Raw genomic sequence first — 226,180 nt, forward strand, 5'->3', positions numbered from 1 at the left:
TCGTCATCACGTCGACCGGGAGATCGATCTGGCCCTCTTCCTCGCCGGTCGTCAGCCCGACCTGTACGTGGCTGCCGCGGGTTCCGAGGCTGTTGACCGAATTCTGGCAGGTCTCGGTGATACCCAGCGCGTCGATCGAGACGTCGGCCCCGTCGCCGGTGAGCTCTTTGACCGCCCGCGGCGCGCTGTCTACCTCGGTGCTGTTGATCGTCTCGACGGCGCCGAGTTCCTCTGCCCGCTCGAGTTTGCTGTCGAGGACATCGATCGCGATCGGGTGTGCGCCCAGCGCCTGCGCGATGTGGATCGCCGAGAGGCCGACGCCGCCACAGCCGTGGACGGCGACCCAGTCACCGGGTCGGAGATTTGCGCGGTCCGCCAGCGCGTGATAGGCCGTCATGAACCGACAGCCCAGTCCGGCCATCTCGGTGAAGTCGACCTCGTCGGGGAGTTTCACGCAGTTGAAGTCGGCTTCGCGGACGGGGAAGGCTTCCGCGAACGCCCCCGGCGCGTACTCCGACAGGCCGAGCGGAATGACCGTCTCGCAGTTGTTCGCTCGCCCCTCGCGGCAGTGCGTACAGGTCCCGTCGCCGAGGTGGAACGGCACCGCCACGCGGTCGCCCTCCTCGAGCGTTTCGACGTCGTCGCCGACGGCCGAAACGATACCTGCCGGCTCGTGGCCGAGGATCTGGCCCTCCGGAACGCCGGCACCGATCCAGCTCCAGTCGCCCTGCCACGCGTGCCAGTCGCTGCGACAGACCCCGCACGCTTCCGTTTCGACGATGACCTGATCCGGAGTCGGTTCCGGGTAGTCGACGTCTCTAACAGCGAGCGGTTCCCCATGTTCCTCGATTACGGCCGCTTTCATGGTCTACCAGTAGTACGAACGAGTATAAAAGTGTGGTCGACTCGCGGTTTATTTATAATAAATATATCTTGAGTTTTATAGCGTTGTATCGTCGGCCAGTTGTCGGAAGCAGACCGCTCTCGGTCGAAATACGAAGTGAACAGTCGGAGCGAGAACAACGGCTCACCAATTAATCAGAGAACGGAGATGGACGAGTTGGACGATCGGTCCGGTCCGTGGCACACTCTCTCGGTTCGCCTCCGGTTGTCCACGGTATCGGCGCGCTGTCGTTCACGGCTGCAGAGGAAATATCAGTACTCAGTGATAGATCTATATCAAACATGTCGAAATTACCTACTGAATGTACAGAAACGGCCGATCACGGGATCGTCTCTCCGTATCGCCTACAGGCGCATCTATATCGGGCTTTTAGGGGGTTACGGGTCTCGACTCGAGTCGCGACGCTGTTTGGACAACTAACTCTCCATCCCCAACCGCTATTCCAAGCCCGAGAACCCACTGAAAGGTTCGATTAGGTGACGATACGGTACGTCGGAACGATTGAATATGCGTGATACAGTAACCTAACTATACCTATTCGGGTCCCGACTATATTCTCGTTACATAAGAATTCATATGTCTATCCAGAAGTAGCCGTTAGCGGTACACGTTGACCACCACACGGGATTCGCAATATGCTCAATCCGCTCACCGTTCACGATCCGGCCCGTCGTTCGTTCACCGATCAACAGCGAAGCGGAGAGGGAAAATTACAGACATACATCTGTAATCCATGCGCGGGTTTCGATCAGCGACCCACACGGATACGGACAATCGGATCGGAAGCCGTTCACGCAAAGGGACAAACGACCGTTATGTAATGGCGAACGGTTGTCGACATGATTCCGTGGCGTAATATCGGTTAACAGCTCCTCTGGGTCACTTTCACACCGCGTATCCGACTCCGGATGGAGGAGGCGTATCGTCAGAACCGAGGTAGCAGTGCTCACAGCTGATTCGAGTGGCTATTTCGGATGTTTGCGTTATAGGAGAACATACTTTCTCTATGGATGAACGACCCACACCATACTCGAGCGATAGCGGTAGTCCCTCACACGCATATACCGGTCATGGGACGCGGACCGTGAGCCAGCGGTCTGAAAGCCCGGTTCGTATTCACGACCGCACGTTCATGAATGATGAACACATAGATATTTATAGGAAACGTATACTAGTCAGTATATGGGCAAGCGAGCGAACAATCCAGTGAAGTCGGTCGTCACGACGTTCGACATTCTACAGACGCTGCGTCGACTCGACGGCGCCGGCGTCACCGAACTGTCGAACGAACTCGAACTGCCGAAAAGTAGCGTCTACAACTATCTCAGCACGCTCGAGCAGGAGGAGTACGTCGTCAAGGAGGACGGAACGTACTACATCGGGCTTCGGTTTCTCGATCTCGGACGGTACGTGCGCCAGCGCGACGACCTCTACGAGACGGCCCGGCCCGAAATGGAAGCGATCGCCGACGAGACCGACGAGCTCGTGAATCTGCTCGTCGAGGAACACGGACAGGGAGTCTACGTCTGCCGAGTTCGTGGCGATCAGGCCGTCAACGTCGCCGCGAGTACCGGCCACCGTGTCGCGTTGCACAACACGGGCCTCGGGAAGGCAATCCTCGCATACCTGCCCGAGGACCGCGTCGACACGATCCTCGACGATCACGGGATGTCGGCCGATACCGAACACTCGATCACCGACCGCGGGGAACTCAAAGCCGAACTCGCGGAGATCCGTGACCGCGGTGTCGCGTTCGATCGAGAGGAACGAATCGGCGGTCTCTGCTGTGTCGCCGTTCCGATTCTGGACCTCGAGGACCGACCGATCGGGGCGCTCAGCGTCGCGGGGCCGACGAGTCGCATGAAGGGCGAGCGGCTCGAATCGGAACTCCCCGAACTCCTCAAGAGCGCGGCGAACGTCATCGAGCTGAATCTCACCTACTCCTGATCGGTTGCCAACTCGGCCTCGTCACTGCTCCACACAAACCGTTGTTCACCAATCACGAACAAGAATTTCACGACCGGCACCACGCGACGACGCCGTCCGTCTGCGTTCGCTCGAGGGTGCCGCGATCGACGTGAGCGGCGAAGTGTCCCGACAGCGGATACGCGAGGTCGGCGTCGAGCCCGTAGCTGCCGCGACGGTCGACGACGCCGTCGATCGCGTTCCGGAGGGTGATCGTCCCGTGCTCGTCGACGAGTTCCAGCGCGAGGGTATCGAGTTCCGAGACGAACGCCAGTGACTCGTCGACGAACCGATCCACCGCGTCGCCCTCGAAGACCTCGTAGTGAGTCAGCGAGAGCACGTCCGACTCGAGTGCTCGGAACAGTTCGATCGCGTCCTCGTACTCCGGGTAGCAGTAGTACGGCGGCGGCTGATCCTCCGTGTCTCTATCTCTCGCATTCGTCTCCTGACATTCCAGTGGCGGACCCACAAAAACGTTGGTTCGGTCGGCACGACGAGCCGATCAGAAGGCGCTGTCCGCGAACCCGCCGTCGACGGTGACGACCTCGCCGGTCACGAACGAGGCGGCGTCGCTGGCGAGGTAAATCGCCGCGCCGACGATCTCCTCGCGCTCGGCGACGCGACCGAGCGGCGTTCGATCGTCGATGCGCTCGCGCTTCTCGGTGCCCTCAGCGTAGGTGTCCGCGTTCTGGGGCGTGATGACGAATCCCGGCGCGATCGCGTTGACCCTGATATCGGGCGCGAGTTCCTTCGCGGATGCGCGTGTGAAGGCTTCGACGCCCCCCTTGGCGGCGGTGTACGCCGGCAGGTTCGCCATCGAGAGCCGAGCCGCCAGCGAGGAGATGTTGACGATCGAGCCGCCGTCCTCCATCGCCGGTGCGAAGGCCTGCGTCACGCGGCGGACCCCGTCGAGTGCGACGTCGGTGACGAACTCCCAGTCCTCGTCGGAGATGTCCTGGACCGTCGCCCGGGAAATCGCCCCCTGCGACGCGACGACGATGTCGATACCGCCGAGTTCGTCGACCGCCGTTTCGCGGACGCGCTCGAGGGAGTCGGCTTCGGTGACGTCGCAGGTGACTCGCGCCGTCTCGACGCCGCGGTCTTCGATTTCCGTTGCGGTCTCGTCGACCGTCTCCTCGCTGCGGCTCGTCGCGATGACGTCGGCACCCTCCTCGGCGAAGCCGAGGGCGATCGCCTGTCCGATCCCGCTCGTCCCGCCGATGACGACGGCTCGCTTGCCACTGACGGTCACCGGACTGTGTTGGTAATCGACCATACCGCAAGCGAGACCGTCCGACCTCATTATGTTTACCCTCTCGAGCGAGGGCGATCCGTCCGATGCTGAACCCCGCAGAATTATAATTGCGGACGAACGATACGGTATCATGCGCGGATTAGCCAAGACCAGTCGAAGCAAGGGAGCCATGGAACTCGCCGACCGCGAGCGGCCCGAACCGGAACCGGACGAGGCGCTGATCGAGGTCGATTATGCGGGCCTCTGTGGGAGCGATGCGGGGATCTACGAGTTCGAATCGGCGTTCGAACGAATGGAACTGCCGACGGTCATCGGCCACGAGTATTCGGGTCGCGTCGTCGAGGTCGGCGACGCCGTGACGAAGTTCGCGGTCGGCGACCGGGTCGTCGAGCGGCCGATCCGCGGCTGTGGCGACTGCTACCAGTGCGAGATCGGCGAATCGAACGTCTGCCAGAACTCGGTCATCACGGGCGTCGACCACGACGGTGCCTACGAGCCCTATATCGCCGTCCCCGAGGACGCACTCCACCCCGTCCCCGACAGCGTCGAACAGCAACACGCGGCGATGGTCGAACCGACCAGCATCGCTGCCCGAGCCGTCATCCAGAACTCCCGTGTGCGCGCCGGCACTCGAGTCCTCGTCGAGGGGCCCGGTCCGATCGGACTCCTCACCGCACAGGTCGCCCGCGCACAGGGCGGCGAGGTCGTCGTCAGCGGCGTCGGCCAGGACGGCGACTACCGCCTCCCGCTCGCCGAAGAACTCGGGTTCGAGACGGTCAACGTGGCCGACGACGATCTCGACGCCGTCCGCGACGAACTGACCGACGGTATCGGCTACGACGTCGTCTTCGACACGACGGGCCACCCGTCCGGACTGCCGTCGGCCGTCGACGAGGTTCGGAAGGGGGGCCAGATCGTCCTCATCGGACAGACCGGCGAGACGACGATGCCCTACTCGCCGCTCGTGCGCTCCGAGATCGACCTGCAGTGTTCCTACGCGTCGAAGTACGAGGACTTCGAGAACGCGCTTCGCCTGATCGACACGGGCGACGTCGACGCCGAGACGTTCATCGACGACCGCTTTAGCCTGCTCGAGCCCGACGAAGCGTTCGAGACCTTCATCGAGGGCGGGACCTGCAAACCCGTCTTCGACGTCTCGGTCCTGCGGGACTGAGTTACCCCACTGATATTTTCTCGTCAGGCGACCGTTTCAGACGGAAGTTTTAGTAGTGCCTACCGTAATTCACGACTGTCGATGGATTACAGACAGCTGTCCGACCCGAACGCAGAGTATACGATGCGCGACCTCTCAGCGGAGACGATGGGAGTTTCGAACTCCCGCGGGCCGCGTGACGTCGAGATCACGGACGTCCAGACGACTATCGTCGACGGCAACTATCCGTGGACGCTGGTCCGCGTCTACACCGACGCCGGCCTCGTCGGCAACGGCGAGTCCTACTGGGGTGCCGGCGAACGCGAGATCATCGAGCGGATGGCCCCGTTCCTCGAGGGAGAGAACCCGCTCGACATCGATCGCCTCTACGAACACCTCGTCCAGAAGCTCTCCGGTGAGGGATCGATCGCCGGGAAAGCGATCTCCGCGATTTCGGGGATCGAACTCGCACTGCACGACGTTGCCGGGAAGATCCTCGAGGTGCCGGCCTACCAGCTCATCGGTGGCAAGTACCGCGACGAGATGCGGATGTACTGCGACTGCCACACCGAGGACGAAGCGGATCCCGACGCCTGCGCCGACGAGGCCGAACGCGTCGTCGAGGACCTCGGTTACGACGCCCTGAAGTTCGACCTCGACGTTCCCTCGGGCCACGAGAAGGACCGCGCGAACCGTCACCTGCGCGGTCCCGAGATCGAACACAAGGCCGAGATCGTCGAGAAGGTCACCGAGCGCGTCGGCGACCGCGCCGACGTCGCCTTCGACTGCCACTGGTCGTTCAGTTCCGGCAGCGCACACCGACTCGCCGATCGCTTAGAGGAGTACGACGTCTGGTGGCTCGAGGACCCGATCCCGCCGGAGAACCACGACGTACAGGCGGAGGTCACCAAGCGGACCTCGACGCCGATCACGGTCGGCGAGAACGTCTACCGGAACCACGGCAACCGCCGGCTGTTCGAGGAGCAGGCCGTCGATATCGTCGCGCCCGACGTCCCCCGCGTCGGCGGCATGCGCGAGACGCGGAAGATCGCCGACCTCGCGGACATGTACTACGTCCCGGTCGCGATGCACAACGTCTCCTCGCCGATCGGCACCATGGCCAGCATCCACGTCGGGGCGTCCATCTCGAACTCGCTCGCCGTGGAGTACCACTCCTACGAACTCGGCTGGTGGTCGGACCTCGTCGAGGAAGACATCATCGAGGACGGGTACGCCGAAGTGCCGGAGAAGCCGGGTCTCGGGATCACGCTCGATCTCGACGCCGTCGAGGAGCATCTGGCCGACGGTGCCGAGATGTTTGACGAGGCGTGAGCCGAAGTCAAGCTCACGGAGCTTCGCTCCGGGTTGTTCGATGAAGCGTAGCTTCATCGTGCTTGCAAATCTCCGATTTGCGTCGTTTGACGAGGCGTGAATTCGAGTCGATCCGCCTCGAGTCCGACGAGCCGTCGCTGAACCGACCGAGGACGAGTGCGAGGGTCTGTCCCACTATTCGCCTTCGCACCGATTGCCGCTTCTCTGGGCGACGGTCTCCCGTCTACTGGCTAGACAGCGCCGCTCGAGACCCGTTGTCGATCGGAGACGGTGAGAGCGATCGCGGAGATCTCCATTAAAGTCCATTAATTACGATGGATTTATATGTCAGTGGTAACACCTCACAATCGGCATGGTTGACAATTACAATCCGGTTGGCAGTATGGATAGGCGAACGTATCTCACGGGGATCGCAGCGAGCGGTGCTCTGGGCATGGCTGGGTGTCTCGGTGGGTCCGGCTCGGACGAGTTCGAAGTCCTGCACGGCTGGACGGGGGGTGACGGCAAGGAAGCGATCGATGCGCTTACCAGCGGGTTCGCGGACGACAACCCGGATATCAGTCAGGACAACTTTCAGGCCGTCGGTGGGGACGGCAACGTCGACCTGAACGCGACCGTCATGCGTCGGTTGACGAACCAGAACGTGATGAGTGCCTTCGCCAACTGGCCGGGCAAGAACCTGGAGCGCTACCGGGACAGCCTGATGGACCTCGAGGAGGACGTCTGGGAGGCCGAAGGCTACAAGGACGTCATGCAGGATCGCGTTATCGATTACTGCGAGTTCAACGATAAGATGCCGGTGGTGCCGATCGGCTCCCACCGAATGAACAACCTGTTCTACAATACGTCCGTCTTCGAGGAAGCGGGCGTCGACGCCGAGAGTCTCAGTAGCGTCTCCGATCTCATGGACGCGCTCGAGCAGATCGATCAGGAAACCGATGTCACGCCGTTTTCGCACGCGATGGTGGCGCCGTTTACCGGGCTCCAGACGTGGGCACAGATCCTGACGAGTCAGAGCGGCGTCGAGGCATACATGGACTTCATCGAGGGCGACGGCGACCGGGACGCGATGATCGAGGCGTTCGACGTCCTCCAGGAGATCCGGGAGAACTACATTCCGGGAGACGCCTCCTCGATCGGCTACACGGAGGCCGGACAGAAGATCATCGGCGATCTCGATACCGACCAGCCGCCGGAAGCGGCGTGTATCCACGGCGGCAATTGGCTGTACGGGATGTTCCGTGCCGACGACAGCTTCAACTTCGGCGAGGAGTGGGACTGGATTCCGTTCCCCGGAACCGAGGGCGTGTACTTCTACCACGTCGACTCCTTCGTCACGCCGGCCAGCAACCCGACCGAGGAACAGACGATCGAGTGGCAGAAGTACGTCGGAACGAAGGAAGCCCAGATCGCGTTCAACAACCCCAAGGGATCGGTGCCGCTCCGAACCGACATCGACCCGAACGAACTGACGGACTTCCTCGCGATGACCTACGAGCATCTGACCGACTCCGAATCGTATCCGCCGACGATCGCCCACGGCCTCGCCGTCGAACCCGAGGTCCTCGACCAGTGTAAGAGCGTGATCGGGAATAATTTCCAGAACCCGTACGACGCCGAAGCAGCGGCGGACGGACTGCTCGACGCGGTCTCTCAGTAAGCACGTTATCATACCTAAATTTTTATTAACGTGGGACAGAGTCAATAGGCTGATGGCAACACAGGAAACGACAGAATCGACAACAGCACCGACCGAGGAGGTGGTGGACTGGCAAACGAAGCTCAGGTATTTCCTGAACAGCGACTTCGTCCGGTCGTCGCCCTACTGGGGGATCCCGTTCGTCCTGATGGGAATCGCCGTGTACGGCGGCATCGGGTACAACGTTCTCATCTCGTTTACCGACTTCTCTGGGATCAGTTCGCCGACGTACTCGAATCTCGACCTCGAGATGTACCGGACCGCGTTTGCAAACGAGGCGTTCCGTGAGGCCGCGATCAACAATCTCATCCTGCTCGTGGCCTTTACGACCGTCTCGCTGATCTTGGGCCTGTTCCTCGCGATCTTGCTGGATCACGGAATTAGGTACAAGGACAAGATACAGACCGTCTACCTGCTGCCGATGGCGCTTTCGTTCGTCGTCACGGCACAGCTCTGGCGCTGGATGTACAATCAGGAGAGCGGATTCCTCAACGTCGTCGTGACGGGACTCGGATTCGAACCGATCGACTGGCTTGGGAATCCGGAGATTGCCCTTGCATCGGTCATCTTCGCGCTGGTCTGGCAGTTCAGCGGGTACGCGATGGTGGTCTATCTGGCGGGGCTTCAGTCGATCCCGCGCGATCAGTTCGAAGCCGCGAAAGTCGACGGCGCGAGTACGCTTCGCACCTACCTGCGGATCATCGTGCCACAGCTAAAGGAATCGTCCGTCAGCGCCGCCGTCGTCCTGATGGTGTTCGCGCTCAAGGCGTTTACCTTCCTCTACTCGCTCGTGGGCCAGTATCGACCGCCGAACGGAACGGACATCCTCGCCACCCTGATGGTCCGTCAGGCGTTCAAATTCGGTAAGTGGGCGTACTCGGCCGCGATCGCGACGATGTTGCTCCTGTTAGCCCTGAGCGTCATCGCGCCGTATCTCGTCTATCAGCACCGACAGGGGAGCCTCTAACAATGTCACAAGCAAGCTCCGATTCGAACCTCGATGTCGTGTCGCTCGTCGAGAACGTGAACCTCAAGCGGATCGGCCAGTACGCACTGGTCATCTTCTTCCTCGGATTCTTCTTCATTCCCCTCGAGACGGGGATCATGACGGCACTGAAGACCAACGAAGGCGTGGCGCGTTCGCTTCCGCTCGCACCGCCGACCGGAGAGACGTTCACGCTGTCGAACCTCCAGTTCGCGCTCGAGCGCCTCTCGCGCTCGTTTGTGAACTCGCTGCTCATGGCCATTCCCGCGACGATCCTCAACGTGTTGCTCGCGAGCATGGCCGCCTACGGCCTGACGATGGTCAGCTGGCGCGGCCAGATCGGCATGCTGTCGCTGTTCCTCGTCGGCGTTTTCGTGCCGTATCAGGCCGTACTGGTCCCGCTGTCGCGATTCTGGAACAATATCTTCCCGCTTGCGGATCTGCTGGAGCCGACGTTCGCGGTGATACCGCTGTTACAGGGGTATCACTCGCAACTCGTTCCGCTAATAATCACCCACGTCGCGTACGGGATCCCGATCTGTACGATCCTCTTCCGATCGTACTACAAGGGCCTCCCGAACTCGCTGGTCGAAGCGGCGAAGATCGACGGGGCGAGCATCACGAAGATCTATCGGCGCATCGTCCTGCCGATCTCGAAGCCGATGTTCGGCGTGGTGTTCATCTATCAGTTCACCCAGATCTACAACGAGTTCCTGTTCTCGTTTACGCTCATCGCAGGGTCGAACGCCGACGCGGCACCGATCACGCTGTTGTTGCCGGCAGTCGGCGCGTCGACCTCCGGGATCGACTACGGGATCCGGATGTCGGCGGCGTTCCTCGCAGCACTGCCGACCATCCTCCTGTACGTCGCGTTCGCCGAAGAGTTCGCCAAAGGACTGCGCACGGAGAGTGGATAATCGATGGGACGCATTCAACTCGATCACATCACGAAACGGTTCGGAGACGCGGTCGCCGTCGAGGACGTCACCCTCGACGTCGAAGACAGTGAGTTCCTCGTCCTCGTCGGCCCGTCGGGCTGTGGGAAATCGACGACGCTGCGGATGATTGCCGGCCTCGAGACGCCGACGGAGGGCAACCTCTACATCGACGGTGACCACATGAACTATCGCGTTCCCCAGAACCGGGATATCGCGATGGTGTTTCAGGACTACGCGCTCTATCCCCACATGACGATCCGGGAGAACGTCCGGTTCGGACTGGAAGAGGAGGAGGGCTACACCCCCGACGAGATGGACGCGCGCGTCGAGGAGATCGCCGCCGACCTCGGCATCGAGTCCCTCCTCGATCGCAAGCCCGGCGAGCTCTCGGGCGGCCAGCAACAGCGGGTCGCGCTGGGTCGAGCCATCGTCCGCGATCCGGAAGTCTTCCTGATGGACGAGCCACTCGCCAACCTCGATGCCAAACTCCGGGCACAGATGCGGTCCGAACTCCAGAACCTGCAGGAGGACCTCGACGTGACGACGGTCTACGTCACCCACAACCAGACGGAGGCGATGACGATGGGCGACCGGATCGCCGTACTAAACGACGGTCGCCTGCAGCAGGTCGGCGAACCCCTCGAGCTCTACCACGAGCCCGCAAACCAGTTCGTCGCGGGCTTCATCGGCGAGCCGATGATGAACTTCCTGTCCGGCCACCGGTCCGAGGACGGGTTCGCTGGCGATTACCTCGAGTACCCGTTCGACGAACGGCTCGAGGCCGCCGTCGGCGATGTCGACGACCTCGTGCTCGGAATCCGTCCGGAGGCGATCGACGTCCGACGGGCGGAGGATGCGACGACCCAACTCGGCGAGCACGAGTTCTCGATGACCGTGACCGTCGCCGAAACGCACGGCAACCAGAACGTGGTGCATCTCACCCACGCCGATGCGACGGACGAACACGACGTCTTGCAGGCGGTGACCGACGGCATGCACGTCGTCGAACCGGGCGACTCGGTCGTGGTCACGCTCGATCCGGATTCGATCCACATCTTCGACGGGACGAGCGGCGACGCGCTCCGCAACCGTCGGCTCGAAACCGAACGCGAACTGACACAGGTGTAATATGGCGGGCTTAGAACTCGACGACGTAACCAAGGTGTATCAGGACGGAGAGGCGAGTGTCGTTGCGGTCGAAGACGTCTCGGTCGAGGTTCCCGACGGGGACTTTCTGGTCCTCGTCGGCCCGTCGGGCTGTGGGAAATCGACGACGCTGCGGATGATCGCCGGCCTCGAGGAGGTCACCGACGGCGATGTCAAACTCGGCGAGCGGACGGTCAACGACGTGTCGGCACAGGACCGCGACATCGCGATGGTCTTTCAGTCGTACGCGCTGTATCCCCACAAGTCCGTTCGCGAGAACATGTCCTTCGGACTCGAGGAGTCGACGGATCTCTCGAGTGCGGAGATCTCCGAGACGGTCGAGGAGACGGCGGCGCTGATGGGTATCGACGACTTGCTGGATCGCAAACCCGGCGAACTCTCGGGCGGCCAGCAACAGCGGGTCGCACTCGGACGGGCCATCGTCCGCGATCCCGACGTGTTCCTGATGGACGAACCGCTCTCGAACCTCGACGCGAAGTTACGCGCCGAGATGCGCACCGAACTCCAGCACCTCCAAGAACAACTCGGCGTGACCACGGTCTACGTCACCCACGATCAGACGGAGGCGATGACGATGGGCGACCGGATCGCCGTACTGGATCAGGGGGAACTCCAGCAGGTCGGCACGCCCCTCGAATGCTATCACGAGCCGAACAACCTGTTCGTCGCGGGCTTCATCGGCGAGCCGTCGATGAACTTCTTCGACGGCACTCTCGAGGGAGACGCGTTGGTGACCGACGACTTCAAGTATCCGTTGTCCGCGGAACTGGACGCGGACCTCGAGGACGGAACCGATCTCGTGCTCGGGATTCGGCCGGAGGATATCCGGATCAGCGACCGAGGGACGGGAGACCGTGGATTCGAGGCGGACGTCTCGGTCGTCGAGCCGATGGGCAACGAGAACATCGTCCATCTTCGGTTCGACGGTGCGACGGCGGCCGAGGAGTTCATCGCGACGACCGAGGGCGTGCCGACGGTCAGCGGCGGTGATCGAGTCACCGTCGAATTCCCCGAGGAGGCGATCCATCTCTTCGACGCCGAGAGCGGAGTGGCGGTCAAGAACCGCCGACTGGCGTTTACCGGAACGGCCGACGGCGTCCTCCCGTAGGCGGATCTGTGTTTTCGAGGACGGGTCGAAAAAACGGCGTGTGACTGCGGGACGACTACGTTTCAAACGCGGCGAGACGATTCAGGCGAACGGGAGGATCGTCGAGAAGATGAGCGTGCTGAGCAGGCCCGTGATCCCGATGAGGGTCGTCGCGACCGTCCACGTCTTGAGCGTCTCGCCCTGCGTGAGGCCGCCGATCTCCTTGACGATCCAGAAGCCGGAGTCGTTGTACCACGAGCAGAACGACGCGCCCGCGCCGATGGCCATGACGAGGTAGGCGACGTTGACGTCGAGGCCGCTCGCGAGCGGGGCCATGATCCCCGCGGTGGTGACGATCGCGACAGTCGCCGACCCTTGGACGACGCGGACGCCGGCGGCGATGACCCACGCGGTCACGAGCAGGCCGAGACCGACCCCTTCGAGACTGTTCGCGATGTACGTGCCGGCACCGGCCGCCTGCAGCATCGCACCGAACGCGCCGCCGGCCGCGGTGATGGCGGCGATGTTGCCGCCGCTCTTGAGCGCGTCCGTGAGTTCGTCGGAGAACGCGTCACTGTCGAGATCGCTCATGCGGAAGTACGTCAGCGCCGCCGCCAGCGCGGCCGCCGTGAGCGCGAGGTTCGGATCGCCGAAGAAGCCGGTGATGTTTCTGACTGCCGCGTCTTCCCCGAGGATCGTCTGCGTGGTCGTGTCCGCGGTCACGAGGAGCACGGCGAGCAGAATCGGGAGCAGCGATTCGACCATACCCGGCAACGAACTCGTCGGGATCTGGTTTTGCGCCTCGAGTTCTTCGACCGTCGTGCCCATCGAATCGCGGAGCGGAATTTCGAGCCGGCGGTTGATCCAGTAGCCGTATCCGAGTCCCGAGACGAGCGCGGTCGGGACGCCGACGAGCACGCCGATCAGGATCGTGCTGCCGAGATTGGCGTCGAACTCCTCGACGGCGAGCAGCGGGCCGGGCGTCGGCGGCACGAACCCGTGCGTGACGACACCGGCGGCCCCGACCGCGACGATGTACAGGGTGTAATTCTTCCCGATACGTGCTCGAGCGGACCGCGCGAGCGGCGCGAGCAGGTAGAAGACGTTGTCGAAGAACACGGGAATCGACATCACGAAACTGCTACTGAACAGCGACAGTTCCGTGTTCTCGTCGCCGAACACGCTCGTGAACCCGCGGACGATTCGGTTCGCAGCGCCGCTTTCGACCATCGCTTTTCCGATGATCGCGGCCATCAGGATCGGGATACCGATCCCGGCCATGTTCTCACCGAACGCCGAGGCGAACTCGCCGGGGACCTCGGCGAAGGCGACCTCCGGTGCGACGATGCCGACGGTGAATCCCGCGATGACGAGCGAGACGAACGCCGGAAGGTCAAAGACCACTAGCAACAGAACGATCGCCACGATACCTGCGACGAGCGAGACGAGGGGTGCCTGTCCACCTAACTGTAGCACAGTGTTATTGAGCATCACACCCACACATATTTGATGGTTATATATCATCGTTTTTCATGATTACAAATGAGTTCGGCGAAAGAGCAACTCGAGAGAGGGCGAGTAAAAGCGACGCACACGCAGTTGACGGCGAGTCATTCCGAGAGGCGGATGGCACCGGTCGCGACCGATTCGGTCGGTTACCGGTACCCGGCGTATCTCCAGTCAGGGGTCGTCGAATCACGTCTCGAGTAACCCACCGGCAGTGTGGCCGAGCACGGCCGTGTCGACCACGTCGCCTCGAGCGGGCGCTCTCGGAGGGACTCGCTCGAGCGACGATGGCGATCACGCGGTAACTGGACAGAAGAGCCTCGGTCGCTCCGTGTGGACGGTAGTCCCTGAAACGTCGGCTCCGTTCAGACTTCGACGACCGTGTTCGAGAGTGTCCCGATCTCGTCGATTTCGATGCGGACCTCGTCGTCGGGCTGGAGCGTGAAGCCGTCGTCCGGGACCAGCGAGGTACCCGTGAGCAGGACGCCGAGTTCGGGCACGACGTCGTGGTCCCGCCAGTGTTCGACCAGTTCCTCGCAGCTGCGAGCCATGTTGCCGATCGACGTTTCGTCGTCGTAGAGCACCTCGCCGTCGCGGGAGATCGACATCGACATCGTCAGTTCGTGGGGATCGCCGACGTCGGCGGCGGAGGCGACGCAGGGACCGATCGAACAGCAGCGCTCGTACATCTTCGCCTGCGGCAGGTACAGCGGGTTCTCGCCCTCGATCGAGCGGCTGCTCATGTCGTTGCCGATCGTGTAGCCGACGATCGATCCGTCGTAGAGGACGATTCCGAGTTCCGGTTCGGGAACGTCCCACGTGGAGTCGGCGCGGATCCCGACGGCCTCGCCCGGACCGACCGTTCGGCTCGGCGTCGCTTTGAAGAAGATCTCCGGCCGGTCGGCCTCGTAGGCGTGCAGGTACATCTCCGGCATCCCGCTCTCTTCCTCCCGGGCCTCCTCGCTGATTTCGTAGGTGACGCCCGCCGCCCAGACCTCCTCGGGCACGACCGGCAGCGTTCCGTCCGGAAGCGAGTCAGGAGAGACCGTCGGTGCCTCGTCTGCGACCTCGCTCGCCAACTCGTCCACGCCGACGCCCGCGATATCCGCTGCCGCCGCGAGGTCCCCGAAGCTGTCCAGCCGCGGTTTGACGGCCGTCAGATCGTACGCTGTCTCGTCGTCGACAGCGATTAGTCTATACTGGTCGCCAGTCGATAGGCGCTGATACCGCATGCAGGCATCAACTACCTAAACCGTTATAAATGTCCCGTCCCCGAGCGAGCCCGCCGCGTCGAAGGGTCGGAACGGCAAGAATTATGGGCGGACGGGACGACGTACACACGTATGGCAGACCAGCGGTTGAACTACGTGAGCGGCGAGTGGACCGAATCGCACACCGGCGAAACGTTCGAAACGACCGATCCCGCAAACCCCGGGGAAGTCATCGCGACCTATCCCCAATCCGACGCCGAGGACACCGAGCGAGCGATCGAGGCGGCGAGTGCAGCCAGCGACGAGTGGGGGTCGACGCCCGGTCCCGAGCGCGGCCGAATCCTCGCGAAGACCGGTTCGCTCCTCGATCAGCGAAAGGAGGAGCTGACCGAACTGCTCGTACGGGAAGAGGGCAAGACCCGAAGCGAGGCCGGCGGCGAGGTCCAGCGTGCGATCGATATCTTCCACTACTACGGCTCGAAGGCCAGCGACATCGGCGGCACGGTCAAGAGCTCGAGCGCCCGAGATACGAACCTCTACACCAAGAACGAACCCCTCGGCGTCGCGGGCCTTATCACGCCGTGGAACTACCCCATCGCCATCCCGGCATGGAAGATCGCGCCCGCCCTCGCCGCGGGTAACGCGGTCGTCATCAAGCCCGCGACGCTCGCGCCCGGCGTCGTCCACGAGATGGCCGGCGCACTCGAGGAAGCCGGCCTGCCCGACGGCGTGCTCAACGTCGTCACCGGTCCCGGCAGCGAGGTCGGTGGCACGATCGCCAGCCACGAGGATGTCGACGCCATCTCCTTTACCGGAAGCACGGCAGTCGGGAACACCGTCTACGATACCGCGACTGAGGACGGCAAGCGCGTCCAACTCGAGATGGGCGGCAAGAACCCGACGGTCGTCAGCGACACGGCCGACGTCGAGGAAGCGGCCCAGATCGTCGCCGACGGCGCGTTCGGCGTGACCGGGCAGGCGTGTACGGCCGCCTCCCGCGCTATCGTCCACGAGGACGTCTACGACGAGTTCGTCGAGAGGGTCGTCGACCGCGCCGCAGCGATCGACCACGGCCACGGACTCGACGACCCCGGTATGGGGCCCCACGTCAGCGAGTCCGAACTCGAGAGCACGCTCGAGTACGTCGATATCGCCCAAGAGGAGGGCGCGACCCTCGAGTTCGGCGGAAGCGAACTCGACCGCGACGGCTACTTCGTCGAGCCCGCGGTCTTCTCGGACGTCGATCCCGAGATGCGCCTCGCACAGGAGGAGGTCTTCGGACCGGTACTGGCGGTCATCCCCGTCAGCGACTTCGACGAGGGACTCGCCGTCGCCAACGACGTCGACTACGGGCTCTCGGCGAGCGTCGTCACGGACGACCATACCGAAGCGAACCGCTTCGTCGAGGAGATCGAAGCCGGCGTCGTCAAGATCAACGAGAAGACGACCGGCCTCGAACTCCACGTTCCCTTCGGCGGCATGAAGGACTCCTCGAGCGAGACCTACCGCGAGCAGGGCGACGCCGGACTGGACTTCTACAGCATCAGCAAGACGGTCTACGACAACTACTGATCGACTGTCGTCCGCTCGAGTCACAGGCGATATCGACGCTATTTTTCGGCGGTTGCAGTCCGCTCGGTCCGGTCGCTGCGTGCGTGACAGTACGGGATTCAGTATAGCGCCACACCTGTTGAACAGTACCGGTTCGAACGACTTGATCGCGACGACCGATACGCGGTAGCGGTCAACTGTGTTTTCCAAGACAGAGACGTTGTTATGTAATATTGAACGCCGTGTTGTCGGTCCGGATCGCCGTTTCCACGCATCACACACACATCGTTCTGTAATGCAGGCGGATCGATGACGGGGTTGCTGCCGGAAATCGGGCTCGAGGCGGCCGATATCGGAGAGGGGCTGTTGGGGCCACTGTGAACGCCGGTAGATCGTCGGTGATCGATCGGACTCGCAGCCGTTCAGCAATCATTGATAGAACGCCCAACAGCATTCGGCCGAAGAGTTGACTTCTCGCGCCGAAAGTCACGGCTGCGGTGATTGTGGCCGTCTCGAACGGACCGTCTCGACAGCTATCCGCCAGTAACACTGAACTCCAATTCGGTATTGATGAACGCTTGGTCGTCAGTCGGAATACCCTCTTCGGTGTCGGGAAACCGGTTGACAGGAGGCCACGACGGCGTATCTTTATCAGTCGTCCGAAAGAGGTGACGAACGTGACACCGACGATCACGAAAATCGAAAGTCGAGAGTTCGAGTACCCCCTCGAGGACGTGGGGACCGACGAGCACGGGTTCAACCTCGTCTACGAACCCGGCGAGACGACGATGCGGAAGCTCTTCGGGGTCAAAATTCACACGGACGAGGGGATCACTGGCGAGTACGTCGGCGGGAACTCGCCTGCGGCCGCCCAGTACAACATCATCGCGAAGTACCTGATCGACAAGGACCCGCTGCAGCGGGAGAAACACTGGTCGGAAGTCAAACGCGCGCTACGGAAGTACGATCGAATGGGGATCGGCCCGATCGACATCGCGCTGTGGGACTTCGCCGGAAAGTACTACGACGCGCCGATCCACGAACTGCTCGGCACCTACCGCGAGCGCATCCCGGCGTACGCGTCGACGTACCACGGCGACGACGCGGGCGGCCTCGACTCGCCCGCCGCGTTCGCCGACTTCGCCGAGGACTGTCGGGACCGCGGCTTCGGCGGGTTCAAAATCCACGGCTGGGGCGGCGGTGACGACGCTCGCGACCTGACCCGAGAGATCGAGGCCGTGCGCGCGGTCGGCGACGCCGTCGGCGACGACATGGACCTCATGCACGACCCCGCCTGCGAACTGGAGACCTTCGCCGACGCGCTCGAGCTCGGCCGCGCGCTCGACGAGGCGGGCTTTTTCTGGTACGAGGACCCGTTCCGCGACGGCGGCATCTCCCAGCACGCCCACCGAAAGCTCGCCCGGAAACTCGAGACACCGATCCTCCAGACCGAACACGTCCGGGGGCTCGAGAGCAAATCCGACTTCGCGGCCAACGACGCCACGGACTTCCTGCGAGCCGATCCGGAATACGATGCCGGGATCACCGGTGCGATCAAAGTGGCGCGGATGGCCGAGGCCTTCGGGCTCGACGTGGAGTTTCACGCGCCCGGACCCGCCCAACGGCACTGTATCGCCGCCTGCCGGAACTCGAACTACTACGAACTGGCGCTGGTCCACCCCGACTGTCAGAACACCCAGCCACCGGTCTATCAGGGTGGGTACTCGGATCTGATGGACGCCGTCGACGACGACGGGACCGTTCCGGTTCCCGACGGACCGGGACTCGGCGTCGAGTACGACTGGGAGTACATCGAGGAGCACACGACCGGCAGCGTTCACACCTACGAGTAGTCGATCGGATCGTCCCGGTCGACTCGAGCCGTCGACTTCTGAACCGTCGGTTCCGGTTCGCTACGTCCTGCTGGCGGCTGGTATGGCTGTCAGACCCGTCAGCTTGCTCGGCCGCGCCGACAGGACAAATGCATGGTTTTTTATGGTCATGCAGATAGTTCCGAAATGAACACATGGCAGCCACCGCACCACTGTTAGCCTTTGGTATCGGAATCGTCTCCGTGATTCTGCTCCTCGTGGTCTGGGACGTTCCGACGTTCATCGGGTTGATCATTTCGGCGTTGCTCGTCGGGACGACCAACGCGTTCTTTTTAGACGGTGTCGGCTTCGGCACCATTCCCGAAGGCGTCGCGACGGCCTTCGGCGAGAACATGGCCGGCGTCGGGATTCCGATCCTGATGGCGGCGGTGATCGGGAAATCGATGACGGACTCCGGTGCGGCGAATCGGATCGTTCGATCCTTCCAGTCGTTCGTCAGCGACGACAACGCCGACCTCTCCCTGTGGGTCAGTAGCTCGATCCTCTCGATTCCGGTGTTCTTCGATAACGTCTTCTACCTGATGGCGCCGCTGGCCCGCGCCATGCGCGCTCGAATCGGGAAGAACTATGCGCTGTATATCGTCGTCGTCGGCGGCGGCGGCGTCGCGATGCACGCCTTCGTGCCGCCGACGCCGGGCCCGCTCGCGGTCGCCCAAGAACTCGATCCCGAGCGAGCCATCCTCGGCACGACCATCGTCGTCGGGCTGGCGGTCGCCCTCCCCGCGGCGCTCATCAGCGGCGTCATCTTCGGTCGGTTCATCAATCAGTACGTCGACATCCCGCTCCGAGACACGATGGGAACGACCGTCGAAGACCTCGAGGAGCAGGCCTCGAAGCCGGTCTCGAACCTGCCGTCGTTCGCCGAGTCGGTGCTCCCCGTCGTCGTCGCCGTCGCCTTCATCGCCGCCAGTACGGCCGTCAACACGTTCAGCGATACGTACCCCGCCCTCGAGTCCATTCAGCCGGCGACCGACTACGTCGGGAACGTCAACTTCTCGCTGACCTTCGCCGCGGTCATCGCCTCGCTCACCTACCTCCGGATGGACGACTTCCCCCGCTCGGTCTGGGAAGACGAGATCACCGACGCCTTGCGCAACGGCGGGAACATCGCCGCGATCACCGCGGCCGGCGGCGCGTTCGGGGCGATGCTCGCCGAAGCGGGTATCGGCGAACTCGTCGCGTCGACCCTCGACGGCCTCGGTATCGGTCTGCTGGTGACGGCGTGGCTCATCGCCGCGATCATCCGCGTCGCGCAGGGGTCGGTCACGGTCGCCATGCTGACCACGGGCGGGATCATGGCCCCGCAGGTCCCCGAACTCACCGTTCACCCGGCCTATCTCGTGATGGCGATCGGCTCCGGGGCCGTCATCTGCTCGTGGTTCAACGACTCCGGCTTCTGGATCGTCAAGGAGATCGGCGGCCTCACGAAAGCCGAGACGCTCAAGACGTGGACCGCACTCACCGTCGTGCTCTCGATCTCGAGTCTCGTCGTGCTCCTCGTCTACTCGACGCTCTTCCCGCTCGTCTAGCGACGATCCGTTTCAACTGGGTCGGCCGTCCACGCGGTCGATTCAACGCTCGAACCGGCTCGGATCGATGCTTCCGTCGAACGCGATCCGGTACCAAACGGAATATTTAATCCGGTTCCTCGCAACGACCGTGTATGAAGCACGGACTCGTCGTCGTCGAGGACACGGATCGCCACGCGACGCTCCTCCGAGAAGCGGCACAGTACGCACGCGGCGGGGACGCGAAACTGACCGTCTTGGCCTTTGCCACAGGCGAAGAGATCGGTCCCGGCGTTCGGAAGATCGAGTCGATCGGCGAGATCGAGGGAGTCTCGGAAGACGACGGCGAAGACGTCATCATCGAGGCGGCGGAAGCCGAACTCGAGTCGTTCGTCCGGGAGACGCTCGGCGAGACTGATATCGACTACAGCGTCGGCGTCGATATCCTCTCGGAGGGGTACGGGATGGCGACGCTCAACGCCGCCGACGAGTACGACTGCGATCACGTCTTCATCGCCGGTCGCAGACGCTCGCCGACCGGCAAGGCGATCTTCGGTGACTGGGTCCAGCGGGTGCTCCTCAACTTCGACGGCCTCGTGACCGTCTCGCTCGACGAAGACGGGGAGACGGCAGAGACCGGTTCGTAGCGCGGGAGACGGCGACGGTCGGACCCTGCTATCGTCACACACTGGCATCGGTCATTTTTTATCAGATCGAGGTATAGAGGCGAGCATGCTCGATTGGATCGACAGGTACGAGGATCGGACGTGGCAGACGACCGAGAGCGGAACCGTCAGATACGCCCTGATCGGACTGGGCTGGTGGACGATCGACGTCGCGCTCCCGGCGATCGAATCGTCGGATCTCGGCGAGGTCTCGGTCCTCGTCAGCAGTTCGACCGACAAGGCGACCCGACTCGCCGACGAAAACGACGTGGCTCGGGGCATCAGCTACGACGAGTTCCACGACGGCGCTGCGAGCGACGAGTACGACGCGATCTACGTCGGGACGCCGAACGCCTACCACCTCGAGTACGTCGAGACCGCGGCCGAACTGGACAAGGCGATCCTCTGTGAGAAGCCCATGGAGTCGACCCTCGAGCGCGCCGAAGCGATGGTCGACACCTGCGAGGAGGCAGATGTGCCGCTCATGATCGCCTACCGCATGCAGACCGATCCCGCGGTGCGCCGGGCCCGCGAACTGATCGCGGACGGCTTTATCGGCGACCCGGCCTCGGTCTACGGGCACAACACCCAACCCCTGCTCGAGATGATTCCCGATCCGGATCAGTGGCGACTCGATCCCGAACTGAGCGGCTACGGCACCTCGGTGATGGACCTGGGGATCTATTCGATCAACACCACCCGATTCCTGCTCGATCGCGACCCCGTCAGCGTACACTCGGAGATGGCCTCGAACCACGAGGCGTTCGCGGACGTGCCCGACGAGCGTTCCTCGTCGCTGCTGTGCTTCGAGGACGATATCCAGATGACCTCGATTTCGAGTCAGAACGCCCACGAGGACACGCACCTCAAGATCACGGGAACGGACGGGCAGATCGAACTTCGCCCGGCGTTCCACGGGGAGTGTTCGCTGCACTTGTCTCGAGGAGAGCTCTCGGTCACAATCGAACACGACAGCTTCGACGCCGAACGCGAGATGGAAGAGGAGTTCGACTACTTCGCCGACCGACTCCTCGGCGACGCCGAGATCTATCCCGACGGGCGACACGGCCTGCAGGACATGCGGATCATCGACGCGCTCCACGAGTCCGCCGAACGGGGCGAGCCGGTCGACATCGCGTAGGCTCGCGAGCGACGCGGCGGGGAACTGTTTACTACCGCGGATGCGATCAGCGAACCGTTGGAGACGAACCCACGACTACGTCGATCGAAGGCGGTCGCAATAGCTCGTCCCGCTCAGTCCGCAGCGTGGCGCGGGATGTGACCGCAGTCGGCGCACTGCCACGATTTGCCGCCGAACGTGAGGTCACCATCGCAATCGGGACACCGGGACGGCTGTACGACTAGCTGCTGGCGCTCGGTCATCGTTCGCTCTTCGGCGGAGCCTCTGTTAAATCTTCTCCCCGGCACCGCCGCCAGCGGACCCAAATCGAGGGTGAGAACCGGAACAGCGGTTCGAAACGACGGTGGGGCTCGAGCGTCTCGCGGACGGTTCTGTTACGTAATGAAAAACGATCGATATCACTCGCCGATCACATCGGGTGAACAATCGGTCGTGAATCTCTGCCGATACCGCCTCCACTGCTCGGTAGTCTCCGAATCGGCGTTCGCTCGGAGAGCCCTCCTGCACGAACACGTTCGTCAGACAGTTCGTCAGTGGTGAACGCAAATCTGGCTTTCGTGCGATACCACCGTCGCCGCTTTGACCGATCCAATCGTCCAGTTTCGTTCGAAACGTCCTGCTTTCACGTTCATCCGTGGAAAGCGACCCTCGTTCCGTCGTGCGATCGGCGAACGGCATCCACTCGGCGACGCGAGCCGGCTATTTACAGGCATATCTTTGTAACTGTTCGTTCGTATCACAATTCTATTATCGGTTCGCGTTCCAGTGATACCGCTTCCGTCCGCCCACTGTCTCGCTTCGAGAACGGTTCTCGTAACTAACTCGAGGAAAACGTGACTGGAACGTTCGGCACCGTCCGATAGGTCGGCCGAAACGTCGGGAAATTCGCCAGTGCCGAACGTTCGTACTACTCAGTACGGGACGAGCTGGGGCTGACGAGGGAGTCGATACGGTTCGCATCCGAACGGAAGCGAAGTAAGTCGATGATTGGAAGGTGAGCGGATCGAGGTCGGCTCGGATGAATCTGTTCGTTTCCGATTCGTACGGCTGGTCGTTGGCCCGGCAGTCAACCACAACACTTGTACGATAGGCCTCAGTGACATCCGGTATGGCAGACGACTCGAGCGGCGGGCGACGAACGAAAGTCGAGCGAGTGATGGACCAGTACGGGCTCGAGGAGTGGGGAGAGCGCCTGGAGGCCGAGTGGATCGGTGACGGGACGGAGCGAACGAGTCTGCGCGACCTCGCGACCGAATTCAATCAGGCCGTGCTCCGCGCGGCCGTGCGCGAGGCGGGCGCGTCCGTGCTCGATACGGATATCGATTCCCTCTACCGAACACTGACCGACGACGACGTGTCTCGATCCGACGCGGTTCGCAAACGCCGCGACCTCGAGCGATCGGGGGTCGACATCGACGACGTTCGATCGGACTTCGTCACCCACCAGACGATTTATACGTATCTCACGAACGTTCGCGACGCCTCGCTCCCCGAGGAGGACAGCGAGGACCGTATCGAACGGAAGAAAGAGACCGTTCAGCGACTCGCGGGCCGCACCCAGGTCATCACCGAATCCACGCTCGACGAGTTACGCAACGCCGACGAGATTACGGACAAGGACTACGAGGTATTCGTCGACGTTCGCGCCATCTGCGGACAGTGCGGGGCCGACTACCCCATTGCAGAACTGCTCGATCAGGGCGGCTGTGACTGCGACGGGACCGAACCCGCCTGACGAACGGCGGAAAACGGCCGTAACCAAATAGCATTTATATTCAGCGGCGAGAAACGACGCATATGTCATCTCCAGAGTCCGTCTCATCGGCGATTACCGTCGCAGCGGAGAACATCGGCGGCATCGACAGTACCGAAGTGACGCTCCAACCCGGCGTCAACGTCCTGACCGGCCGGAACGCGACGAACCGAACATCGTTTCTCCAGACGATCATGGCGGCACTCGGCAGCCAGCGATCCTCGCTGAAGGGCGACGCGGACGCCGGTAGCGTCGAGTTGGCCTTCGACGACGACCAGTATACGCGATACCTCGAGCGGCGCAACGGCGAGGTCGTCTTCGACGGCGATCCCTACCTCGACGACCCGGAACTCGCGGACCTCTTTGCCTTCCTGCTCGAGTCGAACGAGGCGCGCCGAGCCGTCAGAGCCGGCGACGACCTCCGCGAACTCATCATGCGGCCGATCGATACGGACGAGATCGAGGCCGAAATCAGCAGTCTCGAGGCCGAAAAGCGCGATATAGACCAGCGCCTCGAGGAACTGTCGCGGCTCGACGCCGAGCTGCCCGACCTCGAGGAGGATCGGGTCGCACTCGAAAACGAGATCGAGACCACGACCGAACGGATCGATGAACTCGAGGCGGAACTCGACGAGTTCGACTTGGACGTGGAGGCGAGTCGCGAACGGAAAGCGGAGATCGAATCGGCCTTCGCCGACCTCCAAGAGGCACGGACCGAACTCGAGTCCATCGAGTACGATCTCGAAACCGAACGGGAGAGTTACGCGGAGCTCGAACGGGAACGCGACGACCTCGAGGACGACCTCGAGGAGGTCGACGACACCGAGGAGTCGCCGGAGCGACTCGAGGGGCGAGTCCAGGAGCTTCGCTCCCGAAAGCGATCCCTCGATACGACCGTCAGCGAACTCCAGAGCGTGATCCGATTCAACGAGGAGCGGCTCGCGGACGACGGGTTCGAGTTCGACCTCGAGGAATCGGTCGAGTCGAGCGACGACGGTGACGGCGACATCACCGAGCAGCTCCTCGGGGACTCGAGCGACGTCGTCTGTTGGACGTGCGGCTCGCAGGTCGACCGCGAACGGATCGAATCGACGCTCGACCGATTGCGATCGCTCCGCCAGCAGAAACTCGACGAGCGCAGCGACCTGCAGGAACAGATCGACGACCTCTCGTCCCGACAGAAGGAGATCCGCCAGCAAACGCAGAAACGCGGCCAGATCGAGACGCGACTCGAGGCGATCGAGGACGAACTCGAGCGCCGCGAACAGCGAATCGAGGAACTCGAGGCCGACCTCGAGGACCAGCAGGAACGCGTCGACGACCTCGAATCTGACGCCGAGACGTTCGAGGACGCCGAGTACGGCGACGTTATCGAGGCCCACCGCGACCTGAACCGGCTCGAACTCGAACTCGAGGATCTCGAGGAGGAACGCGACGAGGTTCAAGACCGGATCGACGAGATCGAGGCGAAGATCGAGGAACGCGGCGAGGTCGAGGACCGCCGCGAGACCATCGAGGACGAACTGACCGATCTCAGAACCCGCGTCGACCGGATCGAGGCGAACGCCGTCGACGCGTTCAACGAGCACATGGAGTCGATCCTCTCGATCCTCGAGTACCGGAACATCGACCGCATCTGGATCGAACGACGCGAGAAGACGGTCCGAGAGGGACGCCGGAAAGTCTCGCGGACCGCGTTCGACCTGCACATCGTCCGGACCACCGAGGACGGCCGGACCTACGAGGACACCGTCGACCACCTCTCGGAGAGCGAACGCGAGGTCACCGGACTGGTCTTCGCGCTCGCGGGCTATCTGGTCCACGACGTCTACGAGGTCGTCCCGTTCATGCTCCTGGACTCGCTCGAGGCGATCGACTCGAATCGGATCGCCGACCTCGTCGAGTACTTCGAGGAGTACGTCGACTGTCTCGTCGTCGCCCTGCTGCGCGAGGACGCCGAAGCACTGTCCGACTCGTACGCGTACGTCGAGGAGATCTAACCCGGATTCACCGAGTCGGGGTTCGATTCGACTAGGTCGGGCGCGCTTGCTATCCCACAGCGACCGGGCGGATCTGTTCGCCACTGTTTCGGTAGCGCCACGCTATACCAGAATATCAACAATATTTCCCAACCACCTATTTTCTGATGTTTGAATTTCAGTATGCAAATTTGAGTGGTTCAGATTCGCAGCTGCTGATATCCCGGGTCTTCTGCTCTGTCTCGAGTGATACGATAGATCGTTCGAGATCATCCGTCCGAGACGAGGCTCTATCGAATACTGGTAAGATGACGTGATACAGGTTCAATAGAGAGGGGAATCGGTTTCGAATGTAGTTTTGAGCCATAAGATTCGACTTTCGATATGTCGAATTCGAATACTGCTACTGGAACCGAGGTATGTGCCAGTATTCGGTTCCACAGAGCAGACGAATCGCTCGAATGGGTGCCCGACTCGAGCGTCAGTATCCGTCCCGAAACGCTTGCACGTACCGGTGGCCGACACGCTCACGGCTGAACCACTTCGCGACCGAATCGGTGCCGAGACGAACTTCAGGGCCGAATGGTGCCGAGACGATCAGACGGCGGGCGTTGCATTTGCAGTTGAAAGCTACAATATCGCGCTCGTCCTGTTTGCCGTGTGAACTGTTCCTCGATGACACCGACACGCTCGATGAAACCGAGACTGACGCGACTGTCGAACCGGAGCGAACACGGACCACGACCGCAGGCTCGCTCGAGTCGGGAGTCACGTGGTCGAACATGAGTGGCGCACTGTCAACAGCGATACCGGAAACGCTGCGATCGGGAGCGATCGGACAGCCGTACTCGGCGGAGGGAACCGACGGCCGAGGGAAACGGATGGCCGCTGCGGCCGCCGGCGGTCTCCTCCTCGCCGCCGGTCTCAGGCGGCGGTCGCTCGGCGGGACGGTACTGGCCGTCGGCGGCGGCTGGCTGGTCGCTCGCGGACTCAGTGGAACGGATCGGCCGGTCCGAACGCTCGCCTCGGCGATCCGCGACCGCGAGGGTGTCGCGGCTGACGTTCCCGAGGGGATGCCGACCGTGGAGCGATCGATAACGGTCGGCGCACCCGCGGACGAACTCTCGGAGTACTGGCGCGACCCCGAGCAGCTGACCCGGATCATGAGTCCCTTCGCCGAGGTGACCGGCGCCGGCGAGGACCGACTTCACTGGGATGTGGAAACCCCCCGCGGACCGAATCTGACGTGGGAGACGGAGATCACGGCCGACGAACCCGGCGAATCCCTGCGCTGGGAGTCCCTCGAGGGGGCGACGATCCCCCACGAGGGCGAAGTTCGCTTCCGGTCGGCGGCGGGTGACCGGGGCACGGTGGTCACGCTCCGATTGCAGTTCGATCCGCCGGCCGGGGGCCTGGGTGCCGCCGCGTTTCAGCGGCTCGGCATCGTCCCCGAAACGGTCGCAAAGAAGGCGCTCCGCCGGTTCAAGAGCCTCGTCGAGACGGGCGAGATTCCGTCGCTCGAGCACAACCCGTCCGCACGTGGGAGCGGTGATCTGCTATGAAGGGTGAGAGCGCGTGAGAGCGCTCTGCTGGCAGGACGTCAACGACCTGCGAGTCCAGTCGGTTCCGGATCCGGAGATCGTCAACCCGCGCGACGTCGTCCTCCGGGTGACCATGACCACGCCGTGTGGTTCGGACCTGCACTTCATCGACGGCTACCTCCCGACGATGCGCGAGGGGGACGTGATCGGCCACGAGTTCATGGGCGAGGTCGTCGAAACCGGTCGCAAGGTCGAGGCCGTCTCGGCGGGCGATCGAGTGGTCGTCCCCTCCTTTATCGGCTGCGGGAGCTGTGGCTACTGTCGGGACGATCTGTGGTCGCTCTGTGACAACACGAACCCGAACGCGGAACTGCAGGAACCGATCCTCGGCGATACGACGGCCGGCATCTACGGCTATACGCACGCCTTCGGCGGCTACGCCGGTTCCCACGCGGAGTACGTCCGGGTTCCCCACGCCGACGAGAACTGCTTTCACGTCCCCGACGAACTCGAGGCCGAGCAGGCGCTGTTCGCGTCCGACGCGTGGGCGACCGGCTACATGGGCGCGGACTTCTGTGACATTCGAGACGGCGATACCGTCGCCGTCTGGGGCTGTGGCGGCGTCGGCCTCATGGCACAGCACAGCGCCGCCCTCATGGGTGCCGAGCGCGTCATCGGTATCGATCGGTTCCCCGAGCGCCTGCGAGCGGCCAGAAACGAGGCGGGGTCCGAGACGATCGATTACACCGCGGTCGACAGCGTCGTCGACACGCTCAAAGAGATGACGGGCGGCCGCGGCCCCGACGCCTGCATCGATGCCGTCGGGATGGAAGCCCACGGAACCGGGATCGAACACGCCTACGATCGCGCGAAGCAGTCCCTGCGCCTCCACACCGACCGCGGGACCGCGCTCCGGCAGGCGATCCGCGCCTGTAAGAAGGGCGGTACCCTCTCGATCCTCGGCGTCTACGGCCTCCTCGACAAGTTCCCGATGGGCGTCGTGATGAACAAGGGGATCACCGTCCGTACCGCCCAACAGCACGGGCAACGGTACGTTCCGGACCTGCTCGAGTACGCCGCGGAGGGCGAACTGGACCCGTCGTATCTGGCGACCCACGAGCGCTCGCTCGAGGAGGGGCCGGCGGCCTACGAGCTGTTCAAGCACAAGAAAGACGGCTGCATTCGACCGGTATTGACGCCCTGAATCGGCCGGAAATCGGACCAGGCGTCGTGAGGCGAGTTGGTGGCGGAGCGAGGACTCAGTCGCTCGGCGACGTTTCGGGACGGTACCCGCGACTGATGACCTTCCAGTGGCCGGCGGCGAACCGGTAGTACGTGACCACGGCGGGGACGAGGGTTTCCAAGACCAGCGCCGCGTAGAGCGCCCCGATTCCGAGCGGGGGTATCAGCTCGAGGACCGGAAGCGGGACCGAGACGGCACCGAGGGTGGCGACGGGGAGCGCGAACACGTACAGCCCGAGGAGTTGGCCGTAGAACGGCCACCGGGTGTCGCCGCTGGCGCGGAGCGGACCGGTCGCGCCGCCGCTGACGCCGCGGAAGATGACGCTCACGCAGGCGACGACGATGAAGGTGGTCACGAGCGGCAGGATCGACGGATCGTCGACGAAGAGCCGGCCGACCTGCTCGGCGAAGACGAGCACGAGGGTCGCGCTGAAGAGGTAGACGGCGACGCCGAACCAGAGCACTTCGTGGCCGTATATGTCGGCGTCCCCTTCGTCGCCGGTGCCGAGTTCCTGCCCGACCAGACTGCTCGAGGCGAGCGAGAAGCCCCAGCCAGGGGTGTCCATCAGGTCCCGGACGCGGCGAGCGATGACGTAGGCGGCCACCACGTTCGGCCCGAACAGCGCGACGATGGCGAGCATCGGGAACTGTGCGGCCCGTCGGGCGACGTTCGTAAACAGCAGCGGGGTGCCGATATCGACCACGTCGCGGACGTCCTCGAGGGTAGTGTACGGCCGCGAGAGGTCGATCGTCACGGGGAACTCGCCGATCAGCGGGAGTCGACCGAGGGTGAATCCGGTGATGAACGCCGCCAGCACGAGGACGTTCGCCAGCACCGTTCCGATCGCCGCGCCGACGACGCCCATCTCGAGGACGAACAGCAGGACGGCGTTGACGGCGATGTTGACGACAGCACCGCCCGCCCGAAGGGTCATGGGCGTCCACGCGTCGTCGGCTCCGACGAGGGTTCGGCTCCCGATCAGATTCAGGCCGGCGAAGGGGACCCCGAGGGCGACGACACGGAGGTAGTCCGCGCCGTAGGAAAGCGACGCGGCGTCGTCGCCGACGAGCGAGATCAGTCGCTCGGGAACGGTCCAGTAGAGGGCCGCCAGCGGGACGGTAATCGCGACGACGACGAGCGCGCTCGTCGTCACTGCGAGCGACAGTTCTTCGGTCGCCTGCGCGCTGTACCGCTGGGAGACCAGACTGATCGTCGCGCCGGCGATCCCGCCGCCGACCGCGAAGGCGATCGCCCAGAAGGGGGTCGCGAAGCCGACGCCAGCGATCGCTGCCGGGCCGAGGGCGATCCCGACCATCGCCACGTCCGCCGCGGACTTCGACATCCGGGCGATTCCGGTAACGATCCGCGGCCACGCGAGATCGGTGGTCCGCTCGACGCGACGGGGGTCGACGATACCGGCCCGCGCGAGCAGATAGCCGATCGAGAGCAGGAGCCAGCGGAACGGATTCGGCACTCGAGAAGCCACGTTCGACCTTCTGGCCTCAGCGCTAAAACGCTTTATACCTCAACGATACATCATGGTCGATCACTCGCTATCGACGGCGCTACCGGTAGTATGCGAGCGAATGGGTCACGTATTACTACGTTTCAATATGAATTAGAGTGGGCACAGCGACGGGGTGTCCCGCCTCGAGCCACAGTGTTCGCTGCCCGGGCGACCCGCGGGTGCAGGCAGCACTGGCTTGTCCCGGACCGGCCCACCCACGGATATGTGTGCACGGCTTTCCGAATCGGCCGTCGGAAAAACGGTCGAGAGTGCGAACGGCGAGGTGATCGGGACCGTCGCGGCGGTCGAGGGGGACACCGCCGTCGTCGAACCGAACCCGGGAGTGATGGATTCGATCAAGGCCGCCCTCGGCTGGGAACGGGCGCACGAGGACACGGTGATGGTCCACGAGGACGCGATCGAAACGACCGCCGACGACGTGATTCGGCTCGAGTCGGACCCCGAAGCGCCGGACGCGCAGAACGGGACCGACGAACCGGCTCGCAGTCCCGAGACGGACGATCCGACCCTCGAGACCGAAGGCGGGTCCGCCGATTCCGACGGGCTCGAGCGCGATGTCGCCACGGATCGGGAGCAGACCGGCGACGAGGGGATCACCGAGGTCGAACGCGCGGGGCCGGCGAGTAACACGGAACGGACTGAACCGACGGATCAGACGACGGAGACGGGCGGCGCTGACGAACCGGCGGACATCGACGAGACACATCCCGCGGCGGACACCGCAGAGACGGGAACCGAACCCGACGAGTCGGCGGCGGACACCGACCCGCTTCGTACCGAAGAGCGAGGGACGTTCGAGGCCCCGAGCGCGGCCGACGAGGCGGTCGATACCGACGCACGAGACGGACTCGAGGAGACCGCAGCGATCGACGAATCTGCAACGATCGATGGGCCGGACTCCGCGGAGACGGCCGACGCTGCGGGGTCGACTGCAGTCGAGGGAACCGATCAGGTCGACGAATCAGTCGACGAAGACGACTTCGGGGAACCGTCCTGGAACGACGAGACACCGGCCACGGGGACGACGGCCGACTCGGCGGAGGACACTCCCGATCAGGGGGATCGGGGGGATCAGGGGGTGCCCGACGAGGCGGCCTCGACGGTCGATATGGCCGACGAGCGCGGTGTGACCGATGGGGAAACGCCGACGGAAAGCGAGCCGGACGACGAAGCCGTGAGCGACGACCGATCGGACTCCGAAACGGACCTCGCCGATGCGGTCACCGGCGGCGTCGACGGCGGGTCGCTCGAGGACGTGAGCGACGGGCTGGACGACGCCGACGAGCGAAACCCGACCGCGGACGTGAATCTGGCGGACGAACTGGACACCGGGATCGACATCGAATCGGTCGACGAACCCGGCGGCACCGACGCGGTCGCCGCCGATGCAGAGACGGGAGCCGACACGAGCGACGTAGTCGACCGACTGAACCGCGGCCCCGACCTCGAGTCGGTTGTCGAGAGCGACGAGCCCGACGAACGCGAGCGTGATGCGGGCTCGAGGGCAGCCGCGGAGACGGATCTGGCCGACGAGCTAGAGACCGGCCCCGATCTCGAATCGGTTGCGGAGGCGGATCGCGACCCCGGAGCCGACATCGGTCCCGACGCGATCGAGGGAGAGCCGACGGACGCCGGCGACGGCGTCGAGGCGGTCGACCGCCGGATCGTCACCGACGAGGCCGACGGGGTCGATCACCGTCCCGCCGAGACGGCCGGAGACCGCGATCGAACGGCACTCGAGGATCTCGAGACGGAGTCCGAAACTACGACGGCCGAAGCGAGTTCGACCGACGACGATCGAAGTCGACCGTCCGGTCCGTTCTCGGCCGCCTTCGCCCTCCAACGAGCGGCACTGAAACCGGGCACGCAGGCCATAGAGCACGGACTCGAGTTCCAACGGGAACTCGCCCGCAGTGCCCTCTCCGGGCAGGTCGCGCTGCAGCGCCAGCAGTTGGCGCTCCTCGAAACGGCCGCCAGCGCGCCCTTCGAAATCGCCGCCGCGATGTCGGAGTCCGATGAGCGCGAGGTCGGCGGTCGACTCGAACTCGTCGACGGCGTCGACGCGATGTACCGCAAGCGCCTCGTAGACGCGGGCATCACCTCGCTCGACGATCTCGCTCGAGCGGACGTCGAGACCGTCGCCGAGGCCGCCGCGGTCACCGAGAAGCGCGCGGCGGGCTGGATCGAGCAGGCCGACGGCTGAGCAGTCCCACGGTCGCCCTCGAGCGTTTCGGATCTCAAGGTCGGGTTCGATCGGGACCCGGCTCCGCGGCTCGAGCGCGTCGACGCCGTCCGGCTTTATTGTACTCGAGGCCATTGGTCGCGAGAGACGCGAGTTCGACTCATGACGACTGACGATCGATACAAGCTGTTCGGCGTGTACGTCTCCGAGCACGTCTTCGACGCGCTCGAGTCGCACCTGTACGAGGCGGCCGGCGTCGTCGATTACGACGACTACTTCGACGGCGCGGACGCGGTCCCGGCGGGCGATCCCGGTGCCGACGCGACCGACCGGCTCGTCTCGGACGTGGTCACCGACTTCGCCGACCTCTACGACGAGGCGGATTTCGAGGCCGCTCGAGCGGTCGCGTCCGACGCGTTCTCACTCGCGCACCTCGCCGCCGAGCCACAGACGGTGACCCGCGCCCGCGAACGCTTTCAGGCGGCCGCCACGATTCAGGAGACGGACAGTCGAACGGTACACACCGCCATCCTGTCTGCGTATCTCGCCCGGGAGAACGGACTCGAGGAACGGTAGCGGTCCGTCACCTCGGCGGTGAGACTGCGGCTCAACTCTCGGTCGACGGCCCTCTCAGGCCTCCTGCAGGTCGATAATACTCACCCAGTGGTCGCCATACTCGGCCTCGTGGTCGCTCGCCGCCTCGTTCGCGTCGGCCCAATCCGCGTGCTCGCGATCGAGGTCGCACCCGTCACACTGTAGCTGGTAGGGCATATGCGGATTCGTACCACTCGAGACGGCTTAAGTTTCGTCGCTGCTTGCTCGTGGGGGAACAGCTTCTACTGAAAGGCTGCCAAAATCGGGGGTGACGTACTGAGCTCGGACGGAACTACTGAAATAGATTTGCCACGTATCCGTGCGCATCGATCAGCGATCGTCATTCAATAGCGGCCAGAAACTCGTCGAGCGTATCCGTAAGCTCATCAGCCTCATCGACTCCCCCGTTGTGATCCGCTGAATATCGAACGATGATCACACCGGTGTCGCTTGTATTCCGCGCTCGGTCAACTTGATGCACACCCTTCCAAATTCCAGTCACCGTAACGCGACCGTACGTCGCGTGATCGTATTGGTTCCCTCGCTCGATTACGGATTCATCCTCTAAACTGCGTACTTCTTCTGTATTACTCATGTGTCACCTGATAGATCCGAACGCCGAACTCACACTCCACTATTTCTCGAATGACTATAAACACACTGGCCGTGATTCCAATCACCCACACCTGACGCCCTTATTTTGAAAAATTCGCGATTATGCGCATAAATATTTCTATGCCAGCTTATGGTTTGTCGTCCGGTCGGCTGAACGGCCCGAAGGAGTGGCTGTAATCGTTTCGAATCAACTTTTCAATGTGAATCTCTGCTCCTAACGCGTCGATATCGTGTGCGATCCGTGTGATATCTCCTGCATCCGTCCCTAACGCCTCAAGGTAGATGTTCTCCTGCCCGGTCATGAATTCCCGAACTTCGATCACACCCGGAATATCGAGAATGCCCGTTGCTAACTCTTCGCGCTTACTGATAGAGGCAGTACACGTAAAGGCGAAGTGGAGATCGAGGCCAGCCTCCTTGTAATCGATATCGACGCTGTACCCTTTGATGATACCGCTCTCCTCGAGTTCTTCCATTCGATTCCTGACGGTATTTCCCGACACCCCGACCTCGTTAGCGATGTCTGTGACGGTGTTGCGAGCGTTGTCTTGGAGATAGTGGAGGATGCTTCTATCGACATCATCGAGCGATGATCCATCCATGTTCAGTGGTTACGACGGGGCAGTGAAGAGGGTTATACCGAAAATAGATGGGGCTCTCTACTGACCGATGGATGCGTCACCGGTACTGACCACGACAGCCTCGATCTCCTTCCTCGAAAATGCTGCCGTCTACTCCTTCGCTTACTCGCCCGTCCCGCTGGTGGACATCCACCGAGAGTTCTCACAAACGAAGCGAGTGGGACGAATTCGCTGCTCGCGGATTGCTCGCAGCAAAATGAGTGGGTTGGGGCAGATTCGAACTGCCGACTTCCTCCGTGTGAAGGAGGTATCATAACCGGACTAGATCACCAACCCGCACGAGGTGATTCCCGTGCGTTCGACTTAAGACTTCCTTTCACCGATCGGCGGCGGCCTCGAGCGAGCGACGCGCCGTCACCCGATCACGAACGGACCCGAGCGCCCCGCGGGCCCGCGCCGTGGCGCGGGTCTCGAGTGCGGTCACGTCTTCGCGGACGCCGTCGAAGCGGCCGGATTCGGGCTCCGGTTCCGGGTCCCGACCGAGGTATGTTCGGACCCGATCCGCGAGCGGCTCGAGGGACTCGGTAAGACCGAGGCGGGCGTGTTCGGCGGCGCGGGAGAGGTAGTAACGGCTGTCGTCGAAGTGCTTGTTCATGTGATTCTCTCCCATAGAGAGGCCGAGCGAGGATATAGTTCTTTCGTCGGCAACAGAATCGGGTCGAGCCGACGCGGACGGACTGGAGCGACCGCACCCGCTCTCGCGCGACCGATTCGCATAGGATCCTGCACGAGAATGACCGTCCATGAACGAGTTACAGTCGGTCGCCCTCGAGCACGAGGGGGCGACCGCCGATCTAGTCGTCGAGGGCGGCCGCGTCTACTGCTCGAACCGGCGGGAATTCCTCGAGCGCGACGTCGCCGTCGTCGGCGACAGGATCGCCGCACTGCTCGAGGACGCCGACTCCGTGACCGGGCCCGAAACGACGGTCGTCTCGGCGACCGACCGCGTCGTCCTCCCGGGGTTGATCGACGCCCACACGCACGGGGACATCCAGCTGATTTTCGATCGGGCGGTCCCCGACCTGCTCGCGACCGGCACGACCGCGGTCGTCACCGAGAGCTCCGGGCTGGGACTGCTGTTCGGCAGCCGCGGCGTCGAGACGTTCCTCGAGAGGACCGCCGACTGTCCGATCGCGACGTATCTCACCCTCCCGCCGCAGGCCTTCGTCGACACGTTCGAGCCGGCGACCGGCACCACCGCCGAACTCGAGGCACTCTCGAGGTTGCTCGAGCGCGAGCGGGTCGTCGGCGTCGGCGAGATCGACTGGGTCCACGTCGTCGGCCGGGACGCACCGATCGAGCGGCTCTACGAACGCGCTCGCGACGGCGGCGTCCCGATCGTCGGCCACGGAGCGGGCTGTCGGGGCGACTCGCTGCGCGCGTTCGCGACCGTCACGGACAACGACCACGAGGCCATTTCGGCCGACGGCGTTCGGGAACGCGCCGAGAACGGCATCCACGTGGTCGGCCGTTGCGGCTCGATCCGTGACGATCTCGACGCGCTCATCGACGCCTATCCGGACCTCGACCCGGGAAGCGTCTCCCTCTCGACCGACGGCGTCTGGCCGGGGGATCTCCTCGAGGGGTTCGGCATGGCCGAGATCGTCCGGCGACTGATCGACGCCGGAATCCGGCCGGCGGACGCGATCGACGCCGCCTCTCGAAACACCGCGGCCCACTTCGGGCTCGCGGACCGCGGCGTCGTCGCACCCGGGGCCGTCGCCGACCTGCTCGTCGTCGAGAACCTCGAGACGATGGCCGTCGAGACGGTCCTCTCGGAGGGCGACCGCGTCGTCGCCGACGGCGACCCCGTCGTCGAGGCCAGAACTGACCCGTACCCCGACTACGTCTACGACACCGTTTCGGTCGACCTCGAGCGCGAGCGCTTTACCGCGCCGCTCGAGGCCGCACCTGACAGAACCGTCCGCGCGATGGCGGTCGAGCAGGGGCTCGTGACGACCGAAACGACGGCCGACGCCGGGATCGATACCGGCGGGGACGACTCGGAGCAGCGGCTCGGTCCCGACCCCGACGGCGACGTTCTCACCGCGACGCTGCTCGACCGCGACCCGGCGACCGAGGACCGGGGCTTCACCGGCTTCCTCACCGGCTACGGCCTCGAGTCGGGTGCCGTCGCCACGACCGGAACGTGGGAAACGACCGGACTGGTGACCGTCGCTGCGGACACCGATGACGCCGTCGTGGCCGCAGGTCGCGTCGCGTCGATGGGCAGCGGCTTCGCGGTCGCTCGCGACGGCGAGGTCGTCGCGGACCTCGCGATGCCGATCGCCGCGACCGCAGCGGAACTCTCCCCCGAAACGTTCGCAACGAAGTTCGGCGCGCTCGAGGACGCGCTTCGAGAGAGCGGCGTCGGTATCGAGCGGCCGCTGTTGACCCTCCAGACGCTCACGTTCCCCGGCGTTCCCGCGCTGAAACTCACGGCCTCGGGCTACGCGGACGTCCTCGGACGGTCGGTCGTCGGCCTCGAGCCGGAGAATTCGTCGGCATGAGCGTCCCTGTCGGGTCGATCCGTCGCGTCCGCTGGCCGGCGATCGGCGGCGAGTTCCAACGCCTTTTGGCGGACGGTTCAAGCAGTCGGTCGCCAACTAGAGGCGTATGGCAACGAAAGAGACGGCCGCGGCCCCCGCTGGCGAAGCGACGAAGCGGTTCCTCGTGGACTGCGACGGCTGTTCGTACGAGCGGGCGGCCGACGGCCGCGAGGAGGCGACCCGGATCGGAGCCGACCACCGGCGAGCGACGGGACACGAACTCGTCGCGATCGAGTTGCCGCCGTCAGTCGAGACCGCGTAGGCTCCCCGCTCGTTCGCTCGGACTCGGCGTCGAGGAGCGAACCGGCGTTCGAGCCAGAGATTCGAGGGCTAGTAGTCGGGCGCTTCCTCCGGTTCGCCGTCGCGGGCGTTGACGACGCGGGCGAACGTGAACAGCCCGTCGGAGAGGCGATTGAGATACTGGACCGCGTCCTCGTTGATCTGTTCGTCCGTCGCCAGCGCGACCGCCCGCCGCTCGGCGCGCCGACAGACGGTGCGAGCGTGGTGTAAGGCCGCCCCGTCGTCGCTGCCGGTCGGCAGGATAAACGAGGTCAGGGGCTCGAGTTCCTCGTCGTACTCGTCGATCCAGTCCTCGACGGTCTCGACGTGGTCGGCGTCGATTGCGGGGTCGTCCTCGTCGGGTTCGGGGTTCGCGAAGTCCGCCTGCACGACGTGGAGGTGATTCTGGATTTCGGACAGGCGATCGTCGATATCGTCGTGATCCGTCGGCCGAACAGTGCCGATCAGGGCGTTGAGTTCGTCGACGGTCCCGTAGGCCTCGATTCGGGCACTCGACTTGGAGACGCGGGTCATGTCCCGGAGATCCGTCTCCCCGTCGTCGCCGCGGCCGGTGTAAATCGACATGACCGAACCGACGGCGGGATTCCACTTAACTTCCCTGTCACTCGAGCCCCCAGCCACGTTCCGCCGGTCTCGAGTCGGCCCGAGGAATCAGTACGTTAAACTCGCTTCGCTCACTACCGTCGGGTATGGCTCTGGAACTCGACCACGAGTGTCCGAACTGCGGGGGCGAGAAGACGTTCTACCGCGCCGCCAGTACGACGCTTCACCTCGGCGAGAAGGTCAAATGGCACTGCCCGGACTGTGACTATGGCTTCGTCCGCATCGGCGACAACGGCACCGCCGTCGACTCGAGTACGGCGTAAGCCGTCGGTTTCCTCGATTTTCACGTTACTCTCGGAGACGACTCCACGTCCGAGTCGCCAGACCCACCGTCCTCCCTGGAACTCGAGGAGGGGTGATCGACTATAGCTCTGCCTCTCAGCGGCTCTGTCGCGATCTAGAATCCACGGAACGGAGACGAACGCTTATTCCGAGAGCGACTGCCACGAGAGCCGCGGCGTCCGCGCGGCGCTCGTCTGGTCGATCCGGCGCGCGGTGGTCCGTTCGGGCGCGTCCTCGAGCGTTTCCGTATCCTCACCAGCGACGGCGTTGAACGCGGCGGCGAGCCGATCGAGCGTGTCCTTGCTCTCGACCTCGGTAGGTTCGGTCATCAGGGCCTCGGGGACGATCTCGGGCCACTTGGTCGTCGGCGGGTGGACGCCGTAATCGAGCATCCGTTTGGCCACGTCGGCCGCGTCCTGTTCGCCGGCGCTGGCGACGAACTCGTGGTGGAACGGCCCGTACGGTACGTCGTACTCGACCTGCTCGGCGAGGTAGTTCGCGTTGAGCACCGCGGAGGCGCTCGCGTCCGCCAGCCCCTCGTCGCCGAGGCGCGCGATGTAGGCGAATGCCTTGACGAGCACCAGCCAGTTGCCGTCGAACCCGTGGACCTTGCCGATGGTGTGCTCGGGCTCAAAGCGTTCGTAGATCGGATCGCCGGATGTCGATTCCTCGCCGCGCTCCCTGACTCGAGGCGCGGGCAGGAACGGGGCGAGGTCGTCGACGACGCCGACCGGCCCCGCGCCCGGCCCGCCGCCGCCGTGGGGCGTCGCGAACGTCTTGTGGACGTTGTAGTGCATCACGTCGAAGCCCATGTCGCCGGGCCGAGCGCGGCCGAGCAGGGCGTTCAGGTTCGCGCCGTCGTAGTAGAGCAGGCCGCCCACGTCGTGGACCATCTCGGCGATTTCCGTGATATCGCGTTCGAACAGGCCGAGCGTGTTCGGATTGGTCAGCATCAGCGCCGCGGTATTCTCGCTAAGTGCGGCCTCGAGCGCCTCGAGATCGACCCGCCCCTCGTCGTCGCTGGGCAGGGAAACCACGTCGTAGCCGCCCAGCGCGGCGCTGGCGAAGTTGGTCCCGTGGGCGCTCTCGGGGACGATGACCTCGTCGCGGTGGCCCTCGCCGTTGTGCTCGTGGTAGGCCGCGGCGACGCGGATGCCGACGAACTCGCCGGCAGCGCCCGCGGGCGGCTGGAGCGTCACCGCGTCCATCCCGCCGATCCGACCCAGATAGTCCTGTAGCCGATACAGAAGTTCGAGGGTACCCTGGACGGACCCCTCGGACCGGTCGGGGTGGACGGCGGCCGAGGGGAGCGCGGCCACGTCCTCGGTGAACTTCGGGTTGTACTTCATCGTACACGATCCCAGCGGGTACGGCCCGCTGTCGATCCCGTAGATCATCTGGGAGAGCCGCGTGTAGTGACGCGCCAGTTCGGGTTCAGAGAGTTCCGGTAACTCGAGGGTGTCCCGGGTGAGGTCGTCGGGGAGCGGGGAGTCGTCGCCGTCGCCATCGCTCTCGTCGCCACCGTCACCCTCACCACTGCCGATCTCGACTCGCGTCAGATCCTTCTCCGAGAGCAGCGGTTCGTACTCGCCGTTCTCGATGTACCGGGCTTGGTCGTAGCGCGAATTCGCCTCGCCGGCGGGTCGGTCGTCGCTCATCGCGCCACCTCCTCGACGGCCTCGGCGAACCGATCGATTCGGTCGTCGGACACGCCGGCGACGCAGACTTGAATCTCGTGATCCCCGACGACGTGGACCGCGAAGCCGCGTCGCTCGAGGTCCTCGGCGACGGCCGTCGCGGGCTGGTCGACGCGGGCGACGAACTCCCGGAGGTGGTGGCGGTCGTGGACCGGTGCTTTCACGCCGACGATGTCGTCGAGACGGGCTGCGAGGTCCCGCGCTCGCCGCACGTCGCGCTCCGCGAGGTCGACCATGCCGCTCGGGCCGAGGACGGCGGCGTGCATCGCGGTCCGGAGCGCGACCCACGCCTGATTCGTACAGATGTTACTCGTCGCGCGTTCCCGGCGGATGTGCTGTTCGCGGGTCTGCAGGGTGAGCGTGAACGCCCGGCGGTCGGTCGCGTCCTCGCTGGCCCCGACCAGTCGGCCGGGGACCTGCCGGAGGTAGTCCTCCCGCGTCGCGAACAGTCCCAGTCCCATCCCGTAGCTCGTCGGGAGCCCGAGCACGCTCGCATCACCGACGACGACGTCCGCGCCCACGTCGACGGGACGTTGCAGCACGGAGAGCGCGATCGGATCCGAACCGAGGACGAAGAGCGCGTCGTTGGCCGCCGCGAGGTCGCCGACCGCCTCGAGGTGCTCCTCGATCGTCCCCCGTACCGTGGGGTTCTCGGCGTAGAGCATGACGACCTCCTCGTCGACGGACGCCTCGAGCGCCCCGAGATCGACGTTGCCGTCGTCGACCGGGTAGGTCTCGACCGAGAGATCGGTGCCGGCGACGTAGTTCTCGAGGGTGCTCCGCCGTTCCTCGCGCAGGCGTTCGGGGACGAGCACGCGGTGGCCCGTGGTGTCGCGGACGCGGTCGGCCAGCGTGGCGGCCTCGCCGAGCGCCGTCGCCGCGTCGTACATCGAGCAGTTCGCGACCGCGAGACCCGTAAGTTCGACCAGCAGCGACTGGTACTCGAACAGGGCCTGCAGGAACCCCTGCGAGATCTCGGGCTGGTACTGCGTGTAGGACGTGAGAAACTCCGAGCGGTCCGCGAGGTGGTCGACCAGCGACGGGACGTAGTAGCCGTAGTGGCCGCGTCCGAGCAGTTCGGTCAGGTCGTCGTTGCGACCGAGCACCGAGCGAACCAGCCGCCGCGTCTCCCGCTCCGTTCGCGCGTCGATGTCGAAGCTGCCCTCGAACCGGACGTCGGCGGGAATGTCGAAGAGGTCCTCGACAGTGTCCGCGCCGACCGCCTCGAGCATCGCCGTGCGGTCCTCCTCCGTGTGGGGAGCGTACGGGCTCCCCGTGGCGTGTGATCCGTGCATGACTAGCAGTGGTCTCGATCGATCGAGCCGTTCGCGCCCCACCCGCGCCGATCGCAGCGTTCGATCCGAGACACGATACTGGCCTCTAGCGGACAGGGGGTAATGAACGCACCCGTTTCGGCGGTATCGACCGCGGTCGACTGGCGCTCGAGCGCGTCGGTCCCTGCAGTCGCCACACGCGCCACTATACGCGGCGGTGGTGTCGAGAGGTGCCATGACCGACAGCGACGACGGCGACGGGGACGGCCCGCTCGACCGCGACGACCAGGAGATCGGCGCGGCGGTCGCGAACGAATCCGAATTCCTGCTCGACGTCCTGCCGCACTTCTACCGCGGCGAGGTCAGTCAAGCCAACAGCGCGCAGGACCGGATCGACCGGACGACCGACTGGGCGATCACGCTGCTCGCCGCCGTGCTCTCGCTCGTCTTCTCGAGTCGGAACATGCCCGCCTTCTTACTGCTGATCGGGATCTTCGTCCTCTCGATTTTCCTGTTCTACGAGGTGCGACGCTACCGGTTTTACGACCACTGGCGCGCCCGCGTCCGGTTCGTACAGGAGAACGTGTTCGCGAACGCCTTGGAACCCGTCGGCGTCGAACACCCGGCGTGGCGCGAGGAACTGAGCGACGATCTGCGAAATCCCACGTTCAAGGTATCGACTCGAGAGGCCCTCTCACGGCGAATCCGGCGAGTTTACGGACTCCTCTTTACGGTGGCCGGGGTCGGCTGGACGTTCAAAGTCACGATGTTCACCCCGGAACAGCGGTGGACCGAAGCCGCCGAACTGCCGGGGCTCCACGGCGCGCTCGTGGCGGTCCTTCTCGGGCTCTTCTTCGCCGGTGTGATCGGGATCGGACTGTGGCCGGGCGGACGGGAGGCGAAAGGCGAAATACACGGGGTCGAGCCGGGTGACTGGAAAAACGAGTGATCGAGAGCGGCGGTCCGCTCAGGAACCGGAATCGCCGCCACCGTCACCATCGGTATCGGACCCGCGCGATCCGTCGGTCGACTTCCGGTTCGGCGGCCGCCTTCTCTGACCCAGCGCCGGACTTCGTCGTCTCGACGAGGCCCGCAGCGTCGGACCCGGCCTCGGCTTCGGGTCCCGGTCAGCCGGCGCGCTCTCGAGCGAAGAGATCGAGTGCGACTTTCGCGCCGCCGAGGACGACGGGCCCGATGAACAGCCCCACCGCGCCGAAGGTGATGAGCCCGCCGAAGATGCCGATGACGGCGATCGTGGAGTTGAAGGCGCTCGTGCGGCCGATGAGCGCGGGGCGGAGATAGGTATCCGAGAGCATGACGAGCACGCCGTAGACGGTAAGCGCGCCCGCGGCGACGGGCCGGCCGACCGCGACCAGATAGATCGACACCGGGAGCCAGACGCCGAAAGAGCCGACCAGCGGGAGCAGCGTGAGCACGAAGGTGAGGAGGGTGAGCAACACCACGGCGGGGATTCCGAGCACGATGAGTCCCGCTCCGAGCAATACCGCCTGAATCGCCGCGACGAGGACGTTGCTGATGACCGACGCTTCCATGAGTCCATCCAGTTCCGCGAACAGTTCCCGCTGGATCTCGTCGTCGATCGGGACGACGCGGTACAGCCACTCGAGCAGGTCCTCGCCGTCCCGCAACAGCGCGAAGCAAACGAACAGCGTGATGGTCAGCCCGATCGCGACGCTCGGGAGCCCGCCGACGATATCGAGCACGCTGTTCGCGAGTCCCTCCACGGCGGTCGAAATCGCGTCCTGATAGGAGTCGTACAGCCCCGCGAGATCGACCGGATACCCGTTGTCGGCGAGTTCCGATTCGATCATCTCGAGGTCGATGTTCTCCGTTCGGATCGCGTCCACGAGCTGTGTCGTCTGTCGGAGGGCGACGTTGAGGAGATACACCAGCGGAATCAGGATGACGAGCACCGCGGTAATGACCGAGATGGTCGCGGCGATCATCGGCCGGACGTGCTTCTCGAGCCGGGACTGGAGGGGCAACAGGATGTACGCGAGGACCCCGCCGAAGAGGACGTACTGCAGGTACGGCAGGAGAACGAGAATCCCGAGCCCGGCCCCGACCACCGCGAGCGCGGTCAGCGCGGGTTGCTCGACGGCCCATGTCGGCGGCTCGGGACGATCTGCCATACTCCCGGCTGCAACGTCCCGATAGATTAGTCCAACGCTAAAAATCGCTCTGACCGCTACTCGACGTATCGATACTTCCGCTCGCCCATGCCGACGTACCTTTTTCCTCGCTCGCGCAAGCGCTCGCTCGCAAAAATCTACGCTAAAAACCCGCTACTCGACGTACCGATACTTCCGTTCGCCCATGCGGCCCCAGCCGTCGAAGACGAACTCCTCGCTCGGCGTCGTGAACTCCTCGACGTCGACGTCCATCTCGTGGTTGTGGGCGTCGTGGATCTCCTCGTAGTCGTCCCACGACATCTCGTAGCGCTCGGCGAGCTGTTCGTCGACGTTCAGGGCCTCGATCTCCTCGGCCCAGCCCTCTCGAACCGTCTCGGAGTGAATCTCGGCCTGCGCACCGCTGCCGTAGGAGCCGACGAGCAGTTTCTCGCCGGTCATCTCGCGGTCCTGCTCGAGGGCGTGTTTGAGCGCGCTCGCGCGGGCGACGTGGACGGAGCCGGTGTACCAGTTGCCGACCTCGCGGGCGATCGTCAGCGTCGGATCGATCGTCGTGTCGTACCACTCGGCGTACTGCTCGGTGTCCTTGAGGAGGTCCATGTACTCCCGGAGGGCGTCGCGGTACTCGTCGTCCGAGTCGAACGCCTCGGGACGGGGCTGACGACCGATCTCCTCGGCCAGTTCGTCCTCGACCTCCGTGTTACGGGTGATGTGGCGGTACGCGAGCAGGGCGGCCTTCCGGACCATCCCCGGGAACGGCGTGTGGAACGGGGCGAAGACGAGGTCGTCGGGATGGACCTCGCCCGCGACGCTCTCGTAGTCCTCGAGGGCCTCGCGCATCCGTGCGAGGTAGACCTGCACGGAGCGTTTGCCGTCGACGCTCGGGAACTGCTGGTTGGGCTTGAGGAAGTCCGTCTCGTCGGCCGAGCCGTAGCCCTGTTCGGCGGAGAGTTCGACCAGATTCGGGTCCTCGCTGATGAGCATCGCGACGGCACCGGCACCCTGGGTCGCCTCCCCGTCGTCACCGCGGGCGTAGAGCGCGGTGTCGGTCGCGATGACCAGCGCCGAGCGGCCGCGATTGCGGCCCGCGCGGATCCAGTTGTACGCGTCGTCTAAGCTCTGGGTCCCCGCGATACAGGCGAACTTCCGTTCTCCCTTGTTCGCGTGATGGAAGTCCGACTCGTAGACCTGCTCGAGACAGCCAGCGACGTACGTCGAAACCGGCTTGGAGTTGTCGAACGCGCTCTCGGTCGCGACGTCGATACGGCCGATATCGTCGGGCTCGAGGCCTTTGCGTTCCATCAATCGGTGGGCGGCGTTTGCCCCCATCGTGACGATGTCCTCGTAACTGTCGGGGAACGAACTGGCGTTGAGGCCGAGTCCCTTCGTGTACTTTTCCGGGTCTTCGCCCTTCTCCGGGGCGAACGTGCCGGGGAGGTCGAGTTTGAGGTTCCCGGTCCAAATTTCGACGGCGTCGATACCGACTGCAGTCATGTCTGGTCAATACAGGTGACGATACAAGGTATTGTCGTTCGGTGTTTCGACGGTCGTCGATGAAAAACCGGCCGCCGCTCGAGTCGCCGAGACCGTAATTGAATGTTTCACCGGAACCGGCGAAGGCCGTGAGACCCGCCTCGAGTCGGGGGATCGACCCGCGGCTATCCGGTTGCGTGGTACTGTACGTCGAGAATACGCGAACCCGCGGACTCGCGAACGCAGTTATTCGTCTTCCTCGACGACCTCGGGGTCGCTCATCGCGCTCTGGAGGCTGTCGAGGCCGTTGATCCACTCCGTCACGAGGCCGTAGTCGAGGTCCTCGGCGACGGTCATGTCGAGTTCCTGCTCGTCGATGATGAGCGTCCCCGCCTGCGCCGCGTAGCCGAGCGCGGCGTCTAAGTCCTCCTCGGCTTCGGCGTCGGCCGCCGCGCTGAGGTAGTCGCCGACGGTGCCCTCCTCGGCCGGGCCGTTGGCGACGTACTCCTCGGCCGCGAAGAAGACACAGACCAGACTCGTCTGGACGCCGTCGACGAGGATCAGTTTCTCCTCGTCCTCGATGTCGACCTCGCTCAGGACGATCTCGCGAACGTCGTTGATCTCCTCGAGCGTTTCCTCCTCGCCGAGTTCCCCGTCGTCGTAGGCGGCGACGATCTTGGCGATCGCGATCGCCGTGTCGTCCTGCAGATTGAGCAGGAGTCGAGCCGAGTCTTCGTCCTCCGGATCGATGTCTTCGTCTTTGATGCGATCGATCCAGTTCTGCCAGCGTTCCTCCGAGTAGAACTCGGTCGGGGGATTGCTCATACAGACACCTACACCGGCCGCTTGAAATGCCTTTCTCTACACCGGACGGTTCGAGTGACTGTTTAACCGAGGTGGAAGAACCGCTTAGTGGACCTTACAGCCACTCTACCGCCCCTCCTGTACACTTGAGCGTCGTTGCTGTCCGCACTCGAGTGAACGTAATCAGTGATTACTCCGCTCGGTCGAGGGTCGCCTCGGTATCGATCGCGTACACTCGCTTCGGCGTCTCGACGTGGGCGTTCCGGACCGCCTCGTCGTAGCCGTTCTCGAGGAGCCATCGGACCCGCCGGGGAACCGTCTTGGGGCCGAGTACCGCCCCCGGCCGGTCGGGGTCGTCGATGTAGTCGGTCTCCATCAGGAACGGCTCGCCGCGCTCGGCCGCGGTCTCTAAGCGGTCTTTCTCGCACATGACGCTCGGCGTCGGTCCCTCGAGGCGGCCGCTCGCGTAGTGTTTGACGACCCGATGGGGCTCCATCCCGGCCTCCGCGGCCCACGCCGCGACCTCGGTCATGTCCTCGCTGGCTTCGGCGTGCAACTGGACGGCACACTCGAGGTCGGCCCCGCGTTCGAACGCCCGGCGCATGACCGCGTTCGAGGCGTCCCAGACCGCATCGTCGACTTCGTAGTGCGGCCGGCCGGATTTCAGCGCCAGCGCCTCCCCCGCGTCGACGTATTCGGCGGCGACGTCGATCCCGGCCTGCATGAGGTCGCGAGCCGCCTCGGGCGCGAAGTCGCGGTCGTCGACCAGCCGCGAGATCAGGCCCGGGTGGACGCCGAGGACGGGCCACGCACGGCCCTCGAGTTCGCTCGAGGCGTCGGCGACGATTTCGATGGTTCGTTCGAAGACCTCGCGGAAGTCCTCGCCGGTCTCGGCCTCGACGCCGAGGTGCCAGGAGGGTTTGTTCACCACGAGCAGGTGGGTGCCGCCCAGCCGAGCGAAGTCCCGAACGGCGTCGATCCCGCGGTGGTTGTCCGGATCGAGGTGGAGGTGGTCGTCCAGGATCGGCGTCTCGTCGATCATAGCCGTTACTGGGCGGCCCGCGCTGGAAAGGTCACCGACTTCGGCGCGGGGAGCGGTGGGCGCGAGCGGACGGAGAAACCGATCGGCGATCGGTCGAGATCCGATCGGAATTCGATAGGTAAATCACAACCTTCGGCCCTACTGAGTAAAGGATTGATACCGATCGACTATCGAATTGGACAAATCTGTCAACAATAGTTATTATGACCCATCCAGATAGTGAGAATGTGTTACAGTATGAGTGATCGACTATGAGTGTGGACGGAGAGCCACCGTCCGACGAGGGGCCGGCCGACCAGTTCATCAGCGGCGAAACAGAGGGCGGTCCGAAAGTCGAGTTCTACGGCGGCCGCGGGATGAGTGCGCTTCCGATCGTGTTCTTCATCCTCTGGGCCATCGTTCAGACCGCGCTCTGGCGAATCGAGGATACCGGCGGCCTCATCGTCGGCATCCTGGTCGGATTGATCTTCGGGATGTTCTTCGTTCGGGGGAACTGGCAGACCTACGCCAACACGATCTTCGAGGGGATGACCCAGCCCGTCGCGGTGACGGCGATCGTGGCGTGGATCTGGGCCGGCATGTTCGCCCAGCTTCTGCAAGACGGCGGCTTCGTCGGCGGGCTGGTCTGGCTGGCCGACGCCGCCGGCGTCGGCGCGGCGCTGTTCCCGGCGATCACGTTCGTCCTCGCCGCCGTCTTCACGACCGGAATCGGGACGGGCTACGGCTCGAGCGTCGCCTTCGTCGGCCTGTTCTTCCCGGCGGGGGTCTTACTCGGCGCGAACCCCGTCTTGCTGTTCGGCGCGATCCTCTCGGGGGCGATCTTCGGCGACAACCTCGCGCCCGTCAGTGACACGACGATCGTCAGCGCCGTCACGCAGGACGCCGACATCGGCGGCGTCGTCGCCTCGCGGTTCAAGTACGTCATCGTCGCCGCCGTCATCGCCTTCGTCGGCTACGTCGTCGCCGGCGGGATGATGGGTGGCCTCGAGATCGGCGCGGAGGCCCAAGCGATATTCCTCGATGGCAGCGAGGCCCTCGGCCTCGTCCACGTGATCTCGATGCTCGCCGTGATCGGTGCGGCCGTCGCCGGCCGCCACATCGTCGAGGCCATCTCGTGGGGGATCGTCATCGCGATCGCCTTCAACCTCGTCTTCGGTCTGGCGAGTCTCGGCGATATCGTCATGTTCAACGCGCCCGAGGACGCGCCGCTGGCCCAGCCGCTCGAGTCCCTGCCGATCCTCACGATCGTCGAGGACGCCAACGCGGTCGGCGTCGGCGGGAGCCTAATGGACGGCGTGGCGGGATTCCTCGAACTCTCGATCCTCGTCTTGCTGATCATCGGCGCGGCCCAGATCATGATCCGCGGCGGTGCCTTCGAGGTGCTCCTCGAGTGGTCCATCGAAAACCTCGCGACGAACGTCCGGAACGCCGAACTCACGATGGTCGGCACCGCGGCACTGATCAACGCGATCATCACGATCAACACCGCCGCAGAGGTCGCGATCGGCCCCTACATCTCGAAGATCGGCGAGCGGTTCAACCTGAACGGCTACCGCCGGGCGAACATCTTGGACGGGCAGACCGCCGCCATGGGCTACATCTTCCCGTGGTCGGGCGGCGTCCTCGCCGCCTACGGGGCGATGCAGCAACTGCCCGGCGACTACGAGTGGTTTACCGAGTCGATGGTCGTCACGCCGATCGACGTCGTCCCGTACGTCTTTCAGGGGTGGCTGTTGGTCGCCGTCTTCATCGTCGCCGCGCTGACCGGCTTCGGCCGCGAGTACGTGACCGACCGCGAGACCGAGGAGGTGGCTCGCGTATGAGCCTCCTCGGAAAGTACTTCAAAGGCTGGCGGTTCCGCACGTCGCGGCCCGCCTTCAAGCAAGGCAGCGAAGTCGACGTCTTCATCGCGGAGTCGAACGGCACGTCGGGCCGCGCGTACATCGGCGACACCGAACTGGTCATCGAGGGTGCCGGGCCGGACTGCGTCGAGAAGCAAGTGCGGGTCCGCATCACGGAGTTCGACGAGGCGGCCGCGAGCGGTCGCGGCGAGTTCGTCGAGGTCGTCGGCGAAAGCTCCTACGACGGGTAGCTCACCGCGGCATCCGCGCGGTACTTCGTTTTCAGCGACTCGAGAGGTGTCTCACTGATCGAGCGTGATCGCGTCGTCGGCCGCGTTCTGCAGCGCGTCCGAGCGGCCGTGTGATCCCGGCGCGATCGCGATCGTTTCCACGCCGACGGTGCCCGCGTACTCGAGGACGGGCTTGAAATCGGTATCCCGCGAGGCGATCGCGAGCCGATCGACGGTGCCGTCGCCGGCCAGCGCGGTCGCGTCAACGGCGAGTTTCACGTCGACGTCGCCGCTGGTGACGATCACTTCGAAGCCGCGGGCCTCGGCGGCCTGAATGAGGCCGGGCGTGGCGTGTTCGTCGAGGTAGACTCGGATGACGCCCACCCGCCCGAGTTCGCGGGCCGCGTCGCGGAGGTCGTCGAGGTCGATGTCGAACTCGTCGCGGAAGACGTTCGGCCCGTCGACGAACAGGCCCACTGCCGGCTCGGCGTCGTGCTGTGGATCGCCGGACTGGGCGAGACGGGCGCGAACGCGGTCGAACATACCCCGGAGTTCCCCCGGCCGCGAGATAGATGTGACGAAACGCGGTGGGTCGGTGAGCCGCGGCGATCCGGACGATACGTCCGGTCAGACCGCAAAAACGCCGGAACGGTTTCTCGCCGTCACCGTCGTCGCTTCAGCGCCGCCCTGTACATATTCTCGGTATAAGTGTACATTTTGTTCGATTCTAACCGGATGGGTGCGATATTTGTCGGCATAAACGATCCTGAGTTCGATAAGAGTTTACTAATTTCAGGTATTGATGACTGTCGTCCCATGACACAGAACGGTCCCCCCGACGACACCCCCGACCGAACCTACGACCGACGAACGCTTCTGACCGGTGCCGGCTCGATCGCCGTCGGCGGCCTGATCGGCTCGAGCGGCGTGGCAAGCGCGACGCCCGGCCGCGATCCGGGCCCGAAGAAAGACGAAATCCTCGTCGGCGTCTCCCCGTCGGCGACGGACGTGGCCAGCGAGGCCCGCGCCGCCGTTCCCGGGAACGCCGACATCGTACACGCGAACGAGTCGATCCACTACGCCGTCGTCGAGTTCCCGTCGGAAGCACCCGATCACGCTCGCGAAGACTTCATCGATGCGATCACCAGCTCACCGGCCATCGAGTACGCGGAACCGAACGTGACCGTCCAGTCGCTCCTCGAGCCGAACGATCCCTATTACGACTACCAGCACGCACCCCAGCAGATCAACTGCGAGACCGCCTGGGAGACCACCCGCGGCAGCGACGACGTGGTCATCTCCGTCGTCGATCAGGGGATCCAGTACGACCACCCCGCGCTCGAGGCGTCCGTCGACGATCGGATCGGCGAGGACTTCGTCGACGGCGACGGCGATCCGTACCCGTCGCAGGGAGCGGATCACGGCACCCACGTCGGCGGCATCGCTGCCGGCGGGACCGACGACGGCACCGGCCACGCGGGCATCAGCGACTGCTCGCTGCTCTCGGTCCGCGCGCTCGACGAGAACGGCGTGGGATCGCTCGCGGACATCGCCGACGCGATCCAGTGGTCCGCCGACGCCGGAGCCGACATCGTCAACCTCTCGCTGGGCGTCGACGGCTCCTACGACACGCTGACCGCGGCCTGCGAGTACGCGGCCGACCGCGGCGTCCTCCTCGTCGGCGCGGCCGGTAACGACGGCAGCGACCGGGTCTTCTCGCCCGCCGCGGAGGACACCGTCGTCGCCGTCTCCGCGCTCGAGGACGGGGACTCGATCGCCTCCTTTTCGAACACCGGACCGGCGATCGAACTCGCCGCGCCCGGCAGCCGGATCGTCTCGAGCGTGACCGGGGACGACTACGCACGGATGTCGGGAACGTCGATGGCAGCGCCGGTGGTATCGGGCGTGGCGGGGCTCGCGCTCTCGGCCCATCCCGACCTCTCGCGGACGGAACTCCGCGAGCACCTGCGGGCGACCGCGGTCGACATCGGCCTCGACGGAGACGAACAGGGCCACGGGCGCGTCGACGCGGCCGCAGCGGTCGAAATCGACCCGTTTTCGGACGACGGCGCAAGCGGGGACGAGTCCGGCGGCGAGTGCGGCGACGAGACCGTCACCGCGAGCGCGAGCGGCTCGCTCGACGGCAGCGGCTGGTGGGGCGAGAGCGATCGGTACAGCTACGCGCTGAACACCGCCGATCCCTGCTCCATCACGATTTCGGTCGACGGGCCCGCCGACGGCGACGTCGACCTCTACGTGACCGCCGACGGCAGCAAACCGGACCGGTGGACCTACGACGAGTCGTTGACGGGGACGGGAGCGGTCGAATCGATGACGCTCTCGCTCGAGGGCGACGAGACGTTCCGGTTCTACGTCTACGCGACCAGCGGCAGCGGCGAGTACACGTTGCGACTCGAAGAGCGGGGACGGTAGCGCCGACGGAGGCCGCCGGCCACGCACCCGTCACTCGAAAACGAAGTAATCGCGCTCTTCTCCCTGCACGGAGATCCACTTGGGTTCGGTGAGTTCCCGGGTGATCCACTCGCCGTGATACCGGCCGAGGCCGGACTGCTTGACCCCGCCGAAGGGCGCGTTGTGGTCCTCGTTGATCGGCTGGTCGTTGATGTGGACCATGCCCGCCTCGACGCGATCGGCGAGGGCTCGAGCGCGCTCCGCGTCCTCGCAGAAGACCGCCGCCGAGAGGCCGTACTCGGTGTCGTTGGCCAGTTCGATCGCCTCCTCGTCGTCCGCGAACGGGATCACGGGTGCGACCGGCCCGAAGTGCTCGTTACAGGCCGTCGGCATGTCGTTGGTCACGTCCGAGAGGACCGTCGGCTCGACGAACAGGCCGTCGGCCTCGCCGCCGGTCTCGAGGGTCGCGCCCGCCTCGAGCGAGCCCTCGATGAACTCGACCAGATCGTCGCGCTGGGTTTCGTTCTGGACCGGTCCGAACGTGACATCGTCGTTCTCGGAGGGGTCGCCGATCACGAGCGACTCGGCGTGATCGACGAGCAGGTCGACGTACTCGTCGTAGAGATCCTCGTGGACCAGATGGCGGTTGATCGAGATACAGACCTGTCCCTGATGGAAGAACGAGCCGAAGGCACCGGCGCGGGCGGCCCGCTCGAGGTCGGCCTCGTCGGTGACGATGAAGGGCGCGTTGCCTCCGAGCTCGAGGGCGGGCAGCGCGAGGTTCTTGCCGGCCGTCTCGGCGACGCCCTTGCCGACGGGCGTCGAGCCGGTAAAGGAGACGACCCGCGGAATCGGGTGGCCGGCGATCCGGTCGCCGATGTCCGAGCCGCGGCCGGTGACGACGTTGACGACGCCGTCGGGGACGCCCGCGGCCTCACAGAGCTTCGCGATGAGCAGCCCGCCCGTGATCGGCGTGTCCGTCGCCGGCTTCAGGACGACAGTGTTGCCAAGCGCGATTGCGGGTGCGAGCGCTCGCAGGGAGAGGTGCAGCGGGAAGTTCCACGGCGAGATGATTCCGACGACGCCGACCGGTTCGTGGACGATGTGGTTGTCCTTGTCGTCGATCGACGGCGAGGGGCGGACCTCCTCTTCGGGCGGCTCCAGTTCCAGCGCCATTTCCACGTCGCCGGTCGCGGTGGCGAACTCGCCCATCGCCCGGTAGCCGGGGGTGCCGGCCTCCGTCGCGAGCAGGCCGGCGATCTCCTCGAAGCGCGCGTTGAGCTCCTCGAGCAGGTTCTGGACGATCTCGTTGCGCTCCGCTCGAGGCGTCGCCGCCCAGTCCGACTGTGCGGCCTCGGCCGCCTCGTAGGCGGCGTCGACGTCCGCCTCGGTACCGGCGGGGACGTTCGTAAACACGTCCTGTTTCGCCGGGTTCTCGACCGGGATCGTCTCGCCGCCGGTGGCGTCGCGCCACTCGCCGTCGATGTACAACTGATCCCAGTCGGCCTGTGGCTCGAGCGTTGGGGTGCTCATACTGTCTCCCGGCTACGTTATTTTCGGACATGTGTTTTCGGCAACCGGAGACGGTAGCTCCTCGCGTTGTAATCGGAACCGGTTACGCGACCCGTTCGCGATCGGTTTCGACCCCGGCCGTCGATCCTCGTCCCCTCGAGCGGCCGTCTCGCGCTCGAGCGACGAAAAGACATTACTACTCCGCGGATGACGTTCCGGATATGCCGCTTCAGACGCCGCCGTTACGTGGGATACACGACGAGCGCGGGGCGAAGTTTACGGAGTTTGGCGGCTGGGACATGCCGGTCGAGTTCGATTCGATCCGGACCGAGCACGCGGCCGTCCGGGAGGACGTCGGGGTCTTCGACGTCTCTCACATGGGTCAGATTCACGTCACCGGCCCGGACGCGACGGAATTGATGCAGCGGCTGACCTCGAACGACGTCAGCCGGCTGGCGGTCGGTGACTCCCAGTACGCCGCGATCACCGACGAGGACGGGATCATCATCGACGACACCGTCGTCTACCGACTACCCGACGAGTCCCATCCGACCTACCTCTTCGTCCCGAACGCCGGCACCGACGAGGCGACCCACGAACGGTGGCTCAGCTACCGCAACGAGTGGGACCTCGAGGCGACCGTCGACAACCGGACCGACGAGTACGCGATGTTCGCCGTGCAGGGACCCAACGCGGCCGACCTGCTCGGGGCCGTCGCCGAGGGGCCGATCACCGACCTCGACCGGTTCGAGGCCCAGTACGCGACGATCGAGGACGTCGACTGCTGGACGGCTCGGACGGGCTACACCGGCGAGGACGGCTTCGAACTGATCGTCCCGTGGGCGGCCGCCGAGGAGATCTGGACGGCCATCGACTGCCAGCCCTGCGGGCTCGGAGCCCGCGACACGCTCCGCATCGAAGCCGGATTGCTGCTCGCCGGACAGGACTTCGATCCCGAGTCGAACCCGCGGACGCCCTACGAGGCCGGCATCGGTTTCACCGTGGCCCTCGACACCGAGTTCGTGGGCCGGGACGCGCTGGCTGCGATCGAGGACGGCGGCGTCGAGGAGCGACTCGTCGGCTTCCAGTTGATCGACCGCGGGGTTCCGCGCCACGGCTACGACATCACGACCACCGAGAGCCGGGTGATCGGCACCGTCACCAGCGGCACGATGAGCCCGACCCTCGAGAAACCGATCGGCCTCGGCTACGTCCCGGTCGAGTACGCGGAGCCGGGGACCACCCTGCAGGTGGTCGTCCGTGGCCAGTCCAAAAAGGCACGAGTCGAAACCACACCTTTCATCGACACAGTACAATGAGCTTCGACATTCCCGACGATAGACGGTATCTGGAATCGCACGAGTGGGCACTCGAGACCGACGGCGTCGTCCGCGTGGGCATCTCCGACTTCGCACAGGACGAACTCGGCGACGTGGTCTTCGTCGAACTCCCCGACGAGGGCGACGACCTCGCACAGGAAGCGGAGTTCGGCGTCGTCGAATCGATCAAGGCCGTCTCCGATCTCTACGCGCCCGTCGGCGGCGAGGTCGTCGCGATCAACAACGAGCTCTTCGACGCCCCCGAACTCGTCAACGAGGACCCTTTCGGCGAGGGCTGGATGCTCGAGATCGACCCGGACGACCCCGACGACCTCAAGGCGCTCCTCTCGGCCGACGAGTACGAGGAGCAGATCGCCTGAATCGGTTCGTTTTCGCCGCGAGTCAGGCGTCGTACCTCGGCAGCGGCCGTTCTCTCGCTCTCTCGTTCGTTCTCCTCTTCTTCCGCTCTTTGCGCTCGAGTTTCCCTCGAACCGTCGGAAACGAGTGGAGCCGGCCCGACCCGAACCGACCGACTCCGGTCAGAAGACGAACCGTTCGACGATCCGGCCGAGCAGTCCCGGTCGGTGGGTGTCGTGTGCGTGAACGCCGAGCGCGGGCGACTCGGTCGCGTCGATGAGTCGGTCCGCGAGGTCGTTCCCGAGGACGGTTTGCAGCCGTCCGCCGTCGCGACCGATGACGAGGAACTCGGCCGTCTGTGCGACCCCGATCAGTTCCTCGACCGAGCCGTCCGTTTCGACGATTTCGGTCGTGACCGGTGCGGAACAGAGGTCGACGAGTTCGTCCTGATAGTCCTCGATCGTCCGTCTGAGATCGGCCGACGCCGACGACTCGATCGCGTACACGAGCCGGACCGTCGCGTCTAGCTCGGTGGCCAGCGCGTCGGCGATCCTGACCTTCGACGGATCGAACGGGCTCCGATCGGTAAGCACCGTGACCTCCCCGACGGCGTCGAAGTCGCGGTCCTCGACGAGGACGACGTCACAGGGGGCGCGGTGGAGGATCCACTCGATCGGACTCCCGATGAACTGGTGGCGGAGCCCGCCGGGCTGGCGCTCCATCAACAGCGCGTCGACCCCCTCGTGGGCCGCGAAGTTGACGATCGCGTGTTTCGTGTCGTGGCTCACGATTTCCCCGTAGGTGATCGGCACGTCGAACTCTTCACACAGCTCTCCGGTCTGTTCCTCGAACTCGAGGTCCGCCGGCGACTGCGTCTCGGAGGCGTAGCCCAGCGACACCTGATCCGGCACCTCGTCGAACTGGATGACCGTGACCCCGCCGCCGCGTTCGCGCGCCACGTCCGCGGCGATGCGGATGAGTTGCCGCTCGCGGGCTTCGGCGGTCCCTTCGGTCAGCGCGACGAGGACGTTCGAGGTCGTCGACTCCAGGGCGTCTTCGGTTCGGTCGACGGCCGAGCGGCCGGTCGTTCGGCGGACCGTGTCGACGGCGATGCCGGCGCGGTCGATCCGCGGGCGCGCGTAGACCCAGTACCAGCCGATGCTGCCCGCGGTGATGACGGCCGCGCCCGCGAGGGCGACGGTCCCCATCTGGGTCAGCAAGACGAAGCCGCTCGCGATCCCGAAGAGCTGCATCGCCGGGTACAGCGGCGACTCGAAGCTCGGTTCGTACTCCTCGACGTCGGCGTGGCGGAACGCGATCAGGGCGACGTTGATCAGGATGAACACGAGGATCTGGAACGCGCTCGCGAGCTTGGCGATCTCGAGGATGGGGACGAACGCGATCAGAACGAGCATGACGCCGCCGGTGAGCGTGATGGCGGTAATCGGCGTGCCGAACCGGTCGCTGACGGTCGCAAAGCGGGGCGGCGCGAGGTCGTCGCGGCTCATCGCGAAGGGGTACCGCGACGAGGAGAGGATCCCGGCGTTGGCGGTGCTGACGAGCGCGAGGATCGCCGCGAGCACCACGGCGATGACGCCGGGTCGGGCGAGGGCCCCTTCGGCGGCGATCGCCATCGGCGTCTCCGAGTCCGCGAGGGACTCGAGCGGCGAGATGCCGACCATCACCGCGACGATGAGGACGTACAGGATCGTGGTGAACGTCAGCGAGCCGAGGATGCCGAGCGGGATGTTTCGGCCGGGGTCTTCGATCTCCTCGGCGACGCTCGCGACCTTGGTGACGCCCGCGTAGGAGACGAAGACGAGGCCGGTGGCGGCGAGCAGGCCGCCGACGCCGTCGTCGAACGAGCCGTCGAACTGGCCGGGGTCGATTCCCGTCGCCCCGCCGCCGACGAACCACGCCAGCGCGGCGAGCATGACGACGACGATCGCGACCTGCAACTGGCCGGTCTGTTTGGCCCCGATGACGTTGACCGCGATGAGAACCGTCGCGAGGACGAGCGCGACGGGTTTGACCGGGAGATCGAACAGGAGAACGAGATAGGGAACGCCGCCGACGAGCGCCAGCGCGCCCTTGAACGCGAGCGAGAACCACGTGCCGACGCCCGCAACCGTTCCCAGTATCGGTCCCATTCCGCGTTCGATGAAAATGTACGTGCCGCCGGCTTCGGGCATCGCCGTCGCCATTTCCGACTTGCTCAACGCGGCGGGAACCACGAGCAGTCCCGCGAGCAGGTACGCGACGACGACGCCCGGGCCGGCGATTTTGATCGCTAACGCCGGCAGGATGAAGATCCCGCTCCCGATCATCGCACCGATACTAATCGCCATCACCGACGGCAGTCCGAGGTCTCGTTCGAGGTCTTTTGTCATTGGATCTGAGTGTGGTGTCGTGAGGCCGCGAGTCATCCGGACCAGGGATCACGCGACCAGCGCCGGAGTGCATCTCGTCTCACTCGAGCGCGATCGTCGGTCCGCTGGATGATACACTGCTCGAGGGGCCTGAAGCCAGAGAGATGTGAGACGGTATCCAGAAACCGGATACCCGCTTACGAGTGAAATGCAACGACAACGAAATAAACCCCACGGATTCCCGATCGATGTGAGATACGTTCGCATCAATACCGAATCGAAAATCCGTTCGGTCGAAACGAGAAATACGAACCGAACGATCGTACAATAGTGCCGCGCCCCGCGGCGTTGCGCACCGTTCTCCCACTGCTCTGGCGGAACGCTATTCGAGGGTGACGAGGTGCTCGAGGACGTCGTCGAGCGGTTCCGACGTGACCGCGAGCGAGTAGCCGTCGATGCGTGCGAGTTCCCCCGCGTGATCCCAGAGGTTCTCCTCCTCGAGGCCGTGGAGGATCACGGCGTTCGGCGTCGGGTTGACCATTCGGAGCGCGATGCCGACGCCCTCGCCGCGGGTGACGTTGGTGAACACGAGCACGCGGTTCGTGCTCTGGCCGTAGAGTCGGAAGAACTCCTCCGTCGAGAGGCGCGTGATCGCCTCGATGCTGTCGATGACCGTGTGGCCGCTGACCTGTTGGGTGCCGCCCGCGGCCACTTCGGTCGCCTCGAGGTCGTCGTGCAGTCGCTCGAGGGGCAGCGAGGTGGCGTACTCCCGCAGGTCGTAGACGACGTCGCTGTCGAAGCCCGCCGAGAGGACGCGGCCGTACTGCCGGATGCGCTCGCCGCCGCGGCGCTCGTCGATCGAGAGCAGCCCCTCGACGAGTCGGCCGACGACGCCGATCCCCGGACTCTCCCGGCGGCCGCTCTCGTAGTCCGAAATCACCGACGACGAGACGTCGAGTTCGGCCGCGAGGTCGGTCTGTGAGACGTCGAAGTCGGTGCGCCACTTCCGCAGGGTGGCACCGGGGTCGTCGCTCAGCGTGATCTCCCCGGCGATCTTCTCCGCGAGTTCCCGTTTCGGTCCGCGTCCGCTCATACCCGAGGGTCGCCCGGTCGGGCCAAGTAGCTACCGGAGACGGACCGATCGCTCGAGCGCCCCAACAATCAAGCCCCCGCGGTTCGAGTCGCCGGGATGTGCCATCGACCGTCGTCCACGTCGCGTTCGCAGGGCTGCTCGGGGTCGCATTGCTCGGCGACGAGTTCGACACCCGGGCGATTCTGATCGTCATGGGCTGTGCCGCCCTCCTCGATCTGGATACGTTGATCGGCATCGTCGTCCCCGGTACCCACCGCGCGGCGTTGCACAACGTCTGGATCGTCCTCGTTCCCGCCGCCCTCCTGCTGTGGGACGGCACGTTCCGCGAGCGGTCGATCGCCGAAGAGCGGTGGGGAACGTACCGCCGCCGCGTCGCGTGGACGGGGCTGGCGGCGGTGCTGTTCGCGCACATCCTGTTCGACGCCTTCTTCAATGGCGTCAACCTCTTCTGGCCGCTCCACGACCGGTTCTACGACCTGTCCGGCTCGCTGCTCGTGACCGATCAGCGCGGACTCGTCCAGACGTTCGTCGAACTCGACGCCGGGACTCTCGCCGAGTCGACGGCCCGCGGAACCACCGAAAACACGCACTACAGAACCGGGTTCGACCCCACGCGCGACGAGCCCGCGACGGCCGTCGAGCGGATCTTTCCCATCGCGGCGACCGGCGAACGGTTCGTCCTCACGCTCGCCGGGTTCACTGCGGTCGCCGTCCGCATCGTCGAGGAGCGCCGCTCGAATTGACGAGCGCCCCGGCCGCGGACGATCTACTCGACCGCCGGATTCGACTTACTCGGCCGACTCCTCGCTCGAGGACGGCGGTTCCGTCGTCTCGACGCGCTCGCGGAGCCACGCGATGGCCGCCTCGACCGTCTCGGGATCGGTGCTCGAGACGCGGATCCGACCGGGGCGGTTCTCGCTCCGCGGATAGCTGCCGACCGAAACGTCGAAGCGCTCGGTGACTCCCTCGAGCGCCTCGTGGAGCGATCCCTCGGGTGCCGGCGTGTACAGCGTTTCCGCGGTCGACGCCCCCTGGAACTCGTCGGCGACCGCGTCGAACATCGCTTTCATCTCGTCGGGAATGCCGGCGAAGACGTAGACGTTCTCGACGATACAGCCGGGTGCCCACCCCTCGTCGGTGACGATCGGCGTCGCCCCCTCGGGGATCGAGGCCGCCGCGTCGATGTCCAGTTGGAGGTCGTACTCCTCGACCATCTCCGGGTTTTCGTCCCGGAACGCGGCCGCCTTCTCGACCAGTCGCTCCCGGATCTCGCCGTGGACGACGAACTCGCGCTCCAAGCCGTCGGCGACGGCTTCGACGGTCACGTCGTCGGGCGTGCCGCCGATGCCGCCGGTGACGATCACGGCGTCGAACTCGTCGTGCCAGCGGGCGACGTAGTCCGCGATGAGATCGCGGTCGTCGGGGATCGTCAGGATCCGGCCGACAGTGCTGCCGCGCTCGGTGATCCGCTCGGCCAGCCACGACGCGTTGGTGTTGGTCGTCGATCCCGCGAGGATCTCGTCGCCGACGGTGACGATCGCGACGTTCATAGCCGGGGTTCGACGCCCGGCCAGTTATCGGCTCGGATTCCGGCCGTCGCTCGAGAGGGAACGGGACTGCGCGACCGTCCGCCGGGAACCCCAACCCAGCTCGAAACGCGCTCGAGGCCGTCCGAACCGGCCGCACATCGTCGGTCGCCAGCGCCACGATTTTGTAAGTCCTGTGCCAAGTGGCCGTATGGAAGTCTTCACCGGCGACGAGCGGCCCGCCGTGTCCCCGTCGCCGAGCGATATCCGTCGCCCCACCGGCGCTGCCGCGGTGGGAGAGCGAATCGGTGATCGAACGCGGGGCGGATCGGACCCGATACCGGCGACGCGAGATCCCCCGCGGCGACCGGGGTGGGGTCGATGGTAGCCGTCGACCTCGCATTCTCGTTCGGGCGACTCCTCTTCGCCCTCCTCCTGGTCTTCCTGAACGGCTTTTTCGTCGCCGCGGAGTTCGCGTACGTCCGTATCCGGCCGACGCAGATCGAAGAGCTCGTCGCGGAGGGGCGGTCGTCGGCGAAGCTCGTCCAGGAGGCCGAGGAGAACCTGGACGACTACCTCGCGACGACCCAGTTGGGTATCACGATTGCCTCGCTGGGCCTGGGATGGGTCGGCGAACCGGCCATCGCCTCGCTTCTCGAGCCCGTGCTGGGACCGGTGCTTCCCGCTGGGACGCTTCATCTGGTCTCGATCGCGATCGGGTTCAGCATCATCACCTTCCTGCACGTCGTCTTCGGGGAGCTCGCGCCGAAGACCCTCGCTATCGCGGACGCCGAGCGGATCGCCCTGCTCGTCGCCGCGCCGATGAAGTTCTTCTATTACATCTTCATCCCCGGGATCATCGTGTTCAACGGGACCGCGAACTTCTTCACGCGGCTCATCGGCGTCGCGCCGGCCTCCGAGCGCGACGAGAGCCACAGCGAGGAGGAGATCCTGCGGATCGTCGCCCAGTCCGGCGAACAGGGAGCCGTCGACATGGAGGAAGTCAAGATGATCGAATCCGTCTTCGACCTCGGCGAAACCGTCGCCCGCGAGATCATGGTGCCGCGTCCGGACGTCGTCACCGTTCGCGCCGGCATGCCCCTCTCCGAACTCCGCGGCGTCGCCGCCAGCGGGAACTACACGCGGTTCCCCGTCGTCGACGAGGACGCCGACGAACCGGTCATCGGGTTCGTCCACGCGAAGGACATCCTCCAGGCCATCGAGGCCGCAGACGGGGACGACGCGGGCGACGAACCGGCCGGTGAACCGACCGCACGCGACCTCGCTCGAGAGGTCCTCATCGTCCCCGAGACCCGCCGGATCGACGAGATCCTCGCGGAGTTCCGCCGGCGGAACGTCCAGATGGCCGTCGTCATCGACGAGTGGGGAGCGTTCGAGGGGATTCTGACCATCGAGGACGTCATCGAGGAGGTCGTCGGCGAGATTCAAGACGAGTTCGACGTCGCCGAGATGGAGCCCTCGATCGACGAACTCGCCGACGGCCGATACGAAATGGACGGCGGCGTCCCGCTCGCGGACATCAACGAGATCCTCGGAACGGAGTTCGAGGGCGACGCGTTCGACACCATCGGCGGCCTCGTGTTGAGCCGCCTCGGTCGTGCGCCCGAGGTCGGCGACGCGATCGAAGCCGACGGCTACGAGGTGACCGTCGAGGCCGTGGAGGGAACGCGCGTCTCGAGCGTGACCGTGAGCGAGGTCACCCCAGAGGCGGAGGAGTCGACCGACTGAGCCGCTACGCGGGACGATGCGGGTCGCACCGGGGCCGAGCGGTTCTCCGTGGGATGTCATCTCGTGGGTCATTCCGTTTCGAGCCGACGGTCCGCTATTTCGGACGGTCGCTCACGAGACCATGACTGTAATCAGATATAACATATATGCGACATCTTTATGCTGTGAGATGTGCTTCCTCCGGCTATGGAACGACGGACCTTTATCGGCGTCTCGGGCGTTGGACTCGGACTCGCGGGCTGTCTCAACGCGGCTGTCGACGATTCGGACGCTGAGGCCGAGCCGGAATCCGGGAACGAAACGAGCGAGACCACGGACGAGTCGTTCAGCGACGCGAACTCGTCGACCGGCGACGAAACCGAGTCGGAAGACGATTCGAACACCGACGAATCCGAGGAGGAGGCAGACGAGGCCGCGGAAGACGACGACTCCGACGACGAGAGCGGGGACTCGGAGCGGACCGTCTCGTTTCCTTCCTGTACCCGGGCGGAGCTCACGGGGACGTTCGAAGCCGGCGACGTCGCCTTCGCGAACACGGGGTTCTACGACGACGGGCTGTACGGAAACACCATGCTCGAGGACGGGTTCGTCTTCGGCGAGGACGTCGACGCGCCGTTCTCGGGAACGGTGGTGTTCGAAATCGGCGGCGACTCCGCCGTCCGCGAGGGCGACGGCGAAATCACCGTCGAGATCCCGGAATACGGCAGTGACGGCACCGTCATTTCGGGACTCGCGACCGAAGAGATGGATTATCGGACGGGCGGCACCACACACGGAAACCCGAACGCGCGCGAGTGTCTGAGCGAGATCGAACCGGACGATACCGACGACGGGACCGACGGCGGAAACGCGACGTTTTCGGTGACGGCCCTCGAGACCAATACCCCGGTCGACGCCGGCGACTTTCTCGAGGTGAGCGCGACGGTCGAGAACACCGGCGGAGCCGAGGGCACGCAGGACCTCGCGTTGATCGTCGGCCACAGCGCGGAGCGGGTCGAAGAGCAGTCGGTAACCCTCGAGGCCGGAGAGCAGACGGGCCTCACGACGGGGTACCGAACCCCGTCGGTCGCTACTGATCAGGAGTTCCCAATCCGCCTCGAGTCGGACGACGACGCGGCCGAACGATCCGTGCTCGTCTACGGCACGAACTAAGCGTCTCGTAGCTTCCGGGTTCGCGTCTCGGTGTGTTTCTGGTACGGTTCGCGATTACCGTTCGATCATCTAGTGGTTTCGGGAGTGGGTATCTAAGTTAATCCAGGGAATCCTTTTCCCGTCGCCCACCAAACAGTGAGTTATGTCCGATGTGTCATTAGACGACCGCGGTCGTCTGACACTTCCAAAGGAGATCCGCGAACGGTATGGTGAGCAGTATCATATCGTTCAACTTCCCGACGGGATCAAGTTACTACCGATCGCTGACGATCCGCTCGACGCACTCAGAGATGAGTTCGCGGATGTCGACAAATCGGCCGACGAACTCCGTGATGAAGCGCGGGATGCGGCTCTCGATGAGGCCGGACGATAAATGTATGCGGAAACCGATTTCCTCCTCGCACTCATCAAAGACGAAGACTGGCGCGGGGACGCTGCCGAAACTGTCTACCGGGACCACCGAGACGAGTTGTGGACATCGCAGTTCACACTTATCGAACTCCTTCTGGTCGCCTACCGCGAGGAACGGGATACTGAACGGGTCATCACGAACGCCGCTACTCTCGTCGACGTACGCGGGGACGTAGAGACCGTCGTCACCGCAGCAACGTACGTCGAGGACCACGGATTCACGCCGTTCGATGCGCTTCACCTCGTCGAAGCGAACGGCGATACCATCGTCTCGAGCGACGATGCGTACGCGGAGACGACACCCCGTCTCGACCTGAAGACCGTCGGCGAGAAGTAGTGCTCCGCAACCACTAAACGCGACTCACACCTACCCGTAGTCAATGACTGACTGGACCGAGAAGTAAGAGAGTCTATCCACACGATATACACACCAGCGAGTCGCGGTCATCCTGTTCTCTGTTGTTGGTATTGTAACTCATTCCGATGACTGGCGATGAGGACGAGTCGAAGCAGATCCCGATATCGGGGTTACGGTGACCGTGGCTCTCGAAATATATGTTCCTGTCGACATTACCGCGATGCCCTTTTCACCAATGCTCTCCTTGACCACCATACTGAACCGAATCCAGAGACGGATACCTCACCTCCGAGTGTCGGTGAGTGAGCAAACAGTGGCGAGATTCGGACGAGCGGAGGACATTTCATGAGTAAGCATCTATCGGATCATTCCAGCCAGTCTACCACGGCCCCCCGGACGAACAAATTCACGGCCTCACAATCGACTTTCGAGACTCGTGACCCGACTGAATCAATCGGGGACCACGACGATACCGATCACTTCGCGCTGATCTACGAGGACCACGCCACGCAGTTCGAGACGGTCGTCCCGTACATCCGCGAGGGACTCAAGCAGGGCGAGCGGTGTATCTACGTCGCCGATGACAACACCGTCGACGAGGTACGTGACGCGATGCGGGTACGCGGCATCGACGTTGATGCCGCTCTCGAGTCCGGGGCGCTTTTGATACACACGGAGGACGAAACCTACCGGCGAAGCGGCGAGTTCGACCGTGAGGCGATGCTGGAGTTTTGGGAGGATACTCTCGCGGATGCGACCGCCGACGAGTTCACCGGACTCAGAGCCGCGGCCGAGATGACGTGGGCGCTGGAAGCTGACGGGACGAGTCTCGACCACCTCTGTGAATACGAAGAACTCTTGAATCCGCTCTACGAGGGAGAGGACTACACTGTTCTCTGCCAGTATAACCGCGAGCGGTTCCCCGCAGACGTCCTCCACGATGTCCTCAAAACCCACCCGTTTCTGCTCTACGACGACACCACGGTCTGCCAGAACTTCTATTATACGCCGCCCGAGGAGTATTTCGGCCCAGACGAGCCGTCGCGTGAACTCGACCGGAAATTGGCGACGCTCGTCGACCGGACGGACGCGCGGACGACGCTCAAGACCAGCGAACACTATCAGCGTCGGCTCTACGAAACGATCACCGATTCACAGGCACCGTTTACCGAGAAAATCGAGGAGTTGCTGGAGATCGGCTGTGAGTGGTTCGATCTGGAGGTCGGCTACTTCACCCGGACCGACGATGACGGGACGTTCGAAATCGTCTCTGCGGTCGGCGGCCACGACGAGATCCGATCAGGCGTCACTGACTCGATCTGCGATACGTACTGCGAGAAGCTCCTCGCATCGCCGGGTCCGATCTCGGTGACGGACGCCGCCGAGGCCGGCTGGACTACCGACCGCGCCTACGAGCGGTTCGGGCTCGACGCCTACTTCGCGACGACCGTTCGCGTTGGCGGCGAGGAATGTGGAACGCTGTGTTTCGCGTCCGAGACTCCGCGTACGGAGCCTTACACCGGGGCCGAGCGCACGTTCCTCGATCTAATGGGCCACTGGATTGAGTACGAACTGGAGCGCCAGCAACGCGAGACGTTCCTCCGGAAGAGCTACCGGATCACGTCCAACCCCGACCACAGCTTCGACGAGAAACTCGAGGAGCTACTCGAACTGGGCCGAGAGCAGTTCGGCCTCGAGATGGGCGGTCTCAATCATTTACCGTCGTGGGGTGACGAGTTCCGATTGGAGAAGGGCGTCGGTCTCGGTGTCGCTCCCGATGACGAACTCTGGTCGAACCCGGGATACGGATGCTTCTGTCGTCGGACTATCGAAGCAGACGAGCCCGTTGCTATGGAGGACGTGCGTGGTACCGACTGGGAGGACGATCAGATCTATCGAGAGTTCGGGTTGACGAGCTACCTCGGAACTCGAGTAATGGACGGAGCGACGCCGTACGGGACGTTCTGGTTCGGAAGTACGGAGCCGCGCGACCGACCGTTCTCCGAGACCGAACGGACGTTCGTCGAGTTGATGGGTCAATGGGTCAGTTACGAACTCGAGCGTGAACGGCGGGAACACTATCAGCAGCGATTGAGCCTGATTGCCGCCGATCCCGAGCGTCCGTTCGAAGAGAGATTGGAGGACGTCTTCGAACTGGGCTGTGAACAGTTCGATCTCGAAATAGGTGGGATCGCACAGGTCGATCCGGCGACCGATTCGTTCAAAGTAGAAGCGATACACGGCGATCACGACCAGCTCACGCCCGGTGCAGAGGCACCGCTCTCGGAGACGTATTGTCGGGCGACCCTCGGTGACGAGTCGACGGCTGAAATCACCGATCCAGAGCCGGCCGGGTTCGGACGCACTCTCGCATACGAGGAGTTCGGCGTCGAGACGTATCTCGGAACGCGGATCGAACTCGACAATGAGCCCGACCGGACGTTCTTCTTCGTGTCAACGGGCTCACGCGGACGGGAGTTCACTAAGGCCGAACGAACGTTCCTCGATCTCATGGCCCAGTGGATCAAGTTCGAACTCGAACAAAAACGGCAGAGACAGTCCCTCGAGGAGTCGAACGAGCGCCTCGAGCAGTTCGCCTATGCTGCCTCCCACGACTTGCAGGAACCGCTGCGGATGATCACGAGCTATCTCCAGTTGCTCGAACAGCGGTACGGGGATACCTTCGACGAGGACGGCGAAGAGTTCCTCGAATTCGCGGTCGATGGAGCCGACCGGATGCGCGAGATGATCGACGGCCTCCTCAAGTACTCCCGGGTCGAGACGCAGGGCGATCCGTTCGAACCGGTCGAACTGGACGCCGTTCTCGACGATGTACTCGCTGACCTCCAGTTCAAGATCGACGAGACCGACGCTGAAATCACGGCCGAGCAACTCCCCCGTGTAAAGGGGGACGCGAGCCAGATACGGCAAGTCTTCCAGAACTTGCTCGATAACGCCATCCAGTACAGAGGCGATTCCCCACCGCGTATTCACATTACTGCGAGCCGTCGAGGCCGAGAGTGGGTACTCTCGGTTCAGGATAACGGAATCGGTATCGACTCCGAGGATCAGGAGCGTGTGTTCACCGTCTTCAATCGGCTTCACAGCCGTGAGGAGTACGACGGGACGGGTATCGGACTGGCGCTCTGTCAACGCATCGTTGAGCGTCACGGCGGAGAGATCTGGGTCGACTCCGAACCCGGAGAGGGGTCGACCTTCTCGCTCACGCTCCCCGCCGCGTAATCCGATTCCACATTCTCTTCTGACCCGTGCTCCGCAACCACTAAACGCGGTACGCACCGAATAGACAGTATATGGATTGGACCGAGAAGTACCGCCCGACGACGCTGTCGGAGGTGCGCGGAAACAACAAGGCCCGCGACAAACTCGAGGAGTGGGCCGAGAGCTGGGACGAACACCGGAAATCGGTGATCGTCCACGGCAGTCCCGGGATCGGGAAGACCTCCGCCGCCCACGCGCTGGCAAACGACATGGGCTGGCCCGTCATGGAGCTAAACGCCAGCGACAGCCGCGGGGCCGATGTCATCGAGAAGGTCGCCGGTGAGGCCGCAAAGAGCGGCACGCTCACCGGCGGCGAGGCGGGCCGCCGGCTCGTCATCCTGGACGAGGCGGACAACTTTCACGGCAACGCCGACTACGGCGGGTCGCGGGAGGTCACCCGCGTCGTCAAGGACGCGAACCAGCCGATCGTCCTCGTGGCGAACGAGTTCTACGACATGAGTAAGTCGCTGCGCAACTCCTGTGAGACGATCGAGTTCCGCGACGTCTCGAAGCGGTCGATCGTCCCCGTGTTGCGCGATATCTGCCGCCGCGAGGGCGTCGAGTTCGAGGAGGAGGCCTTAGAGAAGATCGCGGAATCGACCAGCGGCGACCTGCGCTCTGCGGTCAACGACCTGCAGGCCGTCGCCGAGGAGACCGAGCGGCTGACCGTCGACGACGTGGTGACGGGCCAGCGCGATACGACGGAGGGAATCTTCGACTTCCTCGACGAACTCATCAAGGAGAAAGACGCCGAGGGGGCCCTGCGGGCCTCCTACGACGTGGACGAGACGCCGGACGATCTGCTCAACTGGATCGAGGACAACGTCCCGAAGGACTACGAGGGGGCGGAACTCGCCGACGCCTACGAGTTCCTCGCGAACGCCGACCGCTGGCTGGGTCGGGTTCGGGCGACCCAGGACTACTCCTACTGGCGCTACGCCACGGACAACATGACCGCCGGCGTCGCCGCCTCGAGACGCGGCGACAAGGGCGGCTGGACCCGCTACGGGCCGCCGAGCTACTGGTCGAAACTCGGCCGGACCAAGGGGACCCGGAACACCCGCGACGCGATCGCCGAGCGCATCGCCGAACGGGAGGGGACGAGCGTCGCGACGGCTCGGCGCGAACTCATGCCGTTCCTCTCGGCGATGACCCACCACTGCAAGAACCGCGAGCTGACCGTCCGGATGGCCGCGGCCTACGACCTCGACGAGTCGGCGGTCTCCTTCGTCACCGGCAGCGGCAAAGACACTAACAAGGTCCAGTCGATCGTCGAGGACGCCGAGGAACGCAAAGCCGAGCAGGCCGTCGAGCACTCGGGCAACGCCTTCTTCGAGGCCGAGGGCTCGAGCGAGGGCGACGCGGACACCGCCGAAACGGGAGCCGACGGGAACGCTGACGGCAGCGCCGCCGACGACTCGAGCGGCCAACAGGCGCTCGCGGCCGCGGAGGCGGACGAGGGAGACGACGGCGAGCCGTCGAACGACGCGTCCGCAGTCGAGGAACCGGACGAGGATCAGTCGGGGTTAGACGATTTCTTCTGAGCCTCTCGAGGTCGCCGTTCGCCGATGCCACCGGTTGGATGCCCGGGGACGTGACGGATATTGCTAACTGTGATTCTTTTCCATCGGACATATCAATTCATCGACTGACGACACTATTACGTCGATGAACGGTGTGCCATCTCATGGTGACCGACCGAATGACAGACCCCCGTAGCTGCCCGCTCTGCACCGAGTCGTACGACGACCGAAACGACCTTCGCGTCCACCTCGAGGTCGAACACCGAAAATCCGAGGTCGTCTCTCAACTGGTCGAACTCGACGCGGCGGGGACCGAGCTGTCGTCCGAACGCGAACCGGGGGCGGCCGACGACGAGCTTCCGGCACCGTCGGCCGACTGACCGCGACGCGCTCAGATCCCGTCGACCGGAAGCGACGCCAGAAAGTCCGGGGAGAGTGCGCTGCCGATACCGGCAGCGAGGTGACGCGGGTCGGATTCTCCCGCAGGCACATCGTCGTCCAGCGGCGGGACCGTCTCGACCGCGTGGCCGGTCATCCGCTCGAGTTCGTCGGGGTTAGTCCGTTCGGCCACCGTCTCGCCGGCGTACTCGTTGACGACGATTCCGCAGACATCGATCCCGCGGGCCTCGAGCGCGTCGACCGAGAGCGCGGTGTGATTGAGCGTGCCCAGCCCCGAGCGTGCGACGACGACCGCCGCGGCCTCGAGATCGGCGACGAGGTCGATCACCTCGCGGTCGCCGGCCAGCGGTACCCGGAGTCCGCCGATTCCCTCGACGATCGGGACCGGGGTCGCCTCGATTTCGCGCTCGCAGGCCGCGCGGATCGTCTCGTATGCGAGGTCCTCGCCCGTGACCTCTGCGGCGACGCGGGGTGCGAGCGCCGGCTCGAGGTAGCGCGGGCAGGTCGCGGCCGCGGGGTCGTCACAGGCCGCGGCGACGAACCCGGCATCGTCGTCGGGCGGGTAGCCAGTCTGGGCCGGTTTGATCGCCCGCGCGTCGCGGCCGGCCTCGCGGAGCAGCCGCGTGAGGCCGGCCGTCACGACCGTCTTTCCGACGCCCGTTCCGGTGCCGACGACGGCGATCGGTCGGGTCGCGGTCACAGCAGCCCCACTTCCTCGCCCGCCGCGCGGAACGCCTCGAGACAGTCGATGATGTCGCTCTCGTCGTGGGTGGCCATCGGAACGACGCGGAGCCGGCTGGTCCCCTCGGGAACCGTCGGCGGGCGGATCGCCGGTACGACGACGTCGCGCTCGCGGATCCCGTCGGCGAGGGCCATCGCGTCCGCCCGGTCGCCGACGACCAGCGGGAGGATCTGGGAGTCGCCCCAGACGTCGAACCCCATCGACTCGAGGCCGTCGCGGAGGTGAGCGACGTTCTCCCAGAGGCGCTCTCGAGCGTCGCCGTGTCGGGCGACGTGCAAGGCTTCGCTCGCGGCCGCGGCGGCCGGCGGCGCGAGTCCGGTCGAGAAGACGAAGGAACGCGCGTCGTTTACCATGCACTCGATCAGGTCCGCGCTGCCGGCGACGTAGCCGCCCTGACTCGCCAGCGCCTTCGAGAGCGTCCCCATCTGGATCTGGATCCGGTCCTCGAGCCCGTTGGCCTGTACGACGCCACCGCCGTCCGCGTAGAGGCCGGTCGCGTGGGCCTCATCGACCATCACCCACGCGCCAAAGGCCTCGGCGGCGTCGCAGATGGCCTCGAGGGGCGCGACGGTGCCGTCCATGCTGAACACCGAATCGGTGACGATCAGCCACGACTCGTCGGCCGGGTCTCGGCCGTCCCGCGCGGCCGCGTCGGCCCGTTCCTCGAGGGTCGATCGCAGGCTCGCGGCGTCGCAGTGGTCGTAGACGACAGTGTCGGCGTCCGCGAGCCGGCAGCCGTCGATGATGCTCGCGTGATTCAATTCGTCGGAGAAGACGACGTCCGGCTCGAGGGCGGTGATCGTCCCGACGTTCGCGGCGTACCCCGACGAAAAGGTCAGCGCGCGCTCGGTCCCCTTGACCTCGGCGAGCAGTCGCTCGAGGTCCCGGTGGACCATCGTGTCGCCGGTGACGAGCCGGCTCGCTCCGGCCCCGGTGCCGACGGTCGCGGCGGCCTGCCGAGCCGCGTCCTGAATTCGCTGATCGTCCGTCAGTCCGAGGTAGTTGTTCGAGGCGAAAACGAGCGCCTCCCCCGCCTCGAGGACGGGTAGCTCACCGCCCGAGGGCTCGGCGAAGTAGCCCCGCTCCGCGACCCGGTCGACGGGCGAGAGGGCGCGTTTCAAGTCGTGGTCCTCGAGGCGCTCGAGTCGGTCCTCGAGGTCGAACCCGCGGTCGGCCATTCGGCTAAACGGACTCAGCGCCACGGTTTCACTCTCACGGTTCTAATCGGTCGGTCGGTTCGACCCGAAACGGCCGGAGCGGCCGGCTCGAGACGGTAAGTCGCTGTGTGGGCTGGAGTATCGGTGTCATATGTGTTCGAGAGTAGTCGGACGATGCCGGGCCGACGCTCAGAAGCCGGGCAGCAGGTCCGCCGGGCCGAAGACGCCGTACTCGCCGGCGCGGTTCCGCCGGACACCGGTCTTGAGATAACCAAGTGCGGGCCCGTTGACGTTCGCCTCCATGCTCGTCTCGTCGCCGAGTTCGAACGTGTTCGTCGCCGTCTCGCCGTCGAAGGTCCGCCCGGTCACGCGGACCGTGGTCGTCGTCGGCTTCTCGTCGTTGCGAACGTCGAGGATCCCGCCGACCGTGACGTCCTCGGCGTCGCAAACGCCCGCGCGCTCGAGGAGGACGTCGTCGGCGTGTTCCATGTCCTCGAACTCGATGACGCCGTCGCGGTCGTCGATGATCGCCTCGATCTCGGCTTCGGAGAGCTCGCGCGCGGTCTCGATGTCGTACTCGGGGAGGTGCGCGATGTCCTCGCGGACGGTGCCGCGGTTGTCCTCGTAGCCCGATTTGAGGCCGACGCCCCAGTGGATGTCGACATCGGTGACCTCGACGAACGACTGCGCGGCGAGCGCGGCCGCGCCAGTCAGCAGCCCGGGGGTCGCGCCCGCGCCGCAGACGAAGGTGATCCCGGCCGCCTCGAAGTCCTCGCTGCGGTCGTCGAGCATGCCGATCACGCGCGAGCGCTTGAGCACGTCGACCAGCACGCCCGCGTAGTCGCCGTCGACGAAGCGGTCGGCGGTCCGCGGGATGAAGTCGTGTTCGTAGTTCGGCAGGGCCAGCAGGACCGCGTCGATTTCGTCGCCGCGGTCGATGACCTCCTGAATGGGGTCTTCGCTCGGGCGGGCCTGACTCGAGGCGACGACGCCCCGCTGCTGGCCGTGTTGTTTGACACCGCCTTCGGCGGCGGTCGTCCCGCCGGACCCGCCGTCCGCCGCGACCTCGCTGTCGATATTACCCTCCGTCGCCGCCAGCAGTTCGTCCACGTCGAGGCCGTCGCCGTCGAACGCGACGCCGTGGCGATCGCACGCCGCGACGGGCGTCAGCGCGTCTTTATGCTGGCTCACTTCGAGTGCTCGTCGGCCGATACCGCCGGTTCCGAGTACCGCAAACGTGATTTCGTCCATAGATGTCAATGTGTTGAATCCGCCGTCTCAGTCGTCGCTCGGTTCCGCACCCGTACTCGCCGTCTCGTCGCTCGAGGACTCGGCCGACCCGCCGTGGCGGGCCTTGACTTCCTCGGGATCGAACTCGTTGGTGTCCCGATTGGGCTCGAGGCCGGCGCGTTCGATGATCTCTAAGTCCTCGCCGGGGGATTGGCCCTCGGTCGTCAGGTAATCGCCGGTGAGGAGGCCGTCCGCGCCGGCCTCGAGCGGCAGGTGCTGCTCGTCGGGTGCGAGGTTGACCTCGCGGCCGCCGGTCAGGCGGACCCGCGACTCGGGGTGGAGCAGTTTGTACACCGCGACCGTCTTGACGATTTCGTCCGTGCTGATGTCGACCCCCTGCTCGGCCAGCGGCGTCCCCGCGACGGGGTTGAGGACGTTGACCGGCAGCGAGGAGATCCCGATCTCCTGCAGGGCGATCGCGGCCTCGACCCGGTCGGTCGGCGTCTCGCCCATGCCAAGGATCACGCCCGCACAGAGGTCCATCCCGGCCGCCTTGGCTACCTCGAGCGTTTCGACCCGGTCTTCGAAACTGTGCGAGTCGACGATCTCGGGAAAGTACCGTGGGGAGGTCTCGATGTTGTGATTGTAGTGATTGATTCCTTCCTCGGCGAGGATCGCGGCCTCCTCCTCGGTCAGGATACCGAGAGAGGCGTCGACCTCGAGATCGCACTCGTCGCGGACGAGGCGGATCGACTCGAGGAGCTCCGCCCACTCCTCGGGGCGGTGCTCCTTCGAGACGCCCTTCTCGGCGACGACGATCCCGAAGCGCTGGGCACCGTCGCGTTCGGCGCGTTTCGCGGCCTCGAGGATTTTCTCGGGGCCGAGGAAGCCGTAGGTGTCGATGCCGGTGTCGAAGTGGACCGACTGCGCACAGAATCCACAGTCCTCGGCACAGTTGCCCGCCTTCGCGTTGACGATCGAGCAGGCGTCGACCGTGCCGTCGCCGAAGCGATCGCGCACGGCCGCGCCGGCCTCAGCGAGCGCCTCGACCGGCTGGGCCATCAGCGCGAGCCCGTCCGTTCGATCGAGCCGTTCGCCGGCCATCACCCGCTCGAGGGCGCCGTCGATCGTCTCGTTTCCAGTCTCGTAAACCACAATCCTAGAAGTGGTTAACGATAATATAATGTTTTTGGATGGTCTCCCCAGTAGACGGTTCTCGAGGAGCAGCAGAACACGCAGATGGGGGTTGGAGACTATCCGATACGGCCGAAATAGCGTCTCGACGTGAGTAGGGGAGCCGGTCATGTCCCTGCGTTTCGATCGCTCCGCCTGGAAACGGGAGACAAATTCATCTCAGTTCCCGAACCTTTGAATAGTGGTATGTGGTGTCGTGGCGTATGGTTGTCAGTATCTCAGAGGAACGGTTCGCGGACGTGCCGAACTTCGACTACGAGCCGCAGTACGTCGATATCGGCGAGTTAGACATGGCATACGTGGAAACGGGCGGTAGCGAGGGCAGCGGCGATGCCGAGGAGACGTTCCTCTGTCTCCACGGCGAGCCGACGTGGTCGTTCCTCTATCGGAAGATGATGCCCACCCTGGCCGAACGCGGTCGCGTCGTCGTCCCCGATCTGATCGGCTGCGGTCGCTCCGATCGGTACGAGGACCGCGACGCGTACTCCGTCGAGATGCACTACGACGCGCTCCGGACGTTCGTCGAAGAACTCGAGCTGACGAATATCACGCTCGTCTGTCAGGACTGGGGCGGCGTCCTCGGACTCCCGCTCTCGACCCACGAGCCCGAGCGATTCGCACGTCTCGTTCCGATGAACACCGGCGTGCCGGACGGCACACAGGAGATGAGCGACAGGTGGCACGAGTTCGCCGAAATGGTCGCGACCGCCGACGATCTCGACATCGGCAGACTCGTCCGGAACGGCTGCTACCGGGACCTCTCGGAAGAGGTGATCGACGCCTACCGCGCCCCGTTCCCCGACGAGCGATACATGGCCGCTGCGCGGACGTTCCCCGGCCTCGTCCCCCAGTCGCCCGACGATCCAGGGGCGGACCTGCTGGCGGAAACCCGAGACCGGCTCGGCGAGTGGGAGAAACCGGCGTTCGTCCTGTTCGGGCGGGAGGACCCGATCACGTCCCACGACCGCGACCCGCTCCGGCACCACATCCCGACCGCGAGCGAGCAGCCCGATATCTGGATCGACGAGGCCGCCCACTTCTTACAGGAAGACGCCGGTGTGGAAATCGCCGAACACATCGTCGACTTCGTCGATCGAACGTCATCGGCCCGCTAGCAGACGGGGTCTCGATTGCGCTCAGCGCGGTGTCCCCACGTCCGACTTCTCGAGGCTGCGCCGGTTCCGCGTGCTCGTCTGCGTCGCGCTCGAGGCGCTCGCCGTCTATCGACGCCTCGAGGGATCTGATCTGCCCTGTTATCGTCTCGCACGTATCCCCGCGAATACGATAGTTCGCACTGGTACCGCCCGTCCGTGCCGGTCGTCGAGTTTGGACCCGTTCTATCGTCACCCGTGATTGTCCGTATCGGCATACGAGACCCTATTCAACTGCCCAGTTGTCAACTTCCGCGACCGTCGAACCCGCCTGACGGCCAGTACACTAATGCATTACTTCTCTCATCTATCGTGACTGAGAAAATTCCAAAAATTAAAGTCGCGTGATTATCCACTAGCACAGAAGCGAGAGTATGACAGAGAGTACAACGGACAATCCGGGCGACGGGGCACTCGAGGTGGGCTCGAGCGTCGACGACCTGTTCGGGGACGTCGAGACCGGCGGCGATTCGGGGGACGAACGCCGGGACGAAACGGCGGACGGGGATCGAGCCGATGACGGGTCCGACGGCATCGAGGACAGGACGGCCGCCGATATCTTCGACCAGCTCCGCGCGGACGCGGCCGACGAGGGGGGTGCCGACGACGTGCTCGCGGACGAGAGTCCGGACGATATCATCGCGAGCGCGGACGAACCGGACCCCGAGCCGGCGACGCCGGTCGACGACGAGTTGCTGGCCGACGACGACGAACTGACGGATCTGCTCCTCACTGGACGCACGAAAGACCGGGAGTTCCTCTGGATCGATCCGAACGCCTCTGACGATTCGCGGGACGGCGAGACCAGCGACTCGGCCGCGCCTGAGGAAGGCACTGACGCGGTCGCCGAAGAACCGTCGGCCGTCGAGAGCGACGCCGAGACGGAGAACGACGCCCCGGTCTGGGATGGTGACGTCGACGAGGCGACCGCGAGCGATACCGAGGCCGTCGACGAGCCGTCCGAAAGCGATTCCGGCCTCGAGATCGAGTCAGACGACGGTCTCGAGTCCGACGCAGCCGATACGACGGACGTGACTGCGGAAGACACGACCGCAGCGGCCGATACCGATGACGCCCCAGAGGCGGAACCCGACTCGAGCACCGACGCCGTGGCGGACGACGATCGCGATGATCTAGAAGACGATACCGCGGCCGACGACGGCGACGACGCGGGCCTCGAGACCAGTTCGGACATCCAAACGGCCGGAGACGCGACAATCGACGATGGCGACGATGCCGAGACCGAGACGGAGACTGCTCCCGATCAAGCCGAGGCCGCGGCCGACGATGATGCGGACGCGACGGCAGCCGACGACCCGTCGTCGGGGCCGCTCGGCCGGCTTCGGTCGACGCTCGGCGGGTTGTTTTGAACTGCTCGACTCAGCGTCCCCGCTGACGAACCGGTAGCGATCGCGCGTTCCGGACTCGCGTCGATTCGAGCCACGTCAGCCCGACACGCTCCCGGATTCTCTCTTTCAGGCTCCGATCGGCCTCGAGCACACTCACGGGTCGGGATGCCACGCGAGTCCCGCTCGTCGAATCGCGTACGATTTCGCGCCGCACTCGGGACACTGCGTGCCGCCCGTCTCCGGATCGTCCGCTCGCTCCGGAATGGTGTGTTCGCGCCCGCAGTTTGCACACTCGAGCCAGACCGGCATACGGTCGAGTGACGTGCGGAGCGCCCGTGATCCTACTGCGCGAATACGACGGGCGTGCATTGCGAGTCACACAGCGGAGCGAGAGCTCAGTGGCTCGAGAACAGTGGCGATCGAGCCGAGTACAAAAGACCGCAAAACGGTCGGCCCGCGAACGCGGTCACGGACCGAGGCGGTCGCGAGATCGAAGCGTTACGAGAGGAACTCTTCGATGTGGTTGGCGACTTCTTCGGGGGTGTCGCCGACGGGGACGCCGGCGTCGTTGAGCGCCGAGATCTTGCTCTCTGCGGTGCCGGTACCGGAGCCGGAGACGATCGCACCGGCGTGGCCCATTCGCTTGCCCGGGGGTGCGGTGCGGCCGGCGATGAAGCCGGCGACCGGCGTGTCGACGTAGTCGTCGATGAACGCGGCCGCTTCCTCCTCGTCTTCGCCGCCGATCTCGCCGCACATGACGATGGCGTCGGTCTCGGGGTCGTCCTCGAACAGTTCGAGGGCGTCGACGAAGTCGGTGCCGATGATCGGGTCGCCGCCGATTCCGATGGCCGTCGTCTGACCGATGCCGCGAGAGGTCAGGCTATCGACGACCTGGTAGGTCAGCGTCCCGGAGCGGGAGACCAGCCCGACGTTCCCCTCCGAGAAGATGTTCCCGGGAAGGATGCCGAGTTTGGCCTCGCCGGGCGTGATGAGACCGGGACAGTTCGGGCCGATGAGCCGCGTGTCGGTCTCGGAGAGGCGCTTGTTGACTCGAGCCATGTCCTGGGTCGGGATGCCCTCCGTGATCGCGACCGCGAGGTCGAGATCGGAGTCGAGCGATTCGAAAACCGCGTCGCCGGCAAAGGCCGGCGGGACGAAGATGACCGAGGTGTCGGCGTTCTCCTCGTCGACGGCCTCGTGGACCGTGTCGTAGACCGGCACGCCGCTGACTTCCTGGCCGCCCTTGCCGGGGACCGCACCGGCGACGACGTTGGTGCCGTACTCCATCATCTGTTCGGCGTGGAACTTGCCTTCCCCGCCGGTGATGCCCTGTACCACGACGCGCGTGTCGTCGTCGACTAGTACGCTCATTGGTCGTTCACCTCCCCAGCGTACTCGACTGCACGCTGGACCGCGTCCTCGAGGGTCTGTTCGACCGTCACGAGGTCCTCGTTCAGAATCTCCATGCCTTCCTCCCAGTTGGTTCCGGCCAGTCGGACGACGACCGGCTTGGGGATCTCGTCGAACTGCTCGAGCGCCTCGTTGATACCGCGGGCGACCTCGTCGCCGCGCGTGATCCCGCCGAAGATGTTGAAGACGACCGAATCGACGTTATCGTCCGAGAACACCATGTCGAGCGCGTTCGAAATGCGCTCGGCCTTGGCGCCGCCACCGACGTCCAGGAAGTTCGCGGGCTGGCCGCCGTAGTGGTCGACCAGATCCAGCGTCGTCATCACGAGCCCGGCACCGTTGCCGATGATGCCGACGTTGCCGTCGAGACGGACGTAGTCGAAGCCGTACTCGTCGGCCTTCTGCTCGAGTTCGTCGCCGCCGGCTGCCTCCTCTTCCATCTCGGCGAGTTCGGGCTGGCGGAATAAAGCGTCCTCGTCGATGTTCATCACGGCGTCGGCCGCGATGACCTCGTCGTCGCTCGTGACCATCAGCGGGTTGATCTCGGCGTCGGCGCCGTCCTTGTCGTCCCAGAGCTGATAGAGCGTGGTGAGGACACTCGAGACGTCGCGCGCGATCGACTGATCGACGCCGGCGTCGTAGACGGCCTTCCGCGCTTGGTAGGGATGCATCCCGAAGGAGGGATCGATGTGTTCGCGGGCGATCGCTTCGGGATCTTCCTCGGCGACCTCTTCGATGTTGACGCCGCCCTTGGTCGAGACCATCGCGACGGGTTTGCCCTCGCCGCGGTCCATCGTGATCCCGACGTAGAGTTCGTTCACGAAGTCGACCGCTTCCTCGACGAGCACGCGGTCGACGTGATACCCCTTCAGATCCATCCCGAGGATGGAGTCGGCCGCCTCGCGGGCCTCCTCCTCGTCCTCGGCGAGTTTGATTCCGCCGGCCTTCCCCCGGCCGCCGACCTGTACCTGCGCTTTCACCGCTACTGGATACCCGATCTCCTCGGCCGCGGTGACGACGCCGTCGACATCGGAGGCGAGCTCCGAAGCCGGCGTCGGAATCCCGGCATCGGCGAAGACGTTCTTCGCCTGATACTCGTGTAATTTCATGCCATTTGAACGGCCGTTCCGACCTTGCTTAAATCCTGCCAGTTTCCACTCGCCGCGGGACATCAATCGACGTGTATCGACCCCATCGGGCCCGTCACCGCCATACCGTTTTTCTCGCCACCGTATTTCTGTGGGTTTTCAACCGAAGGTGGGTGTGACCTACCCGCACGTTCGGACTCGGCACCGAACCATCGCGGTGAGTAGTCGATTTTCCAATATCGTCCTTCGGAGCTATCTCTCGCAGGGCGGCCGGTTCGAGTCCGGGACTGCCGGAACCGTCCGACACAGCATTCAAACGTCACCTCTCCCTACTACCCCACGAGGCGCACCCGCTGTGACGAACCCCACCGCAACGCATCGGACGTCGGGTTGGGTGTCATCGGTGAAAACCGCCCTCCGTTTTCTCGTCCACAGCAACCTCTTCATCTCGCTCGCCACGGTCAGCGTCGTCGTCACGACCGTTCTTCTCGCGGAGCTTCCCCTCGAGCCCCTGCCGGTATTCATCGTCTTCGCGGCCACGATGTTCGTCTACACCGTCAACCGGTTCACCGACCTCGAGGAGGACGAGCAAAACGTCCCGCAGCGCGCGGCGTTTACGAAGCGGTACGGTCGGCTCTGGCTCGCGCTCGGGATCGCCCTCTACGTGACTGCGATCGGGATCGCCGTCGCGCTCGGACTGCCCGGCGCGGCGTACATGCTCCTCCCGCTCGCCGTCGTCCTCCTGTACTCCGTCGGCGGGGTCAAGCAAATCTTCCTCGTGAAGAACCTCGTCGTCGGCCTCGCGTGGGGTGCGATTCCCCTCGGCGTCGGCTACTACTACGGCGAGTTGCGCTCGTCGGAAATCCTGTTTCTGTTCGCGTATATCACGACCATGATCACCATCGCCGCGGTGATCTTCGACGTCAAAGACATCGAGGGCGACCGCGCGGAGGGGATTCCGACGGTTCCCAACCTGTTCGGCCCGCGGTGGACCCGGCTCCTGTCGCTGTGTTCGACCGTCGCCGTCGCCGCGGCGGTCATCGCCCTCGTCAGCACCGGCGTGCTCTCCGGGACGTTCCTCGTCGTGCTCGCGATGAACGCCTACGTCTGTGCGTACATTCCCTTCGCGACCCCCGACCGCGGCCCGCTATACTACGGGTTCGTCGTCGACGGCGAACACGTCTTCCTCGCCGCCGTCGTGATGGCCCTCGAGTGGGCGGTCTGGTGACTGCCCATCGCAGTCGACATCCGATACCGATCGCGTCCGGGCGAGAGCGATACGTCGCTCGCCCGTTCGACCGCGGGTTTCGTATCCGGGTCAGAACGAAGAGATCGTGTGACCGGCCACGGCTACCCGGTAGTCACGACTGGGTGCAGCCGCTGCCGACGCCGTCGGCATCCGGAGACACGGTCAGTCCCGGTCGTCCTCGCTCCAGTCGCAGTCCTGGCACTTCCAGCCGGTAACGAGTTCGGTGACCGACGGCATGTACACTACTTTCAGTACGTTCCCGCCACAGTCCGGACACTCCTCGTCGGCCTCCTCGATCGAATCGACTTCCATCACGGAGTCGCCTTCGACCAGTTCCGCGAGTTTTTCGGCCGTAACCATTCGCCCCTGAACGACGCGATTCTCGCTCACACCCGGAGTACCGGACGCGACATCCTAAGCGTTTCCTGAATCGAATTCCGCGGAACGGAGCCGTTTCTCGAGGCCAACTCACTCGAAACGAAAGGCAGTCCCGGGGCGGGCCGGGACCGGCGTCGGCGTCGAGCGGTCTGCGTCGCGGCCCGTCGACGTGTCCTCCCCCATCCGCTGCCGTCAGCGCCGCGTGAACCACCACCTACCGCATCGGTACTCCGGTGCGAGGCCGTATCAGTGTACCCCGCACAGCATGTGCACGGCGTGCACGCGTCGGCTCGAGTGCGCCGACCGACGGACGGCGACCCGACCAACGAAGGGCTACGCCTCGAGATCGATCGCCGTCGCCTGCTCCGCGAGGGAGTCGAACCGGTCGATCGCCCACTCCCGGACTCCCGCGTCGGTCGACTCGAGGAGCGCCGTCGGGAGTCCGCTCTCGTCGTGGACGCCGATCTGGACGGCGTCGTCGACGATCCCGAGGTAGAACGAGATTTCGCGCTCGGCGACCGAGACGGTAACCGAGTCGGCGTCGGCGATCGCCGCGAACGGATCCGCGACCGATGGTTCCGTCCGCAACGTCTCCGCGACCGATTCCGTGACGATCAGTTCGAAGACCGCACCCGATTCGATGGCTTCCCTCGCCCGCTCGAGCGGGGTGGCTCCGGTCGCCGGCAGTACCACTCTGGCGCGTATCGCATCGGCGAGACTCGCCGCGTGGTATTCGACCGGCCCGTACGGGTTCGCCGTGGTGGATTCGACGACCGTCGCGTCGACCAGCCGTTCGGTGTCGAACGCGAGTTCCGTCGCCGGAACCCGCTCGAGTACCGGACGCAGGCGCTCCGCGGCGTCGACCCGTTCGAGGGCCGTCGAGAGGCCGCTCGTCGCGAGCGAGCCGGCCGACGTGAGTTCGTAGCACCGGTCGCGCTCGCGGATCAGCCCCCGCTCTCGCAGCCCCGCCAGGTTCCGTTGCAGCGTCGTTCGCACGACGTCGACCTCGGTTCGCAACGCGTCTCTGGAAACGGCACCCTCCGCGGACAGCGTCTCGAGGATCCGCACTCGGCTCGGCGAGCGCGCCACGTACTCGAGCGTCTCGATCGCGTCCCCCGTTCGATCGGTCATCACGTCTGGTCCTCCGAGCGAACCTACTTTATCGCACTGGCCCCGCGGGCGGTACTCGCCGGGACGGCGTCGGGACGGCAGCCGCGAGCGACCGCGATCCCGACCGGCCTGTGTCTGCGGGCACAACCGTATAGAACGTCACGGCCGAAGACCGGGGTATGGAGACGCGATGGGCGACCGTCGACGGCGTTACCCTCGAGCTACCGGCCGACAGTACCGTCAGCGAACTCCGAGACGCACTCTACAAACCCGACGACGCGGCGTTAATCGCGGTGACGGGTGACCTCGTCTCGGTCGTCCACGACGAGGACCAGCCGCTCTCCGAACTGGTCGCCGGCTGTGCGGACACCTACTACTTCCGCCGGCCGGACGAACCCGAACGGAACGAGGTACTGGCCGCACCGGAACTCGAGAACGCGATGGAGGGGCCGAGAGACGGGAGCAGAACAGCCGAGACGACGTTCCAGCGCCCCGGAATCGACCACTGAGAATTAGACGGTTTCGACCCGGTCGCCGACGCGAAGCGTGGTCCCGCGGTCGCGCTCGGCGACGCGCGTGATGATCATCAGCGAGTAGTAGTGATCGAACGCGGCCGCGTCGGCCCAGTCCGGGAACGTTTCCTCTCGCTTCCGGACGAACCGCTCCTGAAACTCCGCGATCGGCTCCCCGGTATCGGGATCGCGTTGGGGCACGACACAGCGCCCACAGGGCGTGACACCCTCGAATCGAACGCCGCCGATTTCGAACGCCGGCGCGTCCTCACCGACGAACCGGTCCTCCCAGAAGGGGTCGACGCCGGACACCTCGATGTTCGCCCGAATTCGCCGCCGCGCGCCCTCGACGGTCATCCCGTCGAACCACGACGCGACGGTCTCGAGCGTCGCCGTACTGACCACGGAGGGCCCCATCTCGCGCCGATCGACGAACCCGAGCGACGCGTCCCGCTCGAGCGAGAGATCCGCGTCGAAGAACTCGCTGAACCACGCCGCCGCGGTCTCGCGGTCGGCATCGAGGTCGAACCGACGGGGCTCTCCCTCCGGCGGATCGACCGTGAGGACGGTCGTCTCGGGATCGAAATCGGTGTCGAGAACGTGTACTCGGTCGGTCCGTTTGCCGTTGAGCACGTCGCCGTCCGCGTCGAACAGGGCGAACTCCCTGTCGTGGGCCACCGTCCCGCCCTCGAGCACCGGGGCCGCCTCGAGATCGATCCCGTCGAGTCCCTTCACCGGATACGCGCGAAGCCGCTCGAGTTCTGCCATCGGCGGTACGTATCAGCCGAGACACCATTAGTCTTCGTTCGAACGAAATCGGATCGCAACGGTCGAACGCCACGCCGGCGTCGTCCGCCGATCGACGGCCGGAAGCCCGGTCGTCCGAACGGGCCGTCAATCGATCGTCACGACGGGGGTATCGCTCTCGTCGAACTCGATCGTCACCTGATGGTCGGCGTACGTAAAGCCGACGTGGCCGGACCGGCGACCGCCCGACTCCGTGGTCGCGAAGAGCGCTGTGAGTGCATCGGGATCGACCGCGTCGAACAGCGGCGGTAACGAGAGTGGATCGACCCCCTCGAGCGCCGCGACGCCGGTAACGATCCGCTCGTGCACCTCGTCGGTGTCGACCGCGAGGGATTGTTTCATTGCCATCTACCGCTACACCGCTGTATTAATAGCTTTCGAAGCGTTAGTGGCGGTAAATTATAACCGATGGAAATTGGGGGGCATCGATTTCCGAGAGCGTTCGCCAACGAAACGGCGAAAACCTGCCGGGCGAGACCGGTGATGCGGGACGACACGATCGCGAGCGCTCACTCGTCCGCTCGCGCTCGCCGTCGATCACTCGTCGGTCGATTCGGTTTCGGTAGCCGTTCCGCCATCCCCGTCAGCGTCGGGGAAGTGCCCGCGTACGCCAACGTCGGTCCTCGCGAGGCTCGGCTCCGCGGCCGTCTCGTCCTGCAGGAAGGTCCCGTACGCGAAGTTCGCGATGTACAGCGAGGTCGCCGTCTCCTCGGTCGTCCCGAAGTGAACGTCGGCGGGGAAGTCGAGTCCCTCGCCGGCGACGACCGTCTCGATCTCGTGATCCGGCGTCACGCGCGCGATCTCGTTTTGGGCGTTTACCGCCACGTACAGCGATCCCTCCTCGTCGAACGTCATCCCGTCCGCGCCGACGAGTCCCTCGTCCTGCACGACGGTTTCGGGGTCGCCAGCATCGCCGTCCTCGACCGGGACGCGGATGATCGACCCCGCGTTGAGGTTATCGACGTAGACGTCGCCGTCCGGATGCACGGCCAACCCGTCCGCGCCGACCGGGGTTTCGGCCGACATGTCCGGCTCGAGCGACCCGTCCGTGACCCACTGCTCGGCCTCACCGTCGGTCGTCACGCGCCAGATCGCGCCGCCGAGGTGATCGGAGACGAGGAGCGCGTCCGAGTCGGTCGGATCGGGAATAATTCCGTTCGGCGTCGTCTCGTCGGCCGGGAGTTCCGCGATCCGTTCGGGCTCGCTGTCCGCCGCGACGCGCCACACGCCGTGGGTCTCCGGTTCCCCCGAGCCGTTCGCGGCGTAGAGGTCGCCGCCGAGCACCGTGATCCCGAGCAAGAGTCCCTCCTCGCCGGTCTCGATCGTCGCGAACGTCGATTCGTTCCCGTCGGCGTCGACCGCCCGAATCTCGCCCGACGGCCCCATACTCAGGTAGGTGGTTCCCGCCGAATCGATCGCGAGGTTCTCGGGCATCGCCGGCGGCTCGAAGTCAGCGACGATCTCGAGGTCACCGTCCGCGCCCGTCTCGTCCTGTCTCCCGAATACCCCGGTCGGAACCGCTGCCAGCGCTCCCGCCGCGGCGATACCTCCGATTACCGATCGACGAGATACCGCCGATCGAGCGCCGCTGCCGACTATCGTCTCGAACACGTTGTCATTAGTCATGGTGCTGCGACGGACCGGACCACCCGAAATCCGGTAAAGCGCGTCAATCGTTTCTCGACAAATCGATCGGTTACCCGCTGTTACAGGCGTGCAAAATAGTGTTAGATCACTTCCACGATTCATTATCACCGATCGGCACGGACGGGATGTGGCGCGAACACCCACCGGCTACCGAACCGACAGGTCGTCGCCCCCGCTCGGCTCGGTGAACTCGAGTTCGATCTCGAGTTCGCGCTCCCGTTGCTCGGCGAACTCGATCTCGACCTCGACGGGATCGCTGTAGTCGAAGGGGATCTCCCACTCCGACGCGGAGATCGTAAACGAGGTCCCGGCCTCGAGTTGGTCGGCGAGGTCGTGGAGGAACGCCGCCGTCTCCTCGCGGGAGAGGTACACCTCCTGTTCGAAGAAGCCGCTGGTGATCGTCCGGCGGTCGCTGGTCCGCTCGTCCGGAAAGTCGACGCGGTCGCTCATGGGACTGACTGGCACGCCAACGGAGATAAAGCCCCGTTCACGCGGTTCGATACGTCGGCTAGGGGCCTCGAGCCGCGAATCTAGCGCGATCGCCGAAACCCTTCTTGTGCGAAGCGCGCGATATCTAGTGCTATGGACCTGCTCGACGCGCTGGGCAACGGGACGCGCCTCGCCATCCTCAGGGAACTCTCGCGGGAGCCGATGTACGTCTCGGAACTCGCGGAGGCGACCGGAACGGACGGCAAGACGGCCGTCCACCACCTCTCGACGCTCGAGGAGGCCGGGCTGGTCGCTCACTACCGGCGCGGCAACCGGAAGTACTACGAACTCGTCCGCAACGTCGAGTTACGGGTCGCGCCGCCGCCAGAGCGGACGTTCATCCTGCAGGCCGACGAGGTCGACGGGGCCGATCGGCTCGCGCGCGACTGATCGAACCGCCGTCCGCCGTCGACGGGGAGCCGGCGGTCCGATCGCTCGAGCGTGTATACATTTCCCACGGCAATCCATCCCCGCCCTGTTAGCTATATGTGAACAGCTACCGTGAATCGGGGACATGATCGAAGCGGCCGTCGAGAGCGTCGTCGAAGCGCGGGGGCTGTGGGTCGCGTACCTCGTCCTCGCCGTCGGCGCGATCGTCCTGACCTACAGCGTCGAAAAACTCATCAGTTACCTCACGCGGGCGGCGCTGGGCTTGGGCGTCTCGATATTCGCGCTGGCGATCGTCTTCACCGGGATCGAGTTCGACGACACCGTCGTCGCGCTCGTGTTCGGTGCCGGCGAACTCGAGCAGGTCGCACTCGGTACCGCGCTCGGGACCGCCCTCGCGATCACCGGCATCACGCTGGCCGTCGCGGCGATCTACAGACCGTTCCCGGTCGAGGTCCCACGCGACTACCTGCTCCTCCTCGTGGTCTCGCCGCTGCTTTTGGTCCCGTTCGTCGTCGCCGAGACGCTCACGCTCGGCCACGGACTCGTCCTCACCGGCGTTTTCGTCGCGCTCTTCGGCTACATCGTGCTCCGAGAGATACAGCGCGACGTTCCCGTCTTCAGGGACTCGGAGATCGCGGAGCGAATCGAGGCCGACGGCGGCGTACCGATCGACGAACTCGCCATCGGCGATGTCGACAGCGGGACCGTCCTCGAGAATATCCCCGAAGACCGGTACGTCGCCGAACGGCGCTACGAGGGCGTCTTCTGGCTCGGGTTCGCCGGCGTCGCGCTGATCGGCGTGATGGCCGGCGCGATGCTCCTCGAGACGGGCTCGGAGGCGATCATCGAATCGTGGGGGATCGAGGAGACCGTCTTCGGCGCGACGGTGCTGACGCTCGTGTTGACCGTCGAGAACCTGCTGTTGACGATCGAGCCGGTCCGCCGCGGGATCCCGGAGATCGGCATCGGTCACGTCATCGGGAGCGTCATCTTCTCGGTGACGGCCAACGTCGGGGTCATCACGTACGTCGCCGACGTGACGATTCCGCGGGCGGTCCTTGCCTTTCATCTGCCCGCCGTCGTCGTCCTCACGACCGTCGCCGCCGCCGTCATCTCGACCGGCCGAATCCGCCGCCGTCACGGCTACGCGCTCGTCGGCCTCTACGTCGCCTACTGGCTGTGCTCGCTCCTCGTCTTCGGCGGCATCCCGATTCCCGAAGCGCTCTGAGCGCTGAACGGGCGCGCGTTCACTCGACCCCCTCGGAGATCGACACTTGGTAATAAGTGCCATAGCAGTGTAGACGCGGGGACATGGTCGTTCCGAGCTCCCCGATAGCCCTCGTCGGGCTGTTTCTCGTCGGCGTCGTGCTGGTGATCTGGTGCGTGGAGGTCTTCATCGAGGCCGTCGCCCAGAGCGCCGTCTCGCTCGGGATTTCCGGCTTCTTTCTCGCGGTCGTGTTAGCGGGTGTCGACCTCGAGAACGCCGTTCTCGGCGTGACCGCCGCGTTCGTCGCCCTTCCCGACCTCGCGCTCGGGACGGTGTTCGGCGAATCGCTGTTCGTCCTCGCCGTCGCCGTCGGGCTCGCGGGGATCCTCGTTCCGTTTCGGATGGACGTTCCGCGGCTGTATCTGCTCGTGCTCGTTCTCGTCCCCGTCCCGGCGTTCGCGATGTCGATCGACGGAACGATCGACCCGCTCGAGGGGGCTGCGCTCCTCGCCCTGTTCGTTCCGCTGCTCTCGGCCATCTTCTGGCGCGAGCGGCGTTCCGAAACGACGTATCTGCTCGCGGACGAGGTACAGGAGGTGGTCGGACTGGAGACCGAACCGGATGCGGGGACCGGCACGGGAACGAAAGCGGTAAACGGCGGCGACGAACCCGACGGGCGAGTGAATCGGGCGCTCGACCCGAACTTCGACCTCGATTTCGACCTCGACGATCTCGTCCCGTCGTTCGAGCATCGAAGCGGCCTCTTCAATCTGGGCGTGGCCGTCCTCGCGACGATCGGGCTAACGATCGGGTCCGGCATTACGGTGGTCAGCGCCGAAGGGATCTTCGTCGCGCTCGGGATCTCGGGGCTGGCGTTCGGCGCGACGGTGTTGAGCTTCATCGCTTCGATCGAGGAGTTAGCGCTCACCGTCGAGCCGGTGCGGCGGAACCGGCCGGAACTCGCCGTCGGAAACGTCGTCGGCAGCACCGTCTTCTACATGACGGCGAACGTCGGAATCATCGCGGTGCTCCACCCGATCGCGAGCGGCGGCGACGTCCTGACGGTCCACTGGCCGTTCCTCGCCGGCTGCCTGCTCGTCGTGACGGCCATGCTCGCGCGGGGTCGCGTCACCCGCGTCGGCGGGGTCGTCCTGTTCGGTCTCTACGTCGCCTACTGGATCGCGAACTACGCGTAACCGAGACCTCCTCGCTCGAGCCGAAAGACGATGTTAGGACGTCCTAAGCAGTGATTGCGGACCCGTATTTCGAACAAGTCGATCTTGAGCGGGGAACGATCGAACCGGTTTATTGCCGGATGTCAACACCACGCTACCCGGTACGCGGGCGGACGCAGGGGTCGAGATCCGCGATCCGACACGGCGTACTACTGAGAGACTATGACACGAAACGACGATTCCAAACGGGCGACCTCGAGGCGAACGGTCCTCCGATCGACTGCGGCGCTTTCCGTGGCCGGCCTCGCGCTACCAGCGGCGGCACAGGAGGACGCCATCACCGGCGAGATCGAACTCGGCGGGCGAACGAGCGGCTGGCTCGGCGTCTCGCCGGAGCCGATCGCGGACGAACGCAATCCGACGCTCCAGTTGGTCGCCGGCGAGGAGTATACGCTCACGTGGGAGAACCAGGACGGTGCCGGACACAACTTCATCATCGAGGGCGAATCCGAGGAGGAAAACTACGTCGCGACGGACGTCCTCGCGGACGCGGGCGAAACGCAGACCGTCGAGTTCACCGCGGAGGAGGGGATGTCGACGTACTACTGCGGCCCGCACCCGCAGTCGATGCGCGGCGATATCGAGTTCGTCGACGACGCGGCCGGCGGCGAGGAAACCGGCCAGTCCGACCAACTCATCGGCGAGGGACCGGCGGTCGGCCTCGAGACGGTCACTGACGAACTGACCGCGCCGGTGACGCTGCAGGTCGCCGACGAGGAGGCCGATCGCCGCTTCATCGTCGACCAGACGGGGTACATCTACGTCCACGACGAGGACGGACTGCGGGAAGAGCCGTTCCTCGACATCACGGATCAGCTCATCGAGTTTCAGGACTTCGACGAGCGCGGCCTCCTCGGGTTGGCGTTCCACCCCGATTTCGAGGAGAACGGGCGGTTCTTCGTCCGGTATAGCTCGCCGCCGCGGGAGGGAACGCCGGAGGAGTACGATCACACGTTCGTCCTCTCGGAGTTCAGGACTGCCGGCGACGACCACCAGATGGCGGATCCCGACTCCGAACGGACGATCCTCGAGATCCCGGAGCCGCAGTTCAACCACAACTCCGGCACGATCGCGTTCGGTCCCGACGGCTACCTCTACGTCGCCACGGGCGACGGCGGCGGCGCGAACGACACGGACGAGGGCCACGTCGAGGACTGGTACGACGACAACGAGGGCGGCAACGGACAGGACACTGAGGAGACCCTCCTCGGCGGCGTCTTGCGGCTCGACATCGACGTCGAAAGCGACGAGCGAGCCTACGGAATTCCGGACGACAACCCGCTGGTCGATGCCGAAGGACACCGCGACGAGTACTACGCGTGGGGGATGCGCAACCCGTGGGGCGAATTCTCCTTTACCGGCGAGGGCGAGTTCCTGCTCGCGGACGTCGGACAGGAACTCTTCGAGAGCGTCAATCACGTCCAGCGCGGCGGCAACTACAGCTGGAACGTCAAGGAGGGGGCCCACTGTTTCAGTACGGAATCCCCCACGGAGCCGCCCGAGGACTGCCCCGACGAGGTCAGCGAGGACGCCGGCGACCCACGCGCCGGCGAACCGCTGCTCGATCCGGTCATCGAGTACCCCCACGAACGCGGCATCCTCGAGTCAGACGGTGCCGAGAGTGAAGGTGAGGACGGCGGCGGCGAGGACACCGGTGACGACGGGGCGATCGGCGTCTCCATTACCGGCGGTCACCTCTACGAGGGCGACGAGATCGACGAACTCGAGGGGACGTACGTCTTCGGCGACTGGAGCCAGGACGGCGAGGGGCCGGGAACGCTGTTCCTCGCCCGTCCCCAAGCGGGAGCGACCGACGGCGACGATGGCGACGGCGATGACCTCGAGGATATGTTCCTCGATCCGCCGACCGACGACGGCGGCAACGAAACCGAGACCGGCAACGAGACCGCCAACGAGACGGAGACCGGTACCGAGACGGAAAGCGACGCCGGCGGCGGGACGACGACCGGGGACGGACTGTGGCCCATCGAGCAACTGCAGGTCGAAGGCGAGGCCGCCGAAGACGGACGGCCGACCCAACTCGTCTACGGCTTCGGCCGGGACGCCGACGGCGAACTGTACGTCCTCACCACCAGCACGCCGACGGTCGAGGGCGACGGCGCGGTTCACCGGATCGTCCCGGCGGACGAGACGGGCGGCGAAACGGCCGGTGACGACGAATCGGAGACGGCCGACGAACCGGAGCCCGCCGAGGAAAACGAGACGGAAGTCGAGCGAGAGCCGGAAACCGAAGCGGAAGCTGAGGCGAACGGAAACGAGACGAACGAGACGACCGGAAACGAGACGACCGAGTCGTAATCGGCGACGATTCGCGACAACGGGCGTCGGCCACGGCTAGCCGTCGACTGGGACTCTTTTTCGAGTCGAAAAAAAACCGTAGATTCGATCGCTCACCTCCCGTCGAGGGCGCTATTCCTCGAGCGAGAAGACGGCGATCGTATTGCCCTCCTCGTCGACCTGATTTCCGCCGCCGCCGGGTATCGCGACGTACTGCTTGCCTTCGTTCGGATCGTACCAGCTCATCGGCGCTCCGTCGACGCCGTGATCGCCGACCTCGTGGGCGGCCAGCCGCTCGCCCGTCTCGGTGTCGAAGGCGTGGAGTTGCCCGGTCGGACCGCCGGCGAAGGTCACGCCCGTCGCGGTCGTCAGCGACCCGCCCCACGGCGGCCCCGCTCGCCAACTGAACCAGTTCTGCCATTTCACCTCGCCGGTGAGCGGATCGACCCCGGCGACGACGCCGGCCATCTGGTTCCACTCCGGCACTTCCTCGTCCTGGAACTGCTGGACCTCCTCGTCTTCTTCCTCCTCGTCTTCCGTGTCTTCCGTGTCTTCCTCCGCGTCTTCGTCGGCCGCCTCGCCGTCGTCGCGCTCCTGTTGTTCTTCGTGCAGTTCGTCCCCGCCGCCCCCGTCGTCTGCCGTCTCGTTTGCGGGCGTCTCGTCGCCCTCGCGCTGCTCGCCCACTTCCGCCTCTTCCGCGTCTGCTGCCCCCTCCTCGTCTTCGGGCGTCTCGTCGCCTTCCCGCTGCTCGCCCTCCTCCGCGTCGACCGGTTCCGTCTTCCGGACGGTGTCCATCCCGATGTAGGTCTGGCCGGCCTCGTAGTCCACTTCGAACCACGAGAACTTGATCGGGTAGTTGGTCCCCTTGACCACCAGCGTCCGCGTCTCGGGATCGTAGGCGCTGGGCTGGGGATTCGTCCCGCCGATGAGATCCGGCATGATCCACGGGGAACTCTCGAGGTCGTCGTACGGCGGCAGGTTGAACATGTTCAGGTGCTGGACGTACTCGTCGCTGCGCTGGTGGAGCTGTCCCGTCTCCATGTCGACCGTGTACACCCACCCCGTCTTGCCGGGCCACGTCGCGAACTTGCGGGTTTCGCCGTCGACCTCCGCGTCGAAGACGACCGGCGGGCTCGGCGAGTCGTAGTCCCACCAGTCGTGGGGCGAGTCCTGATGGTGCCACTCGTACTCGCCGTCCGCGGCGTTGACGGCGACTTTGCCACAGGAGTAGGGGTTGTAGCCGGGACGGACGGTACCGTACCACGGGCCGGGGTTGGCCGACGGAATGACGACCGATCCGTTCTCGGAGTCGATCGCGCCCGAGGCCCACGCGGTCGCGCCGCCGTGCTCCCACGAGTCGCCGACCCACTCGTGTTCGGGCGTCATATTGACCCGCCACTGCGGGTTCCCCTCGAGGTCGATCGCGTCGAAGAAACCGCTGACACCGAACTCGCCGCCGAAACTGCCCTTCATCAGCATGCCGTCGTAGATCAGCGGCGGGAACGACGACGTGGTCCCGCGGGATCGCTCCCAACTGAGTTCCTCGTGGACGAGGTCGTCGGCGACCTCGCCGCGGTAGGCGGCCGCGCCGTTGTAGTACCACCGCTCCTCGCCGGTGTAGCGGTCGATGGCGATGACGCCGAGATCGAGGGTGCTCTTGTAGACCGTGTCACCGAGGACGGCGGGCCCGCGTTCGGCCGGCGGCGTCTCGTCGGACGCGCCGTCCTGATTTTCATAGAAGTGCGTCCACAGGACCTCGCCCGTCCGCGCGTTGATCGCGTACAGCATGTCCGGCCCGACGGTGGTGTACATGATCGGCGGATCGCCGCCGACGACGACCGGCGAGCCCTGGAAGTCGTTCGGGTCGTCCGCGACCTCGAGTCGATACTCGGCCTCGAGTTGGTCGACGTTCTCGGGCGTGATGACGTCGGCCGTCGTGTGGCGCTGTGCCTCGTAGGACCCGCCCATGATGAGCCAGTCCGTCGGTTCCTCGCCCGTCTGCTGGAGGTCGTCTTCGGTGACGTCTACTTCCGGAATCTGATCGATATCGCCCTGTTCGACGGTCGATTCACCCGGTTTTTCGTTCCACGGTGCGTCTTCTGGCAGTTCGACGAGGTGTGATTCGTAGGTCATGTTGTCAACACCTGATTAGTTCGATGCCGGGTTCCGTGGCGCACGCTTGTCGTCCGTGATCCGGATGACGTCGTTGATGAGGAACTCCTGGCTGATGATCATGATCGCGGTACTGGCGGTCGTCAGCGTCGTCAGGTGGTCGTCGGCGATATCACCGGCCGCGAGGTCGCGCGCAGCCGACCCCAGCAGGTAGTAGCCGCCGAGCATCGACTTGGTGTCCCACAACCCGCGATCGATCATCTCCTCGGTCACGAGCGGCGCTCGCTGCCAGAGATAGTGATCGAGCCCGTCGATCCACAGCAGCGATCCCTCCGCGGCCCGCTGGTGGAGCGGCGCGACGTACTCGTGGACGACGCCGTCGTCGACGGCCTCGGCCGGCGGATAATCCGGCGTCGCCATCCACCACGAGAGCTGCTCGCGCGAGTTCACGATGTTCGTTACCAGCGCCGTCTGTTCCTCCGTCGCGAAGCCGATCTCCGAAAGCGTCGCCGGCAGTGCGTCGATGTGTAACAACTGCCGTGTCGTCTCCTCGATGTGCGCCGGTTCGAACGCCGGCAGGTTCGCCTCCGCGCTCGCGAAGAAGCCCACCTCCGAGAGGTGATCGTTGATCGCCCACGCCGCCGTCGTCAGTTCCTGATACGCCGATGCGCCCTGCTCGGGAGTCCCCATCGCCGCTAGCTGCGGAAGCAGCTCGAAGCTCTCCTCGAGGGCTGCCAACTCTTCGTTCAACAGCGTTGCGTCGAGCGTTCCGGTCAGGCCACCACGGACCGCCTCTCCCATCTCGGCGAGCCCGCCGGCCGCGCCGCTTGAAACCTCCGCGCGGAGATCACGGAGCGTCGCACCGGCGACGGCCCCGCCGGCGATAACGCCGAGCGCTTGCAGGAATTCGCGACGGTCCTCGTCGCTCACTTCCCCGTAACTGTATCTGTCTTCTGGATTGGTACCATATGCCATGGCGCTTGCTCACTGACACCACCGCAGTCATTAGAAGCTTCTACAGTTGCGGGGTTTAGGGAATATTTCTTCGCAGTGGAGCGGGAGCGACAGTGCCACTCGATAGTCCCGGTATATGATGGGCGACGGCAAGCGGTGATTGAGACGCGGCTCGCGGGTAAACCGGCAATTGTTACCTCTCGAGCCGCAGTAATCACGAGCCGGGCGGCGGCCGAGGAGAGACACCGCTGGGGCGGTCGGGATATCCACGGGCGTAAGTCCGGTTTTCGCCGTGGCTCGAGGGAGAACCGTCGCTTACTCCGTGTCGAGTTCGAACTGTTCGTTCTCGCTGACGGCGTTGAGTACGATGCTCGTGTTCGACTGGTTGATGTCGGGATCGGTGATCAGCGTCTTGATCTGATCGTTCATGTCGTCCGTATCTTCGAACTTCCCGATGGCGATCACGTCGTAGTCGCCGGTGACCTCGTAGACGGAGATCATCTGGCGGTGATCTTTCAGCGTCTCGGTGATTTCGGGCAGGGCGTTCCCCTCGGCTTTGAGTTGCATGACGGCGGTCACGTCGTAGCCGACCTCGTCGTAGTCGATCTTCGGCGTATACCCCTCGATCACGCCCTCCTCCTCGAGATCGGAGAGGTGATTCGAGACGGTCGTCACGGAGACGTCAAGTTCTTCGGCGAGGCTGCGCAGGCTCGCGCGGCCGTCGTTGAGTAGTTCATTTACCAGATCCGAATCCAGATGTTCGTAGGTCATTGACTGGTATGACACACTCCACCTACTAGGAGTTTACGAATATCCAGTTCTATCCGCTTCCAGCGAGCCGGTGTTGCGATGTAGGTGGACAACGCTTGCAGAGGTGTGAATTACTGCAATCGAAGTGACTCACCGGCGACTGTTCAGAGCGGGCGTCTTTCCTCAGCATGGACAAAAGCGGACGCCGATCGTTGCATTCGGAGACTCGAGATTTCACGAAACGGTTCGTTCCCGCCATCACAAATCAAATATAATCATTCTCCGAGGGATGCAGCCTCTCTATTCAGCAGGCCGGTTGTATCAGCCACCGAGGATCTCACGAGTGCGACTGAGTCAAAACGGGCTGCCACCGATGCCACCTGAAGAGATTATCCCGCTTGACCACCGAGGACCGATATGCAGTGGTGCACCCAGTCAGCGAAATCGTCCGGGGCAGAAGGTGTAAGAGTCCGGAACCGAAGCCCGAAGGGTGAGTAGCGTGACCGACGACCCCTTGCCGACCGAACACCTCTCGCCGCTGGCCACGCTCGTCGATGAGGTACTCGCAGACGTCGGCTACGAGGTTACGGCCGCCACCGACGCCATCGACGACGCCGTCCCCGGCTACGGCGGTCTGTTCGACCCCGCGACAACACCGGCTGAGTTGCGTTCCGCGCTCGAGAGCCTGTTGGAGTCGGGACTCTCCCGGCCACCCGTCCCCGAGCCGACGAGCGACACGTTCGTCCTCTACGTCGACGGCAGTTCACGCGGCAACCCCGGCCCCGCAGGGGCGGGCGCCGTCATCATGGACGCTGCGGAGGACGAACTCGCCCGTCTCGGCCGCCCCGTCGGCTCCCGGACGGGGAACAACACCGCCGAGTACGTCGCCCTCCAACTCGGGCTCTCCGAACTGCTGGCCCGCTACGAACCGCGCACGCTGGAGGTGCGCATCGACTCGATGACGGTCATCCGAGACATCTGGGGCGGCGAGGACCCGACGGAACCGGGCGTCGAGACGTACAGCGAGGCCGTTACGGCGGCACTCTCGAGCATCCCGGACCACCAGTACACGCATCTGGCCGACAGCGACCCGAATCCCGCCGACGCACTGGCGACGGTGGGTGCCGATATCGCGGCGTTCGGACCCGGATAGTAGACCCGACACCGCTTGACATCCGAAATCCCGACTCTGTTGAATCCGCAGAAGCCACTAAAAACCACGTACCGACTCCACCCTTACACCGGCAGAAATTGATCCGTTTGCGCTCACCGGCCGATAGGGATCAAGCTCGAATTATCCGAAAACCGCCGTAGAAGTGCTTCGTCTGGGATTTGAACTACGCCGAGACGATCACCTCGCGACGCTCGGTGCTGCGACTCGTCTAATTCAAATTACCAGAGCCGCAGTTTCGGCTCACGAGTTTGTTCGCCGAAGAATGCTCGTCTGGGATTTGAACCACGCGAAACGCTCGCGATGCTCGCGTTTCTCTCATTCAAATCCCAGAGCCTGTGCTTCCTTCTTCGTCACGTCGTTCCTCAGAAGAGTGCTCCGTCTGGGATTTGAACCCAGGTCATCGGCTCGAAAGGCCGAAATGATTGGCCGGACTACACCAACGGAGCGTTCACGCGCCGCGCCTCGACGGACTTCGTCCGTCTCGCCAACGGTGCGCGTCTCGCAACTCTTTCTTGCTGAGGGCTAATGAAAAGCGTTCCGTTCCGCGGCGGCAGTGGCATCACATCACGCACGCTACAACCCTTATTCTGCCGACAACAAACACTGTCGTCGCCTCGAGAACGCCCGCCAACCCCAACGGTCAGTCTTCCTGACGAAGCGACGTGCCCTCGAAGGCCATCGAGAGCTCACCCTCGAGCCCGAGCAGATCCGCGACCGTCGGCGTCACGTCGGTCGCGTCGACCGGCTCGTCGCCCTCGAGTGCGGGCGCGGCCGGGCCGCCGAGACCGAACGTGCCGAGCGCGGCCTCGTCGACGCGGCCGTGGGAGCCGCTGACCTGCGCGGCGTCGAGCGAGACGAGTCCCTCGTCGCCGAAGAAGAGTTCGCAGGGGTCGAAGCCCGGTTTCTTGTGGATGTCCATATCGGTCGCGTACGGGGGTGCGGCCGCGCGGTCGTCCCACCAGTAATACTGGAACCACGCGTCCCGATCCGCCACGAGGACGAGTTCGCCCGCGTTGGGGTGATCGATGCCGTACTCCGCCTTGCCCGACTCCTCGAGCACGTCGTCGATCCCCTCGAGATCGGCGAGCGCGTCGCGGGCGTCGGCGACCGCGTCCGAGTCGGCGTAGACGTGTGCGATCTGGTGGTCGACCATGGCGAACGCGTCCGATCCGGGGATGTCGACATCGCCGTCTCCTCCCGTCTCGAGCAACCCGGCCTCGCGGAGCGCGCGGTTGGGGAACACCGGTCGGTCCACGTCGTGAAAGCCGTACTCGCTGACGAGGGTGAGCAGGGTCTCGTCCCAACGGTCGGTCTCGGACAGGTCGGCGAGGAAGTCCGCGAGGAGGTCGTCGACGACCGCGAGTTCCTCGTCGAAGGCGTTGCTCCCGGGGCCGTTGCTCTGGCCGACGTAATCCAGATGCGGGACGTAGACCCAGAGCAGGTCGGGATCGAACCGCTCGATCGCCTCGCTCGCGGCCGAGAGGATCCAGCGGCTCCCCTCCTCGTTCGCGCCGGGCCCCCAGTAGTTGTGCAGCGGGAAGTGGTCCAGGTCGTCCCGGAGGTCGTCGTAGAAGCCGTCGGGGTTGGTCCAGCAGTCCATCTCGAGCATGTTGTTGTCCTCGTCCTCGATCGGCGAGGGGGTGAGCGCGATGTCGGCGCTCGTTCCGATCAGGTGCTGGAAGTTCAGGACGCCGGTGGTCAGTCCCGCCTCGCTGGCCGTCTCCCAGATGCGGTCGCGACCGTCGCGGTCGCGCTCCCAGAACGCGGCCGTCTGGCGCTCGCGGTCGTACTCGCCGCTCGAGACGTCGCCGTGCTCGGCGGGACCGCGCCCGGTTGCCAGCGTCGTCTGGGCCGGCACCGTCACCGCGGGGAACGGCGGCCGGAGGTCGGTCACCGATTCGGACGGGAACTGTGACTCGAGGGTCGGCGTTCGGTCGGCGTCGATGTGCCGTGGCTGGAGGCCGACGACGTCGAGGACGATCACGCGGTCTGCACTGTCGGTCGTCTCGGGAATCGTGGGTTCTGTCATTGGATGTGGATCGCAGCCGTTGCAGTCGTGCGGTCGGAGGGGGCGGTCAGGCGCATCAGCGATGCTGCTCGGCGTAGTCGTACAGGCGGTCCAGTTGGCGGGAGAAGTCGTGTTCGTCGACCCCGATCGGGGCCTTGAAAAAGGACGCGAGCTGGGGCTGGAGCCCCCCGTTCCCGTGTTCGTCGGCGTGGGCGACCAGTCGCACCAGATCGAGGACCAGCGGCGCGGCCAGCGCGGAGTCCGACCCCTCCCACGTGAACTGCATTTTCATCTCCGTGTCGAGGAAGCCCTCGAAGTGAATGTAGTCCCACGCTGTCTTCCAGTCGGCCAGCGAGGGCGTGTAGTCGATCCGGACCCGGTTGTGGCCGATGTCGGGGAGGATCGAGTCGAGCACGTCACCCTTGCTGGAGAGTTTGCCGGCGGCGTTTTCCTCGTCCTCGAGCACGAGTCCGTCCTTGTTGCCGAGGATGTTGTGGCCCTCCCAGCTCCTCACCTGCAGGTTTCGCCCGGCGAACATCGGGGCGAGCGCGGACTTGACGAGCGTCTCGCCGGTCTTGGCGTCGCGACCCATGTGAGGGACATCCTTCGCGGTCGCGAGTTCGCGAATCCCGCCGAGCGTGTTGCCCGTACTCGGCGTGAAGTTGACGAACGGGTGGCCGCTGTCGATCGCGGCGTAGGTATAGAGCACGCTCGCCGGCAGGTCGCGGTCGTCCTCGTCGATCGCTCGCTCGAGCGCCTCGCGGGTGTCGTACCGTTCGGGCTCGGCCAGTTCGGGTTCCGTCGAGGCGACGTTGACGACGACCAATCGCTCGAGGTTGTGGCGCTCGCGGAACGTCTCGTAGTCGTCCCGGATCTGGTCGACGACGTCCCGGACGGCGAGGCTCTCGTCCAGTCGTTCGCTGTCCTCGGAGACGGCCGCGCCGCAGTTGACCGCCGTCCCGACCTCGATCCGGTCGTCGATCTCGGCCAGATCGTCCCGGACGGCCGCGAGCGTCTCGGCGTCGGGGACGCCGTTCCGGTCGCGCTGGCGTTCGGCTTGGGCGACGAGCGACTCCGGGGCGATGTCGTGGCCGCCGAAGACGAGCCCGTCGACCGGCGGCAGGTCGAGACTCGCGACCGGTTCGCGTTCCGTGACCATTCCGGTCGTACCGGTCAGTCCGCGAGCGATCGCTCGGGCACCGACGATCGACATCGTCGCGACGTTGCCGCGCGCACCGACGAGCCAGACGCCCGTTCGGTCCGCGCCGTCGGCCGGTTGCTCTCGCCCGTCGGTCATCGGGTCTCATCCCCTCCCGACGGCCGTTCGATCCGGACTGTCGACGCGTTTCGGCCGCCCTCGTTGTCGGGGCCGATCCGCGGCGGATACGCCACTGCCGTCGCTCGTTCGCGTCGGGTCATTCCCGCGATGATGGGGCCCGGACGGCTTTCGTTATGACTCGCGTAGCAGGAGTAATACGGTGTTGGTCGCTCGTAACGCCGTATTCCGCCGTCGGAAGTGACTGATTCGCCGTTCTCAACCTCGCGTTTGCCGATCGAACGATCACAGCACCAAACCGGTCGCTCGTGGCACGGCCGGTATGCGAATTATCGACCCTCACATGCACATGGTATCGCGTTCGGCCGAGGACTACCGACGAGCGCGACGGGCCGGTGTCGAGTGCTGTATCGAGCCCGCATTCTGGAGCGGACAGGACAAACACAACGCGGGGTCGTTCTTCGACTACTTCGAGCAGATCATCGAACACGAGACCGACCGCGCCGAGCGGGCCGCCGGCATGGATCACTACGTCACGATCGGCTTAGAGCCCAAGGAAGCCAACTACCGCGACATGGCCGAGGAAGTCGTCGACCGGATCCCGGAGTACCTCGACCGCGACCCCGTCGTTGGCGTCGGCGAGATCGGGTTCGATCAGGTTACCGATGACGAGGAGTGGGCGTTCCGCCGCCAACTCGAGATCGCGGAGGACCGCGAGCTCCCCGTCATCATCCACACGCCGCACACGGACAAGCCGTCCGGCACTGAGCGAATCGTCGAGATCATCGAGGAGATGGGCGTCACCCAAGAGCGGATCATCATCGATCACAACACCGAGAACACGATCGACATTTCGACGCGAACGGACTGCTGGATCGGCTTCACGCTCTACCCCGGCAAGATCGAGACCGAGTCGGCGATCGACCTGCTCGAGGAGTACGGCACCGACAACATGATCTTCAACAGCGCGGCCGACTGGGACCCCTCGGACCCGCTGGCGGTGCCGAAGGCCCGCGACATGATGCTCGACCGGGGTTGGGACCGCGAGGACGTGCGGAAGGTCGTCTTCGAGAACCCCTACGAGTTCTTCGACCAGTCGCCGAACTTCGACTACGAGGCCTGACAATGCGGTTTGGCTTCTCCACCAACGCGTTCCGGGAGTACCAACTCGAGGACGCCATCGAGTCGATCGCCGACGCGGGCTACGACGGTGTCGAGCTCCTGCTCGACGAACCGCACCTGTACCCGCCCGACGCCACCGACGAGGAACGCGAGCGCGTCACCGAGGTCCTCGAGCGACACGGGATCGCCATCAGCAACGCCAACGCGTTCATGCTGACCGCGATCGAGGGCTTTCACCACCCCTCCTACATCGAACCCGACGAGGAGTACCGGCAGCGACGGATCGACTACACCCTCGCGGCGCTCGAGACCGCGGCCGACCTCGGTCACGACTACATCTCGATCGAACCCGGCGGGCCGATCCCCGACGGGAAATCGCGGGAGTGGGCACTGGACACCTTCGTTGACAGTCTCGAGCAAGTCATCCCGAAAGCCGAGGAACTCGGCGTCGACCTGCTCGTCGAACCCGAACCCGAACTGCTGATCGAGACCGGCGAGGAGTTCCTCGAACTGCTCGAGCGGGTCGACTCCCCGCGCGTGAAGTGTAACTTCGACGCCGGTCACTTCTACTCGGTCGGCGAGGACCCGGCCGAGCTAGTCGAACCCCTCTGGGAGCACACGGAACACTACCACCTCGAGGACATCCCGGCCGACCGGACCCACGAACACACGCAACTCGGCGACGGGGCGATGGACATCGACGGGTTCCTCGCCGAACTCGAGGAACGGGGCTACGACGGGTTCGTCACCGTCGAACTCTACCCCTACGAGGAGACGGCGATCGAGACCGCACAGGAGGCGATGACCTACCTCGAGGAACACGGGTGGGCGTAGGGTGGCCGGCGGCGTCCGGTCGGGAACCGACGAAAACGGCGATTCGGACGCCTGCGAGAAGGCCGATACGGACGCCGATCTGTGGACCGTCGTCGGCGCGTACGCGGCGCTGATCCGCGTCCCGAACCTCTGTACGGCGCCGCCGGACGTGATCCTCGGAGCCGCACTCGTCGCTGCCGTCGGCTCCGATCCGCAGCCGGGTACGGTCGGCGGGCTCGCGGGCTGTTCGGTCCTCCTCTACGCCGCCGGTACGACGCTCAACGACGCGTTCGACGCGCCGGTCGACGCGCGCGAACGGCCCGAACGGCCGATCCCCTCCGGTCGCGTCTCGCGGCGAGCCGCGTTCGCGCTCGGGATCGCGTTACTGCTCGTCGCCGTCGCCTTCGCCGGCGTCGTCGCGGGCGGCCCCGGTGCCGTTGCCGCCGGACTGATCGCCCTCGCGATCGTCGCCTACGACGGACTCCTGAAGGGGACCGCCGCCGGCTTCCTCGCGATGGGTGCGACGCGCGGGCTGAACGTCGTCCTCGGGACGACCGCGGCGGGGAGCGCGCTCCTCGAGTCCCCGACCCGACTGCTCGCCGTCCCCGCGGTCGTCACCGGCTACATCGCCGCGGTCACGTTCATGGCCGCTCGAGAGACCGAGGGCGGCAACCGGGGCGCGGTCAGCGTCGCCGCTGCGGGTGCCGTTGCAGCGGCGCTCGCCGTCGGCTGGTATCTCGTGACTGTCGGCCCGTCGCGGCTCGAGACGGCGGTCGCCCTCGTGTTTACCGCCGCGTTCTGCTGGTGGGTCGGTCGGCCCCTGCGAGCCGCACACGCCGATCCGGTGCCGAGCACCGTCGGGCCAGCGGTCGGTGCCTGTATCCTCGGACTGGTGTTGCTCGATGCGGCCTTTGCCGCCGCGACCGGACTCCGCTGGGGACTCGCCGCCGGCGTCTTCCTCGTCCCGGCGGTGGGCCTCTCGCGGGTGTTCGACGTGACGTAGTTCGGTCGCCCCTCGAGTGTGACGGGCCAACGAATTAGTGGCGCTCCGGTGTAGGAGACGCAGATCGATGGTCGAACTCGCTTTTTCGACGAACGCGTACACGCGCCACTCGCTCCCGGCGGCGATTCGCCGGATCGCCGACCACGGCTACGCCGGCGTCGAACTGCTCGGCGACGACCCCCACGCCTACTTTCCGGAGTTCGGCGACGGCGACCGGGAGGCCCTCCTCGAGGCCATCTCCGAAACGGGGCTCACGGTCTCGAACGTCAACGCGAACACGGCGATGGGCTACTACGACGACGCGCCGCCGTCGGCCTTCTTCGAACCGAGCGTCATTCGGGCGGACGACGAGGCCCGCGAGTGGCGCGTCGAATACACGAAGCGGGCGATCGACCTCGCCGAGACCGTCGGCTCGCCGGCGGTCTGTCTGGCGACCGGCCGGCCGCTTCCGGGGACGCCGCCCGAGGAGGCCCGCGAGTACCTCCGCGACTCGCTGCACGAGATCCTCGACTACGCCGACCCCCGCGACATCGAGGTCGGCATCGAGTTCGAACCCGAACTGCTGATCGAGAACACCCACGAAGTCCTCGAGTTGATCGACGAGATCGGTCGCGACTCGCTCGGGATCAACCTCGATATCGGCCACGCGGCCGTCTACGGCGAGGACGTTCCCGAGAGCATCCGCGCCAGTGCCGGCTCCATCACGGGCGTCCACCTCGAGGACATCGTCGGCGGCCGCCGGGGGAAACACTACCACCGGATCCCCGGCGAGGGCGACATCGACTTTCGGGCGATCTTCGACGCGCTCGCAGACATCGGGTACGACGGGTTCGCCACGCTGGAACTCTACACCTACCCCGACGAACCCGACCGCGCGGCGCGGGACGCGATGGCGGAACTCGAGAGGTACCTGTAGCTCGCCGCCGGTCGAAACCATCCTCGAGCGACCGCCTCCTCAACGCTTTTTATCCCCTGCACCCATTCCACCGAGCGTGAAATACGTCCGATTCCGCGACCCCGCCGGCGCGGTCCGTCGCGGCGAGTACGAGAACGGAACCGTTCACTTCGCGAACGAGAGCTACGCGCTCGAGAACGACGAGATCGACGTGCTCCCGCCGTCGGAACCGTCGAAAATCGTCTGTATCGGGAAGAACTACGCCGACCACGCGGCGGAACTCGATTCGGAGGTTCCCGACCGACCGCTGCTCTTTCTCAAGCCGCCGAACGCGCTCGCGGCCCACGGCGACACCGTCACTCTCCCCGCGGGCAAAGAGCGAATCGACCACGAGGCCGAACTCGGCGTCGTCATCGGCGAGCAGTGCCGCCACGTCCCGGAAGCCGACGCGATGGACGTCGTGGAGGGTTTCACCTGCGTCGACGACCTCTCGAACCGCGACGACCAGCGACAAGAACAGAACTGGATCCGCGGCAAGGCCTTCGACGGGGCGGCGCCCCTCGGCCCCGTCCTCGCGACCCCGGACGAAGTCCCCGCGGACGCGTCCGTCCGGACCCGCGTCAACGGCGACCTCAAGCAGGACGGCTCCCGCGAGCAACTCATCTTCTCGATCCCGGAACTGATCGCCGAGATCACGACCTACCTCACCTTAGAGCCCGGCGACGTGATCGCGACCGGCACGCCCGAGGGCGTCGGCCCGCTCTCGGACGGCGACACCGTCGAGATCGAAATCGACGGCGTCGGCCTCGAGCACTCGGTTCGAATCCCCTGAGAGAGGCTCTCCGGCCGGCTCCTCGGGGCCGACCCTACGGATCGAACCGCGGATCGCTCGGGGCCCCAGCCGACCGCGAGTCGAACACTTTTCGGCCCGCTCGCGGAACGAGTACGCATGACCGTCAGCTTCGACGCCGTGACGATCGACTGGTTCGGCAACGCGGCCGTCCGACTCGAGGGACAGACCGGCGCGGTCATCTACAGCGATCCCGTTCTGGCTCGAGACGGCGGACTGGAAAGAGCGGAGCCTCGAGACGGAGATCTGATTCTCGTCAGTCACGACCACCACTACGATCCCGACGCGATCAGGCGGGTCGCCCGCGAGGACGCGCTGGTCGTCGTCCACGAGTCGATCGCGATCGACGCGAGCGAGAGCGGCGGTCTTGACGAACGGCCCGAAGAACTGCCGCTCGAGGTCGAACGCGTCCGCGCCGACGAGTCGTTCGTCCTCGGGCCGCTCGATCTGTTCACGACGCCGGCCGTCAACGCTCCCGACGGTCCCAATACGGACGAGGACGGAACGCCGATCCATCCCGAGGGGCGGGGCTGTGGCTTCGGCGTCACCATCGACGGTATCACCGCGTACTGGCCCGGTGACACCGACGTACTGCCGTTTCACCGGGAGATGGACGTCGACCTCTTGCTCCCGCCGATCGACGGGACGGGTACGATGGATCGCCACGACGCCGCGTCGCTGGCCGACGACATCGACCCCGATCTCGTGTTGCCGGTCCGCTACGATCCCGCCGATGCGGACGAAACCGACGTCGATGCGTTCGTCGTCGACATCGCGAGACGCGGCGTCCCGGTCGTCCTCGACGAGTAGGCACACCGGTCCGTTCTCACACGCCGACTCGAGACCAGGCGAAGAGCGCGATCGCGGCCATTGCCAGCACACCGAGCGCGATCCACTGCCCGAACCCGGAGTCGGCGATCGGGGCGAAGAAGTCGACGAGGCCGGTCCCCTGCAAGAGACCGAGCCCGAGGAGGATCATGGCACCGATGGCGATCAACCCGACCGTGATCCCCTCTTTCATCATCCACGCGGCCTCGTCGGCTTCCTGGTCGTTGGAGGTTGTCGGCTCGTCTATCGCCCCCTCGTCGGGGTCGCTGTGCAACGGCCGTTCGCTGTCGTTTTCGTCGGCCATATCACCAGTCTAGCTGATGAAAGTACCCGCAGACGGGAACCGGTTGTACCTGCAGACACAGGGAACGCGACCGGGACGATTCGGCGACCGAGGCGGAGCGGGACTGAGACCGCCAGCCGCGGCAGACGTTCGCCGTCCTGACAGGGGTCTCGACTATCGACAGGACCGAGTCGCGCGTGCGATGCTCGGCTACCCGGTTGGGAGTACGCGATGAGACCGCGACTCGAGGAGAACGAAGCCTACAGACGCCCATCTCACTGAGTCGCTCAGGGATCATCTCCCTGAACGACGGTTCGAGAGCCGTCTACAGAATGCCCATCTCACTGAGTCGCTCGGGGATCATCTCCCTGAACGACGGTTCGAGGCCCGTCTACAGAATGCCCATCTCACTGAGTCGCTCGGGGAGATAGGTATCCGTCACGAAATCGAGACCGTGCGACGCCAGTGACTGCTGTTCGGACTTCTTCCCGATCTCGAGTTGGAGTTCGATCTGTTCCTCCCAGTAGTCGGTCTGGAACCGCGGGTCCTCGAGTTCGCTCTCCAAGGCGTTGATGTCCGAGTCCGAGAGCGGATCGGTCGGCAGTTCGTACTCGACGATATCGGCGGGCTGGATGCCGATAAACTTCGCTTCGGGCGTCGCGAGGTACTCCGAGAGGTGGGCCGACTTGATCGAGCCGTAGGCGACGGAGCCGTAGATGCGGTACGACCACGGGTCGCCGTCAGTGAAGACCACCACGGGAAGCCCGAGTTCGTCGTGGAAACGCTTCGTCAGCCGGCGCGTGGCCCGCGCGGGCTGTCCGCCGAGGTGGACGACGATCGCGTCGTACTCCTCGTCGAAGCCGTTCTCGACGAGTCGGTCGCGCATGCCGCCGGTCTCCACGCAGAGGACGAAGTCGGCGTCGTTGTCGAGAAACTCGATCATGTCCGGGTTGTTCGGGATCTGGTACCCGCCCTGTCCCACGTCGAGCTGGCAGTGGATGTCGCGGTCGCCGCGCTTCGTCTGCTCGCGGATGTGGATCGGTCCCATCACCTTCGCGCCCGACTCCTCGGGGCGCATGTGGAAGTCCTCGCGGGTGACGCCGGAGACGATCTCCAAGTCCTCGACCATGCTGTTGGACTCGTCTTGGCTCGTGAACTGGGCCTCGTCGTTGTCCCAGCTCTCCGAGAGGTAGTAGAGTTCACGCAGGGTCGAGGAGCGGTCCTCCTCGAGCTGTTCCGCGAGGAACTCGATGGTGTAGATCGCCTTCAGGAGCTTCCGTGCGCCGCGGACGGAGTTGGCCGATCGGGTCGACTCGCGGTCGCCGTAGACCCAGACGTCCATCTCCTCGTCGTACTCGATGTTGTTCTTCGTCCGCGTCGGCACGGACATGTGGGGGATCTCGCCCAGTTCGAACTGGTCGTAGAACTGTGCCGCGAGATCGATCAACTGCTCTCGTGCTTGCTGGTTGTCGTCTGCACTCATTGTTTCACCGTCAGTTTCTCCGTTTCGACGCCTTTGACGTCCAGATCGAACGTCGCGTCGTCCGGCACCTCGTACTCGAGGGCCGCCTCGTCGTCACTGGACACCTCCGGCTCCCACTTGACGAACCACTCGCCGTCCATTTCGACGACGGTCGCGCCGTCGGAGAGAGCGGTGGGTTCGGCCGAGACGATATCGGTGATCTCGAGGGATTCGTTCGTCCCCGAGTTGTTCTCGACGACGACCGAGATTGCCTGCCCGTCGCCGTTTTCTGTCACCTCACGCTCGACCAGAACGTTGTTCATGATCCGTGCGATGGCATCGTCGATGTCGGGCTCCTCGCGGCCCGTGACTTCGGCGACCTTCTCGGCCATCTCCGGGAGGATCTTCCCGAGGACGTTCTGCTTCTTCCGGCGCTGTTGCATCGACCGGCGCTTGTTGAGGTAGCTCTTCAGGTCGCGTGCGGCCTCCCGGATCGCGAGTTCGATCTCGTCTTCGATCTCCGGGACGTTCGCGACGGCGTCTTTCGATTCGCTGGTGAAGGGGACGTTCGTCGAGGCGACGTGGACCATGATCACGACCGGTCCGTTCGGCAGGCCGGAGCCGCCGGGCTGGTCGAGGCCGTAGTTGCGCCAGCCGATCGACTTGACCACGTCCGTCGTCGCACAGGCGCCGCGCTGGTAGACCAGCGGCACCCGGTTTGCAAAGCGCATGACCTCGCCGGTTCCCTCGGCCGGCAGGTCGCCGCCGTAGGCGATCCCGGCCTCGACGATGAACGGGTCGCCGCCGGAGACGCCCGCGTCGCGGGTCGCCGAAGCGAAGAAGTCGGCGTCGAACTCCTTCTCGAGGCCGGCAGTGATGAGATCCTCGGAGATGGGCGCGAGACACCGCGTCGGCGGTGCCATGATGTCGGTCGCGCGCATCGCGTCGACGAGGTTGCTGGTGGCGTCGCGGTCGCCGTCGAGTTCGCGAACGAGCGGCGGGTCGTCCGGCACGGTGGCCATGATGTCCCAGACCGCTTCCGTGACGTTCTCGCGGGCCGTCTCGCCGAAGGAGACATCGTCGTACTCCTCGGTGAGGTCCGCAGCCCGGTCGACGTACTCGCGCAGCGTTTCGGAGGTGAACCGGTGGCGAACGTCCTCGGGGTCCTCGAACTTGCCCGCGAGCCGGTCGGCGAAGGCGTGGATGACTTCGTCGTCCTTGCGGGTGCTCGTCGCGTCGTCCGCGAGGTCGTAGAGGTCGGCGACGAGTCTCGAGTCGCCGTCGGCGTCGGTCGCCGGCTCGCCCTCGTCGTCCGTCTCGGCCGCATCGTCGTCTGCCTCGGCGACATCGATCAACTCGAGCCAGACGGCTTCGACGGCGTTTTCCCGAACGGTGTCGCCGAACGTCGTTCCGTGGTGGTCCTCGACCGCCTCGGCGGCCGATTCGACGGCCTCGCGCAGTTCGAAGTGGGCGATGCGGTCGGAATCCGCGACCGCGTCGGCGATGGCGTCGGCGAACGCGGCCGTCGCGTCGGCACCCTTGTTCGCGGTCGCGTCCTCGACTGCGGCGTGGAGGTCTATCTCCTCGTGGCTCGCCGGCGGCCGCCAGCGCATCTCGCGGCCGTAGTGACGGTCGCGGAACGCGTCGATGATCGAGTCGGCGGTCTTCTTCCCGACGCGGGTGAACTCCTCTTGGACGAACCCCGAGACCGTCTGGGAGTCCGTCGCCGTCAGCATCTTCATCACGGTGCCGAGTTCGACGCCGTGGGGGTGGGGCCGGATCTCCTCGGTCTCCTCGGGGAGTTGGTCGGTCGCGCGCTCGAACTTGAAGTGTTCCTGCGGTTCGCGCAACTCGAGGCGGGCGTGGGGGTTGACGACCGCCGTGTGCTTGATATAGTCGTGGAGCTGCTGGCGGGCGCGCATGTTCGCCTCCATCTCGAGTTCGATGCGGGTGCCGTGGGGGCGGTCCCACGTGGTCGTCTCCTCGACGCTGATCTCGGGCTCGTTGCTGTCGGTATCGACGATGAGCTCGAAGTACTCGGCGTCTTCCGACCCCTGCGTCCGACTGGTGATCTTCGCGGGTTTCCCGCTGGTCAGCTGGGCGTACAGAACTGCAGCAGAGATACCGATCCCCTGCTGGCCGCGGGATTGTTCGCGTGCGTGAAAGCGAGAGCCGTAGAGCAGTTTCCCGAAAACTTTCGGGAGCGTTTCTTTCGTGAGTCCCGGGCCGTTATCCTCGACGATCAGGCGGTAGTAGTCGCCGGCTTCCTGAATCTCGACGTAGATATCCGGGAGAATACCCGACTCCTCGGCGGCGTCTAAGGCGTTGTCGACGGCCTCCTTGACGGCCGTGACGAGGCCTCGAGCACCGCTGTCGAAGCCGAGCATGTGCTTGTTCTTCTCGAAGAACTCGGCGATGGAGATCGACTGCTGGCTCTCCGCCAGCTCCTCGGCGATCCCCGGCTCGTCACCGAGTGTCGACTGGAACGACGTCATCGTTGTCCCATACTAACGGTGGGGCTAAAAGCTGTGTGCTACCGCAGTGAAAGTGAACCGTCCCCGACCAGTCCGCCGATTCGATGGCCGTGACGGCCCGCGATCGGGCCCGATCGCCGGCTCGAAACCGGTATTTCCGTCTCGGGGTCGGTGACCGCGCGGCCGCTCGAGTGTCCGTGCTCGAGGGAGAATCCGCGAGCTGACGCGAGCCCTGACTCGGCGGTGGGGCTCTCAGTGGTCGTGATCGTGGCTGTGCCCGTGGTCGTGACTGTGGCCGCGTTCGTGCCCGGTATCGTGCCCGTGATCGTCGGAATGCCCGTGGCCGTGGGTGTCACCGAGCGTGAATTCCCCGGAGAACGCGCGCTGGACGACCTCCGAGAGCGCGGGGTGGATGTGGATGGACTCCCGGATGTCCCGCACCGTCCCGGTGCCCGCCGTCATCGCCACGACGACCTCCTGAATCAGATCCGAGGCCTCTGGCCCGATGATGTGACAGCCCAGAATCTCGCCCTCGAGGTCGATGATCGGTTTGACGAACCCCTCGGCGTTCATCGCCGACCCGCGGGCGGTCTCCTCGTAGCGGTAGGTGCGCTTTGCGTACTCGCGCCCGTCAGCGCGCAGTTCCTGTTCGGTCAGCCCGACGCCGGCGACCTCCGGCGAGGCGAAGACGGCGAAGGGCATCGCCGAGTAGTCGACCGCCTCGAGGTCATCACCAAAGAGGTTTCGCGCGACGGCCCGCGCCTCGTGGTTCGCGTTGTGTTTCAGCAGGTACTCGCCGACGATATCGCCGAGCGCCCAGACGCCCTCGGCGGTCGTCCGCAGGTACGCGTCGGTCTCGACGAATCCGAACTCGTCGGTTTCGATGCCGGCGGCCTCGACGTTCAACGTGTCCGTGTTGGGAGTACGGCCGGCCGCGACGAGCAGTTCGTCGCCGGTGACCGAAATCTGCTCGGTCGGGCTCGCCATCGCACCGTCCGCGTCGGCGAAGGGGCTCGCCTCGACGGTGATCGAGCCCTCGGACTGCATAGCCGCGGTGGCCTCGTAGCCGGTGTAGACGTCGAATCGGTCGGCGTAGCGCTCCGTGAACGCGGCGGCTACTTCCTCGTCGGCGTCGGGAAGCAGGGTCGGCCGCCGGCCGACGATCGAGATCTCGCTACCGAAGGTGCCGAAGAACTGGGCCAGTTCGGCGGCGATGTAGCCGCCGCCGACGATGACGAGGTGGTCCGGTGGGGTCTCTAACTGGAGCGCCTCCCTACTGGTGAGGTAGTCGACGGTCTCGATGCCGTCGATCGGCGGAATCGCCGGACGGGTGCCCGCCGCGACGAGGACGGTCTCCGCCGCGAGGCGCTCACCGTCCCGGTCCCCGCCGGAGAGCTCGAGCGTGCGGTCGTCGACGAACCGGGCTTTCGCCCGATACAGGTCGATCCGGTCGGAAGAACTGAGGCCGCGCTCGATCGAGTCCGAACTGCCGTGGACGTCCGCGGTGACCTCGCGGACGATCTCGGCGAACTGAACGCCGTCGACCGACGCGTCGATCTTAAACTCGTCGGCACGATCGATCGTTTCCATCACGTCGGCGTGGTACAGCAGCTTCTTCGACGGAATACAGCCGCGGTTGAGACAGGTCCCGCCGAGCCGCCCCTTCTCGACGACCGCGACCGACCGGCCCTGATTCGCCGCCGCGTTCGCTACGTCGAGGCCGGAGCCGGAGCCGATGACCAGAACGTCGTACTCCTCCATACGGATGCGTCGGTCCGGAGCGCAAAGAACACCGGTCTGCGTTTCCGCGACGTGCGTGCTGAATACTCCCGAAACGTGGTCGAAAACTGATCGGGGAACCGCCGTCGGGCTCACTCCTCGATCGGCGGCCACTCCCAGGCGTCGCCGCGGACGATACCGAGTAGATGCCGGCGGCGCTCGGTCATCGACTCGAATTCGGCCTCGAACTCCGCGTCCGAGACGGTCGGGATGTCGTCCTCGCGGAGTCGATCGAGTTCGGGCCGCGGCGGTACCTCGTCGGCGGGCTCGATGAACGCGGCGTCGAGCGTTTCGATGTAGCTCTCGGCGCTCGAGCGCCCGTTCTCGATGATCGCGGGGTCGGGACTGGCCTCGTCCGGGACGCCGTAGCGAAAGAGTGCGAGCGCCTCGTCGAAGACGGGGACCGCCATGGCCGACGCTCGATCGGCCTGTTCGCTGTGGTAATAGTGGAGGATCGGATAGGACTTGTGCTGTTCGGCCAGCAGGCTCAGCTCCGAGGCGAGGGACTCGACGGTCAGATCGATCCCCTGGAAGTCCTCGCCGGTCCAGCCCGTCCGGACGAAGGCCTCGCTTCGCTCTCCCAGCCCGGTAACGGTGCTCGCGAAGGAGCGCTTGTTCGAGACGGCTCCGAGAACGGTGAGGATGTAGGAGACACCGAGCGTGACGAATGCCATCCCAGAGGCCGTCGTGAGCGAACTGGCGAGTTCCCAGACGTCGCCCAGCGGCGTGTAGTCGCCGTTGCCGTCCGTGAACATCGTGTAGGCGACGTAGTAGAACCGGCCCGACCAGTCGGCGACGGCCCCGGAGCGGGTGCTGACGAGCGAATGGGGGTAGCTGGCGAAGACGAGCGTCCACCCGAGCCAGATGAGGCCGATCCACATGACGAGCGTGAGGACGAGAATGAGCGGGCCCGCGATACTGAGCGCCTTGTCGTGATCGCCGCTCGTGGTTCGGAGCCCGTGCCAGACCCCGGTCGTGAGCCGGCCCGAGAGGGGGCCGGAGCCGCCGTCGACCCAGAGCGTCGTCCAGATGATGTCCACGATCCCGATGACGAGGATAACGATCCCGGCGACGAGATAGAACGGGTTCATTCCACGACTGCCCGCTCCTCGACGACCTCGGCCAGCACCTGCGCGATTTCCGCGTTTGTCTCGGGGCTGTAGTGGCCGCCCTCACCGCGCTCGACGTACAGCGACTCGACGTCGCCGTCGTCGGGCGAGAGATGCGTGGCCATGTCGATCGTCGTCAGTTCGTCGTAGCGCTCGTCGAGCCGGTCCATCAGGTCGCCGTAGATCGGGCCGTGTTCGGACTCGTAGGTCGCGTACCGGAGCTGCTGGACCATCACGAAGGTCGGCTCGAACCCCTGCTCGTCCGCGTAGTCGACGAACTCCTCGATGAGCGCGTCGAAGAGGGCCTCGTGGGTGTCGAACAGCCGTTCGTGATACCGCACGCGGGGCCGCTCCAGCCGCAACGCCGATTGGGTCTGTGCCAGATCGAAGTCGATCCCCGGAATCGATCGCTCGAGCCGACGCTCGAGTTCCTTTCCGGCCGTATACGCCGCGTACCGGACGTGTTCGTTCTTCTCGAGGAAGTCAGCCGTGTAGGGTCGCGTCGCGAAGTGCGGTTTGAACCAGTGGTCGTAGTGGAAGTCGTACTCCCGGAGGAAGTCGGCCTTCGACTCGAGGTCGAGCAGCTCCTCTTTTTCGTCGACGGGGCTCTCGACGCGCTCGAGGTCGCCGTCCTCGAGGACGTACCGGGGTTTGACCGCGAGGATGTTGCCGAACTCCTGATAGTGTTTCCAGACCGAGAGGATGCGGGCGATCGAGGAGGCGGTGACGACCATGAAGACGTGGTCGGTCGGGTCCTCGGGGTACTGGCGTTTGAGCCGCATCAGCGCCTGGTCCAGGCCGTAGTTGCCGCCGCCGTAGTTGGCGACGTGGGTGTCGAGTTCCTGCGCGAGGTAGTTTTGGAACGTCTCGTCGTTGTCGACCTCCCGACAGAAACAGTAGGAGTCGCCGTAGGTCGAGACCGTGAGATCGGCGTCGGGGTCGCGCTCCTTCGCGGGGCAGACCCGACTCGCGTACTCGTCGGTCGAGTACGTGACGACGCTACGGACTTCCTCGCCGGGGAGGTGGTCGCCCGTGTCCTTCTGTTTCTCCCGATTGGGTTGGGGACACCAGCCCAGTTCGGGATCGAAACTGCTGAACTTCCCCAGTAGCTCCCGGTCGATCTCGGGGAACTCCTCGGTGGCGACCGAGGGAATCCGTTCGAGCGCTCGATACGACACGACTTCGAGAATCACCGCGCCGACGACGAGTGCGAGCACTATCGCGACGAGCGGAACCATCGGACCACCCTACCAGAAGGCGGGATAAGTGGATTGGGCCGGAGTATGCCACAATCACGATTCGCGAGCGGATTCGCCGCGATATCGAACCGCGGAACGCGTCGGCGAGTCAGGTCGCCGTCCGCCGCACGTCGACGTCCCGGCGGCGCTCGCGAATCTCGTAAGCGCTGTACGAACCCAGCCCGACCGCGAGCAGGCCGACGACGACGTCGGTCCAGAAACCGAGATCGTTCGCGGTCTCGGCGAGGCCCGATCCGGTGCCGAGCAGGAACGGCGACGCGACGAGCCACAGCCCGAGGAGCGCCACGAGCGAGGCGACGCCGATGCTCCCGAACTCCTCGTTCGACCGGCGGTAGTAGTTGTACGCGCCGGCGACGAACAGGGTCGCCCCGACGAGGGCGTCGTTCCAGAACTGGCCCGCGGCGAGCTCGAGGGCGAGGGCTTGGACGACCAGCGCGAGCCCGAGCAGGCCGGCGACCGCCGACAGTCCTTTTCCCCGTTCGTCCGGGTTCGGTCCGTACGGCGTTCTGTCCCCGCCGGTCAGCCCCTCGCCGCCGCGGGCGTCGTCTTCGGACGCGCCGTCCTCGTCGCCCCGCCACGGGGTTTCGGGATTCTCCGTGCCGTCGTACTCGCTCATTGGCTCTCGAGTCGGGGTCGGCCTCTCGGGGCAAAGAGTTCGCTGCCCGTGTTTGCAGGGTCCGGGGGAGTCGGTGCGCTCGGCTCGCCGCGACGGTCCTCACCGGACGACGGTCACCGGCACGGGCGAGTGTCTGACGACGACCTCGGCGACGCTGCCCAGCAGGATCCGCGCGACGCCCGACCGGCCGTGGCTGCCGATGACGACGTGGTCGATGGATTCCCCCTCGGCGAACTCGAGGATCTCTTGGGCCGGCGTCCCCAGCCGCGTTCGCGTCTCGAGGTCGACCCCGCGGTCCGCGGCGATCGACTCCGCGGTCTCGAGCAGGTCGGCGGCCTCCGAGAGCAGTTCCTGGGACTCGTCGCTCGACTCGTCGTCGGCCGTGTTCGGGATGAAAGGCAACGACGTGGTGTCGACGACGACCAGTACGATCACGTCGCCGTCGGGGAACAGGTCGAACGCGTACCCGAGGGCGTCGCGGGCGGGTTCGGAGTCGTCGAAGGGAACGAGGATTCGGGCCACGGGCGGGGTGTCGACGCCCGTCGCCTTCAGTCTGGGTCCGGCAGGAGCCGTCTCAGAGCGCGAGGTAGGGCCCGACGCCCAGCAGGACGACGCCCAGCGCGACCTTCAGCCGTTCGGGATCGACGACGTGGGCGACCCGCCAGCCGACGACGACGCCGAGCAACAGCGGCGTGCCGACGACGACCGCGAGCGGCATCAGCACGTTCCCCTGCAGGAAATAGCCCGACGCCGCGAACGTCGCGATGAAGATCGACTGGACCTGCGCGACGGCGACCGCGAGCAACATCGGAACGCCGACGAGTACCAGCGCGGGGACGGCGAGTACCGGGCCGCCGATCCCCAACAGCCCGCTGGCGATCCCGAGAACGAACCCGAGCCCCGCGAGGACGAGCCGGCCGGTCCCGCTCAGCGGCTCGAGGTCGTAGACCGGGCTAAAGCCCCGCCGCTCGCGATAGAGGATGATCCCGCCGACGGCCATCGCGACACCGCCGAGCAGGACGCCGAACACCGATCGCGGGACGAACGCGTTCACGTACGAGCCGACGAGCGCGCCGAGGACGCTCGAGCCGCTGAGGACGATCGCGATCGCGCGGCTCTCGCCGGTGTTCATCTCGCCGGAGTGGAGGTAGGCGGCGCTCCCGACGAGTCCCGTCACGACGAACGTCGCGTGGGCGGTCCCGGCGACCTGACTCGAGGCCAGCGGGGTCAGCGAGTACAGCGCGATCGTCACGAAGATGCCACCGGGACCGATCGTGGTGATGCCGATACCGGAGAAGAAGGCGATCGAGACGAGCAACAGGACCAGCGAGGGACCGAAGGGCAACTCGAGCATCTGGGAGGGTATCCAGTGGTCCGTGGCGCTCGAACTAACTCTTCTGATTTCGCCCCCCTCGGGTCAGCTCCCGATCAAATAGTCGAGTACACTCTCGCGAAACCGAACGTCCGGACTCGGCCGAGTACGCTCTCGGTCGGAGTCGACCCGGCGGAAAACGGAACGCCGATCCGCGATTAGAGAATGCCCACGATCGTCTCGTAGAGCGACTGGACCGTCATGAGGCTCCCGATCAGCAGCACGATCCCCGCAGCCAGGAACCCCGCGTTCTCGTACCACGCGATGTCGTAGTACCTGTTGACGGCACCGATGAGGGCGAAGACGGTCAGGGGAAGCCCGATCGCGCCGTTGACGGCCGGCATGATGATCGCCATCTCGACGGGACCGAACCCAGTATAGAGCAGCATCGGCAGGGCGGTCGCGGCCGAGAGGACGACCAGTCCGATGACCGTTCGTCGGAACGCGGTATCGCCGAAGACCGTGTGCCGGCCGAGCGATTGCGGGATGATGAACCCGGCGCCGAACAGCGTCCCGGTCGCCGACGTGATGGTCGCACAGAGCACTGCGATCATGAACACGACGAGCGCTCCGTGGCCGATGATCTCCGCGAGCGGGACGCCGGGGCCCGTCAGCGTCATGCTCCCCTCCGAGAGGGTAACTGCCGAGACGATCATCACGAAGCTGCCGATGGTGAGCGTCGTCGCGATCCCGGCGGCGTTGTCACGGCGGTAGTCCCAGATGTCCGACCACTCCTTCGTCGGCTGGATGCTCGACTGGATGAAGAAGTTCGGCCAGTAGACCGTCGTCCCCAGCAGGGCGATGACCGCAGTGAGGTAGCCGATGTCGGTCGCGAGCGCCGGCTGGAGCCCCGCTGCGACGGACTGCCACGGAACGTCGAGCCCCGCGAGGAGCAGGCCGTACGAACCGAAGACGGCGAACACCATCACGGCGATCACCGCTTCGATCCGATCGTAGACCTTCATCTGCACGATGCCGACGCCGAACCCGGCCGCGAGGACGATGCCGACGATCACGTTGTCGAAGAACGGAACGAGCCAGGCGAGCGCCGCTCCGGCGACGGCGTAGTTCGACACGGCCCACAACGCTGACATCAGCGAGATTCCGATGAGGAGCGGTCGACTCCCGATCGGAACGGCGTCGACGATGTAATCGGCGAGCGGTTCGTCGGCGACGGCGAGTCGAGCGCTCATGTCGTGGAGGGCGATATCGATGAAGAACGCGAGCGGGAGGACCCACAACAGGGAGTACGCGAAGTTCGCACCCGTGTCGGCGAGGATGTACACCGACCCCGCTCCGAACACGTTCGCAGCGAACATGATGCCCAGGCCGTATCTGTAGAGCGCCCCGTGTAGCGTTTCACCGCCGGGAATGGCCTTGACAAAGTCAGACGCCGAGGCCGACTCGCCGCTCATGCGCGATCACCCCGAGGGTCGAGCGCGGCTCCGGCGGTCACTGCGCCTCGAGCGGGCGGCTCGGTCGCCGTCGGCCGACCGCCGACCGATGGCGGGCGGAACGTCGACTGGCGAGATCCGGACCGCCAATCGGGTCCTCTCGGCGCGGAAGCGGACCCGGCTCCGAAGAACGTCGCCCTGAGGGGGAGTCCGAGCCCGCGTTGGGGAATGGTTTCGTTCGCCGTTTCGACAGGGATACCGACCGCGGTACAGTGGTCTTCCATGTGTGGTAGTCGTCCGAAAAGTCGCAGGTGTCTGGCCCTCGAGGCCACGCACAATTGGGCCTCGAGTCGACGCAACCGGGCGGATTTCACCTGTGTACTGTGGGACGGAATGCTGTACCCGAAGCAACGACTGGGATCCGTTTGAGCGGAAAGCTTGAGATAGCAGACGACCCCTCGGATAGCTGGCTCGAGTAATCCGATATTTACCCGAGTGGGACACGTGAGTTCAGCAGACACTCTCGGGCGACGGAGCGTCCACGGAGCGACAACGAGAGTCTACACTGTTCGATTCGCGCCGAAATAGGCCGAAAACTCCCGTTTCGACTGTCGACGAGGCGTCTCGTTCCGTCGACCACGGCTTGCCGAGTCACCGCTCACGCACGAGTGCCGGCATCACCTTCTTGGGAGTCCGGGGCGAAGGGGAGAGTACACACGAAGTTGCCTTCAGACGAAGGCCTATATATTTCTATCCCTTACCACAGGTGAAGACCAAATGCAAGGACAATCCCAACAGCAGGCCTACGACCGGGGAATCACCATTTTCTCCCCGGACGGACGCCTCTATCAGGTCGAGTACGCCCGCGAGGCCGTCAAACGCGGTACCGCGAGCGTCGGACTCCGCACGCCCGACGGCGTCGTCCTCGCCGCCAACCGGCAGGTCAGCTCGCCGCTCATGGAACGCTCGAGCGTCGAGAAGATCCACAAGGCCGACGAACACATCGGCGTCGCGAGCGCCGGCCACGTCGCCGACGCCCGCCAACTCGTCGATCTCGCACGCCGCCGCGCGCAGGGCGAACAGCTCCGCTACGGCCAGCAGATCGGCGTCGAGACGCTGACGCGAGCGGTCACCGACCACATTCAGGAGTACACCCAGACCGGCGGTGCGCGTCCCTTCGGCGTCGCCCTCCTCGTCGGCGGGATCGAGGACGGCGAACCGAAACTGTTCGAGACCGACCCATCGGGGACGGACTACGAGTGGAAGGCGGCCGCCATCGGCGGCGACCGCGACGTCATTCAGGGCTACCTCGAGGAGAACTACCGCGACGATCTCGACGTCGACGGCGGCCTCGAGCTCGCCATGAGCGCGCTCAGCGAACCCGAAGACGAGGTCGTCGCCGCCGAGGACGTCGATGTCGCGACGATCACCACCGAGGACGAATCGTTCCAGTCGGTCGACGACGACCGCCTCGAGTCGATCCTCGCGGAGATCGAGACGGAGGAGAGCGATGAATAACTGGACCGGTGGGTCGGGCCCGCAGGGCGACGCCGATCCGTCGCCGTACGACCCCGAACTCGGCTCGCTCCCCAACGGGACCCAAGGCGACGAGCACGGGGACACCGTCAACAAGACAGGGACGACGACCATCGGCATCACGACCGACGAGGGCGTCGTCATCGCGACGGACATGCGCGCCAGCCTCGGCGGGCGGTTCGTCTCGAACAAGGACGTCCAGAAGGTCGAGCAGATCCACCCGACGGGGGCGCTGACCCTCGTCGGCTCGGTCGGCGGCGCGCAGTCGTTCATCCGAACGCTGCGCTCCGAGGTCAACCTCTACGAGTCCCGACGCGGCGAGACGATGCCGATCGAGGCGCTGGCGACGCTGGCCGGCAACTTCGCTCGCGGCGGCCCCTTCCGAGCGATCAACCCCATCCTCGGCGGCGTCGATAGCGAGGGCAGCCACGTCTACAGCATCGACCCCGCCGGCGGCGTGATGGCAGACGACTACACCGTCACCGGCAGCGGGATGCAACTGGCCTACGGGCTCCTCGAGCAGGAATACGAAGAGGGCCTCTCGCTCGAGGAAGCACAATCGGTCGCGGCTCGCGCGATCAAAAGCGCCGTCGAGCGCGACACCGGCTCGGGTAACGGCGTCTTCCTCGCCGAGGTCACGGACGAGGGCGTCGACATTCAGGGCCACAACGACTTCGACGCGGTCATCTAAGGGCCGTTTCCCGTTCGTTCGGCCGCTTCGTCAATCGGCTGACTGCTCGCGCTCGCGCGCGTACACGTGACTTTTATTAGGGCCGGACCGCTATCCGAAAGCAGGTTTTACATGTCCCAGGAAAGCGAGTACGGCGCCGGACAGATTCAGGTCCTCGAGGGCCTGGAGGCTGTGCGTAAGCGACCGGCGATGTACATCGGCTCTACCGATTCTCGAGGACTCCACCATCTCGTCTACGAAGTGGTGGACAACTCGATCGACGAGGCACTGGCCGGCCACTGCGACGACATCACCGTCTCCATCCACGAGGACGGCTCGGTGAGCGTCGCCGACGACGGCCGCGGCATCCCCGTCGATACCCACGAGGAGTACGACCGCCCTGCACTCGAGGTCATTCTGACCGTCCTCCACGCCGGCGGCAAGTTCGACAACAAGTCCTATCAGGTCTCCGGCGGTCTCCACGGGGTCGGCGTCAGCGTCGTCAACGCCCTCTCCGAACGCCTCGAGGCCGAGGTCAAACGCGACGGTTCCGTCTTCCGTCACGCGTTCGAAGAAGGCGAACCCGTCGGCGATATGGACCGGGTCCGCGACATGGAGCCGGACGAGGAGACGGGCACCCAGATCCGGTTCTGGCCCGATACGGGCATCTTCGAGACCGGCGAGATGTCCTTCTCGACGCTGTCGAACCGGCTTCGGGAACTGGCCTTCCTCAACTCCGGGGTCCGCATCACGCTCCGCGACGAGCGCGTCGACGCCGACGACGACGAGCCCGTCGCCGAGACCTACGAGTACGACGGCGGCATTCGCGAGTTCGTCGAGTATCTGAACGAGACGCGCTCGGCGATGCACGACGACGTCATCTACTTCGAGGACGAGGAGCAGAACATCCAGATCGAAGTGGCGATGCAGGCCACACAGGAGCTACAGGGCTCGATCCATGCCTTCGCGAACAACATCAACACCCGCGAGGGCGGGACCCACCTCACCGGGTTCAAGACCGCGCTCACCCGGACGGTCAACGACTACGCCAACGAGAACGATCTCCTCTCCGATCTCGACAACAACCTCTCGGGCGAGGACATCCGCGAGGGACTCACCGCTGTCATCTCGATCAAACACCCCGATCCCCAGTTCGAAGGCCAGACGAAGACGAAACTCGGCAACTCCGAAGTTCGCGGAATCGTCGAGAGCGCCATGCACGAGGGACTGGGCACCTACTTCGAGGAACACCCCGACACCGCCCAAGCGATCGTGATGAAGGCCGTCGAGGCCGCGAAGGCCCGGATGGCGGCCAAGAAGGCCGAAGAGCTGACGCGCCGGAAATCGGCGCTCGACTCCACCTCGCTGCCCGGCAAACTGGCCGACTGCCAGACCAAAGAGCCGGACGAGGCCGAACTGTTCATCGCGGAGGGCGACTCCGCGGGCGGCAGCGCGAAACAGGCCCGGAATCCGGAGTTCCAGGCCATCCTCCCGATCAAAGGGAAGATCCTCAACGTCGAGAAACACCGGCTCGATCGCATCCTCGAGAACGACGAGATCCGGAACATGATCACCGCGATCGGTGCGGGGATCGGCGACGAGTTCGACATCGACGACGTCCGGTACAAGAAGATCATCATGGCGACCGACGCCGACGTCGACGGCGCACACATCCGCACCCTGCTGTTGACGTTCTTCTACCGGCACATGCGCCCGCTGCTCGAGGGCGGCTACGTCTACGCGACCCAACCGCCGCTCTATCGCATCCGGTACCGCGGCGAGACCTACGACGCGATGACCGACGAGGAGCGCGACCGGATCGTCGAAGAGAAGTGCGACGGCAACCCCTCGCAGGTCCAGCGGTTCAAGGGACTCGGCGAGATGAACCCGGAACAGCTCTGGGAGACGACGATGAACCCCGACAACCGCATCCTCAAGCAGATCACGATCGAGGACGCGGCGGCGGCGGACAAGATGTTCTCCGTCCTGATGGGCGACGCCGTCGACCCCCGCAAGCAGTTCATCAAGGATCACGCTCCGGAGGCGGAGTGGATCGACATCTGAACACGAACTTTTACCCTGCGTGCGGTCGCTTCGCGACCGCACTCGGTAAAACTTCGATGAAAAGCACTCCTCCCTCCCTCCGCGCGGCAAGCCGCGCTCCGGGTCGGTCGTCGGCCCGCTCGAGCGTCCGCAGAGCGGACGCTCTCCCGGTCGTATCGCTCGCAAGATAGACAGATTCAGATGAACATGATGAAGGAACGAATATGAGTTCAGACGTACCCGAACCGACCGACGTAGAGGCGCGAGCGGTAGAGAACGTCCGTATCGAGGACGAGATGGAACAGTCGTATATCGACTACGCGATGTCCGTCATCGCGGGGCGGGCCCTCCCGCGGGTCGAAGACGGCCTGAAACCCGTCCACCGACGCATCCTGTACGCGATGCACCAGATGGGGGTCTCGAGCGGGAGCAGTCACCGCAAGTCCTCCTCGATCGTCGGGGAGACGATGGGTGACTACCACCCCCACGGCGACAGCGCGATCTACGACACCCTGGTCCGGATGGCCCAGGACTTCTCGATGCGCTATCCGCTGGTCGACGGCCAGGGGAACTTCGGCTCGATGGACGGCGATCCGGCCGCCGCACAGCGGTACACGGAGGCCCGGATGTCGGCCATCTCCGAAGAACTGCTCGAGGATATCGACAAGGGCACGGTTGACTTCTCGGCGAACTACGACGACCGCCTGCAGGAACCCGACGTGCTGCCGGCGGCGTTTCCCAACCTGCTGGTCAACGGCTCCTCGGGGATCGCGGTCGGGATGTCGACGAACATCCCGCCGCACAATCTGGGCGAGGTTGTCGACGCGACCATCGAACTGATCGACGACCCCGACGCGACCGTCGACGACCTGATGGAACACGTCAAGGGGCCCGACTTCCCGACCGGCGCGAACATCGTCGGCCGGGACGCCATCTACTCGGCCTACAAGACCGGCCGCGGGCGCATCCGCGTCCGCGCCGAATTCGAGGTCGAGGAGTGGAAATCGAACCGCGAGCGGATCGTCATCACCGAACTCCCCTTCCAAGCCAACAAGGCCCGCCTCGTCGAGCGCATCGCCGAGGACGTCAACGAGGGCGAGATCGAGGGAATCTCGGACCTGCGCGACGAGTCCGACCGCGACGGCGTCCGCGTCGTCATCGAACTCAAACGCGGCGCGAACGCCGAGGTCGTCAAGAACAAACTGCTCGAGAACCACCTCGAGCGAACCTTCGGCGTCATCAACCTCGCGCTGGTCGACGGCCAGCCGCGAGTGCTCTCGCTCAAGGAGACCTTAGAGGAGTATATCTCCCACCGGCGCGAGGTCGTCCGCCGGCGCAGCGAGTACGACCTCGAGGAGGCCGAGGATCGCGCCCACATCCTCGAGGGCCGGCTGACGGCCGTCGAGAACGCCGAGAACGTCGTCGAACTGATCCGCAACAGCGAGGACCGGTCGGCCGCGAAAGCCGCGCTACAGGAGAGCTACGACTTCTCGGAGGAGCAGGCCACCCACATCGTCCGCATGCAACTCGGCAGCCTCACGTCGATGGAGGCCGCCGAGATCGAGGACGAGTACGAGGAGGTCCAAGCAGAAATCGAGCGCTTGGAGACGATCCTCGAGAGCGAGTCGGAACTGCTCTCGGTCATCAAGGACGAACTCCGCGAGATCAAAGACGAGTACGGCGACGACCGCCGGACCTCGATCATCGAGGATCAGGGCACCGTCACCCACGAGGACCTCATCCCCGAGGAGGAGGTCTTCGTCGTCATGACCGAGGACGACTACGTCAAGCGGATGCCGATCGACGCGTTCGACCCGCAGGGTCGCGGCGGCAAGGGGATCATCGGCGCGGACGTCAAAGAGGACGACCGCGTCTCGACGGTCTTCCGGGCGAACACCCACGACTACCTGCTCTGCTTTACGAATCAGGGCGAGGTCTACCGGCTCAAGACCTACGAGATCCCCGAGATGGGCCGGACCGCTCGCGGGAAATCGGCGGTCAACATCCTCGATCTCGACCCCGGCGAGGACATCACGGCCATCGTCGACACCGACGCCTTCGGCGACGACGAGTTCGTGACGATGGTTACCCGAAACGGCTACGTCAAGCGCACCGCCGGCGAGGAGTTCGATAACATCCTCTCGACGGGGATCATCGCCGCCGACCTCGAGGAAGGCGACGAACTCGTCGATGTCGAGGTCACCGACGGGTCGCAGGATCTGGTCATCGCGACCGAGGGCGGCATGACGATCCGCTTCGACGAGGACGAGGTCCGCGCGATGGGTCGGAACGCCCGCGGCGTCAACGGGATCAAACTGCAGGGCGACGACGCCGTTGCGGGGCTTGTCGCGACCGACGAAGGCGACGAGCAGGCGCTGTTGACGGTCACCGAGAGCGGCTACGGGAAGCGGACGCTGCTCTCGGAGTACCGCACGCAGTCCCGGTACGGGAAAGGGTTGATCGATATCAAGACCGGCGAACGAAACGGCCCCGTGACGGCCGTCAAGGCGGTCGACGACGACGATCAACTCGTCATGATGAGCGAGCGCGGACAGATCGTCCGCACCCGCGTCGACGAGATCTCGACCGTCGGGCGGAACACGATGGGCGTGATCGTCATGGACGTCGACGACGGCGACGCGGTCGCCGCGGTCGACGACATTCCGGCGGCGGCTGCCGACGCTGCCGATGCGGACGACGACGCGAACTGACGATATCGAACACCCAGCCCGTTTCGAGTCGTCTCGCGGATCGTTTTCACGCGTCGAACCGAGACACAAGAGCGAGAGCGAGCGCTAGAAGGGAAACAGAAGAGAACGCGGTCGACTGCCGAGTCAGTGAGTCGGTTCTTCGGAGGGTGCGACCATGTCGTCGATCCGCAGGATGAGGATGTTGTTCGTGTCGTCTTTGCCGTCGACGGTCCCCTCGATGAGCAGTTTCGAGAGCGGCGTCGGGCCGACGGTGACGGAGTCGTCCTCGTGAATGTCGCTCAGCGTGCCCTGAATGTGGATCTCCGCGCGGCAGAGTTCCGGATGGTGAACGCTCGAGAGATCGATCTCTTCGATGATGGTGTCGTCGACGGGTTCGCCCTCGTGTTGCATCGGGACGGCTGCGGGCTCGTCCATCTGCTGGATCTCGAGTGCTTCGTAGGCGGCGGCGGTCGGTTTGTAGCCGCCTTTCGGCCCCGGTACGCCCTCGACGAGTTGGAGGGCTTTGAGACTCTGCATCTGGTTGCGGATCGTCCCCGGGTTCCGGTCGACCTGTTCGGCGATATCCTCGCCCTTGATAGCGTCTTCGGTCTCCTTGTGGAGGTTCGTGAGCGCGCGGAGGATTTTCTTCTGGCTGGGTGTGAGTTCGATGGATGACATAGATGATGATTCGTATTTGGTTTCCTTAAACCCGGCGGGTGAGCCGGAGTGTTTCGGCGGTATTGTGCCGTTTGAATCGGGGACGGGAAGATGTTTCTTTTCGGTCCGCCGCGGGAGATCGGTATCCGTTTTATTACACACCTCACCCATGGAATGAGAATGGCCTCGAGCGGGACGCCGTCGAGGAGGTCAGTTCTCGAATGTGTGTCGATCGCTGGCTACAGTTCCGGTTCCGCGGGTTCCGCGACCCAGACGTGGGTCGCGACGGATTCCGGCAGCGACACGGGCTCGTCGGCCTCGCTCGAGCGGGCCGTCACCATGCCGAACGGGGCGATCTCGAGGATTTCGAGTTCGACGCCGGGCTCGACGCCGTGCTCGGCAAGATAGGAGAGGACTTCCGGGTCGCGGTCGGCGACTTCGGCGACGGTCACGATATCCCCCGCCTCGAAGGCGGCGATGGACTCCCCGTCGGGCCGCTCGGGGGGCTCGAGATCGGCGCTGGGAATCGGTGACCCGTGGGGGTCGACCGTCGGCTCGCCGAGGGCGTCGGCGACGCGGGCCTCGAAGTCCTCGCTGATGTGGTGCTCGAGTCGGTCGGCCTCCGCGTGGACCTCCGACCAGTCGTAGTCGAGGTGTTCGGTGAGGTAGGCCTCGAGCAGCCGGTGATGGCGGACGATCTCGAGGGCGACGGTCTCGCCCTCGTCGGTCAGGGTCACCCCGCGATACTTCTCGCGGTCGACGAGTTCGCGTTCCTCGAGTTTGTCGAGCATGCTCGTGACCGTCGGCGACGTGACGTCCAGCTCCGCGGCGATCTCCGAGGTCTTGATCCGGTCGTCGGTCTCCCGCTGGAGCCGGTAGATCGCTTTGAGGTAGTCCTCCATCACGTCGCTCAGCATCATGCTGATCCGGATTTAGAGTCGTCTAACCCTAAAGCTATCGCCAGCGAGGCAGTCGGGGACCGCCACGACCAAACCGGCAGACGGTGTACCGGGCGTATGGCACGGACCGTCAGAATCATCGGCGCGCCGATGGACTACGGAGCGAACCGCCGCGGCGTCGACATGGGACCGTCCGCGATCCGGTACGCCGGCCTGGCCGACGGCCTCGAGCGAGCGGCCGTCGAGCCGGTCGACGACGGCGACCTGTCGATGCCGCGAGCGGAGGAGCGGGATCCCGACGCCGACCAGCCCAGTCGCGGCAACGCGAAGTTCCTCCGGGAGGTCGAGGACGTCTGTACGCGAGTCGGCGATCGGGTCGCGGCGACGCTCGCGGACGGCGAGTTTCCGCTCGTGCTGGGCGGCGACCACTCGGTCGCGATCGGCTCGCTCGGCGGCTCGGCGCGAGATGCCGACCTCGGTGCCGTCTGGTTCGACGCCCACGCGGATCTGAACACGCCCGAGACGACGCCGAGCGGAAACGTCCACGGCATGCCGCTGGCCGCGGCCCTCGGTCGCGGTGCGTTCGGCGAGACGGAGTGGGCACCCGCACCTCGACTGCGGGAGTCGTCGATCGCCTACGTCGGGCTCCGCAGCATCGACGAGCGCGAACGCGAACTGATCCGCGACAGCGAGATGACGGCCTTCACCATGTCCGACATCGACCAGCGGGGCGTCTCGACGGTCGTCGAGGAGGCCCTCGAGATCGCGGCCGACGGTACCGACGGCGTCCACGTCAGCCTCGACCTCGACTGGCTCGACCCGAAGACGGCACCCGGCGTCGGCACTCCCGTCCGCGGCGGCGTCACCTATCGGGAGGCCCACGCCGCCCTCGAGGCCCTCTCCCGGCGCGACGAGGCCGACGGGATACTCCGATCGATGGACGTCGTCGAGGTGAATCCGATCTTGGACGAGGCCAACGAAACGGCGACGTTGGCTGCGGAACTAACCGCGAGCGCGTTCGGAAAGCGGATTCTCTGAACGGGCCGCCGACGCGAGCCGCGCCGGATACCGACCGAATCGACGGTATGAGAACAGTGAACATACTGGTTCCGGTTTCAACAGCTTTGTATCATAGTGTTTCGCACTGTGGGATATGACAGAGAACGTCGTCGTGCTCGGTGCCGGATACGCCGGAACCGGTGCGATCAACAAGCTCCAATCGGAGCTCGGGGACAACGCGCGGCTAACCTGGATCGCTGATGTCGACTACCATCTCGTGTTGCACGAGTCCCACCGCGTGATTCGGGACCCCGATGTCCGATCGGACATCACGTTCCCGGTCGAGCAGATCGCGGACCCGTCGACCCGGTTCATTCAGGACGAGGTCACCGGCCTCGACGTCGACGAACAGACCGTCGAACTCGCGGAGGGCGACGACGTCGAGTACGACTACGTTCTCGTCGGTCTCGGCAGCCAGACCGCCTACTACGGCATCCCCGGTCTCGAGGAGCACTCGCTGACCCTGAAGAGCCTCGACGACGCCATGGAGATTCACGAGGCAGTCAAAGACGCCGGTCGGGAGGCGACCCGCGGCGAGCCCGCACAGGTCGTCATCGGCGGCGCCGGGCTCTCGGGGATCCAGACCGCCGGCGAAATCGCCGAGTTCCGCGACGAGCACCGCGCGCCCATCGAGATCCACCTCGTCGAGGCACTCGAGGAGATCTTCCCCGGGAACGACCCCGAAATTCAGCAGGCCCTGCGCGACCTGCTCGAGGAAGCCGGCGTCCAGATCCACACGGACGACCCGATCACCGAGGCCACCGAGGATCACATCGAGTTCGACGAGGGCGAGCCCCTCGACCACGACGTCCTCGTCTGGACCGGCGGCATCACCGGCCGAGACGCCCTGGACGACGCCGACCTCGAGAAGGAGCACAACCGCGTCAACACCGGCGCGAACTTCCAGACCTCCGACGAGCGCGTCTTCGCGATCGGCGACTCGGCGATCATCGATCAGGGCGACCAGCCCGCGCCGCCGACGGCACAGGCCGCCTGGCAGGCCGCGGACGTCGCCGGCGAGAACATCGCCCGCGCGATCGAGAACCGCCCACTGATGACCTGGGAGCACGAGGACAAGGGGACCGTCATCTCCGTCGGCGAGAAGGCCGTCGCCCACGGCGTCAAGCCGGCCTTCGGCATCTCCCTGCCGGTCGACACCTTCGGCGGGTTCCCGGCCCAGAACTTGAAGAAGATGATCGCCGCCCGCTGGATCGCCGACATCACCTCGTGGAACGCAGCGCGCAGGTCCTGGTCGTCGCTGTAGATCGAGCCGTTCGTCCCTGACTCTCCCGTTTTTCCGCGCTTCCTCGCAGCGACGTTTCGACGGCAGTCGCTCTCGTTCCGACGACACAAACGGCGATCACCCTGCTAGTCTCGAACGCCAAACAGCGAACAGCCCGCCGATCACGCGGCGGCGTCGGCCGACTCCTCGTCACCGCTGTCGCCGCCCATCCGTCGGGCCGGGACGCCCGCGACCGTCGCCCCGGCCGGCACGTCGCGAGTCACCAGCGAGTTCGCCGCGACGCTTGCCCCCTCGCCGATCTCGACGCCGGGCAGCACGATCGCGCCGGCCCCGATCATCGCCCGCTCGCCGACGACGACCTCGCCGGTCCGGTACTCGTCTTGGAGGAACTCGTGACAGAGCAAGGTCGCGTCGTAGCCGACGATCGCGTCCGCCTTCACGGTGATCAGTTCGGGCCAGAAGACGTCCGGCGTGGCCTCGAGTCCCCACGAGACGCCCTCTCCGACCGTAACGCCGAGGCGACCCAAGAGCCAGCGTTTGACCCGGAGGCTGGGCGAGATCCGGACGAGCCAGACGACGACGTAGTTGATCGCGACCCGGAGCGGGTTGCGAGCGGCGGTCCAGTGGGCGAGCGAGTTGCGCGGCCCGTGGGTCGCGTGACGCTCGACGCGGTCGTGTCGCGGCGTCGTCTCGTCGGAATCCGTCACTGCGCGTACTGTTTACCGCGTCGCTACATCAAACCGATCGATCCGGAACCGATCCTCGAGGCCCGGGCGGCTATCGACGCGGGTCGCGGGCCGTCGAAGCCTAACTAGTGAGGGGCCACTATCGTTTCGTTCGACGGCAACTGAATCCTATGTCACGCCACCGCTCGGAAACGCTCGAGACTGACGCCGTCTTCGTGATCCTCTCGAACGCGACGCGCCGATCCGTCCTCTGCTATCTCAGCGACGTGGAGCGGGCGACGGCTCGAGAACTGGCCGGTCACCTCACGTCGGGAACGCGTGACGCCGACAGCCCCGATTCCATCGCCGAATCCCGGCAGGCCGTCGTCACTGCACTGGTCCACAAACACCTCCCGCGGCTGGCCGAACACGATATCGTAGCGTACGACGGTCCCCCTGACGAGGTGACGCTCGGATCGAACTTCGATGCGATCGAACCGTTCGTCGACCGTCTCGAGCGTTCCGACGACGAATCGGCCGACCGAGAATCGTGAACTGAACGGGTTCGAAGCGGTCGCCGGGTTGGCGAGCGCAGTCTCAGACACGCTCGGACTGCTCGGCTGATCGCGACCCGGGGTGGCCGACCAGTTCCCGGAACGCAGCACCCGTCAGTCCACAGCGGTAGGCCGGCTTGTACATCATGTTCGCGCCGCCGGCCCGAACGTCCCACTCCGACTCGATTTCGTCGCGCAGGTAGTACTGCGCCCGCTCGTTCCCCTCTTTGACGTAGTAGTCGCTGAGCCGGATCGGGTTCCGCTCGAAGAGCCCGCCGGGCTCGCGGCCGTCGACGATCACGACCGGCTTCTCGAGGTAGAGATCGCCGTCCCGAGCGCGCTTCGCGTGGGCGTTTTCCGGGTGGGCTGCGAGGATCGCCTCGCGCTCGGCCGGCGGCGTGTCGGGGCCGACGACGGCCACGCCGTCGACGGTGAAGTAACCAATCAGGTAGCGGTGTGCTCGGTCCCCGTCGGGCCGGCGCAGTCCGGCGTAGAAGCCGACGACGTCGCCGGGCTCGAGCGCCCGCAGCCGCGAGACGTAGCCGCTGGTCCGGTGCTCGCCGTAGGTGAGCGCCTCGAAGTTCGGATCGCGGTGGAGGGGCCACGACTCGAGGTCGTCGCCGGCGACGGTCTCCGCGCCGCCGCGGACCGGCTGCGGGGAGATCCGGGTCGTCAGGTCCGCCGCGACGCCGTCGCCGGCCCGTAGCTCCCACGAACCGAGCGTCTCGGTTTCGGACGTGGCCCGCGTTTTCTCGGGGATCGGGACGTACTCGAAGCGCCCGTCGTCGTACAGGGGAGCCAGCGCGCCGACGTTCGTGCTATCGGCGCCGACGCCGGCGAGAACGACAGTCATGGGTTCGTACCTCTCGGTCGGTCGGAGACGGCGATAAACCCGCCGATCGCGCTCCCTTCCGCTCGAGGCTGCTCGTCGGACCGCTGTCGATATCGTCCGGTCCGGCCCGCGGCGTCAGCGACAGTGACTGGCCGGCTCGCCTGAATTAGCCTGAAGTACGACGGCGTGGTACGGGTGCCAATGGACATCGAGGCTCGGCGGGCGGCCGCGGTCTGTACCCAGTGTCACAACGTGATCGCGGTCCGAATACTGCGGGACGAAACGGTCCAGCCGATCGGCATCGACGGACGGTGTGCCTGCGGAAACGAGACGTACCGCGTTCTCGGCACCGACCCGCTGGCGGCCGACGAAGACGGCGACAGCGGGTCGCCGGGTCGGTCGCCCGACTGATCGACACCGCGGCCCCACCGAGGCGTCGGGACTCAGTCGAGACTGGGACTCGAGGGGACCACCGCTCAGAACTCGGTCACGACTTCGAGGCCGCTGGTCTCGTAGTCGGTCATCGCGGCGAGCCGGTCGGAGACGTCGTCGAGGGCGACGCGACGCGTCACCAAGCGCTCGGGCTCGAGCCGGCCGGCCTCGATCATCCGCAGGAGTTCGTCGTAGCGCGAGGGCGGCATCCCGCGGGAGCCGACGACGGTGACGTCCCAGCGGGTCACCTCGTCGATCGGCAGGGCGACCTCGCCGCGTTCGGCGTCGGTCGTGAGCCCGATCTGGACGTGGGTTCCACGGATACGGAGACAGTCGAGGCTGTTCCGGCAGGTCTCCGCGCGGCCGAGCGCGTCGATGGAGACGTGTGCGCCCCGTTCGGAGATTTCTTCGATCGCCTCGGGGACGGACGCCTCGGTCGCGTTCACCGTCGCGTCGGCACCGAGGGTCGTCGCCATCGAGAGCGGTTCATCGCGGACGTCGACCGCGATCACCCGCGCGCCGAGCGCCGCCGCGATCTGGACGGCCGCCAGTCCGAGCCCGCCGCAGCCGTGGACGGCGACCCAGTCGCCGCCGCCGACCTCGGCCCGGTGGGAAAGTGCGTGAAACGCCGTGACGTACCGACAGCCAAGCGCCGCCGCCTCGGTCGCGGAGACGGAGTCGGGAAGGGGCGCGACGTTGAACTCCGCGTGGGGCACGTGGATCCGTTCCGCGAACGCGCCGGGAACGGTCGACTCGAATCCCAGCGCGTACCCGTCCTCGCAGACGTTGCCGTGACCGTTGCGACACTGATAGCACGATCCCTCGCCGAGGTTGAACGGGATCGCGACCCGGTCGCCCGCCTCGAGCGTGTCGACCCTGTCGCCGACTCGAGCGATCCGGCCCGCGGGTTCGTGACCGAGGATCTGTCCGAGCGGGACCTGATCGTCGGCCCACTCGCCGTGGCCCTGCCACGCGTGCCAGTCGCTCCGGCAGATTCCACAGGCCTCGACATCGACCACGACGCCGTGGGGCTCGAGCGTCGGTGGATCGACCGTTTCGATCGCGAGCGGTTCGCCGTAGGCCTCGAGTACTGCAGCGCGCATACCGGCACGACGGAGGCCGGCGAGTTATACCGTTCGTCCCGCGACGGCCGGCAGCGACGCGACGGCGGCGAGAGGTATCCTTATCGGGGCGGGCGTCCCAAGCCCGCGTATGCGTGTCACCTTTCTCGGCACGGGCAGCGCGTTGCCCACCGGCGAACGCTTTCAGGCGGGGATTCTCGTCCAGGACGACGGTCGGACGCTGCTGGTCGACTGCGGCGCCGGCGCGCTCCAGCGGCTCCAGCAGTCCGGCGTCGGCTACGAGGCCGTTTCGACGGTTCTCCTGACACACCACCACCTCGACCACGTCGCCGACCTGCTGCCGCTGATGAAAGCCCGGTGGCTCGCCGGCGAGGACCACCTCGAGATCGTCGGCCCGCAGGGCACCAAGAAACTGGTCGACGACCTGCTCGAGGTCTACGAGTACATGCAGGACAAACTCGAGGTGCAGGTCCGCGAGGTCGTTCCCGGCGACTTCTCCGTGGCGGGATTCGAGGTATCGGCCTACGAGACCCGCCACTCGCTGCCGTGTCTGGCCTACCGCTTCGGCGATCGCTTTACCTTCAGCGGCGACAGCGAGGCATTCGCGGGGCTGGCGAACTTCGCCGAGGGATCGGCGATCCTCGCCCACGACTGTTCGTTCCCCGACGACGTCGACGTCTCGAACCACCCGACGCCCGACGCCCTCGGCCGGGAACTGGCCGGCCGGGAAATCGGCCGCGTCTACCTTACTCACCTCTATCCCCACACCGAGGGACGACACGAGGAGATGCTCGAGTCGATCGGTGCCCACTACGACGGCGACGTGCGGTTCGCCGAGGATCTCACGACCGTTTCCATCGAGTGACCGCGCCGACGCAGGCCGGTTCGTCGCCCCGTTTTCGTCGTTCTTCCCGATAGCGAGCCTGGAATCGACGCTGCCGACCGGCTGTTCGGATAGTGATACGAAGGCCGAACAGGTATGTGCGATAACGTTTGTAGGATCGTAACAACAGATGGACCCTGCCGAATTCTCCCGGACCGACAGCGAGGTGATCGAATGAGCGTGCCCGAACGGCTCGCGAACGCCATCACCGCCCACACGCGGATCGTACTCGTGGTTCTCCTGCTCCTGACGGCGGCCGTGGGAGCGGGGATGCCGATGGTCGACGACGACTCGTCGCTCGACCAGTTCGAGGGCGAATCCGACGAAGCGAAGGCCCTCGAGCGGATCAACGGTAACTTCACGAGCGAACAAGAGGAGAACACGACCCGCGTGCAGGTGATCGCACGCGGCGATAACGTCCTCGCGAAGGAGTCGCTGGTCTCCTCGCTCGAATTCCAGCAGGAACTCCGAGCGAACGAGTCGATCAACGAAACGCTCGTCGAGGAGCAGCCGATAACCGGCGTCGAAAACGTCGTCGCGATCACGGCGATCAACGAGGAGCGCGGCGCGCAACTCGGCGCCGGCGTCGAAGAGGCGATCGCGCTCCAGCGGGAGTACGAGCAGCTAAACGAGTCCTATAACGAGAGCGATCCCGAGTATCAGGCGCAAGCGGACGAACTCGAGGCGCAGTTCGACACCATCGTCGAGGAGTCGACCGAGGGTCTCAGTGAGAATCAGACCGCCCAGTACGCCGACTCGATCGAGCGGATTCGCGCGATCGAATCCCAGCGATACGGACTCGACGAGAGCGATCCCGAGTATCAGAACCTCACTGCGGAACTCGAGCAAGCTCGCGGCGCCGCCACGGGGGGCGTCCTGCAGAGCGGCGAGAGTAGTCCGCCGATCGACGACCAGATCGCGGCCCTCGAGAACCTGAGCGACGAGGAGTACGAACGGACCCTCGAGAACACGCTCTCGTCGAACGAGTCGGACGACAGCGCCGCGATCGCGTTGATGCCGACCGCCTACGAGCCGGGCAGCACCGAGGCCGAGGCGCGGATGACATCGGTGAGCCAGTCGTCCGGTGGCGAGGGCATGGAGGAGATGGGCGGGGTTAGCGACCGCGTCGTCGAGAGCCAACTCGAGATCCGCGAGTTAGCCGAGACGCAGGACCAGGATTACCTCGTCTTCGGCGGCGGGCTGATCACCGACGAGATCGACCGTTCGATGAACGACAGTCTCGCGATCGTCGGCCCGCTCGCGTTGCTGTTCGTCGTCGTCGCGCTGCTGATCGCCTACCGCGACCCGCTCGATATCGTGCTCGGGGTCGTCGGCATCATCGCCGTCCTCGTCTGGACGTTCGGGTTCATGGGCTGGGCCGACATCGCGTTCAACCAGATGTTCGTCGCGGTCCCGGTCCTGTTGATCGGGCTGTCGATCGACTACGCGATTCACGTCTTCATGCGTCATCGGGAACAACGCGAGGCCGACGGCACCGAGGGAACCGTCCGCGGCTCGATGACGACCGCGCTGGCCGGCGTGGGCGCCGCCCTCGTCTGGGTAACGGCCACGACCGTCATCGGCTTCCTCTCGAATCTGGTCAGCCCGATCGGTCCCATCCGGGAGTTCGGCATCGTCAGCTCCGTCGGAATCGTCGCCGCGCTGATCGTCTTCGGCGCGCTGATCCCCGCCGCCAAGATCGAGATCGACGAGTTCCTCGAGTCCCGCGGCGTCGACCGACGCAAGCGGGCGTTCGGGACCGGCGGCGGCCGCTTCAGCGAGGTGCTGACGGTCGGCTCGACCGCCGCCCGCCGGATCCCGCTCGTCATCCTCCTGATCGTCGCCCTGCTCACCGCGGGCGGGGCCTACGGTGCGACGCAGGTCGACACCAGCTTCCAGGAGGAGGACTTCCTCGCGGATAGCCCCCCAGAGTGGACGCAGAAGCTGCCCGGTGGGATGGCTCCCGGCGAGTACCACGCGAAAGACGACCTCGAGTACGTCAACGAGCACTTCCAGCGCCAGGATCGGCAGGCCCAACTCCTCGTCGAGGGTGATGTCGACGATGACGACTTCCTCGAGCGGGTCAACGGAACTCGAGACGACATGGCAGACGGGGATATCGCCTACACGTTAGCGACGGGCGAGCCGGACGTCCAAGACCCGCTCTCGACGATGGAACAGGTCGCCGAGCAGAACGAGTCGTTCAACGAATCGTTCACCGCAGCCGACACCGACGGCGACGGTGTCCCCGACGAGAACGTCTCGGCGCTGTACGATCAGCTCTTCGAGACCGACGCAGAGGCCGCCAGTCAGGTCCTTCACCGGACCGACGACGGCGAGTACCGATCGGCTCGGCTGGTGGTCGCCGTTCAGGGCGACGCCACGAACGCGGAGACGACCGCGGAGATGCGCACGATCGCGAACGACTTCGAAGACGGGGGCGACGGCCGCTGGACCGCCATCGCGACCGGCGATCCGATCGTCAGCTACATCGTCGAACAGGACCTGCTCGATACCGTCCTCGAGAGCCTGGTCATCACGCTCGTGGCGGTGTTCCTGTTCCTTTCGGTGGCCTACTGGCTGACCGGCGGCAGCGCGACGCTCGGTGCCGTGACCCTGCTCCCGGTCGCGTTCTCCGTCAGCTGGATTCTGGGGACGATGTACCTCATCGGGATGCCCTTTAACGTGTTGACGGGGATGATCACGAGTCTGACCGTCGGGCTCGGGGTCGCCTACAGCATCCACGTCAGCGAACGGTACCGGCTCGAACTCGAGCGCCAGGGCAACGTCTGGTCGGCGCTGCGGACGACCGTCACCGGAACCGGCGGCGCGTTGCTCGGCAGCGCCGCGACCACCGTCGGCGGCTTCGGGACCCTCGCCTTCGCGATCCTTCCCGCGCTCCGCCAGTTCGGGATCATCACCGGACTGACGATCACCTACGCGTTCCTCGCCAGCGTGGTCGTCCTCCCGACGCTGCTGGTGCTGTGGACGCGGTACTTCGGCCCGGACGTCTCCTTCGACGCGTCGGGTGCCCGGACGGGAGCGCCGACCGCGAGCGACGGCGGGACCGAGTCCAACGGAGGTGACGGCGAGTGAGCACCGGCGAACTCGAGGCCGTCGAGGCCTTCGAACAACTCGGACTCACCAGCTACGAGGCCAAGGTGTTCATCGCGCTCCACCAACTGGGTGCGGGCACGGCACGAGACATCGCCGAAATCACGGACGTCCCGCGGTCGCAGGTATACAGCGTCGCCGAGAGCTTGGAAGAGCGGGGCCTGCTCGCGGTCCAGCAGTCGAACCCGATCCGGTACCGGCCGGTCAGCGTCGAGGAGGCGCGGGAGACCCTCCGAGACCAGTTCGAGCGCGAGCAGGATCGGGCGTTCGAGTACGTCGAAACCGTCAAAAACGAGCCGGCCGGCGAGGAGACCCAAGAGGACATCTGGACGGTTCGCGGACGGGATCGCGTCGACGACCGAACCGCCGACATCCTCTCGCAGGCCGAGGAGCGGATCGTCTTCGGGACCCGGCTCCCGGAACTCGTCACGGACCCGATCGAACGGGCGCTCGCGGAGCGCGCGGCAGCAGGCGTCGCGGTGAGCATCGTCAGCCGGCACGACGAGATCGAGCGCCGGTTCGCCGGCGTCGAGGGCGTCACCGTCGAGGAGCCGCCGGCCCACCGAACGGATGACCAGCGGTCAGGGCGGATCGTCATCGCCGACGACGACGTCATCCTGTTGAGCGTCCTCGGCGGCGAGGGCGGCGAGACCGCGATCTGGAGTTCTGGCTCGCTGTTCGCCACCGTGTTGATCCAACTGATCGAAGCCAGCGACGAAATGCAGGTCACGTAGGCGACTCGACTCACGGCCGTCGTCCGCCCCCGCTCACTCGAGTCGGTACCGAAGCAGGGCCGCGATTCCGCCGAGGTTCGACAGCTGCTGGCCGGGCGGGAACTCGCTCGAGAAGACGGTCACGTCGCCGCCTTTCTGTTCGGTCGTGCGGACGATGTCGTCGACGCTGATCGCCCACTCGCCGTCGGGACCGCGCTCTTTCTGCAGTCGATCGTCGAGGACGAGCAGGCGTTCGATCGCGCCGAACTCGGCGGCCTTTTTGACCTGTTCGGGGCCGTAGGCCGCCTTGGCACCGTCGGCGATGCGGCGGGTGAGTTCGTCGATGTATTCGGCCTCGCTCTCGATGCGGGTCTCCTCCTGGACGTCCGCGACGGCACCGCGCTTGAGCACCTCGTGGACCCCCCGGTCGCCGACGGCCGCCGTGTCGACCATCGTGATCAACTCGGTGAGTTCCGATTCGTTCTGCTCGATGTACTTGTAGGCGTCCTGTTTCGTAAAGCCGGGCCCGGCGAGGATGATGGCGTCGACCTCGAGGCGTTTGAGGACCGTCGCGAGTTCCTCGAACAGCTCCGAGCGCCCGCGGGCGTACTCGCCCTTGCCGGTCGTGCCGGTGATCGTCGCCCGCTCCTCGGTGCCGTACTGGGCGACCGTGTGCACGTGGGCCTCCCCCTCCTCGACGGTGGCGATCGCCACGTCCGGGTTCTCCGTGGCTTCCTCGGCCTCCTCGAGGCGGGCCTCCTGATCGGGCTTGAACCGCTTCTCGATCGAGATTTCGTCGCGGGCCTCGACGTTGAGCGTGTGGTGGAAGTTCAGCTGATCCTCGCGCGAACAGGCGACGATCTCGCCGCCGATCCGCAACCGGTTGGCGAACTTGTGGAACTCGATGTCCTCGACGGCGATGGCGACCCACATGTGCTCGCGCTCGCCGCCCGTATCCCGCATCTGGTCGTCGTTGCGCTGGATCCGCCGGGTCGTATCGCCCGCGACGCGGTCGCCGGGCTCGAGGACGTACTGCAGGTGCCAGAGGTCGTCGACGCTCTCGGGGACGACCGTGATCCGCTCGCGGCCGCCCTCGACCTGCTCCCGGTCTTTGATCTGCATGGGCAGTCGTTCGCGGGGTGGCGGTAAGTGGGCTGCGATCGGTGTTGCCGGGCAACGGCGACCGATTCGGCCCGCCGTCCGAACCCGCGATCGCGCAGCGACTCGAGGCGACCGTCGGGACTCCGGAGAAAGTCTGGTATATGCTCACGTTCGACACTGTTAGGGAGCAACGGGATTGCCGCCGTCGGCCCAGTTTGGGTATGGCACACACGTCCATCGATCAGTTAGCGGACTTCGGCGTCCGATCGCTCGTGACCCACGCAATCATGGCGCTGACGTTCGCGGGGGCGATCGGGGCGGGCCTGTTCGTCGACGGCCAAATCGGCCTCGTCTCATTCGTCGCGCTGCTCAACTTCACCGCCGGCACGTGGCTGGCACAGTCGATTCACTCGCTGGGAAACGCCCGGACCGACGACCCGTACAACGGGATCGTGACGGTGTTGTTCGATACGACGGGCGAGAAGACGTTCCACGGGTTCGACGCCGGGCGGTTGGGCCGACTGCTGGCCCTGATTGCGGCCGTGACGGCGGTCTCGCTGCTGACCGCCGGCGAGGTCCTCTCGGGCCCGGCGGCGTCCATCGGGGTCGTCGCGATCGGGATCGTCGCCCTCGTGACCGCGATGGTCGGCTTCCTGATCGCGCTGGGCTCGTCCTACGACGCATCGGAGCGGCATGTGGCTCTCGACGAGACCGATCGCGCCGAACCCGGACCGACGACCCACACTCGAGGCGAGTCCCACCCGACGGGCGGCCCGACCGACGGCGCCGAGTCGACCGACGGACGGTAAGGGCGTCCGACGCGGTGCAAGTTTTATTGTCGTCCCGGTAGCCGCGACGAGTGCGGTTGCAAGCGGCCAGGGACGACTCAGCAAATGACGGACTCAGCCACCGATCCGGACCGAGAGATCCGCGTCGAGGTCTTTCTCCGGCACTGCGCGGACGCGGACATCGTCGAGCACCTCAAAGAGACCGCCGCCCGATCCCGCCGGCTCGAGGAGCGGGTCGGCCCCGCGGACGTGCGCGTCGAGACGTGGTCGCCGGTGTGTCCCGCGCTCGAGGAACTCGACGATGCCGGCCCGTCGGTCTCGCTCACCGTCGACGCGTTCCGGTCGTGGGCCGACCGCGAGGGGTACGCGCTGTGTGCGTTCGACCGGCGCGAAACCCCCTCGATGCTCGATCGGCGACGCGCCGTCCACATTCGGGTACCGACCGCCTGCGTCGCCGTGTACGAAGACGACGATCTCCAGTGTGTCGCGCCCTGCTCGGACGGGGATCGCACGTACACCGTCGAGGACTGTCTCACCGCGCTCGAGGCCGGGCGGACCGAGCCGTTCGCCGATCGGGACGAACGGACGGAAACCCGAGCTGACGGCCACGTCGGGAATCACGCGCACCTCGAGGAAGAGGAGTGAGGGGGTGACCGCGTTCAGTCTCGCAACTCCTCGAGTTTCCCCTTCGCCTTCTCGAGGCCAGACTCGAACGTTTCCTCGATCTCGTCGACCGAGCGTTCGACGTAGTGGACGCGCTCTTTGGGGACCCGGCGAACGACGTCGTTGCCGTTCTCGTCGGTGCCGTACGCGAACAGCCAGTGGTCCTGAAAGTAGGCGATTCGGTCGTTATCGACGGTCGCTCGCTCGTCGGTCTCACCGGGCGTCTCGTAGACGATGGTCGCGGTGCCGAGATCCGGTTCCGTGTCGGTGTCGGTATCGATGTCCGCCATGCGAATCGCGTCCATGGTCTGCCGTGTAGTCGTGGACCCGGCAGGTGCAGCCTCCGCTCGAACGGCGACCCGAGAACCGCGCAGTCGAGAAAGCGAACGGCGGTCGGCACTCGTCAATCGGAGCCCGACCCGGATTCCGTCGGGGAGTCCGGCTCCTCTGCATCGGCGTCGCGGACGCCGCTGTCGTCGGTCGGGGTCGGTTCCGCGTGCTCCGCCTGATACGGCTGGGTGCCGGGACCGAGCGCGAGGAACACCACGAAGCCGATCATGACCACCATCGCGACGAGGATGACCGCGGTGACGATGATCGGCCAGTCGATCCCACCACCGACTTGCGCGGGGACGACCGCCTCGAGTGGGTGCATCATCGACCGACTTAGGCCGGGGACACCAATCAGTGTTGAGCCGTACATATCGGGGTCGCGGTCGACCGAAGAGACGGGAGAAACGCGGCGGCTCGCGCTGTCTCTCGCTCCGGGACAGTCGACGCCGGTCCGCGTTCATACGGTCTGCTGTACGTCACTGCTGGCGCAACTCCCGACCGCTCTGGGGTTGCGCCGACAAATCGGTACAGCAACCCGTATCAGTCGTCCGCGACCCGGCTGCCACCCGGCGGCATGAAGTGTTGAATCCGGTCGGGACTGGCGATCTTGCGGACGAACGTCTCGTCCTCGAACCGCTCGCGGAACTGGCGGTACAGCCGCTTTGCCGCGTCCGCCTGCGCGTACCGCCCGGGCTCGAGTTCGATCGTCGTTACCGCGCGCTCTTCGATCGCCGACGGCGGGCCGCCGATGACGCGGGTGTAGGGCTCACACTGAATCCCGACCGCCGCGCCGACCGGCGTGTCCCGGTAGTAGGTCCGGTCGCCACGGATCGCGAACCCGCCCTTCTCGAGGTACTCGCCGCTCTCGGGGGTCTTCGAGACCTGATCGGAGTCGACGGCGTAGACGTCGCCCGCGTAGCGGCCGTCCTTCCAGACCGACGAGTAGGAGACGGCGAACTGGGCGGCCTCCTCGATGCTCGAGTCGGGCAGTTCGATGTCGCTCGAGGAGGCCTCGCTCGGATCGGTCGCCTTGAGCACGGTGACGGGGCCGCCGTGGGCCTGCGTGTGAAAGACCTTGTCGCCGGGCTCGAGATACTTCTTGACCAGTTCCTCGTTCTGATCGGCGTTGCGGCCGCCGATCACGAGGTAGTCGTCGCTGGTGTGGAACCAACGGAAGCGGTCGAACCACGGCTCGTTCTCGCGGATCGGAATGGACGGCTCGGAGAGCCAGTCGCGTTGGGTCTCTTCCTCGTCCTCGTCGGGCTCGGTGTCCTCCGCGGGCCCGCTCTCGTCGGCCTCCCACTCGTCGCGGCGGCGCTTGGCGTCCTCGAGGTCTTCGCGGGTGTTCTCGATCGCGGCCAGCGCGCCCTCCTTTTTCTCCTCGACGCGCTTGGCCTCGGTGTAGAGCCGGTCGGCGTTCTGCTCGACACCCTGCCCGGCGACGAGGTTGATCCGCTCGCCGTCGATATCGACGGTAACGGTCCCCTCGCTGCCGTCGACGTCGACGACGGCCTCGGCGGCGCTGATGCCCTGCTCGGCTCCCTCCTCGAAGCGCTCTCGAATGTCGTCCCACGAGCGGTCCTGCTCGCGGGCCCCCTGAATCGTCGAGAGGATGTCGTCGACCAGCCCGTATTCGGCGTAGAGTAGTTCGGCCTGCTCGCGCAGCGCTTCGGCCTCCTGCTCGAAGCCCTCGATCGCCCCCTGCTGTTGCTCGATGATGCGCTCCTGTTTGGCGATCTCTGACTCGAAGTCCGGCCGCTGGTCGGTCGGGTCCGGTTCTTCCTCCTCGGCGAGTTCGAGCCGGAAGAAGTAGTCGTCCAGCGCCGAGAGGAACGAGTCGTAGGCCTCGCCGTCGAGGTCGTCGTGCTCCTCGAGCGGGAACGGCGTCACGTCGACGACGCTGGCGTTGGCATCATCACTGTCGCCCTCTCCGTCGTCATCTTCCTCGTCGTCGCGCTCGAGGTAGAGCCGCGGATCGAAGTTCCCGTTCCGGATGTCGAGCGCGAGCCGCTCGATCGTCTCGTAGAGCCGCTCGTAGACGTCCTCGTCGGCGTCGTCGATGTCCATCCCCTTCTCGACGCCGGCACGGACACACAGCTCCTCGGCGTAGAGGCCGCCGAAGTTGAGTTGGGTCGCGAGCGTGCGGACCACGTCCGTATCGGAGTCGTCCATCTCGTGGTCGAAGGCCTCCCGGGAGACCGTCAGCGGGTTCGTCCGGGTGTCGGGGAACTCGTAGCGCGAGCCCGGCACGACGGTCCGGGACTTCAGTCGGACGGTCTCGAGGCAGTCGATCACCTCGTACTCGCCGTCGGTGACCGCGACGTTGCCCTGCCCGAACAGTTCGACGATGATCCGGGTGGTGCCGTCGTCGCGCTCGAAGACGAACTCGAGGATGCGGTCGAACTCGTACTGCTCGACGCCGGCGAAGTCCGCGCCAGAGAGCCGGTTGCGCAACATCATCGCGAACTGCGGCGGTCGGCCGGGCGCATCGGGTACCCGTTCGGGGGCGACCGTGTGGGCCCGCTTGACCTCGCCGACCTCGAGAATCAGTTCCATGCGACCGCGGTCGAAGTCCCGCATTTTGAGCCGGACGAGGTCGTCGCCGTAGAGGTACGCTTTGTCGACCTTCGCGCCCTCGTAGGCCCCGAGTTCCCCGACGAGAGCGGCGAGGTCGACGCTGGTGAGTTCCCGCTTTGGATCCATACCCGAAATTGCCCGGCCCGGTCAAAAAGGCGTGTCGCTCCGACGCCAGCGCCCGGATTCCGATCTGACCGCGTTGTGAGGCGACCGTGGCCCTCAGTCAGTACGAAAGGATGATCACCGATCAAATGCGATGAGAACACCATAAATTACGAATAACACGCCGAGAACACCACTACTAGCCCGTTTGGTTGAACTCAGAAGGCCGAGACCGAGAATGCCAAGCCCACACAGCGCCCAAAATAGCCCGGTCCAATAGCGGTTCAGTTCGGCGAATAGCGGTGAGAGTTTTTGGGCGAGTACAGCCGCAACACCAATTCCCACAAGTGCGATACTCGCAATAACCCCGCCAGTGTCGACTGGGTCCCCGTAAAATACGAACACAGCCAGTGCTACCAGACCGAGAACGATATACGAGAGGCCGTTCCACAACCCCCCGAAATCCAATCGGTCTCGCTCGGTCATTACGTTCGGTTTGGATACTGATCGGTGAAGATAGTTCGGATGATCGTATCGAACTGTGGCCTCGATCCCTGAAATGGTCAATATGCACAGGACCAATCGGCTCCATCAGTGCCAACTCGCAACGCAGCCCCTGTCGGAGGTCGGAAAGCCTAATCCTCGCCGTCCCCCACCACCCGATATGCACGACGCTGTCGGTGGCACCACGCACGATCCGGCCGGGACGGCCCCCCGTTGCGGGCCTCGAGACCGAGCACCCGATCCCCACGGAGGGCGAGCCGTATGAGCGCGGGCGACGAACAACCCTGGGAGAACGTCTCCCAGTTCCCCGACTTCCTCGAGCACCTCGAGAATCAGGGCGGGGCCACCGTCAGCGGGATCATCGATCGAATCGAGGCCGACGTCGATATGGACGGCGTCGTCTACCACGACCGCGGGATCCGGTCGCCGGGCTACGACGCGACGTTCGTCCCGGAACAGGACGGCTCGCGGCTGCGGCCCGCGTTCAGCGTCGAACTCCACACCGTCGGCCCGCGCAGCGTCTGGGCGGTGTTCGACGCGACGCTCTCGTGGGACTTCTACCTCCTCGAGTCCGAGGGCGTCGCGGCGATCGCGTGGGTGAGCGACGAGGAGTACAACGCCGAGGAAGCCGGCATGTTCATGTCGAAACACGACGCGCTCGCCGCGGGGCGGTTCTCCTTCGGCACCTTCATCTACGCCGGCGAGGACTGGCAGGAACAGCGCGACCTCATCGAGGGGACCGACACGCCGGCGTTCCTCCAGCGCGACGACGGCAGTACGCTGGTGCCGACCGATCAGTCGGATTTCTACAACGTCGTCAACGCCACACCCGAGGACTTCCGCACGAACGGCGGCGGCGCACCGCCCCACCTCGGCCTGCTCGAACTCGAGGTCACGATCGACTGACGAGCCGCGGGCCCCGAACTGAGACGAGTCGTGATCGAGCGACTCGCCTCGCGGTCGCTGTGGCCGGCAGTGTGTCTCCCGATCGCAAACGTTTTCGAGACGGCGGCGAACCGAACCGATATGTCACCCTTCGGTGAAGTCGTCTTCGTCGCCGCGATCGCGGGCTGTACGACCGGGATCGGCGCACTGCCGCTCCTGTTTTCCGACCGGGTGAGTCACCGCGTCTACGACGGCTCGCTCGGGCTCGCCGCGGGCATCATGGTCGGCGCTGCCGTCTTCGCGCTCGTTCTCCCCGGCCTCGAGCTCGGCTCCCCGCTCGAGGTCGTCGTCGGAATCGTCGCCGGCGGCGGGTTCCTGCTCGCGGCCAACGCCGCGTTTCCGCATCTGCACCTCCTGTTCAGCGAGGAACGCGCCGAAGGCCCGAGAACGGGATCCGATCCTGCCGGCGACTTACCGTCGGCCGCGGAGGGCTCCGGCACTGACCCCGTCGACGACGATCTGCGCCGAGCCGCACTGGTCGGCGGCGCCGTCACCATCCACAACGTCCCCGAAGGGCTGGCGGTCGGCATCGCGTTCGCCAGCGGCGAGACGGCGCTCGGAGTCGCCATCGCGACGGCGATCGCCGTCCAGAACGTCCCCGACGGGTTCGCGATGGCGGTCCCTGCGGTCCGGGCGGGCGTCTCCGGCCCCAAGGCCCTCCTCTACACCACCCTCTCGGGCGGCGTTCCGGAACCGATCGCCGCGGCCGTCGGCTTCTCGCTGGTCGCGTTCGTCTCCGGGCTGTTCCCCGTCGCCGCCGGCTTCGCCGCCGGCGCGATGATCGCCGTCGTCTTCCGCGAACTCATCCCCTCGAGCCACGGTCACGGCTACGCCGACACCGCGACGGCGACCTTCGTCCTCGGGTTCGCGACCATGCTACTCGTCGACACCGTCCTCGCGGTCTGAGTTCGAATCGGCCGGTTCGAACCCGGTTCCGTGACGGGTCGCGACTCCCGAACGACCGTTCGGAAGGAATATGTATTGGATCAGTGATAGCTAGTCATGGATTCTCGAGAGAACGCGGTCCTCGCCGTCGCACTGAGTGTCTTTTGCTGTGCCTTTCTACTCGGGCGCGCGATCGGGCTCGACGGGCCGTTCTTCGCGTTCGTCATGCTGCTCGTGATCCCGATTCTGGGATCGCAGCTCTATCTCGCGGCTACCGATGCCGACGGGTCGCTACCCGCAGGGTGGATCCGTGCAGCCATGCTGGTCAGTGTGGTCTTGAGCGGACTGTACGCGACGCTCACGACCGGGTTCGAGCAACTGGCGTTTCAGACCGCGAGCGCCGTCCTGCTCCTCGGACTGCTGAGCGACGAATTTCGCTCGAGGGACCGAAAACGGAAACCCGTTCGCTGACGCGGGCCTAATATCGCTACAGCGGGTTTCGCCGCGCCATCTCCGGCTACGTCCGTTGGCCTGCCGCGACAGAACGGGTCGACTGTCCAGTATCCAACGGAGCAACGGTTCCGAGGCGAACGGAGTGCCAGCAAACAGTCCGAGATCGAGCGCGCCGAGAGTATCGCTCCAGGGGATCGAGCGATAGGTGGAGTCGGCGCGCTCATGGCGAGAGGCAATCGGTGTGCCGCTGTCGGAGTGGGGGTTGGTTGACAACGGTGCCGACAGTTGTCGGCATCCGATATTACCGTATCTATCCATATGAATTTTGTGTACTTTGACGGTCGATATACTGCGTCGTCCGGAGACGGATGAATCGAAAAGCGGTGACGACGGTCGGGCAGTAGGACTTCCCGATCAGTCTGTACGTCGAGTCCGTGCCGCTACAAGCGCTTGCTGACGTACGGTCCGTCCTGGTGGTAGCCGAGTTTGTTCCGGTAGTACTCTCGAGCGCCGATACCGGAGATGACGCTCACCTTGTCGTAGCCGGCGTCGGCGGCGAGGGCCTCGGCCTGCTCCATCAGCCGGCGGCCGTAGCCCTGATGCTGGTGTTGGTCCGTTTCGCCCTCATCGCCCATCGCGACCTCTGAGCCGTAGACGTGCAGTTCCCGGATCAGGGCCGTGTTCTCGAGTTCCGGACGGACGGGGTCGTTCGGGAACCGGAGCCGGCAGAAGCCGACCAGCAGGTCCTTTTCGAAGTCCTCGAAGGAGATGAAGTGCTCGGTGCCGCCACACGCCTCGTAGGTCATCACGTCGAGTTCGATGTTCTCGGGTTCCTCGTCGTGCATCCCGGCCTCGCGACAGCGGATGCAGTCACACGTCCAGCCGTGGTCGTCCATGCGCTTGCGAGCGAGTTGCCGGAGGTTCGACTTCCAGACGCCGGCGTCGATGAAGTCCGCCGGGATGTCCCGCTGGACGCGCTGGAGCCGGGTGTACCGGGGGATCATGTCCTTGATCTCCGCGACCAGATCGGCGGCCTCGTCGTTTGACAGCGGTTCGTACTCGTCTTTGTGCCACCAGTCGTAGGTCGCGGTGCCCCGCACGACGAGCGTCGGGTAGATCTTCAGGTAATCGGGCTTCCACTGCTCCTGTTCGAAGAGCCGGCGGAAGTCCTCGAGACACATTTCCTTGCTCATGCCGGGCTGGCCGGGCATCATATGGAAGCCGACCTTAAAGGCCGAGTCCCGCAGCCGCTGGTTGGCCTCGATTGACGCCTGAGCACCGTGGCCGCGGTGCATGTCGCGGTTGATCCGTTCGTAGGTGGTCTGAACGCCGACCTCGACTTTCGTCCCGCCCAACTCGAGCATTCGGTCGATCTGCTCGGGGTCACACCAGTCCGGCTTCGTCTCGAAGGTCGTCCCGATGTTGCGGATGTCCGCCGTCTCGTTCTCCGCGATGACGTCCTCGAGGTATTTGAACTCGTATTCCTCGGGATCCTCGGCGAAGCTAACGTCCTGTGCCGGTTCGGGCTCCTTGTCGACGTCGTAGTCGTTCATCGCCTCGAGGGCGCGCTTGACGAACCACTCCTGATAGTCGTGGCTGCGAGCGGTCATCGTCCCGCCCATCAGGATGAGTTCGACCTTGTCGACGGGGTGGCCGATCTGGCGCAGTTGCTCGAGTCGCAGCGTGACCTGCCCGTAGGGATCGTAGTCGTTCTGGACCCCGCGGGCCGCGGCGGGCTCTTCGCCCGTGTAGCTCTGCGAGGACGAGAACTCGGAGTCGGGGCCGCCGGGACAGTAGAGACACTTGCCGTGGGGACACCGCTCGGGCGAGGTCATGATCGCGACCGGCGAGACGCCGGAGGCCGTCCGGACCGGTTTGCGCTGGAGCACGGTCTCTAGGTCCTCGCGGTGCTCCTCGGGCGCGTAGTCCAGCAGTTCGGAGTTCTTGGGCACCTTGGGTGCCGAGTGTTCCGAACAGGCCTCGAGCTTGGCTTTTTCGACCTCGTCGCGCTCGACGTCGCCGGCGAGAATCCGTTCGACGAGCGTCTCACAGACCCGCTCGAACGCTTCGGTTTCGGTCGGTTCTGGCGTCTCGGTACTCACTACACGTGATTCGTAGCCGTTCGCGAATAAGCGTGTCGGACTCGCCGATTCGACGGGCCACGACCGATCCGAGACCGATACCGCGGATCAAACGGGTCCGCCACCGAGCGGTCGCTGCCCGCGATTCCGTACACGGCAGCACCGTCCGAAAGGTAACCGTTTAAGGGCGGTCTCGCCCTACCCTCGGCGTACTGAATGTCTCCCGACCTGGCGATCGTCGTCGCCGCGGTCGCGCTGCCGTTTATCGCCGCAGCACTGACGCCGCTGTTCTTTCGCGTCCTCGGAGAAGGAACGGGATTCGTGGGGAGCCTCGTCGCGCTGTCGTCGTTCGGGCTCCTCGCCAGCCAGTACGGCGACGAGGGGACCGTCGCGCTCGAGTGGATCCCCTCGCTGGATATCGCGCTCCGATTTCACGTGGACGGCTGGGCGCTGTTGTTCGCGCTGCTGGCGTGTGGTATCGGGACGCTCATCTTCACCTACTCGCCCGCGTACATGCACGGCGAATCGGGGCTGGTCAGGTTCTACGCCGCCCTGCTCGCCTTTATGGGCTCGATCGTCGGCGTCGCGCTCGCCGCCGACCTGATCGCGATCTTCCTCTTCTGGGAACTCACGAGCCTCTGTTCGTTCGTCCTGATCGGCCACTACACCGCCGACGACTCCTCGCAGTACGCCGCCCGCATGGCCATGCTCATCACCGTCGGCGGCGGGCTCTTCCTGCTCGTCGGCCTCCTCTTGCTGTCGATCGTCGCCGGCGACGTGGTCGGCCCCGCCTCGGCGTTCGATCTGGCCGCGATGCTGGAACAGCCCGACGCGATGGCAGCCGCCCTTCGGGATCGGGGGCTGTTCCTCCCGGTCTTAGGGCTGCTCGCGATCGGCGCGGGGACGAAGTCCGCACAGGTCCCGCTGCACTTCTGGCTGCCGAACGCGATGGCGGCCCCGACGCCGGTTTCGGCGTTTCTCCACTCCGCGACGATGGTCAAAGTCGGCGTCTACTTCATCGGTCGCGTCCGCCCGATGCTCGTCGGCGAGGAGTGGCTGTTCCTCTTCGCGACGCTCGGGCTGACGACGATGACCGTCTGTGCGATCATGGCCGTCGCGGCGACGGACATCAAGGAACTGCTCGCCTACTCGACGGCGAGCCACCTCGGACTGATGGTCGCCGGCTTCGGATTTACCTCCGTCTACGGGGCCGAAACCGGCGTCTTCCACCTGCTCAATCACGCGCTGTTCAAGGCCGCGCTATTTCTCGTCGCCGGCATCGTCGCCCACGAGGCCGGGACCCGAGAGATCGAACAGCTCGGCGGGCTCCGCCGCGACCTGCCGGTGACGGCGGCGATCACCGCAGTCGTCGCGCTCAGCATGGCCGGGATTCCGCCCTTTAACGGCTTCTACTCGAAGGAACTGCTCTTCGAGGCCGCCGTCGAGGCGAGCCACCACCACGACATCGGGCTGTTGGGCTGGCTCTACCCCGCCGTCGCCGTCTTCGGCAGTATCTTCACCGTCCTCTACTCGCTGAAGTTCCTCTCGCTGTTCTTCGGCGACCGACCCGACGACCTCGGGCACGTCCACCGCCCGCCGGTCACCCTGCTCATCCCGCCGGCCGTGCTGGCGCTGCTGGCCGCCGTCGTCAGCGTCGACCCCGAACTCGCCGTCGACATCATCGTCCAGTCCGGCCTCGAGGCGACGGCGGTCGACCCCCACGAGATGCACGTCGACATCCCGATGTCGTACTCGCCCGCGGTGGGGATGAGCGCGGTTACGATCGGCGTCGGGCTCCTCGCGTTCCCGGCCTACGGCCGGCTTCACGACGGCATCCGCGCGATCCCGCGGGCGGTACCGCCGATCGGCGCGAACTGGTGGTACGATACGATCGTCGACGGCCTCAGCGACGAGGGACGAGCGTTCGCCGAGTACGTTCACAACGGCCTCCTGCGGACCTACGCCACGTGGACGCTCGCGGCGACCTGTACGCTCGCGCTCGCCGGCTTCGTCGCGGCGGGTGCCATCGCGCCGACCGAGTTCGGCCTCGAGGTCACGCTCGCGATCGGGCTCGTGTTGCTCGTCGCGGTGATCGGCGGGTTGGCCGTCGTGGTCTCCGAATCCCACATCGCGGGCGTCCTCACCCTTTCGATCCTGGGCTTCATGGTCGCCATCTTCTACATCCTCGCGAGCGCGCCTGACCTCGCGTTGACCCAGCTCGTGGTCGAAACGCTCGTGCTCGTGATCTTCCTGCTCGTCATCGAGGAGATCCCCGAGTCCTACGAGGTCGAGGTCGGTCGGAGCGTCCGCGACGCCGTTCTCTCCGTCGCCGTCGGCGCGACCGCGTTCGTCACGGTACTGGTCACGACGAGTGCGCGCCCCGACGGACCGACCGACATCGCCCGCTACTACGCCGAGCAGGCGGTTCCGGAGGGCGGCGGGACCAACATCGTCAACGTGACCCTCGTCGACTTCCGCGGCTTCGATACGCTCGGCGAACTCGCCGTGGTCGCGCTCGCCTCGATTTCGATCCTGACGCTGATCGTCATGCGCGGCCGCGGCGAGGACGGCCGGGCCGCCGATCGAGACGATACCGACGCCACCCCCGGCGAGGAGTCCCCTGCGGACGACTCGAGGAGCGACGAACCGACCGGAGCACGGAGCGATAGCGGAACCGCTGGAGGTGGAGACCAATGACGACCGTCATCATGCGCACGACCGCTCGAGCGATCGTCCCGATCATCCTCGTCGTCTCGATTTCGCTGTACTTCGAGGGACACAACCTCCCCGGCGGCGGGTTCATCGGCGGGGTCCTCACGGTGACGGCGTTCGCGATCATCTACATGGCCTTCGGGCTGGACTTCCTCGAGCGGGGCGTCCTCGGGCGCGACGTCGACCCCGGCAAGGAGCACTCGCGGGACCGCGTCGTCGTGGCCTACCGCCGGCTGTTCGCCTACGGCTTCGCGATCGCGGTCGCCAGCGGGCTCGGACCGCTCCTGTTCGGCGAACCGTTCCTCACGCAGGCGTTCGTCATGCTCGAGGGGGTGCCGGTCTACGACCACCTCGAGGTCGCGAGCGCGCTGGCATTCGATTTCGGCGTCTACTGCGTGGTCGTCGGTGGATTGCTCACGATCCTCTCGGTGGTGGGAGCCGAATGACCGCGGTCGTCCTCGCGGCCGCGGTCGGCGCGCTCTTCGCCCTCGGCACCTTCCTGTTGCTGCGGCGGGATCTGGTCCGGGTCGTCTGGGGGCTGGCGATCATCAGTCAGGCCGCGAACGTCTACCTGCTGGCGATGGGCGGCATCGCGCCGGCGACCACCGATTCGGTGCCGGTCCTCGCGGGCCACGGCGACCACGTTCCGCAGACCGCCGATCCGCTGGTGCAGGCGCTCGTGTTGACCGCCATCGTCATCGGCTTCGGGATGACCGCGTTCGCGCTCGTCCTGTCGTATCGGGTCTACGAGGAACACGACACGCTCGACGTTTCGGAACTCGGTGATCGCGAACGATGAACCCGCAGCCAACGACGGCGACAACGAGAGTAGCATCGGGTGATCGACGATGACCGCACCGCCCGTCGGCACGGAATCACAGCTCGTGATCGCGCCGATGCTGGTCGTGCTGGTCGCGGCCGTCGGCTCGCTCCTGCTCGGGCGTCGGCCCCGGGCTCGAGCGGCGGTGAGCCTCGCCGGCGGCGCGGCCTACGCGGTCGCGGTGGCTGCCATCGACTGGTATATCGTCCTCGCACCGGACGCGCCGGGGATCGCGACCTATCAGGTCGGCGACTGGGCGGCCCCCTTCGGTATCACGCTCGTGGCCGACGGGCTGTCGGCGTTCATGCTGACCATGGTCGCGATACTCGGCGTCTGCTCGCTGGTCTTCTCGACCAGACACCTTCCCGGCGGCGAGGGGCGCAGCTACTACTTCCCGCTCTTTCACTTCCTCGCGCTGGGAGTCACCGGCGCGTTCCTCACCGGCGACCTCTTCAACCTCTTCGTCTGGTTCGAGGTGATGTTGATGGCAAGTTACGTCTTCGTCGCCTACAGCGGCGGTCCCCAACACACCCGCGCCGCGTTCTGGTACGTCTCGCTCAACCTGCTCGCCAGCGCCGTCTTCCTGCTCGGCGTCGGCGGCATCTACGCGACGACCGGCACGCTCAACATGGCCGACCTCGCCCAGCGGCTCGCCGACCCGGCGGCCTACGGCCTCGATCCCGTTCCGGTCGTCGGCCTGCTCGGCCTGCTCCTGTCGGTGTTCGCGATCAAGGCCGGGCTGGTCCCCTTCCAGTTCTGGATCCCGACCGCCTACCGGGCCGCACCGCCACAGATCACCGCCCTGCTGGCCGGCGCGACCAAAAAGGTCGGGATCTACGCCATCATCCGGCTCTCCTTTACCGTCTTCGCCGGCGCGGAGGTCGCCGTCGATCTCTCGGTTCCGCTACTGGGCGTGACGATCGCGGGGGACTCGCCGCTCCCGTTCGTCGGCGCGGCGCTGTTCATCATGGGCACTGCCAGCATCCTCCTCGGCGGCATCGGGGCCGTCGGCCGCGACTCCATGGAGGGCGTCTTCGCCTACTCGAGCATCGGGCAGGTCGGGTTCATCGCGATTCCGGTCGCGATCGCGGCGACGACGGCCAGCCCGGAACTACGACGGTTCGCCATCATCGCCGCGCTGGTGTTCGCGCTCAACCACACGCTGGCGAAGGGACTCCTCTTCCTCGCGGTCGGCACGGTCAGGGCCGCGACGGGGACAAGCCGCCTCGACGATCTCGGCGGGCTCGCGCGCCGGTCGCCGCCGCTGGCGATCGCCGTGTTCGTCGCCTCGCTCGCTCTCGTCGGCATCCCGCCGCTCTCGGGCTTTTTCGGCAAGTTCCTCGTCTTCGACGCCGCCGCTCGAGCGGAGAACGGCCCCGCGATCGTCCTGTTACTCGCCGGGTCGCTGCTGACTATCGCCTACGCGACCCGCATGTGGAATCGGAGTTTCTGGGGTGCTCGGACCCCCGCCGTGGAGGTGGCGACGGTCGACCCCGTGCAGGTGACCGTCCTCGTCGTCCTCGCGACGGCGATCGTCGGCGTCGGCGTCGGCTTCGAGCCCGTCTACGAGTTCGCGCGAACGGCCGCGGAGGCGGCGCTCGACACCGAGAGCTACGTCGACGCCGTCGATCCGCAGGCCGCCGACGATCTGCTCGGCTCGAGCGGGGGTGAGCACTGATGCGAGTGCGCACGTGGCCGGTCGTCGGCGTCATATTCGCCGTCCTGTGGGTGTTCGTCCGCGGCATGCCGCTCACGCCGATCTCACTCGTCCGGGGTCTGCTCGCGGGGCTGCTCGTCGGTCTGCCGGTCGCGTTCGTCTTCCGGCGGCTGTACGGCAAGTACGTCGACCTCGGTCGCGGGGTCCGGGCGCTTCCCTACGCCGGGCTCTACCTCGGCGCGTTCGTCTGGGAACTCCTGCGGGCCAACCTCGACGTCGCCTACCGCGTGCTCTCGCCGGGCATGCCGATCGAGCCCGAAGTGATCCTCGTGCCGCTCCGGGTCGAATCCGATATCGCGATCACCGTCATCGCCAACAGCATCACGATCACGCCCGGCACGGTGACGCTGGACTACGACGACGAGACGAACGCGCTGTACGTCCACGGCGTCAACGGCCGCGACCCCGAGGCGATCGCCGAACCGATCCGCACGTGGGAGGACTACGCCCTCGAGCTGTTCAACGAGGACGCCTCGCCCGCGGACCGGCCGCCGGAAATCGTCGTCTCCGGCGGGGAAAGAGACAGTACCACGGGCCGCCAAGGCGGAGGTGACGACGATGACTGAGAGCGATCCCGCCGTCCTCGAGACGGCGATCCGGGCCGCGTTGGTTCTCGTCAGCGGGCTCTGTGTCCTCTGTGGCTACCGCGTGATCCGCGGCCCGACGAACCCCGACCGGGTGGTCGCACTGGACGCCATCGCCACGAACGTCGTCGCGATCGCGGTCCTGTTCGCGCTCCTGACCGATCGGGGCCTATTCATCACGGTGAGCCTCGTGCTCGCGATCATCGGCTTCATCGCCACCGTCGCCGTCGCCAAGTTCGTCACCGAGGGCGAGGTGATCGAATGATCCAGACCGCCGTCATCATTGCGCTGATCGTCGTCGGCGTCTTCTTCCTGACCGTCGGCACGGTCGGCCTGTTGCGCCTGCCGAACGTCTACAACCGCATGCACGCCACGAGTAAGCCGACGACGCTCGGCACCGCCGCGATCTTCCTCGCCGGCTTCGTCGAGTTCGGCCCCGGTTCCGAGGGCCTGACCGCGCTCATCGGGATCGTCTTCCTCTTCCTGACGGTGCCGACCGGCGCGCACATGATCGCCCGGGCCGCCGAGCGGATCGGGATCTCCTTCCTCGGGAGCGTCACGTGGCCCGATCCGTCGGCAGTCGAGCGCCCCGACCGCGCCGAGCGATCGGACGAGGCCGAACCGACCGACGACTGATCAGCGTTCGAACTCCGGTTCTCGAGTCCCGTCTCGATCCCGGTCCCCCTTTCGCGCTCGAGTCCACTCTTCGGCGTCCTCGAGCGTCTCCGTGTCCAGCAGTCGCTCGAGTTTGCGCTCGAACTGCTCGTCGGTCACCTCGCCGGCGGCGTAGCGTTCGCGAAGGGTCTCGAGCGCGTCACGCGTGTCAGAAGCGGGTTCGGCGGCGGTCTCTGCGTCCGATTTCGTTACCGACTCGTCCGTATCCGCGGCGTCGCCGACCCACTCTCGGCGGTCGTCCTCGTCGCCGAACAGTATCGCGACCACCGGGACGACGGCGGCGTACCCGACGACCAACACCGGGAGCCACCACGATTGATCGGCGAGCAAACCGCCGAGCCAAAGCCCGGTCACGAGCAGTGACGCGATTCCGGTCGCGTTCTCCCGGAACCGAGCCCACGGGCCGTCGTCGTGGTGACGGTCGTCCTCCCCGATCGTATCCATAGTCGGACCTGTCGATCGGAGATCAGATATAGCTTATCGGTCGAGGACCCCGAGCAACCGGGGCAGACGTGACGGCGCTGCCGCTACGCAGTCTACGGACGACGGAGGAAGAGCGAGTCTTACGCGAGCGTCTCGCCGAGCGCCTCGAGTGCGGCTTCACGAACTGCGTCGCGTTCGCCAGGCAGGAACTCGACGTGACCGTCGCGGCCGCCGACGACGCTGACGCCGCCGTTCGGCACCGCTTCGGCGATGGCGTCGCCGAGGTCGCGCACGTTCACGGGGTCGGTCGCGCGGACGTGGAGTTCGTCGTCGCCGACGCCGAGCGTGACGAACGGCGGGTCCGCTCGATCGCGCTCGGTCCGGTGGAGCGCGTCCAGCAGCAGGATCGTCGTCGGGAAGTTGTACCGGTGGGTGAAGGCGTCGGTGTCGAGCACGGAGACGGTGACGCCGTCGACGCCGCGAACGGTGAGGTTCTCCCGAGCCGTCTCGAGTTCGGTCTCGAGCTTGTCGCGGAACTGTTCGGAGACGTGGGCGGCGAGATCGCCGTCGTCGTCGAACAGCAGGTCGATGACGAGTTCGCGCTTGTCCTTGTAGGACTGGTAGTAGGCCTCGAGCGCGACGGCTTCGCGCCGTTCGGAGACGCCGGTCTCGTCGTAGCCGGCCTCGGTGGCGAGCTCGAGGTAGTCCGCGGGCGTGTTCTCCCAGTAGCTGACCGCGGGGAGGTGCTCTAAGTCGTCGCGAACGTCGTCGTTGACGTGGGCGGCGACGTTGGTCGCTAGCGCGGTCGACGTGACGTCTGCGACGTCGGCACCGGCGATCGACGGGGCGACGGCGACGTCGACCGCGTCGGCGATCTCGTCGTCCGCTCGGCTATCGTCGATGACGAGCGCGTCGGCGTCGTACAGCGAGAGCAGCTCGTAGCCGTCGGTGGACTCGATGGTCGACCCGGCGTCGACGAGGACGACGAGCGGCAGTTGCTCGCCGTGTCGGTCGCGGGCCTCGAGCATCGAGGTGACGTCGCTGGTGGCGGCGTCCATGTCGTAGACGCGGCCGTCGAGCGGGCGCCGTTCGAAGTAGTGGTACTCCGCGTCCTCGCGGGTGTGTTTCTCGCGGATCAGCGGGAGCACGGCGCGCTCGATGGCGGCGCCGGCGACGTAGCCGTCGGCGGTCGCACCGTGGCGGACGACGACCGGGCGTGCCTCCATGACGGCCCGTCGGATCGCAGTCGCCGCGTCGGCGATGCCGTCCTCGACGGCCGCCACTGCCTCGTGGTCGGCCAGCGGCGCGACGTCGGCCGGTCGGGCCTCGCGTTCGATCGCCGTCTCGAGGCGGTCGACGACGGTTTCGCGGTCCTCACCCTCGAGGATCTCGAGGGATTCGGTCTCGACCTGCAGGTCGCCGTGGTGGTGTTCGACCTCGCCCTCGAGGGCGACGATGTCGTCGAGTTCGACATCGGGGTAGGCGCGAACGCCGGCTTCCTCGAACGCCGCACACTCGACGGTGCCGGTCTCGTCGCGCAGTTCGAAGACCGTCGGGCCGCTGGTCTGGCGGACGCCGGTGATCTCGCCCTCGAGGCGGACGACGCTGCCGACCTGATTCTCGATGGCCTCGATGGTCGTTCGTTTGAGCGCGGGTTCCGGTTCGGACTCGGGCTCGGCGTCGGCCGCGTCGTCGGTTGCGGGCGCCGAGGCGGCGGCGGACTCGGTCGCGACGGAGCCGCTACTCGTGACGGTGCCGGCGGTTTCCGCGGCCGCGGGCTGCTCGTCGACGGTGTCCGTCTCCGAGTCGGGCTCGGTCTCCTCGGCGGCCGCCTGCAGTTCGCCGGCTTTCGTCGCTCGGTCGTCGGTCAGTTCCTGCTCGCTCTCGTCGGTCGTCTCGGTCGTCTCGGTCGTCGACTCGTCGGAGGAGTCATCGGCATCGTCCTCGAACTCCTCGGGACGGAACTCGTCGTCGGCCGTCTCGATCAGTTTGCCGCGGAACTCGCGTTCGCGCTGGCGGATCGACCAGCCGAGGTCGACGTTGCCGTTGTCTCGAACGTCGAGCACTTGGACGTAGACATCGTCCCCCGGCTCCCAGTCGAGACTCTCGAGTCGTTGGTCGAGTTCGCTTCGATGCAACAGACCGGTGACGTGGTCTCCGATGTCGACGAAGACACCGAAGTCGGCGTAACCGTCGACGGTTCCCCGGTAGTAGCGACCGGGCGTGAGCTGCGAGGCGGCAGTGCCGCGAAATTCGAAAAGGGCATCCTCCTCGTGGCTCTGACAGATCTCGCCGTCAACGGGTGTGCCGCAGATGATACAGTTACCCATCTACTCGAACCAAGCGGTTTCGCCCTAAAACGGTTGTCGAAATGCGTCCGCGAGACGAATCGCGGTCGTACCCGCGATATCGGGCCGCCGTCAGTCGAAAACGGGCGAATCTTCCTCGAGCGACTCGATATCGTCCACGAGCGACCGAACGTCCTCCGGGAACAGCGAGACCTGGATCTCGTTGTCGTCCTCGTCCTCGAAGACGAGTTTGACGCGCTTGTCGCCGAACTCCCTCGCCTCGGCGCTGTCGACGTCGAACAGTTTGACCGTCGCCGCCTTGTTGTTCGGGCCGACGTTCTTGATCGCGCCGTCGTTCAGCTCTACCATGAACTCCTCGAGCGTGAGTGCGAGCATAGTCGGCGTACGGCCCCCGGGTAAAAAACGCCACGGCATCGCCGTCCAGAGCGGCGATCGGCAGCGGAACGCCATGGATCCCGCCGTGTGGGTTGCCAAGTGGTGGTCACGGTGGTTCTGGAAATCACAATCGTCCCGACCGCGATGCCATCGCGATCGGACGGGACGCTCCCAGACCGCATGCGTGGTGTGTCAGTTCGCTTGCGGCGTTTGCCCCATCCCGGACCGAACGTATAAGAGTTGGTGATAGTACATATTCCCCGCCGGCCGTAAAGCAGTCATTGAGCACTGGACGACGGCGAGAAACCGCCATCCGCCATCGATCCGTCTCGGAACCTCGCCCACTTTTATGGTTGCTTCGCCCGAACCCAGCAGGTGCTATGGAACTCACTTGGTACGGCCACTCGACGTGGCACGTCACCGTCGGGGAGACGGAGTTACTGATCGACCCGTTCTTCGACAATCCACAGACCGACCTCGAGCCGGCGGACGTCGACACGCCCGACTACGTCCTGTTGACCCACGGTCACGCAGACCACATCGCCCACGCGGGCGAGTTCTCGGACGCGACGCTGGTCGCGACGCCGGAACTCGTCTCCTACTGCGAGGACGAGTTCGGCTTCGAGGACGCCGTCGGCGGCATGGGGATGAACATCGGCGGCACCGTCGAGTGCGGCGACGCGTACGTCACCATGCACCGCGCCGATCACACGAACGGCATCATGACCGAAAACGACTCGAGCGGCGGCATGCCGGCCGGTTTCGTCATCTCCGATACGAAGCCGACCCAGGTCAGCGACGAGGAGTCGACGACGATCTACAACGCCGGCGACACCGGCCTGATGAGCGAGATGAAAGACGTTATCGGCCCCTATCTCGAGCCCGACGCGGCGCTCGTCCCGATCGGCGACCACTTCACGATGGGGCCCCAGCAGGCCGCCATCGCCGTCGACTGGCTCGACGTCGACCACGCGTTCCCGCAGCACTACGACACGTTCCCGCCGATCGCGCAGGACCCCGAGGACTTCGCCAGCGAAGTGCGCGGCACGGGTAGCGACGCCGAGGTTCACGTCCTCGAGGCCGACGAGCCGTTCGAACTCGAGGCCTGAGCGGACGAGTATCGAACGGCGACGAGCGATCAATTGCCGGTACTATTTTCTCGCCGCCTCGCCGTCGCGGACGACTCGGGCGCTCGGTCTCAGTCGTCGCTCGCGCGATGCTGCGAGTCCTCGGCGGCACCGATTCGGTAGCGGGTCTCGAGCGGATAGCGGTCGTTTCGAGCGAACAGCAGGTGGAGCGCCACGCCGGCGGCGAGCAGCCCGAAGTTCCAGAACGGCGACCCGTAGTAGATCACGTCGATGATGACCGGCTCCGAGTAGACGGGCCAGAACGGCGAGAGCGGCGGTGCGATGTCGGGCGCGGAGAGCAGATCGGCGAAGAGATGGCTGATACCGCCGACGATCAGCCCCGCCGTCGCGAAGACGAAGACGGTCTCGCTCGCGATTTCGGTGCTCCGGATCCTGCGATTGGCGTTGAACCAGTCGGTGAGGTACCGGGCCGCGACGGCTCCGGCGAGAACGCTCAGCAGAACGACGAACAGGACGGTGTGGGTCACCCCGTGGTGGGTCACCGGGAGCACGTGTCGAAGCGCCAGATCGGTATCGGGGAGCATCGCCGTCACCAACGCGAAGGCCGCGAACCCGAGCGCACCGCGTCGGCCCCAGACCGTCCACGCCGGCGCGGCGAACAACAGCGCCATCCCGAGATGACCGGTAACGTCGACCATGGTCGCTCGAGCTATCGGAACCGTCGAACGAGTCTGAGGAACAGCGACACGGCCGTCCCGATACCAGGGACGCGAGACGAGAGCGCGGCCGCGGCGAGGAGGAGGAGCCCGCTCTTTCGACGCCCGCGCCGGAACGCCATCACGGCGTCGAGTACCGTCGAAACGATGCTGAGCTTCTTCGCCGAGTCCTTGTTGAGAGTTGCCATCGTCCGTTCGCGACCATTGCGTCGCGACCGGCAAGTCGGGTCACGCTGCAGACGCAGGGTGTCGACGCAGTCGTCGCAGTTGGTGCCGTATCCGGCCGGGAGAGACGGCCTCGAGAGGAGTTCCGAGCCGGAGACACGCGAGTAGCGATCGGCACCAAACGTTTACAGCACCGCCCGTGGACGTCTCGACCGCATGGCGAAAGCAGTCACCACCGTCTCCGAGGAGGGGTACAGCGCGACGAACGAGATCCGGGACTTCGAGACGACGATCGACGCCAACGGCGAGGAGGCCCCGGACACGCTCGAGACCCTGCTCGCGGCCTACGGCTCCTGTTACGTGCCGGCGCTGCGCGTCGGCGGCCAGCAGCGCGGGGCCGACGACCTCGGGCGGATCGAGATCGAGACGAACGGCGACCTCAACGACGACGACAAACTCGAGTCGGTCGCGTTCGATATCCGCGTCGAAGCCGATGTCGACGACGACACCGGCGAGGAGATCATCGAGCGCGCCTTCGAACTCTGCAAGGTCCACGACGCACTGAAAGACAGTCTGCACGCGGAGACGAGTTTCGAGGGCGACGCGTTCTGAGATCGATCCGGCCGCCGCGTCGGTTCGTGAGTCGTGATTCCCAGTTCGTTCGCGGTTCGCAGTTCTCGCGCCCGTTTTCGATGGGTTTGACAGGTGTGCCGACGAACGGGGACGATGGGGTCCCAGCTATCGGTACCGACGGTACTGACGATCCGATTGGTTAGAAATCCCCACAGTCAGTCCGTCAGGCGGGTCCGAACGCACATATCCGCAGCGCCCGTCGGACCGGAACACGAATGCGACGAGGCGTTCTGGTCGTGGCGGTCGCGGGACTGCTGGTCCTCGCGGGTTGTAGCAGCGGAATCGACAGTATCGACGGCAACGACGGGCCGACGAGCGACGTGAGCGGGGAACTCGAGATCCACCACATCGACGCCGGACAGGCCGATTCGACGCTCGTCGTCACCCCTGCCGGCGAGACGATCCTGATCGATACGGGCGACTACCGCGACGACGGGCAGGAGATCATCGACTACCTCGAGGCCCGCGACATCGACCGCATCGATCATCTCGTGGCGACCCACGGCCACGCCGACCATATCGGCGGCCATCCCGAGGTCATCGAGTACCTCGAGGAGGAGGGCGAGGGCGTCGGTGCGGCCTACGACTCCGGCGTGCCCCACACGACCGCGACCTACGACAACTACCTCGACGCGATCGAGGAGTACGACGTGCGACTGTTCGAAGTCGCGGCGGGCGACAGCCTGCCGCTCGAGGACGACGACCTCGAGGCGACCGTCTTGAACCCGCCCGCGGACCCGGAGGGCGACAGTGTCGATGCCAACGGCGTCGTCCTCTCGCTTTCGTTCGGCGAGTTCTCGTACCTGACGACCGGCGATATCGAGACGAGCACCGAACGCCGATTGGTCGAGGAACGCGGCGAGACCCTCGCGGCCGACGCCTATCAGGCGGGCCACCACGGCTCGTCGACCTCCTCGAGCGGCTCGTTCCTCGAGGCGGTCGATCCGGAGACGGCGATCATCTCGAGCGCGCTCGACTCCCAGTACGGCCATCCCCACGACGAAGTCCTGCAGGCGTTCGCCGACCGCGGGATCGAGACCTACTGGACCGGCGTCCACGGCGATATCGTCGTGACGAGCGACGGAACCGACACGTCGGTCGAGACGGAGCGCGACGCGCCGACCGATCCGGCGGCGTTACTCGAGCGGAAGCGAGACGCGCAGTCGTCGCTCGACCGACCGCAGACCGGCGAACCGCGAGCGGCAGGTGACGGCGTGCAACCGTCGATCGACGGCGATCGACCACCGATTGATGACGCTGGCGCGCGTACCGCGGGGTGATGACCGATGAGTGAGACCTACACTGCAGTCCTCGATCGGATCGTCGACGGGGAGACGGCGGTCCTCCTGCTCGAGGACGACGGCGACGCGGTCGACGAGCGCACCGTCGACGTCGAGCGCCTGCCGGCGGACGGCCGACACGAGGGGGCCGTCTTCGAGGTGACCGTCGACGAGGAGACGGTGCTCGAGGCCGCCTACCGCGAGGACGCCGAACGGGAGCGCCGGGAGTCGACGCGGGAACGGTTCGATCGACTCTCGGAGCGGTTGTCCGACGTCGACCGGGACGAGTAGGGGTGGGGAGAGAAACGAAAGAGGGGATACCGAACCGTGGGTGGTTCGGGGGGATGACACGGCGGCAGGCGCTGTCCGTGTGGACGGTAGCGTGCCGCCACGTCTCGTGTATTACCGTCCGCGCATTAGCCGTGGTGCCAAAATGTATTGGTTTTGGAAATAGACGAAGCCGTGTCTGTCTTGTACAGTAACAGGTTGCCCGACAGCGGTCATCGACTCTCGAGCGACGACCGGCGATCGCGATGGCCACCTTCAAGACGGTTCTCGAGACAGGAACGGCCATGCTACGATCGTTCGACGGGACGGAACCGCGGGTCGCCGACTCCGCGTACGTCGACGACGCCGCGGTCGTCATCGGCGACGTCGTCATCGAGGACGAGGCCAGCGTCTGGCCGAACACCACGCTCCGGGGCGATCACGGCACGATCGTCGTCGGCGAGGGAGCGAACGTCCAGGACAACGCCGTCCTCCACGAGACGGCCGAACTCGAGCCCTACGCGACGGTGGGCCACAGCGCCATCGTCCACGACGCGACCGTCGCCGAGCGCGCGCTGGTCGGGATGAACGCGGTCGTCCTCGACGGGGCTCACGTCGGCGAGGGCGCGGTCGTCGCCGCCGGCAGCGTCGTCACCGAAGACACCGAGATTCCCGAATCGACGCTCGTCGCCGGCGCGCCCGCCGAACCGAAGACGGAGATCGACGATCCGGCGCTCGAGGCGACGGCCGACCGGTACGTCGAACTCGCGAGAGAACACGCGGAAACGTCGGAGCGACTCGACTGACGCGACCTGCAGTTCGCTCGTTTTGCCGGCGTCAGGTCACCCGTAAACGACCTCGCGAACGTCGTCGACGCCCGCCCGCCGGACCACGGCCCGAACCGGGTCCCGCGCGCCCACGAGGTTGTCCGAATCGCCATCGAGCACCAGCAGTCGGGCCTCCCGGCCGGGGTCGATCAGGCCGTACTCGAGGTCGGCGATCTCGGCCCCGTTGATCGTCGCCATGCGGAGGATGTCGGCCGCCGAGAGGTCGGAGAGCTTCGCGAGGAACTCCATCTCGCGGAACATCGACGGCGAGTTGAGCATCACGTTGTCCGTTCCCAGCGCGAGCGTCGTCCGCTCGTGGAGGTCCGCGTAGGGCGAGAGCCCCACGTCGGTGACGAGGTTCGAGCGCGGACAGACGACGATCGGTACCTCCTGCGCTGCGACCCGCTCGAGGTGACGGGGCTCGGGGTGGACCATGTGGACCAGAAAGTCCGGCTCGAGGTCCAGGGCTGGATCAATGTCGCTCGCGTCGACCTCGCCCGCGTGGATACCGAAGGGTTTGCCCGCCTCGCGGGTCGCCGCTCGCTCCCGGTCGAAGCTGTCGTCGTTCGCGCCGCTCGCGCCGTAGCCGTCGCCGGCGCGCATCGCGTCGACGGAGCCCCGAGCGAACGACAGCGCGTCGATGTCGAGACCCGTTGCGGCGTCCTCGAGCATGCGAACGCCCGCCACGTCGCCCTCGCGGAAGTCCAGACAGGCGGCCGTGCCGGCCCGCTGCATGAATCGCAGCGACTGCTCCGTCGCGGTCACGAGTTCCTCGCGGGAGGCGTCCCTGAGAAGCCGGTGTTTCAGCCCGTCGGGCGGGGCGACCAGTTCCTCAAGCGAGAGGCCGCCGCCGGCCTCCTTGGCGATCGAGTCGCCGATGTGGGTGTGGGCGTTTACGAAGGCCGGGAGGATGATGTCGTCGCTCTCGACCGCCGTTTCCTCGATGGCCTCGATGCGGCCGTCGTCGCCGATTACGACCCGTCCCTCGACGGGTTCGAACTCGCGGCCGCGGAGGATCGTTCCCGTTCGTTCCATACGGGATAGTTTGTGGTCACCGCCTTCAACGGTTCGGGGCAGGATCAGCGTCGGATCGGGTGGTTGCCGGCCGATTGGCGATGGGCGATAGCCGAGTGAGCGACGGGAAGCAGGCGACGGACGGTGGACGGCAGACAGTAAGCGGCGAGCTCAGTTCGACTCGTCGTCGACCTCGAGCGGTTCGTACAACACGGCGACCAGTCCGGAGAGGACGAGCAGTGAGAGGCCGACGACGACGGCCGAATCCGACCGCTCGAGCGATTCGATCGCGATGAATCCGCCGGCCCAACCGACCAGTACGACGGCGATAGCGGTCGCGACGACGAGGAGTATCGAGAGGCGACTAACGAATGTACTCATCACCGAGTCCTCTCCGCCGACGGGGGATAAGCCGCGAGCCTGAAGTGGCTACCCCGATCGTCCGCGGCCAGCGCAGCCGATATGGTCGATGTGGCCGACGCAGCTGATATGCCCGGCGTCGTCCGTCGATACCGCTAGTCGACGAACTGATCCAGCGTCGTATCCAGCCCGTCCCGGACCTCGCTGACCAGCGCGCCGTCGATATCGAGCCCGAGCACGTCGACCGCGGCCCGGCCGACCCGGTCGCGAAGGTCCGGCGGCGAGTAAACCCCGAGCCGCCACTGCGAGTACTGGGCCGCGCGCAGCGCCTCGACCAGCGGGGACTGCTGGCCCAACTGGCGGATCTCGCCGTTGACCATCACGCGCGTCGTGGACTCGGTCATCGACGGCCGACTCGGCACGTCGAGGATCACGTGGTCCGGATCGACGCCGGCCCGGTCGCTGATCTCCCGTTCGAACTCGCGGATCGTCTCGTGGTCGGCCTCGATGATCCCGCCCGGCACGTCGTCGATTTCGGCCCACACGGCCCGCTTGAACAGATCGCGCTGGTCCAGTCGTCGGCAGAACGCCGCCGTCTCGTCGCACGAGCGCAGGGCCACGGTCAGATCGTAGTCGTCCATCCGCTGGAGGGTCTCGGCGTCGATATCGGTGGCGGGAGCGTCCAGTAGCCGTTCGCTCGCCCGCCGGAGCATCGCCTTACTGATCCGGGCGACGCTGTGGCTGTAGACCGTCGGGTTCATCAGCGCCCGCGCGACCAGCAGGCTCTCGGCGGTCTGGACGTTCCCCTCGTCGAGGACGAGTTCGCCGTTCGCGAAGGTGAGCTCTCGGACGAGTCGGCCGTGGTCGATCGTCCCGTAGGGGACCCCGGTGTGGTGGGCGTCGCGCACCAGATAGTCCATCCGATCGACGTCGAGTTCGCCCGAGACCAGCTGGCCGAACCGGCCTTCGCCGGCGACCAGATCCGCGACCGCGTCGGGCGCTAAGCCGTGCGCTTCCAACACGTCCCCGACAGCGCCGTCCGCGAGCAGGTCGTGAACGTCGTCGTGGTAGCGACCCGTTCGGCGGTGGGTAAGCGCCTCGAGATTGTGACTGAACGGGCCGTGGCCCACGTCGTGAAGCAGGGCCGCGGCGTGGACCCGCTCCGCTTGCCGCCCCTCGACGCCGAGTTGCTCGAGGGCCTCGCAGACGAGGTGGTAGACGCCGAGGCTGTGCTCGAAGCGGGTGTGATTGGCCGAGGGATAGACAAGCGAGACGGTCCCGAGTTGGCTGATCCGCCGGAGCCGCTGTAGTGCCGGCGTATCGAGGAGGTCGCGGGCGACGCCGTCGACCTGAATGTGGTCGTGGACGCTGTCCTTGACGATCTTCATCGGTCACGTTTCGGCCCGTTGGTACAAAAACGGTCGTCCGAGTACGGGGTCCCGGGTTGCGAATACCGGCTCAACTACTACCGGCGTGGCCGTGGACGGTCGACGTACGATGACCAATCTGAAGATCCCACCCGACGCCGACACGGAGCGGACGAAAGCGCTCGTCCGAGAGCACCTCGAGATCGGCGATATCGTCGAGGTCCGCAGCGAGGAGCGGACCGAGGACCACGAGACGGATGTCACCGGCGAACTGACGAGTTTCGAACCCGGCTACCTCGAGATCGACGGCCAGCCGCTCGGCGAGGGCAGCGTGCGCTACGACGAGATTCAGACGGTCGGAAAAATCGAGTCGGAGTAGTCGTTCGGGCGATTTCAGGGCGGCATAGTCGACCGCGCGGCCTCGAGCCAGCCCGGCCGACTGGGTCGACCGCGGCGAGTCACTGCTCTCTCGGAGCCACCGCTCACTCGTTGACGAGCAGCAGTTTCCCGAGGAAGTCGCCGTTTTCGCCGCGCCGGTGAGCTTCCGCAACATCGTCGAAGGCGAACCGTTCGTCGATGTGCGGCTCGACCGCTCCGTCGTCGACGAGTGCCGCGATGTCGGCGAGTTCCTCGCCGATGCGGTCCTGCCGGTCGCCGAGCAACACGGGCAGGATAACGAGCACGACGCCGAGTTCGAGGGAATTCGCGTGCATCGGTCCGAGGTCGAGTTCCTGGGCCGCGCTCGACTCGGTCGTCACGACGGTGCCGTAGGGCCGGACCGCCTCGAAGGCCGTCTCGAGGTGCTCGTCCCCGATCGGGTCGACGACGGTATCGAAGCCGCCACCGGAGGCGTGCTCGGCGACGTAGGTCTCGATGTCGGTCTCGGTGTAGTCGACCGTCGCGTCGGCGCCGAGGCGCTCCGCGAGATCGCGTTTCTCCTCGCTCGAGCCCGTCGCGGTGACGTCCGCGCCGAACCAGCGGGCCAGTTGGACCGCGATGTGGCCGACGCCGCCGCTGCCGCCGTAGACGAGCACCTCGTCGTCGATGTCGACGCTGGTCTTGTCGGCGAGTAGCTCCCACGCCGTGAGCGCGACGACCGGGAGGGCGGCGCTCTCCTCGAGCGGGATCGAGTCCGGCGCGTGCGCGAACGTGCCGGCGTGGCCGACGACGTAGTCGGCGAGGCTCCCCTGCCGGCCCGCGCCGCCGGGCATGCCGTACACCTCGTCGCCCGCCTCGAACCGGTCGACGTTGTCCCCGACCGCGTCGACGACGCCCGACACGTCGCAGTGGAGCGTCGCCGGGAGGTCGGGGGCGAAGTCCGGCAGCGCGCCCTGCCGGATCTTGTAATCGACGGGGTTGAGACTGGACGCCGCGACCTCGACGCGGATCTCGTTCGGCTCGGGGTCGGGTACCTCGAGGGTCGTCTCCGCGAAAACGTCCGGGTCGCCGTACTCCTCGATAACGTAGGCGGTCATCTCCGCAGTCATAGCGAGTCACCGTTGGGTCGCCAGCCGGGAATACTCGACGCCTCCGGCGATCGACGAACGCAGGTGGTGTCGGAGCCACGGAGTCCCCAGCTAGCGCTCCCGTTCGCGCTCGCGATCGGGCTCGAGCGGTTCGGTCCGAGTCGCCTCGTCCGACGCCTCATCGACTCTCACAGCGTCCGTCGGCGTCTCGTCGACCGCACCGGAACCGATCGCGTCGTCCGGAATCTCGTCGACCGCCACGAGCCGCTCGAGTCGGCGTTCGAACTCCGTCTCGTCGATCTCCCCCGCCGCGTAGCGGCGTTTCAGCTCCTCGAGCGGGTCCGATTCGGCGTCCGTCTCGGCGGTTTGCGTCGTGCCCGTCGTGTCGGCGTCCTCGAGCAACAGCGCGACCTCGTCGCCCCAGAACAGCAGAATCGGCGTCAGCAGGAACCACCCGATAACCGAGATCGCGCCCGCGAGCGCTCCGAGGCCGGCGATGCCGGCGATACTCGTCAGTGCGAACGTCAGGATCGCCACCAGTAGCCAGCCCTCGTTGGCGATGAATGTCCGAATCCTGTCGTCCATTCCCACGGAGTTATTCTTAGCGGAGCTACAAAAAATCCTGTCACGCGCCGGGCATCAGTCGGGCGTCGGAACGGATCGGACGTGTGCCGCCACACTGTCGTTCTGACGCTCGACGACTGCGCCGGTCCGTCTCCGCTCCAGACCGGCTGTCGATCCAGTACAGTGGCGCGTGCTGTCCCGTGATGAACGACAGTGAATCGCGGGACGAACTCGCGCGAGGGATGAGTGAGTGACCGAAGGGAACGAGCGAATCGGGTGGGGAGGACGTGGTATTCTCTGCTGCCAGTACACGCAGCGGGCTCGTTTCGTCGGTGTACGTCCCGCTGTTGCTGGCAACGGGGCGGACCACACCCCAGCCCCAGCCGATCGGCTCACGTTTCTCGGACTGAGGTCACTCGAGGCGGGCCCGGAAGCCCGTCTCTAGGGAGAGCGAGTGCTTTAGAACGAGATCGGAACCGCGTTACTCGAGGGCGACCCGCTCGCCGCGCTCGTCGCTCCGTTCGATCGCGTCGAGGACCTGCTGAGCGGCGAGACCGTCGTCGAAGTTCGGTTCGAACGCGTCGCCGCTCGCAACCGCGCTGAGGAACTCGTAATTCTCGTGGACGAAGGTGTGCTCCCAGCCCAGCACGTGCCCCGGCGGCCACCAGTGGTCGACGTAGGGATCGTCCGCGTCGGTGACCAGAATCGTCTCGTAGCCCCGATTCTCGTCGGTTCGCAGTACCTCGAGTTCGTTCAGCCGCTCGAGCGAGAACCGGAGACTGCCCTCGGAGCCGTGGACTTCGATCGTGTGGTCGTTCTTGTGGCCCGCCGCGACCCGCGTCCCCTCGAGGGATCCGACGGCACCGTTTTCGAACTCGAGTTGCGCGGTGTAGGCGTCGTCGACGGTGACGGGACGGGTTTCGTCGCCGCCCTCTACGGGGCGCTCGTCGACGAACGTCTGCAGGTGGCCGCTGACTCGTTCGATCTCGCCCGCGAGGTCGTCGGACCCGACGAGGAATCGCAGGAGGTCGACCGTGTGCGAGCCGAGGTCGCCAAGCGCGCCCGAACCGGCCATCTCCTCGTCGTTGCGCCACGACCACGGGGCCTCGGGATCGACCAGCCAGTCCTGCAGATACCGGCCGCGGACCTGACGGATCTCGCCGAGTTCGCCCGCCTCGAGCAGCCGCTTCGCGTACCGGATCGCGGGTACGAACCGGTAGTTGAACGCGCAGCCCGCGGGCACGTCGTCGCCCGCCTCGCGCGCCGTCTCCGCCATCACGTCCGCTTCCTCGAGCGTCGGTGCGAGCGGCTTCTCACAGAAGACCGGCGTTCCGGCCTCGAGGGCGGCGACCGACGGCTCGCGGTGGACGTGGTTCGGGCCGAGGTTATAGAAGACGTCCACATCGTCGACGACCTCGTTCCAGTCCGTCGATATCGAGTCGAACCCGAGTCGATCGGCCGCGTCCGACAGCGTCTCCTCGTCGCGGCCGACGAGCACGCTGCGTTCGACCTCGGGTGCGTCCGGGAAGAACATCGGCAGCCGCGCCATCGCGTTCGCGTGTGCTTTCCCCATGAACCGATAGCCGAGAACGCCGATCTCGAGAGTCATGGAGACTCGTTCACCGAGCCGACAGTTAGTTGTTGGCGAAGCGGGTGCGGGACGCGGTCGCGTTCCCGCGACGGCTGCAGCCGCAACGGTCACTGCCGCGGTGGGCCCCGTCGTATTACCGTCGCCGCTTGAGTCGTCGGTGGAGCGCCATCACGTCGCTGAAGTCCTCGTCCCCGTCCCCGTCGATGTCGTAGCGACCGGGCGTCGGCTCGGGATCGGTGATGGAGGCCGTCTCTCCGACGGTCAGCGTCGTCGTCTCGCCGCCACCGCCGTCCTCGTCGCTCGCGTTCACGCCCCAGTCGGAGCCGACCGCGAGCTCGTACTCGCCGGCTTCGACGACCCGCGGCCCCCAGCCGGGGACGTCGCCGGGGACGACCTCGAGCGTCGAGAGGTCGAGGTCGACGGCGACGGTCTCGCGCTCGCCCGGCTCGAGGGCGACCCGCTCGAAGCCCATCAGGCGACGGTGGGGCTGGAGCACGGAGCCGTAGGACTCGGTGTTGTATATCTCGACGATGTGCTCGCCGGCCGTGTCGCCGGCGTTCTCAACGGTGACGTGGGCCGTCACGGTCGGCGTCGAGGCGGGGTTCGTCACCGACTCGGTCGACAGCGACAGGTCCGCGTACTCCCAGTCGGTGTAGGAGAGGCCGTGGCCGAACTCGAACTGGACCATCTGATCGCCCGCACTATCGGGATGGCGCGGCGGATACTCGTCGTAGATCTGGGGGACGTGTCCGACGTGGGACTCCCACGTGAACGGGAGCTTCCCCGATGGGTTGTAGTCGCCAAAGAGCGTGTCGGCGATCGCGACGCCGGCATCGCTGCCCGGTTGGCCGGCGAAGAGCACGGCATCGAGGTGCTGGAACGTCTCCGCCGTGCCGCGCGGGCTTCCGGCGAGGATCACGCCGACGAGCGGGACGTCGTCGCCGGTCTCGCTATCGACGAGTTCGACGAGTTCCCGCTGAGCCTCGAGGAAGCGCATCTTGTCCCGGTCGCCGAAGCTCTCGTTGTGCGTTCCCTCGCCGAGGACGACGACGACGGCGTCGGAGCCAGGTGCGGCCTCGCGGACCGCCGCCGCCTGCTCGTCGGTGACATCGAAGAAGCCGTTGTCGAAGTTTTCGTAGAGGCTCTCGTAGGCCGCGGGCTCGTACTCCGTCGGGACGTGTGTGAGCCCGTCGCCGAGCCGCGCTGCCAGTTCGCCCTCGATTGTGTTCTGGCGCGGCCGCGGCCCGTCCTCGGTCAGGTTCCCGTCCTCGATCCCCTGCCAGCCGAGCGTCCAGCCGCCGTGTTGCATCAGGAACCGGTTTTCCATCCCCTCGTGGACGCCGGGCCCGGTCAGCAGCAGGTCGTCGACGCCCTCGAGCGGGAGCGCGTCGTCCTCGTTTTGCAGCAGGACCAGCGACTCCTTGGCGAGTCGCTCGGAGACGTCGGCAGCGCCGCCGACGATATCGCCGATCTCGTCTTCCGGTACGAGCGGGTCCGCGAACAGCCCGAGGTCGGCCTTGAGCTCGAGGATGCGACGGACCGACTCGTCGATGCGCGCCTCGGAGAGGTCGCCGCTCTCGACGAGGTCGATCACGGTGTCGATGAAGTCGGTCGGGGCCGTCTCGCCGCCGCACATGTGCATATCGACGCCGGCTTCGATACCCTGCCGGACCGACTCGCGCCAGCCGGCGTCGGTCTCGGGCAGGTACTCGTGGTTGGAGAGCATCCGCTCGAAGTCGTCCCAGTCGGTCAGGACCACGCCGTCGAAGCCGAATCGGTCCCGCAGGACCGTCGTCAGCAGCCACGAGGAGGCGTGGGCCGGCTTCCCGTTGACCGCGCCGCTGTTGACCATCACCGTCTTGGCTTCCTCGAGCCCGCGCCGATAGGGCTCGAACTGGCGGGTCCGCAGGTCCCGCATCGAGGTCCGTGCGTGGGTCCGGTCGGAACCGGTGTTCGGGGTGCCGTAGCCGGCGAAGTGCTTGACCGTCGCGGCGACCCGGCCGTTGGCCTCGAACCCGCGGGCGCGAGCCTTCCCCATCTCGCCGAGCAACATCGCGTCTTCGCTGTGGCCCTCGAAGTAGCGGCCCCAGCGCATGTCCCGCAGGACGTCAAGCGTCGGCCCGAAGTTCCAGTGGCCGCCGATCGCCGCGACGGAGTCGCCGGTGTGGGTCGCCGCCGCCTCGACGAGGTCGATGTCGCGCGTCGCGCCCATGTTGAGTCGCTGCGGGAAGCTCGTACACCCCTCGAGCAGGCAGTTCCCGTGGAGCGCGTCACAGCCCCAGACGAACGGGATCGCCGGCTCGTTGACCGTGAGGTTGTACTCCTGGAGGCCGTTGAGTCCCTCGACGAACTCCTCGCCGTCGAACGTCGGTCCCGTCGCGCCGCCGTTGAGGATCGAACCGACGTGGAGCTCCGAGAACAGTTCTCCGACCGTGTCCACGTCGTCGTGATCGTTGAACGCGGTGTCGGGGCCGAACCCCTCGCCGAGATCGTCGATCGCGACCTGGGTCATCTGGCCGACCTTCTGCTCGAGGGTCATCGCTTCGATTACGTCCTCGAGGCGCTTCGATCGCTTCCCGTCGCCGGCCGCCGCACCGGTGGCTCCGAGCCCGGCCGCGGCCGTCGCCGCACCGGTCGCCTTCATGAACGTCCTGCGCGATTCGTCGACGCCATCGTGATCGTTTCCGTTTGGCATGCAACTCTCTGCCATAACTCGATACTGCATAAATAATTCCTAGCTATCTAGCGGATAACACGTAGCTATGTCGGACACACTGCGTGTAGCGTTCGAGTAGACTCTCGTATGCAGGGAATACGCCGTCCACGCCGGATCCCGGCGGTACCGTTTCCCCGGCTCGGACCGTAGGCTCACCGGAAACCGATGAGCAACACAGTCCGATTCGACGACGCGGAGAGCGTTCGGCTGTCGAACGTCACCGTGGAAACGCGACCGCCCGACGGACTCGAATTCAGGGTGGAGGGCACTCTGAGAGCGACCGAGACGCTGCTCGGCGAGTTCGCGGGAACGACGTTGAACCCGGTTCGCGTGACCGTACCGGACGGCGACGCGGACTCCGTCGCGATCGATCTGACCGGCCCGGCGACTCTCAGACTCGAGACCGTCGATGTCGGCGTCGCGACGCCGGACGGGGACGACATCGCGGCCGGGCTCGACGCGCTCCGGTCGTCGGCGGACGAGGACCGCGAGCCGATCGAACCGCCGCCCGACGTGCTCTCGTTCACCGTCGAGGGGGAGATCCGGGACGTGCCGTCGGAGACGTTCGCTGCACTTCCGGCGGCCGTCTCGAGCCTCGAGTCGATCACGTTCGCCGTCGAGGACTCGGTTCGAAGCGACGGCGGACGAGCCGACGACGTGGTCCTCGAGTGCACCCTACTCGGCTACGGGATCGTCGTTCGCCGCGACGGCTCGATCGTCGTCGGGAGCGCCGAGAGGCCGGGGAACATCGATCTTCTCTGATACCGGTGGAATCGACCGGCTCGAGTGAGAGTCGGGTTACGCCGATCGATCACTCGAGGGACGTGCTGAGGATCGTTCGAGCACGGACACCGCAGGGGGTATCCGCCCTATTCGTCCCAATCGATCGCCTCGGTTCGCTCCGCACGGCGGAGGATGAACGGCCCGAGCGAGCCGGTTCGCTTCGAAATCGTCGCGATCCGCAGGACGTACGCCGCGAGCAGGAAGAACGGCACGAGCGCGAGCGTCGCGCTGGTGCTTACGATCCAGACGAGATTATCGACGCCGAGCGTCGCGCCCGGAACCGACTCCGCGTCGAGATACAGCACCGTCGCCGTCGCGGCGATCACGCCCGGAAGCCCGGCGTACAGTATCGACCGCGTGAGGTGGACGAGTTCCCACTGGAAGTACAGCGACTTGAAGTGCTCGAGCGCCGGCCCGAACAGGATCAGAATATCGCTCAGATCGTCGAACGCCGCCAGTTCGTCGTCTGCGAGGCTGTCCTCGTGTTCGTCTCGCAGTCGCCGGACCGCGTAGATCTTCCAGGAGTAGTTGTAGTTCAGTCCCGATCGGAGAACGCCGAACTCGCCGAAGGTAGAGGTCTCGAGCTGGGCGATGATCTCCTCCGAGTTCCGGCAGACGTTCTCGACCAATCGATCGGTTCGCCGTCGGAGGACATCGTCGTCGTTGTCGGCGACGGCCTCCTGAAGGGCCTCCGCTCGATCGCTGCTCGTCCGGACGAGGGCCTGGAGGAAGTGCGAGGGGTCGGGCGGTCCGACCCTGTCGAACAGCTCCTCGACGCTGTGTCGGTACTCCATCGCCTCGTCCATCCAGGCCTGCTGGTCGCCCAGTCGACCGAGTTCCTGAGACAGCACAAGCTGGTTGATCGAAACGATGAGCGTGATCCCAGTGAGGAGTGCGGCGATCAGCGCCTGAAAGGCCGTGTCGACGGGAGAACCGCTCTCCATCGCGGACCGGAGCGGGAGGGAAACCGTTCCGAGCCCGACGAACGCCACGAAAGTGACGGCCGACAGGACGCCCGCGAGCAGCCACCGGTTCGCATCGAGTAGGAACCAGTGTGCGACCCGACTCTCGCCGGTTCGCCCGCGGAGCGTGTCGCTCGACAGCGGGTTGTCCATAGCGGCCGTTCAGCCGCCGGACGAAAAGCCGTTGAGCTTGGAACGGGGGGTCGAGCGAACGATCGGATTGACTACTCGAAGCCGCCGCGGTGGACGATCTCCGAGAGCGGCTTGCGGTCGCTCGGCTGCTCGCGCTCCCGTAGCTCCTCGGGAAGCGTTTCGGGCGGCGCGCGCTCGCCGATCGCGACCATCGCTTCGACCGCGAACTCCTCGGGGACGTCGAGTTCTGCGGCCGCGCGTTCGTAATCGAAGCCGGCCATCCCGTGGACGGCCAGATCGCGGCGCGCGCCCTCGAGCGCGAGGTTCTCCCACGCCGCGCCGGTGTCGAAGGAGTGGACGGGGGCCGGTTCGCCGTTGTGGTCGAACGTCGTCTTCGAGACGATGACGGCGAGCACGGCGGCGTCGCTCGCCCACGCGCGATTGTTCTCGGAGAGCAGATCGAGGAACGCGTCCCACTCCTCGTCCTCGCGGTCGGCGACGAGGAACCGCCAGTGCTGGTTGTTGAACGCGGAGGGTGCCCAGCGGGCGGCCTCGAACAGCGGGAGATACTCGTCCTCCTCGAGCGGCTCGCCGGTCATCGCGCGTGGCGACCATCGGTTGACGAACAGCGGATCGATATCGTGGTCGGGATCGCGGTGCTCGGCGACGTCGTCACTGAGTTCGCGTCGGCTCTCGAGAGCGTCTTGCATCTCTCGTTTATTCGTCCCTGTACCACATATATATTATTAGACAGTGAGGATATCAGGTAACACTCGTGTCCGTGTTCTGTTTCTTGATTCAACAGTTCTCTTCATCAAAATATGGGTGCGAACATCTCACACGAGACGCGAGCGCGTGCCGTCGTCGAAACGGAATACGGGCGTGAAGAGAACGCGGCAGTGATCGCAACCGGCGATTCGCTCGCCGGTCGAACGCAGTGACGCGACGAACCGCGTCAGTCGTCAGTCGTCGGCCGGCGTCGGCGCACCGCGCTCGATATCGATGTTGCCCGCGTCGAGGTCCTCCTCGACGTTGCGGGCCGCCTGCACCATGTTCGCCATCTTGCCGTAGGCGACCTCGCGGGGCAGCAGCTTCACGCCGCAGTCCGGCGAGACGACGAGCTGTTCCGGCGGGACGACCTCGAGGCCCTTCTTGATGTTTTCCTCGATCTGCTCGACGGACTCGACTTCCGCGACGTGGGCGTCACAGACGCCGAGCGCGAGATCCTTGGTGAACTCGGGGTCCTTGAAGACGTCGAGCTGGTCGTAGTCGCCGTTCGCGAGCTCGAGGTCGAACTCGTCGACCGGGAACTCGAGGATCTCGGGGTAGATACGGGAGTAGTCGCCGTAACAGACGTGGAGGCCGATGCGGACCTCCTCGGGGAGGTCGGCGACGATGCGCTCTAAGGCCTCGCCGACGATGGCGTGGTCGTCGGGCGTCGTCGCGAGCGCGGGCTCGTCGATCTGGATGTAGCGCGCGCCGGCGTCGACGAGTTTCTCGATTTCCTCGTTGACGAGGTCGGCGAGCTCGAGGGTGAGTTCGTCGTCGTCCTCGTAGGCCTCGTTAAAGGACCAGTTCGCGAGCGTGTAGGGACCCGTGATCGGGACCTTGACCGGTCGATTGCTGGCATCGGCAGTGAACTCGTACTCGTCGACGAGCCAGCTGTCGTCGTACTCGACCTCGCTGACGACGCTCGGCTTGTCGAAGTAGTTGTGTCCCCAGACCTTGACGGGGCCGTTGAACTCGTAGCCCTCGATACGGTGGGCGAAGAACTCGACCATCTCGTTGCGCCGCATCTCGCCGTCGACGACGACGTCGAGGCCGGCCCGCTCGTGTTCGTTCGTGATGAGTCGCGCGGCGTCGTCTTTGGCCTCCTGATAGTCGTCGGCGTCGAACCCGTGATCCTCGTCCTGATAGAGTTCCTTCGCGCGGTTGAGCCACTTGGGCTTGGGGTAGGAGCCGACGACGGTCGTCAGCAGGAAGTGGTCGGAATCGTGCTCGGGCGGTCGGAACTGATCTTTGTTCTCGTTGGTGCTCATGCTGCTGTCACCTCCGCGAGGTCTGCGGCCTCCGCAAGGACCTCGAGTTTCTCCACGTACTTGCCGTAGGGCAGGTAGAACGTCTCGGTGTTCGTCGTCAGATAAACCGTCTCGAACTCGGTGACGCCGAGTTGGCCTTCGACCCACTCGACCCGGTCGCGGATCGCTTCGGGGTCCTCGACGAGCGTGTTCTGGCCGTCCGCGAGGCCCAGCGCGATGTCGTCAGGTGCGCCGTACTCCTGAATGTTGTAGAGGTTGTCGTCCTGATTCGCGACGAAGTCGAAGCCGACCGCGTCGATGTCGGCGTCGAGCAGGTGCGCGTAGACCTTCTCCTCGAGTGCGCCCCAGTAGGGCTGGACGACGACGTCGGCGTCGGTCGCGCCAGCGACCTGATCGATCGCCTCGCTCGCGCGCTCGTCTTGGCCGTCGTCGGGAGCGTTCTCGACCAGCGAGGGCTCGAGCAGGAACAGCGTCTCGTGGGCGGGGAAGGCGTCGACCTCACCCTCGAGGAAGTCGGCAATTGCGCCGAGGAAGTCGGCCTCGTCGCCGTACTGTTCGTCGGTCGCGAGGTCCGAAAGCGAGTACGGACCGGGGAGAACTGCCTGCAGGTCGTCGCCGTCGGTCAGTTCCGCGGTCGCCTCGAGTTCCGATGCGACGTCGCCGGTTGGCTCGAGGTCGTCCTGGACGACCGGCTCTCGGTAGAAGTTGTTGTTGTCGTAGTAGCGGACGATCCCGCGCGTTTCGACGGCGTCGGCGACGGCCAGCGGGTGGGCGAGCATGTCGTCCCAGCGCAGTTGCCCCTCGACGACGCGGTCGAGGCCGGCGTCTTGCTGGACGCCGATCACTTCGTCGCGGGCCTCCTCGTAGGCCGCGGTGATCGCCTCGCCCTCGTCGCCGCTGATGAGGTCGTGTTTCTGGTGTCCTTTCAGGTCTGAAAGGTCGTCTTTCGCCCAGTCCGGGAGCGGATACAGCCCCGGCGTGGTCGAAACGTACTCAGTCATCGTGGTCACGGCTAGGCTATACCGACGCTTAATATTTTCCATCCGAACTAATGCTTTGGAGTTATTTTCTGGATTTCGGCCGATTCCGGGACTGGATTTCGAGATGTGTGAAAACATATATCATGGAGAAGCTACTCCACGAACAGCTATCGGGACGGAACCGAGACGGGCCGCGATCGATCAAGGAGTTTACTCGAGCCGTCGCGAGACGCAGGGATCTGTGCCCACAGTCTCAGTCCAATGCCAGCAGCGCGTAGGTCTCGTCGGCGACCTGTGCGACGACGTAAATCGTACCGTCGTCGAGGACCGGCCCCGGGCCGACGCGGCCCGCGAACTCACGTTCGAAGCGGACTGCAGGGCCCCAGCCCGGACTGTCATCCGGCGTCGGGTCCAGAGCGTGAAGGCGGTCGCCGCCGACGAAGACGGTGTCGCGGCCGTACGCCGGCGCGGTGTGTCGCCAGTCGCCGATGTCGTGTTTCCAGTGTCGATCACCGGATTCGGTATCGACGGCGTGAAGCTCCTGACCGTTCGCAACGAGAACAAGGCCGTCGGCGACGGCAATGCCGCGGTCGGCCCAGCCGGAATCGGACATCCAGTTCCGGGCCGGGTCCGATAACCCCTCGTCCATCAACGCGTACGTGGTTCCGTCTCTACAGTTGACGTAGACCGAGTCAGTGTCCGCGCTGGGCGGCGCCGCCGGCTCGGCAGGGAGTTGCCACCGCCGTCCACCCATTCCGTCCCTGTCCAGCAGATACACCATTCCGGCTCGAGTGGTGATGACGAACCAGTGGGCCCTGAAGACGGGAGGGTGGTCCTGTACCTGACCGAAGACCTCGCGGTCCCACTGTACCGTCCCGTCATCGGGATCGAGCGCGACGACTCGCTCCCCCGCGCCGCAGACGAGTTGCTCTCCGGCGCGCGTCGCGGGCACCGTCACTCGCCCGGGTGTCTCGAGTTCCCGTTCCCACAGTCGCTCGCCGGTGTCGGCCTCGAGCGCGCGAATCGCAGACCCGGTCGAAACGTAGGCGACATCGTTCCAGATCAGCGGCACTGTCCCGACGCCCTCGACCGTCCACAGTTCCGTTCCCTCTGCGGCGTCGAGGACCCGAAGTGTGTCCACATCGGGTTGATAAACGCGCCCGCCGGCGACGACGGGTGCCTGATAGGTGAATTGTGGAACCTCGACCCGCCAGCGCTCGGTGACACCGTCGACCGGGGCCTCACCGTCACCGACCTCCCGGGTGTTGGCCGCATTGCAGCCAAATGTCGACCACTCGCCGGTGGCCCCGCGAGCGCTGTTCCCGGGATCCGGCATATCGTCGACGCCGGACGGCGGCGGGTCGTCGGGTCCCCTGACTCGCGAGAGCAGCGAGCAGCCAGCGAGCGCGACGCTCGCACCGGTCGCGCCGACGCTCCTCAGCAACGTTCGTCGAGTGGAGGGCATCGACCAAAACATCCCATCCATTCGAAAAGAACCTTCGGATGACGTATTTCGCCGCTCGAATCTCGGCCGCTAGCGAAGCAACTCGAGCACCGTCAGCGTCTCGAAGGGGAACGACTCGTCGGCGACGGCGACGGCGCTGAACCCGTGTTCGCCGGCCTCTTCGACCACCTCGTCGACGCCGGTGAGACTGCTCACGAGCAGGTAGACGAGGCCGTCAGGGGCGAGCACGCGACCGACGCGCTCGAGGAACGGGTCGATGACGGCCCGGCCGTCCTCGCCGCCCGACAGGGCGCGTTCCATCCAGTCGTCCCACTCGTTTTCGGGATCGGTCGGCAGGTACGGCGGGTTGAACGCGACCGCGTCGAAGGCCCCGTCCCGAAACGGCGAGACGAGATCCGCTCGCACCGCCTCGACGCCCTCGGTTCGGGCCTGCCGCACGGCGTGTGGATTCAGATCCGACGCGACGACGCGAGCGCCCGTTTCGTCGGCGATCCGGCCGGCGACGTAACCGGAGCCGGTCCCCACCTCGAGGACGACCTCGCTCCCCTCGAGTCGGTCACAGGCCGCCTCGGCCAGCAGGTGGGAGTCCTCGGCGGGTTGGTACACGTCCGGTTCCTCGTCGCGTCGGTCCTCGAGTGTCATCTATCGATCCTCCGGTGTCGTCATGCGGTGTTCGCGCGATTCGCCGTCGCCGGATTCCCCGGCCGGCGTCGCTTCGCCGTCGTCGGCGATCCGAAAGCCGCCGGTCTCGGCCCGTCCGGACAGTTCGCGCTGCGGGTACGGGATCTTGATTCCCTCGTCCTCGAAGGCCGCCTTGACGGCGCTGATCGCGGCGGTCCGAGCCGTCCAGTAGCGTCTGGCGCTCGGCTTGTCGATCCAGAAGCGCGCGCCGAGTATCACCGACGAGTCGCCGAAGGACTTGGCGACGATCTGCGGCGACGGCGCGGCCAGTGCCTCGTCGATATCTTCGATCGCGGCCTTCGCGAGGTCCGCGGCACGGTCGATATCGGTCGCGTAGTCCACGCCGACCTCGACCTCGAGTCGCAGTCGCCCCCGCTTCGAGCGGTTGGTCACCATGCTCGAGGCGATGACGTCGTTGGGGATCATGACGTACTCGCCGTCAAACGACCGGACGCGGGTGTTGACGATCGAGATGTCGGTGACGATTCCCTCGTTGTCGTCGACCGCGATCCAGTCGCCGATCTCGAACGGTCGGGCGAACATCAGGACGAAGCCGGCGAGCATCGTCCCGAGGGTCTGTCGGGCGGCCATCCCCAGGACGATCCCGAGGAAGCCAGCCCCGACGAGCAGGCTCCCGAGGTCCTCGATCCAGATGCCGAGCACGACGACCAGCGAGACGGACCAGATGATCACCTGCGAGAGGCGGTGGGTGACCTTCCGCTGGTGGGCCGTCACGGCCGAGGACGAGCCGAACACCTCCTCAATCACCCGGCGGACGAACCGGGTGACGATAACCGTCACGACGAGCAGGAGAAACGAGAAGATCGCGCGTGCGACGCCGTCGCCGCCGAGCCCGAAGTCGTTGTAGAGCCGGCTCAGTTCCGCCGTCTGGCCCCAGACGCCGAGTACGATACTGAGGCTCATCCCACAGGTTGCGATGAGCAGGGCCATGGAAGCGATATCGGCGTACAGCGGCCGTGCCCGCTCGGCGACCCACGCGTGGAGCCGCCGGTAGGCGAGGAGGACGCCGACGACGAGTCCGAGCGCAACGATCGACACCGCGAGTTTCAGCGGCGTCGTCGGAAACACCGCCGAGAGCCGGTCGAACTCCGTCAGTAGTCCGGACATGCGTTCGTCTCTCGAACCCGTCGGTCGCGTAGCTTTGAGTATCCGTTGGTCGGACTGTTCCGATCGACCCTCGACCGCGACTCGAGCCGAACGGGCCCCTCGAGCCGGGCCTCGAGATCAGTCGTCGATCGGGCCACCGACGTCCCTCGCGAGTTGGGCGAGCGCGGCGAACTCGGAGGGCGCCATCGCGCCGGCCCGCTTTCGGAGCACGTCCTCGTCGGCCGCGTCGACGACCGCCTCGGGTTCGGCGAGCCCGGAGATGTGAGCCGTGTTCCGGATCCCGTTCCGGATCGTCTTCCGGCGCTGGGTGAACAGCGCCTTGACGAACCGCAGGAAGAACTCCTCGTCGTCGACCTCGTAGTCGGGCTCGCGCGGGATCGCACGAACCACCGCGCTCTGTACCGCCGGCGGCGGCGAGAACGCCTCCTTCGGGATCGACTCGACGAGTTCGACATCAGCGTAGTGCTGGCTCGAGACCGAGAGCCGACCGTACTCCGACGTGTTCGGCTCGGCGACCATCCGTTCGGCGAACTCCTGTTGAAACATCAGGACCAGCGGCTTTTTTTCCGGAAACAGTCGGAAGGCGATCTCGCTCGAGACGCCGTAGGGGAGATTCGAGACCGACGCCGTGAAGTCGGGCAGTTCGACCTCGAGCGCGTCGCCCTGGACGACGGTCAACTCGCCGGCGTCGATCTCGTCGGCGAACTCCTCGCGCAGAAATGCGGCGAGCTCGCGGTCGCGTTCGACCACCGTCACTTCGTCGCCCTCGTCGCCCATCGCCAGCAAGCGGTCGGTCAGCGCGCCCGTTCCGCCCCCGATCTCGAGGACGTGGCTCGTGTCGGCGTCGATCTCAGTAAGGTAGGTCGGCAACCGGTCCAGCACGCGATCGTCGACGAGGAAGTGCTGGTCGCGGTCCGGATCGCCGCGGACGCCCGCCCGGGCGATCAGTCCGTCTGGATCTCTCATTGCCGGCGCTACGGCCGGGGCCGGTGTAAACGCACCGTCTCGCACGTCTCGTTTGACCACCCGCTCCCCGCAGTCGCTCGCGAACGATAACTCGCGGTTTGGTCGGAGCGGGAATGGAAACAGAACGGCGTCGTCCGCGACACCACATCGCGGGTCGCTTCGACTCGGAGCGCTCGGTCGAGTCCGCTCGCTACTGGTTCTGTTCCTGTTCGCGCCGGCCCACGAACGTCTGGTACTTGAGATCGTCGTCGCGTAGCTCCTCGAGGATACGCTCGACGAGGATTTCGTCGGGGTCGTGCAGCCCGGAGACGCGCTCGGACAGTTCCTCGAAGCTCTCGAAGGGTTTGCGCTTTCGCTCGTCTAAGATGCCGTTGCGGAGTTTCTTCCCGATGCCCGGCAGCAGGTTCAGCTGGTGGAGCCGCAGCGTGATCGGCTGGGCGTCGTTGTAGAAGTCGACGAACCGCTCTTCGTTCTCCTCGACGAGGTCGGCGATGACGTACTCGAGTTCGGACTGGGCACCCGAGGAGAGGGACTCGTACTCGACGCGGTGGCATTCGGTGACGATGTCGCGCTCGGCGGGCGGTTCGACGACGACCTCGCTTCCGATAGTCAGGCGCTCGTCCTCGTCGAAGGCGACTTGATAGAGCTGGAAGTCCCCGATACCGACAGCGTAGCCTGCCGGTGACTTCGCGTACTGCGGTCGGCCGTCGTCAGACAGCCCGTGTGCGAGGTAATCCAACACGACCGCGCGCCGAACGTCCGTCTCGTCGCCATCGGCTTCGCTCATTGGTTTACACTACGGCGACGGCGTACTTAAAGAGTCGGCTCGCTTTCGGACGCCGAGCGATCGCAGCGGACGACCGTTTTAGGCGTACTGTGCGACGATGTTGAGAATTTCGTCGAGTTCGTCCCCCGACAGCGAGTACCGCTGCTGTGCGTACACCGACCGGAGTTCGTCCCGGTCTTGCGGCAGGAGGTTGGCGATCTTGTAGGCCGTCGGCTCGTCGACCTTCTCGATGGTCTGCAGGTCGTCGACCAGCGACTGGGCCTCCTCGGGCTCGAGGACCGCAAATCGGTTCGCGTGTTCGATCGCTCGCGCGAGCTCGTAGCGCAGCTCGCGATCCTCGTCCATCGCGCGTTCGGCTTCGATGTCGGCGAGCAGCTCCTTCGTCTCCGAGACCGTCAGGAACTCCTCGTCGACGATCTCTTTGAAGATCGTCATCCCTGATCAGATCCGGTTCTTTTCCTGATTCTGTGCGCGCATGTGGGCCGCGGTCACGAGCAGGGTCTTGTCCTTGCCGCCGTCGTTGATCTCGACTTTGAAGGCGCTGCCCTGTTTCCCGACGACTTCGCCGGTGTGACCGTCGAATCGCGGGTGGAAGCGACCGTCCGGAACACTTGGGTCGATCTTCAGGTGGACTTTCTCACCCTCCTCGTACTCCTGAATCGCACGCTGTGGCGGCGAGGAGCCGCGGTCTCGAGGATCGTTCGCGAGCTTTCGTCGGGTTCCCTGACGAGGGCCATTAGATTTCGGCATAGTCGTACGACCGCTTTGTCCGGTGACGGTTATAAAACACACGTATTCCACCCACCTTTTTCCTCCTCAGGATTCCTCGCTACGCGAGGAACCGCTCTCTGCTCACGGGCACGAAGTGCCCGTTCGCACGGCTCGCGGGACCGAAGGTCCCGCGTTGGGAGCAAAAATCTGGACCAAAAAAGGCCGCGCTCGCTCCGCTCGCGCGGTACGACTGCTTGCGGCCGACCGCGATTGCGGGTCAATCGTCCACAACAGTGATCCGACCGCGAATCCCCTATCTCAATATGGACGACGACAACGACCGCCGGATCGAGACTCGATCGATTCACGCCGGCCAAGAGCCCGACCCCGACACGGGCGCACTGATGACCCCGATTCACGCCAATTCCACCTACAAGCAGGACGCGCCGGGCGACCACCGCGGCTACGAGTACTCGCGGACCGGGAACCCTACGCGCACCGACCTCGAGGAAAACCTCGCGAGTCTAGAGAACGCCGAGTACGGCCGCGCGTTCGCCAGCGGAATGGCCTCGATCAACACCGTCCTCAATCTGCTCGAGGCCGGCGACCACGTCGTCACCGGCAACGACGTCTACGGCGGGACCCACCGCATCTTCACGCAGGTCTACGAGGACTACGACCTCGAGTTCTCGTTCGTCGATATGACCGACCTCGACGAGATCGAGGCCGCGTTCCGTGAGGAGACGGCGCTGCTCTGGCTCGAGACGCCGACGAACCCGCTCATGTCGATCGTCGATATCGCGGGCGCGGCCGGGATCGCCCACGCACACGACGCGCTCTGTGCGATCGACAACACGTTCGCGACGCCGTACCTCCAGCGGCCGCTCGATCTGGGTGCCGACATCGTCTCGCACTCGCTGACCAAGTACCTCGGCGGCCACTCCGACGTGGTCGGCGGGGCGCTACTGACGAACGACGAGGACCTGGACGAGCGACTCGGCTTCTATCAGAACTCCGTCGGGGCGACGCCCGGTCCCTTCGAGTCCTTCCTCGTCCTCCGGGGCACCAAGACGCTGCCCGTCCGGATGGACCGCCACTGCGAGAACGCCCGCGCGATCGCCGATGTCCTCGACGACCACCCCGACGTCGACCGCGTCTACTACCCCGGCCTCGAGTCCCATCCCGGCCACGAGATCGCCGCCGAGCAGATGGACGACTTCGGCGGCATGCTGAGTTTCGAACTCGACGCGAGCTTAGAAGAGGCGAGCGAGGTCGTCTCGAACACCGAGATATTCACACTCGCGGAGAGCCTGGGCGGCGTCGAGAGCCTGATCGAACAGCCCGCACCGATGACCCACGCCGCGATTCCCCGCGAAGAGCGCATCGAGGCAGGGCTCTCGGATAGCCTGATCCGCGTCTCGGTGGGGATCGAACACGTCGACGACCTAATCGCCGACCTCGAGGGAGCCATCGACGGCGTTCTCTCCTGAGTCGTCGGATCCGGAGTTTCGAACACTCGAGTCGCGTCGCCCGTGAGGGCTACGCCTTTCAGGTCGGCCCGCCAATCGGCCCGCATGACTGATCGCGACGATCCCGGCGTGTACGCACTGCCACTGACCCTCGAGTACGGCGGCGACGAACGGACGTTCACCCCGACGGCGGTCGAGACGGCCCGCGGACTGGTGTTGCTCGACGCCGGCCCCGCCGGCGCGGTCGGCCAGATCGAGACCCATCTGGCCGGAATGGGGTTCGAACTCGCGGACATCTGGCTCGTCGTCCTGACCCACCACGACGCGGACCACGCGGGCGGGCTCGCGGAACTGCTCGAGCGGGTCGACGCGATCGTCGCGACCCATCGCGACGAAGCGCCGTACGTCTCGGGCGAGCGAGACCCGATCAAGGGGTCGGACGGCGGCGACCGGTATCCGCCCGTCGACGTCGATATCAAACTGACCGACGGTGTCCGATTGCCGACTCTCGCGGGGCCAATGGAAGTCGTCGCCACGCCCGGCCACGCGCCCGGACATCTCTCGTTGTACTTCCCGACGGGGAACCTGCTCGTGGCCGGCGACGCGCTGGTCGCGGACGGCGACGAGCCCCTCGCCGGTCCGAAACCGCGGTTCACGCCCGATATGGACCGCGCGATCGAGTCCGTCGGGGCGCTGGCGGACCTCGAGGTCGACCACACCGTGTGCTATCACGGCGGGTACGTCGATCGAGGGACCGAACGGATGCAGGAGATCTACGAACAGGGAAGGGAGTGAGTGCGAACGCCGACGAACAGAAGCGGAATTCTCATCGGTATCCAACCCCAATCGGCGCGTAATGCGACTCGAACTCCGCGTCTGTCAGCACTGTCTCGACGGCGACCACGGCAACGAAAAGCGGACCGCCCTCCTCAACGACATGGTCGACTGCGCCGAACAGATCAAGGAGTACAAGGAGGTTATCGACCTCGAAGAGGTCCACATCCGCAAGGTCAGGGACGACGAGCCGGGGAAGCCGGCGGCGCTCCCCGTCGTCTCGGCGACGATTCAGAACGATCAGGTCGTCCTGAACGACACGCAACTCGTCGCGGAGGGCCAAGACGGAAACATGCTGGTCTATACCAGCCCCGACGACGTGCTGACGGTCCTCGCCGGAAACCTCGACGAGATCAGCAAGGCCGTCACCGCAGACGTGACCGTCGATCTCTCCCCGATCAGCGCGGAGATCGTCTCACAGGCCGACCTCGGTGCGAACCGCGAGCAAGAACAGTAGCGGCTCGACTCTCTATCGTCGGCCCGACCGCTCGAGACGAAAACGCGCGGCTCACGGGCGGAATCGGTTCGAGACGGCGAAAAACGAACGCCGTACGTTAGATGCGGCCGACGTTCTCGACGCCGACGCTTTCGACGCCCTCGACCTCAGTGAAACTCTCCTCGACGGCTTCCGTGCCGCCCGCGCCGTCGGGGACGATCACGGTCGGGTAGAGCGCGACGAGACCGAACGCGACTTCCTCGCGTTCGACGCCGTTGATCTTCGCGCCCTCGGGAAGGGTGCTCTCGAGGCGCTCTTGGAGCGCGTCGAGGTCGATTTCGGGGCTGTCCGGCATGACCTTGATTTTGGCAGCGACTTTACCCATTGTGAAACCTTATGGTCCGGTGAATCCGCAGTCGGGGCACTCGTAGAGGTTGCTCTGCTTGCGACACTTGGCACAGCGGTAGATCTGCTGGCCGCAGTCGGGACACTTGAACGCGGCTGCGTTGGTACCCGCGATGTTGAGCCCACAGGAGACGCAGGAACGCGTCTCTCGGTCGTCGGTCGTACTCATACCCCTCCTTTCCCGCCCGCCGTTTTTAAACTACTCGATAGCAGAATGCTACGCGTCATCGTCTCCCGTCGCCATCGTTCCGCCGGTGTCCCGGCACACTCGAGTCGTCCACGGCGAGAGACCACCGTTGGCGCGTCGGCTCGCTGAAAGCCGGTGGCTGTGTCCTCTCGTCTGCGCGTTTTCCGACCCAGAAAACGCGCTGGCGATTACTTTATACCCCGGCTCGAAGCAGTGAGTGAGGTTCGGTTGCAGACGCGACTGGACCTCTGCCTCTGACACTTCTGCCGACCGAAACCAAGCAAGGAGCCACACGAATAGCGTGATCGCTCGGATCCCGAACGCGCTCCGCCGCCCGAAACTCAACATTCAACACCGTCCCCGCCCTAGCTCGAGTGAATGCGCCTCGGCGACTATATCGAGGACTTAGAGCCCGATGAGGAGGCCGAACGTCGCCGCCTCGCCAAGGAGAAGTCCTACGCGATCACGGATCACCTAGAGGAGTTCGAACGGAAGTTCGACGACGCCCTGAGCGGCGACACGCTCGTCGGTTCGACCTCGCCGTCGATCTTCGTCGGGCGGTCGAACTACCCGGACATTCCCGTCGGACTGCTCTCGCCGGTCGGCGACGAGGGCGACGCCGCGGAGTACGTCACCGACGGCGACTGGTACCAGCAGGGCTATGCCATCGACGACGTGCTCCAGCGCCGGACCGGGCTCCTGAACTCGAGCAAGCGCGCGAACGTCGACTCCCCGAGCATCGCGAGCCGGTTGACACCGAGCGTCGACGACGTCTGGGACGGCTTCGTCGGCGTCCAACGGGAGGTCGCCATCGCCGACCGGCCGGTCGATCTCGAGATCGGACTGGACGACAAGCCCGACCTCGGCCTCGACGCGGGCACCGACGTGGCGACGCCGCGCGGGCCCCGGGCCAACGCGACCAACGCCGAACTGCGGGAGAACCCCTACGTCCCGAAACCGGTCAAGAAGACCCTCGAGGACGACGACTGGCAGGCACAGGGCGCGATGACCTACCTCTACCGGCGCGGGTTCGACGTCTACGAGATCAATTCGATCCTCTCGGCGGGCGCGCTCGGCCAGACGAAGCAGCGCCGGCTGGTTCCCACGCGGTGGTCGATCACGGCCGTCGACGACACCGTGGGGCAGTACCTGCGCGGGCGCATCCGCAACGCGCCCAGCATCGACGAGGTGCAGGTCTGGGCGAACGAGTACGTCGGCAACCGCTACTGGGTCGTGCTCGCGCCCGGCAACTGGGAGTTCGAACTCGTCGAGATGAAGGCCCCGGGCAGCATCTGGAACCCCGACCCGCACGACGACATCTGGCTCGCCAGCGCCTCGGAGGGCTACGAGGGGCGCTCGAGCTACGTCGAGGAGACCGCCGGTGCCTACTACGCCGCCCGACTGGGCGTCTTGGAGTACCTCGAGTCGATCGGACGGCAGGCGAAGTGTCTCGTTTTGCGGGAGGTCTCCGACGACTACTGGGCACCCGTCGGCGTCTGGCAGGTCCGCGAGAGCGTCCGGAACGCCTTCGAGGGAGAGTACGGCGAGGCGGAGACGTTCCACGAGGCGGTTTCGGAGGTCGCGACCCGACTGCCGGTTTCCTACGCGCGATTACGGCGGAAATCGGAACTCGCGGCCGGACTGCAGGCCAACCTGAGCGCGTTCTCGAGCTCGGAGTGAGCCCGTCGGCCGTTATTTTCGCCGCTGTCCACCGAATTCGACCAGCGAGCCGACCGCCGAGAGACTGTTCACTCAGCGGGAATGTGATCACTGCTATCGCGAAACATACCTTCGGGTAATAAACCGCTCACCTTTTATTCCCCAAGTGCATACCACAGCCGATGTCAGTCGACTTTACACCGACGACGATCGACGACCTCGAGCCCGAACGGCGGCCGTCGTTCGCTCTCGCGCTCGTTCCGGTGTTCGCGGTCGTCGCCTTCCTCGGCGTCGGATCGGCCGTCCTCGGCCTCGATCCGCACGTCCCGCTGCTCTGGAGTATTGTCTTCGTCGGCGCGTTCGGTCGCTATCTGGGATACAGTTGGCCCGAACTCTCCGACGGAATCTCGAACGGCCTTCTGATGGGGATACAGGCGCTGTTGATCATCTTTACGATCTACGCACTGATCGCCACGTGGGTCGATGCCGGCACGATCCCGGCGATGATGTACTACGGCCTCGAGTTGCTGACGCCGACGGTGTTCCTGCCCGTCGCGGCCATCCTGGCCGCCGTCGTCGCGTTCTCGATCGGCTCTTCGTGGACGACGGTCGGGACGCTGGGCGTCGCGTTCGTCGGGATCGGTGCGGGGCTCGGGGTCTCCGGGCCACTGACCGTCGGTGCGGTCATCTCGGGAGCCTACGCGGGCGACAAGCAGTCTCCGCTGTCGGACACGACCAACCTCGCGGCCGGCGTGACGAACACGCCGCTGTACGATCACATCCGCCGGATGCGAACGGGGACGGCCATCGCGTTCGGACTCTCAGTGTTAGGATTCGCCGCGTTCGGCCTGCAGGCGGGCGGTGAGATTCCGGCCGGCCGCATCGCCGAGATCCAGACCGCGCTCGCGGGCACGTACGACCTCTCCGTGCTCGTCTTCCTGCCGCTCGTGGTCACCTTCGGTCTCGCGCTCTACGGCTACCCCGCGCTCCCCACGCTCGTCGCCGGCGTCTTCGCCGGCGTCTTCACCACGATTCTGGTCCAAGGGACCGGCTTCGTCGCCGCGTGGGAAGTCTTCATGAGCGGCACCGCCCCCGAGACCGGGACCGACCTCGTGAACGAACTCCTCGCGACCGGCGGCCTCACCGGCTCCGCGTGGACGATCACCGTCGTCGTCGCCGCGCTCTCGCTCGGCGGTCTCCTCGAGCACACCGGCGTGCTGGCCGTCCTCGCTCACCGCCTCTCGCAGGGCGTGGGCAGTTCCGGCGGCCTGATCGCCGGCACCGGGCTCTCGGCGATCCTGATCAACGCGCTCACCGCCCAGCAGTACATGAGCATCGTCCTCCCGGGGCTGACGCTGCGAAACCTCTACGACGAGTTCGGCCTCGACAGCGAGGAACTCTCCCGGGCCGTCGAAGCCGCCGGGACCCCCACCGGCGCGCTCCTGCCGTGGCACGCCGGCGGCGTCTTCATGGCCTCGGCGACCGGCGTCCCCACCCTCGAGTACGCGCCGTTCTACCTGTTCGGATTCCTCTCGCCGGCCGTACTATTCCTGATGGCGCTGACCGGTCGCGGGATTCCGACGGGTAACCGGGCCGAGCGGGCCCATACCGCGGACTGAGCGGCGTATAGACCATCGAATACACTACTGTTTTGCTTCCACGAAGGATTGCTCTCGATCGGGTCCGGTCGCGGAGTCGATGTCGTCCGAATCGGCCCGCTCGAGCCGATGGGCGACGGTCACGCAGGCTTTGAACGCCGCGAGTATCACGGGGCCGACGAAGAGCCCGACGACGCCGAAGAGGTAGATGCCGCCGACGACGCCCACCAGCGCGGTCGCCGGATGCAAACTCGAGCCGCGGTCGACGAGGTACGCGCGCAGGTAGCTGTCCGTAACGGCGAGCACGGCGACGCCGTACCCCAAGAGGACGGCGGCGCGTGCGGGGCCGCTCGAGGCCGCGTGGGCGACCGTGACCGGTCCCCAGACGAGCCAGACGCCGATCGTCGGGAGAAACGAGGCGAGAACGAGGATCACTCCCAGCGTGGTCGCGTACGGCACGCCGAGGATTGCGAGCCCCAGCCCGCCGAGTATCCCCTGTACGACCGCGACGAGGACGTGACTGCGGAGGACCGCCCACGTGACGTCGTGGACGTCCGCGAACAGTTCGTCGAGCACTCGCGTCTCGAGCGGCGCGGTCTCGCGGAGCCAGTCGAGGAAGGCCGCGCCGTCGACCAGCAGGTAGTACACCAGGAAGACGAGGACGACCAGTCCGACCGCCACGTCGATCCCCGTCGTCACGATATCGATCAATCGAGTCAGCGTCACCTCCGCGGCACCCGCAAAGGATTCCTCGAGTTCCGATCGCACGGCGGACTCGAGTGCGGTGACCGTCCCGTTGGCCAGTCCGAGGTCGTCTCGGGCGACTTCGCGGCCGTACTCGACGATCCGGTCGGCCTCGAGCGACTCGAGGGTCGACAGGGCGGTCCGGAGAACGACCAGCGAGACGAGGAGCAGCGGGACGACGCCGGCGACGACGGTGACGCCGGTGAGCGCGAGGCCGGCGAGCCGCGGACCGACGCGCGGTTCCAGTCGCTGGTAGGCCGGGCGGAGAACGACCGCGAGCAGACAGGCCGCCAGCACGTACTCCACGAGGGGGAGGACCAGCAGGGCGGCGAGCCCGCAGAGGGCGGCGATGAGGAGGGCGAAAAACGCCGTTCGGGCGTCCATATTTCATCCTCTTGAACAGAAAACATAAATGTTGGCGTTTGTGACTGTACGGTTCGGCAAGGGGAACCCGATCGGGACGGAACTGTCGCGCTCGGGACGCCGGTTCCGCGAGGAGGAGACGAGACAGTTGTGGGCCGGTTCTAAAGGTTCGCGTAGGCCTCGTCAACCATCTCGCTGGTCGTGTCGACGATCTCTTGCCAGTTCTCGTCGTCGGGAGCGATGCCGAGCAGCCGCGCGATCTTCATGATCGAGACGTGGTAGACGACCTGCCGACCCGGCTCTTCCTCCCAGACGACGACGTTACAGGGGAACAGCGCCCCCATCTGCTCGGTCACGTCCAGTACCCGATCCGCCATTTCGGGATTACAGGCCCCGAGCACGTAGTAGGGATCGCGATCCGCGTCGACCTTTTCGTTGAGCAGTTCCGAGGGCGAGAACTCGGCCGGGACGCCAAAGCCCGCCTCGGTGAACACCTCGCGGGTGTGCTCGATGGCCTCCTCGTGGTCCATCTCGAGTACCGCGCGGTGCTCGCCGTAGTCCGCCGGATCGATCTGCGTCGGGTCGATGGGAAGTGCCATACGCGACGGTTGGTCGTCCCGGCCCTTAATCGGTCCCGTCGTCCGACCAGGTGGGCGGCGACCGCCGCGACCCCGCTACAGCGGGACCGGCAGCCACTCGAGGAATCGCACGAGGAACGTCGGATCGAACAGCGGCTCATGCAGGACGAGCCAGTCGAGCAGGACGAGGCCGCCGCCGTGGGCGACGACCGACGGGAGAATCGAGTTCGACTTGTAGTCGACGGCACCGAACAGGACGTCCGTCGGCCCCGACAGCAGGAACTCGATGGGCGGTTTCGAGGCGTGGTGGAACATGTAGACGACGGGGCTGATGAAGACGGCGACGAACCCGATCTCCTTGACGCCGACACAGAGCAGGCCGCGGTAGTAGGTCTCGGCGGCCAGCGCGAGGACGAAGAGCTTGATCGCGTGCGGGATGAACGCCGCCGGTGCGGCCGAGGTCTCCCAGATCGGGTAGAACGTCCGGATCGTCGGCAGCGTCGATCCGACGATATAGAACGGGGCGACGAACAGCGCGAGGAGGACCGTATTGCGGATCGCGATGCGATCGATACGCCAGCCGATGCGGTTCCCGTGGGCGAGCCCGAGCGCGAGCGGGCCTCCGATCAGGAGGATAGCGTCGACGACGACCCGCTGGTCGAGGTCACTGGGGACCAACCGCATCCACAGCAGCGTCACCACGGCACCGACCAGTAACGCCTTCTGGACCCAAGAAAAGGACATGTACTCACGGAGCCAGTGATCGTCGCGTCGCCCCGACTGTGACGCCACGGTGTTACTCGTCCGCAGTCGGGACCGGACCGGTCCCGATCACGTCTCGAACGTGCCCCTCGAACTCCTGATGGCGCTGGAAGTACGTCTCGTCGACCGACTCGAGCACGGTCGACAGTTCGCGGGGACCGTCGGGCGTACGGATGACGGCATCGCCCTCGAGCCGATCGACTTCGCTCTTTTCCTTCGGCCACGCAAGTCGCGAACTGACGCGGGCGAGCGGCGCGCCCTCGACCGGGGTACCCTCTCCGAGTGAGACTGCTGGCTCGGCGTCTTCGTCCTCGTCGCTCATAGGCCGTCGTTTGCGAGCGCGGTGATTCAAGCTTTCGTTTCCGCGGGTCGCGCTCGGGCCCCGCCGCCGGACGACCTCTCCGACAACCGAGGTGTGTCTGACGTATCGTTTTGTGATGGGCCGTCGAACGACTGCCTATGACAAGCCTGACGGAGGCCTACGATGGGACCGCACCGGGGGTGACGAGTCGCCGACTGTACGCGGGGACGGCGCTCGTGGTGCTCGGTGCGCTTCTGGCCGTCGTGGCCGTACTCGTGGCGACGACCGACCTCTTCGGCGGGTACGCGGTCGAACTCTCCGAGGGGATGGCCGCGCAGTTCGCGACCGTCCGCGCCGCGGGCGTACTGGCCGGGCTCAGCGTCCCGACCGCCCTCGTCGGCGTCTTCGTCGTACTACCGGCCAGTCGACGCGTCCAAGCCACGGCCGCGATCAGCGCGAGCCTCTGTCTGCTCGGCGTCGCGCTCTTCTGGCACGCCTACCCCCAACACTGGCGCTACGGCGGCAACCAACTCACGCTCGAGGTCTCGGCCATCTACCTGCTCGGGCTCCTGCCGGCGATCTGGTGTCTGTTCAGCGCCGTCGCCACCTTCAAAATGCGCAACGATCCCGGCGGCAACCTCCAGATGAACGTCACCCGCCACAACAAGACCGTCCTCGAGGTCGAGGACTCGAGCGACGCGGGCGGGCTGGGTGGCATCGGCTTCCTCGGCGGAACGCCCGACGGAGATGTCGAAACGCAGACCAACGCGGACGCCGACGAGGACACCGCGGAGACCGAGCGAACGACGCTCTCGTACGACGAGGGGTCCGCCGGCCGCTCGTCGCGATCGGCGACCGGCTCCGGCACCGGATCGACTCCCGGCCGAACCGTCGGCGCTGCGACCAGCGACGGCGGCTCCGCGGCCTCGGATATCTCCTCGCCGCTCGAGGCGGGCGACGGTCGCGATGCGGAGATCGTCGAGTCGTCGACCGAGACGCCGGCCGAACCGACGGATCGCTACTGCGGGAACTGCGAGCACTTCGAGTACGTCCGCTCGTCGGAGGGAATGGTTCCCTACTGTGCCCGCCACGAAACGGCGATGGACGACATGGACGCCTGCGACGAGTGGTCGCCGAACCGACGATAAGACACGCCATCCATTTCTGTCGTTTCGACCGCTGACGGTTCCGTCTCAGTCGGCTCGATTACGAAATATCGACCGCAATCAGTGGCCCTCGGTGACGTTACCGGACCGTATAACCGGTGGTTGGCACTTGGATAGTCACCGCATATCTAAGTGGGATATCGACAGTCTGTCGGACAGGAACGAGACATGGGAGAAGAACTGTTTTCCGGTCGATACACGTGGTCAAGCACGACGCCGACCGTCGCCATCGTCAACGCGATCGCCGGCATCGAAGGCGTCGACCCGACCGACCTCTCGACGGCGCTGGGAACGACCCTGTACGAACAGATCGATCCGGAAGCGCTCGATACGCTCGTCATCACCGGCTCACACCCCGAGGTCGCGTTTACCGTCGACGACTATCGCGTCGAGATCGACGAGAACGACCTGTCGATTGCCGCCGCCCGCGATTGACGACGGGTCCGCACTGTCCCTCGCTGACGTTCACGAGACGGCCGGCCACGCGCCTCGCTCACGGACGAGCCTATATCCCGAGCGTCTTCCGGCCCATCTCGAAGCCCCACTGGGGGATCTCGAAGACGATTAGGGCGACCAGTACCAGTTCGGCGACGGTGACGAACACCATCATCAGATCGGCGCGCTTGCTGCTGACCGCGACGCCGATGGGTAGCCCGAACTCCGTCTTCCAGAGGGGGTAAAACAGGGCGATCCCGCGTTTGCTCCCCGCGACGTCGAGGACGTAGTGGGTCAACACGCCGATCCAGACGTACTCGAGGTTCCCGAACACGTACGGAAAGGCGAGAAAGGCGGCCAGAACCGGCAGGTTATGGAGCGTCTTCCGGTGCTTGCCGAACGCGGTGTCGACGTCCGGAAAGAGCGCCCCCAGCGAGACCGGCACCCCGATCATCACGATCGTTCGAAATGTCTCCAGATCCCCCGTCGGCTCGAGCAAATATCCCAATCCGATGCTCAACAGAACGGCGTTGAGCACGTGGCCCTTCTTGTTCATCTACCCGCATCTGTGGAGTCGACCGGGGAATAGTTTACTCTCGGGACTGTCACCGATCCCTGTCTGTTTCGGTAGACGTATCGCTTCTCAGATGTGTATCTGTTATCGGAGCCCCCTCTCCGACTCAGCGCGCCTCGAGTTCCGCGAGCAGGTCCTCGAGCGCCCGCTCGACGGTCGCGGCGCGGACGTCCGCGCGGTCGCCGTCGAAGACGTAGCGAGAGACGGTCGAGTACGAGTCCTCGGACCCCCACGGCCCCGCGTAGGAGACGCCGATGTAGACGGTGCCGACCGGGTTCGCGTCGGTGCCGCCGGTGGGGCCGGCGACACCGGTCGTCGAGATACCCCACGTCACGTCCGCCACGTCTCGGATTCCCCGTGCCATCTCGTGAGCCACGGGTTCGGAGACGGCACCGTGTTCGTCGAGGGCTTCCCGACTGACGCCGAGGTGGCGGCGCTTGGCGTCGTAGGCGTAGGTCGTCAGCCCCGAATCGAAGTAGTCGCTCGCGCCCGGGACGGCGGTGATCGCGGCACCGATCAGGCCGCCGGTACAGGACTCGGCGACGGCCAGCGTCTCCTCGGCGTCCCGCAAGGCGTCGGCGATCTCCATCGGCAGCTCGCGGTCGATGTCGTCGTTCATACCCGAATCGAGGGGCGGAATCGTTGTGAAAGCGAGGGTTGCCGGCCCAGTGAGGGTCACCACCCAACTGGTTCGGCCAAACTCGAGCGGCCGAATTCCGTCGCGCTCGGCGCGGAAACGAAAAGCCAAACCAGCAGCGGCCGTCCAGTACCGACTATGGATTACGAGACGCCGCTTTTCTTCCGGGTCATGGAGTACGCGGACGCGGCGGACCGCGACGTCATCGACATGGTCAGCGGGAACCCCGGCTGGGAGCCCCCCGAGGCGCTCCGGGACGGCCTGCGAGAGTACGCCGACCTCGAGCCCGACCGGTTCCAGTACCCGCCCAGCGAGGGGCTGCTCGAGTTACGCGAGGAGATCGCCACGCGCCGCGGCGTCGACGCCGATCAGATTATCGTCACGAACGGCGCGGGCGAGGCGAACTACCTCGCGATGGCGCGGGCCCTCGAGCGAGACTCCGGGAACGAGATCCTGCTGACCGATCCGGTCTATCCCTACTATCCCGGCAAGACGACGATGCTCGGCGGAACACAGCGGTTCGTCGCGACCGCCGACGACGGGCAACTCGACCCCGCCGCCGTCCGCGCGGCCGCGAGCGAGGAGACCGCCGCGATCGTCGTGACCACGCCGAACAACCCGACCGGCGCGGTCTACCCCGCCGAGACGATGCGGGAACTCGTCGCCGTCGCCGAAGAATACGACGCGATCCTGATCAGCGACGAGGTCTACGACCACTACGACCTCTCGGGCGAGTTCGCGAGCGCGCTCGAGACCGATTCGGCCCACCGGGTCGTCACGAACGCCTTCTCGAAGTCGATGGCGATCACCGGTGTTCGGGTGGGCTACGCGATCCTCCCGCCGGAACTCGTCGACGACGCCAAGAGCCGACACATGCTGGTCAACGTCGCGACTACCCGACCCGGCCAGTACGCGGTCCTGAACGCCCTGCGCGAGACGAGGCCGGACTACTACGAGCGCAACCGCGAACGCCTCCGCGAGCGCGTCACGACCTTTACCGACGCGCTCGAGGCGGCGGGAGCCGAGTATACCCGTCCAGACGGGTCGTTCTACGTGATGGCCCGCTTCGACGGCTACCCGGGCACGCTCGAGAACGTCGAGCGACTGATCGACGAGGCCGGCGTGGCGGGGATGCCCGGCGAGGCCTTCGGCGATTCGCGGACGGAGTGGTTGCGGTTCGCTCTCGTGACCCCGCGCGTCGAGGAGGCGGCCGAGCGACTGGCAGCCTACTTCGAGTGAGTGCCGTCACCGCCGAAACGGTCCGTGCGTCGTCGCCACCGAAACCGTTCTCGAGCGGCGACTGTCCGGCCGAAATACAGATACGCGGGGAGGCCGTGGCCAGTGAGGAATGCTACTCGAGGCCGTCGTCGCCGCGTTCGTCGTGACCCAAGTCGGCTACCTCGTCGTCAACTGCGGACTCGTGGTCCTGTTCGCTCGCCGCCCGGTCGACGCAGTCGACGAACGGACGCTCGGTCGAGTGCTCGAGGGAACGGCGGCCGACCCGAAGCGACGACCGCGGCGACCACGGCCTCGAGGCGGCGGCGATCACAGCTCGTCGTCCAGCGGCGACCCTACGGCTCGGCCGGCACCACCCGTCGACCACAATTTCGGACCCGACTGTCGCCTCCCCGCACGTCTCCGGCGGCGGATCCACGTGTTCGTCCCCGTCACCGGGGACCGGTGGGACTCGCTCGAGGGGACCCTCGCGTCGATCGCGGGCCAGAGCTATCCCGCCAGTCAGGTCTCCGTGGCCGTCGTCTACGGGCTCGACGACCCCGCCGCGGTCGATCCGTCCGACGCCGTCGAATCGGGACGAGCGAACGGTCTGGCGGTGTCGCTGATCGGGATCGACGGCGAGATCGTCACGGATGCCCGGGTGACGGATCGGCGGGCAGGTACTGGTGGCGGCAGCGGTTCTCGAACCGAAGCGGCCGCGCTGTCCGAGGCGTTCGCGACGCGCTCGTTCGCCGCCGACGACATCGTCACCGTCTGTGCCGCGGGCACGCGGCTCCCCGTCGACGCGTTCGAACTCGCCGTCGCCGGCCTCGAGGAGTACGACATCGTGCGGGCGAAACGAACCGCGGGGAACGTCCACGACGGTCTCGTCCCCCTGCTCGAGTCGATGGGAAGCGCGGTCCGGTCGGATCTGCTGTCCGGGACCGCAAGCGCCCCGTCGTGCCGACCGCTCGAGGAGGGAACGTTCGCGACGGCCCGCGTGCTAAACGACCTCGAAGGCCGGCGACGCGACGACGCGACGGGAGCGACGACCCGCGGCGGGACGGAACCCCGCCGAAACGGCGCGGTCGGCGTACTGGATCGGTACCTCCGAACTCGGTGTCCCACGGCTATCGACGCGTGGGTTCAGCAGAGCCGACAGCAGGTTCGTGACTCCTACCGGTGTCGACGCACGCCCGATCGATCCAGGTCCGACCGGGTCCGATTCGTTGCAGGGACGGCGCTGATGCACCTGCTCGTAGTGACGAACGTCGTCGGAATTCCGCTCGCGATCGCGGTGCTCGTCTCGGCCGCGCTCGGGTGGGTTTCGCTCGCCGGCCCGCTGGGCGTTCTCGTTGCCTGCAACGCGGCCGTTTGGGCGTACTACAGCGTGGTTGCCTACCGCGCGGCCCGGGACGCCGTTCCACTCGAGAGCCGGCGGGCGAGACTCCGCTACGCGCTCGTTTCGAACCCGCTCGCCCACGCGCTGTACGTGACGCTGTGGGCCGTGCCGATCGCGCTGGCGCTTCGCGATATCGTCCGCGGGGACGAGCCACCGGCTCGGCCCTCGGTGACGGAGCGATAGGGGCAGTCGATTGGACGGCCGTAATCGAGACCGACGAATACTCGTGTCGGGACCGGGAAACGCGCGGTATGAGCGGCATCGACGTCGAACCGGTCGACGAGGACGGGGACGCGGCGAGGGACAGCGACGACGGACACACCATCGAGGTGACGCCGACCGACTCGGTCGACGACGCGGAGACGGGCGAGCGCGAGACCGTCGACGTCGAACCGTCCGACGAGCCGATCGACGGTCCCGAGTACGTCCTCTACGGCGGGAAAGGCGGCGTCGGGAAGACGACGATGGCGGCCGCGACCGCGCTCGACAGCGCCCGCGGCGGCACCCGGACGCTGATCGTCTCGACGGATCCGGCCCACTCGCTCTCGGACACCTTCGAGACCGACATCCCGGCCGAGCCCGACCGAATCCGCGACGACATCCCTCTCTACGCGGCCGAGATCGATCCGGAGGCCGCAATGGAGCGAGGCGAGACTCCCTTCGGCGGCGCGGGCGCGGGAGCGGGGACAGACGCAGGAGCAGACGGGGACGACCCGTTCTCCGGCGGCGCGAACGGGGTCGGCGGCGGGACCTCCCCCTTCCCCGGCGGCGAGGGAGCCGAGGGCGGTCCCCTCGGCGGGCTCGGCGAGATGCTCGGCGGCGAGTCGCCGATGGACGCCCTCTTCGGCGGCGCGATGCCCGGCGCGGACGAGGCCGCGGCGATGCAACTCCTGCTCGAGTACATGGACGACGAGCGCTTCGAGCGCGTGATCGTCGACACGGCCCCAACGGGCCACACGCTCCGACTGCTGCAACTCCCCGAGATTATGGACTCCATGATGGGTCGACTGGTGAAGTTCCGCCAGCGCATCGGCGGCATGCTCGACGGCGTCAAGGGGATGTTCGGCGGTGGCGAGGAGCCCGACGACGGCAGCGACCTCGAGGACCTGGAAGTCCTCCGCGAGCGCATCGAACGCCTGCGAGCGGCCCTGCGAGATCCCGCGCGGACGGACTTCCGGATCGTCATGATCCCCGAGGAGATGAGCGTCTTCGAGTCGAAGCGCCTGCGCCAGCAGCTCCGCGAGTTCGAGATTCCCGTCGGCACCGTCGTCGTCAACCGGGTGATGGAGCCGCTGTCGAACGTCACCGACGACGTCGACGGCGAGTTCCTGCAGCCGAATCTCGACGACTGCGAGTTCTGTCAGCGGCGGTGGGATGTCCAACAAGGCGCGCTCGCCGAGGCACAGGATCTCTTCCGCGGCACCGACGTTCGGCGGGTCCCCCTCTTTGCGGAAGAGGTCCGCGGTGAGGGGATGCTCGAGGTCGTCGCGGCCTGTCTACGGTAATCGATCGAACCGACGAGCCGCTGCGAGCGTGACCGGGAGGTCGCGATCGGCGGTGCACTGGTCCTGTTTCCGCTCCCGACGGAGTTCGCGGAGGCGTTCCAAGGGTGATCTAACGGAGAATTGGTTGCGGACACCGTTTACGACCGCGAGCGCTGGCGGCGCGAGCGGGCCGACGACTGACCCGAAAGCCGCGCGACGCGCGGCTGGAGGGGAAGGAGGAGTGCTTTTCATCAAAGTTTTGCCGAGGGCACGCCGGAGGCGTGCCCGCAGCGCAAAAGTTTGTTAGTCGTCCGCGGGCAACTGCTGACCGCCCACATCGGGACGGCTCACGTCGCGGTCGGTTTCCTCGCCCTCGATATCGTAGGGGTACTCGCCCGTGACACAGCCCAGACAGAGGTCGATCCGCTCCTTGCCGAGCACGTCGGCGACGGCGTCGGTCGAGAGATAGGCGAGACTGTCGGCGGCGATCTCGTCGCGGATCTCGTCGGTCGATTTGTCCGCGGCGATCAGCTCCTCGCGGGTGGCCATGTCGATGCCCATGTAACAGGGGGCGACGATCGCCGGCGCGCCGATGCGGACGTGGACCGCCTCGGCCCCGCAGTCCTTGAGGAGTTGGACGAGCTGGGTCGAGGTCGTCCCGCGGACGATCGAGTCGTCGATGACGGTGACGGTCTTGCCCTCGATCGTGGACTTGATCGGGTTGAGCTTCAGCCGCACCGCGCGTTCGCGCTCGTCTTGGGTCGGCATAATGAAAGTGCGGCCGACGTAGCGGTTCTTCATCAGCCCCTCGGCGAACTCGACGCCGTCGTCGTCCGCGTCGCGAGCCTCGCCGTCGGCGGTCGTCTCGCTCGCCGCGTCGGCGTAGCCCGACGCGAACGCGCGTCCCGAGTCGGGAACCGGCATCACGACATCGGTCTCGACGCCGCTTTCCTCCCAGAGCTTGCGACCGAGGTTCCGCCGGGCCTCGTAGACGAGCGTGTCGTCGATCACGCTGTCGGGTCGCGCGAAGTAAACGTGCTCGAAGAAGCAGTGGGCGGTGTTCTCGTTCTCGACGAGCTGGTAGGAGTCAAAGCCCTGCCCGTCGTCCTGCAGGACGACGAGTTCCCCCGGCCGAACGTCGCGGACGAGTTCCCCATCTAAGGTGTCGATCGCGGCCGACTCGGAGGCGAGGATGTAGCCGTCCTCGAGTTCCCCGATACAGAGGGGGCGGTTCCCCTGCGGATCACGCACGCCGAGGACCGTGTCGTCGTGGGTGATCGTCAGCGAGTACGAGCCGTGAATCCGCCCCATCGTGCGCTTGACGGCGCGGACCAGATCCTCCTCGAGGAGGTTGCGCGCGAGGTCGTGGGCGATGACCTCGGTGTCGCCGTCGCTGGTGAAGGCGTGGCCCGCGGCGGCGAGTTCGTCGCGGATCTCGTCGGCGTTGACGAGGTTGCCGTTGTGGCTCAGGCCGAGCGAGCCGCTCTTGAAGGAGACGGAGAAGGGCTGTGCACAGGAGGAGTCGACCGAGCCGGCCGTCGGATACCGGACGTGGCCGATCCCCGCGGCCCCGTTGAGCGCGTCGAGGTCGTCCTCGCCGAAGGCGTCCCCCACGAGCCCCATTTCGACGTGGCTGTGCTGTTGGAACCCGTCGTGGGTGACGATCCCCGCGGACTCCTGCCCGCGGTGCTGGAGTGCGTAGAGCGCGTAGTACAACGGTCGTGCCGCGTCTCGACCGTCCAGTGAGACGCCGACAACGCCGCACTTTTCGGTCATTCCTGTTCGCCGGGGAGTTTCGCCCCGCCCATCAGTCATGGAAGTCAGTAGGGCACCGAGCCGATAAAAATCCCCGTGTTTGTGCTTCTTCGGCTCTCCCTCGAGGAGAAACATACCCACATTCGTGTATATGTTGTGGACGGACGTGTACCGACATGAGAACGCACAGCGGGCCGGTTCGCTCGAGCGGATGTCGGCTATTCCGAACGGGAACGGTCGATACCAGCGTCCCCGTGTGACCGGCGCGGCAACATGACACAGCGTTCAAGACAGTCGCCACGAGTCACCACGTATGCGACTCGAGGAGTACTGGGGGGTCGGCCCGAAGACGCGGGAGACGCTGGTCGACGAGTTAGGGAGAGAGGCGGCGATCCGGGCGATCGAGAGCGGTGACGTGCGGGCGCTCGCGGACGCCGGACTCGCTCGCGGCCGCGCGACCCGTATCCTCCGGCGGGCGACCGGCGGCGCTGGCATGGATATCCTCTCGACCAGCGACGCGCGGTCGGCCTACAAGGAGCTACTGGATCTCGCGGTCGAGCACGCAGTCACTCAACGGGCTGCCGATCGAATCCGGGTGCTCACGCCGCTCGACGGCCGCGAGGCGATGGAATCGCGACTCGACGACGTGCTCGCGGCCCGGGACGCGTGGGCCGACCTCGCCGAGGGCGATCGGACCGCCGTGCTCGAGGCCTACGAGCGCTACGACGAGCGCGACGGGAGCGAGCACGCGGCCGTCGAGGCCGCGCTGGCGCTGCTCGAGGCCGGGGTCGACTCCGGCCCGTTCGCCGCGATCGCGGATCTCGAGGCGGAAACGCTCGCGGAGGCCGCCGAGGCGCTGGCGGCGCTCGACGGCGGCAGGGTTCGAGACGGTGCCGACGCAGAACTCGATCGGCTCCGGGACGATCTGGGCGCGGTCGAGGACATGGACGCGAACGCGCTCGCGTTGATCGACGACCTGCGCTCGGCGGGCGTCCACGACGCCGAGGGATTCCGGCAGTCCTTCGAGGACCACGTGCTGACCGAGACGGACGCGACGATCGATCGCGTTCGGGACGCGATGCCGACCGACGCGACGGACGCGACCGACTTCGTCGGTGGAACTCTGCGCGCGCTCCGGACTGACCTCACGGAAGCGGTCGACGAGCGCGAACAGGCCGTCGCGAGCGACCTCGAGGAAACGCTCGAGACGGCCCGCGACGCGATCGATCAGGCCGTCGCAGCGGTCGACGACATCGCCTTGCACCTCTCGCTGGCTCGCTTCGCGCTCGAGTACGACTGTACCCGTCCCATCTTCGTAGACCGCGACGACGCCGCGGTATCCGTCGTCAACGCGCGCAACCTCACGCTCGCCGCACACGACGGGGAGTCGGTCCAGCCGGTCACCTACGGCCTCGGCGAGCACGGCGTGACGAGCGTCCCGGACGGCGTCGGATCAGTCCCCGGCGACCAGCGGGTCGCGGTCCTCACCGGAGCCAACAGCGGCGGGAAGACGACCCTGCTCGAGACGCTGTGTCAGGTCGTCCTGCTGGCGACGATGGGGCTGCCGGTCCCCGCGGATCGGGCCGAGGTGACCCCCGTCGACTCGCTGGTCTTCCACCGCCGGCACGCCAGTTTCAACGCCGGCGTCCTCGAGTCGACGCTCAAGTCGATCGTCCCGCCGCTCTCGACGGGCGGACGCACGCTGATGCTGGTCGACGAGTTCGAGGCGATCACGGAGCCGGGCAGCGCGGCGGACCTCCTCCACGGCCTCGTCACGCTCTCCGTCGACCGCGAGGCGCTGGGCGTGTTCGTCACGCACCTCGCGGACGATCTCGAGCCGCTCCCGCCGGAGGCGCGGGTCGACGGCATCTTCGCGGAGGGACTGAACCCCGACCTCGAGTTGCTCGTCGACTACCAGCCCCGGTTCGACACCGTGGGCCGCTCGACGCCGGAGTTCATCGTCTCGCGGCTGGTCGCAAACGCCGGCGACCGGAGCGAGCGCGCCGGGTTCGAGACCTTAGCGGAAGCGGTCGGCAACGAGGTCGTCCAGCGGACGCTCGCGGACGCGCGCTGGACCACCGGCGAGTGAGTCTCTCGAAGCCGAGCCGTTTTCCAGTTCGTCCCTGCGCCGCTCACTCGTCGGGTTCGCCCGTGCCGTCCGTCCCCTCGTTGCGCTCTCGCCGCTCTTCTTCGAGCCAGCGATCGGGCGTCGGCGTGTACGACGAGTCCTCGTCGACCGACTCGCCGTACGTGTAGAGGATGCCGTCCTGATCCTCGCAGACGCGGGCCTCGAGGTACGCCTGTGCGGCCCGCCGCGAGAGCGCGCCCATTTCGATGATATCGGCCAGCGCGGTCTTGGTCGCGCGAAACCAGGTCTCGATACGCTCGCCCTCGGTCCCGGCCCCGGCCCCGTCGTCGGCCCGGGCGGCGACGATCGCACCCCGGCCGTCGTCGCGGCCGTCGCCCCACTCGAGCCAGCAGACGCGGTAGGCGTCGACCGCGTAGTCGTCGGCCGGCGCGACGAGATAGAGCGCCTCGTGGACGCAGGGATCGAGGAAATCCTGCAGGATGCGGTCGCGAGTGATCGAGTCCGCCAGCAGGGACCCCTCGATCACGCCGTCGGCGAGGGGGGTCGCCGCCGTTATCTCGTCGGCGAGCGACAGCCCTTCGCCGCCCCAATGGCTGTACCGCAGGTCGTAGAGGCGGTCCGGCCGCCGGTAGGCGACGAGCGCCCTATGGCCCATCGTCCACCCGGCCGGAACGGCGTGAATCGGACTGCGCGACGCGCGCCTCGGGACTCATCTCGTAGCTCACGGCGGCTCTGGTCGCCCGTCCGTACTTGAACCTACGGACGGAGTCAGTGCTCCGGCGTCGGATCCCGTCTCGCCACCGGCACCGGAGATCAACACGAACGGGTGACCGTCTCGTGGGGGATCGGCTCGCCGACCGGCCCGTCCGCGTCGACCGGCTGTTCGACGCGATAGATCGTCACCGACTCGGTCCCGGCGGGGGCGCGGTCACAGAAGTACGCGCCCGCCGACTCGAGCGCGGCGTCGCCCGCGCCCTGTCCCTTCGTCCCGTATCGCTTCCAGAGCGTCGACGGATATCGATCCATGGCGTTGTCCGGGCGGTCGAAGGTCGCCGGGTCGCCGGTGACCAGATCGGTCGTTTCTCCGGACTCGGGGGTCGCCTCGACGACGTACCAGCTGTAGGAGTCGGGCGGCTGGGGCGCGAAGAAGGCCCAACTCGCGCTCCCCAGCGCGCCGTCGTCGCTCGAGGCCGGGGTGTCGACGAGTCCCGCCGCGGCGACCTGCCAGCCCACCAGGGCAAGGAAGAGACAGACGAGAAGCCCCGCCGCGGCGAGTCGGGTACCGCGCCGAACGCGCGGTGAGACCATCGAATCGGCTGCGGCTGAGTCGGTCTCCGCGTTCGCCGTGCCCGCGTCACCTGTCTCTGCGGTCATCCCGCTCGTAGCTGTCGCCTTCCCCGTCTCTCCGGTTTCTTCTCTCGCCGTGAGGGACTCGAAGCGCCCCTCGAGCCCACTCGCCGAAACGAGGTGCTCGAGTCGGTCCCAGACCGGCGGCGGCAGGAAGACGAGCAGGACGGCGACCATGACGAACGGAAAGGCGCCCAGACGCATCGTCGCCGCCATGCTGAGGTGAGCGCCGACGAACGCGACGACGGTCGCGGTCCGGAGCCGACCGGGCGCGACCACGAGCAGCACCGACGCGGCGAGAACCCCGATCCAGAGCCAGTTGATCGCGGTCAGGAGAGCGGGGAACTCCGCGATCGTCGGCCCCGCGTGGTCGATGAAGTCCTCGAGTCGGAAGATCCGCTGGACGGCCACGCCGGACAGCCACGCGTCGCTCCGGAACTTGAGGATCGCGTTGATCGCGTAGATGACGACGATATGCAGGCAGAGGATCGCGGTCGCCGTCGAAACCACGCGAGCATCGTCCCCGCTCGCGGACCGGAACTCGAGTCGACGCGGGCGGAGCGACCACCGGGCCTCGAGCGGGAGGACGGCCGCGAAGAGGAGCAGCGAGATGAGGATCGTATCGCCGCCGTTGACCAGATACGGGTTGCGGGCGTGAAGCGACGCGAGGAGCAGCGCCGCGCCGACGGCCGCGAGCCGGTGGCGGTAGCCGACGAGCACGCACGCGGCGAAAATGCCGGTGATCGCGAGCAAGAGCGCCTGTGCCCACGCCGAACCCGACAGCGCGTGGAGGGACCACTTCGCGAGCGCGGGCGACACCTCCTCGAGGGCGGCGCGCGGGAAGATGCCCTCGTCCGTGTAGAACGTGACCAGTCCCGGGAGCCGAAGCAAGAGCAGATCGAACAGGACGACGAGTCCCAGCCCGATCCGGAACGCGGCGAGCGCCCGCGGATCGATTCCGAGACGCGACCTGACGACCGCTCGGAGCGACTCGAGCGTCGTCACCGAGTCGTCGGTCGGCGTCGCGGAATCGGATCGGGCGGCTGTCATAGCGGGACCAGTGAAGTGGCTCGCGGGTTGTCAAGCGATGTATAAGTATTTTCTCGTCGCCCGATAGGTAGGGACCGAGGCGGGGCGTCGGATCGGGCAAGTGAGGAGAAACCTCAGTCGCTGTCCGACACAACGCCGAAATCCCTCCGTGTCCTACGACAGGCCACATGGGTGCCCAAACGGCGTACGACGCGGTCATCTTCGACAACGACGGCGTCCTGACGACGCCGACGGATCGGGACGTACTGATCGACGCGATGACCGACGCCTTCGAGAGCGTCGGCGTCACGGATCCGCCCGCCGACCACATCGAGACGTTGCTCAGTCCGGACGTGACCTCGCTGCGTCGAACCGCTGACCACCACGGTATCGATCCCGACGACCTCTGGCGCGCCCGCGAAGACGCCGCGATCGCGGCCCAACTCGCCGAGCTTCGGGCCGGTCGGAAACGCCACTACGACGACGTCGCGGCGCTCGAGTCGCTGTCGATCCCGACGGCGATCGTCAGCAACAACCAACACGAGACGATCGGGAACGTCCTCGAGCACTGCGACCTCGCCGTCGACGTCTGGTACGGCCGCGAGCCGACGTTCGAGGGCATCGAGCGCAAGAAGCCGAGGCCGTACTACCTCGAGCGGGCCCTAGCGGATCTCGCGGTCGAGAATCCGTTATTCGTGGGGGACAGCCACGTCGACATCGCCGCGGCCGACGCGGCCGGCATCGACGCGGCGTTCATCCGGCGGGATCACCGCAGGGAGTACGCCCTCTCGAGCGAGCCGGCACACGAAATCGAGTCCCTCGAGGCGCTGCTCGAGTTGGTCTGATCGCTCGGGCGGGGTTGATTCGGCAGGCGTGACCGAGTACGAAGCAGGGATCAGGCGATCGGGCTCGCGCTCGTCCGGCGTTCGGCCCGGGCCGCGATCGCGTCGTTCATCTCGACGAACGCCCGTTCCACGCGCCCCTCGTCGAACGTGAGCGGGGCGAATGCGCCGCGAACCGTCTCCCGCTGGAGGAGTCGGGTTCGCTCGCCGTCGTCGATCGGTACGAGGTGGAACTCGTGGTAGCGGTCGAACGCGAAGGGCACCACGAGCCGATCGAGCCAGCCGAGTCGTCTGTGAGGGTCGACGGTGACGGCCATCGGTCCGTCGAGTAGCCGGGTGAGATCGGCGGGTTCGGCGCTGCCCTCGCGTCCCGCCGTGTCGACGGCGACCCCCTCGATCGTGCGACGGATCGGGTCCCACTCGGGATAGGTGTCGAACGAGAGCAGCGCGTCCCAGACGGCCCCCGGCGGGGCGTCGATCTCGACGAACACTTCGACCTGGTTCATGCGAGAATGTACCACTCTCAGACGGATGGCTGTACCGGTCGGTGTGACCGCAATATCCTTAGTCGCGAACCCCCGAGGGTCGTGTATGAACGGTCCGGACCGCGGGCTCTCGCGTCGCGCGTTCGTCCGCAGCGCCGTCGCCATCGGCGGTGCGAGCGCGCTCGCCGCCTGCCTCCAGCGCGAGGAGACCGAGGACGTGCCACAGGCCGCGCTCAGCCCCGAGGAGCTTCCCGACCGCCAGCACGCGTGGAACGAGTTCCTCGCCGCGGACGACCACGGGAACATCGAGCCGCCCGAACACCACCTCCTGCTCGGCCTCGAGTACGTCGGCGACGGGCCAGCGGACGCCGAAGACGAACGCGAGCAACTCGAGGCCGCGTTCCGAACCCTCGAGAAAGCGTACAAACGCGGGAACGAGGGACTGGCGTTTACGATCGGCTACGGTCCGGCGTACTTCGACCGGTTCGAGACCGACCTTCCCGAAAGCGTCGACCTGCCCGATCCCGAAGCGCTCGCGCCGATCGAGGACCCCGAAATCGACGAGTACGACGCCCTGATCCATCTGGCCAGCGACTACGGCCACGTCACGCTGAGCGCCGAAGAGGCGCTGCAAGGCGACCTCGAGGAACTCAACGGACTCGAGGTCGAGGGCACCCTCGAGGGGGTCTTCGACGTGGCCGAGCGCCGGACGGGGTTCATCGGCCGCGGCCTCCCGGCGGATCGCCAGTCCGGCGTCAGCGGCATCCCGGACAGCGAGCCGGTTCCCGACGACGCGCCGATGTTCATGGGGTTCAAATCCGGCTTCAGGAAGACGCAGGCGAGCGAGGACCGCGTGACGATTCAGGACGGTCCCTTCGCCGGCGGGACGACCATCCACCTCTCGAAGATTCGGCTACACCTCCACCAGTGGTACGAACAGGACAGCCGCGATATCCGGGTCTCGAAGATGTTCTCGCCGACCCACGCCGACGAGGGGCTCGTCGACGGAGCCGGGGACAACCTCGGCGACTCGAGTCGTATCGCCGAGGTCGGCGGCGACGCGGCCGAGGACGCGCGACGCGGAACGGTCGGCCACGCCCAGAAGACGGCTCGAGCCCGCGAGGACGGCGAGCCGATCATCCTCCGCCGGGACTTCGATTCGACCGACGACGACGCGGCGGCCACCCACTTCCTCTCGCTGCAGCGCTCGATCGCGGACTTCGTGAAAACGCGCAACGCGATGACCGGGAGCGACCTCACCGACGGCTCGATCAGTTCGCGGACGAACAACGGCATCCTCCAGTACATCAGGGTCCGTAACCGGGCGAACTACCTCGTGCCGCCGCGCGGGCTCCGGGCCTTGCCAGCGCCGAATCCGGACTCGGCCTAATGGCGACCGATCAGCCGATCGAGCGGCGCTGATCCCCGGAATCGACGCGCGGAACCGCCTCGAGGTCCCGACCTCAGTGCCGCCTTCCCTAGGGTCTTTGCCCTCGAGGTCGAGTCGAAAACCGATGCGAGCCGCAGCGTTTACCGATCTGATCGGTCCCGAGGGAGTGGACGTGATCGACCGCGACGAACCCGAACCCGGCCCCGACGAGGCGCTGGTCGACGTCGAGGCCTGCGCGATCAATCGCCACGATCTCTGGATCCTCGAGGGGGATTCGGCGATGGTCGACGCCGACGACCTGCCGTTCGTCACGGGACTCGACGTGGCCGGCGTCGTGAGCGAGGTCGGCGCGGACGTTCGGGGGCTCGAGCCCGGCGACAGGGTCGTTCTCTGCCCGAACGAGACGTGTGGCTCCTGTCGGTTCTGTCGCGAAGGCCCGGAGAACATGTGCGAACGGTTCTCGCTCTATCACGGCGGGCTGTCCGAAACCGCCCGCGTGCGGGCCGATCGGCTGATCCCGTTGCCCGACGACATCGACGCGGCGACCGCCGCCGCGATTCCGACGGCGTACATGACCGCGTTCCACATGCTGCGGCGGGCCGAGGTCGGTCCCGGCGACCTCGTTTTCGTCCCCGGTGCGACCGGCGGCGTCGGCGTCGCGACGATCCAGCTCGCCGATATCTTCGGTGCGGAGACGATCGGCACGTCCTCGTCGGCCGAGAAACTCGAGCGGGTGCGCGATCTCGGACTCGATCACGGAATCCGCTCGACGGATATCGACGAGATCCGCGGCGAAGTCGAGGAGATCGGCGCGCCGGACGCGGTCATCAACCACCTCGGCGGCGAGTTCACCGAACTCGGACAGTCCGTCATGCGCCGCGGCGGGACGATGGCGATCTGCGGCCGCACGGCGGGCAACGAGTCGACCGTCGACGTGGCGAACCTCTTCCTCGGCCACAAACGCATCGTCGGCTCGACGATGGGAACGCAGGACGACCTGCGACGGCTCGTCGACCTCGCGGCCGACGGCGAACTCGACCCCGAAATCGACGAGACGTACGCGCTCGAGGACACCGACGACGCCTTCGCGGCGATGCAGGATCGTGAGAGCGTCGGTAAGATCGTCGTCGAGCCGTAGGCCGGCGTCAGACCGGAACGCGCCGCCCCGAGTTATTTCTACACCGTTGCTGTATGGTCCGTATGACGAATATCGCCATCACCGGTGCGGCGGGCAACGTGGGCCGAGCGGCCATCGACGCGTTCCCGGACGACGAGTACGATCTGACGCTGTTCACCCACAGCGAGACCGAGGACTTGGACGCAGACCCCCTCGAGATCACCGATCGCGAGCAGTTCATCGACGCCCTCGAGGGCCAGGACGTGTTGATCCACCTCGCGGCCAACCCCTCGCCGCGGGCCGAGTGGGACGAGGTCAGCGGCCCGAACGTGGAGGGAGTGTACAACGCCTTCGAGGCCGCCGAGGAGAACGGCCTCGAGCGGGTGGTCTTCGCGAGTTCGAACCACGCGGTCAACATGGGGAACACCGCCTCGGTGATCCGGCCGGAGTCGACCGGCGGCAGCCCCGACGCCGTCCAGCCGAGCGATCCGACGAACCCCGACACGTACTACGGCGTCACGAAGGTCTTCGGCGAGGCGATGGGGTCGTACTACGCCAAGCGACACGGGTTCGACGTGGTGAACCTGCGGATCGGCTGGCTGCTCACTCGCGACGAACTCCGGCAGATCTGCGACGAGCGAGACGGCGCGGGCGAGCGCTACGCCCGCGCGATGTGGCTCAGCCCCGGCGACTGCCGACGGGTGCTCAACGCGGCGGCGACGACGACGCTCGACGACTCGCCCCTGATCGCCCACGGCGTTTCCGACAACTCCGAGCGCTTCCTCTCGCTTACCGAGACCATGCTCGACCTCGGCTACCGCCCGCAGGACGACTCCGAGGCGGTTCTGAGCGACGACTGAGCGGGCCCAACGGGCTCGAGTTACACGCATCCGTTTCGGCCGTCGCTGCTGCCGAAATGTAGCAGATCGATCAACTCTCGGCCGAATTCGTTCCTGTAGGGACCCGTCGAATCGAAAGACGGAATACCGACACGTTCGTAGCGCCGCACATGTCAACCAAGGTGTCCGAGTCGTCGGGCTACGGGCCGAACACCCAGATGTCCCTGTTCGGCTACATCATGGCGGCGATACTCGTAATCGTCCTGATTCCGATGATACCGGTGCTCGTCCCGGCGTGGATCCTCTGGAAGGTGTTCGTGGCGGAAGACGAGTTCGAACACAGCTTCGAAAACTGGCGGCGCGAGACCGGTCACGACGGCTCGAGAAACACGCGGACGACCGATACCGAGTCCGCCGACGCTGACGAGGGGGACACCGAAACCGATGCCGAAGACGTCGGCCAAGCCGAGGCCGACCAGACGGCCGCCGAATCGTAAGCCGTCGTCCCGTCTCTCGTTTTTCGCCGCGCTTTCGATCGCTCTCTCGAGTCCGACTCCCCCTCAGTCGTCGGCGTTCGCCGTTGCGACGAGGTCCGACGGCGGGCCGCCCGGGAGTTCGTCGCGGTCGTGGGGGGCCTCGAACGCGAGGTCCGGCCCGCGGGCGACGATCCGATGGGGGTTCACGTCGGGGTGGGTCGTGTAGTAGTGTTCCTTGATGTGGTCCAGATTCACCGTCTCGGCGACGCCGGGCGTCTGATACAGGTCGCGCAAATATGGCCAGAGGTTGTCGTACTCCCGGATGTACTGGACGTTACACATGAAGTGCGTGTGATAGACGGTATCGAACCGGACGAGCGTCGTGAACATCGCGATGTCGGCTTCGGTGAGCCGGTCGCCCGCGAGATACCGCTGGTCGGCGAGCACGTCGTCCCAGTGGTCGAGCGCGGCGAAGAGGTCGTCGACCGCCTCGTCGTAGGGGCCCTGTTTCGTGGCGAAGCCGGCGCGGTAGACGCCGTTGTTGATCGGGTCATAAATCTCGTCGATGATCCGGTCGACGTCGTCGCGGTAGCCCTCGGGGTAGAGATCGACGTCTCGATCGGCGTAGTCGTCGAACTCGGTGTCGAGCATCCGCATGATCTCTTCGGACTCGTTGTTGACGATGGTGTCTTCCTGCGTGTCCCAGAGCACCGGTACCGTCACGCGACAGGTCGCGTCCGGATCCGCACGGACGTATAGCTCCCGGAGGAAGTCCGCGCCGTGGACGTGATCGGGCGTACAGCCCTCCTTCTCGGGTGTGAACTGCCAACCGCCCTCGCCGCGGTAGGGGTCGACGACCGAGACCGAAATTGCGTCCTCGAGGCCCTTCAGCGCTCGCGTCACGAGCGTTCGATGCGCCCACGGGCAGGCCAGCGAGACGTACAGGTGATACCGACCCGCCTCGGGTCGGAATCGAGCGTCCGGCTCATCGCGGATTTCGTCGCGGAACGGCGTCGTCTGGCGTTCGAACGAGCCGTCGTCACCGGTCGACTCGTACGCGTCGGTCCGCCATTCGCCGTCGACGAGCATGTTCATGGTCGCGTCTAGGGCCGGGACACTCATATGGCCTCGCTAACACTCGCGTCACCCGGCCTGCGGGCCGGTCGATCGGCGACGGGACGGTCTCAGAGGAGGCCGCTGACGACCCAGTAGCTCGCGCCGAACGCGACGAGGGCGGCCCCCTCGAGGCGGGTCAGACGCCGACCCGTCGCGAGGACGACCGTTCCGAACGCGGTCAGGGCGGCGAGCCACCCGAGGGCGAGAACGACCGCCGAATCAACGGCCAGCGGGCGGACCGCGGCGGCCAGCCCCAACACGCCGAGGAGGTTGAAGACGTTCGAGCCGACGACGTTGCCCGCGGCGATGCCGGTATCGCCCCGGCGGGCGGCCACGACGGAGGTCACCAGCTCCGGCAGCGACGTGCCGGCCGCGACGACCGTCGCGCCGACGACCCACTCCGAGATACCCGCCGAGAGGGCCAGTCCGACCGCGGCGTCGACCAGTAGTCGGCCGCCGACGATCACGATCGCGAGCCCCGCCGCGGTGCGGCCCGCCTCGAGGCCGAGCCGAACCTCCCGACCGTCGCCGTCGGCCGTGGCGGACGACGCCCCGTCATCGGTCGCCTCGCTCGAGTCGCCCGTCGGGTCGCCCGCCTCGTCCCCGCTCCTGATCGCGACCACGAGCGCCGCCAGATAGCACCCCAACAGCGCGAGGAGGACGGCCCCCTCGAGCCGCGAGACGAGGAAGTTCGCCAGGACGGCGGCCGCGACGACCGTCGAGGCGGCCATCGCCAGCACGTCCCGACGGAGCAGCGGCTCGGTGACGCGAAACGGCGCGATGACGGCGACGAGTCCGAGGATGACGCCCAGATTGAACACGTTGGAGCCGACGACGTTGCCGACCGCGACGTCGCCCTGCCCCTCGAGCGCGGCGCCCGTCGAGACGACGATCTCCGGTGCGGACGTGCCGAACGCGACCACCGTGAGCCCGACGACGAGCGCCGAGATCCCGGCCGCGCCGGCGAGTCTCGAGGCGCCGGTCACGAGGAAGCGAGCGCCGACCCAGAGGGCGAGGACGCCGAGAGTCAGCGAGACGACATCTCCGACGGGTATCATCGTACCGAACGCCTTCGCACGGGGGCGTGAAAAACGGCGGGGACGGCCGCCGGCGCTCGAGCGGCGGTGATCGAAGACAAGCGTTTAAGCGACTCCCGTGAGCACTCGAGGTATGGCAGACGACGGGGATCGACACCGCCAGAGCCGCCTGTTCACGGACGAGGACGGCGCGTTCGACGCCGACCGCGCGCGGGAGGAGTCCCTCCCGGTCGAGGACGGCGAGGTGATCGATACCGACGAGTTGGCCGATCACCAGCGCTACGTCGAGGGCCGCGGGGTCTACGACGAGCGCAATCGGGTCAACGACCTCACGGGCAAGGAGTGGAAGTACGCCACGAAGTCCGTGATCGCCGAGAGCTACCCGCCCGCGGTCCAACACGACCTGCGCAGCGAACACGGCGGCCAGAAACCGCCGCGGCTCTGTGCGGACCTGATCGACCGGTTCAGCAAGGCCGGCGATACCGTCCTCGACCCCTTCGCGGGCGTCGGCGGGACCTTGCTCGGCGCGAGTTTCTGCGAACACGAGGGGACCGGGCTCCGGGAAGCCATCGGCTTCGAGCGCACCGAGCGGTGGATCGAGATCTATCGAGAGGTCCTCGCGGAGGAAAACGACGAACGCCGCGCCCGCGGCGAGCCGCCGCTGGCCGAACAGGAACTCCGACACGGCGACTGCGCCGACCTGATCGAGGACGTCCCCGACGATTCCGTCGACCTCCTGCTGACCGACGTCCCCTACTGGCACATGGACGAACTCGAGCAGACGCGCAACGAACGCGAGACCCGCGAGAGCAAGTTGGGATCGTTCGACGGTGCGGCCGCGACCGCCGGTGGCGGTACTGGCGATGCCGTTACAGATGCCGACGATGCTGTTGACCGCGATTTCGAGACGGACGACGGGCCCGACGAACGTCAAACGAAAGAAGCGTGGCTCGACGACATGGCCGCGAAGTTCGACCGATTCACCGAGGCCGTCGCGCAGGACGGCCACGTCGTCGTCTTCATCGGCGACATGTACCGCGAGCAGTCCTACGAGTTCCTCTCGGCGGATCTCGCGCGGGCCATCGAGTCGACCGCACCGCTCTCGCTCGCGGCGAACCTGATCTGGTACGATCCGACGAAGGACCTCCACGTCTACGGCTACCCGTTCTCCTTTGTCCCCTCGATGGTCCACCAGAACGTGCTCGTCTTCCGTCTCGAGGACGGGACCTGAACCGCGTTCTGGAGCGCGCCGGCAGCGATGTCTGACTCTCGTCCGTCGATCGTCTGACGCGGTTTTATTGGCCACCGGTGTGACGAAAGGAACAGGCGCGCGGCGGTCTCCCCACCCCTCCCCCCATCCCAGCCGTCAGCGCGCCTGCTCCCGGTTTTCTGCCCTTTCGGAAGCGCCAGTGGCTTCGCTCGAGCGCAGCGACAAGACCGAGTCGAAAGCGCAGTCAGGCACTTGCGGGCAACAGCGCGGATCGAACCGCGGACGCGCGATCGGTCTCGGTGATGACCGCGACCTCGTCGCCGACCTCGAGTTCGGTGCCCGGCAGCGGGATCGTCAGCGGCTCACGTGCGCGCCCGTGGGCGTAGATCCGTGCGGATTCCGGCAGTTCGAGTTCGCTCATCCGCTTGCCGACCGCCGGCGACCCCTCCCGAATCTCGAGGACGGTCAACTGGAGATTCGCGGCGAGGTCGGCGACGACGTTGAAGTCGCCGCCGAGCAGGGCCGTCTTCGCGCCCGCAGCGCCCAGCCGCTCGGGGTAGACGATCTCGTCGACCTCCTCGGCGTACTTCTCGTAGATGTCCGCGCGGTAGTCCTCGTCGATCCGCAGAACGGTCCGACAGCCGTGGTGGGTGCCGACCATACACGCCGCGAAGTTGGCGTTGAGGTCGGGCGTGAACGCACCGATCGCGTCGGCGGTTCCGATCTCCGCGTCGACGAGTACGTCTTCGTCGGCCCCGTCGCCCCGGACCGTCTCGAAACCCTCGTCGCTCGCGCGTTCGATGCGGTCGGCGTCGTTGTCGACGATGACGACCTCGTGTCCCTCCTCGGCGAGGATGGTTGCCGTCCGCGAGCCGACCCGACCGTATCCCACGATGACAAACCTCATGGTACCACGGTACGCGCTCGGGAGTGAAATACGTTCGTCCCGTCACCTCCTGCCGACACGAGTCGACCGGCGAGCGAGCCGTCGGGTCCACTCACCATTCTATCCACAAGCGTGTATACACAGCGCGTCAATGCGGACAAGAACGTTTAACTAACCGGTGTGGTTATGCTCGAGCATCCAATATGGGGGCTATCGAGACACTCGCAGCGTTCTTCGGCTTCGACGAGCACGATACCGACCTCGAGACCGAATCGATCGCGGGGCTGACGACGTTTCTGGCAATGTCCTACATCATCGTCGTCAATCCGGCGATCCTCGGCGAGGCGATCGCGCTCGAGGGCTACAGTTCGGGCGAAGTCACGCAGATGATCACCGTCGCGACGATCCTCTCGTCGGCGGTCGCGATCTTCGTGATGGCGTTCTGGGCGAACAGGCCGTTCGGCCTCGCGCCGGGGATGGGACTGAACGCCTTTTTCGCGTACACGGTCGTCCTCAGCCTCGGCGTGCCGTGGCAGGTCGCGCTCGCGGCGGTTTTCGTCGAAGGGATCGTCTTCATCGTCCTGACCGCGATCGGCGCGCGCCGGTACATCATCGAACTCTTCCCGGAACCCGTCAAGTTCGCCGTCGGGGCCGGTATCGGCGTCTATCTGCTCTTCTTGGGACTCCAGGAGATGCAGATCGTCGTCGCGGACCCCGACACGCTCGTGACGATGGGCAACGTCGCGACGAGCGCCGTCGCCGCGCTCTCGGTCGTCGGACTCGCGCTGATGCTCATTCTTCACGCCCGCGGGATTCGGGGCTCGATCGTCATCGGAATTCTCGCCACCGCCGTCGCCGGCTGGCTGCTGACGGCCCTCGACGTCGTCTCGCCGGGAACGCTCACGCCGCCGGGGAGCTACGAGCAGGTTGCTAACGAGGGGCTTGTGAGTCTGATCGCGAACGTTCAGTACGACTTCACGCCGCTCGTCGCCGGCTTCGTCGACGGGCTCGGGATGATCACCGACGATCCGCTCGTCTTCGTGCTCGTGGTCTTCACGTTCTTCTTCGTCGACTTCTTCGACACGGCCGGGACGCTCATCGGCGTCTCCCAGATCGGGGGCTTCCTCGACGAGAACGGGGACCTCCCCGAGATCGAGAAGCCGCTGATGGCCGACGCGATCGGGACCACCGTCGGGGCGATGATCGGGACCTCGACGGTGACGACCTACATCGAATCCTCGACCGGCGTCGAGGAGGGCGGCCGGACCGGATTCACCGCGCTCGTCGTCGGCCTCCTCTTCTTGTTGTCCCTGCTTCTCGTGCCGCTGATCAGCGCGATTCCGCAGTACGCGTCCTACCTCGCGCTGGTCGTCGTCGGCATCATCATGCTGCAGGGCGTCACCGACATCGACTGGCAACACCCCGCGTGGGCGATTTCGGGCGGGCTGACGATCACGGTCATGCCGATGACCACGTCGATCTCGAACGGGCTCGCCGCCGGGATCATGAGCTACCCGCTCGTCAAGGCCTCGATGGGCGAAGCCGACGACGTCTCGCTCGGCCAGTGGGCGCTCGCCGTCGCGTTCATCCTCTACTTCGCCGTCTTCTTCGCCGTCGACGCCGAAATGCTCTCGTTCTAACGGGCAGTTCGATCCACCGTTTTCGTCGATAATGCGCGCCTCGATCGACCGAACGACGAACGTGTCGGACTGCCTCGGCTCCGGCAATCGTCCGGCCGACCGGTGGGCTGATACGTCTTCCGCGGCAATACCCCCGTATGGCAGACATCACGATGTACGAGCTTCCCGGCTGTCCGTACTGCGCCAAGGTCCGCTCGAAACTCGACGACCTCGAGCTCGACTACGACGTCATCGAGGTCCCCCGCTCGCACGACGAGCGCACGGAAGTCGAAAAAGTCAGCGGCCAGACCGGCGTCCCGGTCATCGTCGACGAAGCGAACGGCATCGAAGGCATGCCCGAAAGCGACGATATCGTCGAGTATCTCGAGGAGACCTACGGCACCGGCGCGGCGTAACGACGTCTCGGCGGCTTGGCGTCGACTGCAAAACGAGCCGAACAGCGCGTATCGGATCTCAGACCGCTTCTTCGTACTCGGATCGCTCCCGGATGACGTCCCGGAGGTCGTCGGCGTTCCGGAACTTCGCGAGTTCGTCGCGCTCGACCAGCGCGGTGCCGTCGACCGATTCCTGTTTCGCGCGGTCGACGACGTAGACGGATCGCGTCCGTGTGACCTGCCCGATCGAACTCATGATCCGGGCGCGTTTCTCCGCGGCCTTCGTGAACTTCGAGTGACCCGTCAGGACGATCTCGCTGTCGTCTTCGTCCTCGCTGACGGCCGTAAACGGCGACCGAGCCGTCGGGTGGACGCTGTAGCCGGCCCGCGTGAGCACGGCGACGACCTGTTCGTCGTCCGGATCCGCTTCGGGGTCCTCCGGCATCGCCTCGCTCTCGTGGACGTCGTCGGCCCCCTCGAGTACGTCGACGGGGCTCGTCAGCGGCGCTTCGAACATCTCCTCGAGCGCCATCGCGACCTCGACGGAGGCGTTCATCCCGTCCTCGTACTTCGAGACGGTCCGTCGGGAGACGCCGAGTTCGCTGGCGAGTTGGCCGAGACTCCAGTCGCGGTCCTCTCGCTCGTCGGCTAACAGGTCACCGTCGATGTTGACGTAGAGGCCGCCGGGGGCGGCGTAGATCAGTGGCGGAACCTCTTCGATGAACAGGTTGTACGCCGTATCGGGGCTGAACACGGGGACGCCGTGTCGGAAGTAGACGACATCGGGTTTCAGATCCTCGTCGCGGCTGCGCAGGCCGATGACGAGCGGCGTCGCGTTGAGGTAGGTCCCCAGTCGCCGCATCTCCTGGCCCGTCGCCTCGTTGAACGCGTCGATGTTCGCGAGGATCTTGACGAGGATCAGGTCCTCGCCACAGCGCGCGGCGATATCGAAGCTCTTGGGTCGGATCGCACACCGATCACTGACCATGAATCCCGCGTCCTCTAACATCGCGGTTACGTTGCCGACTAGCGCGGAGCGGGACATACGGGGTTGTAAGCGATTCCTCCTATAAGACGTTTTCCCCGCGATGCCCGGGTGCCGTGTCGCGATTCGTCCCCGTATCGGGAGTATACTTATATATCAGGTTCCGCCTGTCGGCGACGGCGCGGCGTCCCGAAAGGGGTTACCCGATCCCCCGCCAAGAGCCGCCGATGACCGTCGTCGGGATCGACGATACCGACTCGCGAGAGCGAGGGATGTGTACGACCTACGTCGCCGCGACGATCGCCGAGCGACTGCGCCGCGAGGGGGCAGCGATCGAGCGACTCCTCCTCGTCCGGCTCAACCCCGCCGTCGAGTACAAAACGCGAGGGAACGCCGCGCTGGCGATCCACACCGACTGCGATCCCGACCGCGCCGAGGCCGTCGCCCGCGAACGGCTCGAGTCGCTGGCCGAAACCGCGGACGAGCGGACGCATCCGGGGCTCGTCGTCGCGGACCACGCCACCGAAGCGGGCGCGATCCCCGACGACATCGAGCGGTTCGCGTGGAGTGCGATCCGCGATCACCTCGAGCCGGCCGACGCCGCGGCGGCGATCGAGCGCCACGGCTATCGGTCGTGGCACGCCGGAAACGGCCGCGGCCGGATCGGCGCGCTGGCCGCCGTCGGCGCGTGGGCGGCCCTCGAGGAGTGGACGCACGAGTACATCTCCTATCGCGAGTCCGAGCGGTGGGGAACCGCCCGCGAGGTGGACCACGAGACCGTCTTCGCCGCGGCCGAGCGGGGCTATCCCGCAGTGTGGGACACCGTCGACCGCGGCGAGGACGAGACCGTCTGCGTGCCGCACACGCCGGGCCCGATCCTGCACGGGATCCGCGGCGACGAGCGGGCCGCGGTCCGGGCGGTCGCCGAGCGGATCGAGAGCGAACCCGTCGCCGCGAGCCAGCTGTTTCTGACGAATCAGGGAACGGACGTCCACCTCCGGGACGGGTCAATCGCGACCGTCGAGGACGGGCGCGCCTACCGGCTCGAGGGGCGGGTCGCGAGCGAGCCCGAAACCCGGCGCGGGGGCCACGTCTTCGTCGACCTTGAGTCGTCGGGACCGACGGGGGGCGGAGACGGCGAAAACGCACCCGAGCGGCTCACTTGTGCCGCGTTCGAGCCGACGAAACGATTCCGCGATCGGGTGCGGGCGTTATGCGTCGGCGACCGAATCACCGCCTGCGGCGAGGTTGCAAGCGGCACGCTCAAACTCGAGAAGTTCGCCGTCCGCGACCTCGTCCGCACCGAGCGGGTCACGCCGACCTGTTCCGATTGCGGGCGGACGATGAAGAGCGCGGGCCGGAATCAGGGCTATCGCTGTCGGGACTGCGGAACCGGGACGGCGGGGAAAGCGGAGCGACCGCTCGAGCGCGACCTCGAGGAGGGCTGGTACGAGGTCCCGCCGTGTGCGCGTCGGCACGTCGCGAAGCCACTCGTCCGGGGCGGGTTCGACGCGCCGACGCATCCGGAGCGGTGACGGCGAGACTGGCGACGACCGAACTCGAGAACAGAACACGACGGAACCGCCGCGCTCGGCGAAACCCGATCAACGCACGCTGACGCCCTGTCGAGCGAGGAATTCGCTCGCTTCCTTGATCTCGACGGGGCTGCCGATGATCCGGCAGCGGTCCTCACCGTCCGGGAAGACGGTGACCGTGAACTCGTCGTCGAGCCGCGACTCGAGCCCCTCGAGCGCCGCCCGTGGAAGGACGATCTGGGTGCTGTCACGCAGCTGCGACGCGTTTGACATACATCTAGAATCCGTCGCCCGGCGTTTATGTGTGTCGAAGTCCCGTTTGCATCGGTAATGGACCCGTGTGGTAGCACCAGGATATATCGCGTTTCGGCCGCTTCTCGAGGCCGACTTTCGGTAGCGTGCGGTCACTGAAACACCGTGCCTGTCCGATCGTATGCCAGCTGTTCGACTACTGTACCGATCAGTTAATTCGGCGTTAGAGCGCCGCTATACGCTGATATGGTTGTGCCGGCGCTGGCATGCAGGCCAACTATGCGAGTTGGTAGCACACGTACGATTGTCCGTTCCCGAAATCCGGGGTGACCGGAGCCCGGGCGGATGAGATCCCAGTCGATCGGGAACGGACCGGCGTCGGCTCGTGCTACCGCGAGTGACCGGCGACTCCGATTCGCTGGTGAACCGACGACGCTACCCGGCGCGTTCAGAGTACCACCGTACGAGGGCGATCGCTGACCGACAATACCCTTTTCGCCGCGTGATGTCCCGACACCGATCCGAACCGACTCGACCTCAGCGGCGCGCCACGGCGAGGTCGCTCTCCGTCTCGATCGACCGCACGATCCCCCAGAGGAGGAGCCGCGTCGCTCGCTTGTGCTCCTTTTTCTGTCGGTGGAGGTGCCTCGGTCGAGCGTGTTGATAGTCGTACGCCGCGAACGCGTCCGGAGAGATATCCCCTCGGTGCTCCATATCGTCTCGTATCTCCCGCAGTAACGCGTGGAGATTCATCCATTCGTCGTGTCGCATCGCCACGGACCGCCAGTGGACTCTCCCCCCTGAACCTTCGGCCTGAAAGAGTAACCCCGCCGCTGTCCGATCCGGATTCGGGACTCGAGTCCCCGTATCCGGCCTCGAGCGTCCACTCGACGTTCGCGGCCGACCGGATCGGTCTCAGCCCGTTCCGTGGACCGTCACGGTTCGCGTGTCGCTCGCGTGGGGCGACCGAACCATCACCGGGAACACGTCGTCGTTGGTCACCGGGTAGGTCTCGTAGCCGAGCGAAACCGTTCCCGTCCCGCCGGGCGGGAGGCTCACGCTCGCGGCGTCGACCACTTCGGGCGAGCGGCCGACGACGAGTTCGACATCGTGCGTGCCGGCGGCGTCGCCGACGTTTTCGACGGCGGCGGTCACCGAGAGCCACTCGCCGCCGGTCACCGGCGCGTTCGTTCCGGTGATCGACACCGCGAACGACGGCTCACCATCACCGCCGTCGTTCCCGTCACGTCCGTGGACCAGCACCGTCCGCGAGGCGGTGTCGTCGCCCGTTCCCACCCGGACGGGGAACTCGTCGTCGTTTCGGACGGGATAGGTCTCGTAGCCCAGCGAGACCGTCGTCGTCTGGCCCGCGCCGACGGTCACGCCCTGCGTATCGACCGTCGTCGGATCGCGGCCGACGACGAGTTCCACGTCCCGGTCGGCCGGCCCGTCGCCCGTGTTCGCGAGCGTGGCCGTCACCTCGAGCCACTCGCCGCCGGTCACCGGCGCGTTCGTCTCGAGCCCGGTCACCTCGAGGTTGCCCTGCGTCCCGTCGTCCTCGGTTCCGATGACGGTCACGTCCGTCTCGGAAGCGGCGTGGGCCGTCTCGACGCGGACCGGGAACGTCTGCGTGTTGCGCACGGTGGCCGTCGTGAACTCGAGGTCGACGGTCTCGGTCTGGGCGGTGAACACTTCGACTGTCCGACTGTCGACGTGCGTGGGGTCGTGGCCGACGATCAGGTCCGCTTCGACGTCGACGAACCCGTGATAGGTGGAATCGCCCTCGGCGTCGATCTCGGCCTCGACGACGAGGTCCTCGCCCGCGTGGACCGGCGCGTTCGTGCCGGTGATCGTGACGTTTCGGAACGCGACGACCGACGGCCCCTCGGTTCGGACGGACGCCAACCGGCCGTCGCGGCAGGCGACCCACGCGATCATCGGATAGCCGCCGATGAACCAGATCGCGTTGCCGCCGGTCGTCGAATACGTGGCCGTCCCCGTCGAGCCCGAGAGGTCGGTCCGGTCGACGTACGTGGCGTTGCGCCCTTCCTGCCAGAAGAGCCGATGGAGCCGCCCGAAATCGTCGGCAGCCGACGCGGTCACGTCGACCTCGTCGCGGACCGTGATCGTGGCGTCCGGTCCCGGATCACACGTCACGTCGACGTCCGGCGGGTCCGGCGCGCTCTCGGTGACCTCGACCGTCCAGATAGCGGTCGTACCGTCGACGGTCACGCTGACCTCGTGCGTTCCCGACTCGTCGAACTGACCGTAAGCGGCCGGATTTCCCGTGATGTAGGTGTAACTGTAAAACGGGTCGTACGGCGTGATAGCGTCCCCGTCCGGACCGTCGACCCGCCAGTCGGCCGCCTGCGGTTCGACACCCGGAGACGCCGCGGCTTCGAAGACCACGTCGTCGCCGGGCCTGACCGTCGTCGCGGTCGCCGCCGGGCAGACCCGCTCGAGCGATCCCGTCTGGGCGTGTCCCACCCCCGTCGCCGCGAGGGCACCCACGCTACTCCCCACCGCCGTAACGTATTCTCGCCTGCGCATATGCTATCATATCACCCACAGAACGGTATAGCTAATACAACATTGACGATACGAACGCAATCGAGGAAACGATTGTCCAGTTCGGCGGGAAGAGCGGCGTCGGCATCGCGGAATCTCCGCTCGAGTCGGTGGGGAGAAAGCGGTCGACGGCTGTCGCCGCGCGTTCTCAACGCGTGTCTCGAAAGGGTTTTTCGGCGCGACCGGTTGCATACTGACAAATGGGGCTCGAGGATGAAATCGAGGCAATCGAAGACGAAATAGCCAATACGCCCTACAACAAGTCGACGGAGGCCCACATCGGCCGGCTGAAGTCGAAGCTCGCGGAGAAAAAGGAAAAACTCGAGAAACAGCAGTCCGGATCGGGCGGCGGCGGCGGGTATTCCGTCGAGAAACACGGCGACGCGACCGTTGCGCTGGTCGGATTCCCGAGCGTCGGCAAGTCGTCGCTGTTGAACTCGCTGACCAACGCCGAAAGCGAGACGGGCTCCTACGAGTTCACGACCCTCGATGTCAATCCGGGCATGCTGAACCACCGCGGCGCGAACATCCAGATGCTCGACGTGCCGGGACTGATCGAGGGCGCAGCGGCGGGCAAGGGCGGCGGCCAGCAGGTGCTGGCGGTCGTCCGTAACGCCGATCTGATCATCTTCATGCTCTCGGTGTTCGAAATCGAGCAGTACGACCGCCTGCGCGAGGAACTCTACGATATCAACATCCGCATCGATCAGGAACCGCCGCAGGTCACGGTCCGCCCAAAGATCAAAGACGGCATCAAGATCACCTCGAGTACCGATCAGGACCTAAACGAGAAGACGATCAAAGACGTCCTCCGCGAGCACGGCTACGTCAACGCCGATCTGAACCTCCAGGAGAACGTCTCCATCGACCGGCTGGTCGACGGCCTGATGGACAACCGGGAGTACATCCCCTCGATCACCTGCGTCAACAAGGTCGACCTGATCGATCCCGACTACAAGGAGACGGTCGACGAGCAGTTGCGCCAGCGCGATCTCGACCCCGCGGACGTCACCTTCATCAGCGCCGAGGAGGAGCGCGGCCTCGACGCGCTCAAGGACCGTATCTGGGAGAACCTCGGCCTCATCCGGGTCTACATGGAGAAACCGGGCCGCGGCATCGACTGGGAGGAACCGCTCGTGATCGAGCGGGGCTCGACCGTCGGCGAGGCCATCCAGAAACTCGGCGGCGAGATGGAAGAGCGGTTCCGCTTCGCCCGAGTGACCGGCCCCAGCGCGGCCCACGATCAACAGCAGGTCGGAACGGATCACGTCCTCGAGGACGAGGATGTACTGAAGCTGATTCTGCGGCGGTAACCGGCCCTATATCGGGCGATTCAGGGACTATTTCGGAAATCGATCCTCGACCATCGCCGGTGTTCCATCGAGTACGATCGTTGAATCGACACTATTCGGATCGGAACGATCAAGAATATCCGGCGGCCCGATGACTAGGTAGCTATGGTTGATATCGGGTGGCTCTCGCTCGTGCCGCCGGTGCTCGCGATCGTGCTCGCGATCGTGACCCGCCGACCGATGCTCTCGCTGTTTCTGGGCATCTGGTCGGGCGCGGTTATCCACACCGAGGGCCTCGGCCTCGCACAGACGTTCGACTGGATCGTCAGCGCAATCATCGCCGACGACGGCTTTCACGTCCAGATCCTCGTATTCACGCTCCTGCTGGGCTCCGGCGTCGCGCTCATCTGGCGGCTCGGCGGCGCGATCGCCGTCCGCCAGTGGGCGACCGCAAACCTCCGGTCCCAGCGGGCCGTCGGGCTAACGACGTGGATACTGGGTCTCGCCATGTTCTTCGACGACTACGCCAATACCGCCATCGTCGGGAGTACGATGCGCGAGATCTCCGACGAACTACGGGTCTCGCGCGAGAAGCTCGCGTACATCGTCGACTCGACCGCCGCGCCCGTCGCGACGCTCGGCATCTCGAGTTGGGTCGCGTTCCAGCTGTCGCTGATCAGCAGCGCCTACGAGGACATGGGCGTCGCGGCGGACGCGCCGAGCGCGTTCCAGACGTTCGTGGACTCGATCCCGTACAACACCTACGCGCTGCTGGCGATCGTCATGGTCGGGATCGTCGTGGTGTCCGGGCGGGACTACGGCGAGATGTTAGACGCCGAGCACCGGTCGCGAACGACCGGTGCAGTCAACCGCGAGGGCGCACAGCCGCTCCAGAAGGTCCAGGAGGATCTGGGCGAGCCGATCGACGAGCGGCCGATGCTCCGGACCTTTTTCGCGCCCGTCGTCGTCCTGATCACGGTGACGCTGGCGGGTGCCTTCTGGACGGGCTACCAGTCGTGGCTCTCGAGTCAGGCCGAGGCGGGAGCGCCGACGGCGGTCGGTGCCGCCGCGGACGAAGTGGGGCTCACGCAGGTCCTGATCGACATCGTCGGCGCGGGCGACTTCGCGACGGCGCTGACCTGGGGTTCGTTCGCCATGGTCGTGTCGGCGATCGCGATCGGGATCGCCTACGGCCTGTTCGATCTCGGCGACGGGGTCGACACCGTCATCGACGGCTTCGGCATCATGCTGACGGCGGTGACGATCCTCGTACTCGCGTGGACTATCAGCAGCGTCGCGGAGACGCTCGGTACGGGCGACTACGTCGCGAGTCTGGTCGAACCCTACCTCTCGGCGGAGTTGCTGCCCGTTCTCATCCTGGTGGCCGCGGCGTTCGTGGCCTTTACGATGGGGTCGTCGTGGGCGACGATGGGGCTCGTCACGCCCATCGCGATACAGGTCGCCTACGAACTGGGAACCGGGTTCGAACTCGTTCCGGTCGCCGTCGGTGCCGTCTTCTCCGGCGCGATCTTCGGCGACCACGCCTCGCCGATCTCCGACACGACGGTGCTCTCGGCGACGTTCAGCGGTGCGGATCTGATCGATCACGTGCGCACGCAACTGCCCTACGCACTGACCGTCTTCGCCGTGGTCGTCGCCTGCTATCTGCTCAACGGCTACCTCGGCGTCCCGCCGATCGTCTTCCTGCCGCTCGGCGTCGTCGCCCTCGTCGGCCTCGTCAACGTCCTCTCGCGGTTCGACGCCGACCGGAAGGGCCTCGAGCCCGTCGCGCCGACCCCGGCCGCGGACGTCGCCGATCCCGAGAGCGAGATCGACTCGGATTCGACGGAACGACCCGAGTAGACCGCCGCCTTCGCCACGTTTTTTGGAGTCGCAGGCGTCGTTTCGCGTATGGACGGAACGCTCGATCATACGATGATCCGCGTCGCTGACCTCGAGGAATCGCTCGACTGGTATCAGACCCACCTCGAGTACGAGGAGAAGGATCGCTTCGAGGGCGACGGCTTTACCATCGTCTACCTCGGTCCCGAGGAGATGCACGACGAGGGCGCAATGCTCGAGATCACCCACAACGAGGGCGAAGAGCCCGAGGTGGGCGACGCGTGGGGCCACATCGCCGTTCGCGTCCCCGACGGCGAACTCGAGGATTACTACCAGCAGCTGATGGACGAGGGCGTCGACGACTACCGCGATCCGGAGTCCTGTGGCGGCGACTACGCGTTCGTGAAGGACCCCGACGGCCACGAGATCGAGATCGTCCAGCGCGAAGAGGGCGCGCTCTGGTCGCTCGATCACACGATGATCCGCGTCGAGGACGCGGACGAGGCGCTCGGCTTCTGGACCCGCAAGTTCGAGTACGACGAGGTCGGCCGCTGGGAGTCCGACACCTTCGCGAACTACTTCGTCGAGCCTCGTGACGCCGCCGCGGAGGCGATGTCCGTCGAACTCACCTACAACTACGACGGCCGCACGTACGACATGGGCGACGCGTGGGGCCACCTCTGTATCCGTATCGACGATCTCCAAGACGACTGGGAGCAACTCCTCGAGCGCGGTGCCGACGACTACCGCGACCCCGAGAGCAACGACGACATGTACGCGTTCACGAGAGACCAGGACGGCCACGAGATCGAACTCATCGAGCGCGACCTCGAGGCCGACTCGCTGTTCCCGTTCTGAACGGACCACCCTCCCACGCTGTCGGGAGACGGACGTGCACCGATTTTCCGCGCCGATGCCGCCGACCGCGAGCGTGACACCAACCGCTATCGCTCCGTCTTGAAACCGCAGTCGCGATCAGCGTCGAGTCTGATCAGCGCGACTCGGCGTCGATCCGCACGAGGAGGCGAGCGAGAGCGACCATCTCGAGAAAAATCACGAGCCCGATAGTATATACGAACCTACTTGTGCCGTCGTGACGAACCGTTGTCACATGCGAGACCGTCCCCGCCGAACCCTCCTCAGTGGGATCAGTGCGTCGCTCGTCGGCACGGCCGCCGGCTGTCTCTCCGTGCTGGACGAGACCGACGAAACGCCCAGCGAGGAGACCGACGCGTCCGACGATCCGTTCGCCGACCTGCTCGCCGCCGTCCCAGCCGACACCGCCGACGAGAGCGCGGCGCTCTCGGCAGTACACGAATCGCGACTCCGGGACGCCGACGTACAGGACCTCGTCGGCCCCTACGATATCACACACGGCACGGGACTGACGGAGCTGTTCGCCGGCGACACTGGCACCGTTTCGCGCCACGTTACCGTCATGGACGAGGGCCTCGAGTCGCCGTTCGTCACGGTCTTCGAGACCGAATCCGGCGATTTCGACCCGGAACGCGACATCGACGCGGCCCTCGAGACCGAACTCGCAACTCGGGAACACGACGCCGGGACCGACTACGAGTTCGCGCCGCTCGCGGACGCGGGCGTCGTCGCCGCGCTCGACGGCGTCGGCATCGTCGCCGACTCGGCGTCGACAGTCGACGCCGCGATCGCCGCTCGAGACGGCGACGCACCGGCGGTTCGCGACGCGGTCACCACCTTCGACGAGGGGCTCGCGGCGTTCGCGGACGCCGATATCCGGACCGTCACGACCGACGACGAGTGGTCGTGGGCCTATGACGACCTCGAGCCCGAGGACGGGGAGTACGCGATCCTCGCCGCGACGGTGTCCGATCCGGACACGCTCGAGATCCACCACGGGCTCTCGCTCGTCGATGACTCGCTCGTCACGGACGATCTGGTCGACCGGTTCCGAGCGCAGCTACGTAGTGGCGGGAGAGAGATCGTCTCGTCCGACGTCGACGGCTCGCTCCTGACGGCGACGGTCGAAATCGATCTCGCCGCCGAACGCCACGAGAGCCCGGGTCGTCTCGAGGCCGGGGAACTGGACGCCGACGAGCAGTACGTGGAAATCGAGGTCGGGGCGGGCGATCCGACGCCGGTCGACGAACTCAGGCTCGAACTCGACGGCGAGCCCTACGACGAGGAGATTTGGGCCGACGGCCGGGACGAGATCGAAGGGGGAGACACGCTGCTCGTGGCGACCGAGGACGCCGAGCCGTACCTCCGGATCTCGCTCGTCCACGAGGGAGACCGCGGCATGCCCGCCCACACGACCCTGTACGCCGACTTCGAGTGGACCGTCGACTACGATCTGGACGCGAGGACGCTGTCGGTCCGCTACGAGGACGAGTTCCCGCTCGACGGCGATCACGTGATCCTCGCGCTGTACGACGCTGACGACGCCGAGGCGATAGTATCCGAGCTGGTCCGGACGACGAGACCGTGGACCGGTACCGACCTCTCGACCGGTGACGGGGTGACCCTCGAGGACGTCGCGCCCAAAACGGCCGTCTACGTCTGCTGGAAGGAACCCACGCGCTCCAAGGCGCTCACCAGCGATCGGATCCAGCCGATCGGGGAGGCTACGGTCGACTACGAGTACGAGACGCGGACGGCGACCGTCGAACTCGCCTTCGAGGACGACCGGACCAGACCGGCCGCGGAGTATACGGTCTTGCGCGACGGCGAACTGGCCGCTACACAGTGGCACGACGAGGGCGAGACGGTGTCCGACGGCGACACGCTCGAGCTCGCGTCGGTCCCCGTCGGGACGACTATCAGTGTCGTCTGGGGAGCGAACGACCTCCCTATCGGCAGCGGGGAGGCCGACTCGTCGGTCTCGTTCGATCTCACGGTCGAGAACGGGACGGTGACGCTCGTCCACGACGGCGGGCGGCCGCTGCCCGTCTCCGGGCTCGTCGCGGAGGTCCATATCGACGACGAGGAAATCGACGTTCCGCTCGACGAACGGACGGACGGACCGTTCGCATCGGGGGATACCGTGACGCTCATCGACGAACTCGAGCGGGACGATCCACCGCTGAAAGTTCGGGTCCGCCGCGACGGCGAGTACATCGACGACGCGTACGACGGAGAGCTCTGATCGAGCGAGACGCGAGCACACCGCTCGAGCTAGAGGTCCGGAATCGGAACGACGACGACTGGCCGGCTCGAATCGGTGAGAAGCCGCCGTGCGGTCGAGCCGAGTTCGTGCGCCGCATCGGGATCGCCGCTGTGTGTGCCGATCACGATCTCGTCGACAGCGAACTCGGCCGCCGCCTCGAGGAGCGCCTCGGCGGGGGTCCCCGATCGAAGCTCCGTCTCGACGTCGCCCGCAGCCGCGAGTCGAACGGGCGCGACGTTCAACGCCTCCTCGCCATCACGGCGTGCCGTCGCGTCGTCGGCGACGGCGACTGCGATCACCGCATCGTCGTCGGTGACTCGGTCGCCGAGATAGTCACAGATCGCCGCCGTCGTGTGAACGGAGCCGGTTCCGACGAGATATTGCATAGCGGTCCTACGGCGACGATATCGAAGAAAGCTGTGGAACCGAAATCGGAATCGATATCGACGGACGGCACGGGATTTTCCGACCCAGAAAACGCGCTCGTATCACTAATAGGACGGCACGGAATGGACCACACGGGGGACGAGAGGTCAGCCCTGCACGCCTTGGTGGTCCCCCGATGCTTCCCCGCATCCGATCATCCCCACGGGTTGCGACGCCTGCCCCAGTCCCCGCGATCCCCCTCTCGCGGGGACATATGCGTCGCCTTCCTATCACTGGTAGCAGAAACGGTGGTCCCGGGATCGCTTCGGCCCTACACGTTTCCAGTCACTACTCGCTGTCAATGCTGCCCGTACAGCGAGTAGGTGATCGCAACTAGACCGACCAGTCGACTCACGTTCTCGAGCAGTGCGATGACGATTCGTTCCGGGCTGACCAGCGTGGTGACCACGACGTTGACGAGGAAGGGAAACAGCGTCAACAGGAGGAGCCCGACCGCGAGGTAGAGCATCGACGACGCGTCGTTGCGTCGGTAGCCGCGGTAGGCCTGATAGGCGATCACCGTCCCGAAGAGGGCGACGAGGAACAGACTCGCGACGGTCAACAGCTCGAACATCGTCGCCTCGTCGACCCGTACGACGCTCCGACTCATCGCATCCCCTCCCACATGCGAGTGAACTTGTCGGCGACATCTTCCTCACGGTACGTCAACTCGAGGGCGAACGAGCCGTCCTCCAGCGACAGTTCGAGTCGGTCGAGGTTCGCACTGTAGACGCTGTAGTGGTTGCCGTCCGGTGCGAGTTCCGTCTCTTCGGTGACGAGGTGACACTCCTCGAGACGGTCGAGCCGCCGGTAGATCGTCGGGAGGGACGCGTCACACCGTTCGCTCAATGTACTGGCAGACATGGGTTCGACGCTCGTGTGGGTGAGGATATCCCGTGCGTACTCGTCGTCGAGGACCGCGAGCAATGTAGACAGGTCAGGTTCCTCACTCACTGGTATAGCTGTTCGTTTCGGTATAACTATGAAAAGCAGTCCGGTTTTTCTGAACGAGAAAACACGATAGCGATCGGAGACGGGCACCGAGCGGTCAACCGTGCTGCGAAACCTCGATCCCGGCCGAGACCACGAGGTACGAGTGACGGCCGTCGACGAGCGCGGCTCGAGTCACAACCCGCTACTGCCCCCAGTTTTGAACCCCCGAACGCGCCGTCCCCGAGGCGACCCTCCCGCGGACTGCCTCGGCCCCGACGGTCGATCGCATCGACGAGGAATGGCGCAGTGCCGACACCCATGCGGTCGAGACATTTCTCTGGGGAGACAGCCTCCCCGATATCGCGGCCGAATGGCGGGCGCTGTGGGACGAAGAGGCTCTGTACGTCCTCGTCACCGTCACCGACTCCGATGACGGGACGCGGGACGCCGATATCGAACGCTACTTCGATCCCGATAACAGCCGCGGGACGACCTATGACGGGGAAAACGACCGCCAGATACTCGTCCCGCGAGGCGCGGAGACGGCAGTTTCCGGTTGGAACTCGGCTCCGATAGCGGCGGGTACCGAGGTCGAAACGGTCGAGACCGACGACGGGTGGCGGACGATGCTCGCGATCCCGTGGGCGAACTACGGTGTGCGTCCCGTCGTCGGCCACCGCGTCGGAATGGATGTCCACATCCCCTGAAGAACGACGGCGAGCGGAGCGGGAAGCTCAGTTGGTTCGACGAGTCCGACAGCGCGTGGGAGAGCCCGGAGCAGTTCGCCACCGTCGAACTCGGCGAGTGAGCGGTGGTCGCCCGCTCGAGACGAACCGATCGACGACCGACTGGTCTCGGTTCCCGTAATCGACCGCCAGTTGCGGAACAAGAATCGCCGATGTCGATGATTCGGTATCGCAGTATATGATTTATCGGCGCCGTCGAAGAGAAACGCAACCAGTCTGGGGACCAAGAGAGACGAATCGGTCCGCTCCCCGCCAACGCCCGCTCGAGCAAGTCGAACAGTCGCTCGAGAACCCCGCGCAGCCGACCGATGAATTTTGCCCACGGATCACTCGATGGACTCGGTCTCGAGTCCCCGAGTAGTATCGAGGTCTCGTCCGAATCGCGATCTCGTCGGCCGTAACTGCTGGCGCTGTCGCTGCAGTATTCGTGACAGGAGACGAGTCCGTTTTCGAATCCACTCCGGAACCCACACCCCGAAGTCGCTGTCATCTCCCCCATCGCAGCGTCGATCAGAATTCGGTCCCGCTCGAGTGTCGTCCCGCCAGCGATGACTGCCGGAGCTGTGGTCATAGGTCCCCATCGACCGCGATGGAAACTCGGGACTCGGTTCCTGTCGTATGAGACGGGTGTCCCAGCAATCGCTCGATCGAAGTTAGCGCTAAAGAGGGGCCGGTCGAGCAGCGGTTTCTGACCGGATACACCCCGGGATCGAGGCGACCGAAGACGGTGCAGATACAATCAGATCGATCACCGAGACGAATTCATCGCAGCCGGCTCTCCGGGTCCGGCGGAACGCTGCTCGATACGAGCAGCCATCGAACTCTCTGCGAGACATCACTTGATCGGCACCTG

213 protein-coding genes and 2 tRNA genes (1 of these 215 cut by a window edge) are annotated in these 226,180 nt (G+C 65.9%); 106 read left to right on the forward strand and 109 right to left on the reverse strand.

Annotation, left to right across the window (positions count from 1 at the left end; all coding sequences use genetic code 11):
* Positions 1-865 carry the 5' portion of a zinc-dependent alcohol dehydrogenase family protein gene (locus ACT4ML_RS14135; RefSeq protein WP_444721436.1) on the reverse strand. The gene continues 197 nt to the left of window position 1, outside the view, so the window shows 865 of its 1,062 coding nt (coding positions 1-865); its start codon is at positions 863-865; its stop codon lies beyond the left edge, outside the window.
* 1,221 nt (positions 866-2,086) lie between these two features.
* Between ACT4ML_RS14135 and ACT4ML_RS14140 the strand changes: the two genes are divergently transcribed.
* Entirely contained in the window at positions 2,087-2,851 is a 765-nt protein-coding gene (locus tag ACT4ML_RS14140) for an IclR family transcriptional regulator (protein ID WP_444721437.1), read from the forward strand.
* A 67-nt stretch (positions 2,852-2,918) separates the two neighbouring features.
* Here the strand turns inward: ACT4ML_RS14140 and ACT4ML_RS14145 are convergent, their stop codons facing one another.
* Together ACT4ML_RS14145 and ACT4ML_RS14150 are read right to left on the reverse strand one after the other, a co-directional pair.
* Positions 2,919-3,338, reverse strand: a complete 420-nt coding sequence (locus tag ACT4ML_RS14145; RefSeq protein ID WP_444721438.1) for a hypothetical protein — start codon at positions 3,336-3,338, stop codon at positions 2,919-2,921.
* A gap of 33 nt (positions 3,339-3,371) precedes the next feature.
* The gene (locus ACT4ML_RS14150; RefSeq protein ID WP_444721439.1) at positions 3,372-4,145 is read right to left on the reverse strand and encodes an SDR family NAD(P)-dependent oxidoreductase; all 774 of its coding nucleotides are present in this window, start codon (positions 4,143-4,145) and stop codon (positions 3,372-3,374) included.
* Positions 4,146-4,254: 109 nt separating this feature from the next.
* On the opposite strand from ACT4ML_RS14150, the gene ACT4ML_RS14155 reads away from it, so the two are divergent.
* From ACT4ML_RS14155 to ACT4ML_RS14185, 7 genes are all read left to right on the forward strand, one after another.
* A complete protein-coding gene (locus ACT4ML_RS14155) occupies positions 4,255-5,298 on the forward strand; it encodes a zinc-dependent alcohol dehydrogenase (protein ID WP_444721440.1) in 1,044 nt (347 codons plus the stop codon).
* 75 nt (positions 5,299-5,373) lie between these two features.
* Positions 5,374-6,609 (forward strand): mandelate racemase/muconate lactonizing enzyme family protein, encoded by a 1,236-nt coding sequence (locus ACT4ML_RS14160; RefSeq protein WP_444721643.1) that lies wholly within the window; start codon positions 5,374-5,376, stop codon positions 6,607-6,609.
* A 382-nt stretch (positions 6,610-6,991) separates the two neighbouring features.
* A complete protein-coding gene (locus ACT4ML_RS14165; protein WP_444721441.1) occupies positions 6,992-8,269 on the forward strand; it encodes an ABC transporter substrate-binding protein in 1,278 nt (425 codons plus the stop codon).
* Between the two features lie 52 nt (positions 8,270-8,321).
* Positions 8,322-9,275, forward strand: coding sequence for a carbohydrate ABC transporter permease (locus ACT4ML_RS14170; RefSeq protein ID WP_444721442.1), 954 nt, complete (start codon positions 8,322-8,324; stop codon positions 9,273-9,275).
* Positions 9,276-9,277: 2 nt separating this feature from the next.
* Entirely contained in the window at positions 9,278-10,210 is a 933-nt protein-coding gene (locus ACT4ML_RS14175) for a carbohydrate ABC transporter permease (RefSeq protein ID WP_444721443.1), read from the forward strand.
* Between the two features lie 3 nt (positions 10,211-10,213).
* Positions 10,214-11,359 (forward strand): ABC transporter ATP-binding protein, encoded by a 1,146-nt coding sequence (locus ACT4ML_RS14180; protein WP_444721444.1) that lies wholly within the window; start codon positions 10,214-10,216, stop codon positions 11,357-11,359.
* A 1-nt stretch (position 11,360) separates the two neighbouring features.
* Positions 11,361-12,506 (forward strand): ABC transporter ATP-binding protein, encoded by a 1,146-nt coding sequence (locus ACT4ML_RS14185; protein ID WP_444721445.1) that lies wholly within the window; start codon positions 11,361-11,363, stop codon positions 12,504-12,506.
* 81 nt (positions 12,507-12,587) lie between these two features.
* Here the strand turns inward: ACT4ML_RS14185 and ACT4ML_RS14190 are convergent, their stop codons facing one another.
* Together ACT4ML_RS14190 and ACT4ML_RS14195 are read right to left on the reverse strand one after the other, a co-directional pair.
* Positions 12,588-13,976: a GntP family permease gene (locus ACT4ML_RS14190; RefSeq protein ID WP_444721446.1), complete on the reverse strand. Its 1,389-nt coding sequence runs from the start codon at positions 13,974-13,976 to the stop codon at positions 12,588-12,590.
* Between the two features lie 380 nt (positions 13,977-14,356).
* Positions 14,357-15,223, reverse strand: coding sequence for a fumarylacetoacetate hydrolase family protein (locus ACT4ML_RS14195; RefSeq protein ID WP_444721447.1), 867 nt, complete (start codon positions 15,221-15,223; stop codon positions 14,357-14,359).
* Between the two features lie 111 nt (positions 15,224-15,334).
* On the opposite strand from ACT4ML_RS14195, the gene ACT4ML_RS14200 reads away from it, so the two are divergent.
* The 5 genes from ACT4ML_RS14200 to gfo6 all read left to right on the forward strand — a co-directional run bounded on the left by ACT4ML_RS14200 (position 15,335) and on the right by gfo6 (position 21,959).
* Positions 15,335-16,774, forward strand: coding sequence for an aldehyde dehydrogenase family protein (locus ACT4ML_RS14200; protein ID WP_444721448.1), 1,440 nt, complete (start codon positions 15,335-15,337; stop codon positions 16,772-16,774).
* A 656-nt stretch (positions 16,775-17,430) separates the two neighbouring features.
* Positions 17,431-18,606, forward strand: coding sequence for a mandelate racemase family protein (locus ACT4ML_RS14205; RefSeq protein ID WP_444721449.1), 1,176 nt, complete (start codon positions 17,431-17,433; stop codon positions 18,604-18,606).
* A gap of 173 nt (positions 18,607-18,779) precedes the next feature.
* Entirely contained in the window at positions 18,780-20,174 is a 1,395-nt protein-coding gene (locus ACT4ML_RS14210) for a GntP family permease (protein WP_444721450.1), read from the forward strand.
* 134 nt (positions 20,175-20,308) lie between these two features.
* On the forward strand, positions 20,309-20,800 hold the full coding sequence (locus ACT4ML_RS14215; protein ID WP_444721451.1) for a universal stress protein: 492 nt from the start codon (positions 20,309-20,311) through the stop codon (positions 20,798-20,800).
* 85 nt (positions 20,801-20,885) lie between these two features.
* Positions 20,886-21,959, forward strand: coding sequence for a D-xylose 1-dehydrogenase Gfo6 (gene gfo6, locus ACT4ML_RS14220; protein ID WP_444721452.1), 1,074 nt, complete (start codon positions 20,886-20,888; stop codon positions 21,957-21,959).
* A 113-nt stretch (positions 21,960-22,072) separates the two neighbouring features.
* Here the strand turns inward: gfo6 and ACT4ML_RS14225 are convergent, their stop codons facing one another.
* Complete coding sequence (locus ACT4ML_RS14225) at positions 22,073-22,201, reverse strand: hypothetical protein (protein WP_267877935.1); 129 nt, start codon at positions 22,199-22,201, stop codon at positions 22,073-22,075.
* A gap of 866 nt (positions 22,202-23,067) precedes the next feature.
* Between ACT4ML_RS14225 and rdfA the strand changes: the two genes are divergently transcribed.
* The 4 genes from rdfA (at position 23,068) to ACT4ML_RS14245 (ending at position 28,436) form a co-directional block, all read left to right on the forward strand.
* Positions 23,068-23,694, forward strand: coding sequence for a rod-determining factor RdfA (gene rdfA / locus ACT4ML_RS14230; RefSeq protein ID WP_444721453.1), 627 nt, complete (start codon positions 23,068-23,070; stop codon positions 23,692-23,694).
* 62 nt (positions 23,695-23,756) lie between these two features.
* Positions 23,757-25,712: an archaea-specific SMC-related protein gene (locus ACT4ML_RS14235; RefSeq protein ID WP_444721454.1), complete on the forward strand. Its 1,956-nt coding sequence runs from the start codon at positions 23,757-23,759 to the stop codon at positions 25,710-25,712.
* Positions 25,713-26,473: 761 nt separating this feature from the next.
* Complete coding sequence (locus tag ACT4ML_RS14240; RefSeq protein ID WP_444721455.1) at positions 26,474-27,253, forward strand: SRPBCC family protein; 780 nt, start codon at positions 26,474-26,476, stop codon at positions 27,251-27,253.
* A gap of 13 nt (positions 27,254-27,266) precedes the next feature.
* The gene (locus ACT4ML_RS14245; RefSeq protein ID WP_444721456.1) at positions 27,267-28,436 is read left to right on the forward strand and encodes a zinc-dependent alcohol dehydrogenase; all 1,170 of its coding nucleotides are present in this window, start codon (positions 27,267-27,269) and stop codon (positions 28,434-28,436) included.
* Between the two features lie 55 nt (positions 28,437-28,491).
* On the opposite strand, the gene ACT4ML_RS14250 is transcribed toward ACT4ML_RS14245, so the two are convergent.
* Positions 28,492-29,949: an MATE family efflux transporter gene (locus tag ACT4ML_RS14250; protein WP_444721644.1), complete on the reverse strand. Its 1,458-nt coding sequence runs from the start codon at positions 29,947-29,949 to the stop codon at positions 28,492-28,494.
* A gap of 256 nt (positions 29,950-30,205) precedes the next feature.
* On the opposite strand from ACT4ML_RS14250, the gene ACT4ML_RS14255 reads away from it, so the two are divergent.
* Positions 30,206-32,206, forward strand: coding sequence for a helix-hairpin-helix domain-containing protein (locus tag ACT4ML_RS14255; RefSeq protein WP_444721457.1), 2,001 nt, complete (start codon positions 30,206-30,208; stop codon positions 32,204-32,206).
* A 141-nt stretch (positions 32,207-32,347) separates the two neighbouring features.
* Positions 32,348-32,761, forward strand: coding sequence for a hypothetical protein (locus ACT4ML_RS14260; RefSeq protein ID WP_444721458.1), 414 nt, complete (start codon positions 32,348-32,350; stop codon positions 32,759-32,761).
* A 54-nt stretch (positions 32,762-32,815) separates the two neighbouring features.
* Here ACT4ML_RS14260 and ACT4ML_RS14265 read toward each other — a convergent pair whose 3' ends face one another.
* The 4 genes from ACT4ML_RS14265 to ACT4ML_RS14280 all read right to left on the reverse strand — a co-directional run bounded on the left by ACT4ML_RS14265 (position 32,816) and on the right by ACT4ML_RS14280 (position 34,630).
* The gene (locus ACT4ML_RS14265) at positions 32,816-32,956 is read right to left on the reverse strand and encodes a hypothetical protein (protein ID WP_175416380.1); all 141 of its coding nucleotides are present in this window, start codon (positions 32,954-32,956) and stop codon (positions 32,816-32,818) included.
* A 566-nt stretch (positions 32,957-33,522) separates the two neighbouring features.
* Positions 33,523-33,996 (reverse strand): Lrp/AsnC family transcriptional regulator, encoded by a 474-nt coding sequence (locus tag ACT4ML_RS14270; protein WP_444721459.1) that lies wholly within the window; start codon positions 33,994-33,996, stop codon positions 33,523-33,525.
* 240 nt (positions 33,997-34,236) lie between these two features.
* Positions 34,237-34,311: transfer RNA gene (locus ACT4ML_RS14275), tRNA-Val, on the reverse strand.
* A gap of 40 nt (positions 34,312-34,351) precedes the next feature.
* The gene (locus ACT4ML_RS14280; RefSeq protein ID WP_444721460.1) at positions 34,352-34,630 is read right to left on the reverse strand and encodes a DUF7553 family protein; all 279 of its coding nucleotides are present in this window, start codon (positions 34,628-34,630) and stop codon (positions 34,352-34,354) included.
* A gap of 148 nt (positions 34,631-34,778) precedes the next feature.
* On the opposite strand from ACT4ML_RS14280, the gene ACT4ML_RS14285 reads away from it, so the two are divergent.
* Together ACT4ML_RS14285 and ACT4ML_RS14290 are read left to right on the forward strand one after the other, a co-directional pair.
* Positions 34,779-36,545: an adenine deaminase C-terminal domain-containing protein gene (locus ACT4ML_RS14285; protein ID WP_444721461.1), complete on the forward strand. Its 1,767-nt coding sequence runs from the start codon at positions 34,779-34,781 to the stop codon at positions 36,543-36,545.
* Positions 36,546-36,651: 106 nt separating this feature from the next.
* Positions 36,652-36,846: a hypothetical protein gene (locus ACT4ML_RS14290; RefSeq protein ID WP_444721462.1), complete on the forward strand. Its 195-nt coding sequence runs from the start codon at positions 36,652-36,654 to the stop codon at positions 36,844-36,846.
* 68 nt (positions 36,847-36,914) lie between these two features.
* Here ACT4ML_RS14290 and ACT4ML_RS14295 read toward each other — a convergent pair whose 3' ends face one another.
* Complete coding sequence (locus ACT4ML_RS14295) at positions 36,915-37,448, reverse strand: cob(I)yrinic acid a,c-diamide adenosyltransferase (protein WP_444721463.1); 534 nt, start codon at positions 37,446-37,448, stop codon at positions 36,915-36,917.
* 125 nt (positions 37,449-37,573) lie between these two features.
* Here ACT4ML_RS14295 and ACT4ML_RS14300 point away from each other — a divergent pair, with 125 nt between their 5' ends.
* Entirely contained in the window at positions 37,574-37,750 is a 177-nt protein-coding gene (locus ACT4ML_RS14300) for a DUF7838 family putative zinc beta-ribbon protein (protein WP_444721464.1), read from the forward strand.
* 162 nt (positions 37,751-37,912) lie between these two features.
* Here ACT4ML_RS14300 and gcvPB read toward each other — a convergent pair whose 3' ends face one another.
* The 3 genes from gcvPB to ACT4ML_RS14315 are packed head-to-tail and all read right to left on the reverse strand — an operon-like array spanning position 37,913 to position 40,937.
* Complete coding sequence (gene gcvPB, locus ACT4ML_RS14305) at positions 37,913-39,427, reverse strand: aminomethyl-transferring glycine dehydrogenase subunit GcvPB (protein WP_444721465.1); 1,515 nt, start codon at positions 39,425-39,427, stop codon at positions 37,913-37,915.
* Positions 39,424-40,761, reverse strand: a complete 1,338-nt coding sequence (gene gcvPA / locus ACT4ML_RS14310; protein WP_444721466.1) for an aminomethyl-transferring glycine dehydrogenase subunit GcvPA — start codon at positions 40,759-40,761, stop codon at positions 39,424-39,426. Before gcvPA ends, gcvPB begins: the two co-directional genes overlap by 4 nt.
* Before the next feature lie 2 nt (positions 40,762-40,763).
* Positions 40,764-40,937: a hypothetical protein gene (locus ACT4ML_RS14315; RefSeq protein ID WP_444721467.1), complete on the reverse strand. Its 174-nt coding sequence runs from the start codon at positions 40,935-40,937 to the stop codon at positions 40,764-40,766.
* 38 nt (positions 40,938-40,975) lie between these two features.
* Between ACT4ML_RS14315 and ACT4ML_RS14320 the strand changes: the two genes are divergently transcribed.
* Positions 40,976-41,689: a DUF2270 domain-containing protein gene (locus tag ACT4ML_RS14320; protein ID WP_444721468.1), complete on the forward strand. Its 714-nt coding sequence runs from the start codon at positions 40,976-40,978 to the stop codon at positions 41,687-41,689.
* A 178-nt stretch (positions 41,690-41,867) separates the two neighbouring features.
* On the opposite strand, the gene ACT4ML_RS14325 is transcribed toward ACT4ML_RS14320, so the two are convergent.
* The 4 genes from ACT4ML_RS14325 to ACT4ML_RS14340 form a co-directional block, all read right to left on the reverse strand.
* Entirely contained in the window at positions 41,868-42,893 is a 1,026-nt protein-coding gene (locus ACT4ML_RS14325; RefSeq protein WP_444721469.1) for an AI-2E family transporter, read from the reverse strand.
* 153 nt (positions 42,894-43,046) lie between these two features.
* Positions 43,047-44,384: a hydroxymethylglutaryl-CoA synthase gene (gene hmgB, locus ACT4ML_RS14330; protein ID WP_444721470.1), complete on the reverse strand. Its 1,338-nt coding sequence runs from the start codon at positions 44,382-44,384 to the stop codon at positions 43,047-43,049.
* A gap of 225 nt (positions 44,385-44,609) precedes the next feature.
* Positions 44,610-45,188, reverse strand: coding sequence for a DUF2150 family protein (locus tag ACT4ML_RS14335; RefSeq protein ID WP_006431683.1), 579 nt, complete (start codon positions 45,186-45,188; stop codon positions 44,610-44,612).
* A 169-nt stretch (positions 45,189-45,357) separates the two neighbouring features.
* Positions 45,358-46,209: a TatD family hydrolase gene (locus ACT4ML_RS14340; protein ID WP_444721471.1), complete on the reverse strand. Its 852-nt coding sequence runs from the start codon at positions 46,207-46,209 to the stop codon at positions 45,358-45,360.
* Between the two features lie 251 nt (positions 46,210-46,460).
* Here ACT4ML_RS14340 and ACT4ML_RS14345 point away from each other — a divergent pair, with 251 nt between their 5' ends.
* Together ACT4ML_RS14345 and ACT4ML_RS14350 are read left to right on the forward strand one after the other, a co-directional pair.
* On the forward strand, positions 46,461-48,032 hold the full coding sequence (locus tag ACT4ML_RS14345) for a Na+/H+ antiporter NhaC family protein (protein ID WP_444721472.1): 1,572 nt from the start codon (positions 46,461-46,463) through the stop codon (positions 48,030-48,032).
* Positions 48,029-48,301 carry a DUF7513 family protein gene (locus ACT4ML_RS14350; RefSeq protein ID WP_444721473.1) on the forward strand — a complete coding sequence of 91 codons (273 nt, stop codon included), beginning with the start codon at positions 48,029-48,031 and terminating at the stop codon, positions 48,299-48,301. The genes ACT4ML_RS14345 and ACT4ML_RS14350 overlap by 4 nt, the downstream gene beginning before the upstream one ends.
* Before the next feature lie 51 nt (positions 48,302-48,352).
* On the opposite strand, the gene ACT4ML_RS14355 is transcribed toward ACT4ML_RS14350, so the two are convergent.
* The gene (locus tag ACT4ML_RS14355; protein WP_444721474.1) at positions 48,353-48,823 is read right to left on the reverse strand and encodes an NYN domain-containing protein; all 471 of its coding nucleotides are present in this window, start codon (positions 48,821-48,823) and stop codon (positions 48,353-48,355) included.
* 273 nt (positions 48,824-49,096) lie between these two features.
* On the opposite strand from ACT4ML_RS14355, the gene ACT4ML_RS14360 reads away from it, so the two are divergent.
* The gene (locus ACT4ML_RS14360) at positions 49,097-50,713 is read left to right on the forward strand and encodes a S8 family serine peptidase (protein WP_444721475.1); all 1,617 of its coding nucleotides are present in this window, start codon (positions 49,097-49,099) and stop codon (positions 50,711-50,713) included.
* 30 nt (positions 50,714-50,743) lie between these two features.
* On the opposite strand, the gene ACT4ML_RS14365 is transcribed toward ACT4ML_RS14360, so the two are convergent.
* Positions 50,744-52,225 carry an aldehyde dehydrogenase family protein gene (locus ACT4ML_RS14365; RefSeq protein ID WP_444721476.1) on the reverse strand — a complete coding sequence of 494 codons (1,482 nt, stop codon included), beginning with the start codon at positions 52,223-52,225 and terminating at the stop codon, positions 50,744-50,746.
* 200 nt (positions 52,226-52,425) lie between these two features.
* Here ACT4ML_RS14365 and gcvT point away from each other — a divergent pair, with 200 nt between their 5' ends.
* Both gcvT and gcvH read left to right on the forward strand, forming a co-directional pair.
* Entirely contained in the window at positions 52,426-53,523 is a 1,098-nt protein-coding gene (gcvT, locus tag ACT4ML_RS14370) for a glycine cleavage system aminomethyltransferase GcvT (protein WP_444721477.1), read from the forward strand.
* A complete protein-coding gene (gene gcvH / locus ACT4ML_RS14375) occupies positions 53,520-53,903 on the forward strand; it encodes a glycine cleavage system protein GcvH (protein WP_444721478.1) in 384 nt (127 codons plus the stop codon). The genes gcvT and gcvH overlap by 4 nt, the downstream gene beginning before the upstream one ends.
* A gap of 159 nt (positions 53,904-54,062) precedes the next feature.
* On the opposite strand, the gene ACT4ML_RS14380 is transcribed toward gcvH, so the two are convergent.
* The gene (locus tag ACT4ML_RS14380; protein ID WP_444721479.1) at positions 54,063-56,270 is read right to left on the reverse strand and encodes a universal stress protein; all 2,208 of its coding nucleotides are present in this window, start codon (positions 56,268-56,270) and stop codon (positions 54,063-54,065) included.
* A gap of 361 nt (positions 56,271-56,631) precedes the next feature.
* On the reverse strand, positions 56,632-57,342 hold the full coding sequence (locus ACT4ML_RS14385; RefSeq protein ID WP_444721480.1) for a helix-turn-helix domain-containing protein: 711 nt from the start codon (positions 57,340-57,342) through the stop codon (positions 56,632-56,634).
* 98 nt (positions 57,343-57,440) lie between these two features.
* On the opposite strand from ACT4ML_RS14385, the gene ACT4ML_RS14390 reads away from it, so the two are divergent.
* A complete protein-coding gene (locus ACT4ML_RS14390; RefSeq protein WP_444721481.1) occupies positions 57,441-58,085 on the forward strand; it encodes a metal-dependent hydrolase in 645 nt (214 codons plus the stop codon).
* A 45-nt stretch (positions 58,086-58,130) separates the two neighbouring features.
* Here the strand turns inward: ACT4ML_RS14390 and ACT4ML_RS14395 are convergent, their stop codons facing one another.
* The gene (locus tag ACT4ML_RS14395) at positions 58,131-58,892 is read right to left on the reverse strand and encodes a competence/damage-inducible protein A (protein WP_444721482.1); all 762 of its coding nucleotides are present in this window, start codon (positions 58,890-58,892) and stop codon (positions 58,131-58,133) included.
* Between the two features lie 357 nt (positions 58,893-59,249).
* On the opposite strand from ACT4ML_RS14395, the gene ACT4ML_RS14400 reads away from it, so the two are divergent.
* From ACT4ML_RS14400 to ACT4ML_RS14430, 7 genes are all read left to right on the forward strand, one after another.
* Positions 59,250-60,617: a hemolysin family protein gene (locus ACT4ML_RS14400; protein ID WP_444721483.1), complete on the forward strand. Its 1,368-nt coding sequence runs from the start codon at positions 59,250-59,252 to the stop codon at positions 60,615-60,617.
* A gap of 186 nt (positions 60,618-60,803) precedes the next feature.
* Positions 60,804-61,769 carry a hypothetical protein gene (locus ACT4ML_RS14405; protein ID WP_444721484.1) on the forward strand — a complete coding sequence of 322 codons (966 nt, stop codon included), beginning with the start codon at positions 60,804-60,806 and terminating at the stop codon, positions 61,767-61,769.
* Positions 61,770-61,911: 142 nt separating this feature from the next.
* The gene (locus ACT4ML_RS14410) at positions 61,912-62,142 is read left to right on the forward strand and encodes an AbrB/MazE/SpoVT family DNA-binding domain-containing protein (RefSeq protein ID WP_444721485.1); all 231 of its coding nucleotides are present in this window, start codon (positions 61,912-61,914) and stop codon (positions 62,140-62,142) included.
* On the forward strand, positions 62,143-62,517 hold the full coding sequence (locus tag ACT4ML_RS14415) for a type II toxin-antitoxin system VapC family toxin (RefSeq protein WP_444721486.1): 375 nt from the start codon (positions 62,143-62,145) through the stop codon (positions 62,515-62,517).
* Between the two features lie 366 nt (positions 62,518-62,883).
* The gene (locus ACT4ML_RS14420) at positions 62,884-65,781 is read left to right on the forward strand and encodes an MEDS domain-containing protein (RefSeq protein ID WP_444721487.1); all 2,898 of its coding nucleotides are present in this window, start codon (positions 62,884-62,886) and stop codon (positions 65,779-65,781) included.
* Positions 65,782-65,852: 71 nt separating this feature from the next.
* On the forward strand, positions 65,853-67,364 hold the full coding sequence (locus ACT4ML_RS14425; RefSeq protein WP_444721488.1) for a replication factor C large subunit: 1,512 nt from the start codon (positions 65,853-65,855) through the stop codon (positions 67,362-67,364).
* 158 nt (positions 67,365-67,522) lie between these two features.
* A complete protein-coding gene (locus ACT4ML_RS14430; protein WP_444721489.1) occupies positions 67,523-67,723 on the forward strand; it encodes a hypothetical protein in 201 nt (66 codons plus the stop codon).
* 11 nt (positions 67,724-67,734) lie between these two features.
* Here ACT4ML_RS14430 and bioD read toward each other — a convergent pair whose 3' ends face one another.
* The 4 genes from bioD to bioB form a co-directional block, all read right to left on the reverse strand.
* The gene (gene bioD, locus ACT4ML_RS14435; RefSeq protein ID WP_444721490.1) at positions 67,735-68,442 is read right to left on the reverse strand and encodes a dethiobiotin synthase; all 708 of its coding nucleotides are present in this window, start codon (positions 68,440-68,442) and stop codon (positions 67,735-67,737) included.
* The gene (locus ACT4ML_RS14440; protein WP_444721491.1) at positions 68,439-69,662 is read right to left on the reverse strand and encodes an aminotransferase class I/II-fold pyridoxal phosphate-dependent enzyme; all 1,224 of its coding nucleotides are present in this window, start codon (positions 69,660-69,662) and stop codon (positions 68,439-68,441) included. The genes bioD and ACT4ML_RS14440 overlap by 4 nt, the downstream gene beginning before the upstream one ends.
* 168 nt (positions 69,663-69,830) lie before the next feature.
* A complete protein-coding gene (locus tag ACT4ML_RS14445) occupies positions 69,831-70,892 on the reverse strand; it encodes a transcriptional regulator (RefSeq protein WP_444721492.1) in 1,062 nt (353 codons plus the stop codon).
* A 27-nt stretch (positions 70,893-70,919) separates the two neighbouring features.
* Complete coding sequence (gene bioB, locus ACT4ML_RS14450; RefSeq protein WP_444721493.1) at positions 70,920-72,026, reverse strand: biotin synthase BioB; 1,107 nt, start codon at positions 72,024-72,026, stop codon at positions 70,920-70,922.
* Positions 72,027-72,268: 242 nt separating this feature from the next.
* On the opposite strand from bioB, the gene ACT4ML_RS14455 reads away from it, so the two are divergent.
* Together ACT4ML_RS14455 and ACT4ML_RS14460 are read left to right on the forward strand one after the other, a co-directional pair.
* Positions 72,269-73,180 carry a haloalkane dehalogenase gene (locus ACT4ML_RS14455; protein ID WP_444721494.1) on the forward strand — a complete coding sequence of 304 codons (912 nt, stop codon included), beginning with the start codon at positions 72,269-72,271 and terminating at the stop codon, positions 73,178-73,180.
* Between the two features lie 410 nt (positions 73,181-73,590).
* Positions 73,591-74,586, forward strand: a complete 996-nt coding sequence (locus ACT4ML_RS14460; RefSeq protein ID WP_444721495.1) for a hypothetical protein — start codon at positions 73,591-73,593, stop codon at positions 74,584-74,586.
* A gap of 132 nt (positions 74,587-74,718) precedes the next feature.
* Here the strand turns inward: ACT4ML_RS14460 and ACT4ML_RS14465 are convergent, their stop codons facing one another.
* The 3 genes from ACT4ML_RS14465 to sucC form a co-directional block, all read right to left on the reverse strand.
* Positions 74,719-74,874, reverse strand: coding sequence for a hypothetical protein (locus ACT4ML_RS14465; protein ID WP_444721496.1), 156 nt, complete (start codon positions 74,872-74,874; stop codon positions 74,719-74,721).
* Between the two features lie 189 nt (positions 74,875-75,063).
* A complete protein-coding gene (gene sucD / locus ACT4ML_RS14470) occupies positions 75,064-75,936 on the reverse strand; it encodes a succinate--CoA ligase subunit alpha (protein ID WP_444721497.1) in 873 nt (290 codons plus the stop codon).
* The gene (gene sucC, locus ACT4ML_RS14475) at positions 75,933-77,084 is read right to left on the reverse strand and encodes an ADP-forming succinate--CoA ligase subunit beta (protein WP_138244787.1); all 1,152 of its coding nucleotides are present in this window, start codon (positions 77,082-77,084) and stop codon (positions 75,933-75,935) included. Before sucC ends, sucD begins: the two co-directional genes overlap by 4 nt.
* 373 nt (positions 77,085-77,457) lie before the next feature.
* On the opposite strand from sucC, the gene ACT4ML_RS14480 reads away from it, so the two are divergent.
* Entirely contained in the window at positions 77,458-78,291 is an 834-nt protein-coding gene (locus ACT4ML_RS14480) for a UbiA family prenyltransferase (protein WP_444721498.1), read from the forward strand.
* A 183-nt stretch (positions 78,292-78,474) separates the two neighbouring features.
* Here ACT4ML_RS14480 and ACT4ML_RS14485 read toward each other — a convergent pair whose 3' ends face one another.
* Together ACT4ML_RS14485 and ACT4ML_RS14490 are read right to left on the reverse strand one after the other, a co-directional pair.
* A complete protein-coding gene (locus tag ACT4ML_RS14485) occupies positions 78,475-78,702 on the reverse strand; it encodes a DUF5795 family protein (RefSeq protein WP_138244786.1) in 228 nt (75 codons plus the stop codon).
* A gap of 321 nt (positions 78,703-79,023) precedes the next feature.
* Positions 79,024-79,821 carry a helix-turn-helix transcriptional regulator gene (locus ACT4ML_RS14490; protein WP_444721499.1) on the reverse strand — a complete coding sequence of 266 codons (798 nt, stop codon included), beginning with the start codon at positions 79,819-79,821 and terminating at the stop codon, positions 79,024-79,026.
* A gap of 158 nt (positions 79,822-79,979) precedes the next feature.
* Between ACT4ML_RS14490 and ACT4ML_RS14495 the strand changes: the two genes are divergently transcribed.
* On the forward strand, positions 79,980-80,309 hold the full coding sequence (locus ACT4ML_RS14495; protein ID WP_444721500.1) for a hypothetical protein: 330 nt from the start codon (positions 79,980-79,982) through the stop codon (positions 80,307-80,309).
* 3 nt (positions 80,310-80,312) lie between these two features.
* On the opposite strand, the gene ACT4ML_RS14500 is transcribed toward ACT4ML_RS14495, so the two are convergent.
* From ACT4ML_RS14500 to ACT4ML_RS14515, 4 genes are all read right to left on the reverse strand, one after another.
* Complete coding sequence (locus tag ACT4ML_RS14500) at positions 80,313-81,080, reverse strand: MOSC domain-containing protein (protein ID WP_444721501.1); 768 nt, start codon at positions 81,078-81,080, stop codon at positions 80,313-80,315.
* 126 nt (positions 81,081-81,206) lie between these two features.
* Positions 81,207-81,461, reverse strand: coding sequence for a HalOD1 output domain-containing protein (locus ACT4ML_RS14505; RefSeq protein ID WP_444721502.1), 255 nt, complete (start codon positions 81,459-81,461; stop codon positions 81,207-81,209).
* A 195-nt stretch (positions 81,462-81,656) separates the two neighbouring features.
* Positions 81,657-82,745, reverse strand: a complete 1,089-nt coding sequence (locus ACT4ML_RS14510; protein ID WP_444721503.1) for an SMP-30/gluconolactonase/LRE family protein — start codon at positions 82,743-82,745, stop codon at positions 81,657-81,659.
* A 168-nt stretch (positions 82,746-82,913) separates the two neighbouring features.
* Positions 82,914-83,216 carry an amphi-Trp domain-containing protein gene (locus ACT4ML_RS14515; RefSeq protein ID WP_138244780.1) on the reverse strand — a complete coding sequence of 101 codons (303 nt, stop codon included), beginning with the start codon at positions 83,214-83,216 and terminating at the stop codon, positions 82,914-82,916.
* A gap of 132 nt (positions 83,217-83,348) precedes the next feature.
* On the opposite strand from ACT4ML_RS14515, the gene ACT4ML_RS14520 reads away from it, so the two are divergent.
* From ACT4ML_RS14520 to ACT4ML_RS14535, 4 genes are all read left to right on the forward strand, one after another.
* Positions 83,349-83,645 (forward strand): ArsR/SmtB family transcription factor, encoded by a 297-nt coding sequence (locus ACT4ML_RS14520; protein ID WP_138244779.1) that lies wholly within the window; start codon positions 83,349-83,351, stop codon positions 83,643-83,645.
* Between the two features lie 124 nt (positions 83,646-83,769).
* Positions 83,770-84,873, forward strand: a complete 1,104-nt coding sequence (locus ACT4ML_RS14525) for a sodium:calcium antiporter (protein WP_444721504.1) — start codon at positions 83,770-83,772, stop codon at positions 84,871-84,873.
* Positions 84,874-84,956: 83 nt separating this feature from the next.
* Positions 84,957-86,048 (forward strand): sodium:calcium antiporter, encoded by a 1,092-nt coding sequence (locus ACT4ML_RS14530; protein ID WP_444721505.1) that lies wholly within the window; start codon positions 84,957-84,959, stop codon positions 86,046-86,048.
* Between the two features lie 201 nt (positions 86,049-86,249).
* Positions 86,250-88,406, forward strand: coding sequence for a PQQ-dependent sugar dehydrogenase (locus ACT4ML_RS14535; RefSeq protein WP_444721506.1), 2,157 nt, complete (start codon positions 86,250-86,252; stop codon positions 88,404-88,406).
* Between the two features lie 111 nt (positions 88,407-88,517).
* Here ACT4ML_RS14535 and ACT4ML_RS14540 read toward each other — a convergent pair whose 3' ends face one another.
* The 3 genes from ACT4ML_RS14540 to lrp all read right to left on the reverse strand — a co-directional run bounded on the left by ACT4ML_RS14540 (position 88,518) and on the right by lrp (position 92,222).
* The gene (locus ACT4ML_RS14540) at positions 88,518-90,518 is read right to left on the reverse strand and encodes a pyrroloquinoline quinone-dependent dehydrogenase (RefSeq protein WP_444721507.1); all 2,001 of its coding nucleotides are present in this window, start codon (positions 90,516-90,518) and stop codon (positions 88,518-88,520) included.
* A gap of 15 nt (positions 90,519-90,533) precedes the next feature.
* On the reverse strand, positions 90,534-91,472 hold the full coding sequence (locus ACT4ML_RS14545; protein ID WP_444721508.1) for a hypothetical protein: 939 nt from the start codon (positions 91,470-91,472) through the stop codon (positions 90,534-90,536).
* A gap of 294 nt (positions 91,473-91,766) precedes the next feature.
* Positions 91,767-92,222, reverse strand: a complete 456-nt coding sequence (gene lrp / locus ACT4ML_RS14550) for an HTH-type transcriptional regulator Lrp (protein WP_138244773.1) — start codon at positions 92,220-92,222, stop codon at positions 91,767-91,769.
* A 478-nt stretch (positions 92,223-92,700) separates the two neighbouring features.
* Between lrp and ACT4ML_RS14555 the strand changes: the two genes are divergently transcribed.
* On the forward strand, positions 92,701-93,354 hold the full coding sequence (locus tag ACT4ML_RS14555) for a ribonuclease HI family protein (protein ID WP_444721645.1): 654 nt from the start codon (positions 92,701-92,703) through the stop codon (positions 93,352-93,354).
* 392 nt (positions 93,355-93,746) lie between these two features.
* On the opposite strand, the gene ACT4ML_RS14560 is transcribed toward ACT4ML_RS14555, so the two are convergent.
* The 3 genes from ACT4ML_RS14560 to ACT4ML_RS14570 all read right to left on the reverse strand — a co-directional run bounded on the left by ACT4ML_RS14560 (position 93,747) and on the right by ACT4ML_RS14570 (position 96,680).
* Positions 93,747-93,821 (reverse strand) — tRNA-Glu (locus ACT4ML_RS14560).
* A 194-nt stretch (positions 93,822-94,015) separates the two neighbouring features.
* Positions 94,016-95,404: an alkaline phosphatase family protein gene (locus tag ACT4ML_RS14565; RefSeq protein ID WP_444721509.1), complete on the reverse strand. Its 1,389-nt coding sequence runs from the start codon at positions 95,402-95,404 to the stop codon at positions 94,016-94,018.
* 55 nt (positions 95,405-95,459) lie between these two features.
* Positions 95,460-96,680, reverse strand: a complete 1,221-nt coding sequence (locus ACT4ML_RS14570) for an inositol-3-phosphate synthase (protein ID WP_444721510.1) — start codon at positions 96,678-96,680, stop codon at positions 95,460-95,462.
* 301 nt (positions 96,681-96,981) lie between these two features.
* Between ACT4ML_RS14570 and ACT4ML_RS14575 the strand changes: the two genes are divergently transcribed.
* The 6 genes from ACT4ML_RS14575 (at position 96,982) to ACT4ML_RS14600 (ending at position 102,152) form a co-directional block, all read left to right on the forward strand.
* A complete protein-coding gene (locus ACT4ML_RS14575; RefSeq protein WP_444721511.1) occupies positions 96,982-97,782 on the forward strand; it encodes a TatD family hydrolase in 801 nt (266 codons plus the stop codon).
* Positions 97,783-97,784: 2 nt separating this feature from the next.
* On the forward strand, positions 97,785-98,615 hold the full coding sequence (locus tag ACT4ML_RS14580) for a sugar phosphate isomerase/epimerase family protein (protein ID WP_444721512.1): 831 nt from the start codon (positions 97,785-97,787) through the stop codon (positions 98,613-98,615).
* 1 nt (position 98,616) lies between these two features.
* Positions 98,617-99,597, forward strand: a complete 981-nt coding sequence (locus tag ACT4ML_RS14585; protein ID WP_444721513.1) for a UbiA family prenyltransferase — start codon at positions 98,617-98,619, stop codon at positions 99,595-99,597.
* A 67-nt stretch (positions 99,598-99,664) separates the two neighbouring features.
* Positions 99,665-100,513 carry a sugar phosphate isomerase/epimerase family protein gene (locus ACT4ML_RS14590; RefSeq protein ID WP_444721514.1) on the forward strand — a complete coding sequence of 283 codons (849 nt, stop codon included), beginning with the start codon at positions 99,665-99,667 and terminating at the stop codon, positions 100,511-100,513.
* 76 nt (positions 100,514-100,589) lie between these two features.
* Entirely contained in the window at positions 100,590-101,324 is a 735-nt protein-coding gene (locus tag ACT4ML_RS14595) for a fumarylacetoacetate hydrolase family protein (protein ID WP_444721515.1), read from the forward strand.
* A gap of 117 nt (positions 101,325-101,441) precedes the next feature.
* Positions 101,442-102,152 (forward strand): MBL fold metallo-hydrolase, encoded by a 711-nt coding sequence (locus ACT4ML_RS14600; RefSeq protein ID WP_444721516.1) that lies wholly within the window; start codon positions 101,442-101,444, stop codon positions 102,150-102,152.
* 16 nt (positions 102,153-102,168) lie between these two features.
* Here ACT4ML_RS14600 and ACT4ML_RS14605 read toward each other — a convergent pair whose 3' ends face one another.
* From ACT4ML_RS14605 to ACT4ML_RS14650, 10 genes are all read right to left on the reverse strand, one after another.
* Positions 102,169-102,474: a hypothetical protein gene (locus ACT4ML_RS14605; protein ID WP_444721517.1), complete on the reverse strand. Its 306-nt coding sequence runs from the start codon at positions 102,472-102,474 to the stop codon at positions 102,169-102,171.
* Between the two features lie 370 nt (positions 102,475-102,844).
* Positions 102,845-103,936 carry a DNA topoisomerase IV subunit A gene (locus tag ACT4ML_RS14610; RefSeq protein WP_444721518.1) on the reverse strand — a complete coding sequence of 364 codons (1,092 nt, stop codon included), beginning with the start codon at positions 103,934-103,936 and terminating at the stop codon, positions 102,845-102,847.
* On the reverse strand, positions 103,933-106,410 hold the full coding sequence (locus tag ACT4ML_RS14615; RefSeq protein WP_444721519.1) for a DNA topoisomerase VI subunit B: 2,478 nt from the start codon (positions 106,408-106,410) through the stop codon (positions 103,933-103,935). The genes ACT4ML_RS14610 and ACT4ML_RS14615 overlap by 4 nt, the downstream gene beginning before the upstream one ends.
* 231 nt (positions 106,411-106,641) lie before the next feature.
* Complete coding sequence (locus ACT4ML_RS14620; protein ID WP_444721520.1) at positions 106,642-108,150, reverse strand: dihydrolipoyl dehydrogenase; 1,509 nt, start codon at positions 108,148-108,150, stop codon at positions 106,642-106,644.
* 110 nt (positions 108,151-108,260) lie between these two features.
* Complete coding sequence (locus tag ACT4ML_RS14625) at positions 108,261-109,259, reverse strand: two pore domain potassium channel family protein (protein WP_444721521.1); 999 nt, start codon at positions 109,257-109,259, stop codon at positions 108,261-108,263.
* Positions 109,256-110,515 (reverse strand): hypothetical protein, encoded by a 1,260-nt coding sequence (locus ACT4ML_RS14630; RefSeq protein ID WP_444721522.1) that lies wholly within the window; start codon positions 110,513-110,515, stop codon positions 109,256-109,258. The genes ACT4ML_RS14625 and ACT4ML_RS14630 overlap by 4 nt, the downstream gene beginning before the upstream one ends.
* A gap of 109 nt (positions 110,516-110,624) precedes the next feature.
* The gene (locus ACT4ML_RS14635) at positions 110,625-111,152 is read right to left on the reverse strand and encodes an SPW repeat domain-containing protein (protein ID WP_444721523.1); all 528 of its coding nucleotides are present in this window, start codon (positions 111,150-111,152) and stop codon (positions 110,625-110,627) included.
* Positions 111,153-111,251: 99 nt separating this feature from the next.
* The gene (locus ACT4ML_RS14640; RefSeq protein ID WP_444721524.1) at positions 111,252-111,674 is read right to left on the reverse strand and encodes a universal stress protein; all 423 of its coding nucleotides are present in this window, start codon (positions 111,672-111,674) and stop codon (positions 111,252-111,254) included.
* A gap of 52 nt (positions 111,675-111,726) precedes the next feature.
* On the reverse strand, positions 111,727-112,506 hold the full coding sequence (locus tag ACT4ML_RS14645) for a sulfite exporter TauE/SafE family protein (protein ID WP_444721525.1): 780 nt from the start codon (positions 112,504-112,506) through the stop codon (positions 111,727-111,729).
* Positions 112,507-112,682: 176 nt separating this feature from the next.
* A complete protein-coding gene (locus ACT4ML_RS14650; protein WP_444721526.1) occupies positions 112,683-113,939 on the reverse strand; it encodes a divalent metal cation transporter in 1,257 nt (418 codons plus the stop codon).
* Positions 113,940-114,695: 756 nt separating this feature from the next.
* On the opposite strand from ACT4ML_RS14650, the gene psmA reads away from it, so the two are divergent.
* From psmA to gyrA, 4 genes are all read left to right on the forward strand, one after another.
* Positions 114,696-115,436: an archaeal proteasome endopeptidase complex subunit alpha gene (psmA, locus tag ACT4ML_RS14655; RefSeq protein ID WP_444721527.1), complete on the forward strand. Its 741-nt coding sequence runs from the start codon at positions 114,696-114,698 to the stop codon at positions 115,434-115,436.
* Positions 115,429-116,145, forward strand: a complete 717-nt coding sequence (psmB, locus tag ACT4ML_RS14660) for an archaeal proteasome endopeptidase complex subunit beta (protein ID WP_444721528.1) — start codon at positions 115,429-115,431, stop codon at positions 116,143-116,145. Before psmA ends, psmB begins: the two co-directional genes overlap by 8 nt.
* Positions 116,146-116,256: 111 nt before the next feature.
* Entirely contained in the window at positions 116,257-118,188 is a 1,932-nt protein-coding gene (gene gyrB / locus ACT4ML_RS14665) for a DNA topoisomerase (ATP-hydrolyzing) subunit B (protein ID WP_444721529.1), read from the forward strand.
* Between the two features lie 203 nt (positions 118,189-118,391).
* The gene (gene gyrA, locus ACT4ML_RS14670) at positions 118,392-120,878 is read left to right on the forward strand and encodes a DNA gyrase subunit A (protein WP_444721530.1); all 2,487 of its coding nucleotides are present in this window, start codon (positions 118,392-118,394) and stop codon (positions 120,876-120,878) included.
* A gap of 123 nt (positions 120,879-121,001) precedes the next feature.
* Here gyrA and ACT4ML_RS14675 read toward each other — a convergent pair whose 3' ends face one another.
* Complete coding sequence (locus ACT4ML_RS14675) at positions 121,002-121,535, reverse strand: Rrf2 family transcriptional regulator (protein ID WP_006431609.1); 534 nt, start codon at positions 121,533-121,535, stop codon at positions 121,002-121,004.
* Positions 121,536-121,753: 218 nt separating this feature from the next.
* Complete coding sequence (locus tag ACT4ML_RS14680; protein ID WP_444721531.1) at positions 121,754-122,434, reverse strand: metal-dependent transcriptional regulator; 681 nt, start codon at positions 122,432-122,434, stop codon at positions 121,754-121,756.
* A gap of 96 nt (positions 122,435-122,530) precedes the next feature.
* Here ACT4ML_RS14680 and rocF point away from each other — a divergent pair, with 96 nt between their 5' ends.
* Together rocF and ACT4ML_RS14690 are read left to right on the forward strand one after the other, a co-directional pair.
* Entirely contained in the window at positions 122,531-123,451 is a 921-nt protein-coding gene (rocF, locus tag ACT4ML_RS14685; protein ID WP_444721532.1) for an arginase, read from the forward strand.
* Positions 123,452-123,566: 115 nt separating this feature from the next.
* Positions 123,567-124,736 carry an NAD(P)/FAD-dependent oxidoreductase gene (locus ACT4ML_RS14690; protein ID WP_444721533.1) on the forward strand — a complete coding sequence of 390 codons (1,170 nt, stop codon included), beginning with the start codon at positions 123,567-123,569 and terminating at the stop codon, positions 124,734-124,736.
* A 140-nt stretch (positions 124,737-124,876) separates the two neighbouring features.
* On the opposite strand, the gene ACT4ML_RS14695 is transcribed toward ACT4ML_RS14690, so the two are convergent.
* Positions 124,877-125,422, reverse strand: a complete 546-nt coding sequence (locus tag ACT4ML_RS14695; protein ID WP_444721534.1) for an acyltransferase — start codon at positions 125,420-125,422, stop codon at positions 124,877-124,879.
* A gap of 149 nt (positions 125,423-125,571) precedes the next feature.
* Here ACT4ML_RS14695 and ACT4ML_RS14700 point away from each other — a divergent pair, with 149 nt between their 5' ends.
* Positions 125,572-125,934: a DUF7344 domain-containing protein gene (locus tag ACT4ML_RS14700; RefSeq protein WP_444721535.1), complete on the forward strand. Its 363-nt coding sequence runs from the start codon at positions 125,572-125,574 to the stop codon at positions 125,932-125,934.
* Between the two features lie 43 nt (positions 125,935-125,977).
* Here the strand turns inward: ACT4ML_RS14700 and ACT4ML_RS14705 are convergent, their stop codons facing one another.
* Positions 125,978-126,787, reverse strand: coding sequence for an Nmad3 family putative nucleotide modification protein (locus tag ACT4ML_RS14705; protein WP_444721536.1), 810 nt, complete (start codon positions 126,785-126,787; stop codon positions 125,978-125,980).
* A 180-nt stretch (positions 126,788-126,967) separates the two neighbouring features.
* Here ACT4ML_RS14705 and ACT4ML_RS14710 point away from each other — a divergent pair, with 180 nt between their 5' ends.
* The gene (locus ACT4ML_RS14710) at positions 126,968-127,177 is read left to right on the forward strand and encodes a hypothetical protein (RefSeq protein ID WP_444721537.1); all 210 of its coding nucleotides are present in this window, start codon (positions 126,968-126,970) and stop codon (positions 127,175-127,177) included.
* A gap of 65 nt (positions 127,178-127,242) precedes the next feature.
* Here the strand turns inward: ACT4ML_RS14710 and ACT4ML_RS14715 are convergent, their stop codons facing one another.
* Entirely contained in the window at positions 127,243-128,301 is a 1,059-nt protein-coding gene (locus ACT4ML_RS14715) for a zinc-dependent alcohol dehydrogenase family protein (protein WP_444721538.1), read from the reverse strand.
* Positions 128,302-128,410: 109 nt separating this feature from the next.
* Here ACT4ML_RS14715 and ACT4ML_RS14720 point away from each other — a divergent pair, with 109 nt between their 5' ends.
* The 3 genes from ACT4ML_RS14720 (at position 128,411) to ACT4ML_RS14730 (ending at position 133,011) form a co-directional block, all read left to right on the forward strand.
* The gene (locus ACT4ML_RS14720; RefSeq protein WP_444721539.1) at positions 128,411-129,145 is read left to right on the forward strand and encodes an MBL fold metallo-hydrolase; all 735 of its coding nucleotides are present in this window, start codon (positions 128,411-128,413) and stop codon (positions 129,143-129,145) included.
* A 192-nt stretch (positions 129,146-129,337) separates the two neighbouring features.
* A complete protein-coding gene (locus tag ACT4ML_RS14725) occupies positions 129,338-132,259 on the forward strand; it encodes an MMPL family transporter (RefSeq protein WP_444721540.1) in 2,922 nt (973 codons plus the stop codon).
* Positions 132,256-133,011, forward strand: coding sequence for a TrmB family transcriptional regulator (locus ACT4ML_RS14730; RefSeq protein ID WP_444721541.1), 756 nt, complete (start codon positions 132,256-132,258; stop codon positions 133,009-133,011). The genes ACT4ML_RS14725 and ACT4ML_RS14730 overlap by 4 nt, the downstream gene beginning before the upstream one ends.
* A gap of 33 nt (positions 133,012-133,044) precedes the next feature.
* Here the strand turns inward: ACT4ML_RS14730 and ACT4ML_RS14735 are convergent, their stop codons facing one another.
* The gene (locus ACT4ML_RS14735) at positions 133,045-134,112 is read right to left on the reverse strand and encodes an mRNA surveillance protein pelota (protein WP_138244737.1); all 1,068 of its coding nucleotides are present in this window, start codon (positions 134,110-134,112) and stop codon (positions 133,045-133,047) included.
* Between the two features lie 266 nt (positions 134,113-134,378).
* Between ACT4ML_RS14735 and ACT4ML_RS14740 the strand changes: the two genes are divergently transcribed.
* Positions 134,379-134,900, forward strand: a complete 522-nt coding sequence (locus ACT4ML_RS14740) for a hypothetical protein (protein WP_444721646.1) — start codon at positions 134,379-134,381, stop codon at positions 134,898-134,900.
* Between the two features lie 84 nt (positions 134,901-134,984).
* Entirely contained in the window at positions 134,985-135,524 is a 540-nt protein-coding gene (locus ACT4ML_RS14745) for an HTH domain-containing protein (RefSeq protein WP_444721542.1), read from the forward strand.
* 14 nt (positions 135,525-135,538) lie between these two features.
* Here the strand turns inward: ACT4ML_RS14745 and ACT4ML_RS14750 are convergent, their stop codons facing one another.
* The 4 genes from ACT4ML_RS14750 to ACT4ML_RS14765 form a co-directional block, all read right to left on the reverse strand.
* Positions 135,539-135,832: a hypothetical protein gene (locus ACT4ML_RS14750; RefSeq protein WP_138244736.1), complete on the reverse strand. Its 294-nt coding sequence runs from the start codon at positions 135,830-135,832 to the stop codon at positions 135,539-135,541.
* Between the two features lie 113 nt (positions 135,833-135,945).
* A complete protein-coding gene (locus ACT4ML_RS14755; RefSeq protein WP_444721543.1) occupies positions 135,946-136,200 on the reverse strand; it encodes a hypothetical protein in 255 nt (84 codons plus the stop codon).
* 215 nt (positions 136,201-136,415) lie between these two features.
* Positions 136,416-138,578: a ribosome rescue protein RqcH gene (gene rqcH / locus ACT4ML_RS14760; RefSeq protein ID WP_444721544.1), complete on the reverse strand. Its 2,163-nt coding sequence runs from the start codon at positions 138,576-138,578 to the stop codon at positions 136,416-136,418.
* Between the two features lie 114 nt (positions 138,579-138,692).
* Complete coding sequence (locus ACT4ML_RS14765) at positions 138,693-139,040, reverse strand: hypothetical protein (protein ID WP_444721545.1); 348 nt, start codon at positions 139,038-139,040, stop codon at positions 138,693-138,695.
* A 279-nt stretch (positions 139,041-139,319) separates the two neighbouring features.
* Between ACT4ML_RS14765 and ACT4ML_RS14770 the strand changes: the two genes are divergently transcribed.
* The 3 genes from ACT4ML_RS14770 (at position 139,320) to ACT4ML_RS14780 (ending at position 141,359) form a co-directional block, all read left to right on the forward strand.
* A complete protein-coding gene (locus ACT4ML_RS14770) occupies positions 139,320-139,964 on the forward strand; it encodes a hypothetical protein (RefSeq protein ID WP_444721546.1) in 645 nt (214 codons plus the stop codon).
* A 120-nt stretch (positions 139,965-140,084) separates the two neighbouring features.
* Positions 140,085-140,909 carry a ZIP family metal transporter gene (locus ACT4ML_RS14775; protein ID WP_444721547.1) on the forward strand — a complete coding sequence of 275 codons (825 nt, stop codon included), beginning with the start codon at positions 140,085-140,087 and terminating at the stop codon, positions 140,907-140,909.
* Positions 140,910-141,005: 96 nt separating this feature from the next.
* Entirely contained in the window at positions 141,006-141,359 is a 354-nt protein-coding gene (locus ACT4ML_RS14780; RefSeq protein ID WP_444721548.1) for a hypothetical protein, read from the forward strand.
* 422 nt (positions 141,360-141,781) lie between these two features.
* Here ACT4ML_RS14780 and ACT4ML_RS14785 read toward each other — a convergent pair whose 3' ends face one another.
* A complete protein-coding gene (locus ACT4ML_RS14785; protein WP_444721549.1) occupies positions 141,782-143,443 on the reverse strand; it encodes a tRNA uridine(34) 5-carboxymethylaminomethyl modification radical SAM/GNAT enzyme Elp3 in 1,662 nt (553 codons plus the stop codon).
* 195 nt (positions 143,444-143,638) lie between these two features.
* On the opposite strand from ACT4ML_RS14785, the gene mbhE reads away from it, so the two are divergent.
* Genes mbhE through mnhG form a run of 7 tightly spaced genes read left to right on the forward strand, consistent with a single transcriptional unit; the run spans position 143,639 to position 149,891 of the window.
* Positions 143,639-146,119: a hydrogen gas-evolving membrane-bound hydrogenase subunit E gene (mbhE, locus tag ACT4ML_RS14790; RefSeq protein WP_444721550.1), complete on the forward strand. Its 2,481-nt coding sequence runs from the start codon at positions 143,639-143,641 to the stop codon at positions 146,117-146,119.
* Complete coding sequence (locus tag ACT4ML_RS14795; protein WP_138244726.1) at positions 146,116-146,580, forward strand: MnhB domain-containing protein; 465 nt, start codon at positions 146,116-146,118, stop codon at positions 146,578-146,580. The genes mbhE and ACT4ML_RS14795 overlap by 4 nt, the downstream gene beginning before the upstream one ends.
* Positions 146,577-146,933, forward strand: coding sequence for a sodium:proton antiporter (locus tag ACT4ML_RS14800; RefSeq protein ID WP_138244725.1), 357 nt, complete (start codon positions 146,577-146,579; stop codon positions 146,931-146,933). Before ACT4ML_RS14795 ends, ACT4ML_RS14800 begins: the two co-directional genes overlap by 4 nt.
* Before the next feature lie 49 nt (positions 146,934-146,982).
* Positions 146,983-148,632: a complex I subunit 5 family protein gene (locus ACT4ML_RS14805; protein WP_444721551.1), complete on the forward strand. Its 1,650-nt coding sequence runs from the start codon at positions 146,983-146,985 to the stop codon at positions 148,630-148,632.
* Positions 148,632-149,237, forward strand: coding sequence for a Na+/H+ antiporter subunit E (locus tag ACT4ML_RS14810; protein WP_444721552.1), 606 nt, complete (start codon positions 148,632-148,634; stop codon positions 149,235-149,237). Before ACT4ML_RS14805 ends, ACT4ML_RS14810 begins: the two co-directional genes overlap by 1 nt.
* The gene (locus tag ACT4ML_RS14815) at positions 149,230-149,520 is read left to right on the forward strand and encodes a monovalent cation/H+ antiporter complex subunit F (RefSeq protein WP_138244722.1); all 291 of its coding nucleotides are present in this window, start codon (positions 149,230-149,232) and stop codon (positions 149,518-149,520) included. The genes ACT4ML_RS14810 and ACT4ML_RS14815 overlap by 8 nt, the downstream gene beginning before the upstream one ends.
* On the forward strand, positions 149,517-149,891 hold the full coding sequence (gene mnhG / locus ACT4ML_RS14820) for a monovalent cation/H(+) antiporter subunit G (protein WP_444721553.1): 375 nt from the start codon (positions 149,517-149,519) through the stop codon (positions 149,889-149,891). The genes ACT4ML_RS14815 and mnhG overlap by 4 nt, the downstream gene beginning before the upstream one ends.
* Here the strand turns inward: mnhG and ACT4ML_RS14825 are convergent, their stop codons facing one another.
* The 3 genes from ACT4ML_RS14825 to ACT4ML_RS14835 all read right to left on the reverse strand — a co-directional run bounded on the left by ACT4ML_RS14825 (position 149,892) and on the right by ACT4ML_RS14835 (position 153,037).
* On the reverse strand, positions 149,892-150,374 hold the full coding sequence (locus ACT4ML_RS14825; protein ID WP_444721554.1) for an SHOCT domain-containing protein: 483 nt from the start codon (positions 150,372-150,374) through the stop codon (positions 149,892-149,894).
* Positions 150,375-150,493: 119 nt separating this feature from the next.
* Positions 150,494-152,683 carry a DHH family phosphoesterase gene (locus ACT4ML_RS14830; RefSeq protein ID WP_444721555.1) on the reverse strand — a complete coding sequence of 730 codons (2,190 nt, stop codon included), beginning with the start codon at positions 152,681-152,683 and terminating at the stop codon, positions 150,494-150,496.
* Positions 152,684-152,773: 90 nt separating this feature from the next.
* Complete coding sequence (locus tag ACT4ML_RS14835; protein ID WP_138244718.1) at positions 152,774-153,037, reverse strand: hypothetical protein; 264 nt, start codon at positions 153,035-153,037, stop codon at positions 152,774-152,776.
* Positions 153,038-153,417: 380 nt separating this feature from the next.
* On the opposite strand from ACT4ML_RS14835, the gene ACT4ML_RS14840 reads away from it, so the two are divergent.
* Entirely contained in the window at positions 153,418-154,146 is a 729-nt protein-coding gene (locus tag ACT4ML_RS14840) for a metal-dependent hydrolase (protein ID WP_444721556.1), read from the forward strand.
* An 89-nt stretch (positions 154,147-154,235) separates the two neighbouring features.
* On the opposite strand, the gene ACT4ML_RS14845 is transcribed toward ACT4ML_RS14840, so the two are convergent.
* Together ACT4ML_RS14845 and ACT4ML_RS14850 are read right to left on the reverse strand one after the other, a co-directional pair.
* Positions 154,236-154,823, reverse strand: coding sequence for a metal-dependent hydrolase (locus ACT4ML_RS14845; RefSeq protein WP_444721557.1), 588 nt, complete (start codon positions 154,821-154,823; stop codon positions 154,236-154,238).
* Between the two features lie 11 nt (positions 154,824-154,834).
* Positions 154,835-155,029 carry a hypothetical protein gene (locus ACT4ML_RS14850; RefSeq protein ID WP_138244716.1) on the reverse strand — a complete coding sequence of 65 codons (195 nt, stop codon included), beginning with the start codon at positions 155,027-155,029 and terminating at the stop codon, positions 154,835-154,837.
* Between the two features lie 193 nt (positions 155,030-155,222).
* Between ACT4ML_RS14850 and ACT4ML_RS14855 the strand changes: the two genes are divergently transcribed.
* The 4 genes from ACT4ML_RS14855 to ACT4ML_RS14870 all read left to right on the forward strand — a co-directional run bounded on the left by ACT4ML_RS14855 (position 155,223) and on the right by ACT4ML_RS14870 (position 157,992).
* A complete protein-coding gene (locus ACT4ML_RS14855; RefSeq protein WP_138244715.1) occupies positions 155,223-155,618 on the forward strand; it encodes an OsmC family protein in 396 nt (131 codons plus the stop codon).
* Between the two features lie 236 nt (positions 155,619-155,854).
* Complete coding sequence (locus ACT4ML_RS14860) at positions 155,855-156,919, forward strand: MBL fold metallo-hydrolase (protein WP_444721558.1); 1,065 nt, start codon at positions 155,855-155,857, stop codon at positions 156,917-156,919.
* A gap of 6 nt (positions 156,920-156,925) precedes the next feature.
* Positions 156,926-157,210 (forward strand): DUF3006 family protein, encoded by a 285-nt coding sequence (locus ACT4ML_RS14865; RefSeq protein ID WP_444721559.1) that lies wholly within the window; start codon positions 156,926-156,928, stop codon positions 157,208-157,210.
* 281 nt (positions 157,211-157,491) lie between these two features.
* Positions 157,492-157,992 (forward strand): gamma carbonic anhydrase family protein, encoded by a 501-nt coding sequence (locus ACT4ML_RS14870; protein WP_444721560.1) that lies wholly within the window; start codon positions 157,492-157,494, stop codon positions 157,990-157,992.
* Between the two features lie 36 nt (positions 157,993-158,028).
* Here the strand turns inward: ACT4ML_RS14870 and ACT4ML_RS14875 are convergent, their stop codons facing one another.
* The 3 genes from ACT4ML_RS14875 to ACT4ML_RS14885 all read right to left on the reverse strand — a co-directional run bounded on the left by ACT4ML_RS14875 (position 158,029) and on the right by ACT4ML_RS14885 (position 160,775).
* Positions 158,029-159,048 carry an amidohydrolase family protein gene (locus ACT4ML_RS14875; RefSeq protein ID WP_444721561.1) on the reverse strand — a complete coding sequence of 340 codons (1,020 nt, stop codon included), beginning with the start codon at positions 159,046-159,048 and terminating at the stop codon, positions 158,029-158,031.
* Between the two features lie 150 nt (positions 159,049-159,198).
* Positions 159,199-159,408 carry a hypothetical protein gene (locus ACT4ML_RS14880; RefSeq protein ID WP_444721562.1) on the reverse strand — a complete coding sequence of 70 codons (210 nt, stop codon included), beginning with the start codon at positions 159,406-159,408 and terminating at the stop codon, positions 159,199-159,201.
* A 134-nt stretch (positions 159,409-159,542) separates the two neighbouring features.
* A complete protein-coding gene (locus tag ACT4ML_RS14885; RefSeq protein WP_444721563.1) occupies positions 159,543-160,775 on the reverse strand; it encodes an HD domain-containing protein in 1,233 nt (410 codons plus the stop codon).
* Positions 160,776-160,884: 109 nt separating this feature from the next.
* Here ACT4ML_RS14885 and ACT4ML_RS14890 point away from each other — a divergent pair, with 109 nt between their 5' ends.
* On the forward strand, positions 160,885-161,133 hold the full coding sequence (locus tag ACT4ML_RS14890; RefSeq protein ID WP_138244708.1) for a hypothetical protein: 249 nt from the start codon (positions 160,885-160,887) through the stop codon (positions 161,131-161,133).
* Positions 161,134-161,236: 103 nt separating this feature from the next.
* Here the strand turns inward: ACT4ML_RS14890 and ACT4ML_RS14895 are convergent, their stop codons facing one another.
* From ACT4ML_RS14895 to ACT4ML_RS14910, 4 genes are all read right to left on the reverse strand, one after another.
* Positions 161,237-162,241 (reverse strand): zinc-binding dehydrogenase, encoded by a 1,005-nt coding sequence (locus ACT4ML_RS14895; RefSeq protein WP_444721564.1) that lies wholly within the window; start codon positions 162,239-162,241, stop codon positions 161,237-161,239.
* Positions 162,242-162,331: 90 nt separating this feature from the next.
* Positions 162,332-162,805 carry an SHOCT domain-containing protein gene (locus ACT4ML_RS14900; protein WP_444721565.1) on the reverse strand — a complete coding sequence of 158 codons (474 nt, stop codon included), beginning with the start codon at positions 162,803-162,805 and terminating at the stop codon, positions 162,332-162,334.
* A 460-nt stretch (positions 162,806-163,265) separates the two neighbouring features.
* Positions 163,266-164,393 carry a Gfo/Idh/MocA family protein gene (locus tag ACT4ML_RS14905; protein WP_444721566.1) on the reverse strand — a complete coding sequence of 376 codons (1,128 nt, stop codon included), beginning with the start codon at positions 164,391-164,393 and terminating at the stop codon, positions 163,266-163,268.
* Positions 164,394-164,508: 115 nt separating this feature from the next.
* Complete coding sequence (locus ACT4ML_RS14910) at positions 164,509-167,070, reverse strand: beta-glucosidase (protein WP_444721567.1); 2,562 nt, start codon at positions 167,068-167,070, stop codon at positions 164,509-164,511.
* A 186-nt stretch (positions 167,071-167,256) separates the two neighbouring features.
* Here ACT4ML_RS14910 and ACT4ML_RS14915 point away from each other — a divergent pair, with 186 nt between their 5' ends.
* Positions 167,257-167,853 carry a hypothetical protein gene (locus tag ACT4ML_RS14915; RefSeq protein ID WP_444721568.1) on the forward strand — a complete coding sequence of 199 codons (597 nt, stop codon included), beginning with the start codon at positions 167,257-167,259 and terminating at the stop codon, positions 167,851-167,853.
* Positions 167,854-167,960: 107 nt separating this feature from the next.
* On the opposite strand, the gene ACT4ML_RS14920 is transcribed toward ACT4ML_RS14915, so the two are convergent.
* From ACT4ML_RS14920 to ACT4ML_RS14970, 11 genes are all read right to left on the reverse strand, one after another.
* Positions 167,961-168,989, reverse strand: a complete 1,029-nt coding sequence (locus tag ACT4ML_RS14920) for a hypothetical protein (protein WP_444721569.1) — start codon at positions 168,987-168,989, stop codon at positions 167,961-167,963.
* Between the two features lie 71 nt (positions 168,990-169,060).
* Positions 169,061-169,678, reverse strand: a complete 618-nt coding sequence (locus ACT4ML_RS14925) for a nitroreductase family protein (protein ID WP_138244702.1) — start codon at positions 169,676-169,678, stop codon at positions 169,061-169,063.
* 252 nt (positions 169,679-169,930) lie between these two features.
* A complete protein-coding gene (locus ACT4ML_RS14930; protein ID WP_444721570.1) occupies positions 169,931-171,007 on the reverse strand; it encodes a methionine synthase in 1,077 nt (358 codons plus the stop codon).
* Positions 171,004-172,008: a 5-methyltetrahydropteroyltriglutamate--homocysteine methyltransferase gene (locus ACT4ML_RS14935; RefSeq protein WP_444721571.1), complete on the reverse strand. Its 1,005-nt coding sequence runs from the start codon at positions 172,006-172,008 to the stop codon at positions 171,004-171,006. Before ACT4ML_RS14935 ends, ACT4ML_RS14930 begins: the two co-directional genes overlap by 4 nt.
* A gap of 232 nt (positions 172,009-172,240) precedes the next feature.
* Positions 172,241-173,452, reverse strand: coding sequence for an outer membrane protein assembly factor BamB family protein (locus ACT4ML_RS14940; protein WP_444721572.1), 1,212 nt, complete (start codon positions 173,450-173,452; stop codon positions 172,241-172,243).
* A 69-nt stretch (positions 173,453-173,521) separates the two neighbouring features.
* Positions 173,522-174,094: a HemK2/MTQ2 family protein methyltransferase gene (locus tag ACT4ML_RS14945; RefSeq protein ID WP_444721573.1), complete on the reverse strand. Its 573-nt coding sequence runs from the start codon at positions 174,092-174,094 to the stop codon at positions 173,522-173,524.
* Positions 174,095-175,261: a mechanosensitive ion channel family protein gene (locus tag ACT4ML_RS14950; protein WP_444721574.1), complete on the reverse strand. Its 1,167-nt coding sequence runs from the start codon at positions 175,259-175,261 to the stop codon at positions 174,095-174,097.
* A 117-nt stretch (positions 175,262-175,378) separates the two neighbouring features.
* A complete protein-coding gene (locus ACT4ML_RS14955; protein ID WP_444721575.1) occupies positions 175,379-176,227 on the reverse strand; it encodes a 16S ribosomal RNA methyltransferase A in 849 nt (282 codons plus the stop codon).
* Positions 176,228-176,417: 190 nt separating this feature from the next.
* Entirely contained in the window at positions 176,418-177,014 is a 597-nt protein-coding gene (locus ACT4ML_RS14960) for a DUF655 domain-containing protein (RefSeq protein ID WP_444721576.1), read from the reverse strand.
* A 78-nt stretch (positions 177,015-177,092) separates the two neighbouring features.
* Positions 177,093-177,449, reverse strand: a complete 357-nt coding sequence (locus tag ACT4ML_RS14965) for an RNA polymerase Rpb4 family protein (RefSeq protein ID WP_138244694.1) — start codon at positions 177,447-177,449, stop codon at positions 177,093-177,095.
* Positions 177,450-177,455: 6 nt separating this feature from the next.
* Positions 177,456-177,764: a 50S ribosomal protein L21e gene (locus tag ACT4ML_RS14970; protein WP_444721577.1), complete on the reverse strand. Its 309-nt coding sequence runs from the start codon at positions 177,762-177,764 to the stop codon at positions 177,456-177,458.
* A gap of 284 nt (positions 177,765-178,048) precedes the next feature.
* On the opposite strand from ACT4ML_RS14970, the gene ACT4ML_RS14975 reads away from it, so the two are divergent.
* The 3 genes from ACT4ML_RS14975 to ACT4ML_RS14985 all read left to right on the forward strand — a co-directional run bounded on the left by ACT4ML_RS14975 (position 178,049) and on the right by ACT4ML_RS14985 (position 180,485).
* Positions 178,049-179,215, forward strand: coding sequence for a cystathionine gamma-synthase (locus tag ACT4ML_RS14975; protein ID WP_444721578.1), 1,167 nt, complete (start codon positions 178,049-178,051; stop codon positions 179,213-179,215).
* Positions 179,216-179,299: 84 nt separating this feature from the next.
* Positions 179,300-179,989, forward strand: a complete 690-nt coding sequence (locus ACT4ML_RS14980; protein WP_444721579.1) for an MBL fold metallo-hydrolase — start codon at positions 179,300-179,302, stop codon at positions 179,987-179,989.
* 61 nt (positions 179,990-180,050) lie between these two features.
* Entirely contained in the window at positions 180,051-180,485 is a 435-nt protein-coding gene (locus ACT4ML_RS14985; RefSeq protein ID WP_444721580.1) for a hypothetical protein, read from the forward strand.
* Between the two features lie 97 nt (positions 180,486-180,582).
* Here the strand turns inward: ACT4ML_RS14985 and ACT4ML_RS14990 are convergent, their stop codons facing one another.
* Together ACT4ML_RS14990 and ACT4ML_RS14995 are read right to left on the reverse strand one after the other, a co-directional pair.
* Positions 180,583-180,849 carry an elongation factor 1-beta gene (locus tag ACT4ML_RS14990; protein ID WP_444721581.1) on the reverse strand — a complete coding sequence of 89 codons (267 nt, stop codon included), beginning with the start codon at positions 180,847-180,849 and terminating at the stop codon, positions 180,583-180,585.
* A 9-nt stretch (positions 180,850-180,858) separates the two neighbouring features.
* Positions 180,859-181,038: an HVO_2753 family zinc finger protein gene (locus tag ACT4ML_RS14995; protein ID WP_006184530.1), complete on the reverse strand. Its 180-nt coding sequence runs from the start codon at positions 181,036-181,038 to the stop codon at positions 180,859-180,861.
* Between the two features lie 396 nt (positions 181,039-181,434).
* On the opposite strand from ACT4ML_RS14995, the gene nreA reads away from it, so the two are divergent.
* Together nreA and arcD are read left to right on the forward strand one after the other, a co-directional pair.
* Positions 181,435-182,736, forward strand: a complete 1,302-nt coding sequence (gene nreA / locus ACT4ML_RS15000; RefSeq protein WP_444721582.1) for a DNA repair protein NreA — start codon at positions 181,435-181,437, stop codon at positions 182,734-182,736.
* Between the two features lie 161 nt (positions 182,737-182,897).
* Complete coding sequence (gene arcD / locus ACT4ML_RS15005; RefSeq protein WP_444721583.1) at positions 182,898-184,334, forward strand: arginine/ornithine antiporter ArcD; 1,437 nt, start codon at positions 182,898-182,900, stop codon at positions 184,332-184,334.
* A gap of 24 nt (positions 184,335-184,358) precedes the next feature.
* Here arcD and ACT4ML_RS15010 read toward each other — a convergent pair whose 3' ends face one another.
* The 4 genes from ACT4ML_RS15010 to ACT4ML_RS15025 all read right to left on the reverse strand — a co-directional run bounded on the left by ACT4ML_RS15010 (position 184,359) and on the right by ACT4ML_RS15025 (position 187,082).
* Positions 184,359-185,441, reverse strand: a complete 1,083-nt coding sequence (locus tag ACT4ML_RS15010) for an AI-2E family transporter (protein WP_444721584.1) — start codon at positions 185,439-185,441, stop codon at positions 184,359-184,361.
* A 140-nt stretch (positions 185,442-185,581) separates the two neighbouring features.
* A complete protein-coding gene (locus ACT4ML_RS15015) occupies positions 185,582-186,019 on the reverse strand; it encodes a DUF302 domain-containing protein (protein ID WP_138244685.1) in 438 nt (145 codons plus the stop codon).
* A 75-nt stretch (positions 186,020-186,094) separates the two neighbouring features.
* Positions 186,095-186,742 carry a CPBP family glutamic-type intramembrane protease gene (locus tag ACT4ML_RS15020; RefSeq protein WP_444721647.1) on the reverse strand — a complete coding sequence of 216 codons (648 nt, stop codon included), beginning with the start codon at positions 186,740-186,742 and terminating at the stop codon, positions 186,095-186,097.
* A gap of 52 nt (positions 186,743-186,794) precedes the next feature.
* On the reverse strand, positions 186,795-187,082 hold the full coding sequence (locus ACT4ML_RS15025) for a DUF5789 family protein (RefSeq protein WP_138244684.1): 288 nt from the start codon (positions 187,080-187,082) through the stop codon (positions 186,795-186,797).
* 137 nt (positions 187,083-187,219) lie between these two features.
* On the opposite strand from ACT4ML_RS15025, the gene ACT4ML_RS15030 reads away from it, so the two are divergent.
* Together ACT4ML_RS15030 and ACT4ML_RS15035 are read left to right on the forward strand one after the other, a co-directional pair.
* Entirely contained in the window at positions 187,220-188,209 is a 990-nt protein-coding gene (locus tag ACT4ML_RS15030; RefSeq protein WP_444721585.1) for a DUF7139 domain-containing protein, read from the forward strand.
* A gap of 186 nt (positions 188,210-188,395) precedes the next feature.
* Positions 188,396-188,662 (forward strand): HalOD1 output domain-containing protein, encoded by a 267-nt coding sequence (locus ACT4ML_RS15035; RefSeq protein WP_444721586.1) that lies wholly within the window; start codon positions 188,396-188,398, stop codon positions 188,660-188,662.
* A 70-nt stretch (positions 188,663-188,732) separates the two neighbouring features.
* Here the strand turns inward: ACT4ML_RS15035 and ACT4ML_RS15040 are convergent, their stop codons facing one another.
* Positions 188,733-189,218 carry a metal-dependent hydrolase gene (locus tag ACT4ML_RS15040; protein ID WP_444721587.1) on the reverse strand — a complete coding sequence of 162 codons (486 nt, stop codon included), beginning with the start codon at positions 189,216-189,218 and terminating at the stop codon, positions 188,733-188,735.
* Positions 189,219-189,342: 124 nt separating this feature from the next.
* Complete coding sequence (locus ACT4ML_RS15045; protein ID WP_444721588.1) at positions 189,343-189,855, reverse strand: CinA family protein; 513 nt, start codon at positions 189,853-189,855, stop codon at positions 189,343-189,345.
* A 156-nt stretch (positions 189,856-190,011) separates the two neighbouring features.
* Here ACT4ML_RS15045 and ACT4ML_RS15050 point away from each other — a divergent pair, with 156 nt between their 5' ends.
* From ACT4ML_RS15050 to ACT4ML_RS15060, 3 genes are all read left to right on the forward strand, one after another.
* The gene (locus tag ACT4ML_RS15050) at positions 190,012-191,112 is read left to right on the forward strand and encodes a pyridoxal phosphate-dependent aminotransferase (protein ID WP_444721589.1); all 1,101 of its coding nucleotides are present in this window, start codon (positions 190,012-190,014) and stop codon (positions 191,110-191,112) included.
* 109 nt (positions 191,113-191,221) lie between these two features.
* Complete coding sequence (locus ACT4ML_RS15055; RefSeq protein WP_444721590.1) at positions 191,222-192,673, forward strand: hypothetical protein; 1,452 nt, start codon at positions 191,222-191,224, stop codon at positions 192,671-192,673.
* A 68-nt stretch (positions 192,674-192,741) separates the two neighbouring features.
* On the forward strand, positions 192,742-193,995 hold the full coding sequence (locus tag ACT4ML_RS15060; RefSeq protein ID WP_444721591.1) for an ArsA family ATPase: 1,254 nt from the start codon (positions 192,742-192,744) through the stop codon (positions 193,993-193,995).
* A gap of 282 nt (positions 193,996-194,277) precedes the next feature.
* Here ACT4ML_RS15060 and purF read toward each other — a convergent pair whose 3' ends face one another.
* The gene (gene purF / locus ACT4ML_RS15065; protein WP_444721648.1) at positions 194,278-195,750 is read right to left on the reverse strand and encodes an amidophosphoribosyltransferase; all 1,473 of its coding nucleotides are present in this window, start codon (positions 195,748-195,750) and stop codon (positions 194,278-194,280) included.
* Positions 195,751-196,042: 292 nt separating this feature from the next.
* On the opposite strand from purF, the gene ACT4ML_RS15070 reads away from it, so the two are divergent.
* Positions 196,043-197,818, forward strand: coding sequence for a MutS-related protein (locus ACT4ML_RS15070; RefSeq protein WP_444721592.1), 1,776 nt, complete (start codon positions 196,043-196,045; stop codon positions 197,816-197,818).
* 43 nt (positions 197,819-197,861) lie between these two features.
* Here the strand turns inward: ACT4ML_RS15070 and ACT4ML_RS15075 are convergent, their stop codons facing one another.
* Positions 197,862-198,473, reverse strand: a complete 612-nt coding sequence (locus tag ACT4ML_RS15075; protein ID WP_444721593.1) for a DUF6735 family protein — start codon at positions 198,471-198,473, stop codon at positions 197,862-197,864.
* A 158-nt stretch (positions 198,474-198,631) separates the two neighbouring features.
* Positions 198,632-200,215, reverse strand: a complete 1,584-nt coding sequence (locus tag ACT4ML_RS15080; protein ID WP_444721594.1) for an HTTM domain-containing protein — start codon at positions 200,213-200,215, stop codon at positions 198,632-198,634.
* Positions 200,216-200,382: 167 nt separating this feature from the next.
* Between ACT4ML_RS15080 and ACT4ML_RS15085 the strand changes: the two genes are divergently transcribed.
* Positions 200,383-201,039 carry an HAD family hydrolase gene (locus ACT4ML_RS15085; protein ID WP_444721595.1) on the forward strand — a complete coding sequence of 219 codons (657 nt, stop codon included), beginning with the start codon at positions 200,383-200,385 and terminating at the stop codon, positions 201,037-201,039.
* Between the two features lie 50 nt (positions 201,040-201,089).
* Here the strand turns inward: ACT4ML_RS15085 and ACT4ML_RS15090 are convergent, their stop codons facing one another.
* Positions 201,090-201,542: an SRPBCC family protein gene (locus tag ACT4ML_RS15090; RefSeq protein ID WP_444721596.1), complete on the reverse strand. Its 453-nt coding sequence runs from the start codon at positions 201,540-201,542 to the stop codon at positions 201,090-201,092.
* A gap of 85 nt (positions 201,543-201,627) precedes the next feature.
* On the opposite strand from ACT4ML_RS15090, the gene ACT4ML_RS15095 reads away from it, so the two are divergent.
* From ACT4ML_RS15095 to ACT4ML_RS15110, 4 genes are all read left to right on the forward strand, one after another.
* Complete coding sequence (locus ACT4ML_RS15095) at positions 201,628-202,911, forward strand: DUF7405 family protein (RefSeq protein ID WP_444721597.1); 1,284 nt, start codon at positions 201,628-201,630, stop codon at positions 202,909-202,911.
* 124 nt (positions 202,912-203,035) lie between these two features.
* Positions 203,036-204,049: an alcohol dehydrogenase catalytic domain-containing protein gene (locus ACT4ML_RS15100; protein ID WP_444721598.1), complete on the forward strand. Its 1,014-nt coding sequence runs from the start codon at positions 203,036-203,038 to the stop codon at positions 204,047-204,049.
* A 62-nt stretch (positions 204,050-204,111) separates the two neighbouring features.
* Positions 204,112-204,888, forward strand: a complete 777-nt coding sequence (locus tag ACT4ML_RS15105; RefSeq protein ID WP_444721599.1) for an NAD-dependent epimerase/dehydratase family protein — start codon at positions 204,112-204,114, stop codon at positions 204,886-204,888.
* A gap of 149 nt (positions 204,889-205,037) precedes the next feature.
* Positions 205,038-205,364 (forward strand): DUF7535 family protein, encoded by a 327-nt coding sequence (locus ACT4ML_RS15110; protein WP_444721600.1) that lies wholly within the window; start codon positions 205,038-205,040, stop codon positions 205,362-205,364.
* 63 nt (positions 205,365-205,427) lie between these two features.
* Here the strand turns inward: ACT4ML_RS15110 and ACT4ML_RS15115 are convergent, their stop codons facing one another.
* A complete protein-coding gene (locus ACT4ML_RS15115; protein ID WP_444721649.1) occupies positions 205,428-206,438 on the reverse strand; it encodes a glutathione S-transferase family protein in 1,011 nt (336 codons plus the stop codon).
* An 89-nt stretch (positions 206,439-206,527) separates the two neighbouring features.
* Complete coding sequence (locus ACT4ML_RS15120; RefSeq protein ID WP_444721601.1) at positions 206,528-207,517, reverse strand: calcium/sodium antiporter; 990 nt, start codon at positions 207,515-207,517, stop codon at positions 206,528-206,530.
* A gap of 112 nt (positions 207,518-207,629) precedes the next feature.
* Between ACT4ML_RS15120 and ACT4ML_RS15125 the strand changes: the two genes are divergently transcribed.
* Complete coding sequence (locus ACT4ML_RS15125) at positions 207,630-208,727, forward strand: DNA methyltransferase (RefSeq protein WP_444721602.1); 1,098 nt, start codon at positions 207,630-207,632, stop codon at positions 208,725-208,727.
* A 223-nt stretch (positions 208,728-208,950) separates the two neighbouring features.
* Here the strand turns inward: ACT4ML_RS15125 and ACT4ML_RS15130 are convergent, their stop codons facing one another.
* Positions 208,951-209,613, reverse strand: a complete 663-nt coding sequence (locus ACT4ML_RS15130) for a potassium channel family protein (protein ID WP_444721603.1) — start codon at positions 209,611-209,613, stop codon at positions 208,951-208,953.
* 182 nt (positions 209,614-209,795) lie between these two features.
* Between ACT4ML_RS15130 and ACT4ML_RS15135 the strand changes: the two genes are divergently transcribed.
* Positions 209,796-211,232 (forward strand): NCS2 family permease, encoded by a 1,437-nt coding sequence (locus tag ACT4ML_RS15135; RefSeq protein WP_444721604.1) that lies wholly within the window; start codon positions 209,796-209,798, stop codon positions 211,230-211,232.
* 137 nt (positions 211,233-211,369) lie between these two features.
* On the forward strand, positions 211,370-211,627 hold the full coding sequence (locus ACT4ML_RS15140) for a glutathione S-transferase N-terminal domain-containing protein (RefSeq protein WP_444721605.1): 258 nt from the start codon (positions 211,370-211,372) through the stop codon (positions 211,625-211,627).
* A gap of 58 nt (positions 211,628-211,685) precedes the next feature.
* Here ACT4ML_RS15140 and ACT4ML_RS15145 read toward each other — a convergent pair whose 3' ends face one another.
* A complete protein-coding gene (locus tag ACT4ML_RS15145; protein WP_444721606.1) occupies positions 211,686-212,651 on the reverse strand; it encodes a transcriptional regulator in 966 nt (321 codons plus the stop codon).
* 167 nt (positions 212,652-212,818) lie between these two features.
* Here ACT4ML_RS15145 and ACT4ML_RS15150 point away from each other — a divergent pair, with 167 nt between their 5' ends.
* Complete coding sequence (locus ACT4ML_RS15150; protein ID WP_444721607.1) at positions 212,819-214,126, forward strand: TiaS agmantine-binding domain-containing protein; 1,308 nt, start codon at positions 212,819-212,821, stop codon at positions 214,124-214,126.
* A 69-nt stretch (positions 214,127-214,195) separates the two neighbouring features.
* Here ACT4ML_RS15150 and ACT4ML_RS15155 read toward each other — a convergent pair whose 3' ends face one another.
* The 3 genes from ACT4ML_RS15155 to ACT4ML_RS15165 form a co-directional block, all read right to left on the reverse strand.
* Complete coding sequence (locus tag ACT4ML_RS15155) at positions 214,196-214,399, reverse strand: VNG_1110C family protein (protein WP_138244658.1); 204 nt, start codon at positions 214,397-214,399, stop codon at positions 214,196-214,198.
* A 516-nt stretch (positions 214,400-214,915) separates the two neighbouring features.
* A complete protein-coding gene (locus tag ACT4ML_RS15160; protein ID WP_444721608.1) occupies positions 214,916-215,149 on the reverse strand; it encodes a UPF0058 family protein in 234 nt (77 codons plus the stop codon).
* Between the two features lie 144 nt (positions 215,150-215,293).
* Complete coding sequence (locus ACT4ML_RS15165) at positions 215,294-216,928, reverse strand: hypothetical protein (protein ID WP_444721609.1); 1,635 nt, start codon at positions 216,926-216,928, stop codon at positions 215,294-215,296.
* A 218-nt stretch (positions 216,929-217,146) separates the two neighbouring features.
* Here ACT4ML_RS15165 and ACT4ML_RS15170 point away from each other — a divergent pair, with 218 nt between their 5' ends.
* From ACT4ML_RS15170 to ACT4ML_RS15185, 4 genes are all read left to right on the forward strand, one after another.
* Positions 217,147-218,259, forward strand: a complete 1,113-nt coding sequence (locus ACT4ML_RS15170; protein ID WP_444721610.1) for an OBG GTPase family GTP-binding protein — start codon at positions 217,147-217,149, stop codon at positions 218,257-218,259.
* A 144-nt stretch (positions 218,260-218,403) separates the two neighbouring features.
* A complete protein-coding gene (locus ACT4ML_RS15175; protein ID WP_444721611.1) occupies positions 218,404-220,101 on the forward strand; it encodes a Na+/H+ antiporter NhaC family protein in 1,698 nt (565 codons plus the stop codon).
* A gap of 48 nt (positions 220,102-220,149) precedes the next feature.
* Complete coding sequence (locus tag ACT4ML_RS15180) at positions 220,150-220,938, forward strand: VOC family protein (protein WP_444721612.1); 789 nt, start codon at positions 220,150-220,152, stop codon at positions 220,936-220,938.
* A gap of 253 nt (positions 220,939-221,191) precedes the next feature.
* The gene (locus ACT4ML_RS15185) at positions 221,192-223,201 is read left to right on the forward strand and encodes a hypothetical protein (protein ID WP_444721613.1); all 2,010 of its coding nucleotides are present in this window, start codon (positions 221,192-221,194) and stop codon (positions 223,199-223,201) included.
* 29 nt (positions 223,202-223,230) lie between these two features.
* Here ACT4ML_RS15185 and ACT4ML_RS15190 read toward each other — a convergent pair whose 3' ends face one another.
* The 3 genes from ACT4ML_RS15190 to ACT4ML_RS15200 all read right to left on the reverse strand — a co-directional run bounded on the left by ACT4ML_RS15190 (position 223,231) and on the right by ACT4ML_RS15200 (position 224,602).
* Entirely contained in the window at positions 223,231-223,608 is a 378-nt protein-coding gene (locus ACT4ML_RS15190; RefSeq protein ID WP_444721614.1) for a universal stress protein, read from the reverse strand.
* A 338-nt stretch (positions 223,609-223,946) separates the two neighbouring features.
* Positions 223,947-224,258: a DUF7521 family protein gene (locus tag ACT4ML_RS15195; RefSeq protein WP_138244650.1), complete on the reverse strand. Its 312-nt coding sequence runs from the start codon at positions 224,256-224,258 to the stop codon at positions 223,947-223,949.
* Positions 224,255-224,602, reverse strand: a complete 348-nt coding sequence (locus tag ACT4ML_RS15200; protein WP_444721615.1) for an ArsR/SmtB family transcription factor — start codon at positions 224,600-224,602, stop codon at positions 224,255-224,257. Before ACT4ML_RS15200 ends, ACT4ML_RS15195 begins: the two co-directional genes overlap by 4 nt.
* Before the next feature lie 266 nt (positions 224,603-224,868).
* On the opposite strand from ACT4ML_RS15200, the gene ACT4ML_RS15205 reads away from it, so the two are divergent.
* Positions 224,869-225,288: a sugar-binding protein gene (locus tag ACT4ML_RS15205; RefSeq protein WP_444721650.1), complete on the forward strand. Its 420-nt coding sequence runs from the start codon at positions 224,869-224,871 to the stop codon at positions 225,286-225,288.
* Positions 225,289-226,180: the final 892 nt, after the last annotated feature.

The sequence above is a fragment of the Natrinema sp. LN54 genome, from assembly GCF_052439245.1.
Taxonomy (GTDB): Archaea; Halobacteriota; Halobacteria; order Halobacteriales; family Natrialbaceae; genus Natrinema; species Natrinema versiforme_A.

Excerpts from the sequence above, each read along its gene's own strand:
- ACT4ML_RS14140 (WP_444721437.1), top strand. The coding sequence starts at position 2,087 with ATGGGCAAGCGAGCGAACAATCCAGTGAAGTCGGTCGTCACGACGTTC.
- ACT4ML_RS14150 (WP_444721439.1), bottom strand. The coding sequence starts at position 4,145 with ATGGTCGATTACCAACACAGTCCGGTGACCGTCAGTGGCAAGCGAGCC.
- ACT4ML_RS14155 (WP_444721440.1), top strand. The coding sequence starts at position 4,255 with ATGCGCGGATTAGCCAAGACCAGTCGAAGCAAGGGAGCCATGGAACTC.
- ACT4ML_RS14165 (WP_444721441.1), top strand. The coding sequence starts at position 6,992 with ATGGATAGGCGAACGTATCTCACGGGGATCGCAGCGAGCGGTGCTCTG.
- ACT4ML_RS14170 (WP_444721442.1), top strand. The coding sequence starts at position 8,322 with ATGGCAACACAGGAAACGACAGAATCGACAACAGCACCGACCGAGGAG.
- ACT4ML_RS14175 (WP_444721443.1), top strand. The coding sequence starts at position 9,278 with ATGTCACAAGCAAGCTCCGATTCGAACCTCGATGTCGTGTCGCTCGTC.
- ACT4ML_RS14180 (WP_444721444.1), top strand. The coding sequence starts at position 10,214 with ATGGGACGCATTCAACTCGATCACATCACGAAACGGTTCGGAGACGCG.
- ACT4ML_RS14185 (WP_444721445.1), top strand. The coding sequence starts at position 11,361 with ATGGCGGGCTTAGAACTCGACGACGTAACCAAGGTGTATCAGGACGGA.
- ACT4ML_RS14190 (WP_444721446.1), bottom strand. The coding sequence starts at position 13,976 with ATGCTCAATAACACTGTGCTACAGTTAGGTGGACAGGCACCCCTCGTC.
- ACT4ML_RS14195 (WP_444721447.1), bottom strand. The coding sequence starts at position 15,223 with ATGCGGTATCAGCGCCTATCGACTGGCGACCAGTATAGACTAATCGCT.
- ACT4ML_RS14200 (WP_444721448.1), top strand. The coding sequence starts at position 15,335 with ATGGCAGACCAGCGGTTGAACTACGTGAGCGGCGAGTGGACCGAATCG.
- ACT4ML_RS14210 (WP_444721450.1), top strand. The coding sequence starts at position 18,780 with ATGGCAGCCACCGCACCACTGTTAGCCTTTGGTATCGGAATCGTCTCC.
- ACT4ML_RS14215 (WP_444721451.1), top strand. The coding sequence starts at position 20,309 with ATGAAGCACGGACTCGTCGTCGTCGAGGACACGGATCGCCACGCGACG.
- gfo6 (WP_444721452.1), top strand. The coding sequence starts at position 20,886 with ATGCTCGATTGGATCGACAGGTACGAGGATCGGACGTGGCAGACGACC.
- ACT4ML_RS14225 (WP_267877935.1), bottom strand. The coding sequence starts at position 22,201 with ATGACCGAGCGCCAGCAGCTAGTCGTACAGCCGTCCCGGTGTCCCGAT.
- rdfA (WP_444721453.1), top strand. The coding sequence starts at position 23,068 with ATGGCAGACGACTCGAGCGGCGGGCGACGAACGAAAGTCGAGCGAGTG.
- ACT4ML_RS14235 (WP_444721454.1), top strand. The coding sequence starts at position 23,757 with ATGTCATCTCCAGAGTCCGTCTCATCGGCGATTACCGTCGCAGCGGAG.
- ACT4ML_RS14240 (WP_444721455.1), top strand. The coding sequence starts at position 26,474 with ATGAGTGGCGCACTGTCAACAGCGATACCGGAAACGCTGCGATCGGGA.
- ACT4ML_RS14255 (WP_444721457.1), top strand. The coding sequence starts at position 30,206 with ATGTGTGCACGGCTTTCCGAATCGGCCGTCGGAAAAACGGTCGAGAGT.
- ACT4ML_RS14260 (WP_444721458.1), top strand. The coding sequence starts at position 32,348 with ATGACGACTGACGATCGATACAAGCTGTTCGGCGTGTACGTCTCCGAG.
- ACT4ML_RS14265 (WP_175416380.1), bottom strand. The coding sequence starts at position 32,956 with ATGCCCTACCAGCTACAGTGTGACGGGTGCGACCTCGATCGCGAGCAC.
- ACT4ML_RS14270 (WP_444721459.1), bottom strand. The coding sequence starts at position 33,996 with ATGGATGGATCATCGCTCGATGATGTCGATAGAAGCATCCTCCACTAT.
- ACT4ML_RS14280 (WP_444721460.1), bottom strand. The coding sequence starts at position 34,630 with ATGAACAAGCACTTCGACGACAGCCGTTACTACCTCTCCCGCGCCGCC.
- ACT4ML_RS14285 (WP_444721461.1), top strand. The coding sequence starts at position 34,779 with ATGAACGAGTTACAGTCGGTCGCCCTCGAGCACGAGGGGGCGACCGCC.
- ACT4ML_RS14290 (WP_444721462.1), top strand. The coding sequence starts at position 36,652 with ATGGCAACGAAAGAGACGGCCGCGGCCCCCGCTGGCGAAGCGACGAAG.
- ACT4ML_RS14295 (WP_444721463.1), bottom strand. The coding sequence starts at position 37,448 with ATGTCGATTTACACCGGCCGCGGCGACGACGGGGAGACGGATCTCCGG.
- ACT4ML_RS14300 (WP_444721464.1), top strand. The coding sequence starts at position 37,574 with ATGGCTCTGGAACTCGACCACGAGTGTCCGAACTGCGGGGGCGAGAAG.
- gcvPB (WP_444721465.1), bottom strand. The coding sequence starts at position 39,427 with ATGAGCGACGACCGACCCGCCGGCGAGGCGAATTCGCGCTACGACCAA.
- gcvPA (WP_444721466.1), bottom strand. The coding sequence starts at position 40,761 with ATGCACGGATCACACGCCACGGGGAGCCCGTACGCTCCCCACACGGAG.
- ACT4ML_RS14320 (WP_444721468.1), top strand. The coding sequence starts at position 40,976 with ATGACCGACAGCGACGACGGCGACGGGGACGGCCCGCTCGACCGCGAC.
- ACT4ML_RS14325 (WP_444721469.1), bottom strand. The coding sequence starts at position 42,893 with ATGGCAGATCGTCCCGAGCCGCCGACATGGGCCGTCGAGCAACCCGCG.
- hmgB (WP_444721470.1), bottom strand. The coding sequence starts at position 44,384 with ATGACTGCAGTCGGTATCGACGCCGTCGAAATTTGGACCGGGAACCTC.
- ACT4ML_RS14335 (WP_006431683.1), bottom strand. The coding sequence starts at position 45,188 with ATGAGCAATCCCCCGACCGAGTTCTACTCGGAGGAACGCTGGCAGAAC.
- ACT4ML_RS14340 (WP_444721471.1), bottom strand. The coding sequence starts at position 46,209 with ATGATCGACGAGACGCCGATCCTGGACGACCACCTCCACCTCGATCCG.
- ACT4ML_RS14345 (WP_444721472.1), top strand. The coding sequence starts at position 46,461 with ATGAGTGTGGACGGAGAGCCACCGTCCGACGAGGGGCCGGCCGACCAG.
- ACT4ML_RS14350 (WP_444721473.1), top strand. The coding sequence starts at position 48,029 with ATGAGCCTCCTCGGAAAGTACTTCAAAGGCTGGCGGTTCCGCACGTCG.
- ACT4ML_RS14355 (WP_444721474.1), bottom strand. The coding sequence starts at position 48,823 with ATGTTCGACCGCGTTCGCGCCCGTCTCGCCCAGTCCGGCGATCCACAG.
- ACT4ML_RS14360 (WP_444721475.1), top strand. The coding sequence starts at position 49,097 with ATGACACAGAACGGTCCCCCCGACGACACCCCCGACCGAACCTACGAC.
- ACT4ML_RS14365 (WP_444721476.1), bottom strand. The coding sequence starts at position 52,225 with ATGAGCACCCCAACGCTCGAGCCACAGGCCGACTGGGATCAGTTGTAC.
- gcvT (WP_444721477.1), top strand. The coding sequence starts at position 52,426 with ATGCCGCTTCAGACGCCGCCGTTACGTGGGATACACGACGAGCGCGGG.
- gcvH (WP_444721478.1), top strand. The coding sequence starts at position 53,520 with ATGAGCTTCGACATTCCCGACGATAGACGGTATCTGGAATCGCACGAG.
- ACT4ML_RS14380 (WP_444721479.1), bottom strand. The coding sequence starts at position 56,270 with ATGACAAAAGACCTCGAACGAGACCTCGGACTGCCGTCGGTGATGGCG.
- ACT4ML_RS14385 (WP_444721480.1), bottom strand. The coding sequence starts at position 57,342 with ATGAGCGGACGCGGACCGAAACGGGAACTCGCGGAGAAGATCGCCGGG.
- ACT4ML_RS14395 (WP_444721482.1), bottom strand. The coding sequence starts at position 58,892 with ATGAACGTCGCGATCGTCACCGTCGGCGACGAGATCCTCGCGGGATCG.
- ACT4ML_RS14400 (WP_444721483.1), top strand. The coding sequence starts at position 59,250 with ATGGTAGCCGTCGACCTCGCATTCTCGTTCGGGCGACTCCTCTTCGCC.
- ACT4ML_RS14405 (WP_444721484.1), top strand. The coding sequence starts at position 60,804 with ATGGAACGACGGACCTTTATCGGCGTCTCGGGCGTTGGACTCGGACTC.
- ACT4ML_RS14410 (WP_444721485.1), top strand. The coding sequence starts at position 61,912 with ATGTCCGATGTGTCATTAGACGACCGCGGTCGTCTGACACTTCCAAAG.
- ACT4ML_RS14415 (WP_444721486.1), top strand. The coding sequence starts at position 62,143 with ATGTATGCGGAAACCGATTTCCTCCTCGCACTCATCAAAGACGAAGAC.
- ACT4ML_RS14420 (WP_444721487.1), top strand. The coding sequence starts at position 62,884 with ATGAGTAAGCATCTATCGGATCATTCCAGCCAGTCTACCACGGCCCCC.
- ACT4ML_RS14425 (WP_444721488.1), top strand. The coding sequence starts at position 65,853 with ATGGATTGGACCGAGAAGTACCGCCCGACGACGCTGTCGGAGGTGCGC.
- ACT4ML_RS14430 (WP_444721489.1), top strand. The coding sequence starts at position 67,523 with ATGACAGACCCCCGTAGCTGCCCGCTCTGCACCGAGTCGTACGACGAC.
- ACT4ML_RS14440 (WP_444721491.1), bottom strand. The coding sequence starts at position 69,662 with ATGGCCGACCGCGGGTTCGACCTCGAGGACCGACTCGAGCGCCTCGAG.
- ACT4ML_RS14445 (WP_444721492.1), bottom strand. The coding sequence starts at position 70,892 with ATGGACGAAATCACGTTTGCGGTACTCGGAACCGGCGGTATCGGCCGA.
- ACT4ML_RS14455 (WP_444721494.1), top strand. The coding sequence starts at position 72,269 with ATGGTTGTCAGTATCTCAGAGGAACGGTTCGCGGACGTGCCGAACTTC.
- ACT4ML_RS14460 (WP_444721495.1), top strand. The coding sequence starts at position 73,591 with ATGACAGAGAGTACAACGGACAATCCGGGCGACGGGGCACTCGAGGTG.
- ACT4ML_RS14465 (WP_444721496.1), bottom strand. The coding sequence starts at position 74,874 with ATGCCGGTCTGGCTCGAGTGTGCAAACTGCGGGCGCGAACACACCATT.
- sucD (WP_444721497.1), bottom strand. The coding sequence starts at position 75,936 with ATGAGCGTACTAGTCGACGACGACACGCGCGTCGTGGTACAGGGCATC.
- sucC (WP_138244787.1), bottom strand. The coding sequence starts at position 77,084 with ATGAAATTACACGAGTATCAGGCGAAGAACGTCTTCGCCGATGCCGGG.
- ACT4ML_RS14490 (WP_444721499.1), bottom strand. The coding sequence starts at position 79,821 with ATGACCGATCGAACGGGGGACGCGATCGAGACGCTCGAGTACGTGGCG.
- ACT4ML_RS14495 (WP_444721500.1), top strand. The coding sequence starts at position 79,980 with ATGGAGACGCGATGGGCGACCGTCGACGGCGTTACCCTCGAGCTACCG.
- ACT4ML_RS14500 (WP_444721501.1), bottom strand. The coding sequence starts at position 81,080 with ATGGCAGAACTCGAGCGGCTTCGCGCGTATCCGGTGAAGGGACTCGAC.
- ACT4ML_RS14505 (WP_444721502.1), bottom strand. The coding sequence starts at position 81,461 with ATGAAACAATCCCTCGCGGTCGACACCGACGAGGTGCACGAGCGGATC.
- ACT4ML_RS14510 (WP_444721503.1), bottom strand. The coding sequence starts at position 82,745 with ATGACTAATGACAACGTGTTCGAGACGATAGTCGGCAGCGGCGCTCGA.
- ACT4ML_RS14515 (WP_138244780.1), bottom strand. The coding sequence starts at position 83,216 with ATGAGCGACCGCGTCGACTTTCCGGACGAGCGGACCAGCGACCGCCGG.
- ACT4ML_RS14520 (WP_138244779.1), top strand. The coding sequence starts at position 83,349 with ATGGACCTGCTCGACGCGCTGGGCAACGGGACGCGCCTCGCCATCCTC.
- ACT4ML_RS14525 (WP_444721504.1), top strand. The coding sequence starts at position 83,770 with ATGATCGAAGCGGCCGTCGAGAGCGTCGTCGAAGCGCGGGGGCTGTGG.
- ACT4ML_RS14530 (WP_444721505.1), top strand. The coding sequence starts at position 84,957 with ATGGTCGTTCCGAGCTCCCCGATAGCCCTCGTCGGGCTGTTTCTCGTC.
- ACT4ML_RS14535 (WP_444721506.1), top strand. The coding sequence starts at position 86,250 with ATGACACGAAACGACGATTCCAAACGGGCGACCTCGAGGCGAACGGTC.
- ACT4ML_RS14540 (WP_444721507.1), bottom strand. The coding sequence starts at position 90,518 with ATGACCTACGAATCACACCTCGTCGAACTGCCAGAAGACGCACCGTGG.
- ACT4ML_RS14545 (WP_444721508.1), bottom strand. The coding sequence starts at position 91,472 with ATGGCATATGGTACCAATCCAGAAGACAGATACAGTTACGGGGAAGTG.
- lrp (WP_138244773.1), bottom strand. The coding sequence starts at position 92,222 with ATGACCTACGAACATCTGGATTCGGATCTGGTAAATGAACTACTCAAC.
- ACT4ML_RS14565 (WP_444721509.1), bottom strand. The coding sequence starts at position 95,404 with ATGACAGAACCCACGATTCCCGAGACGACCGACAGTGCAGACCGCGTG.
- ACT4ML_RS14570 (WP_444721510.1), bottom strand. The coding sequence starts at position 96,680 with ATGACCGACGGGCGAGAGCAACCGGCCGACGGCGCGGACCGAACGGGC.
- ACT4ML_RS14575 (WP_444721511.1), top strand. The coding sequence starts at position 96,982 with ATGCGAATTATCGACCCTCACATGCACATGGTATCGCGTTCGGCCGAG.
- ACT4ML_RS14580 (WP_444721512.1), top strand. The coding sequence starts at position 97,785 with ATGCGGTTTGGCTTCTCCACCAACGCGTTCCGGGAGTACCAACTCGAG.
- ACT4ML_RS14590 (WP_444721514.1), top strand. The coding sequence starts at position 99,665 with ATGGTCGAACTCGCTTTTTCGACGAACGCGTACACGCGCCACTCGCTC.
- ACT4ML_RS14600 (WP_444721516.1), top strand. The coding sequence starts at position 101,442 with ATGACCGTCAGCTTCGACGCCGTGACGATCGACTGGTTCGGCAACGCG.
- ACT4ML_RS14605 (WP_444721517.1), bottom strand. The coding sequence starts at position 102,474 with ATGGCCGACGAAAACGACAGCGAACGGCCGTTGCACAGCGACCCCGAC.
- ACT4ML_RS14610 (WP_444721518.1), bottom strand. The coding sequence starts at position 103,936 with ATGAGTGCAGACGACAACCAGCAAGCACGAGAGCAGTTGATCGATCTC.
- ACT4ML_RS14615 (WP_444721519.1), bottom strand. The coding sequence starts at position 106,410 with ATGACGTCGTTCCAGTCGACACTCGGTGACGAGCCGGGGATCGCCGAG.
- ACT4ML_RS14620 (WP_444721520.1), bottom strand. The coding sequence starts at position 108,150 with ATGGAGGAGTACGACGTTCTGGTCATCGGCTCCGGCTCCGGCCTCGAC.
- ACT4ML_RS14625 (WP_444721521.1), bottom strand. The coding sequence starts at position 109,259 with ATGAACCCGTTCTATCTCGTCGCCGGGATCGTTATCCTCGTCATCGGG.
- ACT4ML_RS14630 (WP_444721522.1), bottom strand. The coding sequence starts at position 110,515 with ATGGTTCCGCTCGTCGCGATAGTGCTCGCACTCGTCGTCGGCGCGGTG.
- ACT4ML_RS14635 (WP_444721523.1), bottom strand. The coding sequence starts at position 111,152 with ATGAGCGAGTACGACGGCACGGAGAATCCCGAAACCCCGTGGCGGGGC.
- ACT4ML_RS14645 (WP_444721525.1), bottom strand. The coding sequence starts at position 112,506 with ATGCTCGAGTTGCCCTTCGGTCCCTCGCTGGTCCTGTTGCTCGTCTCG.
- ACT4ML_RS14650 (WP_444721526.1), bottom strand. The coding sequence starts at position 113,939 with ATGAGCGGCGAGTCGGCCTCGGCGTCTGACTTTGTCAAGGCCATTCCC.
- psmA (WP_444721527.1), top strand. The coding sequence starts at position 114,696 with ATGCAAGGACAATCCCAACAGCAGGCCTACGACCGGGGAATCACCATT.
- psmB (WP_444721528.1), top strand. The coding sequence starts at position 115,429 with ATGAATAACTGGACCGGTGGGTCGGGCCCGCAGGGCGACGCCGATCCG.
- gyrB (WP_444721529.1), top strand. The coding sequence starts at position 116,257 with ATGTCCCAGGAAAGCGAGTACGGCGCCGGACAGATTCAGGTCCTCGAG.
- gyrA (WP_444721530.1), top strand. The coding sequence starts at position 118,392 with ATGAGTTCAGACGTACCCGAACCGACCGACGTAGAGGCGCGAGCGGTA.
- ACT4ML_RS14675 (WP_006431609.1), bottom strand. The coding sequence starts at position 121,535 with ATGTCATCCATCGAACTCACACCCAGCCAGAAGAAAATCCTCCGCGCG.
- ACT4ML_RS14680 (WP_444721531.1), bottom strand. The coding sequence starts at position 122,434 with ATGATGCTGAGCGACGTGATGGAGGACTACCTCAAAGCGATCTACCGG.
- rocF (WP_444721532.1), top strand. The coding sequence starts at position 122,531 with ATGGCACGGACCGTCAGAATCATCGGCGCGCCGATGGACTACGGAGCG.
- ACT4ML_RS14690 (WP_444721533.1), top strand. The coding sequence starts at position 123,567 with ATGACAGAGAACGTCGTCGTGCTCGGTGCCGGATACGCCGGAACCGGT.
- ACT4ML_RS14700 (WP_444721535.1), top strand. The coding sequence starts at position 125,572 with ATGTCACGCCACCGCTCGGAAACGCTCGAGACTGACGCCGTCTTCGTG.
- ACT4ML_RS14705 (WP_444721536.1), bottom strand. The coding sequence starts at position 126,787 with ATGACTGTCGTTCTCGCCGGCGTCGGCGCCGATAGCACGAACGTCGGC.
- ACT4ML_RS14710 (WP_444721537.1), top strand. The coding sequence starts at position 126,968 with ATGGACATCGAGGCTCGGCGGGCGGCCGCGGTCTGTACCCAGTGTCAC.
- ACT4ML_RS14715 (WP_444721538.1), bottom strand. The coding sequence starts at position 128,301 with ATGCGCGCTGCAGTACTCGAGGCCTACGGCGAACCGCTCGCGATCGAA.
- ACT4ML_RS14720 (WP_444721539.1), top strand. The coding sequence starts at position 128,411 with ATGCGTGTCACCTTTCTCGGCACGGGCAGCGCGTTGCCCACCGGCGAA.
- ACT4ML_RS14725 (WP_444721540.1), top strand. The coding sequence starts at position 129,338 with ATGAGCGTGCCCGAACGGCTCGCGAACGCCATCACCGCCCACACGCGG.
- ACT4ML_RS14735 (WP_138244737.1), bottom strand. The coding sequence starts at position 134,112 with ATGCAGATCAAAGACCGGGAGCAGGTCGAGGGCGGCCGCGAGCGGATC.
- ACT4ML_RS14740 (WP_444721646.1), top strand. The coding sequence starts at position 134,379 with ATGGCGCTGACGTTCGCGGGGGCGATCGGGGCGGGCCTGTTCGTCGAC.
- ACT4ML_RS14745 (WP_444721542.1), top strand. The coding sequence starts at position 134,985 with ATGACGGACTCAGCCACCGATCCGGACCGAGAGATCCGCGTCGAGGTC.
- ACT4ML_RS14750 (WP_138244736.1), bottom strand. The coding sequence starts at position 135,832 with ATGGCGGACATCGATACCGACACCGACACGGAACCGGATCTCGGCACC.
- ACT4ML_RS14755 (WP_444721543.1), bottom strand. The coding sequence starts at position 136,200 with ATGATGCACCCACTCGAGGCGGTCGTCCCCGCGCAAGTCGGTGGTGGG.
- rqcH (WP_444721544.1), bottom strand. The coding sequence starts at position 138,578 with ATGGATCCAAAGCGGGAACTCACCAGCGTCGACCTCGCCGCTCTCGTC.
- ACT4ML_RS14765 (WP_444721545.1), bottom strand. The coding sequence starts at position 139,040 with ATGACCGAGCGAGACCGATTGGATTTCGGGGGGTTGTGGAACGGCCTC.
- ACT4ML_RS14770 (WP_444721546.1), top strand. The coding sequence starts at position 139,320 with ATGAGCGCGGGCGACGAACAACCCTGGGAGAACGTCTCCCAGTTCCCC.
- ACT4ML_RS14775 (WP_444721547.1), top strand. The coding sequence starts at position 140,085 with ATGTCACCCTTCGGTGAAGTCGTCTTCGTCGCCGCGATCGCGGGCTGT.
- ACT4ML_RS14780 (WP_444721548.1), top strand. The coding sequence starts at position 141,006 with ATGGATTCTCGAGAGAACGCGGTCCTCGCCGTCGCACTGAGTGTCTTT.
- mbhE (WP_444721550.1), top strand. The coding sequence starts at position 143,639 with ATGTCTCCCGACCTGGCGATCGTCGTCGCCGCGGTCGCGCTGCCGTTT.
- ACT4ML_RS14795 (WP_138244726.1), top strand. The coding sequence starts at position 146,116 with ATGACGACCGTCATCATGCGCACGACCGCTCGAGCGATCGTCCCGATC.
- ACT4ML_RS14800 (WP_138244725.1), top strand. The coding sequence starts at position 146,577 with ATGACCGCGGTCGTCCTCGCGGCCGCGGTCGGCGCGCTCTTCGCCCTC.
- ACT4ML_RS14805 (WP_444721551.1), top strand. The coding sequence starts at position 146,983 with ATGACCGCACCGCCCGTCGGCACGGAATCACAGCTCGTGATCGCGCCG.
- ACT4ML_RS14810 (WP_444721552.1), top strand. The coding sequence starts at position 148,632 with ATGCGAGTGCGCACGTGGCCGGTCGTCGGCGTCATATTCGCCGTCCTG.
- ACT4ML_RS14815 (WP_138244722.1), top strand. The coding sequence starts at position 149,230 with ATGACTGAGAGCGATCCCGCCGTCCTCGAGACGGCGATCCGGGCCGCG.
- mnhG (WP_444721553.1), top strand. The coding sequence starts at position 149,517 with ATGATCCAGACCGCCGTCATCATTGCGCTGATCGTCGTCGGCGTCTTC.
- ACT4ML_RS14825 (WP_444721554.1), bottom strand. The coding sequence starts at position 150,374 with ATGGATACGATCGGGGAGGACGACCGTCACCACGACGACGGCCCGTGG.
- ACT4ML_RS14830 (WP_444721555.1), bottom strand. The coding sequence starts at position 152,683 with ATGGGTAACTGTATCATCTGCGGCACACCCGTTGACGGCGAGATCTGT.
- ACT4ML_RS14835 (WP_138244718.1), bottom strand. The coding sequence starts at position 153,037 with ATGCTCGCACTCACGCTCGAGGAGTTCATGGTAGAGCTGAACGACGGC.
- ACT4ML_RS14840 (WP_444721556.1), top strand. The coding sequence starts at position 153,418 with ATGGAACTCACTTGGTACGGCCACTCGACGTGGCACGTCACCGTCGGG.
- ACT4ML_RS14845 (WP_444721557.1), bottom strand. The coding sequence starts at position 154,823 with ATGGTCGACGTTACCGGTCATCTCGGGATGGCGCTGTTGTTCGCCGCG.
- ACT4ML_RS14850 (WP_138244716.1), bottom strand. The coding sequence starts at position 155,029 with ATGGCAACTCTCAACAAGGACTCGGCGAAGAAGCTCAGCATCGTTTCG.
- ACT4ML_RS14855 (WP_138244715.1), top strand. The coding sequence starts at position 155,223 with ATGGCGAAAGCAGTCACCACCGTCTCCGAGGAGGGGTACAGCGCGACG.
- ACT4ML_RS14860 (WP_444721558.1), top strand. The coding sequence starts at position 155,855 with ATGCGACGAGGCGTTCTGGTCGTGGCGGTCGCGGGACTGCTGGTCCTC.
- ACT4ML_RS14865 (WP_444721559.1), top strand. The coding sequence starts at position 156,926 with ATGAGTGAGACCTACACTGCAGTCCTCGATCGGATCGTCGACGGGGAG.
- ACT4ML_RS14870 (WP_444721560.1), top strand. The coding sequence starts at position 157,492 with ATGCTACGATCGTTCGACGGGACGGAACCGCGGGTCGCCGACTCCGCG.
- ACT4ML_RS14875 (WP_444721561.1), bottom strand. The coding sequence starts at position 159,048 with ATGGAACGAACGGGAACGATCCTCCGCGGCCGCGAGTTCGAACCCGTC.
- ACT4ML_RS14880 (WP_444721562.1), bottom strand. The coding sequence starts at position 159,408 with ATGAGTACATTCGTTAGTCGCCTCTCGATACTCCTCGTCGTCGCGACC.
- ACT4ML_RS14885 (WP_444721563.1), bottom strand. The coding sequence starts at position 160,775 with ATGAAGATCGTCAAGGACAGCGTCCACGACCACATTCAGGTCGACGGC.
- ACT4ML_RS14890 (WP_138244708.1), top strand. The coding sequence starts at position 160,885 with ATGACCAATCTGAAGATCCCACCCGACGCCGACACGGAGCGGACGAAA.
- ACT4ML_RS14895 (WP_444721564.1), bottom strand. The coding sequence starts at position 162,241 with ATGACTGCGGAGATGACCGCCTACGTTATCGAGGAGTACGGCGACCCG.
- ACT4ML_RS14900 (WP_444721565.1), bottom strand. The coding sequence starts at position 162,805 with ATGGACGACAGGATTCGGACATTCATCGCCAACGAGGGCTGGCTACTG.
- ACT4ML_RS14905 (WP_444721566.1), bottom strand. The coding sequence starts at position 164,393 with ATGACTCTCGAGATCGGCGTTCTCGGCTATCGGTTCATGGGGAAAGCA.
- ACT4ML_RS14910 (WP_444721567.1), bottom strand. The coding sequence starts at position 167,070 with ATGCCAAACGGAAACGATCACGATGGCGTCGACGAATCGCGCAGGACG.
- ACT4ML_RS14915 (WP_444721568.1), top strand. The coding sequence starts at position 167,257 with ATGAGCAACACAGTCCGATTCGACGACGCGGAGAGCGTTCGGCTGTCG.
- ACT4ML_RS14920 (WP_444721569.1), bottom strand. The coding sequence starts at position 168,989 with ATGGACAACCCGCTGTCGAGCGACACGCTCCGCGGGCGAACCGGCGAG.
- ACT4ML_RS14925 (WP_138244702.1), bottom strand. The coding sequence starts at position 169,678 with ATGCAAGACGCTCTCGAGAGCCGACGCGAACTCAGTGACGACGTCGCC.
- ACT4ML_RS14930 (WP_444721570.1), bottom strand. The coding sequence starts at position 171,007 with ATGAGCACCAACGAGAACAAAGATCAGTTCCGACCGCCCGAGCACGAT.
- ACT4ML_RS14935 (WP_444721571.1), bottom strand. The coding sequence starts at position 172,008 with ATGACTGAGTACGTTTCGACCACGCCGGGGCTGTATCCGCTCCCGGAC.
- ACT4ML_RS14940 (WP_444721572.1), bottom strand. The coding sequence starts at position 173,452 with ATGCCCTCCACTCGACGAACGTTGCTGAGGAGCGTCGGCGCGACCGGT.
- ACT4ML_RS14945 (WP_444721573.1), bottom strand. The coding sequence starts at position 174,094 with ATGACACTCGAGGACCGACGCGACGAGGAACCGGACGTGTACCAACCC.
- ACT4ML_RS14950 (WP_444721574.1), bottom strand. The coding sequence starts at position 175,261 with ATGTCCGGACTACTGACGGAGTTCGACCGGCTCTCGGCGGTGTTTCCG.
- ACT4ML_RS14955 (WP_444721575.1), bottom strand. The coding sequence starts at position 176,227 with ATGAGAGATCCAGACGGACTGATCGCCCGGGCGGGCGTCCGCGGCGAT.
- ACT4ML_RS14960 (WP_444721576.1), bottom strand. The coding sequence starts at position 177,014 with ATGAGCGAAGCCGATGGCGACGAGACGGACGTTCGGCGCGCGGTCGTG.
- ACT4ML_RS14965 (WP_138244694.1), bottom strand. The coding sequence starts at position 177,449 with ATGACGATCTTCAAAGAGATCGTCGACGAGGAGTTCCTGACGGTCTCG.
- ACT4ML_RS14970 (WP_444721577.1), bottom strand. The coding sequence starts at position 177,764 with ATGCCGAAATCTAATGGCCCTCGTCAGGGAACCCGACGAAAGCTCGCG.
- ACT4ML_RS14975 (WP_444721578.1), top strand. The coding sequence starts at position 178,049 with ATGGACGACGACAACGACCGCCGGATCGAGACTCGATCGATTCACGCC.
- ACT4ML_RS14980 (WP_444721579.1), top strand. The coding sequence starts at position 179,300 with ATGACTGATCGCGACGATCCCGGCGTGTACGCACTGCCACTGACCCTC.
- ACT4ML_RS14985 (WP_444721580.1), top strand. The coding sequence starts at position 180,051 with ATGCGACTCGAACTCCGCGTCTGTCAGCACTGTCTCGACGGCGACCAC.
- ACT4ML_RS14990 (WP_444721581.1), bottom strand. The coding sequence starts at position 180,849 with ATGGGTAAAGTCGCTGCCAAAATCAAGGTCATGCCGGACAGCCCCGAA.
- ACT4ML_RS14995 (WP_006184530.1), bottom strand. The coding sequence starts at position 181,038 with ATGAGTACGACCGACGACCGAGAGACGCGTTCCTGCGTCTCCTGTGGG.
- nreA (WP_444721582.1), top strand. The coding sequence starts at position 181,435 with ATGCGCCTCGGCGACTATATCGAGGACTTAGAGCCCGATGAGGAGGCC.
- arcD (WP_444721583.1), top strand. The coding sequence starts at position 182,898 with ATGTCAGTCGACTTTACACCGACGACGATCGACGACCTCGAGCCCGAA.
- ACT4ML_RS15010 (WP_444721584.1), bottom strand. The coding sequence starts at position 185,441 with ATGGACGCCCGAACGGCGTTTTTCGCCCTCCTCATCGCCGCCCTCTGC.
- ACT4ML_RS15015 (WP_138244685.1), bottom strand. The coding sequence starts at position 186,019 with ATGGCACTTCCCATCGACCCGACGCAGATCGATCCGGCGGACTACGGC.
- ACT4ML_RS15020 (WP_444721647.1), bottom strand. The coding sequence starts at position 186,742 with ATGTCCTTTTCTTGGGTCCAGAAGGCGTTACTGGTCGGTGCCGTGGTG.
- ACT4ML_RS15025 (WP_138244684.1), bottom strand. The coding sequence starts at position 187,082 with ATGAGCGACGAGGACGAAGACGCCGAGCCAGCAGTCTCACTCGGAGAG.
- ACT4ML_RS15030 (WP_444721585.1), top strand. The coding sequence starts at position 187,220 with ATGACAAGCCTGACGGAGGCCTACGATGGGACCGCACCGGGGGTGACG.
- ACT4ML_RS15035 (WP_444721586.1), top strand. The coding sequence starts at position 188,396 with ATGGGAGAAGAACTGTTTTCCGGTCGATACACGTGGTCAAGCACGACG.
- ACT4ML_RS15040 (WP_444721587.1), bottom strand. The coding sequence starts at position 189,218 with ATGAACAAGAAGGGCCACGTGCTCAACGCCGTTCTGTTGAGCATCGGA.
- ACT4ML_RS15045 (WP_444721588.1), bottom strand. The coding sequence starts at position 189,855 with ATGAACGACGACATCGACCGCGAGCTGCCGATGGAGATCGCCGACGCC.
- ACT4ML_RS15050 (WP_444721589.1), top strand. The coding sequence starts at position 190,012 with ATGGATTACGAGACGCCGCTTTTCTTCCGGGTCATGGAGTACGCGGAC.
- ACT4ML_RS15055 (WP_444721590.1), top strand. The coding sequence starts at position 191,222 with ATGCTACTCGAGGCCGTCGTCGCCGCGTTCGTCGTGACCCAAGTCGGC.
- ACT4ML_RS15060 (WP_444721591.1), top strand. The coding sequence starts at position 192,742 with ATGAGCGGCATCGACGTCGAACCGGTCGACGAGGACGGGGACGCGGCG.
- purF (WP_444721648.1), bottom strand. The coding sequence starts at position 195,750 with ATGACCGAAAAGTGCGGCGTTGTCGGCGTCTCACTGGACGGTCGAGAC.
- ACT4ML_RS15070 (WP_444721592.1), top strand. The coding sequence starts at position 196,043 with ATGCGACTCGAGGAGTACTGGGGGGTCGGCCCGAAGACGCGGGAGACG.
- ACT4ML_RS15075 (WP_444721593.1), bottom strand. The coding sequence starts at position 198,473 with ATGGGCCATAGGGCGCTCGTCGCCTACCGGCGGCCGGACCGCCTCTAC.
- ACT4ML_RS15080 (WP_444721594.1), bottom strand. The coding sequence starts at position 200,215 with ATGACAGCCGCCCGATCCGATTCCGCGACGCCGACCGACGACTCGGTG.
- ACT4ML_RS15085 (WP_444721595.1), top strand. The coding sequence starts at position 200,383 with ATGGGTGCCCAAACGGCGTACGACGCGGTCATCTTCGACAACGACGGC.
- ACT4ML_RS15090 (WP_444721596.1), bottom strand. The coding sequence starts at position 201,542 with ATGAACCAGGTCGAAGTGTTCGTCGAGATCGACGCCCCGCCGGGGGCC.
- ACT4ML_RS15095 (WP_444721597.1), top strand. The coding sequence starts at position 201,628 with ATGAACGGTCCGGACCGCGGGCTCTCGCGTCGCGCGTTCGTCCGCAGC.
- ACT4ML_RS15100 (WP_444721598.1), top strand. The coding sequence starts at position 203,036 with ATGCGAGCCGCAGCGTTTACCGATCTGATCGGTCCCGAGGGAGTGGAC.
- ACT4ML_RS15105 (WP_444721599.1), top strand. The coding sequence starts at position 204,112 with ATGACGAATATCGCCATCACCGGTGCGGCGGGCAACGTGGGCCGAGCG.
- ACT4ML_RS15110 (WP_444721600.1), top strand. The coding sequence starts at position 205,038 with ATGTCAACCAAGGTGTCCGAGTCGTCGGGCTACGGGCCGAACACCCAG.
- ACT4ML_RS15115 (WP_444721649.1), bottom strand. The coding sequence starts at position 206,438 with ATGAACATGCTCGTCGACGGCGAATGGCGGACCGACGCGTACGAGTCG.
- ACT4ML_RS15120 (WP_444721601.1), bottom strand. The coding sequence starts at position 207,517 with ATGATACCCGTCGGAGATGTCGTCTCGCTGACTCTCGGCGTCCTCGCC.
- ACT4ML_RS15125 (WP_444721602.1), top strand. The coding sequence starts at position 207,630 with ATGGCAGACGACGGGGATCGACACCGCCAGAGCCGCCTGTTCACGGAC.
- ACT4ML_RS15130 (WP_444721603.1), bottom strand. The coding sequence starts at position 209,613 with ATGAGGTTTGTCATCGTGGGATACGGTCGGGTCGGCTCGCGGACGGCA.
- ACT4ML_RS15135 (WP_444721604.1), top strand. The coding sequence starts at position 209,796 with ATGGGGGCTATCGAGACACTCGCAGCGTTCTTCGGCTTCGACGAGCAC.
- ACT4ML_RS15140 (WP_444721605.1), top strand. The coding sequence starts at position 211,370 with ATGGCAGACATCACGATGTACGAGCTTCCCGGCTGTCCGTACTGCGCC.
- ACT4ML_RS15145 (WP_444721606.1), bottom strand. The coding sequence starts at position 212,651 with ATGTCCCGCTCCGCGCTAGTCGGCAACGTAACCGCGATGTTAGAGGAC.
- ACT4ML_RS15150 (WP_444721607.1), top strand. The coding sequence starts at position 212,819 with ATGACCGTCGTCGGGATCGACGATACCGACTCGCGAGAGCGAGGGATG.
- ACT4ML_RS15155 (WP_138244658.1), bottom strand. The coding sequence starts at position 214,399 with ATGTCAAACGCGTCGCAGCTGCGTGACAGCACCCAGATCGTCCTTCCA.
- ACT4ML_RS15160 (WP_444721608.1), bottom strand. The coding sequence starts at position 215,149 with ATGCGACACGACGAATGGATGAATCTCCACGCGTTACTGCGGGAGATA.
- ACT4ML_RS15165 (WP_444721609.1), bottom strand. The coding sequence starts at position 216,928 with ATGCGCAGGCGAGAATACGTTACGGCGGTGGGGAGTAGCGTGGGTGCC.
- ACT4ML_RS15170 (WP_444721610.1), top strand. The coding sequence starts at position 217,147 with ATGGGGCTCGAGGATGAAATCGAGGCAATCGAAGACGAAATAGCCAAT.
- ACT4ML_RS15175 (WP_444721611.1), top strand. The coding sequence starts at position 218,404 with ATGGTTGATATCGGGTGGCTCTCGCTCGTGCCGCCGGTGCTCGCGATC.
- ACT4ML_RS15180 (WP_444721612.1), top strand. The coding sequence starts at position 220,150 with ATGGACGGAACGCTCGATCATACGATGATCCGCGTCGCTGACCTCGAG.
- ACT4ML_RS15185 (WP_444721613.1), top strand. The coding sequence starts at position 221,192 with ATGCGAGACCGTCCCCGCCGAACCCTCCTCAGTGGGATCAGTGCGTCG.
- ACT4ML_RS15190 (WP_444721614.1), bottom strand. The coding sequence starts at position 223,608 with ATGCAATATCTCGTCGGAACCGGCTCCGTTCACACGACGGCGGCGATC.
- ACT4ML_RS15195 (WP_138244650.1), bottom strand. The coding sequence starts at position 224,258 with ATGAGTCGGAGCGTCGTACGGGTCGACGAGGCGACGATGTTCGAGCTG.